Genomic DNA, 229052 nt, shown 5'->3' with positions numbered 1-229052 from the left:
GAGATGCCGTCGAAGTTGAGGAGGGCGGAGGCGGTGTCCTCGACGTTCTCGGGGGCGACGGGGTGGGTGGAGGGGCGTTGGTCGGCGTCGTAGCCCCAGGCTTTGCGGACGACGCCGAACTCGGTCCAGGTGGCGGTGAAGCGGGTTGCTTCGGCGGTGGTCTGGTAGCCCATGTATTCGGCGAAGGACTCGTTGAGCCAGATGTCGTCCCACCACTTGAGGGTGACGAGGTCGCCGAACCACATGTGGGCCATTTCGTGGGCGATGACCATGGCGCGGGTCTGGCGTTCGGTGTCGGTGACGGCGGAGCGGTAGACGAAGTCGTCGCGGAAGGTGACCAGTCCGGGGTTCTCCATGGCGCCGGCGTTGAACTCGGGGACGAAGGCCTGGTCGTAGGAGTCGAAGGGGTAGGGCTCTTCGAACTTCTCGTGGTAGCGGTCGAAGCACGCGCGTGTGACGTCGAGGATCTCGTCGGCGTCGGCGTCGAGGTAGGGGGCGAGGGAGCGGCGGCAGTGGATGCCGAAGGGGAGGGCGCGGTGTTCGGTGTGGACGGAGTGCCAGGGGCCGGCGGCGACGGCGACGAGGTAGGTGGAGATGGGTGGGGTGGGGGCGGCTTTCCAGGTGCCGTCGGTGTGTTCGGTGATGCCGTTGGCGAGGACGGTCCAGCCGTCGGGGGCTTTGACGGTGAGGGTGAAGACGGCTTTGAGGTCGGGCTGGTCGAAGGCGGCGAAGACGCGTTGGACGTCGTCCATGAACATCTGGGTGTAGACGTAGGTTTCGCCGTCGGCAGGATCGGTGAAGCGGTGCATGCCCTCGCCGGTGCGGGAGTAGCGCATGGTGGCCCGGACGGTGAGTTCGTGGTCGCCGGCGGTGAGGTTCTTCAGGGGCAGGCGGTTGTCGTCGAGGAGTTCCGTGTCGAGGGGTTTCCCGTCGAGGGTGGCGGTGTGCAGGGTGGCCGGCTTGAGCTCGACGAAGGTGTCCGCGCCCGTGCGCGCGGTGAACCGGATGACGGTCAGGGACTCGAAGGTCTCGTCGCCGGTGGTCAGGTCGAGTTCGACGGTGTAGTCGCGGACGTCGAGGAGCTGGGCACGGGTCTGCGCTTCGTCGCGCGTCAGTACGGACATGGGGGCCATGCTGCCTGATGGCGCGGCGGGGGCACAGGGGCGGATCGGTACGCGCCGTTTGTCGCTTCTCGCGCCGGAGCCGCCGTGCTAGGGGGCTGTGGGGAGCGGGGGGTGGGGGTCGTTTTCGCGTTGGAGGGGGACGCGGGTGTCGGGGACGGCGGCCGCGGGGTCTTTGACCAGTGCGCGCAGGGCGCGTACTTCGTGTTCGAGGGCGAGGTGGCGTCGGTGGGCGTCGTAGAGGTAGCGGACTTTGGTGCGCAGTGCCCAGGGGTCGACGGGTTTCATGACGAGGTCGGCGACGCGTAGTTCGAAGGCGGCGGAGGTCAGTTCGTGGTCGGGTCCGAAGCCGGTGAGCAGGATGACGGGGACGTGCTGGGTCTGTTCCAGCCGCCGCATGTAGCGCACGACGTCGAGTCCGCTGACGCCGGGCATGCGCACGTCGAGGAGAAGCAGGCCGACCTGTCCGCGCAGTACCTGCTTGAGTGCTTCGTCGCCGCTGGTGGCGCGGGCGAGGCGGTATCCCAGGGGGGCCAGTGCGCTTTCGAGCGCGTACAGCGTGTCCTGGTGGTCGTCGACGATGAGGATCTTGGCATCCGGCGGCATGACCCGACGTCCCTCCGCGATGGGACCACCAGCTTACGTCGGAACGCTGACGGGCAGTGCTCGTCGGCTGACACGGCGTACCGGCCGGTTCGTACGGGTGGGTGCGGCGCGGCGGGCGCCTGAGGGGGTGCGGGTTGTGCGGTGGGCCGGCGTGCGGGGGCCGTCCGTCGAGGTCAGCCGGTGGTGGGGGCCGCGCCGTTGACGGTGTCGTCGGCGATGCGCTCGTGGTGGCGGATGACCTCGGCGATGATGAAGTTGAGGAACTTCTCGGCGAAGGCCGGGTCGAGTTTGGCGCTCTCGGCGAGGGCGCGCAGCCGGGCGATCTGGCGTCCCTCTCGCGCGGGGTCGGCGGCGGGCAGCTGGTGGCGGGCCTTGAGGTGGCCGACCTGCTGGGTCGCCTTGAAGCGTTCGGCGAGCATGTGGATGACGGCGGCGTCGATGTTGTCGATGCTGGCCCGCAGCCGTTCGAGCTCTTCGCGGACGGCGGGGTCGACGTCGCCGGTTGCGGTGCCGCTGGTGTCGCTGGTGGTCATGGGCGTTCACCCTAGTCCGTCGTCCCTGGTGGCGGGGTGGGCGGGCGGTGGGATCGGCGGCGGTCGGGGGTTGCCGTGTCGTCGGATCCTCGTACGGTTCGGACCTTTGTGCGGTTCGGATCCTCGTGCGGTTCGGATCCTCGTACAGTGGAGACGGCTGCACTGCGTGCCGGGACGTCTTGGGGGTACGGACGTGGCGAACGGTGGTCCGGTCGAGCACGGCTTTCCGCATCTGGAGACGGTGCGGGCGGCCGTCACCGCGCTGTACAGGCGGTTGTCGTACGACACGGTGCACCGGTTCGCGGTCAGCGTGGCCCCGGCGGACGTGGCGTTCTGCGACTCCGACGACCTGTATCTGGGTGCGCAGCGGGTGGCGCGTGAGCTGGTGCGGCACTACCGGCTGCCGGACGCCCGGATGATCGTGGGGTTCCGTGAGATGCGGCATGCGGCGAACGTGGAGCTGGCGGCGGGCCCGGAGTACTTCGTCGAGCTCAACGAGCGGTTCCGGGCGCATCGGCGGGACATCGGCGCGGCGCTGGCCCACGAGATCATGCATGTCTTCCTGCACCGGCTGGGCCTGTCGTTCCCCGGGACCCGGGAGAACGAGATCCTCACCGACACGGCGACGACGTATCTGGGTGCGGGCTGGCTGCTGCTGGACGCCTACCGGGAGGACGCGGTCTCGTCGCAGAAGCTGGGGTATCTGACTCCGGAGGAGTTCGGGTACGTGCTGGCGAAGCGGGCGCTGGTCTTCGGGGAGGACCCGTCGACGTGGTTCACCAGTGCGCAGGCGTACACGGCGTATGTGCGGGGGCGGGAGCGGGCGCGGCTCGACGAGCGGCAGCCGCCGTTGTCGGCGGCGGGGTGGTCGGGGCGGCGGCGGTACGCGCGTGACCGGCGGCACGCGCAGGATCACCGGCCGCTCGCCGTCGTGGCGGACGCGCCGTACGACTTCGTCCCGGACGCGGGCGGTCCGCTGCGGGTGGCGTTCTCGTGTCCGACGTGTCTTCAGCGGATCCGGGTGCCGGTGCGCGGGCGGGTGCGGGCGCGGTGCGGGTTGTGCCGGACGGTGCTGGAGTGCGACACGTAGCCGACGGGCGGGGGTTTCCCAGGCCCTCGGTGGCATGTGGCCGGCGTCGGGGCAGGGCGGGCTGGTGTCGTGGCCGCGCCGGGGTCGGGCAGCTTCGGCGCGCGGGCCGGCCCGGCTGTCACGCCCCGTACACCCTCCCCGGCGGTTCCGCTCGTTCCAGCAGCATGCGTGCCGTCTCCCCCGCGTCCGCCGGGGTCCAGCGTGCGCCCTTGTCCATGGTCGGGCCGGCGCGCCAGCCCTCCATGACGGTGATGCGGCCGCCCTCCGCCTCGAACACGCGGCCGGTGACGCCCTCGCTGGCGGCGGAGCCGAGCCAGACGACCAGCGGGGAGACGTTCTCGGGGGCCATCGCGTCGAAGCCCGCGGCGGGCGCGGCCATGGTGTCGGCGAAGGTGCGTTCGGTCATACGGGTGCGGGCGGCGGGGGCGACGGCGTTGACCTGGACGCCGTAGCGGGCGAGTTCGGCGGCGGCGACCAGGGTCAGGGTGAGGATGCCGGCTTTGGCGGCGCTGTAGTTGCCCTGTCCGACCGAGCCGAGCAGTCCCGCGCCGCTGCTGGTGTTGATGATCCGGGCGTCGGGTGCGCGGCCGGCCTTGGCCTCGGCACGCCAGTGCGCGGCGGCGTGCTTGAGGGGCAGGAAGTGGCCCTTGAGGTGGACGCGTACGACGGCGTCCCAGTCGTCCTCGTCGAGGTTGACGAGCATCCGGTCGCGCAGGAAGCCGGCGTTGTTGACGAGAGTGTCGAGGCGGCCGTACGTGTCCAGCGCGGTGGTGACGAGGGAGGCGGCGCCCTCGGCGGTGGCGATGTCGCCGGTGTGGGCGACGGCCTCGCCGCCGGCCGCGCGGATCTCGGCTGCGACGCGGGCGGCGGGGCTGCCGAGGCCGGGAGCCCCGCCGGGGTGGGAGGCGTCGCCGGGGTGGGGGGTCTCGCCGGGGCCGGATGCGCCGTCGAGGCCGACGCCGAGGTCGTTGACGACGAGCCGGGCGCCCTCGGCGGCGAACGCGAGGGCGTGGGCGCGGCCCAGGCCCCGTCCGGCGCCGGTGACGACGACGACCCGCCCCGTGCACAGTCCTGTCATCTCACTTCTCCCTGTCTGGCGTCGTGGGCTCTGCCGCGCTTGCCGCGTCGAGGAACGCGGGCCGCTCGCCGCCGCCGTGGACGAGGAGGCCGGCGCCGCTGATGTAGGCGGCGGCGTCGGAGGCGAGGAAGACGGCCGCCGCGCCGATGTCGCTGGGCTCGGCGAGACGGCCGAGGGGGACGGTGCGGGCGACGGCGGCGACGCCGTCGTCGTCCCCGTAGTGGAGGTGGGACCGCTCGGTGCGGACCATGCCGGGGACGACGGTGTTGACGCGGACGTCCGGCGCCCATTCGACGGCCATCGAGCGGGCGAGGCTCTCCAGGCCGGCCTTGGCCGCGCCGTAGGCGGCGGTGCCGGGCGAGGGGCGTGAGCCGCTGACGCTGCCGATCATCACGATCGAGCCGCGGGTGCGCCGAAGGTGCTCGTAGGCGGCGAGGGACACGGTCAGCGGGGCGAGGAGGTTGAGTTCGAGGACGCGGACGTGGTGTCCGGCATCGGTGGGGGCGAGGGGGCGGTGGGGGGTGCCGCCCGCGTTGTTGACGAGTACGTCGAGGCGGGGCAGGCCGGTGAAGAAGCGCCGTACGGCTTCGGCGTCCCGGACGTCCAGTTCAGCGAACTCCGTTTTGGGCAGAGTGAGTTCGGGGGGTCGGCGGGCGCAGACGATGACGTGGGCGCCGGCTTCGGCGAAGGCCTGTGCGATGCCGGCGCCGACTCCGCGGGTGCCGCCGGTGATGACGGCCGTTCTGCCGTGCAGCGAGTTATCCACAGGCCCTCCCGCTCGTCCGTGGCGACTGCTAGCTTCGAAGCCTCACACCTAACAAATGTTTGGTGGAAAGGTAGCTGAGTGCGAAGGTAGCTGATGCGTCCATGGGTGTCTCCACCTCGTCCCCGGAAAAGGGGATTTCCGTCGTCACGGTCGACTTCCCGCCGGTGAACGCCGTGCCGGTGGCCGGCTGGTTCGCCCTGGCCGAGGCGGTGCGCATGGCAGGCCGCGATCCCGAGGTGCGGTGCGTGGTGCTGGCCGCCGAGGGGCGGGGCTTCAACGCGGGCGTGGACATCAAGGAGATACAGGCGCGGGGGGACGGTGCGCTGGTGGGGGCCAACCGCGGCTGCTTCGAGGCGTTCGCGGCGGTGTACGAGTGCGAGGTGCCGGTGGTGGCGGCGGTGCGGGGTTTCTGTCTGGGCGGCGGGGTGGGTCTGGTGGGGAACGCGGACGCGATCGTGGCGGGTGAGGACGCGGTGTTCGGGCTGCCGGAGCTGGACCGGGGAGCGCTCGGCGCGGCCACGCATCTGGCCCGGCTGGTCCCCCAGCATTTGATGCGCACGCTGTACTACACCTCGCGCACGGTCTCGGCGCGGGAGTTACGGGCGCACGGCGCGGTGTGGCGGGTGGTGCCGCCCGACGAGGTGGTCGCGGGCGCGCTGGAGCTGGCCCGGGAGATCGCCTCGAAGGACGGGGAGTTGCTGCGGCTGGCCAAGGCCGCTCTCAACGGGATCGATCCGGTGGACGTCCGCCGCAGCTACCGCTTCGAGCAGGGGTTCACCTACGAGGCGGGGGCGAGCGGGGTGGGCGAGCGGGTCCGGGCGCGCTTCGGAGGGGCCGAGGCGGCCGGGAAGGGGGAACGCGGGTGAGCGACAAGACGATGACCGCCGAGGAGGCGGTGTCCCGCCTGGAGAGCGGGATGACGCTGGGGATCGGCGGCTGGGGTTCACGGCGCAAGCCGATGGCGCTGGTCCGCGCGCTGCTCCGCTCCGATGTCGGAGACCTGACGGTGGTGTCGTACGGCGGTCCGGACGTGGGCATGCTCGCGGCGGCCGGCCGGATCAGGAGACTGGTGACCGCCTTCGTCACGCTGGACTCGATCCCGCTCGAACCGCACTACCGGGCGGCGCGGGAGCGGGGGGCCTTCGAGCTGACGGAGGTCGACGAGGCGATGTTCATGTGGGGGCTGCGGGCGGCCGCCCACCGGATGCCGTTCCTGCCGGTGCGGGCGGGGCTGGGTTCGGACGTGATGCGGGTCAACCCGGGTCTGCGGACGGTGACCTCGCCCTATGAGGACGGGGAGACGTTCGTGGCGATGCCCGCGTTGCGGCTGGACGCGGCGCTGGTGCACGTCAACCGGGCCGACCGGCTGGGCAACGGGCAGTATCTGGGGCCCGACCCCTACTTCGACGACCTGTTCTGCGAGGCGGCGGACGCGGCTTACGTGTCCTGCGAACGGGTCGTCGACACGGCGGAGTTGACTAAGGAGGCGGCGCCGCAGTCGCTGCTGCTCAAGCGGCACACGGTGACGGGTGTGGTCGAGGCCCCGAACGGGGCGCACTTCACGTCGTGCGCGCCCGACTACGGCCGGGACGAGGCGTTCCAGAAGCGGTACGCGACCACGGCGTGGCCGCAGTTCGCGGCGCGGTACCTCGCCGGGGACGAACGGGCGTACCGGTCGGCGGTCGGGGAGGAGACGTGAAGGAGCGGGAGCGGACCGGGCGCGGATCGGAGGAACGCGGGGGGCCGGCAGAGGCCTGGGCCGGTTCGGCGGAGGCGGGGGCCGGTTCGGCGGACGTGGGGGCCGGTTCAGCGGAGGTGGGGGCCGGTTCGCCGGCGGTCACCCGGGCCGAGTACTGCGTCGTCGCCTGCGCGGAGGTGTGGCGGGGGGCGGGTGAGGTCCTGGTGAGTCCCATGGGGCTGATCCCCTCGGTCGGCGCCCGGCTCGCCCGGCTCACCTTCGCTCCCCAGGTGCTGCTGACCGACGGCGAGGCGCTGCTCGTGGGCCCGGGCGGCGCAGTCGAGGGGTGGCTGCCCTACCGGCAGCATCTGGCGCTGGTGACGGGAGGGCGGCGGCACGTGATGATGGGGGCGAGCCAGATCGACCGGTTCGGCAACCAGAACATCTCGTGCATCGGCGACTGGGCGCGGCCGGCCCGGCAGTTGCTCGGGGTGCGGGGAGCACCCGTCAACACCCTGAACAATCCGACGAGTTACTGGGTGCCGAGGCACTCGCGGCGGGTCTTCGTGGAGAAGGTCGACATGGTGTGCGGGGTGGGGTACGACCGTGCCGGCGACGCGCCTCACCACCGTCTCGTGCGGGTGGTCACCGACCTGTGCGTCCTGGACTTCGGCGGCCCCGACCGTTCGATGCGGCTGGTCTCGCTGCATCCGGGGGTGAGCGTGGAGGAGGTGCGGGAGGCGACGGGGTTCGCGCTCTGCGTCCCGGACGAGGTGCCGTGCACGCGGGAGCCGACGGTGGAGGAGTTGCGGCTGATCCGTGAGGTGATCGATCCGGGGGGCGCCCGGGTGCGGGAGGTCGCGCACTGATGGAGACCGCGTTCACCCGGCTGGTCGGCGTCCGGTGTCCGATCGTGCAGACGGGGATGGGGTGGGTGGCCGGGCCGCGTCTGGTGTCGGCGGTGGCGAACGCCGGTGCGCTGGGCGTCCTCGCCTCGGCGACGATGACCGTCGACGGTCTGCGGGAAGCGATACGTGAGGTGAAGTCCCGTACGGACGCGCCGTTCGGGGTCAATCTGCGGGCGGACGCGCGGGACGCCGGGGACAGGGTGCGGGTGATGGTGGACGAGGGGGTGCGGGTGGCGTCGTTCGCGCTGGCCCCGTCCCGGGAGCTGATCGCCGAGCTGAAGGAGTCCGGTGTCGTCGTGATCCCGTCCGTGGGGGCGCGCCGGCACGCGGAGAAGGTCGTGGCGTGGGGTGCGGACGCGGTGCTGGTGCAGGGCGGTGAGGGCGGCGGGCACACCGGGGAGGTGGCGACGACGGTGCTGCTGCCGCAGGTCGTGGACGCCGTGGACGTGCCGGTGGTGGCGGCGGGCGGCTTCTTCGACGGGCGGGGCCTGGTCGCGGCGCTGGCGTACGGGGCGGCGGGGGTCGCGATGGGCACGCGGTTCCTGCTGACGTCGGACTCGACGGTGCCGGACGCGGTGAAGGCGCGGTATCTGGCGGCGACGGTCCGGGACGTGACGGTGACGCGGGCGGTGGACGGCCTGCCGCACCGCATGCTGCGTACGGAGCTGGTGGAGTCGCTGGAACGGTCGGGGCGGGTGCGGGCGCTGTCGCGGGCGGTGCGGCATGCGGCTCGGTTCCGGCGGCTGTCGGGGCTGGGGTGGGGGGAGATGGTGCGTGAGGGGTTGGCGTTGCGGCACGGCAAGGACCTGTCGTGGAGTCAGGTGCTGCTCGCCGCGAACACACCGATGCTGTTGCGGTCGGCGATGGTGGACGGGCGGACGGATCTGGGGGTGATGGCGGCGGGGCAGGTGGCGGGGGTGATCGAGGATCTGCCCTCGTGCGCGGAGCTGGTGGAGCGGCTGTTGGACGAAGCCCGGGCGGCCGTGGGCGCGTTGCCGGTGTCCGGTGGTTCGGGGGTGGCATGACGAGGACGGTCGTCGAGCGGTGGTCGGACGCCGGGGGGACGCCGTAGGTGAAGGCGCCGGCGAGGGTGCCGGCGCGGACGGCGTCCGCGCCCGTCCGAGTGCGCTGACGCTCGCTCAGACGCGTTCGATGATGGTGACGTTGGCCTGGCCTCCGCCCTCACACATGGTCTGGAGGCCGTAGCGGCCGCCGGTGCGTTCCAGTTCGTTCAGGAGGGTGGTCATGAGTTTGGCGCCCGTCGCGCCGAGGGGGTGGCCGAGGGCGATCGCGCCGCCGTTGACGTTGACCTTGGCGGGGTCCGCGCCGGTCTCCTTCAGCCAGGCCAGGACGACGGGTGCGAACGCCTCGTTGATCTCGACGAGGTCGATGTCGTCGAGGGACAGGCCCGTCTTCTTCAGCGCGTGGGCGGTGGCGGGGATGGGGGCGGTGAGCATGCGGACGGGGTCCTCGCCACGTACCGACAGGTGGTGGACGCGGGCGCGGGGGGTCAGACCGTGTTCGCGCACCGCGCGTTCGGAGGCGAGCAGCAGGGCGGCCGCTCCGTCGGACACCTGGGAGGAGCAGGCGGCGGTGACGGTTCCGCCGGGGATGACGGGCTTGAGTTGGGCCATCTTCTCCAGGGAGGTGTCGCGGCGGGGTCCTTCGTCGACGGTGACGTCGCCGTAGGGGACGGTCTCGCGTTCGAAGCGGCCCTCGTCGACGGCGCGCAGCGCCCGCCGGTGGGAGCGCAGCGCGAACTCCTCCTGGTCGGTGCGGCTGATGCCCCACTTGGCGGCGATCATCTCGGCGCCGGCGAACTGGTTGACGGGCCGGTCGCCGTAGCGGGCGCGCCAGCCCTCGCTGCCGGCGAAGGGGCCCTGGGTGAAGCCGAGCGGTTCGGCGGCCTGCCGGGTGGCGTAGGCGATGGGGATCTGCGACATGTTCTGCACGCCGCCGGCGACGACGAGGTCCTGGGTGCCGGAGAGCACGCCCTGCGCGGCGAAGTGCACGGCCTGCTGGGAGGATCCGCACTGCCGGTCGACGGTGACGCCGGGCACCTCCTCGGGCAGTCCGGCGGCGAGCCAGCAGGTGCGGGCGATGTCGCCGGCCTGCGGGCCGACGGCGTCCAGGCAGCCGAAGACGACGTCCTCGACGGCGGCCGGGTCGACGCCGGCCCGGGCGACGAGGGCTTTGAGGACGTGCGCGCCCAGGTCGGCGGGATGGACGCCGCTGAGTCCTCCCCCGCGTCGCCCGACGGGCGTGCGGACCGCTTCGACGATGTAGGCCTCGGCCATGTCATCCACTCCCTGGGGAATCTGCTTGCGCGGTCATTCGCGTACGGCGATCCCGTCCAGCACCATCGACAGGTACTGGCGGGCGATGTCCTCCGGGCTGTGCTGTCCGCCGGGCCGGTACCAGGAGGCGGCGACCCAGACGGTGTCGCGGACGAACCGGTAGGTGAGCCGGACGTCGAGGTCGGCGCGGAAGGCCCGGTCGGCGACCCCGCGTTCCAGTGTGGACAGCCACGTCTTCTCGAACCTGGCCTGTGACTCGGCGAGGAACGCGAACCGTTCCTGGGCGACGAGTTGCCGGCTCTCCTTCTGGTAGATGGCGACGGCGGCGCGGTGCCGGTCGATCTCCCGGAAGGATTCGGTGACGAGCGCTTCGAGTGTCTCGCGCGGGCCGAGCCGGGCGCCGAGGACGGTGTCGTAGCCGTCCCAGAGTTCGTCGAGGAAGGTGCGCAGGATCTCCTCCAGCATCGACTCCTTGGAGTCGAAGTGGTAGTAGAGGCTGCCCGCGAGCATGCCCGCGTGGTCCGCGATCTTGCGGACGGTGGTGGCGTTGTAGCCCTGTTCGGCGAAGACCTCGGCGGCGGTGTTGAGGAGTTCGCCGCGGCGGTCGCGGGCGCCGCCGGCCGCGGCCGGTTCCGGGGCGGTCACCTGGGGCTTCTTCTTGGTAGGCACGCGTTCATTGTCGCCTCCGCCTCAGGCGCGCTGGCTGCTGACCGACAGGACTTCGCCGGTCAGGTAGGAGGAGTAGTCGGAGGCGAGGAAGACGATCACGTTGGCGACCTCCCAGGGCTCGGCGTGGCGTCCGAAGGCCTCGCGCGCGGTGAGCTCCTGGAGCAGTTCGGGGGTGGTGACCTTGGCGAGGTGCGGGTGCATGGCGAGGCTGGGGGCCACCGCGTTGACCCGTACGCCGTAGTCGGCGGCTTCGACGGCGGCGCAGCGGGTCAGCGCCATGACGCCGGCCTTGGCGGCCGCGTAGTGGGCCTGTCCGGCCTGGGCGCGCCAGCCGGCGACGGAGGCGTTGTTGACGATGACTCCGCCGCCGGCGGGCCGCATGCGTCTGAGGGCGGCGCGGGTGCAGCGGAAGGTGCCGTTCAGTGTGACGTCCAGGACGCGGGTCCACTGCTCGTCGCTCATGTCGGTCAGGTGTGCGGTGCCGCCGAGGCCGGCGTTGTTGACGACGACGTCGAGCCGTCCGTGCGCGTCGACGGCGGCGTCGAACAGGGCGCGGACCTGGTCCTCGTCCGTCACGTCGCACGGCAGGGCGGTCACCGCGGCGTCGCCGAACTCGGCGGCGAGCGCGGCGTGGTGTTCCTTGAGGCGGCGCGTGTGGGCGTCGCTGATCAGTACGCGGGCGCCCTCCTGGAGGAAGCGGCGGGCGGTGGCGCCGCCGATGCCCGCGCCTGCGGCGGCGGTGACGACGGCGGTGCGGCCCGCCAGAAGTCCGTGTCCGGGGACGTAGGCCGGAGTCTCGACGCCTGTCATAGGGCCACGCTAACCTACCAAACACTTGTTAGGGAAGGACGTCGTCGATGGATCTCGCCTTCACGCCGGAAGAGGAAGCGCTTCGGGCCGGTGCCCGGGCCTGGCTGGCGGCGCATGTGCCGTCGTCGCCCCTGCCCTCGCTGGAGACCGAGGCCGGTTTCGCCGCGCACCGCGCCTGGGAGGCCGAGCTCGCCGCGGACCGCTGGTCGGTGGTGAACTGGCCGACGGCGTACGGGGGGAGGGACTGCGGGCTGATCGGCTGGCTGCTGTTCGAGGAGGAGTACTACGCGGCCGGCGCGCCCGGACGCGTCAACCAGAACGGCGTGAGCCTGCTGGCCCCCACCCTGTTCGAGCACGGCACCGAGGAGCAGCGCGACCGCGTCCTGCCGTCGATGGCGACCGGCAAGGTGGTGTGGGCGCAGGCCTGGTCGGAGCCAGAGGCCGGCTCGGACCTGGCGTCGCTCAGGGCCAGGGCGGTGCGCACGGCCGGCGGCTGGCTCCTGAGCGGACAGAAGACGTGGTCCTCCCGCGCCGCCTTCGCCGACCGGGCCTTCGGGCTGTTCCGCAGCGACCCGGACGCGCCGAAGCCCCACCAGGGCCTCACCTACGTCATGTTCGACCTGCGGGCGCCGGGCGTCACGGTCCGTCCGATCGGCCGGCTCGACGGGAAGCCGGCGTTCGCCGAGCTGTTCCTGGACGAGGTGTTCGTGCCGGACGAGGACGTCATCGGCGAGCCCGGGCAGGGCTGGCGGATCGCCATGGCGACGGCCGCCAACGAACGCGGCCTCACTCTGCGCTCCCCCGGCCGCTTCCTGGCGAGCGCGGACCGACTGCGGGACTTGTGGCGGGCGCGGGGCGCCCCCGAGTGGGCTCGGGAGCGGGTCGCCGACGCCGTGATCGGCGCCCGCGCCTACCGGTTGTTCACCTTCGCGGCCGCGTCCCGCTTCCTGGCGGGCGAGTCCCTGGGGCCCAAGTCCAGCCTGAACAAGGTGTTCTGGTCCGAGTACGACATCGCGCTGCACGAGACGGCCCTCGACCTGCTCGGCGGGGACGGCGAGCCGGCCGACGCCGACTGGGCCGAGCGGTACGTGTTCGCGCTCGCCGGCCCGATCTACGCCGGGGCCAACGAGATCCAGCGGGACATCATCGCCGAACGCCTGCTCGGCCTGCCGAAGGGGCGCCGCTGATGCGTTTTCGCCTCGACGACCAGCAGCGGGACTTCGCGGCCTCCCTGCACGCGATGCTCACCGCGGCGGGCACGCCCTCGGTGATACGGGACTGGAGTCGCGGCGACCCGGCGGGCGGCCGTGCGCTGTGGTCCCGTATCGCGCAGGCGGGCGTCTTCGCGCTGGCGGTTCCGGAGGAGTACGAGGGGCTGGGGCCACGTCCCGTCGAAGTCGCCGTCGCCTTCGTCGAGTTGGGGCGGCACGCGGTGCCGGGACCGCTCGTGGAGACGGTGACCGCCGCCGCGCTGCTCGCGCGGACCCCGCACGCGAAGCGCTTCCTGCCGGGGATCGCGGCCGGGGAGACGATGGCGACGCTGGCGTACGACGGTGTGCCCGCCCTGGACGGCGACGTGGCGACGCTGCACCTGTCCCTCTCCGCCGACGGGCTGCGGCTGGCCCCCGGCGCGGGCCCCGTCCGCACCGGCCTCGACCCCGCCCGCCGCCTCACCGCCCTCCTCCCGGGCGGCGAACTCCTCACCCCCGCGCCGGCGTCCCCCCTGCTGTGGGCGCGCCTCGCCACCGCCGCCCAGGCCCTGGGCGTCGGCCTGACGCTGCTCGAGCGCACCGTGGCCCACGTCGGGCGGCGCACCCAGTTCGGAGTGCCGATCGGCTCCTTCCAGGCGGTCAAGCACCGGCTGGCGGACGCGAAGATCGCCCTGGAGTTCGCCCGCCCTTTGGTCCTCGGAGCCGCCCTCACCATGACCGCGGCCGACGTGGCCGCCGCGAAGGTCAGCGCCTGCGAGGCGGCGTACACCACCGCCCGCGCCGCCCTGCACCTGCACGGCGCGCTCGGCTACACAGCCGAACACGACCTCTCTCTGTGGCTCACCAAGGCCCAGTCCCTCCGCCACTCCTGGGGCACCCCCCAAGCCTGCCGCACCACAGTCCTCGACACAGCCTGACTCAGCGGCCCCGCACGATGCCCTGGTGGCGCGCCGCCGCCAGCCACTGGGGGAACTCACCGAGGAGCCGGTCGTACAGCTCCGCGTCGGTCATTCGCCGCGGGTCGGAACCGGCGTGGAAGAAACCGGCGTTGTCGACGACCCGCTTGCCCGGCACGGCCAGTTCGTCGAGCCTGCGCAGGAAGTCGAACTGCCTGCTGCGAGGGTCCCCGAAACCGATGAACTGCCAGAACAGCGGCAGCTTGGCCGCCTTGCACAGATACCGCTCGGCAGCCGCCTTGCTGCTGGGGCCGCCGTCGGTCTGGAACACGACGAACGCCGGGTCCTGCGAGCCGCTGTCGAGGTAGTGGTCGATGACGGCGTCCATCGCGAGGTGGTAGTTCGTCCGGCCCATGTGCCCGAGACCGGCCACGCACCGCTCTATCCGCCCCGCGTGATCCGAGAGCGCGATCTCGGTGACGGCGTCCACTTCGGTGGAGAAGAACACGACGGGCACCCGGCCGTCGTCGTCGAGGTGGGCGGAGAGCCCCAGCACCCGGTCGGCGAGCGCCTGCACGCTGCCGTCGCCGTAGTAGGGCCGCATCGAGCCCGAGTGATCGACCACCAGATAGACAGCGGCTCGCTGCCCGTCGAGACCGTGCTCGACGAGGGACTCCCCGGCGCTCTTGTAGAGGCTGACCAGAGCGGGCGCGGTCTCCTCCACCTTGCTGAGACTGATCGCCACCATGGCCTCACTCTCCCACACCCGCACACAGTGCGACGGCGCCTGCCCGGGGTCCGGTCGGGGACTGGGCAGGCGCCGTCTGTGTTCCGCACGCCGTTGTACGGGACGTCTGTGAGGTGCCGTCAGACCGTCAGGGCGCGGTCCGTCGGGCGGATCGGGGCCGGCAGGTCGCTGGCTCCGCTCAGGTGGCGGTCGACGCCGCGGGCGGCCGAGCGGCCCTCCGCGATCGCCCACACGATGAGGGACTGGCCGCGGCCGGCGTCGCCGGCGACGTACACGCCCGGGACGTTGGTCTGGAAGTCGGCGTCGCGGGCGATGTTGCCGCGCTCGTCGAGCTCCAGGCCGAACTGCTCGACCAGGCCGTTCTCGCGGTCGGTGCCGGTGAAGCCCATGGCGAGGGTGACCAGCTGGGCGGGGATCTTGCGCTCGGTGCCCGGCTTCGGGGTCAGCTTGCCCTCGATGAACTCCACCTCGGTGAGGTGAAGCCACTGGACGTTGCCGTCCTCGTCGCCCTCGAAGTGGGTGGTGGAGACGGCGTAGACCCGCTCGCCGCCCTCCTCGTGCGCCGAGGTGACCTTGTAGAGCATCGGGAAGGTCGGCCACGGCTGGGCGACCGCGTTCCGCTCCTCGCCCGGGCGGGGCATGATCTCCAGCTGGGTGACGGAGGCCGCGCCCTGGCGGTGGGCGGTGCCCACGCAGTCCGCGCCGGTGTCGCCGCCGCCGATGACGACGACGTGCTTGCCCTCGGCGGAGATCGGGGGCGCCACGAAGTCGCCCTCCTGCACCTTGTTGGCCAGCGGCAGGTACTCCATGGCCTGGTAGACGCCCTTGAGCTCGCGTCCGGGGACCTGCAGGTCGCGGGCGGTGGTGGCGCCGGCGGCGATGACGACCGCGTCGTAGCGCTTCTTCAGGTCGGTCGCCTTGAGGTCGCGGCCGATCTCCACGCCGGTGCGGAAGCGGGTGCCCTCCGCGCGCATCTGCTCGATGCGGCGGTTGATGTGCCGCTTCTCCATCTTGAACTCGGGGATGCCGTAGCGCAGGAGGCCGCCGATACGGTCCGCGCGCTCGTAGACGGCGACGGTGTGGCCGGCCCGGGTCAGCTGCTGGGCGGCGGCCAGACCGGCCGGGCCCGAGCCGATCACGGCGACCGTCTTGCCGGACAGACGCTCGGGCGCCTGCGGGGCGACGTCACCGGTCTCCCACGCCTTGTCGATGATCGAGACCTCGACGTTCTTGATGGTCACCGGCGACTGGTTGATGCCGAGCACGCACGCCGACTCGCACGGGGCCGGGCACAGCCGCCCGGTGAACTCCGGGAAGTTGTTCGTCGCGTGGAGCCGCTCCGAGGCGGCCCCCCAGTCCTCGCGGTAGGCGTAGTCGTTCCACTCGGGGATCAGGTTCCCCAGCGGACAGCCGTTGTGGCAGAACGGGATGCCGCAGTCCATGCACCGGCTGGCCTGCTTGCTGATGATCGGCAGCAGCGAGCCGGGAACGTAGACCTCGTTCCAGTCCTTGATGCGGACGTCGACGGGGCGGGACTTGGCGACCTCACGCCCGTGGTTCAGGAAGCCCTTCGGGTCAGCCATTGATCGCCGCCTCCATCATCTTCTCGGTGATCTCGGTCTCGGAGAGACCGGCCTGCTCGGCGGCGACCTTGGCGGCGAGCACTGCCTTGTACGTGCTGGGGATGATCTTGCTGAAGCGCTCCACGGCGTCGTCCCACTCGGCGAGCAGCTTCTCGGCGACCGTCGATCCGGTCTCCTCGGCGTGGCGGCGCACCACGTCGTGCAGCCACTGCTTGTCGGTGTCGTCCAGGGCCTCGATCGCGTCGACGTTGCCCACGTTGACGTTGTCGCGGTCCAGGTCGATGACGTAGGCGATGCCGCCCGACATGCCGGCCGCGAAGTTGCGGCCCGTCTCGCCGAGGACGACCGCGTGACCGCCGGTCATGTACTCGCAGCCGTGGTCGCCCACGCCCTCGGAGACGACCGTCGCGCCGGAGTTGCGGACGCAGAACCGCTCACCGGTGCGGCCGCGCAGGAACAGTTCGCCGCCGGTCGCGCCGTAGGCGATCGTGTTGCCCGCGATCGTCGAGTACTCGGCGAGGTGGTCGGCGCCCCGGTCGGGACGGACGATCACACGGCCGCCGGACAGGCCCTTGCCGACGTAGTCGTTGGCGTCGCCCTCCAGGCGCAGCGTGACGCCGCGCGGCAGGAAGGCGCCGAAGGACTGGCCCGCGCTGCCGGTGAAGGTGATGTCGATGGTGTCCTCGGGCAGGCCCGCGCCGCCGAACTTCTTCGTCACCTCGTGGCCGAGCATGGTGCCGACCGTGCGGTTGATGTTGCGGATCTGGACCTGGGCGCGCACCGGCTGGGCGTCGGTCGCGGAGTCCGCGGCCAGGGCGTCGGCGGCGAGCTTGATCAGCTCGTTGTCGAGCGCCTTCGCCAGGCCGTGGTCCTGGGCGACGACCTGGTGCATCGCCGCGCCCTCGGGCAGTTCGGGCACGTGGAAGAGGGGCTCCAGGTTGAGGCCCTGCGCCTTCCAGTGGTCGACCGCCCGCGTCACGTCGAGGACCTCGGCGTGGCCGACGGCCTCCTCGATGGAGCGGAAGCCCAGCTCGGCCAGCAGCTCGCGGACCTCCTGCGCGATGAACTGGAAGAAGTTCACCACGTGCTCGGCCTTGCCGGTGTAGCGCTCGCGCAGCGTCGGGTTCTGGGTGGCGATGCCGACCGGGCAGGTGTCCAGGTGGCAGACGCGCATCATGACGCAGCCGGAGACGACGAGCGGCGCGGTCGCGAAACCGAACTCCTCGGCGCCGAGCAGCGCGGCGATGATCACGTCGCGGCCGGTCTTGAGCTGGCCGTCGGTCTGCACGACGATCCGGTCGCGCAGGCCGTTGAGCAGCAGGGTCTGCTGGGTCTCGGCGAGGCCGAGCTCCCAGGGGCCGCCCGCGTGCTTCAGCGAGGTCAGCGGGGAGGCGCCGGTGCCGCCGTCGTGGCCGGAGATGAGGACGACGTCCGCGTGCGCCTTGGACACGCCCGCCGCGACCGTGCCGACGCCGACCTCGGAGACCAGCTTCACGTGAATCCGCGCCTGCGGGTTCGCGTTCTTCAGGTCGTGGATCAGCTGGGCCAGGTCCTCGATGGAGTAGATGTCGTGGTGCGGCGGCGGGGAGATCAGGCCGACGCCGGGGGTGGAGTGCCGGGTCTTGGCCACCCACGGGTACACCTTGTGGCCGGGCAGCTGGCCGCCCTCGCCGGGCTTGGCGCCCTGGGCCATCTTGATCTGGATGTCGTCCGCGTTGACCAGGTACTCCGAGGTCACGCCGAAGCGGCCGGAGGCGACCTGCTTGATCGCGGAGCGGCGGGCCGGGTCGTACAGGCGCTCCGGGTCCTCGCCGCCCTCACCGGTGTTGGACTTGCCGCCCAGCTGGTTCATGGCGATGGCGAGGGTCTCGTGCGCCTCCTGGGAGATGGAGCCGTACGACATGGCGCCGGTGGAGAAGCGCTTGACGATCTCGGAGACGGGCTCGACCTCGTCGATGGAGATCGGCTGCCGGCCCTCGCTCTTGAAGCCGAACAGGCCGCGGAGCGTCATGAGCCGCTCGGACTGCTCGTTCACACGGTCCGTGTACTTCTTGAAGATGTCGTAGCGGCCGGTGCGCGTGGAGTGCTGGAGGCGGAAGACCGTGTCCGGGTCGAACAGGTGGGGCTCGCCCTCGCGGCGCCACTGGTACTCGCCGCCTATCTCCAGGGCCCGGTGGGCCGGCGCGATGCCGGACGCCGGGTAGGCCTTGGCGTGGCGGGCGGCGACCTCCTGGGCGACGACGTCGATGCCGACGCCGCCGATCTTGGTGGCGGTGCCGTTGAAGTACTTCTCCACGAAGGCCTCGTCGAGGCCGACGGCCTCGAACACCTGGGCGCCGCGGTAGGAGGCGACGGTGGAGATGCCCATCTTGGACATGACCTTCAGGACGCCCTTGCCGAGGGCGTAGATCAGGTTGCGGATGGCCTTCTCGGCCTCGATGTCCGACAGGAAGGTGCCCGCGCGGACCAGGTCCTCGACGGACTCCATGGCCAGGTAGGGGTTGACGGCGGCGGCGCCGAAGCCGATCAGCAGGGCCACGTGGTGGACCTCGCGGACGTCGCCGGCCTCGACCAGCAGGCCCACCTGGGTGCGCTGCTTGGTGCGGATGAGGTGGTGGTGGACGGCCGCGGTGAGCAGCAGCGACGGGATCGGCGCGTGCTCGGCGTCGGAGTGCCGGTCGGACAGGACGATCAGACGGGCGCCGTTGTCTATGGCGGCGTCGGCCTCGGCGCAGATCTCCTCGATGCGGGCTGCCAGCGCGTCGCCGCCGCCGTGCACCCGGTACAGGCCGGAGAGGGTCGCGGCCTTGAAGCCGGGCATGTCGCCGTCGGCGTTGATGTGGATGAGCTTGGCCAGCTCGTCGTTGTCGATGACCGGGAACGGCAGGGTGACGCTGCGACAGGAGGCCGCCGTCGGCTCCAGGAGGTTGCCCTCGGGGCCCAGCGAGGAACGCAGCGAGGTGACGAGCTCCTCGCGGATGGCGTCCAGCGGCGGGTTGGTGACCTGGGCGAACAGCTGGGTGAAGTAGTCGAAGAGCAGTCGCGGGCGCGAGGAAAGCGCGGCGATCGGCGAGTCGGTGCCCATCGAGCCGATCGGCTCGGCGCCGGCCTTGGCCATCGGCGCGAGGATGACGCGCAGCTCCTCCTCGGTGTAGCCGAAGGTCTGCTGGCGGCGGGTGACCGAGGCGTGGGTGTGCACGATGTGCTCGCGCTCGGGCAGGTCGACCAGCTCGATCTCGCCGGCCTCCAGCCATTCGGCGTAGGGGTGCTCGGCGGCGAGCTGCGCCTTGACCTCGTCGTCCTCGATGATGCGGTGCTCGGCGGTGTCGACGAGGAACATGCGGCCGGGCTGCAGCCGGCCCTTGCGGACGACCTTGGCGGGGTCGATGTCGAGGACGCCGACCTCGGAGCCGAGGACGACGAGACCGTCGTCGGTGACCCAGTAGCGGCCGGGGCGCAGGCCGTTGCGGTCGAGGACGGCGCCGACCTGGGTGCCGTCGGTGAAGGTGACGCAGGCGGGGCCGTCCCAGGGCTCCATCATCGTGGAGTGGAACTGGTAGAAGGCGCGCCGGGCCGGGTCCATGGAGTCGTGGTTCTCCCACGCCTCCGGGATCATCATCAGCACGGAGTGCGGCAGCGAGCGTCCGCCCAGGTGAAGGAGTTCGAGCACCTCGTCGAAGGACGCCGAGTCGGAGGCGTCCGGCGTGCAGACGGGGAAGATCCGCTCGAGGGCCTTGTCGTCCGTGCCGAACAGGTCCGAGACCAGCTGGGACTCGCGGGCGCGCATCCAGTTGCGGTTGCCCTTGACGGTGTTGATCTCACCGTTGTGCGCGACGAAGCGGTACGGGTGGGCGAGCGGCCAGCTCGGGAAGGTGTTCGTGGAGAAGCGGGAGTGGACCAGGGCGACGGCCGAGGCGAAGCGGCGGTCGGACAGGTCGGGGAAGAACGGCTCCAGCTGGCCGGTGGTGAGCATGCCCTTGTGGACGATGGTCCGCGCGGACAGCGAGGGGAAGTAGACGCCGGCCTCGCGCTCGGCGCGCTTGCGCAGCACGAAGGCCTTGCGGTCGAGGGCGATGCCCTCGCTGGCGCCGTCGGCGACGAAGATCTCCCGGAAGGCGGGCATCGTCGAACGCGCGGTGGCGCCGAGGAGCTCGGGGGCGACGGGGACCTCGCGCCAGCCGAGGACGGTGAGGCCCTCCTCGCCGGCGATCGTCTCGATGCGCGAGACGGCTTCCTGGGCGCCGTCCTCGGGGAGGAAGGCGATGCCGACGGCGTAGGAGCCGGCCTCGGGCAGGTCGAATCCGGCGACCTCGCGGAAGAAGGCGTCCGGGACCTGGGTGAGGATGCCCGCGCCGTCGCCGGAGTCCGGCTCGGAGCCGGTGGCGCCGCGGTGCTCGAGGTTGCGCAGGACGGTCAGCGCCTGCTCGACCAGCGTATGGCTCGCCTCGCCCGTCAGAGTGGCCACGAATCCGACGCCGCAGGCGTCGTGCTCGTTGCGGGGGTCGTACATACCCTGCGCAGCAGGGCGAGCATCCATGAAGGACCAGTTTCGGCCATTCATGGAGTGCTGGGACGGCTGGCGCGGCGTACGCATCGGCTCTCCCGTCGTCGTCAAGTGGCATATGCAGATTGCCGAGGGACGACGTTGGCCCTCTGCGTCGGTGCAAAATTTCGTGCAGGTTACATGATGGAGCGGTTCTCGGGAAGCGGATACTCCGTTCCAACATGCGGACACCGTGGGGGTGCGGAGGGGGTACCGCGGCACGGCTCGAAGTATGTGGGTGCCGGTGCGGACGGGGATCGATCGGATCGGTCCATCGGCGGTGGAGGCGGAGGGAGCGGCGTCGCTCATCCCGCGGGTGCACGGCAGGCGTCATTGCCCACAGCGCTTACGGCTCATGCCCGGTGGTCATGCGGTCGAAACCAGCGAGTAACGGCTACTTATGCGCCCTCTCGCATAAGTAGCATCCGCGTCATCCTACGGCGGTTCCGAACAGGCTGCCCAGGGCGTACGTCACACCGGCGGCCGCTCCTCCGAGGGCGAGCTGGCGCAGGCCGCTGTACCACCAGCTGCGCGCCGTCACCCTGGCCACGACCGCACCGCACAGGAAGAGCCCGAGCAGCGCGAGCAGCACGGCGGGCCACAGGGCGCTCGCACCCAGCAGATACGGCAGGACGGGCAGCAGCGCGCCGAGCGCGAAGGCGCCGAAGCTCGACACGGCGGCGACCGCCGGCGAGGGCAGGTCGCCGGGATCGATGCCCAGCTCCTCGCGGGCGTGTATCTCCAGGGCCTGCTCGGGATCGCGCGACAGCTGCCGTGCGACCTGCCGGGCGAGGGAGGCCTCGACGCCCCGCGCCTCGTACAGCGCGGCGAGCTCCGCCTCCTCGTCCTCGGGGTGCTTGCGCAGCTCCCGGCGTTCGACGTCGAGCTCGGCCTCGACGAGCTCGCGCTGCGAGGCGACGGAGGTGTACTCACCGGCGGCCATGGAGAACGCGCCGGCCGCGAGTCCGGCGAGCCCGGTGAGCACGATGCCCGCACGGCCGACCGACCCGCCGGCGACGCCGGTCATCAGGGCGAGATTGGAGACCAGACCGTCCATCGCACCGAAGACGGCGGGACGCAGCCAGCCTCCGTTCACGTCGCGGTGGGTGTGGTTGTCACGGTGCGCCTCGTGCAGCGCGGCTTCCGTCTCGATGATGGCCACGGGACTCCCCCATAACTGAGCCTAAGCTAACTTTGGACGTCTTCTACCCTTTGACAACGTCCACCCTACGGCCGGGATTCCCCGCCCGCCAGCAAGGAGAGGCTGCCTTAACCTGCGCTTTCTCTGGTTTCGCTCACCTGAACGACTCGCTGTCGACCGGGTGACATGGCGGCCGCGCAGGCTCAGGTCAACCGCCGACGGTGGGACACATCCGCAAAGGGCTCCGCGCCCGTGCGCAGCCCCCTCAGGAGAGGCCCCGTATGGCATCGACCGCCTGCATCACCTCGGTGACGGCGCCGGGGGACGCCGTCGGACTGCGCGAACGGGCCCGCGGCGCGTTGCTCGGCCTCGCCGTCGGAGACGCCCTCGGCGCACCGGCCGAGAACATGAGGCCCTCGCAGATCCGCGCCCGCTGGGGCCGCGTCACGGGGTACGTCGCCGAGAAGCCTGCCGGCACGGACGACACCGAGTACGCGATCTTCTCGGGGCTGCTGCTGGCCCGGCACGGCTCGGCGCTGACCCCGGCGCATGTGGAGGCGGCCTGGCACCAGTGGATCGCCGGCCGCGCCGAAGGGCCCTTCCGCGGGGCGGGCTTCAGCGAGCGCGGCACCCTGGAGAACCTGCGCCGGGGGCTGGCCGCGCCCGTCTCCGCCCAGCACCGGCACGCCTGGAGCGACGGCCTCGCCATGCGCGCGGCGCCTTTCGGCGTCTTCGCGGCCGGCCGGCCCGCCGAGGCGGCCCGGCTCGTCGCCGTCGACGGCTCGGTCAGCCATGACGGCGAGGGCATCCACGGCGGGCAGGCGGTCGCGGCGGGGGTCGCGGCGGCGATGGCGGGCGCCTCCCCGGTCGCCGTCGTCGCCGCCGCGCTGGCCGTCGTTCCCGAGGACTCCTGGACGGCCCGCTCCCTGCGCCGCGCGGTCACGGTCGCCCATCGCGGCGAACGGGCGGTCCGCTCGGCCGTCGTGATCGGCGGCTATCCGTGGACCGACCTGGCCCCCGAGGCCGTGGCGCTCGCCTTCGGCGCGTACGCGGCGGCGGACGGCGACTTCCGGGACGCCGTGCTGACGGCCGTGAACATGGGCCGTGACGCCGACACCACGGCCGCGGTGGCGGGCGCGCTGGCCGGGGCGACCCAGGGCGTCTCGGCGATCCCGCCCGAGTGGGCGGCCCCCATCGGCCCGGCGCGCGGCACGTGCCTGCCCTCCATGGCGGGCCACCACATCCTGGACGTGGCGGAACTGCTGATCCCCGACGAGGACCGCCGATGGGACACCACCGGCTCCACCCCCGCCCCCCACAAGGCGGAGGCCCTCTCATGACCCCACCGGCCCCCTGGACCGAAACCACCCCACCGGCCACGCACCCCACCGAACCCACAGCCGCACCCCCACCGGAGAGGACCACACCCGGGGCAACGCCGGACGACGCCACGCTCACTGCGCCACCGGACGACGCCGCACACACGGCACCTCCGGGCAAAGCCGCACCTGGGGCACCACCAAAAGACGCCACACACGCGGCGGTCGACGCCGCACTCACAGCACCGCCGGACAGCCCCCCGCCCCTCGCCCAGCCGGACGGGGCCGGACCACCCCCGGCAAAACCGAAAGAAGCCGCACCCCCCGCACCGCCGAAAGAAGCCGCACCCCCCGCACCCTCAGCGCAGCCCCACGGACTCGCGGTCGCCGACGGTGGGGGCGCTCCACAGGGGCCACCCGCACCCGGCGACGAGAGCCGCACGGGCGGTGCGGGTGGGAAACACCCCCCGGCCGAAGGCGAAGCCGAGGCCGTAAAGCCGCCCGCCCGCCGCCAGGCACCCCGCACCGAGGGCCTCCTCCTGGGCCTGGCCGCAGGCGACGCCGCCGGATGGCCCGCCGCCCGCCACCGAGCGGCCCGCATGCCGGAGTGGACCCGCCGCCTCACCCGCGAGCTCGACACCTTCGCCGAGCAGAACGCGACGACCACGCTCCCCGTCCCCATCGCCCTCAACCAGTCCCCCGAGCCCCTCCGCCTCGGCCCCTCCGACGACGCCGAATGGGCGGCCTTCGCCGCCGAGGCCGTCCTGCGCGCCGGCGACGACACCGCCCTGGGCGACCTCAGCCGGGACCGCCGGATGCGCGCCGCCATCGACCTCACCTGGAACGCCCTCGCCGCCGAGGTCGCCGCCGCGGCCGAGCGCGCCCCGGAGGCCGAGTCGGCCGTACTGCCCCTGCGCGCCCGCATCTCCGTACGGGCCGGGCTGGGCAACCTGGCCACCGGTCTGCGCCCGCCCGCGACCGGGCACGACAACCCGCACTACTTCGACGACGCCGCCTGCGTACGCGCGTGCGTGCTCGCCGTGGCCCACCCCGGCGACCCGCGACGGGCCGCCGACCTCGCCGAGTTCGACGCCCGCTACACCCAGGACGGCGACGGCGTGCACGGCGCCCGGGCGATGGCGGCGGCGCTCGCGCTCGCCCTGGCCGGCGCACGGACGCGGGAGTGCGTGACGGCCGCCCTCGCCGAACTGCCCGAGGAGACGGAGATCGGCCGCAACGCCCGCCACGCGCTGGAACTCGCGCACCGCGCGGAGAGCGCCTTCGCGCTGGTGCCGCTGCTGGAACACCAGATCGTCGACCACGTGTACAGCTACGGCGTCGCGGCCGCCGAGACCGTCCCGGTGGCCCTGGCTCTCACCCTCGCCGCCGACGGCCGGATCGCCGAGGCGGTGCCGGCGGCGGCCTGTCTGTCGCGGGTGGCGGACTCCGCCCCCGCCCTCGCGGGCGCGCTCACCGGCGCGCTGGGCGGCGCCGCCGCGATCCCCGACTCCTGGCGCGCGGCCTGCCGCACCCTCTCCGGCTGCGCTCTCCCCCGCCTCACCGACACCGACCTCGTGGAACTCGCCGGGCTCCTGGAAACCACGCGACCGGCCCCACCGGAGGGATGATTCGGGCCATGACCCCCGAAAACCGGAGAACACCCCGCACACCACCCGAAGCGCCACCCGAAGCACCCCCCGGCGGGCCCCGCGGTCCCGGCCCGGCGCTGGAGGAGCGCGTCGTCGGCGCCCTCGTCGGCGCGGCCGTCGGCGACGCCCTCGGCGGTCCCGTCGAGGGCTACTCCCCCGACCAGATCCTCCAGCGGCACGGCGGTCGCGTCCACGGCGTCGTCGGCCCGTGGCACGGCGACGACTGGCGCACGGCCCGCCCCGTCGCCCCGTACCACAAGGGCGACGGGCACGTCACCGACGACACGTTGATGACGCACGCGCTGGTCCGCGTCTACGCCATGGTCCGCGACCACCTCGACGCGTACGCGCTCGCCGACCACCTGGTCCCCGACCTGATGACGAACCCGCGCTGGATCCCGGAGCTGGAGGCGGAGACGCTCCCCCTGCACCGGATCTTCCTGGCGGAGAAGTGGCTGGTGGCACGGCTGCACTACGGCCACGTCGACCCCCGTGAGGCGGGCGTCGGCAACATCGTCAACTGCGGGGCGGCGATGTACACGGCCCCCGTCGGCCTGGTCAACGCCGCGAACCCGGCGGCCGCGTACGCCGAGGCGATCGATCTCGCGGGCGCCCACCAGTCGTCGTACGGCAGGGAGGCGGCCGGCGTCCTCGCGGCGGCGGTCGCGGCGGCCTCGGCTCCGGGGGCGACGCCGGACTCGGTGGTGACGGCGTGTCTGGCCCTGGCGAAGGACGGCACCCGGACGGCGATCGAGAAGGTGTGCGAGACGGCGGCCCGGTACACCGACTTCGAGTCCGCCCTGGCCCCGCTGCGCGCGGCCGTCGCCCCCTACGACACGGTGGGCCCCGACTACAGGTCCCCGGCTCCCGACGCCCGCCGTCCCTCACGTGTGCGCGCGATCGAGGAACTCCCCGTGGCGCTGGGCATGCTGGTGGTGGCCGGCGGCGACTACCGGCACGCCGTCCTGGGCGCGGTGAACTACGGCCGCGACTGCGACTCGATCGCGACCATGGCCGGCGCGATGGCCGGCGCGATGGGCTCCCCCGTCCCGGACGAGTGGTCCAAGCGGGTCGCGGAGGCGAGCCAGCTGGACCTGTGGGAGCCGGCCCGCACGCTCACGGAGGTCGCCCGGGAGGTCTTCGCCCGTGACGTCCGCGCCCGCCGGGCACACGAGAGCGCCTTCGCCGCCCTCGGAGGCACGCGATGCTCCGACTGACCTGGGCCCAGCCTGAGGACCTCCTCGGCCACGAGCTCCGGCAGGCCGCCCAGGACGGCCGCAACGCCTCGGCCGTCGCCGCCGTCGCGGCCCGCTGGAAGAGGGCCGGCGGCTGGGATCCCCCGGCCCGGGCCGGTGCCTCCCCCGAGCCCGCCTCCCCCTACCTCCGGCTGCTCGCGGAGGACCTCCTGGACGAACTGGCCGACCTGCCCGCCGCCACGTCGGAGGACGAGCCCACCGACCTGGACGGCGTCCGGCGCCTCTGCCCGCACTGGCCCCGCCCGGCCGCCGCGGCCCCGGCCCCGGCCGTCACGCCCGCCGCCCTGGAAGCCGCCTGGCTCGGCCGGGCCGTCGGCTGCCTCCTCGGCAAACCGGTGGAGAAGCTGCCCCTCGACGGCATCCGCGCCCTCGCGAGGTCCACCGGGAACTGGCCGCTGAACGGGTACTTCACCGCCCGGGGCGTCCCGGCCGACCTGCTCGCCGCGCACCCCTGGAACCGCCGCTCGGCCGCCACGTCCCTCGCCGAGAACATCGACGGCATGCCCGAGGACGACGACCTCGACTACCCCCTGCTCAACCTGCTCCTGCTGCAACGCCACGGCCACGCCTTCACCACCGCCGACGTCGCCCGGCTCTGGCTGGACGAACTCCCCGCCGGCCGCGCCTTCACCTCCGAACGCCTCGCCTACCGCAACCTGCTGTGCGGCCTCGAACCCCCGCGCACCGCCCGCCACCGCAACCCCTTCCGCGAGTGGATCGGCGCCCTCATCCGCGCCGACATGCACGGCTGGACCAACCCCGGCGACCCGGCCGCCGCGGCGGAACAGGCGCACCGCGACGCCACCCTCACCCACACCGCCAACGGCGTCTACGCGGCCATGTTCACGGCCGCCGCCATCGCCACCGCCGCGACCGGCACGCACGACGTCCACGCCTGCCTCGCCGCCGGCCTCACCGTCGTACCGCCCCGCTCCCGGCTGGCCCGCGCCGTCACCCACGCCGTCCGGCTCGCCCGGTCCCACGACGACTTCGACACCGTCGTGGACGAACTCCACACCGCGTACGGCGCGACCCACCACTGGGTCCACGCCGTCCCCAACACCGCCCTGCTCGCCGCCGCCCTCACCCACGCCGACGGGGACTTCACCGGCTCCATCACCCGTGCGGTCGCGGGCGGCTGGGACACCGACTCCAACGGGGCCACCGCCGGCTCGGTCGCCGCGCTCCTCGCCGGCGACCCCGCCGCCCTCCCCGACCGCTGGACGGCGCCCCTGAAGAACCGCCTCGCCACCTCGGTCGGCGGCTTCGACGGCGCCGGCTTCGACACCCTCGCCCACCTCACCCACCGGGAGGTCGCACGCCCATGACCGACATCGTCGTGCTCGGCAGCACCAACATGGACCTCGTCGCCTACGTCGCGAAGCCCCCACAGCGCGGGGAGACCGTCACCGGGCGGGAGTTCCGCACGGTCCCCGGCGGCAAGGGCGCCAACCAGGCGATCGCCGCAGCCCACGCGGGCGCCAACGTCTCGATGATCGGCGCCGTCGGCAACGACGCCTTCGGCTCCCGGCTGCGCTCCACCCTGGAGCACTCCGGCGTCGACACCGACCACCTGCGCACGGTGGAGGGCCCCTCCGGCACCGCGCACATCGTCGTCGACGACGAGGGCGGCAACGCGATCGTCGTCGTCCCCGGCGCGAACGGCACCGTCGACCACCTCGTGCCCGGCGACGAGGCCCTCATCGCCTCCGCCGACGCACTGCTGCTCCAGCTGGAGGTCCCCCTCGCGGCCGTCGTGGCCGGCGCGCAGGCGGCCCGCGCCCACGGCGTGCGGACCGTCCTCACGCCCGCCCCCGCCCAGCACCTGCCCCCCGAACTCCTCGACACCACGGACCTGTTGGTGCCCAACGAGCACGAGGCCACCATCCTCACCGGCCGTATCGACCCGCGTGAGGCCGCCCTCGCCCTCCTGGACAGCGTCCCGGAGGTCGTCGTCACCCTCGGCGCGTCCGGCTGCCTGTACGCGACCCGCGGCGCCGAACCGCTGACCGTCCCCGCGCCTCACGTCACCGCCGTGGACTCCACCGGCGCGGGCGACACCTTCGTCGGCGCCCTCGCCGTGGCCCTCGGCGAGGAGCGTCCCGTGCGGGAGGCGCTCACGTGGGCGGCGGCCGCGGCGGCGCTGTCGGTCCAGCGGTGGGGAGCGTCGGCGTCCATGCCGTACCGATCCGAGATCGACAAGCAGCACGCCTCATGACCGGGACCCGGACGGCCGCCGCGTCCCCGGCGCCGGCCCCGCTGCACGGTCTGCGCGTCCTGGACCTGGCCACCCTCTTCGCCGGCCCCCTCGCGGCCACCATGCTCGGCGACTTCGGCGCCGAGGTCGTCAAGGTCGAGCACCCGGACAGGCCCGACCCCTCCCGGGGGCACGGCCCCGCCAAGGACGGCGTCGGGCTGTGGTGGAAGCTCCTCGGCCGCAACAAACGCGCGATCACGCTGAACCTGTCCCGGCCGGGCGGCCGGGCCGCCCTGCTGCGCCTCGCCGCCACCGCGGACGTGATCATCGAGAACTTCCGTCCCGGGACCCTGGAGAAGTGGGACCTCGGCTGGGAGGAACTGTCGGCCGTCAACCCCCGGCTGATCCTCACCCGGGTCACCGCCTTCGGCCAGTTCGGGCCCTACGCCCACCGCCCCGGCTTCGGCACCCTCGCCGAGGCGATGAGCGGCTTCGCCGCGATCACCGGCGAACCGGACGCGCCGCCGACCCTGCCGCCGTTCGGCCTCGCCGACTCCATCGCGGCCCTGGCGACGGCGTACGCCGTGATGACGGCCCTCGCCGCCCGCGACCGCACCGGCGAGGGGCAGGTCGTCGACATGGCGATCATCGAGCCGATCCTGACCGTCCTCGGCCCCCAGCCCCTCTGGTACGACCAGCTGGGCTACGTCCAGGAGCGCACCGGCAACCGGTCCGCCAACAACGCCCCGCGCAACACCTACCGCACGGCGGACGGCGGCTGGGTCGCCGTGTCGACGTCGGCGCAGTCGGTCGCCGAGCGTGTCATGCGGCTGGTCGGCCGACCCGACCTGATCGACGAGCCGTGGTTCACCACGGGCGCCGGCCGGGCCGCCCACGCCGACGTCCTCGACGAGGCGGTCGGCCGCTGGATCGCCTCGAACACCGTCATCGACGTCCTGGCCGCGTTCGAGAAGGCGGAGGCGGCCGTCGCCCCGGTCCAGGACGTCCGGGACGTGATGACGGATCCGCAGTACCAGGCGCTGGACACGCTCACCACCGTCGACGATCCCGAACTGGGCCCGATCCGGATGCAGAACGTACTCTTCCGGCTCTCCTCGACGCCCGGATCGATCCGCTGGGCCGGCCGCCCGCACGGCGCGGACACCGAGACCGTCCTCGCCGAAGCCGGCCTCACCCCCGCCGACCTGGCCTCCCTGCGCGCGGAGGGCGCCCTGTGACCTTCCCGCTCACCTGGCTCTACGCCCCCGGCGACCGCCCGCACGTCGTCGCCAAGGCCCTCGGCTGCGGCGCGGACGTCGTCGTGATCGACCTGGAGGACGCGGTCGCCCCGGACCGCAAGGAGTACGCCCGCGCGGCGACCGCCGAACTCCTCGCGGACGCGCCGCCGGTCCCGGTCCACGTCCGGATCAACGCCCTGGACGGCCCGCTGGCCCCGGCCGACCTCGCGGCGGTGGCCGGACTGCCCGGAGTCTCGGGGCTGCGGCTGCCGAAGGTGACCTCGCCGGGGCAGATCACCCGGATCGCGGAGGCGACCGCCCACTCGGGCGGCGGCGCGCCCCCGCTGTTCGCCCTGGTGGAGACGGCCCTGGGCATCGAGCACGCCCACGCCGTGGCCTGCGCCCACCCCGCCCTGCGCGGCATCGCGCTGGGCGAGGCGGATCTACGGGCCGACCTGGGCGTACGGGAGGACGCGGGGCTCGACTGGTGCCGCTCCCGTGTGATCGTCGCCGCCCGGGCCGCCGGTCTGCCCCCGCCGCCGCAGTCCGTCCACCCCGACACCCGCGACCTGGAGGGCCTGGCGGCCTCCTGCGCCCGTGGCCGCACCCTCGGCTTCCTGGGCCGCGCCGCGATCCACCCCCGTCAGCTGCCGATCATCGAGCGGGCCTATCTGCCGACGCAGCGGGAGCTGGAGGAGGCGGAGACGATCGTGAAGGCGGCGGCGACCGAACAGGGAGCACAGGCCCTCCCGGACGGCCGCTTCATCGACGCGGCGGTGGTGGCCGCGGCCCGGCGGACGCTGTCCCTGGCCCGCAGCTGCTGAACCCCGGCCCCGACACGCGGTGAGGGCGCCCGGAGACCCCGGGCGCCCTCACCGTCGTACCGCCTCATCCGGCCCTGTACCTGTTCAGCGGGCCGAGCGGCTGTCAGCTCTTCTTGCCGGCGGACTCGGCCTCGGTCCCGGTCCCGGCCTTGTCCTTGTCCTTGGCCTCGGCTTCGGCTTCGGCTTCGGCCTCGGCTTCGGTCTCAGCCTTGGCGTCGGACCCGGTCTTCGTCTTGGCCCCGGTCCCGGACTTCAGCTCTTCCGCCTCGCCGGAAGAGTCGGAAGAAGCGACCTTGTCGGCCTTCTCGGCCTTGTCCGCCTTGCCGGTGTTGTCGGCCTTGTCGGCCTCGCCGTCCCCGGCCGCCTCGCCGTCGAAGGCGGCCTCGGGCTCCACGATCTCCTCGCGGCCCGGGCGCTTCTTCGCCGACACCACGAGGTAGACCACCGCGAGCAGGAACACGATCATCGCGGTCCAGTTGTTGAGCCGCAGACCGAGGATGTGGTGGGCGTCGTCGACGCGCATGTACTCGATCCAGAAGCGGCCTACGCAGTACGCGGCGACGTACAGCGCGAACGCCCGTCCGTGGCCGAGCTTGAAGCGGCGATCGGCCCAGATGACCAGGAGGGCGACGCCGACGCACCACAGCGACTCGTACAGGAACGTCGGGTGGTAGTAACCCGGCACCCGGCCGTCCGCGGCGGAGGTGATGTGCAGGGCCCACGGCAGGTCCGTCTCGCGCCCGTAGAGCTCCTGGTTGAACCAGTTGCCCCAGCGGCCGATGGCCTGGGCGAGGGCGATGCCGGGCGCGATGGCGTCGGCATAGGCGGGCAGCGGGATGCCCCGGCTGCGGCAGCCGATCCACGCGCCCACCGCGCCGAGCGCGATCGCGCCCCAGATGCCGAGGCCGCCCTCCCAGATCTTGAAGGCGTCCACCCAGTCGCGGCCCTCGCTGAAGTACAGCTCGTAGTCCGTGATCACGTGGTAGAGCCGGCCGCCGACCAGGCCGAAGGGCACGGCCCAGACCGCGATGTCGGCCACCGTGCCGGCCCGCCCGCCCCGGGCGATCCAGCGCCTGTTGCCGAGCCAGACCGCGACGAAGACGCCGATGATGATGCAGAACGCGTAGCCGCGCAGCGGGACGGGGCCGAGGTACAGCACTCCGCGCGACGGGCTGGGAATGTAGGCAAGTTCCATGGCAGGGTCGACGCTACCGTGCCGGGCCGGGCGCACGGCAGCCAGCCCGGCTACGGCTGCGTAACAGGCGGGCGGGAGGACCTCCCTCAGCCCTGGTCCGCCTCCTCCACCATCTTCTTGAGCTTCGCGGGCGTCATCGACTGGTCCGCGTAGATGTTCTTGCCGTTGAACAGCACGGTGGGGGTGCCGCCGAAGCCGCCCTTCTGGAAGGCCTCGTTGGACTTCACGACCCAGCTGTTGTGCTTGCCGTCCTCGACGCAGGTGCGGAACGCGGGCGTGTCGAGGCCGTCGACCTTGCCGGCCAGCTTGATCAGCGCGCTGTTGTCGGCGTAGGCGTCGTCGGTCTCGGGCGGCTGGTTGCGGAACAGCACGTCGTGGTAGGCGGGGAACTTCCCGGCGTCCTGGGCGCAGGCGGCGGCGTTGGCGGCGTTCCTGGAGCCGGTGCCGCCCATGTTGCCGTCGATGAGGGTGGCCAGGTGGTACTCCGCCTTGAGCTTGCCGGCCTCGGTCAGTTCGTGGACCGTCGAACGGTAGTTGTTCTCGAAGCCCTTGCAGGCAGGGCAGCGGAAGTCCTCCCACACGGTGAGCGTCGCCTTGGCGTCGTCCGGGCCGACCGGGATCGCCAGGGCGTCCTTGCCCTGGGCGCCCGAGGGCGCCACGACCGGGCCGGCGCTGTCCCGGCCGTCGTCCTTGCCGGCGTTCGCCGCGACCACGCCGATCACCGCCGCCAGGCCCAGCACGCACACCACGCTCGCGGTGACGATCAGCGTCCGGCGCCGGCGCTCCCCGGCCTTCTGCTTCTCGCGCTCGACCGCCAGCCGCTCCCTGGCGGTGCGCTTCCCTTCACGATTCTTCTCGCTCACACCCCGGAAACGAACCGGGGAGGCGCTGCGCGCCTCCCCGGCCCCATGTCCACCCGTTCGAGTGAGCGGACGAGGCGATCTCCGTTGCGGATGCCCCTACGTCACGCCTGGCCGCGCACGCCCTTGGCCAGGTCGCCGGCGAGCGCGCGCACGGCTTCGACGCCGGCCGCGTCGTCCGGGGCGTCCAGCATCCGCTTGACGAAGGCCGAGCCGACGATCACCCCGTCGGCGAAGCCGGCGACCTCGCGGGCCTGTGCCGCGTCGGAGACGCCGAGACCGACGCAGACGGGCAGGCCGCTGCCGGTGGCCCGGGTGCGTTCGACGAGGTCCTGGGCCTGCGCGCCCACCGACTCACGGGTGCCGGTGACGCCCATCAGCGAGGCCGCGTAGACGAAGCCGCTGCCCGCCGCGGTGATCTGCGCGAGCCGCTCGTCCTTGCTGCTGGGCGCCACGACGAAGACCGTCGCCAGGCCGTGCTTCGCGGCGTGCTCCCGCCACAGCGCCGCCTCCTGCACGGGCAGGTCGGGCAGGATCGCCCCGGCCCCGCCCGCCTCGGCGAGCTCCGCGGTGAACCGCTCGACGCCGTAGCGGTCGATGGGGTTCCAGTACGTCATGACGAGCACCGGCTTGCCGGTGGCCGCGTGGGCCTCGCGGACCGTGCGCATCACGTCGGCGATCCTTACGCCGCCGCGCAGGGCGATGTCGTCGGCGGTCTGGATGACCGGTCCGTCCAGGACGGGGTCGCTGTGCGGCAGACCGACCTCGACGACGTCGGCGCCGCCGTCGAAGACGGCCTTGATCGCCTCGATGCCGCCGTCCACGGTCGGGAACCCGGCCGGGAGGTAGGCGATGAGGGCGGCGCGGCCCTCGGCCTTGGCGGCGGCGAGGGTGTCCGTCAACAGCCGGCTGTTTCCGCCGATTGATGCAGCGCCGTTCACTTGGCGTCCCCCTCGATCTCGGCGGTGCCGGAGGCGTCGTCGGCGACCTCCGCGTCGGTGTCGTACAGGCCGAAGTAGCGTGCGGCGGTGTCCATGTCCTTGTCGCCGCGGCCGGAGAGGTTGACGACGATCAGCCCGTCCGGGCCCAGCTCCTTGCCGACCTCCAGGGCGCCGGCCAGCGCGTGGGCGCTCTCGATGGCCGGGATGATGCCCTCGGTGCGCGACAGCAGGCGCAGCGCCTGCATTGCGGCGTCGTCGGTGACCGCGCGGTACTCGCCGCGGCCGGAGTCCTTGAGGTAGGAGTGCTCGGGGCCGATGCCCGGGTAGTCCAGTCCCGCGGAGATGGAGTACGGCTCGGTGATCTGGCCCTCGTCGTCCTGAAGGACGTAGGAGCGGGAGCCGTGGAGGATGCCGGGCTCGCCGGCGGTGAGGGTGGCCGCGTGCTCGCCGGTCTCCACGCCGTGTCCGGCGGGCTCGCAGCCGATGAGGCGTACGCCGGTGTCGGGGATGAAGGCGTGGAAGAGGCCGATGGCGTTGGAGCCGCCGCCGACGCAGGCGACGGCCGCGTCGGGGAGGCGTCCGGCGCGTTCGAGGAGCTGGCGGCGGGCCTCGACGCCGATGACGCGGTGGAAGTCGCGGACCATGGCCGGGAAGGGGTGCGGGCCGGCGACGGTGCCGAACAGGTAGTGGGTGCGGTCGACGTTGGCGACCCAGTCGCGGAAGGCCTCGTTGATGGCGTCCTTGAGGGTGCGGCTGCCGGACTTCACCGCGACGACCTCGGCGCCCAGCATGCGCATCCGGGCCACGTTGAGGGCCTGGCGCCGGGTGTCGATCTCGCCCATGTAGATGGTGCAGTCCAGGCCGAACAGCGCGCAGGCGGTCGCCGTGGCGACGCCGTGCTGTCCCGCGCCGGTCTCGGCGATCACGCGGGTCTTGCCCATGCGCTTGGTGAGCAGGGCCTGGCCGAGCACGTTGTTGATCTTGTGCGAGCCGGTGTGGTTGAGGTCTTCCCGCTTCAGGAAGACCCGTGCGCCACCGGCGTGTTCGGCGAACCGGGGCACCTCGGTGAGGGCGCTGGGGCGGCCGGTGTAGTGGACGAGCAGGTCGTCGAGTTCGCGGGCGAACTCGGGGTCGGCCTTGGCCTTGTCGTACTCGACGGCGACCTCGTCCACGGCGGCGACGAGGGCCTCCGGGATGAACTTGCCGCCGAAGGCGCCGAAGTAGCCTTCGGCGGTGGGGACCCGACCCTCGGGGTCGGGAACGAAGAACTCGCTGGGCATGCGGATACCTCACGGTGAGTGCGTGGAAAGACACTGTTCGCCGTGGGGGCGGGGGTTGTCCGACGACGTCAGGCCGTCAGTGGCTGGTCGCGCCCGCGCGGCGGTAGCCGCACATCGGATGTCGCCCCGCGCCCCTGAAGGGGCGCTGCCATCGACGGCCGTTCACCTGTCCCGGTTCGTCTCCGATGACGTACCTGACCCTGCGGCCGTGCACCCGGCGGGCGGGCGCGCGGCAGCCTCGGGGACGGCAGCCGCGCGCGAGGCGGGCGTACCGGTCCACAGTGGTCATGGTGGGAGTCATCGCCGGCCAGCCTACCGAAAGTTCAGCCGCGGCCGTGCCGCAGTGCCGGGTGCTCGCCCGCGGCGACCAGGTCGGCGACCGCCGTCCTGGGGTCGCGGCCGGTGACGAGGGACTCGCCGACCAGGACCGCGTCGGCGCCGGCGTTGGCGTACGCGATGAGGTCGTGCGGGCCTCGGACGCCGGACTCGGCGATCTTGACGATGTGGTCGGGGATCTCGGGGGCGACCCGGTCGAAGGTGCCCCGGTCGACCTCCAGCGTCTTCAGGTTGCGCGCGTTGACGCCGATCACCTTGGCGCCCGCGTCCACCGCGCGCTCGACCTCGTCCTCGTCGTGGACCTCGACGAGCGGGGTGAGGCCGATGGAGACGGCGCGCTCGATCAGCGACTCCAGGGCCGGCTGGTCGAGGGCGGCGACGATCAGCAGCGCGAGGTCGGCGCCGTAGGCGCGGGCCTCCCAGAGCTGGTACGAGGTGACGATGAAGTCCTTGCGCAGCACGGGGATGTCCACGCGCGCGCGGACCGCCTCGAGGTCGGCCAGCGAGCCGCCGAAGCGGCGCTGTTCGGTGAGGACGGAGATGACGGCCGCGCCGCCCGCCTCGTAGTCGGCGGCCAGTGCGGCCGGGTCGGCGATCGCGGCCAGCGCGCCCTTGGACGGGCTGGAGCGCTTGACCTCGCAGATCACCTTGACGCCGTCGCCCCTGAGCGCGGCGACCCCGTCCTTGGCGGCGGGAGCCTTCGCCGCGCGCTCCTTGAGCTCGTCGAGGCTCACGCGCGCCTGCCGCTCCGCGAGGTCGGCACGGACTCCGTCGATGATCTCGTCGAGCACACTCACGCGAGCGGCCCCCTTCCAGACGGGTGACAGTTCGGGCGACCAGTGGAAGCCCCTTGGCCACTGCGATGGTATCCGGAGGAACCCGAAGGCCTCACATCCGCTTGACAGCGGTCCCACCACCTGGACGTTCGCCCGGCGATCACGGATGCAGCCAGCCGCCGAACGGCAGGTTCCGGACAATCGTGAAGACCACGAGCGCCGCGCCCAGCGCCCACTGGTGGGCCGGCCGGAGGTCGAGGCGGACGGGGCGTCCGCGGGCCGCGCGGACCACCCAGACGGTCCACAGCGCGGCGAGGAGCGGGTAGGCGGCCACGGCGAGCGCGTTGGCGTGCAGGGCGGTCACGAGGTCGCCGTGGACGAGGGCGTGCGCGCCGCGCAGGCCGCCGCAGCCGGGGCAGTACAGGCCGGTGAACCTCAGGAGCGGGCAGACCGGGTAGTGGCCGGGCTCGTTGGGGTCGACGGCCCCGACGTAGGCGAAGGCGGCGGCGACGGCCGCGAGGAGGGCGGCGGGCACGGCCAGCCGTCCGAGGACGGACCCCCGGGCCGGGGCCGTCGCGGGGAGCGGCGGGAGCGGCGGGGGCGGCGGTGTCACGCTGCGGCTGTCGGCGGTCACGCCTGGCATTGTGCCCCGGCCGGACGGCACACGCGCGTGAGGGACGGCCCGGCCGCCCGGGTCGCGCACACGCGTGAGGGGCGGCCGGTCGCTCACCGGCCGCCCCTCATCGCGGTTCACAGGTCCTGACGGCGGCCCGGATCAGCTCTCGGCGGTGGCCGGGGCGGGGCGGGCCGCGACCTTGTGCACCGGGTGGACCTCCTTGGGCTGGCCGAGGCCCATCGCGCGCATCACGGCGCCGACGACGCCGCCGAGGACGACGATCACCATGCCGGCCCAGAAGCCCAGCGGCTGGGCCATCACCATGAACGCGCCCGCGACGCAGAAACCGATGAAGGCGATGGTGACACCGGTCCAGGCGGCCGGGGTGTGTCCGTGGCTGCTGCCCGCCATGACTTTGCTCCTCGTTGCTGTCTGTGGTTCGCACGTGTGGCACGTGTCCGAGCCGGAGGCTCGCCGTCCATTGTCCCGTACGCGTGCGCGTGGCGGATGCGGGGGTCGGTTCCCGGGGCGTCTGATTCGCCACACCGGGGACCGCGGGGGCGGCCGGTCTCAGGCGGGGCCCGTGCCGGTGGGGTCCTCGCCGCGGTCCAGTGCCTTCCAGATCTCCTCGGGCCGGTCCGGGTCGCCGGCGGCCGGGGTCCTGCGGCGCGGGCGAGGGGCGTTGCCGCGCTCGTAGCGGCCGGACATGGCGGGCCACAGGCTGCCGTAGCGCAGGGCGAGCAGTCCGGCCAGGAGGATCAGGGCGCCGCCCACGGCGGCGGCGTAGGGCCAGCCGGTGTGGGTGAGGGAGGCGACGGTGGCGGAGGTGTCGCCGGAGGCCTGGGCGGCCTTCTCGTCGAGCGCGGAGCTGTCGGAGGCGCCGATCAGGGCGGCGGCGACGATCCCGGCGCCGGAGAGCGCGAGCAGGACGGCGACCGCGAAGCGGCCGGCCCTGCGGACGGCGAAGACGGCGACGAGCGCGGCGAGGCCCACTATCGCGAGCGCGGCGGGGACGCCGGTGACGTCGCTGCCCTGGGCGGTCAGGGAGAAGTCGCCGCCGGGCACCGTCACCGTGCCCTGCGACCAGCGCTGCCGGGTGGCGAGCAGGGTCACGGCCGCGCCCAGCGCACCGCACAGCAGGGCGAGGGCGAGACTCCGGCGGCCGGACCGGGCGGGGGCGGCGGCTTCGGATCGGGGGGGAGGAACAGCAGTCACGTACCCCACTATCGCCTGAACCCCGCCCGTTCCGTCACCCGGGGTTGCGTGAGAAGCACCCCACTCGTCGCGGAAAGCGCCTACTTCCGCGCCTGCCCCCAGGCCTGCCCCGCGCCTACCCCCGCGCGCCTACTTCCCCAGCCGGTTCGCGGTGTGCACCGCGCGCAGGACGGCGGCGGCCTTGTTGCGGCACTCCTGGTCCTCCGCTACCGGGTCGGAGTCGGCGACGATCCCGGCGCCGGCCTGGACGTAGGCGGTGCCGTCGCGCAGCAGGGCGGTGCGGATGGCGATGGCGGTGTCGGAGTCGCCGGCGAAGTCGAGGTAGCCGACGCAGCCGCCGTACAGGCCACGCCGGGAGGGCTCCAGTTCGTCGATGATCTGCATGGCGCGGGGCTTGGGCGCGCCGGAGAGGGTGCCGGCGGGGAAGCAGGCGGTGAGGACGTCGAAGGCGGTGCGGCCGGGCGCGACCTTGCCGGTGACGGTCGAGACGATGTGCATGACGTGGGAGTACCGCTCGACGGACATGAAGTCGACGACCTCCACCGAGCCGGGCTCGCAGACGCGCCCGAGGTCGTTGCGGCCGAGGTCGACGAGCATCAGGTGCTCGGCGCGCTCCTTGGGGTCGGCGAGGAGTTCGTCGGCGAGGGCCTGGTCCTCCTGCGGGGTGGCCCCGCGGTGCCGGGTGCCGGCGATGGGGTGGACCATGGCCCGCCCGTCCTCGACCTTGACCAGGGCTTCCGGGCTGGAGCCCACGATGTCGAAGCCGTCGAGGCGGATCAGGTACATGTACGGGGAGGGGTTGGTGGCCCGCAGCACCCGGTAGACGTCCAGGGCGCTCGCCGTGCACGGCGTCTCGAAGCGCTGGGAGGGGACGACCTGGAAGGCCTCGCCCGCGCGGATGCGCTCCTTGACGTCCTCGACGGCCGCCCGGAAGTCGGGGCCGCCCCACAGGGCGGTGAACTCGGGCAGTTCGGAGGGCGGCAGGACGGCGGGCGGCTGGGCGACCGGGCGGGAGAGGTCGGCCTCCATGGCGTCGAGGCGGGCGACCGCGTCGGCGTGGGCCTCGTCGACGCCGGTGTCGAGGTCGTTGTGGTTGATCGCGTTGGCGATCAGCAGGACCGAGCCCTCCCAGTGGTCCATGACGGCGAGGTCGCTGGTGAGGAGCATGGTCAGCTCGGGCAGCCGCAGGTCGTCGCGTTCGCCGGGGCCGATCTTCTCCAGGCGGCGGACGATGTCGTAGCCGAGGTAGCCGACCATGCCGCCGGTGAAGGGCGGCAGGCCCTCCTGGTGGGGGGTGTGCAGGGCCTCGATGGTGGCGCGCAGGGCGGCGAGGGGGTCGCCGTCGACGGGCACGCCGACGGGCGGCGCGCCGAGCCAGTGCGCCTGGCCGTCGCGGGCGGTGAGGGTCGCGGAGGACCGCACGCCGACGAAGGAGTACCGAGACCACTGAAACGCCGTGCGGCCGTTCTCCGCGGACTCCAGCAGGAAGGTGCCTGGGCGCTCGGCGGCGAGCTTGCGGTAGAGCGCGACGGGGGTGTCGCCGTCGGCGAGGAGCTTGCGGGTGACCGGGATGACCCGCCGGTCGGTGGCGAGCTTGCGGAACGTCTCGAGGTCCATGGCGGCTGACCTTACTGATCCTGGGCGGTGACGCCGGAATCGGCGGTCGTCAGGAGCACGTCGGCGTCGAAGCAGGTGCGGTCGCCGGTGTGGCAGGCGGCGCCGACCTGGTCGACCCGGACCAGCACGGTGTCGGCGTCGCAGTCGAGGGCGACGGACTTCACCCACTGGAAGTGGCCGGAGGTGTCGCCCTTGACCCAGTACTCCTGACGGCTGCGGGACCAGTAGGTGCAGCGGCCGGTGGTGAGGGTGCGGTGCAGCGCCTCGTCGTCCATCCAGCCGAGCATGAGCACCTCACCGGTGTCGTACTGCTGGGCGATGGCGGGGACGAGCCCGTCGGGGCTGCGCCTGAGGCGCGCGGCGATCTCCGGGTCGAGGCTGCTGCGGGAGGGCGTGCTGGTCATGCGGCCATTGTGCCGCGCGCCGGTGACAGTCCCCGGCCGGTGTCCACTGGATGGGCACGGCGGCGCCCGGACCGGGTCCCCGGCCGGAGTGACGGGTGGGCGGACCCGTCGCACGGTCGTAGGCTGACGGCATGTCGACTTTCGCCAAGCGTGAACGGCTCCTTCTCGCCGACCTCTTGGAAACCGCGGGCCCCACCGCGCCGACCCTGTGCGAGGGCTGGCAGACCCGTGACCTGGCCGCACACGTCGTGGTGCGCGAGCGGCGGCCGGACGCCGCCGGGGGTCTGCTCATCAAACAGCTGGCGTCCCGGCTGGACAGGACGATGGAGGAGTTCGCCGCCAAGCCGTACGCGGAGCTGATCCAGTTGATCCGTACCGGGCCGCCGCGGTTCTCGCCCTTCCAGCTGAAGCCGGTCGACGAGGCGGCCAACACGGTCGAGTTCTACGTCCACACCGAGGACGTGCGTCGTGCGCAGCCGGACTGGTCGGCACGCGAGCTCGACCCGGTGTTCCAGGACGCGCTGTGGTCGCGGCTGGAGCGCACGGCCCGGCTGACGGGCCGCTCGGCCCCGACCGGGCTGGTGCTGCGCCGCCCGGACGGCCGTACGGCGGTCGCCAACCGCGGCACGCCGGTGGTGACGGCGACCGGCGAGCCGTCGGAGCTGCTGCTGTTCCTGTACGGCCGGCAGGGCGCCGCCCAGGTGGACCTGGCCGGCGACCACGAGGCGATCACCAGGCTGCGGGGCGGCAAGCAGCTCGGTATCTGAGAGGACGAGCCGTGATCAAGGTCGCCATGACGAGCGTGTACGTCGACGACGTCGCCGAGGCCCACGCGTTCTACACGCGCGTGCTGGGGTTCGAGACCCGTATGCACATGGATCTCGGCGGCGGCGCCCTGTTCGTCACCGTGGGCGCGCCCGAGGGGGCCCAGCCGGATCTCCAGTTGCTGCTGGAGCCCGGCCAGGGGCCCATCGCGGAGCCGTACCGGGCGGCGCTGCGGGCGGCGGAGCTGCCCTGCATCGTCTTCTCGGTGGACGACATCCACGCGGAGTACGAGCGTCTGCGCGGCCTCGGCGTCCGGTTCGCGCAGACGCCGAGGGAGCAGGGGCCGGTGATCTCGGCCGTCCTGGACGACACGGTCGGCAACTTCGTGCAGCTGGCCCAGCCGAAGGAGTAGCTGTCCGGGTCAGCCGGGGAGTTCGGCGCGGCGCAGGGCGGGGACCGTTAGGGCCACGACGCCGCCGAGCGCGCAGACGGCCGCGCTGACGGCGAACACCGGTCCGGTGCCCCAGACCTGGACCGCGGCGGCGGACACCGGCATGCTCAGCGGGGCGAGGCCCAGGCTGACCAGCCCGGACAGGGCGGTGACGCGACCGAGGAAGGCGGGGTCGGACTGGGTCTGGAGCAGGGCCCCGCACAGGGCGCCGCTGAGCCCCGCCAGGAGTCCCACCGCCAGCGCGGCCCCGACGGCCCCGGCGACGGTCGGCACCCGGGCGAGGGCGGCGATGGCCACCGAGCCCGCGATGATGGCGGCGCCCGCGACCAGGCCGGCACGCGGCACACGTCCGCGCACGGTCAGAAGCAGCGAGACCCCGCCCGCGCCGGCGCCGAACGCGGCGAGGATCCAGCCCATGCCGGCGGCGCCCCAGCCGCGCTCGTCGGCGAGCAGGGTGAGACCCACGTTGAGGGGGCCGACGAACCCCAGGTCGCCGAGGGCGATGGCCAGCATCAGGGGCGCGAGGACGGGGTGCCGGCGGACGTGACCGAGGCCGCCCGCGAGGTCGCGCCAGGCGGTGGAGCGTCGCTCGCCGACGTCGGACGCTTCGTCCAGGGGAGGTTTCGCGACCCGGAGGGTCACCAGCAGCGGCAGGGACACGGCGATCAGCAGCCCCGCGACGGCGAAGGCGGCCGCCGCCCCGCCCATCGCGACGGCGAGGCCGCCGAGCGGGGCGCCGACGACGTTGGCGGCGCGGACCGCGAGCCCGCGCATGCCCTGTACCCGGGCGAGCTGCCCCTTGCCGGTGAGCCGCGCCGGCAGTGCGCCCACCGCGGGCAGGAACAACGCGTCGACGGCCCCGAACACCAGGGCGAGCAATGCGAGGAGCCACAGCCCGGGGCTGGCGAGGAACATCAGCGCGGCGACGGCGAGCGCGGCCGCGCACCGCAGGGCGTCGCTGCCGATGACGACCCTGCGCGGCCCCAGCCGGTCGACGATGACTCCCCCGCCCAGCAGGAGCAGCGCCCGGGGCACGGCACTGACCGTCATCACCACCCCGGCCTCGGCGGGCGTCCCCTGCTGCACCGCCGCCCAGGAAAGAGCGAGGTAGTACACCCCGTCCCCGACCATGGAGGCCGTGTAGGCGCCGACCCAGCGCAACACGTTGCCGTCCCGATGAGCGGGCCGTTCGTCGACCGGCTCGGCCGCAGCGGTGACCGTGGACGCCACGAGGGGACCTCTCTTCTCAGCCACGGAAGGGGAATCCGTACGCGTGCAGCGCCACGTTCTCGCGCCCCTCGACGTCACCGGCGGCTTCGGCCGCCCGGCCCTTCTCGTCGTACTTGCGGGCGAGAGCGAGCAGTTCCTCGCGCAGCTCGCCGAGTTCGGCGGCGGTCAGCCTCAGGAGGGACTCGCTGTCGAGAGCGGCGGAGTTCCACTCGGCGCTCCAGGCGGGCCGTTCGTCCAGGTAACGGCGGTAGAGGTCGACGCGCTGCTCGTGGAAGAGCCGGGTGGCCGCCAGATGCGCGGCCGTCCGCTCGGGGGCGTCGCGGAAGTCCTCGTCGCGAATGCTGACGCCTTGTGAGGCCGGCCGCCACCACCGCTCCCGTCCGTCCCCGCTCGCCGTCTCGGCCTCCTCGATCAGTCCGTGCTCGGCCAGCTTGCGCAGGTGATAGCTGACGAGGGAGACGGCTTCGTCGACCTGGTCGGCCAGCTGGGAGGCGGTCGCCGAGCGGGCCACGCACAGCCCGCGGTACAGCTGCATCCGCAGTGGATGGGCCAAGGCTTTGAGGGTGCCCAGATCGGTGATGGAGCGGTTCCCCTTGCTCGTCATACCGCGAGACTAGATGCGAAGGAAAAGTTGCGCAATGAATTTTGCGCAAATTATCTTTTGTAAAGGTCGTTGAGTAAGCCCCGGTCACCAGGTGGCCGGGGCTTGCTCATGGGTGTCAGCGGATCGGGTGGCCCGCCTCGCGGAGGGACTGCTTGACCTCGTTGATGCGGAGGTCGCCGAAGTGGAAGACCGAGGCCGCCAGGACCGCGTCCGCGCCCGCTTCGACGGCCGGGGGGAAGTCGGTGAGGCGGCCGGCGCCGCCGGAGGCGATCACCGGGAGGGTGACGTGCTTGCGGACGGCGGCGATCATCTCCAGGTCGTAGCCGTCCTTCGTGCCGTCGGCGTCCATCGAGTTCAGCAGGATCTCGCCCGCGCCCAGTTCGGCCGCCCGGTGCGCCCACTCGACGGCGTCGATGCCGGTGCCCTTGCGTCCGCCGTGGGTGGTCACCTCGAAGGAGCCGGAGGCGGTGCGGCGGGCGTCGACCGAGAGGACCAGCACCTGGCTGCCGAAGCGCTCGGCGATCTCGCGGATCAGGTCCGGGCGGGCGATCGCCGCGGTGTTGACGCCGACCTTGTCCGCGCCGGCCCGCAGCAGCTTGTCGACGTCCTCCGGGGTGCGCACCCCGCCGCCGACGGTGAGCGGGATGAACACCTGCTCGGCGGTGCGGCGCACCACGTCGTAGGTGGTCTCGCGGTTGCCCGACGAGGCGGTGATGTCCAGGAACGTCAGCTCGTCGGCGCCCTCGGCGTCGTACACCTTGGCCATCTCGACGGGGTCGCCCGCGTCGCGCAGGTTCTGGAAGTTGACGCCCTTGACGACCCGGCCGTCGTCGACGTCCAGGCAGGGAATGACGCGTACGGCCAGGGTCATGCCGGGGCTCCTCGGAATGCCTCCACCTCGACCTCGACGACCAGGCTCGGGTCCACGAAGCCGGAGACGATGATCATCGATGCGGCGGGGCGGACGGCGTCGAACAGCTCCTTGTGCGCGCGTCCGACCTCCTCCACGTCCCGCGCGTGGGTGAGGTACATGCGCGTGCGCACCACGTCGTCCCGCCCGAGGCCCAGCTCCGCCAGGGCCGAGAGGGCGACGTTGAAGGCGTTGACGGTCTGCTCGTAGGGACCGCCCCCGGCGATCTGGCCGTCCACTATCGAGGTGCATCCCGAGACGAGCACCAGGCCGCTCGGCAGTTCCACGGCTCGTGAGTACCCGAAGACGTCCTCCCAGGGCGCGCCGGTGGTGACGCGTCGCAGACCGCTCACCGGGCCACCGCCTCAAGGGCCTCTTCCAGGGTGAACGCCTTCGCGTAGAGCGCCTTGCCGACGATCGCCCCCTCGACACCGAGCGGCACGAGTTCGGCGATGGCGCGCAGGTCGTCGAGGGACGACACGCCGCCGGAGGCGACCACGGGGCGGTCGGTCGCGGCGCACACGTTCCTCAGCAGCTCCAGGTTCGGTCCCTGGAGGGTGCCGTCCTTGGCGATGTCGGTGACCACGTACCGCGCGCAGCCCTCCGCGTCGAGGCGCTCCAGCGTCTCGTAGAGGTCGCCGCCGTCGCGGGTCCAGCCCCGGCCGCGCAGGGTCGTGCCGCGTACGTCGAGACCGACGGCGATCTTGTCGCCGTGCTCGGCGATGACCTTGGCGACCCACTCGGGGGTCTCCAGGGCGGCCGTGCCCAGGTTGACCCGGGTGCAGCCGGTGGCGAGGGCGGCGGCGAGGGTGTCGTCGTCGCGGATGCCGCCGGACAGCTCCACCTTGATGTCCATCGCCTTGGCGACCTCCGCGATCAGCTCGCGGTTGTCCCCCGTGCCGAACGCGGCGTCGAGGTCGACCAGGTGCAGCCACTCGGCGCCGGACCGCTGCCAGGCGAGGGCGGCCTCCAGCGGGGAGCCGTAGGAGGTCTCGGTGCCGGACTCGCCGTGGACCAGGCGGACGGCCTGGCCGTCGCGGACGTCGACGGCGGGGAGGAGTTCGAGCTTGCTCACAGGGTTCCGATCCAGTTGGTGAGGAGCTGGGCTCCGGCGTCGCCGGACTTCTCGGGGTGGAACTGGGTGGCCCACAGGGCGCCGTTCTCCACGGCGGCCACGAACGGCTTGCCGTGCGTCGACCAGGTCACCTTGGGCGCCCGCATCGCCGGGTTGTGCGCCTCCAGGGACCAGTCGTGGACGGCGTAGGAGTGCACGAAGTAGAAGCGGGCGTCGGCGTCCAGGCCGGCGAAGAGCTCGGAATCGGCGGGCGCGTCGACGGTGTTCCAGCCCATGTGCGGGACGATCTCGGCCTGGAGCGGCTCGACCGCGCCGGGCCACTCGTCGAGGCCCTCGGTCTCCACGCCGTGCTCGATGCCGCGCGCGAACAGGATCTGCATGCCGACGCAGATGCCCATGACCGGGCGCCCGCCGGACAGCCGGCGGTCCACGATCCAGTCGCCGCGCGCCTCGCGCAGGCCCTTCATGCAGGCAGCGAAGGCGCCGACGCCCGGCACCAAGAGCCCGTCGGCGTTCATCGCGGTGTCGAAGTCACGGGTGATCTCGACGTCGGCCCCGGTGCGCGCGAGGGCGCGCTCGGCGGAACGGACGTTGCCGAAGCCGTAGTCGAAGACCACGACCTTTTTACTCGCGGTGCTCAACTCCAGACCTCCAGCCGCATGACGCCGGCGACGAGGCACATCGCGGCGCCGATGGAGAGCAGCACGATGAGGCTCTTGGGCATCTGCTGCTTGACGAAGGAATAGACGCCGCCGGCGAGGAAGAGGCCGACGACGATCAGCAGGGTGGACAGTCCGGTCATGCCTACAGCGCGCCCTTCGTGGACGGGAGGATGCCGGCCGCGCGCGGGTCCCGCTCGGACGCGTAGCGCAGGGCCCGGGCCAGTGCCTTGAACTGGCACTCCACGATGTGGTGCGCGTTGCGCCCGTAGGGCACGTGCACGTGCAGCGCGATCTGCGCCTGGGCGACGAAGGACTCCAGGATGTGCCGGGTCATGGTGGTGTCGTACTCGCCGATCATCGGCGCCATCTTCTCGGGCTCGGTGTGCACGAGGTAGGGGCGGCCGGAGAGGTCGACGGTGACCTGGGCGAGGGACTCGTCCAGCGGGACCGTGCAGTTGCCGAAGCGGTAGATGCCCACCTTGTCGCCGAGGGCCTGCCGGAAGGCGGCGCCGAGCGCGAGCGCGGTGTCCTCGATGGTGTGGTGGGAGTCGATGTGCAGGTCGCCGTCGGTCTTGACGGTGAGGTCGAACAGACCGTGCCGGCCGAGCTGGTCGAGCATGTGGTCGTAGAAGCCGACGCCGGTGGCGATGTCGGTCTTCCCGGTGCCGTCGAGGTCGATCTCGACCAGGACGGCCGTCTCCTTGGTCGTACGCTCCACGCGTCCAACGCGAGTCATGAACCCTGCTCCTTCTTGATCTCCCGGACCGCGTCGAGGAACGCGTCGTTCTCTTCGGGCGTGCCGGCGGTGACCCGCAGCCACCCGGGCACGCCGTTGTCCCGGACCAGGACGCCCCGGTCGAGGATCTTCCGCCAGACGTCGTGGGCGTCGTCGAACCGGCCGAACTGCACGAAGTTGGCGTCCGAGGCGGTCACCTCGTAGCCGAGGGCCAGCAGTTCGCCGACCAGGCGGTCCCGCTCCCCCTTCAGCTGCTCGACGTACTTCAGCAGTGTGCCGGTGTGCTCCAGCGCGGCCAGGGCGGTCGCCTGCGTGACGGCCGACAGGTGGTAGGGCAGCCGGACCAGCTGCACGGCGTCCACGACGGCCGGGTGCGCGGCGAGGTAGCCGAGGCGCAGTCCGGCCGCGCCGAAGGCCTTGGACATCGTGCGGGAGACGACGAGATTCGGCCGGTCTTCGAGCAGCGGCAGCAGCGAGTCGCCGTGGCTGAACTCGATGTACGCCTCGTCCACGATCACCATGGACGGCTTGGCGGCCTGCGCCGCCTCGTACAGGGCGAGGACGGTCTCGGCCGGGACGGCGGTGCCGGTGGGGTTGTTGGGGGTGGTGACGAAGACGACGTCGGGCCGGTGCTCCGCGATGGCCTTCCGCGCGGCGGCGACGTCGATGGTGAAGTCGTCGTGGCGCGGGCCGGAGATCCAGCCGGTGCCGGTGCCGCGCGCGATGAGGCCGTGCATCGAGTACGACGGCTCGAAGCCGATCGCGCTGCGGCCGGGCCCGCCGAAGGTCTGCAGCAGTTGCTGGATGACCTCGTTGGAGCCGTTGGCCGCCCAGACGTTGGCGAGCCCGACCTCGTACCCGGAGGTGTCGGTGAGGTATTCGGCGAGCCGGGTGCGCAGTTCGACGGCGTCGCGGTCCGGGTAGCGGTTGAGGTCCCGGGCGGCCTCGCGCACCCGCTCGGCGATCCGCTCGACCAGCGGCTCGGGCAGCGGGTAGGGGTTCTCGTTGGTGTTCAGCCGTACGGGGACGTCCAACTGGGGCGCGCCGTAGGGGGACTTGCCGCGCAGCTCGTCCCGTACGGGAAGATCGTCGATTCCGAGGTTCACTTGCTCGTCGGTACCTTCCAGCCGAACCTTGCCTTGATCGCCGCGCCGTGCGCCGGCAGGTCCTCCGCCTCCGCCAGCGTGACCACGTGGTGCGCGACGTCGGCCAGCGCCTCGCGCGTGTAGTCGACGATGTGGATGCCGCGCAGGAAGGACTGCACGGACAGGCCGGAGGAGTGGCAGGCGCAGCCGCCGGTGGGCAGGACGTGGTTGGAGCCGGCGGCGTAGTCGCCGAGGGAGACCGGGGCCCAGGGGCCGACGAAGACCGCGCCGGCGTTGCGCACCCGGGCGGCGACGGCGGCCGCGTCGGCGGTCTGGATCTCCAGGTGCTCCGCGCCGTAGGCGTCGACGACCCGCAGGCCCTCCTCGACGCCGTCGACGAGGACGATCGCGGACTGCCGGCCCTCGAGGGCGGGGACGATCCGGTCGTCGATGTGCCGGGTGGCCGCGACCTGCGGCTGCAGCTCCTTCTCGACCGCGTCCGCCAGCTCGACGGAGTCGGTGACCAGCACGGCGGCGGCCAGCGGGTCGTGCTCGGCCTGGCTGATGAGGTCGGCGGCGACGTGCACCGGGTCGGCCGTGGAGTCGGCGAGGACCGCGATCTCGGTCGGGCCGGCCTCGGCGTCGATGCCGATCTTGCCGGTGAAGTAGCGCTTGGCTGCGGCGACCCAGATGTTGCCGGGCCCGGTGACCATGTTGGCGGGCGGGCAGGACTCGGTGCCGTGCGCGAACATCGCGACGGCGGTCGCGCCGCCCGCGGCGTACACCTCGTCGACGCCGAGCAGGGCGCACGCGGCGAGGATCGTCGGGTGGGGCAGGCCGCCGAAGTCGGCCTGCGCCGGGGAGGCGAGCGCGATGGACCCGACGCCGGCCTCCTGGGCCGGGACGACGTTCATCACCACGGAGGACGGGTAGACCGACCGCCCGCCGGGCGCGTACAGCCCGACGCGGTCCACGGGGACCCACTTCTCGGTCACGGTGCCGCCCGGCACGACCTGGGTGGTGTGCGTCTCACGGCGCTGCGCGCGGTGGACGAGGCGGGCGCGGCGGACGGACTCCTCCAAGGCCGCGCGCACGGCCGGGTCGAGTTCCTCAAGCGCGCGCTTGAGGGCCTCGGCGGGCACTCGCACCTGGTCGAGGCGGACCCCGTCGAACTTCTCGGCGAAGTCGATCAGTGCCGCGTCGCCCCGATGATGCACGGCCTCGCAGATCGGGCGCACCTTCTCCAGGGCGGCCGAGACGTCGAAGTCGGCTCGGGGCAGCAGGTCGCGCAGGGCGGGGCCCTCGGGGAGGGCGTCGCCGCGCAGATCGATTCGGGAGAGCACGTCGTCAATTGTCTCAGACCGGAATCGGGGGGCGTCCGCGCGTATCAATGGCTGATACAGAACGTGGCCGGATCCGGAAGATCCCCCTCAGCCGTAGCGTCAGGCGGTGGCGGGGCGGGCATCAACGGGTTGCGCGGGGACCGTGAGCCGTGAGCAGCAGGAGGGACACGACAGCGTGACGGAGGGGGCCGGCGTCCACGCCGGGCAGGACGTGCCGGAGGATCTGACCGCCGCCGAGGCGGGCATGTGGGAGGCCTTCCGCAACGGCAGTGTGTACGACCTGAGCAGTGGCGAGGCGGTCGTCGACGATCCGCACGGGGGCCATCCGTGGGGCGAGGAGCGCACGGTGCGGGCGCGGATCGTGGCCTGGCTGCTGCTGGCGGGGCCGACCGCGCTCGCGGGCCGGGTGTCCTCGCTGAAGCTGACCGGCGTGCGGATCAGCGGCACGCTCGACCTGGCGGGCGGCACGGTGGAGCCGTACGTCGAGCTGGAACGCTGCCGGTTCGAGCGGGACGTCCTGCTCCCGGAGGCGCGGGTGACGACGCTGCGGATGGTCGACTGCTCGGTGCCCCGGCTGGAGGCGGCCAGGCTCCAGACGGAGGGCGACCTGCATCTGCCGCGCTGCCGCTTCCACAACGGGGTGCGGCTCACCGACGCGCACATAGGCACCGATCTGCTGCTCAACCAGGCGATCGTCTACCGCGACCGCACCGGGCGCTCGATCGCCGCCGACGGTCTGACCGTCGGCCAGGACCTCCAGGCCGAGCTGCTGGAGTCGCACGGTGAGCTGCGGCTGCGCAGCGCCAAGATCGGCGTGTCGCTGAGTCTGCGCGGGGCCCGGCTGACGAACCCGTACACCCGGTTCGCACTGAACGCGCCGCAGCTGACCGTGGAGCGCTCGGTCTATCTGACGCCAGCGGGCGTGGGCGGCACGGCGCTCAGCGGGACGACGCCCGCGCGCGGGACGCGCGTCCAGCGCTTCGAGTGCCGGGGCGGGGTGCGGCTGGACGACGGGCGCTTCGGGGACGCCGTCGACCTGGAGCGGGCCCGTTTCGACCTCACCGACGAGCAGGAGCTGTCGCTGCGCCGGGTGCAGACGCCCGAACTGCGTTTCTTGGGGGAGAAGCCGCAGCGGGGCAAGGTGGTGCTGTCGGGGGCGCGGGTGGTCAACCTGGTGGACCGCGCGGCCGCCTGGCCGGGCCCGGGGCGTCTGCACATGGGCGGCTTCGCTTACGAGAATCTGGTGCCGCAGGGCCCGTTCCCGCTGGCCGAGCGGCTGGAGTGGGTGGCGGCTGCGACCGCCGAGTACCAGCCGGAGCCGTACGAGCGGCTGGCGGCGGTGCTGCGGTCCGGCGGTGAGGACGAGGACGCGCGCGAGGTGCTGCTGGCCAAGCAGCGCAGGCGGCGCGAGACGCTTCCGCCGGCGGCGAAGCTGTGGGGGTACGTGCAGGACTGGGCCGTCGCCTACGGCTACCGGCCGGGCCGGGCCGCGGTGTGGATGGCGGTGCTGTGGGCGGCGGGTTCGCTCGCGTTCGCGCACGCCGACCATCCGCCGGTGAACCCGCAGGGGCACCCGCCGTACAACCCGGCGCTGTTCACCCTGGATCTGCTGCTGCCGGTGATAGACCTCGGCCAGACCGGCCAGTGGCGTCTGAACGGCGGCTGGCAGTGGCTCCAGGCCGCGATGATCCTGCTGGGCTGGATCCTGGCCACGACGGTGGCGGCGGGCGCGACACGGCTGCTCCGGCGCGGCTGACCCCGCCCTGGCCCGCTGCGTCACCACCGGGGCGCAGTTTTACCTTCCCTTGACCTACGGTCGTACAACTTTCTACAGGTTGCCGTCGCCCTCTGGCGCATCCGGGAGTCGCGGCTTTTCAATAGCGAAACCATGGCTCTGCTGCCCCCCTTCATCCGTGCCCCCCGGACGGTCGCGTCCCGACACGCGCGGACCCTCGCCCCCCACCTCCTCGCAGGGCTCCCCGCCGACGACGAGGTGCTCCTCGACGCGCCCGACGACCGTCTCGGACCCGCGCTGGTCGCGGCCGGGCTCGGCACGTACGAGGCCGCCGCCGCGCTCCTGGCCGACACCCGCGAGCGGGCCGACTGGGAGTACCGCGACCGCTACGCGACCCGCCTCGCGTCCTTCGCGTGTTCGCGCCCCGAGTGGTTCGAGGAGTGGCGTGCCGTCGCGCCGCGCGACCCCGACGTCCTGCTGGTGGCCGCCCAGCTCGCGGTGACCCGCGCCTGGCCCTCGCCGGCCCGCACCGAGCTGCTGCGCGAGGTGAGCCCGCTGATCACGGCGGCCGCGCAGGCCGACGTCCGCGACCCGGTGCCGTGGCGGATCGCGCTGGACCACGCGCGCGGCACCCGCGCCGGCCACAAGTACTTCGGCGAGCTGTGGGAGGCCGCCGTGCGGCGCGCCCCGCACCACTACGGCTGCCATGTGGCCGCCAAGCGCTATCTCGCCGAGTCCTGGCACGGCTCGCACCGCGAGTGCTTCGACTTCGCCGACCGGGCCGCGCAGGACGCCCCGGCGCACTCGCTCCTCCAGGCGATGCCGGTCCGCGCGGCCTTCGCGTACCTGACCGACGGCTGCGGTCCCGAGGTGCCGCGCGCCCGGCTCGACGACGCCGCGGACCGGGCCGCGGTCCTGTCGGCGCGCTTCCCCGCCGCCGACCCGTGGACGGCCGAGATCCGCAACCTCCTGACGTACGTCCTGGTCCGCCTCGGCCGACGCGACGACGCCCTCGCCCAGCTGCGCCTGATCGGCCCGTACGCCACGTCCTTCCCCTGGGGCCGGCTGTCGGACGACCCGCTGGGACACTTCCTCGCGGTGCGCGAGGGCGTGGTCGCGGGACCCTCCGGGCAGCCGTCGGGGCATCCACTCGGTGGGCACGGGGAGCACGCGCGCCCCCAAGGCCACTAGGCTTCTGCGCCGTGACCACCGTCCGGCTGCCGCTCTTCCCCCTGAACTCGGTGCTGTTCCCGGGGCTAGTCCTCCCGCTCAACGTCTTCGAGGAGCGCTATCGCGCCCTGATGCGCGACTTGTTGAAGACGCCCGAGGAGGAACCGCGCCGCTTCGCCGTCGTCGCCATCCGCGACGGCCACGAAGTGGCGCCCAGCTCCCCCGGCATGCCCGACCCGACGGCCACCCCCCAGCGGGGGCCCGCGGCCGGCTTCGGCGAGGACCCGGCGCGGGCGTTCCACGGCGTGGGCTGCGTGGCCGACGCGGCGACGATCCGGGAGCGGGCCGACGGCACCTTCGAGGTGCTGGCGACCGGCACGACCCGGGCGCGGCTCGTGTCGGTGGAGGCGTCGGGGGCGTTCCTGACGGCGGAGCTGGAGGAGCTGCCGGAGGAGCAGGGCGACGAGGCGGGCACGCTCGCTGAGGGCGTGCTGCGGGCCTTCCGCCAGTACCAGAAGCGGCTGGCGGGAGCACGTGAGCGCACGCTGGCCACCGGCACGGACCTGCCGGACGACCCGTCGGTGGTGTCGTACCTGGTGGCCGCCGCGATGATGCTGGACACCCCGGCCAAGCAGCGGCTGCTCCAGGCCCCGGACACCGCCTCCCGGCTGCGCGACGAGCTGGAGCTGCTGCGCGCGGAGACGGCGATCCTGCGCAGCCTGCCCTCGCTGCCCGCCGCCGATCTGACGCGCGCGCCGACGAGCCTGAACTGACGGACGGAAAGGCAGGCATGGCGAAGAAGGCCAGGAAGACCCAGCAGGCCGGCGGCACACCCGCCACGGTGGCCCTGACGGCCGCGGGCGTGGACTTCACCGTCCACTCCTACGACCACGACCCGGCCCACCCCTCCTACGGCGAGGAGGCGGCCGAGGCGATGGGCGTCTCCCCCGACCGGGTCTTCAAGACCCTCGTCGCGGACGTCGACGGCGCGCTGACCGTCGCGGTGGTCCCCGTAGCGGGCTCGCTGGACCTGAAGGCGCTCGCCTCCGCGGTCGGCGGCAAGCGCGCGGCCATGGCGGACCCGGCGCTCGCTGAGCGCACCACGGGCTATGTGCGCGGCGGCATCTCGCCCCTGGGCCAGCGCAAGCGGCTGCCCACGGTGCTCGACGACTCGGCGAAGGCCCACGCCACCGTGTGCGTCTCGGCGGGCCGGCGAGGCCTGGAGGTCGAGCTGTCCCCCACCGCACTCGCCGAACTCACCGGCGCGGTACTGGCCCCGATCGGCCGCGCGTAATCCGAGCGGGCCTTTGTGCCCGGGGCGGGCCTCCGTGCCCGGGGCGGGCCTCGGTGGGCGGACGGGCTTCCGTGCCCGAGCGGGCCTCCGTGGCCGGGGCGGGCCTCCGTGGCCGGGGCCGGCCGGCTCGGCTGTGGGGCTGAGTGTTACTCGGCCGGCTGGGCGGGGTCGCCGTCGGGGGTCTTCGGGGGCGGTGCCTGGGGGTACGGCTCGGGGTCGCGAGGGCCGAACAGGGCGGTGAGGGCGAGGTGGACCAGGAGTGCGGCCACCGGCCAGGCCAGCCAGGCGCCCTTCGCGGTGAGCTTCAGCGGGCCGGAGAACGTCTTCCCCTGCCCCGCCGCCTTCGCGGACGCGATGACGTCCTGGGCCGGGCCCAGCCATATCCCGAGCCGCCACGCCACGAGCGACGCGAGGAAGCCGCCGACGGCCAGCGCGACGATCAGGGGCACCCCGCCGCGCCGCCGCCACAGGAAGACCGCGAGCGCGCTCAACGCGCCGCAGGCCAGCGCCAGCAGCGTGAACGTCCCGTCCGCGCCCGCGGCCTGTTCGCCCTCGGCGTCGGCCGGGTAGACCACCCAGCGACCGTCCAGCACGCCGCCGACCAGCGGCAGCCGCGGCGCGAGCCACACCCACAGCAGTCCGAGGACCAGGCCGGCGACCGTGACCGCGACGGTGACCACGGCGGCTTCCCGCAGCTCGGTCTTCATGCCCGGGCCGTCCTGCCCGTACGAGGCGGGGGCCGCCGCGCCCGGATACCCCGGGTGTCCGCCCGGCGGGGGCCAGGCCTCGTGCGCGGACGGGTCGTGCGGGGGCGGAGGGGGAGTCAGCGGTGCGGTCACCCTGACATCGTGCCAGGCGACCCGGTGGGACGCGTCATCGGACGGCGGCCCGACGGTACGCCCAGGTCGCGACGCCAAGGGAGACGACGCCGACAGCGGCGCACACCGCGAGGTCGCCGAGGACGAAGGCCCAGTCGGGGCTCGTCCGGAAGGTCCGCGCGAAGGCCTCGACGCCGTAGGTGGAGGGCAGCAGGTCGCGGGCGAAACGGACCGCCTCCGGCATCCGGTCGGGCGGCAGCACGCCGAGCAACAGCGCCGCGGACATGCCGAGCTGGCCGAGCACGGTGGCCAGCTCGGGCCGGGGCGCGAGCAGCCCGAAGGCCGCGCCGAGCCCGGACAGCGCGGCGCCCGCGAGCGGGATCACCAGCGCCAGCACCCACAGGTGGGCCACCGGCAGCCCGAACAGCGCGCAGCCGAAGAGGGCCGTCACCAGCGTCCCCGGGACGGTGAAGGACGCGTACGCGCCCGCCGCGCCCAGCACGACCGCCGCGGGCGGCACCGGGAGCGTCGCGTAGTGGTCCAGGCCCCCGCTCGCCCGCAACTGGCCGAAGTACTGCGCGAGCAGGTTCAGCGCCACGAAGGCGACGACGAGGACCGCCGAGCCGGCGACCACGGCCTGCGCCTCGCGCCCGCCGTCGACGACCCCGCGCATCATGATCAGGATGCCGACGGACTGGAAGGTCGCCACGAACAGCAGCGGGATGCGCGCCACGCGCGCGCGGGACAGCTGCGCCCGGTAGACGGCCACGAGCGACGGCCACAGCCGGGCCCGCGGGCCGAGCTCGGCCGCCTCCCGGGCCGGCTGCCCGTCCACGGCGAGGACGCCGTTCGGCAGAACCTCTGCGGGTACGACACTCACGTCGCGCTGCTCTCCCTCTCGAAAGTCCACTCCGCCAGTCGTCCTGTTCGGTACGGATGCCGTGGCTGTCGTGCTCGACCCGGTCGCCGTGGCGCCGGTGCCGGCGGCCTGTGCGCTCACACCCTCACCAGCCCTTGGCGCGCGGCGCCGCCCAGCGCCAAATAGACGTCCTCCAGGCTTGGCGTGGCGAGGGTGAAGTCGTCCAGGGCGGCGAAGGCGGCCCCGCCGGTGACGGTGGCGACGATCGCGCGGGCCTCCTCGGGGGCCAGTCGCAGCGTCCAGCGGCGCCCGGCCTCCAGCGCCCGCTCGCGCAGCGCGGCGACCTCCGGCACGTCCAGCGGGGGCCGCTCCCGCCACACCAGCTCCACCCGCACCTCGCCGGCGACGCGTTCCTTCAGCCCGGACGGCGTGTCGCAGGCGATGACGCGGCCCCGGTCGAGGACGGCGACCCGGTCAAGGACGGTCTCGGCCTCGATGACGTTGTGGGTGACGAGCAGGACGGTGGTCCCGCGCTCGGCGCGCCGCCGGTCCACCGCGGACCACACGGCGCGCCGGGCGACGGGGTCCATGCCGGTGGTCGGCTCGTCCAGCACCAGCAGGGGCCGCTCCCCCACCAGGGCGGTCGCGAAGCAGGCCAGCCGGCGCTGTCCGCCGGAGAGCTTGCGCAGCGGCCGTCCGGCGATCGGGGTGAGCCCGAGTTCGTCGAGGACGTCGTCGCGCTCGCGGCGGGCCTGCCCCACGTCGAGGCCGCGCAGGCGTCCGGTGGTCTCGGCGGCGAGGGAGACGGTGAGGTCGTCGAGCGCGGTGGACTCCTGACCGAGGTAGGCGAGGAGGCGGGCGGCCCGCTCGGGGTGGCGCACGATGTCGTGGCCGAGGATCTCCACGCTGCCCGTGTCGGGGCGCATCAGCCCGGTGACCTGGCGGACGAGGGTGGACTTGCCGGCCCCGTTCGGCCCGAGCAGCCCGAAGATCTCGCCGCGCCGGACCTCCAGCCGTACGTCGTCGGTGGCGCGGACCTCCGGCGTGGCGGGTGATCCGCGCCGCCCGCGCACCGCCGGGTAGGTCTTGGTCAGGTCGCGCACGGCGCACACGACCTCATGCCGGTGCCGAGGTGCCGATGCCGCGCGCGTACTCACAAGGGACGAGACTACGGGGTCCACACCGCCCACTCCCCCTCGGGGGCATCCAGCCACCTTCTCCGAGGCATTCCCCATTCCCCCGCACGACTCCCGACGGTCGGGTCACCCCGTGCGCGGTGCGTCGTTCAGTCGGCGGCCGGGGTTCGTTCCGCTGCCGTGCGGATGTCGACCTCTCTCCAGAAGCCCGCACGGATGGCGTAGCGGTCGTGTTCGTCGATCTGGTCGTCCTTGTGGGCGAGCAGGCCGAAGCGGGCCGCGTAGCGCAGGAGTTCGCCGTCGACGCGGTGGGGGATGCGCGGGTACATGCCGGACAGCTTCTGCAGATGGCTCTGGTCGCCGAGGCGGTCCGTCCAGCGCCGGGCGAAGACCTGCCCGACCTCGAAGGGGTCGCCGCCGACGGTGGTGATGTCCTCCTCGCGGTCGGCCCACCGCTGCTCGGCCGTGGTGAGCTGGGCGAGCGTCGGCATGGAGGAGGCCTCGGCGGGCTCGGCGGCGACGCCGGGCCGGTCGACCCAGCCCTTGTCGGAGGACCAGCGCAGGGTCGCCGTCGGGGGGTGCTGGACGGTCTGGGCGCCGGGGGCGCGCAGTGCGGCGAGGTCCTTGGGGGTGGGGACGCCCTTCGGCGTGGGGAGGCGTTCCTGCGTGCCGTTGCCGGAGGCGGGGGGCGCGGGCGCGCGCTCGCCCTCCTCGGGGGGCCGCTCGCCGGCGGGGGCGAGGCCGGAGTCGGGCAACGGCGCGGAGAGGATCGCGGCGATCTCGGGCCGGGGCGCGGGCTGGGGCGCGCAGACGCCGCCGAGGTCCTTGGCGCGGACGGCCTTGGTGATCCACGTACGGTCCAGCACGCGCCGTTCGTCGGCCTCGGCGACCAGGTCCTCGGACTGGTTGTAGTCGCCGTCGGCGGCCTGGACGGCCCACAGGTGGACGGCGACTCCGTGCTCCTTGGCGGCCATCATGCCGGGCAGCAGATCGCCGTCGCCGGTGACCAGCACGACGTCGGAGCAGGCGCGGTTGCGGGCCAGTTCGGTCAGCTCGGCGTGCATGGCGGCGTCGACGCCCTTCTGCGCCCAGCGGCCGTCGCTGCGGGTCAGGGCACCCAGGCGGACGGTGACCCGGGGCATCACGCGCAGCCGGCGGTGCTCGGGCTGCGGGACGCGGTCGGGGGCGCCGTCGAACCAGTAGATGCGCAGCAGGGGGCGTTCCGTGTCGGACTCGGCCTGTTCGCGCAGTCCCTGGACGAGTGCGGAGTGGTCGACGGTGATGCGGGACCGTGAGGGCTCCCCGGCGAGGAGACTCGCGGCGGCCCCCAGCAGATACCCGGCGTCCACCAGGACGATGCAGCGGTCCACACGACTCACCCTCTTTCCGGGAGGTTTGCTTCGGGCTTGCTTCGAGTCTGCCCGACGGCGCGGGGGTTAACGGCCCGAACTCGATCTTCGGCGTGGCGTTTCGGGGCGGGACGCTCCGACCGAGCCTGTCACAGACGGTAATTATCCGACATGCGGTGTAAGTCGGGCTATGTGAATCTGGTCGCGGCCCTGGCCCCAACCCTCGAAGGAGGCAGATCCCCATGGCCAAGAACAAGAACCGTGAGCGTAAGCAGCCCCAGTCCCAGCGCGGTCGGCAGGAGGCCCAGCAGCCCTCCCTGGAGACGCAGAGCGAACCGCACCTCGCGCAGCCGACACCCGGCGACTCGGCGCACAAGGGCCGGCAGAAGCGTTTCGGCCACAACTGACGTCTTCACACACCGAGGCGCGCATCCGTTGCCGGATGCGCCCCTCGGTGTGTCAGCGCGACCGCGCCGCGGTCAGCCGGCGAGGCAGGACGGGCCGAGCAGCACCTTCAGGTCGCCGAAGAGCGCCGGGTCGGGCTTGACCCGGTGCCGGTCCAGGCGCAGCACCGTCGTCTTGGTGGGTCCCTGGAGCTTGATGCGGACCTCGCTGTCGCCCTTGTGGTGGCTGAGGATCTCGCCGAGGCGGCTGACCATCGGCGGGGTGACCTTCACCGCCGGGATGGTGAGGACCACGGGCGCGTTGGTGCCCGCGTTGGACAGGTCGGGGACCTGGAGCTCCATCGCGACCAGCCGCGGCACGTCCTCCCGCTTGTCGAGGCGTCCCTTGACGAAGACGACGGCGTCCTCGACGAGTTGGGTCGACACGAGCTGGTAGGTGGCGGGGAAGAACATGCACTCGATGGAGCCCGCGAGGTCCTCGACGGTGGCGATCGCCCAGGCGTTGCCCTGCTTGGTCATCTTGCGCTGGAGGCCGGAGATGATGCCGCCGATGGTGACGACCGCGCCGTCTCCGAAGTCACCGCCGGTGAGCTGGGAGATGCCCGCGTCGGCCTTGTCGGACAGCACGTGCTCCAGCCCGAACAGCGGGTGGTCGGAGACGTACAGGCCGAGCATCTCGCGCTCCTGCGCGAGCAGGTACGTCTTGTCCCACTCGTCGTCGGTGAACTGCACGTCGAGGCCGAAGCCGGGCTCGTCGCTCTGTTCCTCGCCCATGCCGCCGAAGAGGTCGAACTGCCCCTCGGCCTCCTTGCGCTTGACCGCGACCACGTTGTCGATCATCGGTTCGTACTGCGCGGTGAGGCCCTTGCGGGTGTGCCCCATCGTGTCGAAGGCCCCGGCCTTGATCAGCGACTCCGTGGTGCGCTTGTTGCACACGACCGCCTCGACCTTGTCGAGGTAGTCGGGGAAGGAGCTGTACTTCCCCTTCGCCTTGCGGCACTTGATGATCGACTCGACGACGTTGGTGCCGACGTTGCGGACGGCGGAGAGACCGAAGAGGATCACGTCGTCGCCCTGGGCGGCGAAGTTGGACATGGACTCGTTGACGTTCGGCGGGAGCACCTTGATGCGCATGCGGCGGCACTCGTTGAGGTAGATCGCGGACTTGTCCTTGTCGTCCTTGACCGAGGTGAGCAGCGCCGCCATGTACTCGGCGGGGTAGTTCGCCTTCAGGTAGGCGGTCCAGTACGAGACCAGGCCGTACGCGGCGGAGTGCGCCTTGTTGAACGCGTAGCCGGCGAACGGGACCAGCACGTCCCACAGCGCCTGGATGGCCTCGTCGCTGTAGCCCTTGTCGCGGGCGCCCTTCTGGAAGAGGACGAAGTTCTTCGCCAGTTCCTCGGGCTTCTTCTTGCCCATCACGCGGCGGAGGATGTCGGCCTCGCCGAGGGAGTACCCGGCGATGATCTGGGCGGCCTTCTGCACCTGCTCCTGGTAGACGATCAGGCCGTAGGTGACGTCCAGGACCTCCCGGAGGGGCTCCTCCAGCTCGGGGTGGATCGGGGTGATCTCCTGGAGCTTGTTCTTGCGCAGCGCGTAGTTGGTGTGCGAGTCCATGCCCATCGGGCCGGGACGGTAGAGCGCGGAGACGGCGGAGATGTCCTCGAAGTTGTCGGGCTTCATCAGCCGCAGCAGCGAACGCATGGGGCCGCCGTCGAACTGGAAGACGCCGAGGGTGTCGCCGCGCTGGAGCAGTTCGAAGGTCTTGGGGTCGTCCAGCGGGAGGCTCAGCAGCTCCAGGTCGACGCCCTTGTTGGACTTCACCATCTTGACGGCGTCGTCCATGATCGTGAGGTTGCGCAGGCCGAGGAAGTCCATCTTCAGCAGGCCGAGCGACTCACAGCTCGGGTAGTCCCACTGGGTGATGGTCACGCCGTCGGTGTGCCTCACCCACACGGGGACGTGCTCGGTGATGGTCTCGCTGGACATGATCACGCCGGCGGCGTGGACGCCCATCTGCCGGACCAGGCCCTCGACGCCCTTGGCGGTGTCGATGACCTTCTTCACGTCCGGCTCGTTCTCGTACATCGAGCGGATCTCGCCCGCCTCGCTGTAGCGGGGGTGCGAGGGGTCGGTGATGCCGTTGAGGTCGATGCCCTTGCCGAGGACGTCCGCGGGCATCGCCTTGGTGAGGCGGTCGCCCATCGCGTACGGGTAGCCCAGCACGCGCGCGGAGTCCTTGATGGCGTTCTTGGCCTTGATCTTGCCGTAGGTGCCGATCATGGCGACCTTGTCGGCGCCGTACTTCTCGGTCACGTACCGGATCACCTCGACGCGTCGGCGCTCGTCGAAGTCGATGTCGACGTCGGGCATGGAGACGCGCTCGGGGTTGAGGAACCGCTCAAAGATCAGGCCGTGCGGGATCGGGTCGAGGTCGGTGATGCCCATGGCGTAGGCGACGATCGAGCCGGCGGCGGAGCCTCGGCCGGGGCCGACCGCGATGCCGTTGTTCTTGGCCCACATGATGAAGTCGGCGACGACGAGGAAGTACCCCGGGAACCCCATCTGGATGATGACGTCCATCTCGTACTCGACCTGCTTCTGGCGGTCCTCGGGGATGCCGCCGGGGAAGCGGCGCTCCATGCCGCGGCGGACCTCCTCCTTGAACCAGGTGACCTCGGTGTAGCCCTCCGGGATGTCGAACTTGGGCATGAGGTTCTTGGCCTCGAACATCCCGGTGGTGTCGATCTGCTCGGCCACCAGGAGCGTGTTGCGGCAGCCCTCCTGCCACGCGTCCGAGGAGTCGATGGCGTACATCTCCTCCGTGGACTTCAGGTAGTAGCCGGTGCCGTCGAACCGGAAGCGGTCGGGGTCGGAGAGGTTCTTGCCGGTCTGGATGCACAGCAGCGCGTCGTGCGCCCCCGCCTCGTGCGCGTACGTGTAGTGCGAGTCGTTGGTCACCAGCGGCGGGATGCCGAGCTTCTTGCCGATCTCCAGCAGCCCGTCGCGGACCCGGTGCTCGATCTCGATGCCGTGGTCCATCAGCTCCAGGAAGTAGCGGTCCTTGCCGAAGATGTCCTGGTACTCGGCGGCCGACTTCAGCGCTTCGTCGAACTGGCCGAGGCGCAGCCGGGTCTGGAGCTCTCCGGAGGGGCAGCCGGTGGAGGCGATGAGGCCCTCCGACCACTGGGAGATGGTCTCCTTGTCCATGCGGGGCCACTTCTGCAGCCAGCCCTCGGCGTAGGCGTCGGAGGAGAGCCGGAAGAGGTTGTGCAGGCCCGTCGCGTCGGCCGCCCAGATCGTCTTGTGCGTGTAACCGCCCGAACCTGACACGTCGTCGCGCTTCTGGTGCGGCTGGCCCCACTGGATCTTGCGCTTGTTGCGGCGCGACTCGGGCGCGACATACGCCTCGATGCCGATGATCGGGGTGACCCCGGCCTTCTTCGCGGAGTGGAAGAAGTCGTACGCCCCGTGCAGGTTGCCGTGGTCGGACATCGCGATGTGGGTCATGCCCATCTCGTTGCACGCGCTGAACATGTCCTTGAGCCGCGCGGCACCGTCCAGCAGCGAGTACTGGGTGTGGACGTGCAGGTGCGTGAACGGCGGCTTTGACACGACTCGGCCTCCAGGCGGAAAACTCGGCAGGGGGGACAGCGTCGAAGTCTATGCCTCGGCGGTGACACTCCGGCGGCTCGCCCGCGTACCTTCTCAGCGGGTCGCGGGCACTTCCGCGCGCGGCCGCACGTTGCAGGACGACAGAGACGCTGTCGTCCATGTCATGCACCAGGAGGCACCCCGCGATGTCGGTTCCGCAGCTCAACGACGAGCCTCGCGGCGAGGAGATCCTCGCCGTCTTCGACACCGCCTTCGGCGCGCTCCTGGCCGCCGACCCGGCCGCGTTCCGCGTGAAGTTCCGGAAGATGGCCGCGTCGGCCTTCGCCTTCTACCGGGGCACGGCCTGCCTCTTCTACCACGACCTGGACCGGGAGAACCCCGGGCGTGGCGACGGCCGGGAGTTCAGCGGCCCGTACCTGGACGAGCGCACCTCGCGCGTGTGGATCCACGGCGATCTGCACGCCGAGAACTTCGGCACCTACATGGACTCCCAGGGCCGTCTGATCTTCAACGTCAACGACTTCGACGAGGCGTACGTCGGCCCGTTCACCTGGGACCTGAAGCGGTTCTCCGCCTCCATCGCGCTCATCGGGTACGCGAAGGCGCTGTCGGACGAGCAGATCACCGAGCTGGTGGAGGTGTACGCGGGCGCGTACCGCGAGCGGGTGCACGCGCTGGCCGGCGGCGCCAAGCGCGACGAGGTGCCCCCGTTCACGCTGGACACGGCCGACGGCCCGCTGCTCGGCGCGCTGCGGGTGGCGCGCTCCCTGACCCGCTTCGGGCTGCTGGACTCGATGACCGAGATCCGCGACTTCGAGCGCCGCTTCGCGCCCGGCGGCGGCGCCATCGAGCTGGACGCGGCCACGCGCTACAAGGTGCTGGCGGCCTTCGACGGCTATCTGGAGACGCTGCCGGAGACGTCCCTGGCCCGCCCGGACTCCTACCGGGTGAAGGACGTCGTGGGCCGCCGGGGCATCGGCATCGGTTCGGCGGGCCTGCCGTCGTACAACATCCTGCTGGAGGGGCACAGCGACGCCCTGGAGAACGACGTCGTGATCTACATCAAGCAGGCGCAGACCCCGGCGGTCTCCCGTCATGTCACCGATCCGGCGATCCGCGACTACTTCCAGCACGAGGGCCACCGCACGGTGATCTCCCAGCGTGCCCTGCAGGCGCACGCGGACCCGTGGCTGGGCTGGACCGAGCTGGACGGGGCGGGCCAGCTGGTCGCCGAGGTCTCGCCGTACGCGGTGGACCTCGACTGGGGCGACATCGACGACCCGGAGGAGATCGCGGCCGTCGTCGCCGACCTGGGCCGGGCCACGGCCACGATGCACGCGGCGGCGGACGACACCTCCGGCGAGTCGCTGGTGCCGTTCTCCACCGAGCGGGCGATCGACGCGGCCATCGCGGCCGACGAGGACGGCTTCGCGCCGCTCCTGGTCGACTTCGCGCACGCGTACGGCGCACGCGCGCGTGCGGACCACCAGATCTTCGTCGACCTGTTCCGCAACGGTCGGATCCCCGGGCTGTGACGGAAGTCCTGTCGCGTCCATAACGAATAGGGCTCCGACGGGGACCCTTTAGCGGTCCCTTACCGCACCGCGTGACACACTTTCCAGCGCCATGGACATATCCGGGACCCGACTCAGAGCCGTACGCGCGGCGCTGTTCACGGCCTTCGTCGTGACGCTCAGCACCGCGTCGCACGTCCTGCTGTCCCGGGCCCCGCTGCCGCTCAACACGGTGGCCGCCGTCGCGGCCGCCGTGTTCTGCCTGGCCTACGCCCTCGCCGGCCGCGAGCGCGGCTTCGGGCGGATCGCCGCACTGCTGATCCCGCTGGAGCTGGCGGCCGACACGGTGTTCACCACCGGCCAGCACGTCTGCTACGGCCGGGCGGGCGGCCCCGTCGCCGGCCCGCTGGCCTCGGTCGGCTGGGACGTGCTGTGCGGCGACGGCACCCGCGTCGGCGCACCGCTGGCCCAGGTCGCCGGCGCCGCCCCCGACAGGCTGGGCGGGGTGCTCGCGCACGCCGACCCGGCCACCGCATGGCTGCTCCTCGGCGCCCATGTCGTCGTCGGTTCCGTCGCCGCCGCGTATCTGCGCCGGGGCGAGCGGGCGCTGGCCCAGTTGCTGCGGGCGGCCGCCGTGACGACGTTCCGGCCGCTGCTGCTGGCCGTCTCCGCCGTGACCGTACGACGTGCCCCGGCGGCCCGCCGCCTGCCGCGGCCCGCGCACCGTGCGGCCACCGCCCGCGAGCGGATCCTCGTGCACTCCCTGGGACGCCGCGGCCCACCGCGCCGGGCCGCCCTCGTCTGAGCACGACCACGTCCCCCTACACGTATTCCGCGCACCCGTGTCGTGCGCGTCCCACAGGAGAACACCCACATGAGCAAGCGGAACACCCAGGCGGCGAAGACGGCGGCGCGGGAGCGGCTGCGCGTCGAACGCGAGCGCGAGGCCAAGCGGGCCAAGGTCAAGCGGCAGGTCATCGTGGCCCTCTCGGCCGTCGGCGTGCTGGCGCTGGCCGGCGGCATAGGTTACGCCGTCGTCCAGGCCAACAAGCCCAGCGGCTGGGACGCGGTGAAAAAGCAGAAGCTGGTCAAGCCGGCCAACAGCACGGGCACGGACGGTACGACCGTCGTCATCGGAAAGAGCACCGCGAAGAAGACCCTCGTGGTGTACGAGGACCCGCGCTGCCCGGTCTGCGCCCAGTTCGAGCAGACGGTCGGCCCGGCGGTCAAGAAGGATCTCGACGCCGGCAAGTTCAAAATTCAGTTCGTCGGCGCCACGTTCATCGACGACAACGTCCCGGGCGAGGGCTCAAAGAGCGCGCTGAGCGCACTGGGCGCGGCCCTGAACGTCAGCCCCGAGGCCTTCCTCGAGTACAAAACCGCTCTCTACTCGGCGAAGTACCACCCGGAAGAGCAGGACGACAAGTTCAAGAGCGACGACTACCTGATCGAGGTGGCGAACACGGTGAGCGCGCTCAAGAACAACACGGAATTCCAGAATGCCGTGAAGAAGGGGACCTACGACAAGTGGGCCCTCGTGATGGGCGGCAAGTTCGACACGGACAGGGAGAAGTACGGTTTCCGGGGGACTCCGACGCTCCTCATGGACGGCAAGATTCTCACCGGCAGCGACGGCAAGAGCGCCCCCATGTCGGTCACCGACTTCGATACCGCAATACAGAAGGCTCTCAACTCCTAGTTCCGCACTCCACGGAAATGGGAAGGGTCCCGGGCCGACTTCAGGCCCGGGACCCTTCCCATTCGACTTACGACTCGCCCGACTACAGACACACCCTCACCCGATGTGTCCGCTATTGGGGGTGCGAGCCGATTCGCACCACGGCATGCATTCCATCCGCGTTGTGATCACAGACGGCGAGCTTGTCACCGTTCGCGAAATCGCGTCGCGCCGGGGAACGTTTCGGCCAGATGTTTTCCGGAAACCATGTGGTGAGCACCCTGGGCTGCCGGTTGAATCAAGGTTCGCAAGATGACCTTGGTAAGAAAACGAGGGGTGCACATGAGATTCCACAAGAAGCTGGCGGCGACCCTGGGAGCGACCGCGCTGACCCTGAGCGGCATCGCGCTGAACGTGGCGACCGCGGGCCCGGCGGCTGCCGCAGCCTGCGACCACGTCTCGGCGACCAACAAGTCCAACGCGATTGTCGTGGTCGTGGGCGGGGCCAAGGCGTACAAGGAGCCCGCGGCGGAGTGCCAGGCGGTGGCCAGCATGGTTCCGGGCGTCGACCTGGACGCCTGGTGCTTCACCGTCAACCAGTACGGCAACCAGTGGATCCGCGTCGACCGGGGATGGATCTACAGCGGGCACATTGCCGTCAAGTCGGGCACCGTGAAGCACTGCTGACCGGCGTCGGAATCGGCTGACATCCCGCCGGTTCCGCTATCGATCGAATCGCCTCCTCGGAATTCCTTCAATGGGCCCGAGGGTCGCTCCGTTCGGGAAGTGTCCCGGGCCGATTCCAGGCCGGGACACTTCCCGTTCGGCTACGACTCAAAGGTCCGAAACACATCCCGCCGTGTCACCCGATGTGTCCGTTATCAGGGGTGCGAGCCGATTCACCCCGCTGTACGCCTTACATCCGCGTTGTGATCACAGACGGCGAGCTTGTCACCGTTCGCGAAATCGCGTCGCGCCGGGGAACATTTCGGCCAGATGTTTTCCGGAAACCATGTGGTGAGCACCCTGGGCTACCGGTTGAATCAAGGTTCGCAAGATGACCTTGGTAAGAAAACGAGGGGTGCACATGCGATTCCACAAGAAGCTGACGGCGGCACTGGGAGCGACCGCGCTGGCCATGAGCGGCATCGCGCTGAACGTGGCGACCGCGGGCCCGGCGGCTGCCGCCGCTTGCGATCACGTGTCGGCGAGCAATAAGTCCAATGGGATTGTTGTTGTCGTGGGCGGCGCGAAGGCCTACAAGGAGCCTGCGGCGGAGTGCCAGGCGGTGGCCAGCATGGCTCCGGGTCGCGACCTGAATGCCTGGTGTTACACCATCAACCAGTACGGCAACCAGTGGACTCGCGTCGACGAGGGATGGATCTACAACGGACACATCGCCCTCAAGTCGGGCACGGTGAAGCACTGCTGACCGGCGTCCGAATCGGCTGACATCCCGCCGGTTCCGCTATCGATCGAAACGCCCCCTCGGAATTCCTTCAACGGGCCCGAGGGGGCGCTCCGTCGCCATGGGGGGCCGAACGGCGAATGCGACCCGTGACGCAATTTCAGAAAGGCGGAAGCCGGCAGGGCCGGCCGCGCCGGCCCAGATCCCTGACCGTCGCCCCAGCACTCTCGGGAGCCCGAACCACACAAAGGGCACATTTGGAAGTTCACCCGCGCGCAGGACGTACCAATCAGTAACCTGATGCGCCGTGACCAGTCGATACAGAGCCTCCATATCGTCCGAGGGCGTCAGATCCCTCTCCCCGCGCCGCCGTACGGTCGTCAAGGCCGCGGCCGCCACCGCCGTGCTGGCCGGGCCCCTCGCCGCCGCGCTGCCCGCCCGGGCCGCCGCGCAGACCCCGGTCTTCCTGCACGGCGTCGCCTCCGGGGACCCGCTGCCCGACGGGATCCTGCTGTGGACGAGGGTGACGCCCACCGCCGAGGCGATACCCGGCTCCGGGCTCGGTCCGGACACCGAGGTGGAGTGGATCGTCGCCGAGGACAGGGCCCTCACGCGCATCGTGGCCAAGGGCACGGTGACCGCGACCGCCGCCTCCGACCACACCGTCAAGGCCGACGTGCGCGGCCTCGCCCCCGCCACCGACTACTGGTTCCGCTTCTCGGCCGGCGGGACCGACTCGCCGGCGGCGCGCACCCGCACCGCGCCGGCGGCCCAGGCCTCGGTGGCCAACCTGCGCTTCGGCGTGGTCTCCTGCGCCAACTGGGAGGCCGGCTACTTCTCCGCCTACCGCCACCTCGCCGCCCGCGGCGACCTCGACGCCTGGCTGCACCTCGGCGACTACATCTACGAGTACGGCACCGGCCAGTACTGCGCGCGCGGCACCGTCGTACGGCCCCACGCGCCCACGCACGAGATCCTCACCCTCGCCGACTACCGCATCCGGCACGCCCGGTACAAGACCGACCCCGACCTGCAGGCCCTGCACGCCAAGGCGCCGGTCATCGCCATCTGGGACGACCACGAGATCGCAAACGACACCTGGTCGGGCGGCGCGGAGAACCACACCGAGGGCGCGGAGGGCAGCTGGACGAGCCGTCAGGCGGCCGCCAAGCAGGCCTACTTCGAGTGGATGCCGGTCCGCCCCGCGCTCGCCGGCACCACCTACCGCCGGCTGCGCTTCGGCAAACTCGCCGACCTCTCCCTGCTGGACCTGCGCTCCTTCCGCTCCCAGCAGGTCAAGTTCGGTGACGGCGACGTCGACGACCCGGAGCGCACCCTCACCGGCCGGGCCCAGCTCGACTGGCTCAAGGCGGGGCTGACGGCGTCCGACACCACCTGGCGGCTCGTCGGCAACTCCGTGATGATCTCGCCGCTGGCCCTCGGCGCGCTCCCCGCGTCCCTGCTCAAGCCGCTCGCCAAGCTGCTCGGCCTGCCCCAGGAGGGCCTGGCTCTCAACACCGACCAGTGGGACGGCTACACCGACGACCGCCGCGAAGTCCTCGCCCATCTGCGGTCCAACGCCATCCGCAACACCGTCTTCCTCACCGGCGACATCCACATGGCCTGGGCCAACGACGTGCCGGTGAACGCCGGGACCTACCCGCTGTCCGCCTCGGCCGCCACCGAGTTCGTGGTCACGTCGGTGACCTCCGACAACCTCGACGACATCGCCAAGGTCCCCGAGGGCACCGTCGCCGCGGTCGCCGCGCCGCTGGTCCAGGCCACCAACCGCCACGTCCACTGGGTGGACACCGACCGGCACGGCTACGGCGTGCTGGACATCACCGCCGAGCGCGCGCAGATGGACTACTACGTTCTGTCCGACCGCACCCGGGCCGACGCGACCTCCGCGTGGTCCCGCTCGTACCGCACGCGCAGCGGCACGCAGAAGGTGGAGCGGACGTACGACCCCGTGTGACGGCCGGTCACGGCCGCTACAGCGTGTCGAGGAAGCCGAGCGCCACCCGCCAGGTGGCCTCGGCGGCCTCCGCGTCGTAGTCGGGGAGGTCGGGGTCGGTGTAGAGGTGGCCGGCCCCCGCGTACCGGTAGACCTCCACGTCGGCGCCCGCGCGGCCCATCTGCAGGTACCAGGCGCTCAGCCAGTCGTCCGGCTCGAACGGGTCCGGCTCCGCCACATGCAGCTGCACCGGCAGCTCGTCCACCGAGGCGTTCGGCGCGAGGTCGGAGGTGCCGTGCAGGAGCAGCAGGCCGCGCGCCTTGGCGTCACCGAGGGCGAGGGTCTGCGCGACGGACGCGCCGAGCGAGAACCCGGCGTAGACCAGGCCCCGGTCGGAGTAGGGCGCGGCGGCCAGGACCGCTCTCCTCAGCAGCTCGTCCTTGCCGATGCCCTCGTTGTGGGCCATGCCCTCCTCGACCGTGTCGAACGTCCGCCCGTCGAACAGGTCCGGGGTCCACACCTCGTGCCCGGCGGCACGCAGCCGGTCCGCCGCCGCACGCACCGCGGGGCGCAGTCCATAGGTCGAATGGAAGAGCATGATGTTCATGAGGCCATGGTGCCAGTCGCCGCTGACAACGCCTCCTGAGCCGTCCCTCGCAGCACGGCACGTGGGACTCTTCACAAAAGGCCCATGTTCAAGGTCCCTCCGAGCCGGTTACGCGCCAAGGCATGGAGAACCTGCTCCGCCCCGTGATCGTGGTCGGTGGTGCGGTCCTGCTGACGCTGTTCATCGGCTGGGCCACCGACCGACTGTTGTCCAAAGCCGACCACCGGCATCCGGAGACTCCCTTGTGGGGTCTGCTGCGCCGTGGCCGGATCCCGTACCAGCTCGTGCTGTGCGCGGCGTTGTTGAGAGGGTCGTACGACGAGGCACGTCTGCTCCAGGAGCACCAGGACGCGGTCGGCCGGACGCTGACGCTGACGCTGATCGGCGCGGCCGCCTGGCTGGTGATCCGGATCGCCGGCGCCGTCGTCGAGACCTCGTACAGCCGCTACGCGCGCATGCACCGCGACGCGGCCCGGGTGCGTCGGGTGCGCACCCAGGTGTCGCTGATCATGCGGGTGGTGTCCGCCGTCGTCGGCGTGGTGGCCGCGGCGGCGATGCTGCTGACGTTCCCGGCGTTCCGCGCCGCGGGCGCCTCGCTGCTGGCCTCGGCCGGAATCCTCGGCATCGTCGCCGGTGTCGCCGCGCAGTCCACGCTGAGCAACCTGTTCGCCGGGCTGCAGATCGCCTTCGGCGACATGGTGCGCATCGGCGACACGGTGGTCGTGGACGGCGAGTGGGGCACGGTCGAGGAGATCACCCTGACCTTCCTGACCGTGCGGACCTGGGACGAGCGCCGGATCACCATGCCGGTGTCGTACTTCACGTCCAATCCGTTCGAGAACTGGTCGCGCGGCACACCGCAGATGACGGGCATCGTCTACTGGCACGTCGACCACTCGGCCCCGCTCGACGCGATGCGCGAGAAGCTCCGAGACATCCTGCGGGAGTCGCCGGCCTGGGACGGCCGCGCCTACGGCCTGGACGTCACCGACACCACCCCGAACACCATGCAGGTCAGGGCTCTGGTGACGGCGAAGGACTCGGACGACATCTGGACGATCCGCGTCACCGTCCGCGAGCGGATGATCCGCTGGCTGACCGAGGAGCACCCCTACGCGCTGCCCCGTGTCAACACCGCGGACGCCCCGCTGCCGCCCGACGCCTCGCACGGCGAGGCGTCGCACGACGGTGCGCCGGGCCTCGACAAGACGCCCCCGCGTCAGCGGCGCGCCCACGAACCGTCGGGGGCGGACCGCTGAACCCGGGGAGTCCTCAGAGGCCTTGAAGGGCCCTCAGTGTCCGCGCTCTGCACCGCCGTTGACCTGCACGATCTGCGAAGTGACGTGTCCGGCGCCCGGGGAGGCCAGCCAGTGCAGTGTGGCGGCCACGTCCCCGGGCGTCGCGGCGCGTCCGTTCAGTGTCTGGGCGACGAGCCGCTCCCGCCGCTCTTCGTCCATGGACCCGCCGAAGAACTCGGTGTCCTCGACGTACCCGGGCGCGACGACGTTCACGGTGACGCCCTCCGGTCCGAGCCGGCGGGCGAGATCGTGCGCGTACGGATGCAGCGCGGCCTTGGCGCCGCCGTACGCTCCGCTGCCTGAGCCCCGGTAGGCGGCGATCGAGCCGACGAACAGCACCCGCCCGCCCGGCCGGGCCAGCCGGTCCGTCAGCGCCTCCGTGAGCAGGGCCGCGGTGAGGGTGTTGAGCCGGAAGTTGACGCTCCATTCGTACGCGACCCGGTCGAGGGGGTCGTCGCTGTCGGGCTGCGGTTCCAGTTGCCCGGTCCCGCCGGCCCCGTGGACGAGCACGTCCACCGTGCCGAGGGTCTCCTCGACGAACAGCGCCACCTGCCGCACCTCGTCGGGCTCGGCGAGGTCCGCGGCGTAGGTGAGCGCTCCGTCCACCCCGGCCTTCTCCAGCACCTCCCGGCGCCGCCCGAGCAGCAGCACCCGGTCCCCGTCGGCGGCGAACCTCCGCGCCGCCGCGAGCCCGATCCCCGTACCTCCACCACTGATCACAATGTTGCGTGCCATGTCCCCGACCATAAGGCCGCCCCCGGCCCCTTCCGGGCCGGTTCACAACCCCGCCACGAAGAACGAACCCGCCGGTCACTTCCCGCGGGACGGAGGTCACTTCAGACTGCGCACGTCGAGATGCCGGAGCACGCGGTCCACGATCTCGGGGTCCGCCCCCGGCTCACTGCGCGCGGCGACCACCTCGTGCCGGGCGGCGCTGAGCATCTCCCCCTGGATCCGGCGCACCCGCTTCAGCCGCCGCACCCGGTGCTCGTGCCCCTCGCGCCGCTCGTCCTCCCCCACGTCCGGACTGATCCGCAGTCCGATGTCGAAGGCCCGCCGGACCATCTGCTCCGACAGCTCCTCCGGCAGTTCCTCCTCCGCCTCGATCTCGCGCAGCCTGCGCTTCGCCGCCTTCGCCGCGCGCACCGCGAGCTGCTTCTCGAACTCCTTCTCCCGGCCCGTGTCGGCCTGCACCCCGAGCCGCCGCACCAGCCACGGCAGCGTCAGTCCCTGGAGCACCAGCGTCCCCATGATCACCCCGAACGCGATGAACACGATCTCGTCGCGTTTGGGGAAGCCCGCCCCCGCATCCGTCTCCAGGGGGATGGCGAGCGCCAGCGCCACCGAGGCCACCCCCCGCATCCCGGCCCACCACATGACGACGGTCTCCCGCCAGGTCATCGGGATGTCCTCGTCGTAGTCCCGCTTGGCGTGCATCCGCTGGGTGACCCAGGTGGCCGGCAGAAGCCACAGCAGCCGGACGAGCACGACGACGACCAGCACGGCCGCCGCCCACCCCAGCATCTCGCCCCACCGCCCGGACGCGGTGCGGATGGCGTTGTGCAGCTCCAGTCCGATCAGCCCGAAGGCGACACCGGTGACCAGGGTGTCGACGATGTCCCAGAAGGTGTGCCCGGCCAGCCGGGTCATCACGTCGTCGGGATCGGTGGCGTACTCGGCGAGGAACAGCGCGGTGGTGAGCACCGCGAGCACCCCGGAGCCGTGGAACTCCTCCGCCATCACGTAGGAGGCGTAGGGCACGAGGAGCGTCAGCCCGATCTGCAGGGTGGCGTCCCCGAGGAGGTCCATCAGCTTGTTCGCGCCCCACCCGAGTGCGACGCCCACGGCCACCGCCACCACGGCGGACAGCACCAGGTCCAGCCCCGCCTTCCACGGCGAGAAGGTCCCGCTGACGACGGCCGCGATCGCCACGTGGTACAGCACGATGGCCGTGACGTCGTTGAAGAGCCCCTCGCCCTCCAGGATGGACACCAGCCGGCGCGGCAGCCCGAGCTGTCCGGCCACGGCGGTGGCGGCGACCGGGTCGGGCGGCGCGACCAGCGCCCCGAGGGCGAAGGCGGCGGCGAGCGGCAGCCCCGGCACGACCGCGTGGGCCACGGTGGCGACACACGCCATCGTGACGAAGACCAGCGCGACGGCGAGCAGGAAGATCGGCCGTTTGTTCGCCGTGAACTGCCGCCAGGAGGTCCGCCGCACGGCCGCGTAGAGCAGGGGCGGCAGCAGCAGCGGCAGGATCAGACCGGGCGGGACGTTGACGTTGGGCACGAAGTCGAGCACCGCGAGGACGATCCCGAGCAACGTCATCAGGACCGGCGCGGGCAGCCCCCACCGGTCTCCGAGCGGGACGCTCACCACGGCCCCGAGCAGAAGGACGAACAGCAGGGCCAGCTGGTCCACGGTCAGGCTCCGGCGGTCTAGAAGATCACGAACAACCAGGGCTCCAGCCTGTCACGCTCGCCCCGCTTGTCACCGCCTTGCCCGTTTCCACGCCGCGACACCCGTGTCGGTGGTTACAACGCCCGTCGCATCGCCCGGTGCGGTATCCCCGCGTCCGGGAACTCCGGGCCGTACGCCCGGTAGCCCAGCCGCTCGTAGAACCCCAGCGCGTGCGTCTGCGCGTGCAGGTCCACCGCGGTCAGCCCGCGTGCGCGAGCCGCCTCCTCGATGCCCCGCACCAGCGCGGCGCCGACGCCGAGCCCGCGTGCCTCCCGGGAGACGGCGAGCCGCCCCAGCGAGCCCACCGAGGGGCCGCCGCCGGCGGTCTTCGCCGCGGCCGCCTCCCCGTGCAGCAGCCGCCCGGTCCCCAGCGGCACGCCGTCCTCGCGGACGGCCAGCACATGCACCGCGCCGGCGTCGTGGGCGTCGTACTCGATGTCCTCGGGGACGCCCTGCTCGCCGACGAAGACCTCCTTGCGCAGCGCGAAGCACGCCTGCCGGTCGGCGGGGTCCTCGGCGACGCGCACCGAGTACGCGGGCGGGCCGCTCATCCGTAGGTCTCCTCGCGGACCTGGTCGAGGGCCTGCTGAAGGTCGTCGGGGTAGCCGCAGGAGAACTCGGCCCACCGGCCGTCACCGGGGTGCTCGAACCCCAGCCGCACCGCGTGCAGCCACTGCCGGGTCAGCCGCAGCCGCTTGGCGAGCGTCGGGTCGGCGCCGTACGTCAGGTCGCCCACGCACGGGTGGCGGTGGGCGGACATGTGGACGCGGATCTGGTGCGTGCGGCCCGTCTCCAGCTTCACGTCCAGCAGGGAGGCCGCGCGGAAGGCCTCGATGAGGTCGTAGTGGGTGACGGACGGCTTGCCGTCGGCGGTGACCGCCCACTTGTAGTCGTGGTTGGGGTGCCGGCCGATGGGCGCGTCGATGGTGCCGCTGGTCGGGTCGGGGTGGCCCTGGACCAGCGTGTGGTACCGCTTGTCGACCGTGCGCTCCTTGAACTGGCGCTTCAGCGACGTGTACGCGTACTCCGACTTGGCGACCACCATCAGGCCGGACGTGCCCACGTCGAGGCGGTGCACGATGCCCTGGCGCTCGGCGGCGCCCGAGGTGGAGATGCGGTACCCGGCGGCGGCGAGCCCGCCGATGACGGTCGGCCCGGTCCAGCCCGGCGACGGGTGCGCGGCCACGCCCACCGGCTTGACGATCACGACCACGTCGTCGTCGTCATGGACGATCTCCATGCCCTCGACCGGCTCGGCGACGACCTGCACCGGCGCGGGCGCCTGGGGCATCTCGACCTCCAGCCAGGCGCCGCCGTGCACCCGCTCGGACTTCCCGACCACCGACCCGTCGACCGTGACCTTCCCCGCGGCGGCGAGCTCGGCCGCCTTGGTGCGGGAGAAGCCGAACATGCGGGAGATGGCGGCGTCGACGCGCTCGCCCTCCAGGCCGTCGGGCACGGGCAGGGTACGGATATCGGGAAGCGTGCTCACCCGTCGAGTATGCCGGACGGGCGCGACCGCCCCGCACGGGCCTGTGGACGACCCCGCGCCCGTGGACGACCCGATGGCCGGGACGGCTCACCACGCGCTCGTGTGCGAGGACCCCTCAGTCCTTGTGGACGGTGCCGTCCGGGTCGAGGCCCTTGAACGACAGCAGCACGATCAGGATGCCGCCGCACACGATCGCCGAGTCGGCGAGGTTGAAGACCGCGAAGTGCTTCGGGGCGATGAAGTCCACCACCGCGCCCTCGAAGACGCCCGGCGCGCGGAAGATCCGGTCGGTGAGGTTGCCGAGCGCGCCGCCGAGCAGCAGGCCGAGCGCGATCGCCCAGGGCAGGCTGTACAGCTTGCGGGCGAGCCGGGCGATCACCACGATGACCGCCGCCGCGATCACCGTGAAGATCACGGTGAAGGCCTCGCCGAAGCCGAAGGCGGCGCCCGCGTTGCGGATCGCCTCGAAGCGCAGCCAGTCCCCGATGATCTCGATCGGCTCGTGGTGCTCCAGCTTGGCGACGACGATCATCTTGCTGATCAGGTCGAGGGCGTACGCGAACGCGGCGACCCCGAACAGCACGGCGATCCGGCGCCTGCCGCGGGACCGCCCGGCGGAGTCCTCGCCCGCCCCCTCCGCGCCGGACGCCTCGCCCGGAACCGGCGTTCCGGCGCCCCCGACGCCCGCGTCGGGCCGCTCCGGCTCGCCCCCCGCCGCTTCCGGGGTGCCCGGCGTACCGATGATGCGCTCCGCCTCTGCCACGTGAGTCCCTCAACCTAGGTACCTGACTGAGGACGAGGGTACGGCACGCCCCCGGGCAGACAGGCGATCAGTATCGACGCTCCTGCTTCTGCTTGCACTCCACGCACAGCGTGGCCCGCGGGAAGGCCTGCATCCTGGCCTTGCCGATGGGCTTTCCGCAGTTCTCGCACAGGCCGTAGGTGCCGGCGTCCAGCCGCTCCAGGGCGTGCTCGGTCTGGATCATCATCTCGCGCGCGTTGGCGGCGAGCGCCAGTTCGTGCTCGCGCGTGATGTTCTTGGTGCCGGTGTCCGCCTGGTCGTCGCCGGCGCCGTCCCCGGAGTCCCGCATGAGACCCGCGAGGGCCGCCTCGGAGGAGACGAGTTCCGTGCGCAGCCGGTCGAACTCGGACTGCAGTTCGGCGCGGGCCTCCTCGACCTCTTCGGGGGTCCACGGCTCCTCACCGGGGCGTACCGCCAGGTCGCCGGCCTCGGCCGCGGCGGGCCGTGCCTTGGGGACGGCGTTCTTCGCCGCCGTGGCCGTGCCAGGAGTCTTCTTCGCAACCACTGTCGTGGCTCCCGTCTGCTCCGCGGCCGAGGCCGCGCCCGCCTTGTTGGCCCTGCTCTTCCTGACGGCGCCCTGCTTGCCGTCCCCCTCCGCGACGGCGCCGCCGTCACCACCGCGCCCCGGTCCCCCACGGCTCCCGGCACGACGGCCGGCGGCGGTGCGGGGCGCGCTCTCCGCGCGCGCGGCGTTCCCGGTCGCGGCCTCTGCCCCGGCGGGGGAGGCCTCCGCCCGCGTCGCCTTCTGCGCCTTCCGGGCACTCGCCTTCACAGCCGCTTTCCCGGCGACCGCCGTCTCCTCGGCGGCCACCGCCTTCTTCGCGGCCGCCGTCTTCCTCGCCACCGGCGTCCGCTTCGCGGCCGCCTTCTTCTGCGCGTCCGGCGTCGCCGTCACGGTCGTCTCCGCGGCCGTGTCCATGGCCGTCTCCACGCGGGCGGCCGGCCCCGCGCGCGTCTCTTTCTTCACCGCTGTCTTCCGCATCGCCCCCGAGGCCGTCGCCTTCTCGGCAGCCGCTCCACCGTCCGTCGCCCTGCCCTCCGCCGCTCCCCCGGCCGAGGTCCTGCCACCTGCCGTCGCCTTGCCCGGCCCCGCTGCCTTCTTCCCCCGAGCAGAGCCCGCTACCCCCGTCCCGCTCCTCCCCGCCCCCTCGGCCGCCTTGCCGCCCCCGGTCGCCTTCCTCGCCCCCTTGCCGGCGCGCGCGGCACCGCCACCTCGCGCGTCGTTTCCGGCCGCACCGCCAGAGGCGTCCCCGGACGCCGACTGCCGTACGGCGGTCTTCTTCGCCACCATGCCGCGGCCCCTTCACATATTGTGATCTTGCGCGCGAATCGTGCTGGGACGATAAATCGACTTGGGTCCCGCGGCAACGGGGCGCACCGCCCGATTCGCCCGCCTCGCGCACGCCGCGCGGCGAACCTGCATGCGTTGTGCCCAACTCCCCGCGAGGTAATCCGCCCAGTTCGCCGTCCCGGGACCCGAATCCGCACACCACCCCATTCGGGTCATACCGGACACGGTCCCGCGCCTCGTCCACAGTCCCGGAAAACCGGTCGGCCGCCGTCCGCGGCGCGCCGTACACTGGGCGGAGCGAAAAGCGTGGATGGGGACGAGTAGCGGCGTACGCAGCCCAGAGCGACCCGGGGACGGTGGAAGCCCGGGGGCGAGCGCGACGTGAACATCACCCCGGAGCCGCCGGAAGAAAGCCACGGGCGACAGCCGCAGGCGAGTAGAACCGGCATCGCGACCCCAATGAGGGGGCTCGTCGGCGTGCAGGACGCACCGGGGAGCCAAGGAGGGTGGTACCGCGGGAGCGCGCCGCACACGGCGTAGACAGGCAAGAAGGCTCTCGTCCCTCCGACGGAAGGCAGTACGTCCGCCGGAGGAAGCTCGCCGATGACAACGCCGCAGTACCGCCAGGTGCCCGCCCAGGTCGACCTGCCCGCCCTCGAGCACGCCGTGCTCGACTTCTGGCGCGAGCAGAAGATCTTCGCCAAGAGCCTGGAGCAGTCCGAGGGCCGCCCCGAGTGGGTGTTCTACGAGGGCCCGCCCACCGCCAACGGCATGCCGGGCGCCCACCACATCGAGGCCCGCGTCTTCAAGGACGTCTTCCCCCGCTTCCGCACCATGCGCGGCTACCACGTGGCCCGCAAGGCCGGCTGGGACTGCCACGGCCTCCCGGTGGAACTGGCGGTCGAGAAGGAACTCGGCTTCAGCGGCAAGAAGGACATCGAGGCGTACGGCATCGCCGACTTCAACGCGAAGTGCCGTGAGTCCGTGCTCCGCCACACCGACGCCTTCGCCGAGCTGACGACCCGCATGGGCTACTGGGTCGACCTCGACGACGCGTACGTCACGATGGACCCCGAGTACATCGAGTCGGTCTGGTGGTCGCTGAAGGAGATCTTCGGCAAGGGCCTGCTGGTCCAGGACCACCGCGTCGCCCCCTGGTGTCCGCGCTGCGGCACCGGCCTGTCCGACCACGAGCTGGCGCAGGGCTACGAGACGGTCGTCGACCCGTCCGTGTACGTCCGTTTCCCGCTCACCTCCGGTCCGCTCGCCGGCGAGGCCGCCCTCCTGGTGTGGACGACGACCCCCTGGACGCTGGTCTCCAACACGGCCGTGGCCGCGCACCCCGAGGTCACCTACGTCGTGGCGACCGACGGCGAGGAGAAGCTCGTCGTCGCCGAGCCGCTGCTCGCCAAGGCGCTCGGCGAGGGCTGGGAGACCACCGGGCAGACCTTCACCGGCGCCGAAATGGAGCGCTGGACCTATCAACGTCCCTTCGAGCTGGTGGAGTTCCCGGCCGAGGCGCATTTCGTCGTCAACGCCGAGTACGTGACCACCGAGGACGGCACCGGTCTGGTCCACCAGTCCCCCGCCTTCGGTGAGGACGACCTCAAGGTCTGCCGCTCCTACGGCCTGCCGGTGGTCAACCCGGTCCTCCCCGACGGCACCTTCGCGCCGGACGTCCCCATGGTCGGCGGCGTCTTCTTCAAGAAGGCCGACGAACGGCTCACCGAGGACCTCCAGCAGCGCGGCCTGCTGTTCAAGCACATCCCGTACGAGCACAGCTACCCGCACTGCTGGCGCTGCCACACCGCGCTGCTCTACTACGCGCAGCCGTCCTGGTACATCCGCACCACCGCCGTCAAGGACCGTCTCCTCCAGGAGAACGAGAAGACCAACTGGTTCCCCGAGTCGGTCAAGCACGGCCGCTTCGGCGACTGGCTGAACAACAACATCGACTGGGCGCTGTCCCGCAGCCGCTACTGGGGCACCCCGCTGCCGATCTGGCGCTGCGAGGACGACCACCTCACCTGCGTCGGCTCGCGCGCGGAGCTCAGCGAGCTCACCGGCGCCGACCAGTCCGAGCTGGACCCGCACCGCCCGTTCATCGACGCGGTCACCTTCGGCTGCCCGCAGGAGGGCTGCGGGAAGACCGCCACGCGTGTGCCGGAGGTCATCGACGCCTGGTACGACTCGGGGTCCATGCCGTTCGCGCAGTGGGGCTACCCGTACAAGAACAAGGAGCTGTTCGAGAGCCGGTACCCGGCGCAGTTCATCTCCGAGGCCATCGACCAGACCCGCGGCTGGTTCTACACGCTGATGGCGGTCGGCACGCTGGTCTTCGACAAGTCCAGCTACGAGAACGTCGTCTGCCTCGGCCACATCCTCGCCGAGGACGGCCGCAAGATGTCCAAGCACCTGGGCAACATCCTGCAGCCGATCCCGCTCATGGACCAGCACGGTGCGGACGCGGTGCGCTGGTTCATGGCGGCCGGCGGCTCGCCCTGGGCGGCCCGCCGCGTGGGCCACGGCACGATCCAGGAGGTCGTCCGCAAGACGCTCCTGACGTACTGGAACACGGTCGCCTTCCAGGCCCTGTACGCGCGCACGTCCGGCTGGTCCCCCTCCGAGGCCGACCCGGCGCCCGCCGAGCGGCCCGTCCTCGACCGCTGGCTGCTGTCCGAACTCCACGCGCTCACCGACCAGGTGACGCAGTCCCTGGAGGCCTACGACACCCAGCGCGCCGGCAAGCTGCTCTCCGCGTTCGTCGACGACCTGTCCAACTGGTACGTGCGCCGCTCGCGCCGCCGCTTCTGGCAGGGCGACAAGTCCGCGCTGCGCACGCTGCACGAGGTCGTGGAGACGGTCACCAGGCTGATGGCCCCGCTGACCCCGTTCATCACCGAGCGGGTCTGGCAGGACCTCGTCGCGCCCGTCACGCCCGGCGCCCCGGAGTCGGTTCACCTGTCCTCCTGGCCGGAGGCGGACCTGTCCGCGATCGACCCGGAGCTGTCCCGGCAGATGGCGCTCATCCGCCGCCTGGTGGAGCTGGGCCGCGCCACGCGCGCGGAGTCGGGCGTCAAGACCCGCCAGCCGCTGCGCCGCGCCCTGATCGCCGCGGCCGGCTTCGACGCCCTCTCGCCCGAGCTGCGCTCGCAGATCACGGAGGAGCTGAACGTCGAGTCGCTCGCGTCGCTGTCCGAGGTGGGCGGCAGCCTGGTCGACACGACCGCCAAGGCCAACTTCCGTGCGCTGGGCAAGCGGTTCGGCAAGCGCGTCCAGGACGTCGCCAAGGCCGTCGCCGGCGCCGACGCGGCCGCGCTCTCCCTGGCGTTGCGCGAGGGCACCGCGTCGGTGGAGGTCGACGGCGAGACGATCACGCTCGGCCCGGACGAGGTGATCATCACGGAGACGCCGCGCGAGGGCTGGTCGGTGGCGTCCGACTCCGGTGCGACGGTCGCCCTCGACCTGGAGATCACCGAGGAGCTGCGGCGTGCGGGTCTCGCCCGTGACGCGATCCGTCTGATCCAGGAGAGCCGCAAGAACAGCGGTCTCGACGTCGCCGACCGCATCGCGCTCCGCTGGACCGCCACGGACCCGGCGACCGTCGAGGCCCTGAACGACCACGCCGGTCTGATCGCCGACGAGGTCCTCGCGACTGACTTCGCCCAGGGTGACGCCGACGACAGCTACGGCGCCCCGTTCAGCGACGAGGCCCTGACGCTGACGTTCCGCCTCCGCAAGGTGTGACGCTCGCGCCGAGCGGGTCAACGGCGGCTGCCCGGTTCCGGGCAGCCGCCGTTGCGCGTCCCCCTGCCGGTACCGATCACGTCGGTTCCCGTGCGCAATGCGCGTAAAAGGGCGGGGCCCCGGATCGGAATCCGGGGCCCCGCCCTTTGAACGCTGCCGACGCCTAAGGCGTACTACTGGCCGTCAGTTGTCGTCCTCGTCGATGAGGAAGCCGCGCATCGGCGAGGGAGCCTGCCCCATCGGGGAGGGACCCTGCGGTCGTACCGGCGCCATCGGCTGGGTCATGGCGGGAGACATCTGCTGCTGGCCGCCGTAGGACGGACCAGCGGGGCTCGGGCCGCCCATGCCCTGGTTGCCGCCGTAGGACGGGGCGCTGGCGCCGGCCGGAGCCATGGAAGGCGCCGGGGACGGCGGCAGGGAGGCCGTGGCCGGGGTGCGCGGCGGGGCGAGGGAGTCGTCGGCCTGCGTCTCCAACTGGCGCAGCTGGGACTCCAGGTACGACTTCAGGCGCGTACGGTACTCGCGCTCGAAGCCGCGCAGGTCCTCGACCTTGCGCTCCAGCGTGGCGCGAGCGGACTCCAGGGAGCCCATCGCGACGCGGTGCTTCTCCTGCGCGTCCCGCTCCAGGGCGTCGGCCTTGGCCCGGGCGTCACGCTCAAGACCCTCGGCGCGCGAACGCGCCTCGCCGACGATCTTGTTGGCTTCGGAACGGGCCTCCGCGATCGCCTGGTCGGCGGTCTGCTGGGCCAGCGAGAGGACTCGGGCGGCGCTGTCGCCACCGGGGCCTCCCTGACCGGGGCCGCCCATCGGACCGCCCATGGGGCCGCCCATCGGACCACCCATCTGCTGCTGCATGGGGGGCTGACCGCCCATCGGGCCCTGGCCCATGGGGCCTTGACCCATCGGACCCTGACCCATCGGGCCCTGGCCCATCGGACCCTGACCCTGGGGACCACCCTGACCGCCGCCGGGGCCGGCGGGCAGCTGCGGGGCACCGCTCGGCAGCTGGGGCGGACCACCCATGGGGCCACCCATCTGCTGCTGCGGCGGGCCCGATATGCCGGCGGGCACCGGAGCGCCGGGACCTCGCATGCCCTGCTGGGGCATGCCCTGCTGCTGTTGCGGCGGCATGCCCTGCTGCTGGCCGTCCTGCGGCTCCGGGGGCTTGCGCATGTTCTGCTGGTTCTGGGCAGCAGCGCGCGTGGCCGCGGCCAGCTTGGCGCGCAGGTCCTCGTTCTCGCGGAGCAGACGGGTCAGTTCGGCTTCGACCTCGTCGAGGAAGGCATCGACCTCGTCCTCGTCATAGCCTTCTCGGAGGCGGACGGTCGTGAACTGCTTGTTCCGCACGTCCTCGGGGGTCAACGGCATCTCTTCACCTCAACGTAGTCGTCGGCATTCGGCAAGACGGTAGTTCACATCGACTCACAGCCCGCTCACGATCGAGATCAAGATGTAAACGATGATCATCAGTACGAAGAAGGACAGGTCGAGCGCCACGCCCCCGAGACGCAGCGGCGGGATGACCCGCCGCAGAAGCTTGAGCGGTGGATCGGTGACAGTGTAGGTGGCCTCCAGAACGACCACCATCGCCTTGCCGGGTTGCCATGAGCGGGCGAACTGGAAGACGTAGTCCATGACCAGTCGGAAGATGAGCACGATGAGGAAGACCATCAGCGCGATGTAGACGACATCCAGGACCACGCTCATGTTCGGTGCTTCCCTCTCCCCTGCTCACACGCTCACTCGTACTGCTGTTTCCGGCCGAGTCTCTCAGCTCTGGTTGAAGAACCCGCCCTCTGCGATGCGGGCCTTGTCCTCCGCCGTGACATCGACGTTAGCAGGCGACAACAGGAACACCTTCTGCGTCACCCGCTCGATGCTGCCGTGAAGACCAAACACCAAACCGGCCGCAAAGTCGACAAGTCGCTTCGCGTCCGTGTCATCCATCTCGGTCAGATTCATGATCACCGGAGTGCCCTCACGGAAGTGTTCCCCGATGGTACGGGCCTCGTTGTACGTCCGTGGGTGCAGCGTGGTGATCCGGTACGGCTCTCGTTCCGACACAACCTTGGGCATGATCACCGGTGCGTTCTTCTCCAGGGACTGGCGTTCTTGTGTGATGGATGCCACGGGCGCGATGCGCGCGGGGCGACCGGATTCCGCGGGGAGCGAAGCGGCCCGCGCCACCGGCTCGCGCGGCGCGGGCGGTTGGACGATACGCACCTCTTCGTCCCTTTGGGACTGATGTGCGACATGTGCCTGGTGCGGCGGCTCGTGCCGCCGGTGATCGCGCTCGGGCTCCGGGTCGAGCTCGGGTTCGAAGTCGTCGTCGGGGTCGAAGCCCCGGCCGTCGTACCCATCGTCCTCCACGAGGCCGAGGTAGACCGCCATCTTGCGCATCGCGCCGGCCATTCTCTGAGTCCTCCGCTCTGTGGTGGATCGGCTGACGACTGCCAAGTCCCGCGATCCACGTGGTCCTTACGCCCGCTGTCAAGCGGTAATGACCATATTTTCTGCTGTGGTCCGACTTTCTGGCGACGTTACCCGAGCCTCGCGCGTACTCCGAGTACCGCAGTGCCGACGCGTACATGTGTCGCCCCGGCCGCCACGGCTTCCTCCAGATCCGCACTCATCCCTGCGGAAACCATGTTCGCAGCCGGATGGGCCCGGCGCAGGTCGGTCGACAAATCCATCAACCGCTGGAACGCCGCCCTTTGACGACCGGCGTACTCGCCGGTCAGGGGTGCGACGGTCATCAGTCCGTCGAGCCGAAGCCCCTCCGCGGCCGCGACGGCGGCGGCCAACTCCTCCACCGAGCCGGGCGACACGCCGCCCCGCTCGCCGACACCGCCCGAACCGGCCGGACGCTCCGGCGCGTCGAGGGCGACCTGGATGAGGCAGCCCACCTCGCGCCCGGCCCGTACGGCTTCCTTCGACAGGGCCGTCACGAGCTTGACGCGGTCGACGGACTGCACGACATCGGCGTAACCGACCACCGAACGCACCTTGTTGGTCTGCAACTGACCCACGAAGTGCCAGGAAAGGGGCAGATCCGAGCAAGCCGCGGCCTTCGGCGCCGCGTCCTGGTCGCGGTTCTCGGCGACGTGGCGCACGCCGAGCTCCGACAGGATCCGTACGTCGTCGGCCGGGTAGGTCTTGGTGACCACGATCAGGGTCACCTCCTCCCGCCGGCGTCCGGCCGCCGCGCACGCGGCGGCGATGCGCTCCTCCACCTTCGCCAGATTCCCGGCGAGTTCGTCCCTACGCTCCGTCATGCCCTATCAGTCCAGCCAGACATATCCCGCGAGTCGCCCCGTGGTGCGGTCGCGGCGGTACGAGAAGTGATCCTGCGACTCGCGCGTGCACACCGGCGACTGCTCCCGGTCGCGCACTCCGAGGCGCGCGAGCTGCGCGTGCACCCCGGCGGTCACGTCGACCGCCGGCGTGCCCCAGCTCGTTTCGGCGTACGCCGCCGGCTCGACGGCGGCGACCTCGGCGCGCATCACCGCCGGCACCTCGTAGCACCGGCCGCACACGGCGGGTCCGGTGCGGGCGACGATCCGGGCGGGTTCGGCGCCGAGCTCCACCATCGCCCGCACAGTGGCCGGGACGATCCCGGCGACCATGCCGGGCCGGCCGGCGTGGGCCGCGGCGGCGATCCCCGCGACCGGGTCGGCGAGCAGGACGGGCGTGCAGTCGGCGGTGAGGACGGCGAGGGCGAGGCCGCGGCGGGCGGTGACGAGCGCGTCGACCTCGGGGAGGGGGCCGTCGCCCGCGGGTCCGTCGGCCTGGGCGACTCCGACGCCGTGCACCTGATTCATCCAGACGACGTACTCCGGGTCCAGCCCGAGCGACTTCGCGGCGAGTTCCCGGTTGGTGCGCACGGCGCCGGGGTCGTCGCCGACCCCGCCGCCGAGGTTGAGCTGCTCATAGGGAACGGCGCTCACCCCGCCCCACCGGTCGGTGAAGGCGAAGTGCGCGCCGCTCGCGCTCTCGCGCCGTCCTATCACTTCAGGAAGTCCGGTACGTCCAGCTCCTCGGCCGCGCTGTCGGTGTAGGTCCGCGAGGACGGGACCGGCGGGGCGACCGGGATCTCGGCCACCGGCTCGGGAGCCGGCTCCGGGTCCTCCTTGGGGGTGACGCTGCCGAGCGAGCCGAAGCTCGGACGGCTCTCCGGCTGCCGCGCCGGAGCCGGCTCCTCCCGGCGGCCGGGCGCGGCGGAGGCCGAGCCCGACGACGAGGTGGAGCCGATGACGTTGTCACGGCGGGCCGGGGGCTGCCCCCCGTCGAAGCCGGCCGCGATCACGGTGACCCGGACCTCGTCGCCGAGCGCGTCGTCGATGACCGCGCCGAAGATGATGTTGGCCTCGGGGTGCGCGGCCTCGCTGACCAGCTGGGCGGCCTCGTTGATCTCGAACAGGCCGAGGTCGGAGCCGCCGGAGATGGAGAGCAGCACGCCCCGGGCGCCGTCGATGGAGGCCTCCAGGAGCGGCGAGGAGATCGCCATCTCGGCGGCGGCCACCGCGCGGTCGTCGCCGCGGGCCGAGCCGATGCCCATGAGGGCCGATCCGGCCTCCGACATGACCGACTTGACGTCGGCGAAGTCGAGGTTGATCAGACCGGGCGTGGTGATGAGGTCGGTGATGCCCTGGACGCCGGAGAGCAGGACCTGGTCCGCCGACTTGAAGGCGTCGAGGACCGAGACCTGGCGGTCCGAGATGGACAGCAGCCGGTCGTTGGGGATGACGATGAGGGTGTCGACCTCTTCGCGGAGTTCGGCGATGCCGTCCTCGGCCTGGTTGGCGCGGCGCCGTCCCTCGAAGGTGAACGGGCGGGTGACCACGCCGATGGTGAGGGCGCCCAAGGAGCGCGCGATGTTGGCCACGACGGGCGCGCCGCCGGTGCCGGTGCCGCCGCCTTCACCGGCCGTCACGAAGACCATGTCGGCCCCCTTGAGGACCTCCTCGATCTCCTCGCGGTGGTCCTCGGCGGCCTTGCGGCCGACGGCCGGGTTGGCTCCGGCGCCGAGTCCGCGGGTGAGTTCGCGGCCGACGTCGAGCTTGACGTCGGCGTCGCTCATCAACAGCGCCTGCGCGTCGGTGTTGATGGCGATGAACTCGACGCCCTTGAGACCGACCTCGATCATCCGGTTGATGGCATTGACACCACCGCCGCCGACACCGATGACTTTGATGACTGCGAGGTAGTTCTGCGGTGCTGCCACGTCGAAGGCCTCTCGCCTCGAGTTACGTGTCGTCGGTCCGCGGGGGCGCTCAGCGCTCCGCGCTCCGGCGACTGATGCCGAATGGGACGGTCCGTTTCGCCGACCCGAACCCTAACCCTGAAGTTTAGGGTTACCAGTGTGTCTGTTCCTTGGAGTCTTCTGAACAGGACACTAAGTCGACAAGTGGCGCCCGTTCAACGAACACGCCGAACCTCCCGTTTTTCTTTTCACCCTATGTGATCAGCCATAGCGGTGCCCAACCAGGGTGCTGGCCTGCGCTGATGTGCGTCAACTCGCTGATGACGCCGGGGCCGTGGGGACGCTGACGTCGAAGTGCCGTGCGTCCGGGGAGGCTTTCATGAGCGCGGTGAGCGTACGGGCCTTCGCGGCGCCCTTCTCGGCGCTCCCCCAGGCGACCGTACGGCCACCGCTCAGCTCCAGCGAGATGTCGTCGTAGGAACGGACCTTGACCAGCCGGGCGTCCCGCGCGACGGCGGCCGGAAGCGCTCCCGCGGCCCGGACCGCCTCGCGGACCAGACGCGCCTCGCCGAAGCGGCGCAGGCTCGCGGCGGCCGAACCGGAGGAAAACGCTTCCAATTTCAGCAGCGGAACGCCTGCGGGCGCCTCGGAAACCGTGGCGAACCGGACGCCGTCATCGTCCACTTCCACGAAATTCCGCCCTTTTCGAACCAGCAGGACGGGCTTGCGTTCGGTCACTTTCAAGCCGATTTCATGCGGCCAGGAACGGACCACGTCCACCGAGTCGATCCGGGGCAACTCCGCGCGCAGGCGCGCCTCGATCGCGCCGGTGTCGACCGAGACCAGGGGCGAGCCGACCGGGACGGCGGCGGCCTCGCGCACCTGGTCCGGCGTCAGCACCTGTGTGCCCACGACCGAGACGCGCTCCACCCGCAGCCACCGCGAGCCGTACAACGCCCAGACCACGCCCGCCCCGAGGAGCACCGACACCACCGCGATGATGATGATCGTACGAAGCCGGCGTGGGCCCACCCTCCTGAGGAGGGGCGGGCCGGACGGCTCCTGCGGGCGTGCACCGCGTTCGGCGGTGGCGGCTCTGGCCACGCGCGCTCCTTTCCGTGGCCCGGTGCGCCGGCCGGGGCGCCCCGGCCGGCGCCCCTCGGCTCACCCGCCTGTCCGTTACGGGTCTCAGCGCGAGGCGATCGCCTCGTACACCATGCGGACGAGCAGCTCGTCCGCGTCCCGGCGGCCGAACTCGCCGGCGGCGCGGGACATCTCGTACAGCCGGTGCGGGTCGGCGAGCACGGGCAGGACCCTCTCCCGGACCCATTCCGGAGTGAGTTCCGCGTCGTCGACGAGCAGTCCGCCGCCCGCCTTGACCACCGGCTGGGCGTTCAGCCGCTGTTCGCCGTTGCCGATGGGCAGCGGGACGTAGGCGGCCGGGAGCCCGACGGCGGAGAGTTCGGCGACGGTCATCGCACCCGCGCGGCAGAGCATCATGTCGGCCGCGGCGTAGGCGAGATCCATCCGGTCCAGATACGGTACCGGGATGTAGGGGGGCATTCCCGGCATCTGCTGTACGTGGGGCAGTTCGTTCTTCGGGCCGACCGCGTGCAGGATCTGGATGCCGGCCTGCTGGAGCCACGGCGCGACCTGCTGGACCACCTCGTTGAGCCGGCGGGCGCCCTGCGAGCCGCCGGAGACGAGCAGCGTCGGCAGGTTGGGGTCGAGGCCGAACATGTGGCGGGCCTCCGGGCGCGCCGCGGCCCGGTCCAGGGTGGCGATGGAGCGCCGGAGCGGGATGCCGATGTAGCGGGCGTCGCGGAGCTTGCTGTCGGGCGTGGAGACGGCGACGCGGGCGGCGTACCGGGAGCCGATCTTGTTGGCCAGTCCGGGGCGGGCGTTGGCCTCGTGGATGACGATCGGCACGCCCAGACGCTTGGCGGCGAGATAGCCGGGCAGGGCGACGTAACCGCCGAAGCCGACGACGACGTCCGCCTTGGTTCGCTCCAGGATCTGCTCGGTCGCCTTGATCGTGCCGCGCAGTCGGCCCGGGACGGTGATCAGCTCGGGGGTGGGCTTGCGCGGCAGCGGGACGGCGGGGATCAGCGCCAGCTCGTAGCCCCGCTGGGGGACGAGCGTGGTCTCCAGGCCGCGCTCCGTGCCCAGGGCTGTGATCCCCACGGTCGGGTCCTGCCTGCGCAGGGCGTCCGCGAGGGCGAGCGCGGGCTCGATGTGGCCGGCGGTCCCCCCACCGGCGAGTACGACATGCACCGAAATTCACCGCTCTCCGGACGAACGCGCCGCCGAGGCACGCCGTCGCATCGTGTTCCATCTCCGGGGCCCCCTCAGGGAAGCGGGACCCCCGGCTCCCCGTTTTCTACCAAAGCGGGGAGGCCGCATCGCAAGCGCTGCCCGCGCAGCGGGCTCGTCGCGTGCGAAAGCGATCAGCAGCCCGATGGCGAACATGGTCGGCAGCAGGGCGGACCCTCCGTAGGAGAACAGCGGGAGGGGGACTCCGGCGATCGGCAGCAGACCGAGCACCGCACCGATGTTGACCACCGCCTGCGCGGTGATCCAGGTGGTCACACCTCCCGCGGCATACCTCACGAAGGGGTCCTCCGTGCGTCCGGCCACGCGGATACCCGCATAGCCTAGAGCCGCGAACAGGGCGAGCACCGACAGCGTCCCCGCCAGGCCCAATTCCTCACCGGTGACGGCGAAGATGAAGTCCGTGTGCGCTTCGGGGAGTTGCCCCCATTTCTCCACACTCGCCCCGAGGCCTGAGCCGAAGATCCCGCCGGAGGCGAGCGCGTAGATCCCGTGCACGGCCTGCCAGCAGTCGACCTTGCCCGCCTGCGGCTCGGTGGCGCCCAGGCACTGGAGGCGGGCCATGCGGTTGTCGCTGGTCCGGATCAGGATCACACCGATCACCGCCGCGACGGACAGCACCCCGACGAAGAGCCGGGTGGGCGCGCCCGCCAGCCACAGCAGGCCGAACAGGACCGCCGTCAGGATGATCGCCGTGCCCATGTCGCCGCCGAGCATGATCAGGCCGAGCAGCATGAACGCGACCGGCACCAGCGGCACCAGCATGTGCTTCCACTGGGTCAGCAGTTTCCGGTCGTGTTTGCGGGCGAGCAGGTCCGCGCCCCACAGCACCAGGGCGAGCTTGCCGAACTCGCTGGGCTGGATCTGGAAGGAGCCGCCGAGCGAGATCCAGTTCTGGTTGCCGTTGACCGCCATCCCTATGCCCGGGATCTGGACCAGGACCATCAGGAAAACGGCGCCGGCGAGGATCGGGTAGGCCAGCGCCCGGTGCAGCTTCACCGGCATCCGGGAGGCGATCAGCAGCAGCCCCCCGCCGATGGCGGCGGCGAGGAACTGCTTGCGGAAGAAGAACGAGCCCGGCAGCGACATCTGCAACGCCTTGATCTGCGAGGCCGAGTAGACCATCACCAGACCGAGCACGGTGATCAGCAGGCTGCCGCCGAGGATCAGGTAGTAGGCGGTCAGCGGCCGGTCCCAGGCCTTGCGCGCGCGGGTGTACAGCCGCAGCACGGGGTTCTCCGGTCGCGGCGGGGAGGCGGCGGGCCTGCGGACGGCGCGCTGGACGGGCGGACGCCCGGTACGGCTACCGGGCACCGCGGCCTCCGCTGAACGTGAACCTCGACGGTCCCACGCGTCCCTCCCAAGGTCCGCCCGGCGGCGGCCGGGTCACGCGCCGAGTTCGCGAACGGCCTCCGCGAACGCGTCACCGCGCTGGTTGTAGTTGGCGAACATGTCCATGGAGGCGCAGGCCGGGGCGAGCAGCACCGTGTCGCCGGGCCGCGCCAGCCGCTTCGCCTCCTGGACGGCCTGGAGCATCGCCCCAGTGTCGGTCCGGTCGAGGTCGACGACGGGTACTTCCGGGGCGTGTCGCGCGAGGGCGTCCCGGATCAGCTCCCGATCGGCGCCGATGAGGACGGCGCCGCGCAGCCGCTTCGCCGACTTGGCGACCAGCTCGTCGAAGGTGGCGCCCTTCGCCAGCCCTCCCGCGACCCAGACGATCGACTCGTAGGCCGCCAACGAGGCTTCCGTGGCGTGGGTGTTGGTGGCCTTGGAGTCGTCGACGTAGGAGACGCCGTCCACGTCGGCCACATGGGCCATGCGGTGGGCGTCCGGGACGAAGGCCCGCAGGCCGTCCCGGACGGCCTGTGGGGGCACCCCGAAGGCGCGTGCGAGGGCCGCCGCGGCGAGGGCGTTGGCGACGTTGTGCGGGACCGGCGGGTTGACGTCGGAGACCTCGGCGAGCTCCTGGGCGTTCTTCTGCCGGTTCTCGACGAAGGCGCGGTCGACCAGGATGCCGTCCACGACGCCGAGTTGGGAGGGGGCCGGTGTGCCGAGGGTGAAGCCGACGGCGCGGCAGCCCTCCTCGACGTCGGCCTCGCGCACCAGGTCCTCGGTGGCCTTGTCGGCGACGTTGTAGACGCAGGCGACCCGATTGCCCTCGTAGATGCGCCCCTTGTCCCTGGCGTACGCCTCCATGGAGCCGTGCCAGTCGAGATGGTCGGGGGCGAGGTTCAACACGGTGGCGGAGTGGGCCCGCAGGGACGGCGCCCAGTGCAACTGGTAGCTGGAGAGCTCCACGGCGAGGACGTCGTACGGCTCCTCGCCGAGGACCGCGTCCAGCAGGGAGACGCCGATGTTGCCGACGGCCGCCGCGCGCAGACCCGCCGCCTTGAGGATGGAGGCGAGCATCTGCGTGGTGGTGGTCTTGCCGTTGGTGCCGGTGACGCAGAGCCAGGGGGCGGGCTTGCGGCCGTCCAGCTCCCGCAGCCGCCAGGCGAGTTCGACGTCGCCCCACACCGGTACCCCGGCCTCGCGGGCCGCGGTGAACAGCGGCTTGTCGGGCTGCCAGCCGGGCGCGGTGACGATCAGTTCGGTGCCCTCGGGCAGGGTCGTCCCGTCACCGAGGCGCACGGTGACGCCGAGTGCCTGGAGTTCGGCGGCCTGGGCCCGCGCGCGCGGGTCGTCGCCGTCGTTGACGACGGTGACCCTCGCGCCGAGCCCGTGCAGCACCTTGGCCGCCGGGACGCCGGACACGCCGAGCCCGGCCACGGTGACGTTCTTGCCCTGCCAGTCGGTCACTTGTCCGCTGCCCATCCCGCGTAGAAGAGGCCCAGTCCGACGATGACGCAGATGCCCTGGATGATCCAGAAGCGGACCACGACAAGGACTTCGGACCAGCCCTTGAGTTCGAAGTGGTGCTGGAGCGGCGCCATCCGGAAGACGCGCTTGCCGGTGAGGCGGAACGAGCCGACCTGGATGACCACCGACATGGTGATGAGGACGAACAGGCCGCCCATGATGGCCACCAGCAGCTCGGTGCGGGAGCAGATGGCGAGGCCGGTGAGGACGCCGCCGAGCGCGAGCGAACCGGTGTCGCCCATGAAGATCTTGGCAGGCGAGGTGTTCCACCACAGGAAGCCGAGGCAGGCGCCCATCAGCGCGGCGGAGATGACCGCGAGGTCCAGCGGGTCGCGCACCTCGTAACAGGCGTTGGGGTTGGTCAGGGTCTCGCCGTTGGCGCAGGACTCCTGGTACTGCCAGACGCCGATGAAGGTGTAGGCGCCGAAGACGAGGACCGACGCGCCGGTGGCGAGGCCGTCCAGACCGTCCGTCAGGTTCACGCCGTTGGACATCGCGAGGATCATGAACAGCGCCCAGACGACGAACAGCACCGGGCCGATCGACCAGCCGAAGTCCGTGATGAACGACAGCTTGGTGGAGGCCGGGGTGTTGCCGCGGGAGTCGGCGAACTGCAGCGAGAGCACCGCGAAGCCGATGCCGACGATCAGCTGGCCGGCCATCTTCGCCTTGGCCCGCAGACCGAGCGAGCGCCTCTTGACGATCTTGATGTAGTCGTCGAGGAAGCCGACCAGGCCCATGCCGCACATCAGGCCCAGCACCAGCAGACCGGTGTAGGTCGGCGGCTTGCCCGTGATCAGCTTGGACAGGAAGTACGCGGCGACCGTCGCCAGGATGAAGGCGATGCCGCCCATGGTCGGCGTACCGCGCTTGCTGGCGTGCTCACGCGGGCCGTCGTCGCGGATGTACTGGCCGTAACCCTTGCGCGCGAGCAGCTTGATCAGCAGCGGTGTGCCGACCAGGGTCAGGAAGAGGCCGATGACTCCCGCGAACAGGATCTGCTTCATCATCGGGCCGCGACCTCACCCTCGGCACCGGTGTCGAGCAGCGCCTGCGCGACGCTCTCCAGACCGACTGAACGGGACGCCTTCACGAGTACGACGTCTCCCGGGCGCAACTCGCTGCGCAACAGGTCGACCGCCGCCTGTGCGTCGGACACGTGCACCGACTCCTCACCCCACGAACCCTCGTTATATGCGCCCAGTTGCAGCCAGGCGGCTTCCCTGCCCCCGACCGCGACGAGCTTGCTGACGTTGAGCCGGACGGCGAGCCGTCCGACCGCGTCGTGCTCGGCGAGCGCCTCGTCCCCGAGCTCGGCCATCTTGCCGAGCACCGCCCAGGTCCGCCGCCCCCTGCCGATGGCGGCCAGCGCGCGCAGTGCGGCACGCATGGACTCGGGGTTCGCGTTGTAGGCGTCGTTGACGATCGTCACGCCGTCCGGGCGCTCGGTGACCTCCATCCGCCAGCGGGAGAGGGAGCCCGCCTCGGAGAGCGCGGTGGCGATCTCTTCCGCGGACATGCCCAGCTCATGGGCGACGGCGGCCGCGGCGAGCGCGTTCGACACGTGGTGCTCACCGTACAGGCGCATGGTCACATCGCTGCACCCGGAGGGTGTGTGAAGGCTGAAGGCGGGCTGTCCGCTGTCCGTGAGTCGCACGTTCTCGGCGCGTACGTCCGCTTCGCCGGACTCTCCGAAAAGGATCACCTTCGCCTTCGTTCGGGAGGCCATGGCCCGGACCAAGGGGTCGTCCGCGTTGAGGACGGCGGTGCCGCCCTCGTCGGCCGGCGGGAGGCTCTCGACGAGTTCGCCCTTCGCCTGCGCGATCTGCTCGCGGCCGCCGAACTCGCCGATGTGGGCGGAGCCGACGTTCAGGACGAGTCCGATCCTCGGCGGCGTCAGACCGGTGAGGTAGCGGATGTGGCCGATGCCGCGGGCGCCCATCTCCAGCACCAGGAAACGGGTCTCCTCGGTGGCGCTGAGCGCGGTGAGCGGCAGCCCGATCTCGTTGTTGAGCGAACCGGGCGTCCACACGGTGGGCGCCTTGCGCTGGAGCACCTGGGCGATCAGGTCCTTGGTGCTGGTCTTGCCCGCCGAGCCGGTGAGGGCGACGAGGGTCGTGCCGAGCTCGCGCACGACGTGCCGGGCGAGGGCGCCGAGCGCCGCCTGGACGTCGTCCACGACGATCGCGGGCACGCCGACGGGACGCGACGCCAGGACGGCCGCCGCGCCCGCCTCGACGACCGCGCGCGCGTAGTCGTGGCCGTCGGCGCGTTCGCCGACGAAGGCGACGAAGAGGCTGCCGGGGCCGGCCTCACGGGAGTCCCGGACGACGGGTCCGGTGACCCGGACGGACGGATCCGGTATGTCGTGCGTCTGCCCGCCGACGACTTCGGCGATCTCGGCGAGGGAGAGGGCGATCACAAGTTCATCCCTGGGTCTTCTGGATAGCTTCGCGAAGCACCTGGCGGTCGTCGAAGGGACGGATCACGCCGGCGATGTCCTGGCCCTGCTCGTGGCCCTTGCCCGCGATTAGCACGGTGTCCCCGGCCTGGGCGCGGCCGACGGCCGCGGCGATCGCGGCGGCCCGGTCCTCGAAGAGCTGCACCTCGCCACGCTCGTGGGAGGGCACGGACGCCGCGCCCTGGAGCATGGTCGCCAGGATCGCGAGGGGGTCCTCGGAGCGGGGGTTGTCGGAGGTCAGCAGGGCGGTGTCGGCGAGCCGGGCGACGGCGGCGCCCATCGGTCCGCGCTTGGTGACGTCGCGGTCGCCGCCGCAGCCGAGCACGACGTGCAGCCGGCCCTTGGTGACCTTGCGCAGCGCCCTGAGGACCGACTCGACGGCGTCCGTCTTGTGCGCGTAGTCGACGACCGCGAGGTAGGGCTGGCCGGCGTCCACGCGCTCCAGCCGGCCCGGCACGCCCGGTACGGCGGCGACGCCGTCGGCGGCGGTCTGCGGGTCGAATCCGGCGGCGGCGAGGGCGACGATCGCGGCGAGGGCGTTGGCCACGTTGAACGGGCCGGCGAGCGGCGACCTGGCGGCGACGCGGCGCCCGTCGGGGTCGATGACGGTGAACGTCGAGTCCATCGGGCCGACCTGGACGTCCACGGCGCGCCAGTCGGCGTCGGGGTGGCCCTCGGCGGAGAAGGTGACGACCGGGACGGTGGCCTCACGGATCAGGCGGCGGCCGTACTCGTCGTCGAAGTTGACCACGCCGAGCTTGCTGCGCTCGGGGGTGAAGAGGCTCGCCTTGGCCTGGAAGTAGTCCTCCATGCCGGAGTGGAACTCCATGTGCTCCGGGCTGAGGTTGTTGAAGACGGCGATGTCGAAGACGCAGCCGTCGACCCGGCCGAGGACCAGCGCGTGGCTGGAGACCTCCATGGCGACCGCCTCGACGCCGCGCTCGCGCATGACGGCGAACAGGGCCTGCAGGTCGGTGGCCTCGGGGGTGGTGCGCTCGGACTTGATGCGCTCGTCGCCGATGCGCATCTCGACGGTGCCGATCAGCCCGGTGGCGCGGGCGGTCCGCAGACCGCCCTCCACGAGGTAGGCGGTGGTGGTCTTGCCGGAGGTGCCGGTGATGCCGATCTGGAGCAGGTCGCGGCCCGGGTGGCCGTAGATGGTGGCCGCCAGCTCGCCCATCGCCCCGCGCGGGTCGTCGACGACCAGGACCGGCAGGCCGGTCGCGGCGGAGCGCTCGGCTCCGGTGGGGTCGGTCAGCACGGCGACGGCGCCGAGGCCGGCGGCCTGGGTGACGAAGTCGGCGCCGTGCAGGCGGGCCCCCGGGAGGGCGGCGTACAGGTCGCCGGGGCGGACGGCGCGCGAGTCGTGGGTGATGCCCGTGACCTCGGCGGGGTCGCCCGGCTGTTCGGCGCCCAGCTGATCGGCGAGCCGCGCGAGGGGTGTCGCGGAGCTGTGAACCGGTCGCGGCGGTCCCGGATAGGTCACGGAAGCGCCTTTCTGGGCGGTTTGGGACTGATCAGCGTGTGGCACGGCGGTGAGCGTACCGGGCGCACCCGCCCGGGAGCGAAGTGAGGGCTCGGACGGGGGCCGGCGCGAGGCGCTGTTCCCGGGGTCGGGAGTGATCATGGTCACGGGCGGTTCCTGGCTGTGGTGTTCACGGGGAGAAGGAGACGGGCAGCTTCGCGGGCTTCGCCCCGGTGGGCGGGATCTGGAGGGATTTCAGGGAGAACTCCATGACCTGCTTGAAGACGGGGCCGCAGATCTGACCGCCGAAGTAGCTTCCTTGGGTGGCGTTCTGGATGGCGCAGTACACGGTGACGCGGGGGGCGTCGGCGGGGGCGAATCCGGCGAACGACGAGGTGTAGCCGCGGTACTTGCCGGTGGCCGGATCCACGCGGTTGGCTGTGCCGGTCTTGCCCGCCACGCGGTAGCCGGGGATGCGCGCCTTGGCGCCGGTGCCCTCCTCGTCGTCCACGACCGACTCCAGCATCTGAGCGAGGGTCCTGGCCGTCTTCTGGCTCACCACGCGCTTCTTCTGCGGGGCGTCGGCCGGGGTGAAGCGCCCGTCGGGCCCCTTGGTGCCGCGTACGAGGCTCGGCTGGACGCGGACGCCGCCGTTGGCGATGGTCGAGTAGACGGAGGCCGCCTGGAGCGCGTTGACGGACATGCCCTGGCCGAAGGGGATCGTGTACTGCTGCGAGGTGGACCAGGCGCCGGGCGCCGCGAGGATGCCCCGCGTCTCGCCGGGGAAGCCGAGCCCGGTGGCACGGCCGATGCCGAACTCGCGCAGGTAGGAGTGGAGGACCTTGTTGGCCTCGGCCTGCGTCCTGCCGAGCTGGCCGGTGGCCAGGATGGTGCCGATGTTGCTGGACTTGGCGAGCACGCCGTTGAGCGTGAGGTACCAGGTGGGGTGGTCGATGTCGTCCTGGAAGAGCCGGTCGCCGCGGTGCAGCCGGTTGGGCACGGTGACGTGGGTGAGCGGGGTGGCCGCGTTCTCCTCCAGGACGGCCGCCATCGACATCACCTTGGCGGTCGACCCGGGCTCGAAGGCGTCCTGGACGGCCGCGTTGCCGAGGGCCTCGGGCCGGGCGTCGGACAGGTCGTTGGGGTCGAAGCCGGGCGAGTTGGCCATGGCGAGGATCTCGCCGGTGCGAGTGTCCTGGACGATGACGTAGCCACGGTCCGCCCGGGACTTCTCCACCTGCTCGGTGATGGCGTTCTGCGCGGCCCACTGGATGTCGCGGTCGATCGTCAGCTCGACGTCGGAGCCGGGCACGGCGGGCGTCTCGGTGGAGCCCGCGGTGGGCACCTGGCGGCCGCCGGACTGGGCGTAGCGGATCTTGCCGTCCTTGCCGGAGAGCAGGGCGTTCAGCTGCTGTTCGACGCCTCCGCCGCCCTTGCCCTCGGCGTTGACCCAGCCCAGTATCCCCGCGGCGAGGCCGCCGTTGGGGTACACGCGCTTGCTGCTGGGCACGGAGAAGACGCCGGCGAGGACGTTGACGGTGGAGCGGTCGGTGTCCGACTTCGTGGCGAGCGCGGACTTCAGGTCCTTGATCTGCTTCCACACCTGCGGGGTCTGGCGCCCGGCCAGCTTGGTGTAGCGCACGTCGGGGTCCTCGGGCCGCAGCTTCTTCACCAGGTCCGACTGCTCCTGGCCGAGGATCGGCGCGAGGAGGGCGGCCGCCCGCTCGGGACCGTCGTCGATCTTCAGCTGGTCGCGGGCGAACATCGTCGGGTCGGCGGTGATGTCGTAGGCGTCCTCGCTGGTGGCGAGGGCGACGCCGGAGCGGTCGGTGATCTCGCCGCGCTCGGCGGTCAGCACCTGGCCGACGTACCGGTTGCGCTCGGCCTTGGCGGCGTAGGTGCTCGCGTCGACGGCCTGCACCTGGAGCAGCCGGACGACGAAGGCGGCCATCACGAGGGTGAGGGCGAGGCCGACCAGGCGCAGACGGGGGCGGGGGCTGCCGAGCCGGATGACGCGCGGGGCCGCCGGACGGGACGCCGCCGGACGGCGGGCGGGGCGGGCGCCGGGGCCGGGGCGCCGTGTCCCGGCCGCGGGACGGGCGGGCCGGGAGGGGCCGGGCACGCGCCGGCGCGGCGGTTCCCTGTCGGACACTTCCGTCACCTGCCGTCGGTGGTGGGGGTGGCTGCGGTCGGAGTGTCGCCCGGCGCGGGCGCCGCCGGGGCGCCGGCCCCGATGACCTCGGGCGGGCGGACGGCCGCGGGGGCGTCCCGCGCGGCGGGCATGCCGGCGGGTGACGGGACGCCCTTCACGGTGCCGTCGGGGGCGAGGAAGGCGGGGTCCCCGCCGGGCACCATGCCGAGTTCGCGGGCGCGGCGCTGGAGGGCGTCCGGGGCGGAATAGGAGTCGATGTCCCGCTGGAGCGCCTGTTCCTCGTCGGTGAGGCTCTTGGTGTCCTTCTGCAGGTCGTCCATCTTGAACGACCCTTCGCTGAGGGCGGAGTTCAGCACGAGCAGGCCGATGAGTCCGCCGCCGAGGAGCAGGACGACCAGGAGGACGAACGGGGTGCGGGCCGCCCGGCGCGGGCCGGCCGGGAAGAGGCGCGCGAGCCGGGCGGCCCTCCCCCTCAGTTCGGGTTCGCCGCTCACTCGCCCTCCCCCGGGCAGGTCGCGCCCCTCATTCGACGTCCTCCCTGATGCGCTCGGCTCCACGCAGCCGCGCGGGCGCCGCCCGACGGTTCTCTGCGATCTCTTCTTCGGTGGGAAGTTCGGCACCGCGCGTGAGCAGCTTGAGCCGGGGCTGGTAGCGCTCGGGGACCACCGGCAGTCCGGGCGGCGCGGTGGTGGCGGCTCCGGCCGCGAGCACCTGCTTGACGAGCCGGTCCTCGAGGGAGTGGTACGACAGCACGGCGATCCGGCCGCCCACGTCGAGGGCCTTCACGGCGGCCGGCACGGCCCTTTCCAGTACGGCGAGTTCGCCGTTGACCTCGATGCGCAGGGCCTGGAAGGTGCGCTTGGCGGGGTTGCCGCCGGTCCGCTTGGCGGCCTGCGGGAGCGCGGAGCGGATCAGGTCGACCAGGCGCGCGCTGTTGGTGAACGGTTCCTCGTCCCGTTCGCGGACGATCGCCGAGACGATCCGCTTGGCCTGCTTCTCCTCGCCGTACGCCCGCAGGATGCGCACGAGTTCGCCCGCCGGGTAGGTGTTGAGGACCTCGGCGGCGCTGACGCCGGCCGACTGGTCCATGCGCATGTCGAGCGGGGCGTCCTGGGCGTAGGCGAAACCCCGGTCGGCCTCGTCGAGTTGCATGGAGGACACGCCGAGGTCGAACAGGACGCCCTGCACGCGCGCGATGCCGAGCCGGGCGAGGACGGCGGGGAGTTCGTCGTAGACGGCGTGCACGAGCTCGGCGCGATCGCCGAAGGGGGCGAGGCGCTCGCCGGACAGGCGCAGGGCCTCCTTGTCCCGGTCGAGGGCGACGAGCCGCGCCTCGGGGAAGCGCGTCAGCAGGGCCTCGCTGTGGCCCCCGAGGCCGAGGGTGCAGTCGACGACGACGGCTCCGGGCTGCTCCAGGGCGGGGGCCAGCAGGTCCAGGCAGCGCTGGAGCATCACCGGGACGTGTCGGGCCTCGCCCTCCCGTCGCTCGGCACCGCCCTTGTTCGAATGCGCTTCGCGCCCCTGCACTGTGGGCCCTCTCAGATCCGGCGGGCCCGTACGCACCGCCGGGTCCCCGCCCGCTCGAAGAAGGGGGGCCCGCCGGCGCCGGAAGCGTCAGCCGACCGGGAGCGGGAGGAGGCCGAGCCGTACGTACGCGCCGCGCACGCGGGGAGATCTCCGGCGGCCGCGCCGGGGTCTCTCGGGGAATTCAGTCCAGCGGGGAGATCGCAGCCTCCCGCTTCGCGTCACTTTAGTCCACCCTGTGTCGCGGTCAATCAACCGGCCTGCGCGTCGCGGCTCCACGCGCGTGTGAAGCGGCGCACCGCTCGAAACCACCCGTTCGGGTACCCGCCTCTCACTCTTGTGGCTTACCTCACAAGTGCGGCGTGATGACGCTCTTTTTCCCTCACCACCTCAGGACCGCAACGGCGGTGACCAGTAACGTCACACTCATGACGACTTCCGCATCCGTACCCGTCGAGTCCGCCGGCACCGTGGGCGGCGGCTCCGTGACCGACCGCCTCGTCGCGGCGAACGAGCGGTACGCCGCGGCGTTCGCCGACCCCGGCATGGACGCCCGGCCCGTGCTGCACGTCGCCGTGGTGGCCTGCATGGACGCCCGTATCGACCTGCACGCCGCGCTCGGCCTGGAACTCGGCGACTGCCACACGATCCGCAACGCGGGCGGCGTGGTGACCGACGACGTGATCCGCTCGCTCACGATCAGCCAGCACAAGCTGGGCACGCGCAGCGTGGTCCTCATCCACCACACCGGCTGCGGTCTGGAGGCGATCACCGAGGACTTCCGCTCCGAGCTGGAGATGGAGGTCGGCCAGCGTCCGTCCTGGGCCGTCGAGGCCTTCAAGGACGTCGACCAGGACGTACGGCAGTCGATGCAGCGGGTGCGGACCTCGCCGTTCCTCCTGCACACCGACGACGTCCGCGGGTTCGTGTTCGACGTCAAGACCGGTCTGCTGCGGGAGGTCGACCCCGGGCGGGAGGCCGGCCCGGAGTCGGCACAAGAGGCCTGAGAGCTGACATACCGCTGTCAGTTGTCCACAGGCGAGTGACACGAAACGGTAACGGCGGCAAGAATGCGGTTGTGGCATCACGCGAACGTTTTCCGCGTGGTGTCCGTATTCGGGGTGGGCCGTTGCGCGGGCAGAAGCGTCGGCCTGGAAAGAACGGGCCGAGGAGGGCCGGGTGACGACCTATGACGATCGAGCGAGCCTCACTGATCTGACCGCCACTGTGGAGCGTGTCCGCAGTTCGGTGGAGGGAGTGATCGAGGGCAAGCCCGAGGTCGTACGGCTTTCGCTGACCGTGCTGCTCGCCGAGGGACATCTTCTGATCGAGGATGTCCCCGGCGTGGGCAAGACGATGCTCGCCAAGGCGCTGGCGCGGTCGATCGACTGCTCGGTGCGGCGTATCCAGTTCACGCCCGACCTGTTGCCGTCGGACATCACGGGCGTGTCCATCTGGGACCAGCAGCACCACGTCTTCGAGTTCAAGCCGGGGGCGATCTTCGCGCAGATCGTGATCGGCGACGAGATCAACCGCGCCTCGCCGAAGACGCAGTCGGCGCTGCTGGAGTCGATGGAGGAGCGCCAGGTCACCAGCGACGGGCAGTCCTACGAGCTGCCCAGCCCGTTCATGGTGGTGGCCACGCAGAACCCGGTCGAGATGGAGGGCACCTACCCGCTGCCCGAGGCCCAGCGCGACCGCTTCATGGCCCGGGTCTCCATCGGCTACCCGAGCCCGGAGGCCGAGCTCCAGATGCTCGACATCCACGGCGGGGTGAACCCCCTGGACGACCTCCAGCCGGTGGCGCACGCGCACGAGATAGTGAAGCTGATCGAGGCGGTCCGCGCGGTGCACGTCGCGGAGGCGGTCCGGCGGTACGCGGTCGACCTCGTCGCCGCCACCCGCACGCACCCCGACCTCAGACTCGGGGCCTCGCCGCGCGCGACGCTCCATCTGCTGCGCGCGGCGAAGGCCTCCGCCGCTCTGAGCGGGCGCGACTACGCGCTGCCGGACGACGTGCAGAACCTCGCCGTGCCCGTTCTCGCCCACCGTCTGCTGCCCACCGCGCAGGCGCAGCTCAACCGGCGCACCTCGGAGCAGGTCGTCGAGGAGATCCTCCAGCGCACTCCCGTCCCGGCGGCCCCGCAGCAGCGCGGCTACGGCCTGGGCGCGGACGCGCAGTCGTACGGCCGGCCGCCGCGGGGGCTGTGATGGCCCAAGGCGGGACGGGGCAGGCTGACACCGGCCGGGGGGAGAGGGGCGGCGGCGTCCGCACCGCCCTGTCCGGTCTGACCACCCGTGGCCGCTCCTTCCTCGCCGCCGGCGTCGCCGCCGCGATCTGCGCCTACGTCCTGGGGCAGCCCGACCTGCTGCGGGTGGGGCTGCTGCTGGCCGCGCTGCCGCTGGTGTGCGCCGCCGTCGTCTACCGCACCCGCTACCGGGTCGCCGGCAGCCGCCGGCTCTCCCCCGGCCGGGTGCCCGCCGGCAGCGAGGCCCGCGTCCATCTGCGGATGGACAACGTCTCCCGGCTGCCCACGGGCCTGCTGATGCTCCAGGACCGGGTGCCCTACGTGCTCGGTCCGCGCCCCCGGTTCGTGCTGGACCGGGTCGAGCCGGGCGGCCGCCGCGAGGTGTCCTACCGGGTCCGTTCCGATCTGCGCGGCCGCTATCCGCTGGGCCCGCTCCAGCTGCGGCTCAACGACCCGTTCGGGATGTGCGAGCTGACCCGCTCCTTCTCGACGTTCGACACGCTGACGGTCGTTCCCCGTGTGGAGGCGTTGCCCGCGGTCCGGCTGAGCGGCGAGGCCAAGGGGTACGGCGACGGCCGGCAGCGTTCGCTGGCGCTGGCCGGCGAGGACGACGTGATCCCGCGCGAGTACCGCTACGGCGACGATCTGCGCCGCGTGCACTGGCGCTCCACGGCCCGCTACGGCGAGCTGATGGTGCGCCGCGAGGAGCAGCCCCAGCGCTCCCGATGCACGGTGCTGCTCGACACCCGGGGGGCGGCCTTCCGGGGCGCCGGCCCCGACTCGGCGTTCGAGTGGGCGGTCTCGGGCTGCGCGTCGGTGCTGGTGCACATGCTGGAGCGGGGTTTCTCGGTGCGGTTGCTGACGGACACGGGCGCCTCGGTGCCCGGCGAGGGCGCCGACGGGTTCGCCGGGGCCAGCCAGGAGTCGGCGGACGCGGCCGGGCTGATGATGGACACCCTCGCGGTGGTCGACCACTCCGACGGCACGGGCCTGTCCCGGGCGTACGACGTGCTGCGCGGCGGCAAGGAGGGGCTGCTGGTGGCCTTCTTCGGCGAACTCGACGAGGAGCAGGCCGCGGTGGCCGGGAGGATGCGCCAGCGCAGTGGGGGCGCGGTCGCGTTCCTGCTGGACGGCGACACGTGGGGGCGTGAACCGAACGAGGCCCCCGAAACGATGAACAGGACGAAGGAGCGGCTGCGGATGCTGCGCGAGGCGGGCTGGACGGCCGTGAGCGTGCCGCGGGGCGCTTCGCTGACCGAGTTGTGGCAGCGGGCGGACCAGGAGCGTTCCGGTGTCGTGACCGCGGGCCGGGCGAGCGGAGGGGAGGCGTGATGTTGAGCGGGCGGGCGCGACTGACGCTGTGCTCTGCGGCGGCCACACTGATGGCCTCCCTCGCGATGATGCCCCTGGTCGAGCAGGCCTCGTGGGTCCTTCAGGCGGCGTTCCTGCTGGCGGTCCAGTCCGGGGTGGGCGCGGCGACGCGGCGGGTGCCGCTGGCCCGGCCGCTGACGGTGCTGGCGCAGGCGGTGGTGTCGCTGGTGCTGCTGACCCTGGTCTTCGCCCGGGAGCAGGCCGTCGCCGGGCTGATCCCCGGCCCGCGGGCCGTCCAGCACTTCGCCGACCTTTTGCAGGCCGGCGCGGACGACGTGGGTCGGTTCGCGATACCGGCGCCGCTGTCCGAGGGCATCCGGCTGATGATGGTCGCCGGTGTGCTGGTGATCGGCCTGGCGGTGGACACCCTCGCGGTGACCTTCCGCAACGCCGCCCCGGCGGGTCTGCCGCTGCTGGCGCTGTACTCGGTCGCCGCGGGCCTGTCGGACGGGGGCGCGGACTGGCTGTGGTTCCTGGCGGCCGCCGCGGGCTATCTGATGCTGCTCCTGGCGGAGAGCCGGGAGCGGCTCTCGCAGTGGGGCCGGGTCTTCGGCGGCGCTCCGCGCACGCCCGGCGGGCCGTCCGGCCCGGTGGCGCCGCTGCGCACCGGGCGGCGTATCGGCGCGGTCGCCCTGGGCGTGGCGCTGGCGGTGCCGCTGCTGCCGCTGCCGGCGATCGGCGGCGGTCTGCTGGACGGCGCGGGCAACGGGGTGGGCGCGGGCAGCGGCGGCGGGGGCACGATCTCCGCGGTCAACCCGCTGGTGTCGCTGCGCGACAGCCTGAACCAGGACGAGGACCGCACGGTCCTGACCCTGCGCACCGACTCCGGCGACATCTCGGACCTGTATCTGCGGATCGTCTCCCTGGACGACTTCGACGGCACCACGTGGAAGCCGTCGAAGCGCCAGATCGTCGCCGTGCCGGACGACTTCCCGACGCCGGCCGGGCTGAGCCCGGACGTCAGGCGCTCCCAGGTGACGACCCGGATCAGGGCCGCCGACTGGTACGCCCAGGACTGGCTGCCGATGCCGTACCCGCCGAGCGCCGTGAAGATCAGCGGGAACTGGCGGTACGAACCGGTCGGCATGACCCTGGTGGGCGACCACGGCCAGAACACGCGCGGCAAGACGTACGAGGTGACCAGTCTGGCGGTGCGGCCGACGGCGAAGCAGCTGGCCTCGGCCCCGGAGGCGGCCGGCTCGGTCAGGAGCGACTACACCGAGGTGCCGTCGTCGCTGCCGGCGTCGGTGGCGAAGACGGCGCTCCAGGTCACCCGGGGTGCACGCAACGACTACGAGCGGGCGGTGGAGCTCCAGGACTGGTTCGCGGTCACGGGCGGCTTCGAGTACGACACCGAGGTGCAGGTCGGCAGCGGCAAGGACGCGATCTCCCGCTTCCTGCGGGACAAGCGGGGCTTCTGCGTGCACTACTCGTTCGCTATGGCGGCGATGGCCCGCACGCTGGGCATTCCGGCCCGGGTGGCGGTGGGCTTCGCGCCGGGCTCCCCGCAGGCGGACGGTTCGGTGGCGGTGAGCCTGAAGGACGCGCACGCGTGGCCGGAGCTGTACTTCGAGGGCGTGGGCTGGACCCGTTTCGAGCCGACCCCGACGCGGGGGACGACGCCTCCGTACACGCTGCCGGAGAACTCCGGTGACGCGATCGCGGAGCTGCCGCAGGCCTCTCGGTCGGCGAGCGCGGCGCCCTCGGCGCAGCCCTCGGCGAGCAGCAGCTGCTCGGCGGCGGACAAGAAGGCCGAGGCCTGCCTGGGCGCGCTGCCGCTGGACGAGGCCGAGCAGGGCGGCGGCGGGCTGCCGTGGTACGAGATCGGGGGCTGGACCCTGCTGGGGGCCGCGGTGCTGTTGCTGACGCTGCTGCCGATGCTGTGGCGGATGAGACGGCGGTCGGTGCGGCTGGCGTCGGCCCAGCACACCGGTGCCGCGGGTGCCGCCGCGGGCGGGGTCGACGGCGGTGCCGGGCGGGCCGGCGCCGACGGCCGGGAGGCGGCCGTTCCCGGTCCGGGGGTGGTGGTGGACGTGCCGGCACGGGAGAGCGCGGAGGCGGCCGTCGCCCATGTCCTGGCGGTGTGGCGGGAGCTGACCGACACGGCCTGGGACTACGGCATCACGCCGGACGACGCGCTGACGCCCCGGCGGGCGGCCGCGCGGATCGTCCGCCTGGGCGAGCTCGACGACACGGTGGCCGCGTCGGTGCACCGGGTGGCGGGCGCGGTGGAGCAGGTGCTGTACGCGCCGCGGCCGCGGGCGGAGGCCGGGCTGGCCGACGAGGTGCGCGGGGTGCGGGCGGCCTTGCGGTCGCGGGTCGGAAGGCGCACCCGGGTGCGCGCGGTCCTCGCGCCGCGCTCGGCCGTCCGGGCCGTCTGGGATCTCGCCGACCGCTGGACGGCTCTGAGGACGGCCTGGGCGGCCCGCCTGACGGCGCTGCTGCGCCGGCCGCCGGGAGAGCAGGGCCAGAGCGTCTGATCCGGGCACGAGTGAGGGGGCGACCACCTTGTCGGGTGGTCGCCCCCTCGTCGATGTCCCTTGTCGATGTCCGGTGTCCCTGTGTCGGCCAGGCGCTGCGGGGCCGGCTGTCAGGAGCGTGGGGCCGGTATCAGTGGCCGTGTCCGCCTTGCTCGTCGCGGCGGCGCTGCCAGCGCTGTTCGATCCGGTCCATCATGGAGCGCTTGGGCCGTCCCTGACCGCGTGGGTGGGCGGCGGCGCCGGCGGGCTGTTCGCCCGGCTTGGGGGCCTTGCGCCAGCCGGTCACGGCGAGCACCGCACACCCGAGCATGACAAGGAAGCCCACCACGCTGAGCCAGACCTGCTTGGCGACCATACCGGCCATGAGGAGCGCGATTCCCACGAGGAAGCCGGCGACTGCCTGGTAGACCCGCCGCCGGGTGTACGTACGCAGCCCGCTTCCCTCGAGCGCCGACGCGAACTTGGGATCTTCGGCGTACAGCGCTCGCTCCATCTGCTCGAGCATGCGCTGCTCGTGCTCCGAGAGCGGCACGGAGTCCTCCTCATCGTGCAGTCGCCGGGGCGACCCGGGGGGTCCCTTCAGGATAGGCAGGGAATCGCCCCCGTGAAACCCGCCCCTCTGCGCCAATTGGCCAACCGGAGCCCGCCATGGGCGTCCCGGACTCGCTGGGGGTTCCATTCCCCGGCGGCCGACCCGTCATGCCGGGCGGTCTCCCTCGATCATACGGCGCACAGCGCCCGAACGGGGGGCCTGTGGCGTACTCCATGTGCGGCCAAGTCGCTGATCAGCGTGTGCCTGTCGGGTCACCCCACCGGTCACTCAGGCCTCCTCGGCCCCTCGGGTCTCGCCGAGGACGTGGAGCTGGGTCGCCACGGAGTGGAAGGCGGGTAGTTCGGCCGCCGCCTCCTCCAGCTTCAGCAGCGCTTCCAGGGCGCCGGGCTCGGTGTCCACGAGGACGCCGGGCACGAGGTCGGCGAAGACCCGGACGCCGTGCACCGCGCCGACGGCGAGGCCGGCGCCCTCGACCAGGCCGGTGAGCTGTTCGGCGGTGAAGCGGTGCGGCACGGGGTCGCTCTCGCCCCAGCGGCCGGCCGGGTCGGTGAGCGCCTGCCGGGCCTCCGTGAAGTGACCGGCGAGGGCGCGCGCGAGCACGGCTCCGCCGAGGCCGGCGGCGAGCAGGCTGAGCACGCCCTCGGAGCGCAGCGCGGCCACCGCGTTGCGGACGCCCTCGGCCGGGTCGTCGACGTACTCCAGGACGCCGTGGCACAGGACGGCGTCGTAGGCGCCGCGTTCGACGACGTCGAAGAGGCCGTGCGCGTCGCCCTGGACGCCGCGGACGCGGTCGGCGACGCCTGCCTCGGCGGCGCGGCGCTCCAGCGCGAACAGCGCGTTGGGGCTGGGGTCGACGACGGTGACCCGGTGCCCGAGCCGGGCCACGAGCACGGCGAACTGGCCGCTGCCGCCCCCGGTGTCCAGGACGTCCAGCGACTCCCGCCCGGTGGCCTTGACCCGGCGGTCCAGGGCGTCCTGGAGGACGTCCCGGACGACGGCGGTGCGGAGAGCGGCGCGGGGGCGGGAGTCGGAGCGCGGCGACGTCGTCTCGGGGCGGTGGGGGGCGGGAGGGCGCATCGGGTCCGACACGGCAGTTGACTCCTCGGCGCGGCACCGCCTCTTGCGCGGCGGAGCGAACGGGGCGCCTTCCCGGCCCTGGTCGAGGGGGAAGGCTTCAGGCGCCTTCCACCCTATTGCCTCGCGGCGCTCGCCTCAGCGCCGCACCTGGTCAGCACGGCGCCAGGGGGCACCGAGGTGACCATGCGTCGCCGGGGTGCCGGGTGTCGCCGGGGTGCCGGGTGTCGCCACGGTGCCAGAGGTCGCCGTCTCATCCCGCGTCCGGCATGCCCCGGCCCTCCCCCGGGGCGTCGTGCGTCTGCGCGCCGGGGCGGGGCGGCGGGCCTTCACGGTGCTGCGGTCCGTCCTGGCGGGGCTGGGGCAGGGCCGGCTGAAGGACCAGCATGCGTTCGACGATGCGGAGGAACATCGCCACGTCCCTGATGAGGTCGTCGGCGTCCCTGTGGCCGGCCGCGCCCTGGATGCCGGCCTCGGCCCGGGCGCGGCGGCGGGCCCCGGAGGCGAAGAGCGCGCTCCACTCGGTGAGTTCGGGCGCTATCTCGGGGAGCACTTCCCATGCGCTCCGGATGCGGGCCCGGCGCTTGGGCGAGGTCTCGGGCCGGCCGCGCGCGGCGAGCACGGCGGCGGCGGTGCGCAGGGCGGCGAGGTGGGCCGTGGCGTAGCGCTCGTTGGGGGTTTCGAGGACGGCGGCCTCGTCCAGTCCGGCGCGGGCCTGGGCGAGCAGGTCGAGGGCGGCGGGCGGGGCGGTGGTCCGGCGCAGCACGGGGTGCACGTCGCTCGCCGGTCCGGTCAGTGAGGGGGCAGGGCCGAAGGCGCGGCGCCGGTGGGCGGCTGCGGGGTGGCTGGCCATGACGAACCTCCTGTCGTCTGTGTGACGGCACGGCCCGATACGGGGTGCCGTATGGGCCCATCGTGGGGTATGGCACTGACAATCCGTTCTGACCTGGGCTTTTGCTTCGAGCGAAGGTTCGCGTTAGTTTTTGCACTGACCAGTCAGTTCAAATTGGTGGGACACAGGGGGAACTGTGGACGGAGTCGGTGTCACGGCCGACGGCCTCGGGCTCCGCGGGCCTCGCGGGTGGGCATTCCGCGGCGTCGGCTTCCGGGCGGAGCCGGGCTCGCTGATCGTGATCGAGGGGCCGTCGGGGTCCGGCCGGACGAGCCTGCTGCTCGCACTCACCGGCCGGATGAAGGCCACGGAGGGCACGGCGACGGTGGGCACGGCACGGCTGCCCAAGCAGGCGGCCGCGGCCCGCAAGGTCAGCGCCCTGGCCCATGTCGCCGGGGTCACCGACCTGGAGCCGGCCCTCACCGTCGGCGAGCACCTGCGCGAACGGGCGCTGCTGGAGCGGCGGTTCTCCGGTTCCGTGCGGCAACTGCTGCGCCCGCGCGCGGAGAAGGCCGCCGAGCTGGACGCACGCGTGGACGACGCGCTCGCCGCCGCCGGGCTCGACCTGGAGTCGCTGCCCAAGGGCGCGCGGACGGCCGTTCGCGATCTGGAACGGCTGGAAGCGCTGCGGCTGTCGGTGGCGCTGGCCCTCGTCGGCCGGCCGGGGCTGCTCGGCGTGGACGACGCCGACCTGAAGCTGTCCGAGGGTGAACGCGCCGACGTGCGCGCACTGTTCGCGTCCCTCACCGCGGCCGGGACGACGGTCGTGGCGGTGTGCGGCGAGGCACCCGAGGACGCGGTCCGGGTGACCACGTCCGGCCAGGACGGCGAGGCCGGCGCGACCGGGGCGACCGGAGCGACCGGAGCGACCGGGGCGGGGAACCCGGGACCGGCCGCGGCTCCCGAGGCGGACGGCGACACGGACGCCGCCGAGGACGGACCTGGGGAAGACGGGAAGGCCGGGGAAGACGGGGAAGCCCCCGAGAACGCGGCGGACACGGCGGACACGGACACCGGTACGACCGAGGCGACAGCCGGAGACACCCCCGCCTGCGGCGACGACGACCCGAAGACCGAAGACCCGAAAACCGAAGACCCGAAGACCGACGACCGGAACACCGGCGACAAGGAGGACCCGGCGGATGCGCTCCCCGAAACTGGCCGCGCTTGAGCTGCGCCGCTTCGGCCGGGGGCGCCTCCCCCGCGCCGCCCTGGTCGCCCTCCTGCTGCTGCCCCTGCTCTACGGCGCGCTGTACCTGTGGTCCTTCTGGGACCCCTACGGACGCCTCGACCGCATCCCCGTCGCGTTGGTCAACGACGACCGGGGGGCGAACGTCGGCGGCACAAGGCTCACCGCCGGCGACGACATCACCGAGAGGCTGCGGGACAGCGCGACCTTCGAGTGGCACGAGGTGAGCGCCGCGCAGGCACGCGCGGGCGTGGAGGACGGGACCTACTACCTGTCGCTGACCATGCCGGCCGACTTCAGCCGGCGGATCGCCTCCAGCTCCGGCGAGACCCCCGAGACGAGCGCCCTCCAGGTCCGCACGAACGACGCGAACAACTACATCGTCGGGCAGATCTCGCGGACGGTCTTCAGCGAGGTGCGCACGGCCGCCTCGACGAAGGCCTCGCGCTCGTTCCTCGACAAGATCTTCATCTCGTTCTCCGACATCCACGGCAAGACCGAGGAGGCCGCCGACGGGGCCGACAAGCTGACCGGCGGCATCGACAAGGCCGAGAAGGGCTCCAAGGACCTCGCCGACGGGCTGAAGAAAGCCAAGACGGGCAGCGACAAGCTGGCCAAGGCGCTGACGAAGCTCGACAAGGGGGCCGGTGACCTGGCGGACGGGTCGCGCAAGGTCGCGGACGGCACGCAGACGCTGGCCGACAAGGTCAACGGCATCGATGCCGAGGTGGGGCCGTACGTCGCGAAGAACGAGAAGACCATCGGGGACACCGCGCAACTCGTCGCGGACTCCGCCCAGGTGGTCGGCGGCCACCTCGCCACGCTGGTGAAGTCCGCCCCGATCGCCGCCAAGGGCGCGCACACGGCCGCCGACACGCTGGCCGGCGTCTACACGGCACGCTGCGAGACCCCGGTGCTGCCCGACCCGGCCTGCGCCGACCTGAAGAAGGCGAGGGACGCGGCCGCGGACGTCGTGCTGATAGCCGACGACGTCAACACGCTCATCGCCGACCAGAACGGCGACCTCAAGACGCTCCGCGCGAACCTCGCCATCCTCCAGAAGCAGTCGCAGGCCCTCGCCGACCGCGCCCCGAACCTGTCCGAGGACCTCACCGACGCCGTGGCCAGGATCAACGAGCTGAACGAGGGGGCCGGGAAGGTCGCCGCCGGCGCGAAGAAGCTGCACACCGGGCTCGGCGCCGCCGACACCGGCGCGGGGAACCTCGACAAGGGCGTCGGCAAGCTGAAGACCGGCGCGGACGACCTCAACGGCGGCATCTTCAAGCTGGTCGACGGCTCGGGGAAGCTCGCGGGCGGACTGCACGACGGCGCCGAGCGGATCCCCGACTACGACGAACCGGCCCGCGACGCGCGCACCGCCGTCATGGCGGACCCGGTGCGGCTCGCCAACCAGGACCTGCACAAGGCGCCCAACTACGGCACCGGGTTCGCCCCGTACTTCATCCCGCTGTCCCTGTGGGTGGGCGCGATGGTGGCGTACATGCTGATCGCGCCGATGAACCGGCGGGCGCTCGCCGCCGGCGCCTCGGCGTGGCGGATCGCGCTGGCGGGCTGGCTGCCGGTGGTGGCGATCGGCGTGCTGCAGACGACCGCGCTGATGGCGGTGCTGCACTGGGCGGTCGGCCTGCGGATGGAGCGGGCCGCCGGGACGGTGGGCTTCCTCTTCCTGGTGACGGCCTGCTTCGCGGCGCTGATCCAGTGGCTCAACGCCCGCTTCGGCGCGGCCGGCCGCATCCTCGTGCTCGCGCTGCTGATGCTCCAGCTGACGTCGGCGGGCGGCACGTACCCGGTGCAGACCAGTCCAGGCTTCTTCAACGCGATCCACCCCTACCTGCCGATGAGCCACGTCGTGGACGCGCTGCGTCGGCTCATCACGGGCGGCGGCCTGGAGCCGGTGTGGCACGCGTGCGTGGTGCTCGTCGTGTTCACCGCGGGCGCCCTCGCGCTGACCGCGCTGTCCGCGAGGCGGCGCCAGGTGTGGACGCTGGACCGGCTGCACCCGGAGCTGAGCCTGTGAGCACGCGATCCCGCCCTCCGGCGAGCCGGGCACCTGTGACAATCAGGGGCATGGAAAGCACCACCACGCCGGGCGGCCGCACCCGCCGCGAGGCCACCCGGCAGAAGCTCTACGAGGCGGCCGTCACCCTCATCGCCGAGCAGGGCTTCTCCGCCACCACGGTGGACGAGATCGCCGAGCGGGCCGGGGTCGCCAAGGGCACGGTCTACTACAACTTCGCGAGCAAGTCGGTCCTCTTCGAGGAGCTGCTGCGGCACGGGGTGGGCCTGCTCACCGCCTCGCTGCGGGAGGCCGCCGAGCGCACCGCGCGGGAGGGCGGCAGCCGGGTCGACGCGCTGGACGCGATGGTCCGCGCGGGCCTCGTCTTCATCGACCGCTATCCGGCGTTCACGCAGCTCTACGTGGCCGAGCTGTGGCGCACCAACCGGGCGTGGCAGTCCACGCTGATGGTGGTGCGGCAGGAGGCGGTGGCCGTCGTCGAGGGCGTGCTGCGGGAGGGCATCGAGGGCGGGGAGTTCAGCGAGGAGATCGATGTGCAGCTGACCGCGGCAGCGCTGGTGGGCATGGTCCTGGTGGCCGCGCTGGACTGGCAGTCCTTCCAGCCGGAACGCTCGCTGGACGACGTCCACGCGGCGCTGTCCCGGCTGCTCCAGGGGCGGGTCAGCGGGCGCCCGTAGGGCGGCCGGTTCCCGGGGCGCCTTCCCGTGCGCCCTGGGGATGAGCGCTCACGGCTGAGTACGCGTACCTAGTGGGGGAGATGAGTACGCGCGCGGATGGGTGCGGGTCCACGGGGACGGGAGAGTAAAGGCACGGGAAGGGGCACGGCACCGGCACCGCCGACACGGGGCGGCGGAACGGCGCCGGTCCTGGACCGCTCCTTCCGCCGGCCGGGTCGGCGGGAGCGAGGCACGGGGGGACCCGGGGGAACGACCGAACGGGGGAACGGGGGAAACGGGGGAAGCACGAGGAAGCGCCGGTGCGCGGTGGCCCACGGGGGACGTGGCCACCACGCACCGGCGCTTCCGTGCGATGCCCGGCGACCCGCCGACAGCGCTCGCGTCCCGTTCCGGCCCGATGGAACGGGCCGGGGCCGTCACTGTCAGTCGCGGCCGATAAAGTCGCGGGCATGGCACGGATTGCGGTGATCGGCGCTGGGATGGGCGCGCTCGCGGCCGCCGCCCGGCTGGCCGTGGCAGGTCACCGGGTGGTGGTGTACGAGCGTACGGAGACGTACGGCGGTGCGGTGCGCCGCTTCGAGCGGGACGGGTTCGCCTTCGACACCGGGCCCGGTCTGCTGCCGCTGCCCGCGGTCTGGCGCGACCTGTTCCTCAAGACGGGCAAGGAGCCGCTGGAGGACCGCGTCGAGCTCGTGCAGGTCGACCCGTCCGCACGCCATGTGTTCGCGGACGGTGTCGAGGTCGCCCTGCCGAACGCCTCACGCGCGGGAGTCGTCGCCGCCCTGGAGGAGTCGCTCGGGGCGGGCGCCGGGAAGCGCTGGGGCGACTTCCTCGTCCGGGCCCGGGAGGCATGGGACCGCACCCGCCGGCCGCTCCTGGAGGAGCCGCTGTGGGCGGACTGGTCGGTGCTGGGCGAGCGCGAGCCCTACCCCTCGGTCCCGCACAAGCGACTGCTGCGCACCCGGCGGGCCGGCACCCTGGCCGAGGTCGGCGCCTGGGAGCTGCGCGACGCCCGGCTCGCCGCGCTGCTGGAGAGCCACGCGCTCGCGTACGGCCTGGATCCGCGCGTCACCCCGGCGAGCGCGGCCGTGCTGCCGTACATGGAGCACGCGTTCGGGATGTGGTACGTGCGCGGCGGGATGCGGGAGCTGGCCCGCGCGGTGTACGAGCGGTGCGTGGCCCGCCGGGTCGAGTTCGTCTTCGGCGCCGAGGTGACACGGGTGCTGGAGAAGGACGGCCGGGCGGCGGGCGTGGAGTTGAAGGGCGGCGCCGGTTCCGGTGCGTCCGGCCCGGGGGAAGGCACGGTCGCGGAGGCCGACTTCGTCCTCGCTCCGGGAGGGTTCCCGGGGCTCGCGCCGCGCGCCCACGGCGAGGTGGTGCCGCAGGCGGGCCTGCCGAGTCGTCTGACCGTGCTGCTGGCCCTGCGGGGCGGCCGTCCGGAGGGCGCCGCCCATCGGACGGTGGTGCACACCGACGACCGCGAGGGCGAGTTGGAGAGCCTCTTCGGCACGGCGGCGGGGAAGCCGGCGCGCCCGACGGTCACGGTGCTGCGGCCCGGCGACCCGGCTCTGGTGCCGGACTCCGGCCATGAGGCGGTCGTCGTCAGCTGTGTGGTGCCCGTGGGGGCGGATGTGCCGGCCGACGCCGTCGAGCGGTTGATCGACGCCGCCGGGCGGGCCGTCCCCGGGCTGCGGGACCGCCTGCTGTGGAGCGAGGTGCGCACGCCCGCCGACATCGCGGACGAGACCGGCGCCGCGGGCGGCGCCGTCCCGGCGCCGGCGCTGGCCGCGGCCGGGGGGCGGCTGCTGCACCCGTCCAACTCCACCGGTGTGGAGGGCCTGTTCACCGTGGGCGGCTGGTCGCACCCGGGCGGTGGGCTGCCGCACGCCGGCATGTCGGGTGCGCTGGTGTCCGGACTGATCGTGGAGGGGCCCGAGTTCCGCGGCTCGCAGTGAGCGGGACGCGCGGGCGTCAGTACCGGTACTGCTGCTCGTCGTAGCCGTTCCCCTGCTGCCGGCCGTCGCCCTGGTAGGGGTAGTGCTGGTCGGACGGCAGGTCGCCGCCCGGGGAGTCGTCGCTGCGCTGCTGCGGGACCCACACCCCGCCGGAGGGGGTCTCCCCGTAGCCGCCGGAGCCGTACTGGTCCTGGCCGTACCCCTGCTGACCGTACTGCTGCTGGCCGTACCCGGTGTCGTACGAGCCCGAGCCGTAGGTCTGGGTGCCGATGTAGGGGTCGGAGTAGGCGGCGTACTGCTGTTCGCCGGCGGAGTCGTAGCCGTACTGCTGCTGCCCGTACCCGGAGTAGCCGTCGTGGCCGTAGCCCTGGTCGGCGGTCTGGGCGGCCGTCGCGTACTGGTCCTGGGGCTGGGTGGCGGCCGCGTAGGCGGAGTCGCTGTAGACGCCGTAGGAGCCGGTGTCGTCGGGCAGGGGCTGCGGCTCGTAGACGGCGGCGCCGCGGGCGGCCGGGGTGAAGACGTCGTCGTGGTCGTCGTCGTAGGAGTCCGTGTCGCGGCCGTAGGACATGCGGTCCCCGCTGAACGGGGCGTCGGCCTCGCGGCCGTGGGAGTCGGCGTCCTCCTCGGCCGTCTCCAGGCCGGAGACCTGAAGGACGGGGTCCTTGCGCTCGGCCCGGCCCCGGCGGCCCTTGACGGCCTCCGCGCCGGGGCGGCTGACGGCCCAGCCGGCGGAGAAGCCGCGGCGGAACGACAGCGTCACATAGGTCTGGCCGACCGCGAACGCGGCGGCGCCCAGACCGATGACGATGACGTTGGGCATCAGCACGCCCAGCACCACGCCGAGGAAGCCGGCGAACGCCAGCAGCCGGTAGCGCAGGCGTGCCTTGTACTGAAGCAGCACCTCGCCGAGCAGCCACAGCGCGACGACGCCGAACGCGATGTAGAGGACCGTCCAGCCCATGTACGCCCCTCTCCCAGTGGCCGCACGCAGTGTGACGTATCACGGTGCGGCAGGTCTAGGCCTGCGGCGGGTGGTGCAGACCCAGGTTCTCGTAGATTTCCAGCGTCGCCGTGGAGTTGTTGAGCGTGATGAAGTGCAGTCCGGGCACTCCCTCGGCGAGAAGCCGAGCGCAGAACTCCGTGGCGAAGTCGATGCCAATGGAGCGTACAGCGGCCGGATCGTCTTTGGCTGTGAGGATGCGCTCTTTCAGCTCGGCCGGGAAGTGGGCGTTGCTGAGCTGGGGCAGCCTCTCCAGCATTTTCACGCTCGTCACCGGGAGGACCTCGGGGATCACCGGGGTCGGGCAGCCGGCCGCCGCCACCCGGTCGCGCAGCCGCAGGTAGGACTCGGGCTGGAAGAACATCTGGGTGATGGCGTAGTCGGCGCCGGCGCGGCACTTGTCGACGAAGTGCGCGACGTCCTTGTCCCAGTCGGTCGAGCGCGGGTGCATCTCGGGGAACGCGGCGACGCCGACGCAGAAGTCGCCCGACTCCTTGATGAGCCGGACGAGTTCGGCGGCGTAGGCCAGGCCGCTCGGGTGCGGCACCCACTCCCCCATGGGGTCGCCGGGCGGGTCGCCGCGCACGGCGAGCATGTTGCGGATCCCGGCGTCGGCGTACTGGCCGATGATGTTGCGCAGTTCGGCGACGGAGTGGTCCACGGCCGTGAGGTGCGCGACCGGGGTGAGGGTGGTGTCGACGACGATCTGTTGCGTCTCCTTGACCGTGGTCGCCCGGGTGGAACCGCCGGCGCCGTACGTCACCGACACGAAGTCCGGGGCGACCGCCTCGACCCTGCGGAGGGCGTTCCACAGACTGCGCTCGCCCTTGGGCGTCTTCGGCGCGTAGAACTCGAACGAGTAGGTCGTCTTGCCGGTGGCCAGGATGTCGCGCACGGTACGGGCGCGGTCGGTCCTGGTGGATGCGGTTCCGAGGGCCATACCCGCAGGTTAGTCAGGGCACGGCGGTGTCCCAACCAGATCCCGCAAATTTGCCCGATTTGCCGGACTGCTGTCCGCCCTTTGGACAATCGGCCGGACATTGCCGGACAGCGACCGGCCGGAAATCACACCTTCCGCAGCCGCTCGGCGAACTCCGCCGCCGCGGCCCCGGGGTCGTCCGCCTCGGTGATCGCGCGCACGACGACGACCCGGCTGGCGCCGGCGTCCAGCACCTCGTCGAGGCGGGTGAGATCGATGCCGCCGATGGCGAACCAGGGGCGGTCCGTGCCGAGGGCGGCGGTGCGGCGGACCAGGTCGAGGCCGGGGGCATGGCGGCCGGGCTTGGTGGGGGTGGGCCAGCACGGGCCGGTGCAGAAGTAGTCCACGCCGTCCTGGACGGCGGCGGCCCGGGCCTCCGCCTCGGAGTGCGTGGAGCGGCCGACGAGGACGTCGTCGCCGAGGATCGCCCTGGCCGCGGGGACCGGCAGGTCGCCCTGGCCGAGGTGGAGGACGTCGGCGCCGGCGGCGTGGGCGACGTCCGCGCGGTCGTTGACCGCGAGCAGCCTGCCGTGCCGGGCACAGGCGTCGGCGAACACCTTCAGGTGCTCCAGCTCCTCGGCCGCCTCCATCCCCTTGTCCCGCAGCTGGACGATGTCGACGCCGGCGGCGAGGACCGCGTCCAGGAACTCAGGGAGGTCGCCCTGGCGCTTGCGGGCGTCCGTGCACAGGTACAGACGGGCGTCGGCGAGGCGGGCGCGGGCGGTGTCGGGCATGCGTGGGTCCCCCCGTGGGCGGCGGCCTGCGGGGGCCCGAAAGCCCCCGCGGGCCGGTCGGTCGTCCGGAACGTGCTGGTCAGACGGCGAGCGCCTGGGCGCGGCGCTTCACCTCCGTGCCGCGATTCTCGCTCAGGGCCTGGGCCGGTGTGCCGGGCAGGCTCTCGTCGGGGGTGAAGAGCCACTCCAGCATCTCTTCGTCCGTGAAGCCGTCGTCCCGCAGCAGCGTCAGGGTGCCCACGAGGCCCTTGACGACCTTGTCCCCGTCGATGAAGGCGGCGGGGACGTGCAGCGCGCGGTTCTCGCCGCGGCGCACGGCGATGAGCTGGCCCTCCTTGACCAGCTGCCGCACACGTGTCACCTCGACGTCGAGCATCTCTGCGATGTCGGGCAGGGTGAGCCAGGCGGGGACGAGAGCATCGATCTTTGCGTCAATCTCGGTCACGGGGTCAAGGGTAGGCGCTCGGGCCGGGTGGCCGCGATCGCTCCGCCGCCCGAACGCCGCACTCCCGGGCAGATCAGGCGGTCGCGTTCTTCAGCGGACGCGACGGGTCGGCCAGCGCGTCGGCGTCCATACGGCTGCCCGCCTCGATCAGCCGTCTGCCCTGCGCCAGGTCGCGCGGGCGGCCCACGGCCAGCAGGGCGACCAGGCGCCCGTCGCGCAGCCAGCACACGCTCCAGGCCGGTCCTGCCGGGTCGCCACGCCACACCATGCGGTCGGCGGCGCCGTGGTGGCCGGCGTACTGAACGAAGCGGCCGAACTGCTCCGACCAGAAGTACGGCACCGGGTCGTAGGTCTCCAGGGGCTCCCCGGTGGGCTCGCCGAGGATGTTGGCGGCGACCGTACGCGGGCCCTGGAGGGCGTTGTCCCAGTGGTGGACGAGGAGCCGCTCGCCGTAGCGCGCCGACGGGAAGGAGGCGCAGTCGCCCACCGCGTACACGTCCGGCACGCTGGTGCGCAGATGGGAGTCGGCGAGGATCTCGCCGTGCGCGCCGAGCTCGATGCCCGAACCGGCCAGCCAGGCGGTCGCGGGGCGGGCCCCGATGCCGACCACGACGGCGCCGGCGGGCAGCCGCGAGCCGTCGCCGAGGACGACCTCGCCGGGTTCGACGCGCTCCACGCGCGCGCGGGTGCGCAGTTCGGCGCCGCTGTCGGCGTACCAGCCGGCCATCGGGGCGGCGACCTCGGCGGGCAGGGCGCCCGCGAGCGGCCGGTCGGCGGCCTCGACGACGGTGACGGCGCAGCCGGCGTCGCGGGCGGCGGTGGCGAACTCCGCGCCGATCCAGCCGGCGCCGACGACCACGACGTCGTGCTGCCGGGCGAGGACGGGCCGCAGCCGTTCGGCGTCGTCCAGGGTGCGCAGCAGATGGACGCCGGGCACACCCTCGGCGCCGGGCAGCCGGATCGGTTCGGCGCCGGTGGCGAGGACCAGGACGTCGTAGGGCACCGGGCCGGCCTCGGTGTCCAGGACGTGTTCGGCGGGGCGCACGCCGAGCGCCTCGCTGCCGAGCCGCAGGCCGATGCCGAGGCCGTCGAAGTCGACGTCGAAGGCGGAGCCCTCGGCCTTGCCGAGCAGGACCGCCTTGGACAGCGGCGGCCGGTCGTAGGGCTGGTGGGGTTCGGCGCCGATCAGCGTCACCGTCCCGTCGAAACCCTGCTCGCGCAGGGCGACCGCGGTCTGCACCCCGGCCATGCCCGCGCCGACGACGACCACGCGCCGTCCGGCCGTACCGACTTCGTCCCGTCTCTGCTCGCTCACCTGATCACCTTAGACAACTGACGGATTGTCAGTCAGCCGTCGTGCTCCGTGACCTGCTCCACAACGCTCGTCCCGCTGCCGGGCTGCGACTCCCACTCCCATGTCTCGTCGAGGCGGACCCGGCCGTCGGCCAGCTCCACCACCGTCGACACGCAGTGCCCCGAGGACGTCGTCCCGTCCTGCTTGAGCTGTACGTACCGGAAGTCGAGCCGGTCCCCGGCACGGGTACCCACCAGATGCCCTCTCACGACGTCGCCGCCCGCGTAGTCGGCCCAGATCACACCGTCGCGCTCGTGGTACGCGAAGCGGGTGCGGGTGCCGACCTGGCCGGGGGCCTGGTCGGCGACGGGGGCGAGGACGAGACCGTCGAGCGAGGGCGGCACGGGGTGGGACTCCCTTACTGAGACATGCGAGGCCGGGCTAGGGTGGCCAACCTAGAGCACTCGCGGGAGCCCGGACGCACCGGGCTGAGAGGGAGGCTGGCGGCCTCCGACCGTACGAACCTGATCCGGGTCATGCCGGCGAAGGGAGGGGCTGGACGCCCATGTCCGCACGTACGTCAGACGTCCTCGTCGTCGGGGGCGGAATCATCGGTCTGGTCACGGCGTGGCGGGCCGCACAGCGCGGTCTGGTCACGGCGGTGGTGGATCCCGAGCCGGGCGGCGGGGCCGCGCGGGTGGCGGCCGGGATGCTGGCCGCCGTCACCGAACTGCACCACGGCGAGCAGACGCTGCTCGGCCTGAACGTGGAATCGGCGCGCCGCTACCCGGAGTTCGCGGCCGAGCTGAGCGACCTCACCGGGCAGGACCTCGGCTACCGGCGCTCGGGCACCCTCGCGGTGGCGCTGGACGCCGACGACCGGGCCCATCTGCGGGAACTGCACGCCCTGCAACAGCAGTCGGGGCTCACGTCACAGTGGCTGTCGGGGCGCGAGTGCCGGCGCCTGGAGCCGATGCTCGCGCCGGGCGTGCGCGGCGGGCTGCGCGTGGACGGCGACCACCAGATCGACCCGCGGCGGCTCGCGGGGGCGCTGGTGGCCGCGTGCGAACGGGCGGGCGTGGTCTTCCACCGCCGTTGGGCCGAGCGGCTGTCCGTGAGGGGCGGCCGGGCCGACGGGGTCGTCACGGACGACGGGACGGCGCTGGAGGCCGGGCAGGTGGTGCTCGCGGGCGGAAGTCTGAGCGGGCGGCTCGCGGGCGTGCCGCGGGAGCTGCTGCCGCCGGTGCGGCCGGTGAAGGGGCAGGTGCTGCGGCTGACCGTGCCGCCCCGGTACGCGCCGTTCCTGAGCCGCACGGTACGGGCCGTGGTGCGCGGCAGCGACGTCTACCTGGTGCCGCGGGAGAACGGCGAGCTGGTCGTCGGCGCGACGAGCGAGGAGCTGGGCTGGGACACGACGGTGACGGCAGGCGGCGTCTACGAGCTGCTGCGCGACGCCCATGAGCTGATCCCCGGGATCAGTGAACTGCCCCTGACGGAGACGCGCGCGGGGCTGCGTCCCGCGTCGCCGGACAACGCGCCCCTGCTCGGGCCGAGCGGCCTGGACGGGCTGCTGCTGGCCACCGGTCACCACCGCAACGGCGTGCTGCTCACGCCGGTGACCGGGGACGTGCTGGCGCATGTCCTGACCACGGGTGAACTGCCCGACCTGGCCCGCCCGTTCACACCCCGGCGCTTCGGCGCCGCCGCACTCTCGGAGCAGCCCGCATGAACATCCACGTCAACGGCGAGCGGCGGGAGGTCGCCGCCGGCACCGCGCTCGACACCGTCGTACGGTCCCTCACGGCGGCGCCCTCCGGGGTGGCGGCCGCGCTGAACGAGACCGTCGTCCCGCGCGCGCGGTGGTCCGCCACGACCCTCGCCGAGGGGGACCGGGTGGAAGTCCTCACGGCCGTCCAGGGAGGCTGAGCCATGGCTGACGATCCCCTCGTCCTCGGCGGTACGACGCTGTCGTCCCGGCTGATCATGGGCACGGGCGGCGCGCCCAGCCTGGAGGTGCTGGAGCGGGCGCTGGTCGCGTCCGGGACCGAGCTGACGACGGTCGCGATGCGCCGGGTGGACCCCTCGGTGCACGGGTCGGTGCTGTCGGTGCTCGACCGGCTCGGGATACGGGTGCTGCCGAACACGGCGGGGTGCTACACGGCCGGGGAGGCGGTGCTGACGGCGCGGCTGGCGCGGGAGGCGCTGGGGACGGACCTCGTGAAGCTGGAGGTCATCGCGGACGAGCGGACGCTGCTGCCGGATCCGGTGGAGCTGCTCGACGCGGCCGAGACGCTGGTCGACGACGGGTTCACGGTGCTGCCTTACACGAACGACGATCCGGTGCTGGCGCGGAAGCTGGAGGACGTGGGGTGCGCGGCGGTGATGCCGCTGGGGTCGCCGATCGGGTCCGGGCTCGGGATCCGCAACCCGCACAACTTCCAGCTGATCGTGGAGCACGCGGGGGTGCCGGTGATTCTGGACGCGGGGGCGGGTACGGCGTCGGATGTGGCGCTGGCGATGGAGCTGGGGTGTGCGGGGGTGATGCTGGCGTCGGCGGTGACGCGGGCGGCGGATCCCGAGCGGATGGCTCGCGCGATGCGGGCGGGGGTGGAGGCGGGGCGGCTCGCGCGGCTGGCGGGGCGGATTCCCCGGCGGTACTTCGCTGCGGCGTCTTCTCCTGCGGAGGGGTTGGCCGTGCTGGATCCTGAGCGTCCTGCGTTCTGACCGTGGGGACGGTCCCGTTTCCTTCTCTCCCACCCGCGCACCGCCCGTTCACCGTCAGGAGAAAGGTGAACGTCGCCCGTGGGGGCTGAGCGCCGTCGGCGGCTTTCCGTCTCGGGGTGGGGGCAGAGAGCGCCCGGGGGCTGGGCGCCGTCGGCGGGAGGCGGAGGCTGTCCGGGGGGCTGGGGGCTGTCGGCGGCTTTCCGTCTCGGGGTGGGAGGCGGGGGGCGTCCGGGGGGCTGGGGGCCGTCGGGGGTCTTGCCGGTGTCTCTCGGTCATGGGGTGCGTCACAGGTCCGCTGCAGTGCGGTGGTGGGTGGGGTGGGGGTGTCGGTGGGGGCTCGTAGACTCGCTGCGTGGACACGACCCTTCAGGACCCTCTCGTCGGGCAGGTGCTCGACGGGCGCTATCGCGTCGAGGCGCGGATCGCGGTCGGCGGGATGGCCACGGTCTACCGGGCCGTGGACACCCGCCTCGACCGCGTGCTCGCACTCAAGGTGATGCATCCGGCACTCGCGAGCGACGCCTCCTTCGTCGAGCGCTTCATCCGGGAGGCCAAGTCCGTCGCCCGGCTCGCCCACCCCAACGTCGTCCAGGTGTTCGACCAGGGGACGGACGGGGCGTATGTGTACCTCGCCATGGAGTACATCGCCGGCTGCACGCTGCGCGATGTGCTGCGCGACCGGGGTGCGCTCCAGCCGAGGGCCGCGCTGGACATCCTGGAGCCGGTGCTCGCCGCGCTCGGCGCCGCGCACCGGGCCGGGTTCGTGCACCGGGACATGAAGCCCGAGAACGTGCTCATAGGGGACGACGGGCGGGTCAAGGTCGCCGACTTCGGTCTCGTGCGCTCCGTGGACACCGTCACCAGCACCACCGGCGCCGTCCTCGGCACCGTGTCCTACCTGGCGCCCGAGCAGATAGAGCACGGCACGGCCGACGCGCGCGTGGACGTGTACGCGTGCGGCATCGTGCTGTACGAGATGCTCACCGGTGACAAGCCGCACGAGGGCGGCACCCCCGCCGTCGTGCTGTACAAGCACCTCCACGACGACGTGCCCCCGCCCTCGGCCGTCGTGCCGGGTCTGCCCTACGAGCTGGACGAGCTGGTCGCCTCGGCGACCGCCCGCAACGCGGACGTGCGCCCGTACGACGCCGTGGCGCTGCTCTCCCAGACCCGTGAGGCGCGCGCCGCGCTCACCGAGGAGCAGCTGGACGCCTCGCCCCCGCAGGCCCTGTCCGCGGAGCACGACAACGCCGAGGACCGCACGAGCGTGATCCCGCGCTCCCTCACGGTCCCCAGGCCCCTGCCCGTCGGCGAGAACGACCCGGCCGCCCATGCCGGCGGAGGCGGCGACGGGCTCGACCGGACGTCCCGGTTCCGCAGCCCTCCCCCGCTGCCGCCGCAGCGCCGGTCGCTGCCGGCCCGGGGCCGGACGGTGGCGATCGTCACCCTGGTCCTGCTGGTCCTCGGCGTCGGCGCGGGCGTCTGGTACATCAACTCCGGGCAGTTCACCAAGGTCCCGGCGGTGCTGACCCAGACCGAGGAGCGAGCCAGGCAGCGGCTGGAGGCGGCCGGGCTGGAGGCCGGCACCACGAAGCACGAGTTCAGCGACACGGTCGCCCGTGGCACGGTCATCTCCACCGACCCTGGGCCGGGGGCCCGCATCCGCAAGAACGACACGGTGACGCTCGTCGTGTCCGACGGGCCCGAGACCGTGAAGGTGCCGTACCTGAAGGGCTTCCGGCTGGCCAGGGCCAAGGCCCAGCTGAAGGACGACAGCCTGGAACCGGGCATGGTCACCCAGGAGTTCAGCGAGGACGTCCCCAAGGGCGCCGTCATCCGCAGCGACCCCGAGGCGGGCACCGAGCGCCGCGCCGGCACCGCGGTCGCCCTGGTCGTCAGCAAGGGCAGCCCGGTCGACGTCCCGGAGGTCATCGGCGACAGCCTCGCCGACGCGCGGGCCGCGCTGACGGAGGCCGGCCTGAAGGTGACGGTCGCCGCCGGGCAGGTCAACTCCGAGTACGACAAGGGTCAGGTCGCCGCCCAGTCGCCGGCGCCGGAGAAGCAGGTCGCCGAGGGCGACACCGTGACGCTGACGCTGTCCAAGGGGCCGGAGATGGTCGAGGTCCCGGACGTGGTCGGCTCCAGCGTCGACGACGCCAAGCGGGAGCTGGAGCAGGCCGGCTTCGGGGTCAAGGAGGACAGGGGTCTGCTGGGGCTGTTCGGGGACACCGTGAAGGAGCAGTCGGTGGAGGCCGGGGAGTCGGCGCCCAAGGGGTCGACCATCACGATCACCATCCGGTGACCTGGCGGTCCCGGGGGCGTGACACCCTGGGCGGGTGAGTCCTCAAGCGTCACCGTTCCCCTCCCGCAACCCCGTCGGCGGCCATGTCCCCGTGGCCGGCGGTCTGCACTCGGTCGGGGTGGCCTACGCCCGCGAGCTGCAGGCCGAGGCGGTCCAGGTCTTCGTCGCCAACCCGCGCGGCTGGGCGACCCCCGCCGGGAACCCGCGGCAGGACGAGGCGTTCCGGGAGGCCTGCGCGACCACGTCGACGCCGGCGTACGTGCACGCGCCGTACCTGATCAACTTCGGCTCGCACACCGAGGCGACGGTCGAGAGGTCGGTGGAGTCGCTGCGGCACTCGCTGCGCCGGGGGCGGGAGATCGGCGCGCTGGGCGTGGTCGTGCACACGGGCAGCGCGACGGGCGGACGGGACCGGTCGGTGGCGCTGAAGCAGGTGCGTGAGCACATGCTCCCGCTGCTGGAGGAGCTGACGCACGACGACGACCCGTGGCTGCTGCTGGAGGGCACGGCCGGCCAGGGATCCTCGCTGTGCTCGCGGACCTGGGACTTCGGCCCGTACTTCGAGGCGCTGGACGCCCATCCCAAGCTCGGCGTCTGCCTGGACACCTGTCATGTCTTCGCCGCCGGGCACGATCTGACCGGCCCGTCCGGCATGCACCAGACCCTCGACCTGCTGGTGGACACCGTCGGCGAGGGACGGCTGAAGCTGATCCACGCCAACGACTCCAAGGATGTGGTCGGCGCACACAAGGACCGGCACGAGAACATCGGGTCCGGCCACATAGGCGAGGATCCGTTCCGCGCCCTGATGACCCACCCGGCCACCGTCGGCGTGCCGCTCGTCATCGAGACGCCCGGCGGCAAGGAAGGCCACGCGGCGGACGTGGAGCGGCTGAAGAAGCTCCGGGACGGCTGAGGAGCCGGCCACGACTCCGGGACGGCCGAGGGCCGGCTACAGCTCCGGCCCCTCCCCCGGTTCCTCCTGGTAGGAGTACCGCTGCTCCCGCCACGGGTCGCCGATGTTGTGGTAGCCGCGCTCCTCCCAGAAGCCGCGGCGGTCGGCGGTCATGTACTCCACGCCGCGGACCCACTTCGGGCCCTTCCAGGCGTACAGGTGGGGGACGACCAGGCGGAGCGGGAAGCCGTGTTCGGCGGTGAGGAGTTCGCCGTCCTTGTGGGTGGCGAAGATCGTGCGGTCGGAGGCGAAGTCCGACAGGCGCAGGTTGGAGCTGAAGCCGTACTCCGCCCACACCATCACATGGGTGACGTCGGGGGCGGGCGGCGCGATGTCCAGGATGGTGCGGGCCGGGATCCCGCCCCATTCGGCGCCGAGCATGCTGAACTTCGTCACGCAGTGCAGGTCGGCGACGACGGTGGTGTGCGGGAGGGCCGTGAACTCCTCGTGGTTCCAGCTCCGCTTGCCGCCGTCGGCGGTGGCGCCGAAGACGCTGAACTCCCAGCGCTCCGGACGGAACTTGGGTACCGGCCCGTAGTGGGTGACCGGCCAGCCCCGCTGCAGTCGCTGCCCCGGCGGAAGCTCGGACACTGCTGCTTCTCCCGTTTCCCGCTCCACCGGCTGACCCATGACTCCATCCTGACAGACCCCGGACACCGCCCCTCACCCGCCATGGGCGGAAACGGGCACATGGCACTAAGCCTGGACTAACTTACTAAGTACGCACTTACTGGACGATCTTCGATCGACGGTGAAATCATGCGGCGGCAACCTCCTGATTCCCCACGTGGAAGGAGCCCCGCGATGCAGGGCGACCCCGAGGTCATCGAGTTCCTGAACGAACAGCTCACCGCCGAGCTCACCGCGATCAACCAGTACTTCCTGCACGCGAAGATGCAGGAGAACTTCGGCTGGACGCGGCTCGCGAAGTACACCCGGCACGAGTCGTTCGACGAGATGAAGCACGCGGAGGTGCTCACCGACCGCATCCTCTTCCTGGACGGCCTGCCGAACTACCAGCGGCTGTTCCATGTGCGCGTGGGCCAGACGGTGAAGGAGATGTTCGAGGCCGACCGGCAGATCGAGGTGGAGGCCATCGACCGCCTCCGGCGCGGGATCCACGTGATGCGCGAGAAGGGCGACATCACGTCCGCCAACATCTTCGAGTCGATCCTCGCGGACGAGGAGCACCACATCGACTACCTCGACACCCAGCTGGAGTTGGTGGAGAAGCTCGGCGAGGCGCTCTACATCGCGCAACTCATCGAGCAGCCGGAGAGCTGAACCGGCGCCGCACGGCCGACGCGCTAGGCCGCTTCGTCGAGGCGGGCGGTGAGCACCTGCTCACCCTGGTCCGCCTGCTCCCGGCGCGGGCAGGCGCCGCGGCCGAGGATCGCCTGGATACGGCGTACGCAGGACCCGCAGTCCGTGCCGGCCTTGCAGGCGGAGGCGATCTGGCGCGGGGTGCAGGCGCCGTTCTCCGCGTGCTGCTGGACCTGTGCTTCCGTCACCTGGAAGCAGCTGCAGACGAACACGCGGATCCACCTCCCGCCGGGATTGATTGCTGTCGCCGCCCCGTTGATCGGTGAGGCTAACCTAACCTTACCCGGGGCTCAGGAGGCGCAAAAGTGGAGGGGGCGCGGATCGTATGTGATCCGCGCCCCACCCCCTCCGCCCGTCACGGGCGGATCACTACTGGTCCCGGTACATCTCCGCGACGAGGAAGGCCAGGTCGAGCGACTGGCTGCGGTTGAGCCGCGGGTCGCAGGCCGTCTCGTAACGCTGGTGCAGGTCGTCGACGAAGATCTCGTCGCCGCCGCCCACGCACTCGGTGACGTCGTCGCCGGTCAGCTCCACATGGATGCCGCCCGGGTGGGTGCCGAGCGCCTTGTGGACCTCGAAGAAGCCCTTGACCTCGTCGAGCACGTCGTCGAAGCGGCGCGTCTTGTGCCCGGAGGCCGCCTCGAAGGTGTTGCCGTGCATCGGGTCGGTCACCCAGGCGACGGTCGCGCCCGAGGCGGTGACCTTCTCGACCAGCTCGGGCAGCTTGTCGCGGACCTTGTCGGCGCCCATGCGGACGATGAAGGTCAGCCGGCCCGGCTCCCGGTCCGGGTCGAGACGCTCGATGTACTGCAACGCGTCCTCGGCCGTCGTCGTCGGGCCGAGCTTGATGCCGATCGGGTTGCGGATCCGGGAGGCGAACTCGATGTGCGCGTGGTCCAGCTGCCGGGTGCGCTCACCGATCCACACCATGTGCCCGGAGACGTCGTAGAGCAGGCCGGTGCGGGAGTCGACGCGGGTGAGCGCGGACTCGTAGTCGAGCAGCAGCGCCTCGTGCGAGGAGTAGAACTCGACGGTCTTGAACTCCTCCGGGTCGGTCCCGCAGGCGTGCATGAAGTTCAGCGCGCTGTCGATCTCGCGCGCGAGCTGCTCGTAGCGCTGGCCGGACGGGGAGGAGCGCACGAAGTCCTGGTTCCAGGCGTGCACCTGGCGCAGGTCGGCGTAGCCGCCGGTGGTGAAGGCGCGCACCAGGTTCAGGGTGGAGGCGGAGGCGTGGTACATCCGCTTCAGCCGCTCCGGGTCGGGGACGCGGGCGGCCTCGGTGAAGTCGAAGCCGTTGACGGAGTCGCCCCGGTAGGTGGGCAGGGTCACCCCGTCGCGGGTCTCGGTGGGCTTGGAGCGCGGCTTGGAGTACTGGCCGGCGATCCGCCCGACCTTCACCACGGGCACGGACGCGGCGTACGTCAGCACGGCGCCCATCTGCAGGAGCGTCTTCAGCTTGTTGCGGATGTGGTCGGCGGACACCGCGTCGAAGGCCTCGGCGCAGTCGCCGCCCTGGAGAAGGAACGCCTCTCCCTTGGCGACGGCCGCCATCCGGGCGCGCAGCTGGTCGCACTCGCCCGCGAAGACGAGCGGCGGATACGACTCGAGGTCCGCGATCACTGCGCGCAGAGCCTCGGTGTCGGGGTACTCGGGCTGCTGCGCCGCGGGCAGGTCTCGCCAGGTGTTGCCAGCGCTCGCGCTGGACTTAGCGTTCACGGTCACGCACTCAACCCTACGGGGTCACCCAGGGCGTCCATCCCCGTGCCCAGAAAATGAGACGAATAGCGCTGAGACACGGCCGGATCGGGCCGGTCCCCGCCACGGGGGCCCGGCCCGGTCCGGCAGGGGCGTCAGTGCAGGTTCTGCACCGTGGGGTCGGTGAAGCCGACGGCGAAGACGGTGCGCAGCGACATCGATTCGGCGCCGTTGTAGTTCAGACAGGCGTCGCCGGCGCCCGTGGCCGGCTTGAAGTCCTCCGGGTACGTCGCCTTGAGCGACGCGCTCGGGCAGATGTGCTCGGTCAGGCCCCACAGCTCGTCCACCGGGTCCGCGCCGAGCCTGGGCCAGTGACTGAGGGCTTGGGGGGTGCCCACCGCCCAGTTCCCGGTGGCGAGGTCGCCGCTGGTGCAGGCCGTCGGGGCGCGGGTGTCGCCGGCCCAGGTGTGCGAGAAGACGGCGGGCTTGGTGCCGCAGCCCTTGTGGAAGTCGAAGTGCAGCAGACCCTGGGCGTCCGTCCAGGTCATGCCGCCCTGGAGGCCCCGGTACCGGGAGGCGGCGTAGGCGTCCTGGATCACCGTCTTGCCGCCGGAGAGGTTGAGCAGCCCCGGATAGGTCGCGGAGTCGGCCGGGTTCAGCTGATAGCGCACCACGCGTCCGCCGTCGGCCTTGCCGAACCACTCGCCGGTGACCAGCTTGAAGGGGCCGCCGCCGGTCTTGTCGAGCGAGAGCCACGAGTAGCACAGCGAGTTCGCGTCGGGCACCCCGTTCACGGCGTCCTCGCTGCACGCGCCGGAGGGCGGGGCCGAGGCCTGCTTGTAGTAGTGCACCTGCGGCATCACGTACGGGTAGCCGCAGGCGCTGGACCTGCCGCCGTTGATGCCGGACGTGCTGACGCCGGAGCCGTAGACGTCGACCTTGGCGAGCTTCTCCATGTCGAAGACGCGGATGCCGCCGGTGGTGTCGGTGACGTAGATGTAGTTGGAGTACCAGACGATCCCGCCGGCGTGGCCAGTGACGAACGTGAAGTTCGAGGCGGCGGACGAGGTGCTGGTGGGCTGGGCGAGCAGCACGTGCCGGTACTTGCCGGTGTCCCGGTCGATGAGGCTCAGCTTGAGCAGGTTGTTGGTGCGGCAGCCGGTCGTGTCGGCGGCGGCGTCGCGTTCGTACGTGTTGTAGTGCCAGGCGACCGCCAGGGCGCGCTTGCCGTCGATGGCGCCGTCGCCCCCGTCGGCGGTGCCCGTGCTGCTCATGCCCTGCGGCCACCAGCGGCCCGTGTCGTCGTCGCCGTGGGCAGACGACCAGCACCAGGAGACCTTGCGGGTGACCGGCGGCAGCGCCTTGGTCTCGTTACCCGCGCAGGCCCGCATCGAGCGCAGGTTCATCCAGGGGTCGGCCACGCCGGAGGAGTTGGTCGTGTAGTCGGTGGTGAGCACCTGCTCCAGGCTGGCGTGCTCCGTGAGGTGGTTGGCGTAGAGGTTGTTCGTCGCGGCGACGTAGCTCGTGTCGGTCATCTTGAACCGGTCGCCGCTGAGCGCCAGTTTCGTCATCGTCGGCTGGTCCACGGCTGTCGCGGCCGGCCCGGTGAGGCCGGAGAACAGCGCGGCCGCCGCGGCGACGAAGGCCAACGGCCTCAGTCTGCTCGTTAAAGACACACCCACCCCTTTTGGTTCTGGTCTGGAACACGTCAAGCAGACGTGATCATAGGCCGGATCCGAAGCAGTGAAGCGCGTGCCGCGACGGGCACCGTGGGGTAGGGTGCGGCGCATGTTCGCGCACTCGACCCACACCCGGAACTGGTGGTGGACCGCTCATCCGGCGGCCCACTGACTGCGCGTACGCACGACTTCGCGAAGGCCGCCCGAGGGCGGCCTTCGGCGTTTTCCCCGCCGGTCGTCCTCCCGGCCCCGCACCTTCCCGCCTCCCCTCCCCCGCTTCACCCGGTGCACCTGAGAGGACCCACGGACCATGAACCTGCTGGACCTGACGCACGACACCCGCCCCTTCGCGCTGCTGCGCCGGCGCGCCCCGGGCCACGACGAGCAGACCGTGGAACTGCTCGTCGGCCCGGTCACCACCCACGAACGTCTCGCCGACCTGCCCGACGAGGGCCTCGCGCTCGTGCCGTTCCGCCAGATCCGCGAGCGGGGCTTCGACGTCCGCGACGACGGCACCCCGCTGGCCTTCCTGACCCCCGAGGAGCGCCACGAGATCCCGCTCGCCGTCGCCCTGGAGCAGCTGCCCGCGCACGGGGTGCGCGTCGAGGGCGGCGCCTTCGACGTCGGCGACGAGGAGTACGCACGGATCGTCGAGCGGGTGCTGCGGGACGAGATCGGCCGCGGCGAGGGCGCGAACTTCGTCATCCGGCGGACCTTCGAGGGGCGGATCGCCGGCTTCTCCAGGGCCGACGCGCTCGCTCTGTTCCGGCGGCTGCTGGAGGGCGAGCGGGGCGCGTACTGGACGTTCGTCGTGCACACCGGGGAGCGGGTGCTGGTGGGCGCGAGTCCCGAGGTGCACGTGCGGATGTCCGGCGGCACGGTCGTGATGAACCCGATCAGCGGGACGTACCGATATCCGGCCGAGGGGCCGAGCCCCGAGCGTCTGCTGGACTTCCTCGGCGACGGCAAGGAGATCGAGGAGCTGTCGATGGTCGTCGACGAGGAGCTGAAGATGATGTGCACCGTCGGCGACATGGGCGGGGTGGTGGTCGGGCCCCGGCTGAAGGAGATGGCGCACCTCGCGCACACCGAGTACGAGCTGCGCGGCCGGTCCTCCCTGGACGTGCGGGAGGTGCTGCGGGAGACGATGTTCGCCGCGACGGTGACCGGGTCGCCGGTGCAGAACGCCTGCCGGGTCATCGAGCGCCACGAGCCCCTCGGGCGTGACGGGACCGCGCGCGGCTACTACGCGGGCGCGCTGGCGCTGCTCGGGCGGGACTCGGGCGGGGCGCAGACCCTCGACTCCCCCATCCTCATCCGCACCGCCGACATCGACGCGTCCGGGCGGCTGCGGGTGCCGGTGGGGGCCACGCTGGTGCGCAGCTCGGACCCGGCGGGCGAGGTGGCGGAGACGCACGCCAAGGCGGCGGGCGTGCTCGCGGCCCTCGGCGTACGGCCGGGCAGGCCGCGGGAGGAGGGCGCACGGGCCGGGCTGGCCGACGACCCCCGGGTGCGGGCGGCGCTGGACGGCCGGCGGGCCTCGCTGGCGCCGTTCTGGCTGCGGATGCAGGAGCGGGCGCGGGACCTCGGCTCCCACGCGCTCGTCGTCGACGGCGAGGACACCTTCACGGCGATGCTCGCGCACGTGCTGCGCTCGGCCGGGTTCACGGTGTCGGTCCGGCGCTACGACGAGCCGGGGCTGCGGGAGGCGGTCCTCGCGCACGAGGGCCCGGTGGTGCTGGGTCCCGGCCCGGGCGACCCGTCCGACCTGGCTGACCCGAAGATGCGGTTCCTGCGGGAGCTGACCGCGCGGGTGATCCGGGAGCACCGGCACGGGGTCCTCGGCGTCTGCCTGGGGCACGAGCTGATCGCGGCGGAGCTGGGGCTGGACATCGTACGCAAGGAGGTCCCGTACCAGGGGGCTCAGACGACGGTGGACTTCTTCGGGCGTGAGGAGACCGTCGGCTTCTACAACAGCTTCGTGGCACGGTGCGACGACGACGCCCGGCAGGAGCTGACCGCGCACGGCGTCGAGGTGAGCCGGGCGGACAACGGCGAGGTGCACGCGCTGCGCGGCGCGGGCTTCGCGGGCGTGCAGTTCCACCCGGAGTCGGTGCTGACCCTCGACGGGGCGGCGATCGTAGGGGAGTTGATGAAGGCGCTGCGGCCGGCCGGTCAGGCGGTGGGCGAGAACGGCTAGCCGAAGAACACACCGGCCTCGGCGTACAGTGCGGGATCCACCGTCTTGAGCCGGGCCGTCGCCTCCGCGAGCAGGACGCGGACGATGTCCGTGCCCCGCAGGGCGACCATCGTGCCGAAGTCCCGCTCGTGGACGGCGTCAACGGCGTGCAGGCCGAACCGGGTGGCGAGCCAGCGGTCGTAGGCGCTGGGGGTGCCCCCGCGCTGCACGTGCCCGAGGACCGTGGTGCGGGCCTCCTTGCCGGTGCGCTCCTCGATCCGGCGGGCCAGCCACTCGCCGACGCCGGAGAGCCGCACATGCCCGAAGGGGTCCAGCGAGCGGTCCTTGAGGACCATGCCGCCGTCCCTGGGCACCGCGCCCTCGGCGACGACCACGATCGGCGCGTAGGAGGACCGGAAGCGGGAGGTCACCCAGGCGCACACCTGGTCGACGTCGAAGGGCTGCTCGGGGATCAGGATGACGTTGGCGCCGCCGGCCAGGCCCGAGTGCAGGGCGATCCATCCTGCGTGGCGGCCCATCACCTCCACGACGAGGACGCGCATGTGCGACTCGGCGGTGGTGTGCAGGCGGTCGATGGCCTCGGTGGCGATGCCGACCGCGGTGTGGAAGCCGAAGGTGTAGTCGGTGGCCGACAGGTCGTTGTCGATGGTCTTCGGCACGCCGACGCAGGACACGCCGTGCTCCTCGCCCAGCCGCGCGGCGACGCCGAGCGTGTCCTCGCCGCCGATGGCGACGAGGGCGTCGACCCCGTCGCGGGCGAGGGTGTCGCGGATACGGCGGACGCCGTCCTGCTCGTGCAGGGGGTTGGTCCGCGAGGAGCCGAGGACGGTGCCGCCCCGGGGCAGGATGCCGCGCACCGCCGGGATGCCGAGGGGGACCGACACCCCTTCGAGCGGCCCCCGCCAGCCGTCCCGGTAGCCGACGAACTCATGGCCGTGTTCCTGGACGCCCTTGCGGACGACGGCGCGGATGACGGCGTTGAGGCCGGGGCAGTCGCCGCCCCCGGTCAGTACTCCGACGCGCATGACGGGTCCCCTCGCCGTGGGCCGAGACTGCCTGACGAAGGGTCAGTGTCGCGCGCGACTCACTCGTCGTCGAGGCCGCGCTCTATGGCGTACCGGACGAGTTCGACGCGGTTGTGCAGCTGGAGCTTGCCGAGGGTGTTCTGCACGTGGTTCTGGACCGTGCGGTGGGAGATGACGAGGCGTTCGGCGATCTGCTTGTAGCTCAGGCCCTTGGCGACGAGGCGCAGCACCTCGGTCTCCCGGTCGGTGAGCCGGGGTGCGTCCGGTTCGTCGGCGCCGGCGGCGGGTGCGGGCTCGGAGGCGAGGCGGCGGTACTCGCCGAGCACGAGACCGGCGAGACCCGGGGTGAACACCGGGTCGCCGACGACGGTGCGCTGCACCGCGTCCACCAGTTCCTCCGTGGACGCCGACTTCAGCAGGTAGCCGGTCGCGCCGGACTTCACCGCCTCCAGCACGTCGGCGTGCTCGCCGCTCGCGGACAGCACCAGGACGCGCAGCGCCGGGTTGGCGGCGACGACCTCCTTGCAGACCTGCACGCCCGGCTTGGCGGGCAGGTTCAGGTCCAGGACGAGCACGTCCGGTGTGGTGGCCCGGGCGCGGCGCACGGCCTGCTCGCCGTCGCCGGCGGTGGCGACCACGTCGAAGCCGGCCTCCGTGAGGTCCCGGGCGACGGCGTCCCGCCACATCGGGTGGTCGTCGACCACCATCACCCTGATCGGGCCCTGTACGTCGCTCATCGCCGTCCTGCCTTCCCCCGCTCGATGTTCCCCTGCGGCGCCTTCGGCACCGCCAGTTCGACCTCCGTGCCCTGGCCGGGCGTCGAGATCAGTTCGGCGCTGCCGCCGAGGTCGCGCAGCCGGCCCCGGATCGACTGGGCCACGCCGAGCCGTCCCTCGCCCTCGGCCTGCGCGAGCCGTCCTTCCGGGATGCCGGGGCCGTCGTCCCGCACGGTGACGATCACCTGGTCGGGCTCGTCCTCGACCAGGATCCACGCGCGCGCGTCCGGCCCGGCGTGCCGTCGGACGTTGTCCAGCGCGGCCCCGACGGCCGCCGCCACCTCCCGCGCGGCGGGCGGCGCGAGGAGCACCGGGGCGCCGGGCTCGGCGAGGGCGACCCGGGCGGCGGCGAAGGGGGCGAGCAGGGTGCGCAGGTCGGCAGGCCCGGTGTCCTCGTCGCCGGCGGGTTCGTCCACGATCCGTACGACGGCGCCCTCGGCCTCGTCCTCCGAGACCCGGGAGACCGGCACCAGCCCGCCGGAGACCAGCGTGCGCAGCGCCACCTCCTGCTCGCCGGCCATCCGGCCCAGCTCGGCCGCCTCGCCGCCGATGACCGCGCCGCGCCGCTGCACCATGGCCAGCACCTGGAGCACGCTGTCGTGGATGTCCCTGGCGAGCCGCTCCCGTTCCCGGGTCGCGGCCTCGATCTCCAGGGCACGGGCGAGGGTGCGCTCGGAGGCGCGGGCGACCTCGACGACGTAGCCGATGGCGATGGCGGCTACCCAGACCAGGATCACGTTGTGCACGGTGTCGTGGGCCGGGGCGCCGCGTTCGACGAGGTTGGCGACGGCGACGGGGGTGGAGGCGAACACCGCCCAGCGCCAGCCGCCCTTGACGGCGAACGCGAGGACCGAGCCTGCGGTCCATATCGACGGCAGGGTGGGGCCGCCCTCGACGATCCGCTGGTGGGTGTCGGCGAGCGGGGTGAGCAAAATGCCGGTGAGGGCGATGGCGAGGTCGACGCCGAGGAACGGCTTGGTGCAGGCGGCGGCGTTCTGGACGCGGGGCAGGGTGGCGAGCGTCCAGACGCTCAGCACGGCGTAGTAGCCGACGGCGATGCCGGGGCGGACGAACTCGTCGTAGGCGGTGGCGAACAGGCCCAGCGCGTACAGCATCGTCAGCACCCGGTAGGCGGTGAGCGCGCGCCACAACGGCAGCTCGACCGACATCCGCATGACTGCCTCGCGTCTGGCCATGTCCCCCACCCCCCGGCCCGGCCCCCTCTAGGGCCCGGACCGCTCCGCCTTTTCCTTCTCCGCCTGTTCCTTCTCCGCGCGGGCCAGGGCCGCCTTCGCGGCCTTGCCCGCCTCCTTCTCGGCCTTCGCCGCCTCCGCGATCTGCCGCTTGGCGGCCGTCGCGTAGATGTCGACGTACTCCTGTCCGGAGAGCTTCATGATCTCGTACATGACCTCGTCCGTCACCGCGCGCAGCACGAAGCGGTCGTGGTCCATGCCGTGGTAACGGCTGAAGTCCAGCGGTTCGCCGATGCGGATGCCGGGCCGCATCACCTTCGGCATCACCTTGCCGGGCGGCTGGATCTTCTCCGTGTCGATCATGGCCACCGGGATGACGGGCGCGCCGGTGGCGAGCGCCACGCGCGCGAGGCCGCCGGGCTTGCCCCGGTAGAGGCGGCCGTCGGGCGACCGGGTGCCCTCCGGGTAGATCCCGAACAGCTCACCGCGCTCCAGGACCTCTATCCCGCTCTTGATCGCCGCCTCGCCCGCGCCCCTCGCGCCGGAGCGGTCCACGGGGAGCTGGCCCACGCCCTTGAAGAAGGCCGCCGTCAGCCGGCCCTTCAGCCCGGGCGTCGTGAAGTACTCGGCCTTGGCGATGAAGGTGACCTTGCGGTCCAGGACGGCGGGCAGGAAGAACGAGTCCGAGAAGGAGAGGTGGTTGCTCGCCAGGATCGCGGGGCCCTCGGCGGGAACGTTCTCCAGGCCCTCCACCCAGGGCCTGAAGACCACCTTCAGCGGCCCCCCGACGGAAACCTTCATCGCGCCGTACAACAACCGAGTGCCTCCTGTGTGTGTAGATCAGACCTTAACCCGGAGCGGCCGAGAAGGGTCCGACGGCCCTGGTCGGTGTCAGTGCGGTCGCGTACGGTGAACCTCACACGAAGACAGAAGACAGGAGACCGAAGGTGCCGGTCCTTCCTGGAGCCGAGCCGTACCGCCATGCCGGCGGGGAGGTCGGGGTCCTCCTCTGCCACGGCTTCACCGGTTCCCCGCAGTCGCTGCGCCCCTGGGCGCGGCAGCTCGCCGGGCACGGTCTGACCGTCTCGCTGCCGCTGCTGCCGGGACACGGGACACGCTGGGAGGACATGGTCCTCACCGGCTGGCCCGACTGGTACGCGGCGGTGGACCGCGAGCTGCGCATCCTGCGCGAGAGCTGCACGCGCGTGTTCGTGGCCGGACTGTCCATGGGCGGCGCGCTGGCGCTGCGCCTCGCGGCCAAGCACGGCGAGGGCGTGGAGGGCGTGATCGTCGTCAACCCGGCGAACCGGGTGCACGGTCTGTCCGCGTACGCCCTGCCGGTGGCCCGGCACCTGGTGCGGACGACGAAGGGGATCGTGAGCGACATCGCGAAAGAGGGCGTCGAGGAGACCGGTTACCACCGGGTGCCGCTGCGCGCCGCGCACTCCCTGCGGACCTTCCTGCGGCGGCTCGACGGCGAACTGCCGCAGGTCACACAGCCGCTGCTGCTCCTGCGCAGCGCGCGCGACCACGTGGTGCCGGCCGTCGACGCGCTCCGGATCCTGGGCCGGGTGTCGTCGAGGGACGTGACGGAGGTCCTGTTGGAACAGAGTTGTCACGTGGCGACGTTGGACCACGACGCGGACCGGATCCTCGACGAGAGTCTCGCGTTCATCGGCCGGCTCGCACCCAGTGTCGGCAAGGAAGGGACGACGGCAGGTGGCTGAGCACGACTCCGACCGCGGGGAGCAGGACGTGCCCTTCGACGAGGAGGCCGCGTGGGCGGCGATCGTCGCGGGCTACGGCGAGGAGCCGGCGGACCCGCCGGGCGCGAAGCCGTTCAAGCCGATCGAGGATCTGGCGCTGCTGGAGGCGGAGCCCAACGACGACGGGTCGGGTGCGGGGGCCGGTGCGGGCCCCAAGGCGGGGCCGGTCTCCGTCGCCGACCCCGGCGCGCCCGTCACCGACCCCGGCGCGCCCCCGGAGGCGGGCGCGGGCCCGCACAAGGGCGCGGACCCCGGTCCTCCCGCCGCCGGCTCCGGTGAGGGCGCCGGGGACGGGCCGGCCAAGCCGCTGGGCAGCTCCATCTCCTTCGCGCCCGGCGTCGGCCCGCGCGACTACTCGCTGTCCGAGCCCTCCGACGCGGACTTCGACGAGGGCGACGAGGGCCACTTCGTGCCGCCCGAGCCGCCGCCCCTGCCGACCGCGGACACCACGGCCAGGTTCGCCTGGCTCGGCGTGCTCGGCGGCCCGGTGCTGCTCCTGCTGGCGGTGCTGCTGGGCTGGGAGATGACGTGGTGGCTGACGACGGTCTGCGTCGGCGGCTTCCTGGGCGGCTTCGCGACGCTGGTCATGCGGATGAACCCGGGCGACGACGAGGACGACGGCGACCCCGGGCGGGGCGCGGTCGTCTGACCGGGCGGCCGCAGAACGGGGCGGCCGTCAAGCCCTGAGAGGTTCTGGCGTCATGCGGCGGGCACGCGGAGCGCCGCCAGGACCGGGAGGTGGTCCGTGGCGGCCCGCAGGTCGGCCTCGCTGATCCCGGGCAGTCCGAGGGGCACCCCGCAGCCGAGCACCTCGATCCCCTTCGTCGCGAAGACGGCGTCGATACGGCGGTCGGGGGCGGCCGCGGGGAAGGTGAGCTCGGCGCCCCAGGGGGCGGTGGCCCGGCAGTCGAGCAGGGCGCCGGCCAGACGCCGGAACGTGGGGCCGCCGGGCCGCTCGTTGAGGTCGCCGCCCGCGACGGCGTGCTCCACGCCCATTCCGGCGAGCCGGTCGAGGAGCATCCCGCCCTGCTCGTACCGCTCGCCGGCGTGCAGGCTCAGGTGGCAGCCGAGGACGCCGAGCCGGGCGCCCGCGAAGCGGACCACGGCGGTGGCGAAGCCCCGGCGGTGACGGCCGGGGGTGCGGGGCAGCAGCACGTCCTCGGTGTGCTCGACGGTGGCCCGCAGCGAGCAGAGCACGGCGGGGCCCGCGGCCGTGCCGCCGCCGGTGAGGATCACCAGATCGGTGGCCGAGGCCAGGCGGGCCAGCTGCTTGCGCCAGCGGAAGAAGATCGGGCTTTCCTGGACGAGGACCAGGTCGGGGGCGCAGGCGGTGATGACGCGGGCGAGGGCGTCGGTGTCGTCCCTCATCGAGCGGATGTTGTAGGAGAGGACGCGGATGATGGGCGAACCGTCGGGCTCCGTGCGCGAGTTGGGGAGCTGCGTCATACAGGACAATCTACGCCCGATGAGCGAGGGCGCGAGGCGTGCGCGTCCGCACGCCCCGCGCCCCTTCCCGCGGCGGGGTTCGCTACATGACCGGGTCGGGTTCGCGGGCCAGGTCCGCGGCGCCGACCAGGCCCGCCTCGTTGCCGAGCCGGGCCGCGATCACGTCGGCGACCGGACGCCAGTTGCCGCCGACCAGCCAGCGCCGGTACGACTTGCGGATCGGGTCCAGGACCAGGTCGCCCTCGTCGGAGAGGCCGCCGCCGACGATGAACGCGGACGGGTCGAAGAGGGAGGCGAGGTCGGCGAGACCGGCGCCGGCCCAGCGGGCCAGCTCGCGGTAGGAGTCGACGGCGACCGGGTCGCCCTGGCGGGCGGCCATGGAGATGTGCTTGCCCTCGATGCCGTCGGGCGTTCCGTCGCCGAGGCCGAGCAGGACATCGGCGCGCTCGGGGGTGGCGTTGGCGCGCTGCTTGGCGTACCGCACGAGGGCGCGGCCGGAGGCGTACTGCTCCCAGCAGCCCTGTGAGCCGCAGCCGCACAGCAGGCCGTCGGGCACCATGCGGATGTGACCGAACTCGGCGGCCACGCCGAAGTGGCCGCGGCGCAGCTTGTTGCCGATGATGATGCCGCCGCCGAGGCCGGTGCCGAGCGTGATGCAGATGACGTTGCGGTGGCCCTTGCCCGCGCCGAACTTGTACTCGCCCCAGGCGGCCGCGTTGGCGTCGTTCTCGACGACGACCGGGAGGCCGACGCGTGCTTCGACCTTGTCCTTCAGCGGTTCGTTGCGCCAGTCGATGTTGGGGGCGAAGTAGACGGTGGAGCGCTGCCGGTTGACGTAGCCGGCCGCTCCGATGCCCACGCCGACGATCTCGTGGCCGGCGCGCGCGCCCTCCACCGCCGAGGCGATGGCGTCCACGATGGCCTCCGGCGTGGAGGGGGTCGGCACCTTGAAGGTCGAGAGGATGTTGCCTTCCTCGTCGACCACGCCGGCCGCGATCTTCGTGCCGCCGATGTCGACGCCGATGGTGAGTCCCATGAATCCCTCAGTTTCGGTCGAGCCCCGCTACGGCCAACCGTACCCGAGTGGGGTCAGTCCAGGTCGATGCGCTGGGTCGGGCCGGGGTCGTCGCCGCCGTCGCCGCGGGGGCCGTCGGGGCCGTCGAAGGGGCGGCTCGGGTCGCTCGTCCGGGCCGTCCAGCGCTGCTCCTGGTGCTGGACGGCGGAGCGGTAGGCGGCGAGCAGTTCGCCGCCGGCCGCGGCGAGGTGGTCGAAGACGTCCGGGTTGCGCTCGATGACGGGTTCGACCGCGGCCTTGGCCTGCTGGACGACCTGGCGCACGACCTGCTGGGCGGCGGGTCCGGCGACCGCGCCGAGCAGCGGGGACTGGAGCCCGGAGAGCCGGTCGGCGACCGATTCGACGAGCTTGCGCAGCTCCTCGGCGGCCGAGCCGGGCGGCGGGCCGTGCTGGGCCCTGCGGCGGGCCCGTTCCTCGGCGAGGTCCTCGGCGCAGGCGGTGGCCCAGGCGTCGGCGTCGGTGGCGCGCGTCCGTCCCGAGCCCTCGTCGCCGGCGTCGCCTGTGGGGCGCTCTTCGCTCATGACGGCTCCTGACTACGGTTCGTCCCTACGACGTTACCCGAACGGCGGTATGCCGTTCACCGTGCCGGCGGCCACAGCCCTGGATCCGGCGCGAACCGGACGCGCAGTTCGCCGTCGCGCAGGGCGGCCCCGTCGACGGTGCAGCGGCGCAGCGCGGACGGCAGCGGCACGATCCGGCGGAACGGGCCGACGGTGACGACGAGTTCGTCGCCGCGCCGGACGAGGTCGAGATCGTCGCGTATGGCGCCGGGCAGGGGGATGTGCCAGACGAGCACGCCGTCCTGTGCGACCCGGTCGGCGACGGGCCACTCGACCGGGGGGACGCCCGCGTTGACGTCGGGGACGGCGAGCGCGGTGAGGTCGTCCTCGCCGCGAGGGTCGTGGCCGAGGTGGGCGACGGGGCGGGCCTCGCCCCAGTCCACGAGGGTCTTGCGCTGCTGGGAGACGAGCCGGGCGAGGGGGCCGCCGCCGTCGGCCGCCTCCTCGGGCAGGACGCGGTTGGCGACGAGGGACTCGACGGGCAGTGCGCGCAGGGCGAGCCCGATGCGGGCGTCGCGCACAGCGTCCTCGCCGGCCGGTCCGGGCTCGGCGACCAGGCGTACGGCGGTGGCGCGGTCGGCGAGGACGGCCTGGACGGCGGCCAGTTCCAGGTCCCAGCCGGCGGTCGTCTCGTACAGCCACTCGGCGGGCATGGGGACACCGGCGAGGCGGCCGAGGACGGGGCGCAGGGCGCGGGCCGCCTGGCGTTCCGGGGGGAGCAGGCGGCGGAGGTAGCGGCGCAGTTCCTCCGGGAGGGCGAGGAGCGCGAGGGCCTCCGGGGTGGGCGGGAGGTCGACGACGAGAAGGTCGTGGGTCTCGGCGAGGGCGGCGTCGCGCAGGGCGCGCAGGAGGGTGAGCTCCTCGGCGCCGGGGAGGGGGGTGACCTCCTCCGGGTCGAGGCGGGAGGCGCCGAGCAGGTCGAGGACGGTGGAGGCGCGGTCCTGGAAGGCGGCGAGGTCGTCACGGAAGCCGGCGGCCGCGTCGGGGCGCCAGGCGGTGAGGTGGGGCGTGATCCGGGTCGGCGCGGCTCCTGTCGGCACGCCGAGGGCGGCGCCCAGGGTGTCGGCGCGGTCGGCGCTCAGGACGAGAACCCTGGCGCCGCGGCCGGCCGCCTTCAGCGCGGTGGCGGCGGCGACGGTGGTGCGTCCGCTGCCGCCCGGGCCGGTGATCAGGAGGGTGCGCATGAGGCTGAACGGTAACGGACGATCAGCTTCCTCCCAGGCGCCCGGCGAACCGGGCGGGGTCGGCCGGATCGGCCCGGTGGGCCGAAGCGGCCGGGGAGGCCCGCTACTTGCCGGACTCGACCCGCTTCTTCAGGCCGGCCAGGGCCCGGTCGATGATGACCTTCTCGGCCTTGCGCTTGATCATCCCGAGCATGGGGATCTTGACGTCCACGGTGAGGACGTACGTCACCTCGGTCGCCCCCGCGCCGGCCGGCTTGAGCAGGTACGAGCCGTCGAGGGAGCGCAGCATCTGGGACTTCACCAGCGTCCACGACACCTCGTGCTCGCCGGTCCAGGTGTACGCGAGGACCTGGTCGTCCTTGATCGCGCCCGCGTCCATGACGAGACGGACCTGCTCTGCGCGCCCCTGCGCGTCGGAGGCGAGGACCTCGGCCTCCTTCACCTCGCCGGTCCACTCGGGGTAGCGGGCGAAGTCGGCGATCACTCCCATGACCTCGGCCGGCGCCGCCTCGATCGTGATGCTCGAACTGGTGTGCTCCGCCATCGCCCCGGCTCCTCCAGACGCGGTCCGTGTGTGCAGCGTGAAGGCTACCGCGCGTGCGCCGCGCCGTTGTCACCCCACCCTCGTACCGCCCCGTCAGAACTCCAGCGCCCACGGCTTTCCGGCGCCGGCGAAGTGCCCCACGTTGACGCACTCGGTGGGCCCGATCCGCATCCGGCGCGCCAGCGGCTGGTGGACGTGGCCGAAGAGGGAGTACCGGGGGCGGGTTCTGCGGATCGCGTCCAGCAGCGCCCGGCTGCCCCGCTCGAAGCGGCGCGCGACGGTGTCGTAGACGAGGTCGGGCACCTCCGGCGGGATGTGCGTGCACAGCACGTCGACCTCGCCGACGGCCTCGATCTTCGCCGCGTACTCCTCGTCGCCGATCTCGTACGGCGTGCGCATGGGCGTCCTCAGGCCTCCGCCCACGAAGCCGAAGACCCAGCCGCCGATCTCCACCCGCTGCCCGTCCAGCACCGTCGTCCCCTCACCGGCGAACTCGGGCCACAGCCGCGGGATGTCGACGTTGCCGTAGGTCGCGTACGTCGGGGTGGGGAACGCCGCGAACATCTCGGCGTACTGCTTGCGCACCCCTCGTTCGATCACCGCGGCCCGGTCCTCGCCGACGCCCGCCCACAGCCGCGCCCCGAGCTCCCGCGCCTCCTCGAAGCGGCGGGCGGTGCGCAGTTCGACGAGCCGGTCGGCGTTCTCGACGCCGAAGAGGTCGGGGAAGATCCCGCGGGAGTGGTCGGCGTAGTCCAGGAAGAGCACCAGGTCGCCGAGGCAGATCAGGGCGTCCGCGCCCTCCCCCGCGCGGGCCAGGTCGCGCGCGTTGCCGTGCACGTCGCTGACCACGTGGATGCGTGTCCTGCCGCTGCCGGACGGTGTGGGTGCCATGGCGATCAAGGGTAGAAGGCGCGGCACACCTGTGAACAGTGGCGACCGAAATACCGGTTACTGGCCAGTTAGTAAAGCGGTGGACTACTGTGCGCGAGGAAACACCAATCTGTGTGACGCAGCGAACATCTCGCCGGGCCCCCCTGTCAAAGAAGCCATACCGGCGGGTAACGTCCGGGCAGTCCAGTCGTGCTCAGGTTTCGGCCAACGGGTCCCGGCCCGTCGGCGGACCTGTGCACCGCCCGAGCCTTGGACCGCACCGTCGCATCGCACAACGTCGTGGCGCCGGCGCCCTATGAGGAGCAGCAGTCTTGCGCGAGTTCAGCCTTCCGGCTTTGTACGAGGTCCCCGCGGACGGCAATCTGACCGACATCGTCCGCAGAAACGCCGCGCAGCACCCTGACGTCGCCGTCATCGCCCGCAAGGCGGGCGGCGTCTGGCAGGACGTGTCGGCCACGGCGTTCCTGGCCGAGGTGCACGCCGCGGCGAAGGGCCTCATCGCCGCCGGCGTCCAGCCGGGCGACCGGGTCGGCCTGATGTCGCGCACCCGCTACGAGTGGACGCTGCTCGACTTCGCCATCTGGTGCGCGGGCGCGGTCACCGTGCCGGTGTACGAGACCAGCTCGCCGGAGCAGGTGGGCTGGATCCTCTCCGACTCGGGCGCCACCGCGGTCGTGGTGGAGCTGGACGCGCACGCCGCCGCCGTGGAGTCGGTGCGGGACACGCTGCCCGCCCTCAAGCACGTGTGGCAGATCGAGAAGGGGGGCGTGGAGGAGCTCGGGCAGCTCGGCAGGGACGTCTCCGACGCGGCGGTCGAGGAGCGCAGCTCGCTCGCCAAGGCCGACGATCCGGCCACCATCGTCTACACCTCGGGCACGACCGGGCGCCCCAAGGGCTGTGTCCTGAGCCACCGCAGCTTCTTCGCCGAGTGCGGCAACATCGTGGAGCGGCTGCGGCCGCTGTTCCGCACCGGCGAGTGCAGCGTGCTGCTCTTCCTCCCCCTCGCGCACGTCTTCGGCCGACTGGTGCAGATCGCCCCGATGATGGCGCCGATCAAGCTGGGCACCGTCCCGGACATCAAGAACCTCACCGACGAACTGGCCTCCTTCCGGCCGACGTTGATCCTGGGCGTGCCGCGCGTCTTCGAGAAGGTCTACAACTCGGCCCGGGCGAAGGCGCAGGCGGACGGCAAGGGCGCGATCTTCGACAAGGCGGCGGACACCGCGATCGCGTACAGCCGGGCGCTGGACCTGCCCTCGGGTCCGTCGATCGGCCTGCGGATCAAGCACAAGGTCTTCGACCGGCTGGTCTACGGCAAGTTGCGCGCGGTGCTGGGCGGCCGGGGCGAGTACGCGATCTCCGGGGGCGCGCCGCTGGGCGAGCGTCTCGGCCACTTCTTCCGCGGCATCGGCTTCACCGTCCTGGAGGGCTACGGCCTGACGGAGTCGTGTGCGGCGACCGCGTTCAACCCCTGGGACCGGCAGAAGATCGGCACGGTCGGGCAGCCGCTGCCGGGCTCGGTGGTGCGCATCGCGGACGACGGCGAGGTGCTGCTGCACGGCGAGCACCTGTTCAAGGAGTACTGGAACAACCCCGGGGCGACGGCGGAGGCGCTGGCCGACGGCTGGTTCCACACCGGTGACATCGGCACCCTGGACGAGGACGGCTACCTCAGCATCACGGGCCGCAAGAAGGAGATCATCGTCACCGCGGGCGGCAAGAACGTCGCCCCGGCCGTGATCGAGGACCGCATCCGGGCGCACGCGCTGATCGCGGAGTGCATGGTGGTGGGCGACGGGCGGCCGTTCGTGGGCGCGCTGGTCACCCTCGACGAGGAGTTCCTGGACCGCTGGGCCGCCGACCACGGCAAGCCGGCCGGGTCCACCGCGGCGTCGCTGTGCGAGGACGCGGACCTGCTGGCCGCGGTCCAGACGGCGATCGACGACGGCAACGCCGCGGTGTCGAAGGCGGAATCGGTGCGGAAGTTCCGCATTCTCTCCTCCCAGTTCACGGAGGACTCGGGCCACCTCACGCCGTCGCTGAAGCTCAAGCGCAACGTCGTGGCGAAGGACTACGCGGCGGAGATCGAGGCGATCTACGGCAAGTAGAGCCCCTCTCAGCCCTCCTGACGGAGTGTCATCGGGCGCTCGGTGTGCGGGTCATGGCGCGGTGTCCTCAGCGAGGACCCGCGCCATCGTGCGTTCGGCGAGCGCGGTGATGGTGACGAACGGGTTCACCCCGATCGACCCGGGCACGAGCGAGCCGTCGGTGACGTAGAGCTTCGAATACCCCTTCACCCGGCCGTAGTCGTCGGTCGCCTTCCCCAGCACGCAGCCGCCCAGGGGGTGGTAGGTGAAGTCGTCGGCGAAGACCTTGCTCGGTGAGCCGAACAGGTCGTAGCGGTAGATGGTGGAGTTCGCCGAGTTGATCCGGTCGAACAGCTTCTTCGCCATGCCGACCGAGACGGCGCTCTGCGCCGCCGACCAGCCCAGTTTCACACCGCCCGAGGTGCTGTCGTACATGAACGCGGCGCGCTCGGGGTTCTTGGTGATCGCCAGGTAGAGGCTGACCCAGTGCTCCAGGCCCGTGGGCAGCGGGGCGATCTCCGCGAAGACGGGGTTGGCGGTGTTGGCCCAGTCGTCGATGCCCATGACCGGCATGGTCGACTGGTTGGCGCCGACGGTGTCCCACAGGTGGTTGGCCCGCCCCAGCATCACGTTGCCGTTGGTTCCCCAGCCGGCCCCGACGCTCGCGTCGAGCGCGGGCAGCGTGCCCGTCTCCCGTGCGCGCACGAGGAGTTCGCTGGTGCCGACGCTGCCGCCGCCGAGGAAGAGGTAGGTGCAGCCGTACTGCTTGGTCTCCACGACCTTCCCGGTCACGTCGATGCGGTCGGCGGTGAGGACGTACGTCCCGTCGGCGGCGCGGCTGACCGCGCGGACCTTCTCCAGGGTGTGCACGGTGACGTTGCCGGTGCCGAGCGCGGCGGCGATGTACGTCTTGTCGAGGCTGCGCTTGCCCTGGTTGTTGCCGTAGATGACCTCGCCGCCGAGCGCCGACTTCGTGGCCGTGCCGTCCGCCTCGCGCCGCATGTAGCCGAAGTCGTAGACGTTGGGCACGAAGGCGGTCTTCAGGCCGGCGTTCTGGGCGTGCTTGCGGGAGACCCGGGTGAACCGGTACCAGTCGGTGGACTCGAACCAGGCGGGGTCGACCGAGTTGACGCCGAGCATCGAACGGGCGCGCGGGAAGTAGGTGCTGTACATCTCGTTGACGTCGACCGTCGGGAACTGCTCGGCGAAGTAGGACCGTAGCGGGGTGACCGCCATCCCGCCGTTGACGAGCGAGCCCCCGCCGACGCCGCGGCCGACATACACCGACATGTTCGCGAAGTGCACGCGGTCCAGGACGCCGGGGTAGGAGCTGATGTCCTTGTTGACGACGTCCAGCCAGAGGAAGCTGGCGAGCGGGGCCTCGGTGCGGGTGCGGAACCACATGGAGCGCTGGTCGGGGGCGGTGGTGGAGCAGAAGACCTTGCCGTCGGGGCCGGCGGTGTTCCACAGGCGGCCCATCTCCAGGACGAGGGTGCGGATGCCGGCCTGGCCGAGACGGAGCGCGGCCACGGCGGCGCCGTAGCCGGAGCCGACCACGATGGCTGGCGCGGAGTCGACCGCGTCGGGCTCGGCGGAGTGGGCGGAGGCGAGGCCTATGCGGGTGAATCCGAGGGTGGCCGCCGTCTGAAGGGCGGCCATTCCAAGGATTTGACGTCTCGTCAGCTGACGTTGGATCAGTTTTGGTGTCATGTGCGCAGCATGGGCGGTTTCTTCGCATACCGCCAGAGGTCGCGCCGGTTCTACAACAGGTCTTTCAGCCGATCCGCCAGCAGGTCCCAGCGCCACTTCTCCTCCACCCACCGCCGGCCGCGCTCGCCCATGCTGCGGCGCAGCTCCTCGTCGGCGAGGAGAGGGACGATCCGGTCGGCGGTGTCCTCGGGGGAGTCGCCGCGGACGACCCAGCCGGTCTCCCCGTCGAGGACGGCGTCGGGCGCGCCGCCGGAGTCGCCGGCGACCACGGGCAGCCCGGTCGCGGACGCCTCCAGGTAGACGATGCCGAGGCCCTCCACGTCGAGTCCGCCGCGGCGGGTGCGGCACGGCATGGCGAAGACGTCGCCGGCGCCGTAGTGCGCGGGCAGCTCCGACCAGGGCACCGAACCGGTGAAGCGCACCGAGCCGGCGACGCCCCGCTCGTGCGCCAGCCGGCGCAGGTCCTTCTCGTACGGCCCGCCGCCGACGATCAGCAGCACCGTCTCGGGCTCGGCGGCCAGGATCCGGGGCAGCGCCCGGATCAGCGTGTCCTGTCCCTTGCGCGGGACGAGACGGGAGACGCAGACGACGACCGGCCGGTCGGTGAGGCCGAGGCGCGCCCGCACCTCGTCGCCGCCGGAGCCCGGGTGGAAGGTCTTCTCGTCGACGCCCGGCGGCAGCTGCACCATGCGTGCGGCGGCGCCGGCGCTCAGCGCGGTCGCGATCCGCGAGCGCGTGTACTCCCCCAGGTAGGTGATCGTGTCGGTGGTGTCCCCGATCCGCCCGAGCAGCTGTCGCGCGGCCGGCAGCTGGGCCCAGCCGGCCTCGTGGCCGTGCGTGGTGGCGACCAGCCGGCGCGCCCCGGCCCGACGCAGCGCGGGAGCCATCAGCCCGAGCGGCGCGGCCGCCCCGAACCACACCGAGGTGCACCCGTGCTCCCGCAGCAGCCCGACGGCCCTCCGGGTCGCGGCGGGCGTGGGCAGGAGCATCGTCGTCGCGTCGCGGACGACGGTGAAGGGCTGCTCGGCGTCGAAGGCGGCCGTCGCCTCGACGCCCTCCCGGCCCCGCTTCCAGGTGGACGCGTAGACGACGATCCGCTCGGGGTCGAGACGGAGCGCCATGTTGTGCAGGAACGCCTGGATCCCCCCCGGCCGGGGCGGAAAGTCGTTCGTCACGATCAGGGTCTTGTCCATCGCCGCCGACCCTATCCAACCGCCGGCCGGTTCAGCCGAGCTGCTCCTCCGCGTAGGTTCGCCAGGTCGTGGTGAAGGCCTCGGGGGTGGTGCTCAGGGTGGACTTCATCGCGTGTTCCAGTGCGTCCGTGCGCCGGGGGTGGGCTCCGACGGCGCGGTAGAAGGCGTCGAGGCGGGCCTCGCCCCAGTGGGCGGCGATCAGGCGGCAGGCCAGCCAGCCGGACTCGTAGGCACGGGCCAGCCGGGTCGCGTCGCCGGTGAAGGCGAAGTCCTCGTCGGCGGGCAGGGCCGTCGGGGTGCGGCCCTCGGTGACCGCCTTCTGCAGTTCGGGGGCCACCTGGGACGGGGTGCGGCCGGTGCCGCGGTAGCCGACCCAGTCCGCGTACCCCTCGGACAACCACAGCGGGGTCGACGGGCCGGTGTGGGCCCGGGTGGCGACGTGCGCGGTCTCGTGGGTGAGCACGACCTGCCGGCCCACGGGGCCGAGGACGCCGTAGGCGTCGGGGTTGACGATGATCCGGTCCGCGGGGGCCCGGGACGCGCCACCGGTCTCGCCCGTGGTGACGGCGGCGATCCCCCGGTAGGAGGCGGCCGGCGAGCCGAGCAGCGCCGCCATGCCGTTCAGCGAACCCGGCACGAGGACGACGACGTGCCGCGCCCAGTCCTCGCCCCAGGCCGCCGAGACCGCCGGGACCGCGCGGTCGGCCAGGTCGGCGAAGGCCCGCAGCTGCCCGCCGGTGCGGCCGACTCCGAGGACCAGGCTGTGCGCGCCCCGGGCGACGGTCACGGCGCCCTGGTCCCACAGCTGTGCGCCGGCCTTCGGCGCGGGCCGCTCCGAGGCCACCGCCCAGGTCCCGGCGGCGGTGCGGGCCAGGCGCAGGGTGCGGGCGGCGGTCACCGGGGCCCGGTCGTAGCCGTCGACGCGGTAGCTGAGCTCGGCCTCGGCGGTGAGGGAGTCGCCGTCACGGCGGGCCGAGGTGACCCGGTAGGACCAGGCGGCCAGCGGCAGGGACCGCAGGCGGGCGTACCCGGCGCGCTCGCCGGTGGCCGCGTAGGCGTCGGCGTCGTGGGCCAGGACGGCCGCCGCGCGGCGGTCGAGCAGGCGCTGCGCGGCGTCCTGCGCGGTGTCCGCCGGCGGGTGCGCCCCGCCGCAGCCCACGAGGAGGGCGAGCAGCAGGGCGGTGACGGTTCGCACCCCGCGGATTCGCCTCTGCCCGGCCATCCCCCGATCGTACGGGGGCCCGACAGGGCCCCCGGCCGCACGGAGCTTCAGGGTCGCGTGACCGAGGACACCGGCATCATCCCGACCGGGTCGTAGCGGACCGGGGCGCCCGGGTACGGGGCGTGGATGACCTGGCCGTCGCCGACGTACATGCCGACGTGGCTGGCGTCGGAGCGGTAGGTGACGATGTCGCCGGGGCGGGCCTGGGAGAGGGGGACGCGGTGGCCGGCGTGCGCCTGGGCCTGCGAGGTGCGCGGGAGGGAGAGGCCGGCCTGCGCGTAGGACCACTGCACGAGGCCCGAACAGTCGAATCCGGTGGGGCCGTTGGCGCCCCACACGTACGGTTTGCCGAGCGCGGAGCGGGCGGCGGCCAGGGCGGCGGCCGCGCGGCCCGAGGCCGCCGCGCCGCCGGGGCCGGACAGGTGGCCGCGGCCGGACCGGGAGGCCCTGTCGTACGCGGCGCGCTCCGCGGACGGCAGGGAGTTCAGCAACTGCCGTGCCCTGGCGAGCTTCTGCTCGACGCTCCGCTTGTGCGCGGCGACCGCCCTGCGGCTCTCGTCCAGTTCACCGAGCCTGCGCACGGCCTCGGCGCGTTCCTGGGCGAGTTCACGCAACGCGCCCTGGAGGTCCTTGAGTTGGCTCGCCTGGTGGAGGGTGATCCGGTCGAGGGCCAGGGCCCGGTCGAGGTAGTCGGCCGGATCGTCGGAGAACAGCAGCGCCAGGGCCGGGTCGAGGCCCCCGGAGCGGTACTGGGCGCCCGCGAACGCGCCGAGCCGCTCACGCAGGTCGTTGACGCGCGCCTGCTGACGGGCGACCCGGTCCTGCGACTCGCCGACCTGGCGGCGCAGCGTCCCGGTGCGCTCCGCCGCCTCGTTGAAGGCCTCGGTGGCCTTCTCCGCCTGCGTGTAGAGGCGGTCGACCTCGGCGCGGGTGTCGTCGAGCGGTGCGGCGGGGGCCGGTACGGCGGCGAGGGCGCCGAAGGCTGCGGTCGCGACGGACAGGACGCCGAGGGCGCCCCGGTCGAACCCGGACGGTGCAAGGCGGCGATGGGACCCCACGGGAAGCCGCGCTCCTTCCACTGGCGGACGAGGAACGGGCCAGACAGTAGCCCCGCCACCGGGGGCCCACCAAAGACCTCCGCGGGCACACAACGTGACACCCCGCCTATGACGCAGGTCATGGGCGGGGTGCGGGGTCAGTTCACGTCGTGGCGATTCGCCCGTTCGGGCGGCATGGTGTCGTGATCTTGATGGCGGCGGCCGACCGGTCGGCTGGTCCGCTCAGATCCGGACGCCGAACTGGAACGGCATGTTGCCGATCGACTCGTAGCGCACGACGGTGCCGGTGCGCGGGGCGTGCAGCACCTGGCCGTTGCCCGCGTAGAAGCCGACGTGGTGCTGGTCGCCGTAGAAGATGACCAGGTCGCCGACCTTGAGGTCGGACTGGGAGTAGATCCGGGTGCCCGCGTTGGCCTGGTCCTGCGAGATGCGCGGGATCTTGACGCCGGCCTGGGCGAAGGCCCAGGAGGTCAGGCCCGAGCAGTCGAAGGAGGACGGGCCGGTGGCGCCGTAGACGTAAGGCGAGCCGATCTTGCTCTGCGCGGCCTGGAAGGCGGCCATGGCGCGGCCCGAGGCGGGGGCGGTGTTGCCGAGGTCGACGCGGTCGCCGGCGTCACGGCTGGCGCGGGCGTCGGCGGCGGCGAGCGCGGCCTTCTCCTTGGCGGAGAGCGTGTTGAGCAGCTTCTGCGCCTCGGCCAGCTTGGACTGGACTTCCTTCTTCTTCTTGCCCAGTTCGGTCCGCGTGGTGGCGAGGTCCTTGAGCTTCTCGGACGCCTCGGCGCGGTCCTGGGCGAGTTCGCGCTGCTTGTCCTGGATCTTCTTCAGCGCCTCGACCTGCTGGGCGCTGAGCTGGTCGGCCGCGGAGGCCTTGTCCAGGTAGTCGTCCGGGTCGGACGACAGGAAGAGCTGGAGGGAGGAGTCGATGGAGCCGGTGCGGTACTGGGCCGCCGCGGCGAGACCTATGCTGTCGCGGAGCCCGTTGAGCTCGTCCTGGCCGCGGGCCACGTTGTCCTGGATGGTGGAGATCTCCTTCTGGAGCTTCTCCTGCTTCTCCTTGGCCCCGTTGAACTTCTCCGTGGCCTGTTCGGCCTGCTCGTAGAGCGCGTCGACCTTGGCCTTGACCTCGTCCTTGGTCGGCTTCTCGCTGGGCGCGGCGTTGGCCGCCTGCGAGCTCAGGGCCACAGCGGCAGCGGCGGCGGTGGTCAGCACGGTGACGCGTGCGCGGCTCGGCTGCTTGGGTCGACGGTGGGACGCCACGGAGGACGACTCCTTCTTGTGAGTGATCACTCGTGTGGAGGTTCGAAGGCAGACCCTAGTGACCTCCCCGTGATCACTTCAAATCCTGGGCCAAAAAATCTCGGTTACACACCGCATTTTTTGACCTCAATCCACATGCGGTGATGCCCGGTTGACGCTACGTTGCGTGACGATTGCGCCAATTCGGGCATTAAACCTTTACGTTGACCTTCAGGTCAGTCGCTTCAGGAGTACCGCAGAAGCGACAGGCCGCGCCCCCGCCTTGGCGACCCCGTCGGCCACCTCGCGGTCGGTCGAGGCGACGATGACCGGCCGGCCCGGCGGCTCGGCGCGCACCAGCTGGCGGATGAGCTCGTCGGCGGTGACGCCCGGCTTGGAGAACAGCACCCGCACCCCCCGCGGCGGCGCCAGCAGCACCGGCGCGGCCAGTTCGGCCCCGTCGAAGACACAGGTGACCTCGGCGCCGGTCTGCGCGGCGAGTTGCGAGAGCTGGCCGAGCAGGCGCAGCCGCTGCTTCTCCAACGGCATCTGCGGATAACCGGTCTTGGTGACGTTGTAGCCGTCGACCACGAGATGGGCCTGCGGCAGAGCGAGCAACTGGTCGAGGATCGCCGGGTCGTTCTCCGACAGGGCGCGAGCGGCGATGTCCTTCGGGGTCATCCGCCCCGGTTCGACCGCGTCCACGGTCTGCGCCGGACGGACCGACACCGGCGGCAACGCCAATTCCCTGCGCAGCCCTTGGGCCGCGTCCAGCACGGTGTCCAGCAGCAGCCGCACCCGCATGTCCTCGACGCTGCGGCCCTCGCGCGCCGCCCGCCGCGCGGCCTCCAGGGCGGCCTCCGCCTCCCCGAGCCGGGCCTTCAGCCGCCGTGACTCGCTCTCCGCGGCGGACACCTGCGCCTGCCCCTCGGCCCGCTGGGCCTCGGCCTGTTCCTGCGCCTTGCGCAGCGCCGCCTCACCCCGCTTGACGTCGCTGAGGGCCGAACGCAGCTTGCGCTGAAGCGATTCCGCTTCCTTCTTCACCACGTCCAGCTCTACGCGCAGCCGCTCGGTCTCGGCCCGGGTGTGCTCACGGGCCTGCGCGAGTTCCTCCCGCAGCCGCTCCAGCTCCGCCCGGCTCTCCTCGTCGGCCCGCTCGGCGTCCGCGCGCTGCGCCTCCTCGCCGGCCGCCGTGACCAGCTTCACCCAGTCGACGGGCCGCAGTACGTAGGCCGCGGCCGCCACATCGAGCGGATCCGCGGCCGGGGGCGGCGAGCCGGAGTCGAGGGCGCCGGCGAGTTCCGGCTGCGCCTCTCTGAACTTCTCGGCGATGCGCTGCCGGAACAGCGTGTCCGTCTCCAGCGCGGCCGCCATGGCGTTGCCCGCGAACTTGGCCCGGCGGTTCGGGGCGAACCGGGCGTACTGCCGCAACTGGGCGGGCAGTTCACCGACGGTCAGCCCGCCGAAGCCGTCCGAGACGATCTGCACGACCCGGCGGCGCACACCGTCGGGCAGCGGACGGTCGAGCACCTCAGCGGCGCCGTCGCCCGGCCCCCCGCCTGCGCTCTCCACCATCCGTCACACCCCACTAGCTGTGCGGGCCCTGCTCCCTCAGGAGCCGGCGCCCGGCCTGTCGACGAGTTCCACCTGGTCCACGGCGTTGCACCAACGGCACCGCACCGACTCGATGGTCTCACTGACCACCTCGCGCTCCTCGACGTTCGACTCACCCGCCAGATCGAGGTGCACGTACTCGACGACCTTCGACGAGCGCGTCACGTCGAACCGGGTGAGATTGCCGCACAGCGTGCAGCGCCACCGCGTCGTGGCGGTCGGCAGGGGAACCGTCATCGTGGCTGTCCGCTTCCTTCTAGTGTCGGTCTTCCGCTGGTCGGGCACCCACCGGACGCCCGGCGGGCACCCTGTGCGTGTGGCTCGTAACCCTACGGCCTGGCGGGTACTCGCCGCCCATCCGTCCACGGCGGCGAGGCGGTACGGGGGTGTGCGTCCCGTTACGTCATGCTCTGTGTCCATGATCAGCGACTGGAACGGGGCTCTGGACCGGGCGATCCGGCACCCCGCCGCACCGGTGACGTACACAACGATCGCGCTGTGCTGTGTGCTCTTCGCGATCAGCCCCGCCTCCGGCCTCAGTCCCGGGTACGGCTCCGGCGAGGAGCTCGCGGCCGCGCAGCGGGCCTACTTCCGCCGCTGGGGCGTGATCCCGGCCGACCTGTTCGACGGCTCCCCGCGCGCCCTCCTCACCCCGGCCACCGCCCTGTTCGTCCACGGGACCTGGGTGCACCTGCTGGGCAACATGCTCTTCCTCTACGTCTTCGGGGCGATGACCGAGCACCGGATGGGCCGCGTGCAGTTCTCGCTCTTCTTCCTCGGCTGCGGCTACCTGGCCCTGTCGGGCTACGCCGCCGCCAACGCCGGCTCCGGACAGCCCCTGGTGGGGGCGTCCGGGGCGATCTCGGCGATCCTCGGCGGGTTCCTGTACCTGTTCCCCCGGGCGCGGGTGACCAGTCTCCTGCCGTTCCTGTTCTTCCTGCCGCTGCGGTTCCCCGCGTGGGTGGTGCTGCCCTTCTGGGCGGCGCTGCAGTGGCTGGCGGCGGGCCGGGCCGGGCCGGGGCCCGGGGTGGCGTACCTGGCGCACCTGATGGGGTTCGGCCTGGGCTTCGGCTACGCGTGGGCCCGGTTCAACGTGCCCACTAGAGTGAAACCCGCCCCCACTCCGTCCCCCGAGGGAGAGAACCAGCCGTGATCACCGCGATCGTCCTCATCAAGACCAGCGTGGACCGGATTCCCGAGATCGCGGAGTCGATCGCCTCGCTGGAGTCCGTGAGCGAGGTGTTCTCCGTGACCGGGACGTACGACCTGATCGCCATGGTGCGGGTGCGCCGGCACGACGACCTCGCCGAGGTGATCCCGGGGCGGATCAGCAAGATCCCCGGCGTTCTCGGGACGGATACGCATGTAGCTTTCCGCACGTATTCCCAGCACGACCTCGAGGCGGCTTTCGCCATCGGGCTGGACTCCTAGGGCGTTCGCCCGGGCGTCTGCGGGGCGTGGATCGTGCGCGGTCGGCGGCGGCCGGCCGCGCAGTTCCCCGCGCCCCAGGGCGTGTCGCCCCTGACGTGGGCTGCGTCATACCGCCGGTACGCAGCGGCCGTCTTCCGTCCTGTACCGCCACTTCGCGCCCTGCGTCACCAGTTCCCGCACCGCGTGGACGAAGCGGTCCACGTGCTCGTCCGGGGTGCCCGCGCCGAAGCTCACCCTGATGGCGTTGAGGGACTTCTCGCCCGGCGCCGCCTCGGGGGCCCCGCACTCGCCCTGGGTCTCGGGGGCCGTGCCCAGCAGGGTGCGGACCAGGGGGTGGGCGCAGAAGAGGCCGTCGCGGACGCCGATGCCGTACTCGGCGGAGAGGGCGGCGGCGAAGTGGGAGCTGTTCCAGCCCTCGACGACGAAGGAGATCACGCCGACCCGCGGGGCGTCGTCGCCGAAGAGGGAGAGGATCCGGACTTCGGGGACGTCCGCGAGGCCCTCGCGGACCTTGGCGATCAGGTGCCGCTCGCGGGCGACCAGCGTGTCGAAGCCGGCCTCGGTGAGGGCCTTGCAGGCCGACGCGATGGAGTAGGCGCCGATGACGTTCGGGGAGCCGGCCTCGTGGCGGGCGGCGCTGTCGTGCCACTCCACGTCCACTCCCCCGTCCTCACGCCGGGTGACCTTGCGGCTCGCTCCGCCGCCGGCGAGGTAGGGGTCGGCGGCCCGGAGCCAGTCGGCGCGGCCGGCCAGGACGCCGGAGCCGAACGGGGCGTACAGCTTGTGGCCGGAGAAGGCGACCCAGTCGACGTCCAGGTCCCGGACGGACACCGGGTGGTGCGGAGCAAGCTGGGCGGCGTCCAGGACGATCCGGGCTCCGTGCGCGTGGGCGGCGGCGGCCAGCTCCCGTACGGGCCACAGCTCACCGGTGACGTTGGAGGCGCCGGTGACGCAGACCAGGGCCGGGCCGTGGCCCCCCTCGATCGACACAGCACGGGCGGCGAGGGCGCGCTCCAGGGTCTCGACGGCCTGGCCCGGGGTGCGCGGGGCGTCGAGGTAGGTGACGCGGGCGTCCCGCCAGGGCAGCAGCGAGGCGTGGTGCTCGGTCTCGAAGACGAAGACCTGGCAGCCGGCGGGCAGGGCCGCGGCGAGCAGGTTCAGGGAGTCGGTGGTGGAGCGGGTGAAGACCAGCTGGTCGTCGGCGCGGCAGTCGAGAAACTCGGCGACCGTCCGGCGGGCGTTCTCGAACAGGTCGGTGGAGAGCTGGGAGAGGTAGCCGGCGCCGCGGTGGACGCTGCCGTAGTACGGCGCGTAGGCCGCCACGTCGTCCCAGACGCGCTGGAGGGCGGGGGCGCTGGCCGCGTAGTCGAGCGCCGCGTAGGCGACTTCGCCGCCCGTGACGAGCGGGACGGTGACGTCCCCGCCCAGAACGGGCAGCGGGGCACAAAGCGACGGGGCGACGGCAGCGGTGGAGACGGACATGGCGGAACTCCCGTGAGAGACAGGCGGATTCACCACGCGAGCGGATACGGCTCGAGCGCGGGAAAGGGTGAAAGGGGTGTGCGGAGGCGGGGCTCTGCGGCCCTATCGCATTCGCTTGCTCACAGAAGGCTCCCTCGATGACCAGGATCCCTGGGCTGTGCTCATCTCAAGAGCGTGAGGGATCCGCGCTTGCCGCGGACCTCGCTGCCCACGGCCTGGTCTTCACCCGGGGCACCCCGCCACGGACGGAGGGTTGCCGGACAGTCGGCCGGGGCCTCATGACTGTCACTCATGACCTGCGAAGGAACGTACGCGATGGGTTCGCGGTCCCGCAACCCGTGTCCGGATCGCGGGACCGCGTCACGTCCGGCCGGTGCCGGGGCGCTACGCGTTGCTGGCGGCCACCCAGCGCTCCAGCGCACGCTTGGCCGCACCGGAGTCGACGGACTGCGCCGCCTTGTCCATGCCGGCGCGGAGCTGCTCGGTGAGCGGCGCGTCCGAGGGGTCCAGCGCCACCAAGGCCGCCGCGGAGTTCAGCAGGACGGCGTCGCGGACCGGGCCCCTCTCGCCGTCCAGCAGCCGGCGCGCGACCTCCGCGTTGTACGAGGGGTCGGCGCCGCGCAGCGCCTCCACCCCGACCAGTTCGATGCCGACGTCCCGCGGGTCGAAGGTCTCCTCGGTGACCTTGCCGTCGCGGACGACCCAGACGCGGGAGGTGGACGTCGTGGTCAGCTCGTCGAAGCCGTCGTCGCCGCGGAACACCAGGGAGGAGTTGCCGCGTTCGGCGAAGACGCCCGCGATGAGCGGGGCCATCCGCGGGTCGGCGACGCCCACCGCCTGCGCCTTCACCCTGGCCGGGTTGGTCAGCGGGCCGAGGGCGTTGAACGTGGTGCGGATGCCCAACTGGCCGCGCGCGGCGGCCACATGACGCAGCGCCGGGTGGAACTTGATCGCGAAGCAGAAGGTGATCCCGGCCTCCTCGGCGACCTCGGCCACCCGCCGCGGGGTCAGTTCGAGGTTGACGCCGAGCTTCTCCAGGACGTCGGAGGCGCCGGACGCGGAGGACGCGGCCCGGTTGCCGTGCTTGACGACCTTCGCCCCGGTGCCGGCGACGACGATCGAGGACATCGTGGAGATGTTCACGGTCTTCGCGCCGTCGCCTCCGGTGCCGACGATGTCGACGGTCCGCCCGGGCACGTCGATGACGTTGGCGTGCGCGTACATCGTCCGGACCAGGCCGGTGATCTCCTGGACGGTCTCGCCCTTGGCGCGCAGCGCCACCGCGAACCCGGCGATCTGCGCGTCGGTGGCCTCGCCTCGCATGATCAGGTCCATCGCCCAGGCCGTGTCGTCCGCGGAGAGGTCGCGGCCCTCCAGCAGGCCGTTCAGCAGAGCGGGCCAGGAGCGGCCCGCCGCGGTGTCGCCTCCAGCGGGGGTCACAGCGCTCATAGGGCCGCTCCTGGGTGTCGTAGAAGAGTGCGGTCCCACCCTATCCAGCCGCGGGGAACCGAAGGGCCCCGTCCGAACACCGGACGGGGCCTTTCAGTGTGGTGTGGCGACGCAGTGATCAGTGGTGGCCGTGGCCGCTCGTGATCTCCCGGTACTCCTCGACGGTCGGCTTGGCGATCTGGTTCTCCTCGCCGTAGTACGCCTTGCTCAGCTTGGCGCGGACCTTCTCGGAACGCTTCACCTTGCGCTCGACGCCGTTCTCGTCGACCGTGGGGCCGATCTCGGCGGGCTGGTACTGCTCGTGCGCGGTGAGCGTGTACAGGGCTTCCTGGCTGAGCGGCTCGTGCACCTCGATGAACTCACCGTGCGGCAGGCGCTTGATGGTGCCGGTCTCGCGGCCGTGCAGCACCTTGTCCTTGTCGCGGCGCTGGAGGCCGAGGCAGATCCGCTTGGTGACCACGAAGGCCAGCACCGGTCCGGCGAAGAAGCCGATCCGGACGAACCAGGTGACCGCGTTGATCGACAGGTGGAAGTGGGTGGCGACGATGTCGTTGCCACCGCCGATCAGCATGATCATGTAGCCGGTGACCCAGGCGACGCCGAAGGCCGTGCGGGTCGGGGCGTTGCGCGGACGGTCCAGGATGTGGTGCTCGCGCTTGTCGCCGGTGACCCAGGACTCGATGAACGGATACAGGGCGATCACACCGAGGAATAGACCGAAGAGCACCAGCGGGATGAACACGCCCAGGACCAGCGTGTGACCCCAGAAGTTGATCTCCCAGCCCGGCATGGCGCGGATCAGGCCCTCGGCGAAGCCCATGTACCAGTCGGGCTGGGCGCCGGTGGACACCTGGTCCGGACGGTAGGGGCCGAGCACCCAGATCGGGTTGATGGACGCGATGCCGGCGATGGCCGCGATGGCGCCGAAGACCAGGAAGAAGAAGCCTCCGGCCTTGGCCATGTAGACCGGCAGCAGCGGCATGCCGACGACGTTCTTGTTGGTGCGGCCGGGACCCGCGAACTGCGTGTGCTTGTGGTAGAAGACCAGGATCAGGTGGCCGACCACGAGCCCGAGCATGATGCCCGGCAGCAGCAGGATGTGGATCGAGTAGAACCGCGCGACGAAGTCGCCGCCCGGGAACTCCCCGCCGAACAGGAACATCGAGATGTACGTGCCGACGATCGGCATGGACAGGATCGCGCCCTGCGTGAAGCGGACACCGGTGCCGGAGAGCAGGTCGTCCGGGAGCGAGTAGCCGGTGAAACCGGTGAACATGCCCAGGACGAACAGCAGGAAGCCGAACAGCCAGTTGATCTCACGCGGCTTGCGGAACGCGCCGGTGAAGAAGACGCGCATCATGTGCACGAACATGCCGGCGAGGAAGATCACCGCGGCCCAGTGGTGGATCTGCCGGATCAGCAGACCACCGCGCACATCGAAGGAGATGTGCATGGTCGAGTTGAACGCCTCGGACATCAGCTGTCCCTGGAGGGGGACATAGGAGCCGTGGTACTCCACCTCGTTCATCGACGGGTGGAAGAACAGCGTCAGATACACACCCGTGAGGATGATGATGATGAAGCTGTAGAGGCAGATCTCGCCCAGCATGAAGGACCAGTGGTCCGGGAAGATCTTGCGCATGTTGGCCTTGGCCAGGGAGTAGATCCCCAGCCGACCGTCGGCCCAGTCGGCGACCCGCTCACCTGCGGGCGCCTTGCGGCGGTCGTCCTTGTTGCTCATCCGCGCTCCCAGAATGCAGGACCGACGGGCTCTTCGAAGTCGCCGAGCGCCTCGAGGTAGCCCTCGTCGTTCACACCGATACGCAGCTGCGGCAGGGCGTGACCGGCCGGGCCGAAGATCACTCGGGCACCGTCGGACAGGTCGAAGGTGGACTGGTGGCAGGGGCACAGCACGTGGTGCGTCTGCTGCTCGTACAGGGAGATCGGGCAGCCCACGTGGGTGCAGATCTTCGAGTACGCCACGATGCCGTCGTGCGACCACTCGAGCTCGCGCTTGTCCTTGATGTTCTCCGGCTGGATGCGGACGATCATCAGGGCGGCCTTGGCGATCTCGTTCTGGAAGTCGTGGTCGGTCTCCTCGAGACCCTCCGGCTTGGCGAAGGTGAGGGAGCCGACCGCGACGTCCGAGGGACGCAGCGGCTCGTTGGTGTTCATGTTGACGAGCAGCTTGCCCTTGCCCCACAGCGTGTGGCGCAGCTTGTCCCCGGGCAGCGGGCCGAGGTCGCGCAGCAGCACGACGCCGGAGAGCGGGAACAGGGCCAGCGCGCCGAACATCGTGTTGCGGATCAGCTTGCGCCGGCCGAGCGCGGACTCCTTGGCGCCCTGCTTGAAGTCGGCCATGACCTTGGCCTTGACCTCGGGGCTCGCCTCGATCGCGTGACGCTCGTCGGCGACCTCCTCGTCCGACATCAGCGTGCGGGCCCAGTGGACCGCGCCGGCGCCGATGCTGAACAGGGCCGTGCCGAGGGTCAGGCCCAGCGCGAAGTTCATCGCGCTGATGTGACCGATCGGGAACACGAAGATCGACTTGTCGTGCGGGATCGTCACGTACGAGGCGATGAAGCCGACGGTGGCCAGCATCGACAGCGTGAACAGGAGGGCGACCGTACGCTCGGACCGCTTGGCGGCCCGCTCGTCGATGTCCTGGACACGGTGCTCGTGGGGCGGCAGCCCCGGGTCCGCGAACGGGTGCTGCTCGTCCGCGACGCTCACCGCGCCGTGCGCGCCGTGGCGGGCGTCCTGCTCAGCGGGCAGGTTCTCTTCTGGAATGTCTTGGCTACTCATGACTTCTTGGCCTTTGCGGTCCGGGCGGCGACCCACACGGCGACGGCGATCAGTCCGCCGAGACCGAAGATCCAGCCGAACAGACCCTCGCTGACCGGCCCGAGGCCGCCCAGTTCGAGACCGCCGGGGCTCTCCGTCTCATCTCCGTTGACCGCGTTCAGGTACGCGATGATGTCCTTCTTGTTCTGCTCCGACATGGTGGTGTCGGGGAAGGAGGGCATGTTCTGCGGGCCGGTCTGCATGGCCTCGTAGATGTGCTTCGGGTCCACGCCCTCGAGCGAGGGGGCGTACTTGCCCCGGGTCAGGGCGCCGCCCTTGCCGGTGAAGTTGTGGCACTGCGCGCAGTTGGTGCGGAACAGTTCACCGCCCTTGGCGATGTCCGCGCCCTCCGGACCGTACTCGGCCTCGGTCGGGACGGACGGGCCGGCACCGAGCGAGGCGATGTAAGCGGCCAGCTGGTCGATCTGGGCCTGCGTGTAGACGACCTTCTTCTTCGGCACCTGGGCGCCCTGGGAGGTCGCCGCGGGCATACGGCCGGTGCCGACCTGGAAGTCGACGGCGGCGGCGCCCACGCCCACGAGGCTCGGACCGTCGGAGGTGCCCTGACCGCCGGTGCCGTGGCAGCTGGCGCAGCCTACGGCGTAGAGCTTCTTGCCCTCGTCGATGGCGAGGGACTGGGCGGTTTCATCTGCCTGCGCCTTGCTCGCGGGTGCGAACGCGGCGTACAGCCCCCCGGTGCATGCCAGCGCGAGGAGTAGGACGACGAGCGCCGCCAGCGGATGGCGTCGTCGTGCGGAGAGCTTTTTCACGGATTACCCCGGTGTCAGGATCTTCTGCGTCGATGCTTCTGGAATGTGCGGGTGCGGGCCCCGGCTACTTGATCATGTAGATCGTGGCGAAGAGGCCGATCCAGACGACGTCGACGAAGTGCCAGTAGTAGGACACGACGATCGCGGCGGTCGCCTGCTCGTGGGTGAACCTCCTGGCCGCATAGGTGCGTCCGAGGACCAGCAGGAAGGCGATGAGACCGCCCGTCACGTGCAGGCCGTGGAAGCCGGTGGTCAGGTAGAAGACCGAGCCGTAGGGGTCGGACGAGAGCGAGAGGCCCTCGTGCTTGACCAGCTCGGTGTACTCGTACACCTGACCGCCGATGAAGATCGCACCCATGATGAAGGTGACGATGAACCAGCCCCGGAGCTTCTTCACGTCACCGCGCTCGGCGGCGAACACGCCGAGCTGGCAGGTGAGCGAGGAGAGCACCAGGATCGTGGTGTTCGTCGCCGAGAACGGGAAGTTCAGGGCTGCGGCCTGTTCCTTCCAGAACTCTGGACCCGTCACCGATCGCAGGGTGAAGTACATCGCGAAGAGGGCCGCGAAGAACATCAGCTCGGAGCTCAGCCAGATGATGGTTCCGACGCTGGTGAGGTTCGGCCGGTTGACCGACGGGTGCGCGTGCCCGGTATCTACTGTCGTTGCTGTCGCCACGACCGACATTATGTCGGTCGCTTATCTCGCCCTCACTCCCGGGGGTGCCGTTCGGAGTGTCCGTACCGTGTGGAGTGCCCGGATGGCCCACCACGGGGGTGTTCCGACAGGTGTTGACGTGGTCTTCAGGGGAGTAGCATCCGCCCCATCGGTACCCGGAAGTTCCACTCCAATGACGCGGAGGAACCATGCAGGCGACCGCCACGGTGCTGGTCTACAGCGACGACGCCCGGACCAGGGAGCAGGTGCGGCTGGCGACCGGACGGCGGCCCGCGCCGGACTCCCCCGTCGTGGAGTTCATCGAGTGCGCGACGCACGCGGCGGTGCTGAAGGAGCTGGACGCGGGCGGGGTCGACGTCGTGGTCCTGGACGGGGAGGCCGTGCCCATGGGGGGCATGGGGCTGTGCCGGCAGATCAAGGACGAGGTGTTCCGGTGCCCGCCGGTGCTGCTGCTCATCGGGCGGCCGCAGGACGCCTGGCTGGCCACCTGGAGCCGGGCGGAGGCGGCGGTGACGCTGCCGGTGGACCCGGTGGAGTTCGCGGCGGCGCTGGCCGCCCTGCTGCGCGAGAAGCGGCTGCAGAGCGCCTGAGGGGGCTCTGAGCGGCCCTGCGCCCTTTGGGAGCTATCGGCCGCTTCTTGACGGCTCCGGAGCCCTGAGCTGCTCCGGGCGCCTTCTGGGCGGCCCTGGGCGGCTTCGAGGCCGTCTAGACGGCCGTCGGGCGCAGGCGGGTGGTGTCGGGCTGCGTCTTGTGCGCGTCGGCCGTCAACGCGCTGCCCTCGGTCCACTTCTTCCAGTCGACGTTCCAGTCCCCGAAGCCGTTGCCGAAGGTCTCCATCGTGCGGCCGTTGCTGTTGACGACCTGCACGACGTCGCCCTGGCGGACGTGGTCGAAGAACCAGGCGGCGTTGGCGGTGCTCATGCCGGTGCAGCCGTGGCTGACGTTGGCGTACCCCTGGGAGCCCACCGACCACGGGGCGGCGTGCACGTACTCGCCGCTCCAGGTGACGCGGGTGGCGTAGTAGACGGGCAGGTCGTACGAGTCCGAGGATCCCTCGGGGATGCCGATGCTGGTGCCGCGCATCCGGACGAAGTACTCCTTGCCCAGGACGACCTTGACGCCGTTGCGGGTCTCGAAGCCGGGCTTGCCGGTGGTGACCGGGAGCCGCTTGACCTCCTCGCCGTTCTTGGTGAGCGTCAGCGTGTGCGACGCGGCGTCGGTGAGGGCGATGACGCGGTCGCCGATGGTGAGCGAGAGGTCCTTGCCGGCTCCGCCCCAGAGGCGGTCGCCGATCTTGATGCCGTCCAGGTTGCTGTGCACCCGGATCGTGGCGTGGGCGGGCCAGTACTCCTGCGGGCGGTAGTGGAGCTGCTTGTCGTCGACCCAGTGCCAGCCGCCCTGGACGGCGGGCTGCGACTCGACCTTGAGGGCCCGTTCCACGAGGGCGCGCTGCGCGGGGTCCTTGACGGGCTGGCTCAGTTCCGCGGTGAGGGGCTGGCCGACGCCGTAGGTGCCGGCCTGCGGGCCGAAGGCCACCGTCAGGCGCTTCTTGTCGGCGGGCTTGCCGGTCACGAAGGACAGGACGCGGCGGCCGGGGGCGCCGTCCTCGTCCTCCGTGCTGACGCGGACCGTGTAGCGGGCGTCGGCGGCGAGCGGCTCGGTGCTGCGCCAGCGGGCGCCGTCGGCGGACAGCTCGCCGGCTATGTAGCGGCCGGTCGCGTCGAGGGCGGTGACGTCCGTTATACGGCCGTCCGCGGCCCGCGCGGTGATCTCCAGGGGCTTGTCCGGGTCGGCCTTCTCGGCCTCGCCGGTGGGCCCGTTGAAGGCGATCTGGTCCGTGGCGTCGTAGGGGCGCGCGGCGAGGGGGTTGTCGTCCTGGCCGCAGGCGACGGCGCCCTCGGCCAGGGCGATCACCAGCAGGGTGCAGCCGACGACGGTACGGGGGTGGGGGCGGGGGCGGGGTGCGTGGCTCATGTGGATCACGCTAGGAAGCCGTGTCAACGGCGGCGCGCTGGGAGACACGCACGGGTGACACTCGTTGCGGCGAACGCAGGAGCCCGGACGCTCCTTGCGGAGTGTCCGGGCTCTGCCGCGTTCAGCGGCCGGTGCGGCGCCTCATGCCGGGCGCCGCCGGGTGTCACTGCGTGCGGTTCTCACCGCGGTAGTACTCGAACACCCAGCCGAACAGGCCGACGAGGATCACGGGTGCCGCGAAGTACAGCAGCCACCAGCCGACCGCGACCCCCAGGAAGGCGAGGGCGCCGCCGATGGCCAGGGACAGCGGCTGCCAGCTGTGCGGGCTGAAGAAGCCCAGCTCGCCGGCGTCGTCCGCGACGTCCGCCTCCTTGTTGTCCTGGGCGCCGGTGTCGACCCGCCGGGCGGTGAAGCCCAGGTAGAAGCCGACCATGATGCACAGGCCGAAGGCCAGGAAGAGGGCCGTGGTGCCGGCCGGCTCCTTCGACCACACGCCATAGACGACCGCCATGGCGAGGACGAAGACGCTCAGCCAGATGAACATCTTGCCCTGGATCTTCACTTGCCGGCCTCCTTGCTGCCCGCGATGGCGCCGGTGCCGTGGTCGGCGTGCTCCAGCTGCTCGAGCGCGGCGATCTCCGGGTGGTGCAGGTCGAACGCCGGGGATTCACTGCGGATCCGCGGCAGGGTGAGGAAGTTGTGCCGCGGCGGCGGGCAGGAGGTCGCCCACTCGAGGGAGCGGCCGTAGCCCCACGGGTCGTCCACGCCGACCGGCTTGCCGTACTTGGCCGTCTTCCACACGTTGTAGAGGAACGGCAGGATCGACAGGCCGAGCACGAACGAGGCGATCGTCGAGATCGTGTTCAGGGCGGTGAAGCCGTCGGCCGCCAGGTAGTCGGCGTACCGGCGGGGCATGCCCTCGGCGCCCAGCCAGTGCTGGACCAGGAAGGTGCCGTGGAAGCCGACGAACAGCGTCCAGAACGTGATCTTGCCGAGGCGCTCGTCGAGCATCTTGCCGGTCCACTTCGGCCACCAGAAGTGGAAGCCGGAGAACATCGCGAAGACGACGGTGCCGAAGACGACGTAGTGGAAGTGCGCCACCACGAAGTACGAGTCGGAGACGTGGAAGTCCATCGGCGGCGAGGCCAGGATGACACCGGTCAGACCACCGAAGGTGAAGGTGATCAGGAAGCCGGTGGCCCAGAGCATCGGCGTCTCGAAGGACAGGCTGCCCTTCCACATCGTGCCGATCCAGTTGAAGAACTTCACGCCGGTCGGGACGGCGATGAGGAACGTCATGAAGGAGAAGAACGGCAGCAGCACACCGCCGGTGACGTACATGTGGTGCGCCCACACGGTCACGGACAGGCCGGCGATGGAGATCGTCGCGGCGATCAGGCCCATGTAGCCGAACATCGGCTTACGGGAGAAGACCGGGATGACCTCGGAGATGATGCCGAAGAACGGCAGGGCGATGATGTACACCTCTGGGTGTCCGAAGAACCAGAAGAGGTGTTGCCACAACAGGGCGCCGCCGTTGGCCGCGTCGAAGACGTGGGCGCCGAACTTGCGGTCCGCCTCCAGGGCGAACAGCGCGGCCGCCAGCACCGGGAAGGCCAGCAGGACCAGGACACCGGTCAGCAGGACGTTCCAGGTGAAGATCGGCATACGGAACATCGTCATGCCGGGGGCGCGCATGCAGATGATCGTGGTGATGAAGTTGACCGAGCCGAGGATCGTGCCGAAGCCGGAGAAGGCCAGACCCATGATCCACATGTCGGCGCCGATGCCGGGGCTGCGGATCGCGTCCGACAGCGGGGCGTAGGCGAACCAGCCGAAGTCGGCGGCGCCGTTCGGCGTGAGGAAGCCGGCGACGGCGATCAGCGAGCCGAACAGGTACAGCCAGTAGGCGAACATGTTCAGCCGCGGGAACGCCACGTCGGGCGCGCCGATCTGCAGCGGCATGATCCAGTTCGCGAAACCGGCGAACAGCGGCGTCGCGAACATCAGCAGCATGATCGTGCCGTGCATCGTGAACGCCTGGTTGAACTGCTCGTTCGACATGATCTGCAGGCCCGGACGGGCCAGCTCGGCGCGCATGAGGAGAGCCATCGCGCCGCCGATGATGAAGAACGCGAACGACGTGGCCAGGTACAGCGTGCCGATCGTCTTGTGGTCGGTCGTCGTCAGCCACTTGACGACCACTTCACCGCGACGCTGGCGCCGGACCGGCAGCTCGTCCTGGTAGTGGGACCCTGCTGCCGCGGCACCCTGGGGTTCGTTGAGGATGCTCACAGGTTGTTCGTCTCCCGGTTCTTCTCGTGGCTCGTCTGCTCGATGCCCGCGGGAACGTAACCGGTCTGCCCCTTCTTGGCGAGGTCCTTGAGATGCTGCTCGTACCGCTCGGGGGAGACGACCTTCACGTTGAACAGCATGCGGGAGTGGTCGACGCCGCAGAGCTCGGCGCACTTGCCCAGGAAGGTGCCCTCCCGGTTGGGGGTCACCTGGAAGGCGTTGGTGTGGCCCGGGATGACGTCCTGCTTCATCAGGAACGGCACCACCCAGAAGGAGTGGATGACGTCCCGCGAGGTGAGGACGAAGCGGACCGTCTTGCCCTCGGGGAGCCAGAGGGTCGGCCCGGGGTTGTTGGTCTGCGGGTTCCGCTCACCGGGGGTGCCGCAGGTGTAGACGCCGCCCGCGTCGGCCGGGAAGTCCTTCTTGTACCTGTCCGGGATGGCGGCCAGGTTCTCGTCGGTCTTCGCGTCACCGGTGGAACCGTCGACGTTCTGGATGTAGTTGAAGCACCAGCTCCACTGGAAGCCGACCACGTTGACCGTGATGTCGGGCTTCTTCTCCAGGCTGAGGAGCTTGGACTCGTCACGGGCCGTGAAGTAGAACAGCACCGAGACGATGATGATCGGGACCACCGTGTACAAGGCCTCGATGGGCATGTTGTAACGGGTCTGCGGAGGTACCTCGACCTTCGTGCGGCTGCGCCGGTGGAAGATCGCACTCCACAGGATCAGGCCCCACACCAGCACGCCGACGGCGAGCGCGGCAGCCCACGATCCCTGCCACAGGGAGAGGATCCGCGGAGCCTCTTCCGTGGTCGGGGTGGGCATGCCAAGGCGGGGGAAGTCCTTCCATGTGCAACCGGTTGCGGTCGCAAGGACCAGGCCCGCGGTCAGTGCCTGCAGCAGCTTCCGCCGCATCGGGCGCCGCGGCGAGCGGTCGGAGCCGTTGGGACTCACGTAGCGCCTTCCCGAGAGTCTCGCCCGCGCGGTTGGCTGCGGCCTTCTCGCTGGTCGGTCGCCGCCCTGCGTCGGGCAGGGGTTTGGATGTTTATGCGGACCAAACCCTAGCCGACGCCCTCCGAGGGTTCGCGGGGAGGGTGGCATACGCGCCGGGGGCGACCCCGAAGGGGTGGGGGCAGGCGCCTGACAGCCCGGGAATCGCGGCTTGTTCGGCGTGTGCGGGCCGGTGGTGGTTGATCGCGCGGTTCCCCGCGCCCCTTTGGGGCGCTTAGCGTTGACGTGTGGCCTACTTCGACGCTGGTTCCGCTGTTCCCCTCCATCCCGTTGCCCGGCAGGGGCTGTTGGCTGCTTTGGATGAAGGGTGGGCTGATCCTTCGCGGTTGTATCGGGAGGGGCGGCGGGCTCGGTTGCTGCTCGACGCCGCTCGGGAGGCGGCGGCCGAGGCGGTGGGCTGCCGGGCGGACGAGCTGGTGTTCACGTCGTCCGGGACGCAGGCCGTGCACAACGGTGTCGCGGGGGCGTTGACGGGGCGGCGGCGGGTCGGACGCCACCTGATCGTGTCAGCCGTCGAACACTCCTCGGTACTTCATTCGGCGGAGGCGTTCGAGGCGGACGGCGGTTCGGTGACCCGGGTTCCGGTGGAGCGGTCGGGGGCGGTGACCGTGGGGTCGTACGAGGAGGCGCTGCGTTCCGACACGGCGCTGGCCTGCCTCCAGTCGGCCAACCACGAGGTGGGGACCGAGCAGCCGGTGGCCGAGGTGGCCGAGGTGTGCCGGGCGGCGGGGGTGCCGTTGCTGGTGGACGCGGCGCAGTCGCTCGGGTGGGGGCCGGTGCCGGGCCCCTGGTCGCTGCTGACGGCGAGCGCGCACAAGTGGGGCGGGCCGCCCGGGGTGGGGCTGCTGGCGGTGCGCAAGGGGGTGCGGTTCGTGGCCCGGGGGCCGGTGGACGAGCGGGAGTCGGGGCGGGCGGCCGGGTTCGGGAACCTTCCGGCGATCGTCGCCGCGGCGGCCTCGCTGCGGGCGGTGCGGACGGAGGCGGCGGCCGAGGCGGCCCGGCTGCGGGAGTTGACGGAGCGGATCCGGGCCCGGGTGCCGCGGCTGGTGCCCGATGTGGAGGTGGTCGGGGATCCGGAGCGCCGGCTGCCCGGGACCGTCACGTTCTCGTGCCTCTACGTCGACGGGGAGGCGCTGCTGCACGGGCTGGACCGGGAGGGGTTCTCGGTGTCGTCCGGGTCGTCGTGCACCAGCAGCACGCTGACGCCCAGCCATGTGCTGAGGGCGATGGGGGTGCTGAGCGAGGGGAACGTGCGGGTGTCGCTGCCCGCGGGGGCCGCGGAGGAGGACGTGGAGCGGTTCCTCGCCGTGCTGCCGGAGGTGGTGGCGGAGGTGCGGGAGAAGCTGGGGGCGCCGTCGGCGCCCGCCGCCGTCGGCGTCGGGCGGGAGGAACTGGTCGTGGACGCGCTCGGGAAGCGCTGCCCGGTCCCCGTCATCGAACTGGCGAAGGCCTTCGGGGGCGTGCCGGTCGGCGGGACGGTGCGCGTCCTGTCCGACGACGAGGCGGCCCGGCTGGACATCCCGGCCTGGTGCGAGATGCGGGGTCAGGAGTACGCGGGCGAGGAGCCGGCGGACCGGGGTACGGCATACCTGGTCCGCCGGGTCTCCTGAAGTGTCCTAGCCGAGGTGCTTGCGGACCTCTGCCGCCGCCTCGTCGCCGTAGGCCGTGGCGAAGCGGTCCATGAAGTGGCCGCGGCGCAGCTGGTACTCCTGGGTGCCGACGGTCTCGATGACGAGGGTGGCGAGCATGCAGCCGATCTGGGCGGCGCGCTCCAGGGAGACGTTCCAGGCCAGACCGGAGAGGAAGCCGGCGCGGAAGGCGTCGCCGACGCCGGTCGGGTCGGCCTTGCGGTCCTCGGCGGGGCAGCCGACCTCGATCGGCGTCTCGCCGGCCCGCTCGACGCGGACGCCGCGCGAGCCGAGGGTGGTGACGCGGTGGCCGACCTTGGCGAGGATCTCCTCGTCGCTCCAGCCGGTCTTGGACTCGATGAGGCCCTTCTCGTACTCGTTGGAGAACAGGTACGTCGCGCCGTCCAGCAGTATCCGGATCTCTTCGCCGTTCATACGGGCGATCTGCTGGGAGAAGTCGGCCGCGAACGGGATCGAGCGGGCGCGGCACTCCTCGGTGTGGCGGAGCATCGCCTCCGGGTCGTCGGCGCCGATCAGCACCAGGTCCAGACCGCCCACGCGGTCGGCGACCGTCTTGAGCTCGATGAGGCGGGCCTCGCTCATCGCGCCGGTGTAGAACGAGCCGATCTGGTTGTGGTCGGCGTCGGTGGTGCACACGAAGCGGGCGGTGTGCAGGGTCTCGGAGATGCGGACCGACTCGGTGTCGACGCCGTGCCGGTCGAGCCAGGCCCGGTAGTCGTCGAAGTCGGAGCCGGCGGCGCCGACCAGGACCGGCTCGGTGCCGAGCTGGCCCATGCCGAAGGCGATGTTCGCGCCGACCCCGCCGCGCCGGACGTCCAGCTGGTCGACCAGGAAGGAGAGCGAGACCGTGTGGAGCTGGTCCGCGACGAGCTGGTCGGCGAAGCGGCCGGGGAACGTCATGAGATGGTCGGTTGCGATGGAGCCGGTGACTGCGATGCGCACGGCGTGGACTCTCCTGTGTGGGGAGCGGGATTGACAGTTCACGCTACCCGGTCGGCCGCCGTCGTCGAAGCCTCAGAAACTACCCGATAGTAGATCTTTCTTCGCTCGCGCCCCCGTGCGTACGGTGCCGCTATGACGAACCTCAAGGCGTACGCGCCCGCTCCGGCCCCCTCCTCCACCGCCGGTCTCGCCGGTGACCTGGACGGCGGCCTGGCCTCGCTGCGGGGCGACTGCGCGCGGATGACGCCGCACTGGGCGGCCCCGGAGCGGAGCGTCTCCCGGCCGGTTCCGCTCTCCCTGCTGCACGGGGTGACGGTACCGGCCACGTCGGCCCGGCTGCTCGAGGCCATGCCCGAGTACGGGAACTGAGATCGCCCCCGGCCTTCTGGGCCGTTCGGGTGGCTGATCCTTCGGTCGGAGCGCGTGGGGGAACCGTGCGCTCCCCCGCTGCGTCCCATCGCTGTCCCCCGTAAAGGGGATGTGAGGTACGACAGCGCAGCCGAAGGAGCGATGCGGTGAACACCGAGCGACCCGACAACGACGACGCCGCACGCGGACCGGAGGACGGGGCCACACCGGAGACGACGGAGCCCGTCGACGGGACCGGTCCCGTGACGGCCGACGCGACGGAAACCGGCACGGCGGAAGAGAACACGGCAGAGGCCGAGACCGAGGCGGAAGCGGAGCCGAGGGCCGACGCCGGGCTGAAGCCGAAGGCCGACGCGGAACCAAAGGCCCAGGCTGAGCCGGAGACCGACGCCGAGCCGAACACCGACGCCGAACCGAAGGCCCAGGCTGAGCCGAAGGCGGAAGGCGGGCCAAAGGCCGACGCGGAACCGAAAGCCCACGCCGAGCCGAAGGCCGACGCGGAACCAAAGGCCCAGGCTGAGCCGAGGGCGGAAACCGAGCCGAAGGCCGCCGCCGAACCGAAGGCCGACGCGGGTGCTGTCACGGAGGCTGGCGCGGCGGCCGGGTCCGCGGCCGCGGCGACCGCCGCCGCGGGCTCGCCCGAGGCGAAGCCCGCCCCGGCCTCCGGACCCGGTGGCGGCGCCGCAGTCGCCGGGGGCGAGCTCGGGGATGTGGGGCCCGTGGCGGGCGGGGCGCGAAGCGGGCGGCGGCGGTCGCCCGCCGTCGTGGCCGCGGTCGCCGCGGCCGTGCTGCTGGTGTGCGGCGGCGGTGCCTATCTCGCCGCCAGCGCGGCCGGCGGGAGCGGCGGGGGCGGCGGCGAGTCGACGGCCGGGTCCTCCGCCAAGGACGGCGCGCCGCCGGCGCTCGTGCTGGACGACTACAACGCGGCCACCGCTCCCTCGGGCGACGCCAGTGACAGCGGCGGCGGTAACGGCATCGCGCCCGGTGAGCCCAACCCCTACGGGGTGGTCTACCGCGCCGAGGGCACCCTCCCGGACGGCCCCGACTCCGCGCCCGTGTACTGGGCGAAGGGCGCGGTCAGCGAGGCCGAGGTGGCCCGGCTGGCGGCCGCGCTCGGCGTGAAGGGGACGCCGGTCACCGAGGGGCAGAGCTGGAAGGTCGGCGCCGGGACGGACGGTTCGGGTCCGGTGCTGCGGGTGGAGAAGCAGGCGCCCGGCCTGTGGACGTTCAGCCGGTACGCCCCAGGCACCGACTCCTGCAAGAGCGGCGCCGCCGTCTGCGCGCAGGGCTCCGCGACCGGCGATCCGGTGAGCGAGGAGACGGCGAAGAAGGCGGCCGAGCCGGTCCTCGAGGCCGTCGGCCAGAGCGACGCCGAGATCGACGCGAGCCAGGTCGCGGGCGCCCAGCGGATGGTGAACGCCGACGCCGAGTTCGGCGGTCTGCCCACCTACGGCTGGACGACCGGCGTCACCGTCAACGGGCAGGGCGAGGTCGTCTCCGGGAACGGGCAGCTGAAGACGCCGGCCGAGGGAGACTCGTACCCCGTGCTGAGCGCGCGGGAGACGCTGGACCGGATGAACGCCGCGCCCGGCACCGACCACCGGATGGGCATCGGCGGCTGCGCCACCTCGGCCCCGCTGGACGGCCGTCCGCAGGGCAGGGAGGACCGGCTGGCGAGCCCGTGCGCCCCGTCGGCCGACATGCCGGGGAAGCAGACGCGCAAGCAGACGGTGACGGTCGAGGAGGCGGTGTTCGGGCTGGCCCCGCACTCCTCCGGTGGGCGGCAGGTCCTGGTGCCGTCGTGGCTGTTCGAGGTGCGGGGCGCCGGGGACGGCACGTACACGGTGACGCATCCGGCCGTCGAGCCGGAGTACCTGGGCGGGCCGGGGACGGCGAGCCCGTCCGGCGGGGCCACCTCGGGCGCGACGACGCAGGACGTGAAGGTCGACGGCTACACCGCCGAGGGGCGGGAGCTGACGGTCGCCTTCACCGGCGGGGTGTGCGCCGACTACACGGCGGCGGCGACCGAGCGCGGCGACCGGGTCGAGGTCACCGTGACCGCGACGCCGTGGCCGGACAAGGTCTGCATCAAGATCGCCAAGCTGTTCCACAAGACGGTGACGCTGGACGAGCCGCTCGGCAGCCGGACCGTGGTCGGCTCGGACGGCAAGTCGGTCCCGCTGGAGAAGCCGGGCGCGCGGCTGCCGTGACGGGCGGCAGGCGGACGGAACGCGGAAGGCGGCGACCCCCGCAAGAGGGGCCGCCGCCTTCCCGTCGTTCCGGTACGGCTCAGCTGAAGGAGTCGCCGCAGGCGCAGGAACCGGTCGCGTTCGGGTTGTCGATCGTGAAGCCCTGCTTCTCGATCGTGTCCACGAAGTCGATCGTCGCGCCGCCCAGGTAGGGAGCGCTCATGCGGTCGGTGACGACCTTGACGCCGTCGAAGTCCTTCTCGACGTCGCCGTCGAGGGACCGCTCGTCGAAGAAGAGCTGGTAGCGCAGGCCGGAGCAGCCGCCGGGCTGGACGGCCACGCGCAGGGCGAGGTCGTCACGGCCTTCCTGGTCGAGCAGGGCCTTGACCTTCGACGCGGCGGCGTCGGTCAGGATGATGCCGTCGGTGACGGTGCTGGTCTCGTCCGATACGGACATCTACATCTCTCCCGGGTTGTACGGAGACTGCTTGCCGACGGTTGCAACCGACGGGGCCGCGGATTCATTCCGGGCCGAGGGGCCCGGACGAGTCGTGTTCCGCTCTTCACCGCGCCCCTCTGCCCTTCATGCTCGCACACACGCGTGGGAGCGCACAGTGTCCGCCCGGGTGGGCCAGGGATTCACGTCACATCGACGCAATGACGATCGTCAAAGTGACGTGAAGCGGGTTATGATAGATAACGTCAGTTCGACGAAAAGTAGAAAGGGTGCGTGCCGTGACCACCGCCCCAACCCCGGAGCTCGACGTACAGCCGACTCCCCTCGCCCTGTTGCTGCTCGGCCGGGAGGCCGACCCGAAGAGCGAGCGGGGCGTCGATTGCCCCGGCGACCTGCCCTCCCCGTCCGACCCGGACCTGGTGGAGCGGGCCCGCGCCGCCAAGGAGAAGCTCGGGGACAAGGTCTTCGTCCTGGGGCACCACTACCAGCGCGACGAGGTCATCCAGTTCGCCGACGTCACGGGAGACTCCTTCAAGCTGGCCCGGGACGCGGCCGCACGCCCCGACGCCGAGTACATCGTGTTCTGCGGTGTGCACTTCATGGCGGAGTCCGCGGACATCCTCACCTCCGACGACCAGAAGGTCGTGCTGCCCGACCTCGCCGCCGGCTGCTCCATGGCCGACATGGCCACGGCCGAGCAGGTCGCCGAGTGCTGGGACGTGCTGACCGAGGCGGGCGTCGCCGAGCAGGTCGTCCCGGTGTCGTACATGAACTCCTCCGCGGACATCAAGGCGTTCACCGGCAAGCACGGCGGCACGATCTGCACGTCGTCGAACGCGAAGCGGGCCCTCGACTGGGCCTTCGAGCAGGGCGACAAGGTCCTCTTCCTGCCGGACCAGCACCTGGGCCGCAACACCGCCGTCCGCGACATGGGCATGTCCCTGGACGACTGCGTGCTCTACAACCCGCACAAGCCGAACGGCGGGCTCACCGCCGAGCAGCTGCGGAACGCCAAGATGATCCTGTGGCGGGGCCACTGCTCGGTGCACGGCCGCTTCAGCCTGGAGTCGGTGGAGGACGTCCGCGCCCGCATACCCGGCGTGAACGTGCTGGTCCACCCCGAGTGCCGGCACGAGGTCGTGGCCGCGGCGGACTACGTCGGTTCGACCGAGTACATCATCAAGGCGCTGGAGGCCGCCCCGGCCGGCTCGAAGTGGGCGATCGGCACCGAGCTGAACCTCGTGCGGCGGCTGGCGAACCGTTTCGCTCCCGAGGGCAAGGAGATCGTCTTCCTCGACCGCACGGTGTGCTTCTGCTCGACCATGAACCGCATCGACCTGCCCCACCTGGTGTGGACCCTGGAGTCCCTGGCCGAGGGCAAGCTGGTCAACCGCATCGAGGTCGACAAGGAGACCGAGGCGTTCGCGAAGCTGGCCCTGGAGCGGATGCTGGCGCTGCCGTAGTCCTCACCGGTCCCCGGCTCCGGCGTGCACGCTCACGCCGGTGCCGGGGTGCTGTCGGGGTGCGCGGGGTCCACGGAGAACACCGTCCCGTCGGAGGTGACCACCACCAGCGCGCCCGCCAGGGGAAGCATCTCCGGGAGCCAGCCCGACGCCCCGATCCGGGCCGCGTGCGGGAGCGTCTCCCACAGCACGCGCCCCGTTCGGGCGTCCAGCGCGGCCACCCGCCCGCTCGCGCTGGCGAGGAACACCGTCGCCCCTCGCGGTCCCGCCATCGCCCGACCGGGCTGTTCCAGGCTCGTACGGGTCTGCCACAGTCGTGCGCCCGTCTCCGGGGAGACGGCGGTGACCAGTCCGTTGGACGCCGCGAAGCAGACCACCCCGCCGACCAGCGCCGGCTGTCCGACGGGCTCCCCCGCCGCCGCCACCGCCCGCCGTTCACCGCTCACCGGATCGACCGACACCACGCGCGCGTACGCCAGGTCGTCGCCGGACTCCTGCCTGCTCCCCTCGGTCGGCTCCAGGAGCACCGGCCGGCCGTCCCGCGCGCCCAGGAGCACACTGTCCGGCGCGACGACCGCGAGTTCACGGGTCTTGCCGTCCGCCGGGTCGATGGAGAGCAGCTTGGCCTTCGGCTCGTCGACGTCGTACCGGCCGCACAGGGTGTACAGGGCGTCGCCGAAGCCGTGAAAGGTGCAGGCGTGGTCGGCGGGCAGGGGGGCGGACCAGCGGCGGGCGCCGTCGCGCGGGGAACGGGCGGTCATCGTCCGGAGGTCGGCCTCGGGGACGATGACCAGCCCGCCGGCGAGGCCCGGGGCGCCGTTCCCGGAGGACACCGGACGCGACCAGAGCCTCTTGCCGGTGTCGGCGTCGAGAGCCGTCAGGACCGGGGGCCGCGGGCTGCTGTCCGGCGTCAGGGGCTCCGACTCCCTGACGAGCACCACGCCGTCCTCGACGCCGAGCATGTGCCCTTCGTACCCGGCGGGCGCCTCCTCGGAGCCGGCGGCACCGGCCCGCCACGCAGTTCGGCCGCTCAGCGCGTCGAGCCGGACCGGCAGGACCCCGCCGCCGACGCAGTAGACGGCGTTCGAGGCCGGCGCGCAGGACGGGGTGCCCTGTTTGCCGGTGCGTTCCGGCGCGCGGGTGACGCCGTGCTCGGCGGGCTCGCGCACAGTCGTGGTCCAGGGCTTCCAGCCGGCCGGGACGGCCGCCCAGCGGGAGTCCGTCGAGCTCGGGGAGCCGCCCGGGCGGCCGCCGCCGCGGTCGTTCAGCGGACCGAGGACGAGGTAGACGGCCAGGGCCACGGCGAGCACCCCGGCCGCGCCGGCCAGAGCGAACAGGCGGACACGGCCGCGACGGTCGCCGGCCGGCTCGGCGACGGGTGCCGCGAGCGGCTCGGCGACCTGTTCGAGGGGCGGCCCGACCGCGGGCTCGGGGCTCGTGCCGGGGCCGGGCCGCCGTGGCGCCCCGGCGTCCCGGTCCTCCTGCGCCCCGTGGTTCTCCTCGCTCTCCAGCGCCTCTTGCGCGCCCTCCGGCAGCGCGGCCGCGAACTGCTTCAGCAGATCGTCCAGTTCGGGGCGCTCGTCCGGGGTTTTGGCAAGGCAGTGGGCCACGACCGCTCGCAGGGACGGGGGCAGACGGGTCAGGTCCGGCTGCTCGTTCATCACCCGGTACGCCGTCAGGTACGGGCTGTACGCGTCGAAGGGACCGCGGCCCGTCGCCGCGAACGTCAGGAGCGCGCCCAGGGAGAAGACGTCCGACGGCGGCCCGACCGTGCGGGCGTCGGTGAGCTGCTCCGGGGACATGAACGGCGGGGTGCCCATCAGGTGGCCGGTCTCGGTCAGCGTCTGGTTCTCCGTCGCCCGGGAGATGCCGAAGTCGATGACGCGGGGCCCGTCCTCGGCCATCAGGACGTTCCCCGGCTTGAGGTCGCGGTGGACGACCCCGGCCCGGTGGATCTCCCGCAGCGCCTCCACCAGCCCCAGGGCGAGCCGGCGCAACTCCGGTTGTCTGAGCGGGCCTTCGTCCCGGATCCGGGCGGCGAGCGAGGGCGCGGGCACGTACTGGGTGGCCATCCACGGCCGTACGGCCTCCGGGTCCGCGTCCACGACGGGCGCGGTGAAGGCGCCGCTCACCTTGCGGACGGCATCGATCTCCTGCCGGAAACGGGTGCGGAAGACGGCGTCCTCGGCGTACTGGGCGTGCACCACCTTGACGGCGAGCTCGCGGCCCGACCCGGACACGGCCCGGTAGACGACGCCCATGCCGCCGGCGCCGAGCCGGTCGACGATCCGGTACCCGCCGAGCGACTTCGGGTCGTCCCTGTGCAACGCCACCGCCCCGGTCCCCTTCCCCGCAGAGCAGTTCGAGTTCACAGGATAGGAAACCCGCGCCCTGGAAAGGGAATCGGCGCCACCGGAATCGGCATCCGGGCTCAGTCCGCTCTCGGGCGGACCAGCCCGGACTCGTAGGCGATCACCACGAGTTGGGCGCGGTCGCGGGCGCCCAGTTTGGCCATGGACCGGTTGACGTGCGTCTTCACGGTCAGCGGGCTGACCTCCAGGCGTTCGGCGATCTCGTCGTTGGAGTGGCCGCCGGCGACCTGAACGAGGACCTCGCGCTCGCGGACGGTCAGGGCGTCCAGCGCCCGCGCGCGGGCGGGGTCACGGACGTCGTCGGGGTCGCGTTGGGCGAGGAAGCGGGCGATCAGGCCCTTGGTGGCGGCCGGCGACAGCAGCGCGTCGCCGCCCGCGGCGACCCGGATGGCGCTCAGCAGTTCGTCGGGCTCGCTGCCCTTGCCGAGGAAGCCGGAGGCGCCCGCGCGCAGCGACTGCACCACGTAGTCGTCGACCTCGAACGTCGTCAGGATCACCACGCGTACGTCGGTGAGCGTCGGGTCGGCGCTGATCAGACGGGTCGCGGCGAGGCCGTCGGTGCCGGGCATACGGATGTCCATCAGGACGACGTCGGCCTCGCGTTCCTTGGCCAGCCGCACCGCCTCGGCGCCGTCGGACGCCTCGCCGACCACCTCCATGTCGGGCTCGGAGTCGACGAGCACGCGGAAGGCGCTGCGCAGCAGTGCCTGGTCGTCGGCGAGCAGGACACGAATGCTCATGCGGGGTCCTCCGGTGCTGCGGCGGCGCTGGGTGTCTTGAGCGGCAGGACGGCATGGACGCGGAAGCCGCCGCCGTAGCGCGGACCGGCGGTGAGGGTCCCCCGCAGGGCGGAGACGCGTTCGCGCATGCCGAGCAGGCCGTGGCCGCCGCCGGCCTGCTGCGCCGGGGCGTCGCCGGAGCCGTCGTCGAGGACGGTGACCTCGATGTGCGGTCCGACGCGGACGACGCTGACCTCGGCCTTGGCCTCGGCCCCGGCGTGCTTGCGCACATTGGTCAGCGCCTCCTGGATGATCCGGTAGGCGGCCAGGTCGACGGCGGCGGGGAGCGCGGTGTCCTGGTCGTCGCGGGCGACCTCCACCTGGAGGCCGGCGCTGCGGAAGGTGCCGGCGAGCTCGTCGAGGCGGTCCAGGCCCGGGGCGGGTTCGGTGGGCGCCTCGGGGTCGCCGGACTGGCGCAGCAGGCCGACGGTGGCGCGCAGTTCGTTCAGCGCGGAGCGGCTGGCGTCGCGGACGTGCGCGAGGGCTTCCTTGGCCTGGTCGGGCCGCTTGTCCATGACGTGGGCGGCGACCCCGGCCTGGACGTTGACCAGGGCGATGTGGTGGGCGACGACGTCGTGCAGGTCGCGGGCGATGCGCAGGCGCTCCTCGGCGACCCGGCGGCGGGCCTCCTCCTCGCGGGTGCGTTCGGCGCGTTCGGCCCGTTCCCGGATGGCCTGGAGTGCGGCCCGGCGGCTGCGGACGGCGTCGCCGGCGGTGGCGCCGATGCCGGTCCAGGCGAGCAGGCCCAGGTTCTCCTGGGCGTACCAGGGCAGCGGGCCGGCGAGCATGGCCGCGCCGGTGAGGACCGTCATGGTGAGCAGCCCGGCCCGCCAGGTGGTGGCGCGGTCGGTGGCGGCGGCGACGGTGAACAGGGCGACGACGGCGGACATCGCGACCGGGGCGCGGGGGTCGCCGGTGACGGACTCGACGAGGGAGAGGCTGCCGGTGACGGCGAGGACCGTCATGGGGGCGCTGCGCCGGAAGACGAGGGCGGCGGCGCTGAGGGTCATGAGCAGCAGGCTCAGCGGGTCGGGGGTGCGCAGGCTCCAGCTGACGCCGCGCTCGCCGTGCGGGTCGACGAAGGAGCCGGCCAGCATGCAGACCAGGACGCCCGCGGCGAGGGTGGCGTCGGCGGCCAGGGGGTGGGCTCTCAACTGGCGCTGGGCTCGGGCGAGGGGTGTCAAGGTGCCGTGCCTTTACAGTGGGCGCCGCTTCGAGTGGACGTCGCGGTGGTGAGTGAGCGTCGCTCCGGTGGACGTTGCCGGGGGCTGCCGCCCCCCAGGCCCCCGCTTCGGCCCTGAAGACCCGATCTCCCGCGGAGGGGGTCCCGGACGGGCCGGAAGTCCCCGGCGCCGAAAGCTTCAGCCCGGGATCAGCCCGCCGTCGCTCAGCATCTCGCGGACCTCCTCCAGGCTGGCGTCCGGGGCCGGGAGGATGAGTTCCGAGGGTTCCAGGGTCTCGTCCGGGAGGGGCTCGCCGAGGCGGCGGACGGCGTGCAGGAGGGCGCCGAGGGTGCGGCGGAAGCCGTCGGCGTCGCCGCCCTCCATCTCCTTCAGCAGCTCGTCGTCCAGCATGTCCAGCTCGCTCAGATGGGAGTCGGCCAGCGTCCACTGGCCCTCCCCCATGATCCGTACGATCATGCGCCCTCCTCGGAGTGCGGTCCCGGCGCCGGGCTACTGCTTGTCGAAGCGCGGGGTGTCCTGCGGCTGCTGCTGGGGCTGCGCCTGCTGGCTCGTGCCACCTTCGATGGCCTGCTGCCCGGCGGAGGGGCCGCCGGCGAGCTCGGCCTTCATGCGCTGGAGCTCCAGCTCTACATCCGTACCACCGGAGAGGCGGTCCAGCTCGGCCTGGAGGTCGTCCTTGGCGATGCCGGTGGGGTCGTCGAGGGCGCCGGAGGCGAGGAGCTCGTCGAGGGCGCCCGCGCGGGCCTGGAGCTGGGCGGTCTTGTCCTCGGCGCGCTGGATGGCGAGGCCGACGTCGCCCATCTCCTCGGAGATGCCGGAGAACGCCTCGCCGATGCGGGTCTGCGCCTGGGCCGCGGTGTAGGTGGCCTTGATGGTCTCCTTCTTGGTGCGGAAGGCGTCGACCTTGGCCTGGAGCCGCTGGGCCGCGAGGGTGAGTTTCTCCTCCTCGCCCTGGAGTGTGGCGTGCTGGGTCTCCAGGTCGGTGACCTGCTGCTGGAGGGCGGCGCGGCGGGAGAGGGCCTCGCGGGCGAGGTCCTCCCGGCCGAGCGCGAGCGCCTTGCGGCCCTGGTCCTCCAGCTTGGAGGACTGCGACTGGAGCTGGGTGAGCTGGAGTTCCAGCCGCTTGCGGGAGGTGGCCACGTCGGCGACGCCGCGGCGGACCTTCTGCAGGAGCTCCAGCTGCTTCTGGTACGAGTAGTCGAGGGTCTCGCGCGGGTCCTCGGCCCGGTCAAGGGCCTTGTTCGCCTTCGCGCGGAAGATCATCCCCATACGCTTCATGACACCGCTCATGGGCTTCGCGCGCCCCCTTCTGACGGACTCCAGCTCACAGGTCTGCGACAGGACCCACAGTACGGGCCCTGCATCCATTGACGCACTGTTCGGAGACGGATGCGCTCATCCCCAAGGACGACTGGTGAAGCCTTGGCTCCCGCCTGGGGAGTAGGCGCTCCTCAGGGTGAGCGGGGGCCATCGGGCGTCCCCTCTCACCCCGTCTCCGCCCGGTCTGTCCCCACTTCAGACGACTGGTGTTGCCGGATCGTTCCCCGCCGGGCTGGGGTCCATGCCCGAGAAGCGCTTACCCTTGGGTTTTGTGTTCCGTAGCCGTGCCAAGGAAGAGAAGGCCGCGGTCGCCGACAAGGCGCCGCTGACCGACTCCAAGCAGCCCCGCGACCCGCAGGCCCCGAAGGGCCGGCCCACGCCCAAGCGCAGCGTGGCCCAGTCCCAGCGCCGCAGCGTCGCCAACACCTCGATGACGCGCAAGGAGGCCGCCAAGCGTCAGCGTGACGAGCGTCGCGCCCAGATGGAGCGGCAGCGTCAGGCGCTGGCGGGGGGCGACGAGCGGTATCTGCCGGCCCGGGACAAGGGTCCGGTGCGCCGGTTCGCGCGCGACTTCGTCGACTCGCGGTTCAACGTGGCGGAGTGGTTCCTGCCCATGGCCGTGGTCATCCTCGTGCTGAGCATGGTCCGGGTGGCCTCCCTGCAGAGCATGGCGCTGCTGCTGTGGCTGGTGGTGATCGTGCTCATCGTGCTGGACTCGATCGTCACCGGCTTCCGTCTGAAGAAGCGGCTCGCCGAGCGCTTCCCCGACGAGAACCGGCGCGGCGCGGTGGCGTACGCGCTGATGCGGTCCCTCCAGATGCGTCGGCTGCGGCTGCCCAAGCCGCAGGTCAAGCGTGGAGCGCGGCCCTGAGCGCTGCTTCTTTCTCCGGGGGTGCGGCGCAGGCCTGGCTGAACACGCTGGGCGGCTTGCGTGACGTGGTGCGGCAGGAGCTGGTGGCCCGGCAGCTCGACGAGCAGATAGCCGGGCGCTATCCGGTCGGGCAGCGGCTGCGGGTGCTCGACGTCGGGATGGGCCAGGGCACGCAGGCGCTGCGGCTGGCCCGGCTCGGTCACCGGGTGACGGGCCTGGAGCAGGACGCGACGATGATCGCCGCGGCCCGCGCGGCCCTGTCCGGGGAGCCGGAGGGCATCCGGGAGCGGATGCGGATCATCGAGGGGGACGGCCGGGACACCGGCGTGCACTTCCTGCCGGGCAGTTTCGACATCGTGCTGTGCCACGGCGTGCTGATGTACGTCGAGGAGCCGGATCCGCTGCTGGCGGGGCTGGCGCGGGTGCTGGCCCCGGGCGGGCTGCTGTCGCTGCTCGTCCGCAACGGCGACGCGCTCGCCCTGCGGCCCGGCCTGTCCGGCGACTGGGCGGGCGCCCAGGCCGCCTTCGACACCGTCTCCTATCGCAACCGGCTCGGCCTGGAGGTGCGGGCGGACCGCCTGGACGCGCTGACGGCGACCCTCGCCGGCATCGGCGCGCCGCTCCAGTCCTGGTACGGCGTCCGGGTGTTCACGGACCTGGCGGTGGACGGGGCGGAGATCCCGGCCGACGTGGAAACCCTGCTGGCAGCCGAAGAACGAGCGGGCCGCACGGACCCGTACCGCCGGATAGCGGCACTGCTGCACCTGTGCGGCGTCAGGGGCTGAGAGGCGCCGGCCTGAGCGGGCCGCAGCCGGGGCGGCCGGGGTGGGCGGCCGCCCCAGCTCGTGGGGGTTACGACTCGTCGGCGTGCAGGTTCATCGGGCCGTAGATCTCGGTGGTGTCCTCGAACAGCCGCACCTGGTCGGCGCCGCCTTCGAGCAGGGCCTTCCAGTGCTCCCCGATCCAGGACTCGGCGTCCCCCTGAGTGGTGAACTCCTCGGGCTCCACCGCGGGCTGGACCTCCGTGCCGTCGGCCTTCTCGAACCGCCACGTCCATGCCGCCATGTACACCTCCAACGTATCGAGCGCGAACAACGCAGAAGCCGGATCTTGGTCCGGCTCCTGCTCGCAGCCTAGTCGGATGCGCAAGACCGGCGGCGACAAGCGAAAATCGGTTCGTGGAAGTCACTCTGCTCGGTACCGGCGCCCCCGCGGGACTCCCCCGCCCCGACTGTCCGTGCGCGGTCTGCGCGACCTCGCTCGGGGCGGACGCGCGGGCGGCGACCGCCGTTCTCGTGGACGGCGCGCTGCTGTTGGACCTGACGCCGGGCGCGGCGTTCGCGGCGGCGCGGGCGGGGCGTTCGCTGAGCGGGGTACGGCAGGTGCTGCTGTCGCACCCGCACGACGGGCCGCCGGTGGAGGTGCCGGCCGGCCTGCCGCAGCCCGGACGGGTGCCGGACGGACGGGAGTTGACGCAGCTGACGGGGCATCGGGTGCGGGCGGTCGCGCTGGACGCGCCCGGCACCGGGTACGCGGTGACCGGGCCGGACGGGCAGCGGCTGCTGTATCTGCCGCCGGGCGGCGCGCCGGCCGGACTCCATGAGCCGGTGGACGCCGACGGGCGCTACGACATCGTCCTCGCGGACGTGGTGGGGCGGCCGGACGCGCTGGCGAAGCTGCGGGCGGTGGGCGCGGTGGGGCCGACGACGGACGTCGTGGCGGTCCACCTCGACCACGACGTGCCGCCGGGCGCGGAGACGCGGCGGCGGCTGGCGGCGGCGGGCGCGCGGGCGGTGCCGGACGGGTCGACGCTGAGGGCGGGGTCGTACGAGAACGTGTCGGCCGTGCCGGACGTGCCGCGCAGGACGTTGGTGCTGGGCGGGGCGCGGTCGGGGAAGTCGGTGGAGGCGGAGCGGCGGCTGGAGTCCTTCCCCGACGTCCTGTACGTGGCGACCGGGGGGACGCGGGGCGGGGACGGGGAGTGGGCGGCCCGGGTGGCCCTGCACCGGGAGCGACGGCCGGGGTCGTGGCGGACGGCGGAGACGTGCGACCTGGTGCCGCTGCTGGGCGAGGACGGGCCCGCCCTGCTGATCGACTGCCTCTCGCTGTGGCTGACGGACGCGATGGACTCCGTCGGGGCGTGGGACGACGCGGAGTGGGCGGGCGGCGGTGAGCGGGAGCTGCGCAAGCGCGTCGCGGAGCTGGCGGGGGCCTTGCGGGCGACCCGGCGGACGGTGGTGCTGGTCTCCAACGAGGTGGGGTCGGGGATCGTGCCGGCCACGGCCTCCGGGCGGCGCTACCGGGACGAGCTGGGGCGGCTGAACGCGGCGGTGGCCGGCGAGTGCGAGCAGGTGGTGCTGGTGGTGGCGGGGCAGGGGGTCGTTCTGCGGGGATGAGGGGCGCGGGCACCGGGCATGGCGCCCGCCGCCGGTTCAGGGGAGCCGGGCGATCAGGCGGTAGGTGTTGCTGAAGCGGGTGTGGCGCAGCACCGGGGAGAGGCTGTGGTCGAGGGCTGCGGCGGCCGCCAGGAGGGGGGTCACCTGGCGGGCGCGCGGGAGGGAGAGCACGAGGGCGGCGGTGAGGTCGTGGGGGACGTGGGCGGCGCTGCGGTCGGCCGCGACGATCGTGCAGCCCCGCGACTCCAGTTCGGCGCGGACGTTGGCGAGCGGGAGGAGGTGGAGGTGGCGCGGCTGGCCGTGCGGCGCCCACCACTTGCCGAGGAGCGGGGCGAACGCGCTGAGCGGGTCCGGGAGTTCGATCAGGAGACGCCCGCCGGGCCGCAACACGGCGAGAGCGGCGGCGAGTTCCTCCCGGGGGTCCGGGGTGTGCTCCAGGTGGTGCAGCATGCTGACGACGTCGTAGCGGCCCCGCAGGCGGGCGGTGATCCCGGGGGTCGTCAGTCGGCCGACGTGGGCCTCCTCGACCCGGCCGGCCCATCTCGCCCGCTCCACCCGGGGCGTGGGGTCCAGACCGTCGAACGCCGTGTAGGGGAACACCTCTTTGGCCGCCTGCGGGAACAGCGCGTGTCCCGTGCCGACGTCCAGCCAGCTCTCCGGCTCGGGGAAGCGCAGCATCGTCCGGGCGACGGCTCTCAGGCGCCGCCGGCTCGTGCGGGCGGCGAGGACGCGTTCCGTGAGGCCGCGGCCGCTGCCCGCCTCCGGTTCGCGCAGGTAGAGGGCGAGCCCCTCGGCGGTCAGGCGCGGGTTCTGGAAGGCGTGCGCGCAGTCCAGGCACTCGTCGACCACGAAGGTCCCGGGCCGGTGGTGCAGCAGGTCTGGGGCGCGCAGCCGGGTGCGCAGCCGTTTCGAGCCGCACCAGGGGCAGTCGTCGCGGCGCGGCTCGTGGATGGGCCTGGGGGGCATGAGCGGCTCCGGGGAGGGGGAAGCACTGGGACATCGGGAGGACAGAGGGGGGAAGGCGGTCAAATACGCAGATTCCTGGCAAACCGGAACGTATGGGATCGCGATCGGGGGTGCAACGACGTCGTGGGGGTGTGGTGGTCGAGTGGCGCTGAAGCGTTCGATCAGTGCCGGTACTGTTCGGCGAATGAGCTCGCTGAATCTCGACGACTTCACCGACCTGATCGAGCGCCCCGACGGCGGGGTGCGACGCGACGCGGAGGCGCGCCGGGAGCGGCGGAGCGTGCCGCCCGGATCGCTGGGGCGCCTGGACGACCTGGGCGAGTGGCTGGCGGCGGCTCAGGGTTCGGTGCCCGTACGGCCCGTCGAGCGGCCCCGGGTCGTGTTGTTCGCCGGTGATCACGGGGTCGCCGGGCTGGGCGTCTCGGCGCGGCCCGCGGGGAGCGCGGCGGAGCTGGTGCGGGAGGTGCTGGAGGGCGGCCGTCCGGTGTCGGTGCTGGCGCGCCGGCTGGGGGTGCCGGTGCGGGTCGTGGACATGTCGCTGGACTGCGACCCGGGCGCGTTCCCCGAGGACGTCGTACGGCACCGGGTGCGGCGCGGCAGCGGCCGTATCGACGTCGAGGACGCGCTGACGCTCGAGGAGGCGGAGGCCGCGTTCCTGGCCGGGGTGGCCGTCGCCGACGAGGAGGCGGACTCCGGGACGGACCTGGTGGTGCTGGGCGACGTCAGCGTGGGCGGCACGACGGCAGCGGGCGTGCTGGTCGCCGCGTTGTGCGGGACGGACGCGTCGGTGGTGACCGGGCGTGGCGGCGAGGCGATCGACGACCTCGCCTGGATGCGCAAGTGCGCGGCGATCCGGGACGCGTTGCGGCGGGCGCGGCCGGTGCTCGGGGAGCAGTTGCGGCTGCTGGCGACGGTCGGCGGGGCCGACCTGGCGGCCATGACGGGCTTTCTGCTGCAGTGCGCCGTACGGAAGTTGCCCGTGGTGCTGGACGGGGTGGTGGCGGCGGCCTGTGCGCTCGTCGGACAGCGGATCGCGTTCCGGGCGCCGGACTGGTGGCTGGCCGGGCAGCGCAGCGGGGAGCCCGGGCAGGCGAAGGCGCTGGACCGGATGGCGCTGGAGCCGCTGCTGGACCAGGGCGTGACGGTGGGCGAGGGCGCGGGCGCGCTGCTGGCCCTCCCCCTGGTACAGGCGGCGTCGGCCCTGGCAGCCGAACTCCCGGAGAAGCCGGAGAAGCCGGCCTCGGCCGGCGAGAGCCCGGACCTGGAGAAAACGGCCACGACCGGCGATGAGGCCGAGCCGGGGAAGGCCGCCCGGGCCGAGGGCTGAGACCCCGTCGAGCGGACAGGAACCTTGCGGCCCCGGGCCCGGCCGGGCAGGCCTACTCGTGGCTCGCCGACTCCAGTTCCGGCGTCGGTTTGCCGCCGAGCCAGTTGGCCATGGCGCGGGTGGGGCCGCTCCAGCGGCGGTCGTGGTGATAGGCGCGGAGTGCGGCCTTCGCCCGGGCCCGGGGGCGGTGGTGGTAGAAGCGGCGGGCCCAGGGCGAGCCGGGGCGAGCGAGGCGGACGAAGCCGATCAGGGCGACGAACGGGACGATCACCCCGAAGATCGCCATCTTCAGCTTGCCCTTGGTGAGCGCGGCGAGGGCGACGAGGAAGTTGCCGCCGACGGTCGCGATAACGGTGCCGCGGTCCTGGAGTTCGTCCGCGGTCAGGTCGTTGACGCCGAACGGCGAGAAGCCCACGAGCATCAGGCCCACGAGGGCCGCCGTCAGCGCGACGGCCTCCACGCTCTGCCGGCCCGCCTCCGTCCAGTACACGTCGGCCAGATGCAGGATCAGCGCGAACTCGTCGAGGACGAGGCCCGCGCCGACGCCGAACACGACCGCGAAGGCGGCCGAGCCGAAGCCGTGCTGACCGCCGGCCACCGCGCCGAAACCACCGAGGACGGTCAGGATCACGCCGGGCACGACGTGGTGGATGTGCAGCCCGCCCGCGCTGACGTTGCCGAACGGCCCCTTCCCGGCGCGGATCAGACGGGTGACCGTCCGGGTGACGACGAAGGTCAGGACGAAGGCGGTGAGGGCGAGGAGCAGCGGGAGCTTGCCCGGCTCGACGATGTTGCGCTGCAACCAATCTCCCATATGCGCATTTTGGTCCCGGCGCTCCTCGGCCGCCCGTCCGACCGCCGGGTAACCTGCGCCGGTGTCCACACCCCCGCCGCCCGCCTCGCCGCCCGTCCCGCCGTCCGCAGCCTCCGCCCCGGAGGGCCTGCGGTTCGCCTTCGGCACGCTGACCGTGCTGCCGGTCCGGGTGACCCGCTGGGACCGTTCGGCCGCGCGCGGGGGCATGACCGCGGCCCCCGCAGTCGGGCTGGTCGTCGGCGGCTGCGCGGCCTGGCTGGGGCTGTCGGCACTGCTCGCGGGCGCGGGCCCGCTGCTCGCCGCGGTCGCCTCCGCCGCCGTGCCCGCCGTCCTGACGCGCGGCCTGCACCTGGACGGGCTCGCCGACACCGCGGACGGCCTGGGCAGCGGCCGTCCCGCCGAGGACGCGCTGCGGATCATGAAGCAGTCGGACATCGGGCCGTTCGGCGTGCTCACCCTGCTGTTCACGCTGCTCGCCCAGGTCGCCGCGCTGGCGCAGCTCTACGACGCCTCCTGGACGCGCGGCGCGACCGCCGCCGTCGTCTCGGCGGTCGCGGCCCGGCTGGCGCTCACCCTGGCCGCCCGCACCGGCGTGCCGGCCGCCCGGCCGGAGGGGCTGGGCGCGGCGGTCGCCGGTGCGGTCCCCACCCGGTGGGCGGCGGCCGTGGCGGCCGTCTGCGTCGCCGCCGCGGCCGCCGGGGGCGCGCTCACGGGCCCGTACGACGCCGTCCGCGCGGCCCTCGCGGTCGTCCTCGCCGTCGCCGCCGCCGAACTCCTGCTGCGCCACGCGGTCCGCCGCTTCGGCGGCGTCACCGGGGACGTCTTCGGCGCCGTCGCGGAGACCGCGGCGACCACGTCCCTGATCGCCCTCTGCCTGGGCGGCTAGGGCAACTCCACGGGCCTTCACGACTGTCCTGTTTGTCATGCGTGGCGGGGCTCACGGGGTGCGAGGATCGGCTCAGGGCCGTGACGCCGCCGCCTGGTTGAACACCCGCGTGCGTGAGCGACCGCACGCGCACGCGTAGGCTCATTGCGGGGTCCGCCCCATCGGTTCGCCGCGCCGGTGGGACACACCCCCGGTGACGACCGCTCCCCCGGCCCGGATCTAGGGTCGGCTGTCGGGTCCGGTCGGCCCACCACTTTCGGCCACCGCAACTTCACATCGGAAGCGAGATTTCACCACCGTGACTGCTCTCACTCTCAGCACCGCCGCGGCGCCCGGCCTGCGGGCCGACGCGATCGTGATCGGTGTCGCCAAGGGCCCTGCCTCCAGGTCGTCGAACCTGGTCGTCGCCCCGGGCGCCGAGGCCGTGGACAAGGCCTACGACGGCCGGCTCGCCGCCGTCCTGGAGACCCTCGGGGCCACCGGCGCCGAGGGAGAGGTGACGAAGCTGCCCGCCCCGGCCGGCTTCAAGGCGCCGCTCGTGCTGGCGGTGGGTCTGGGCGGGGAGCCCGAGAAGGACGCCTCTTACGACGCCGAAGCCCTGCGCAAGGCGGCCGGTGTGGCCGCCCGCACCCTCGCCGGCGCCAAGAAGGCCGCCTTCGCCCTGCCCGTGACGGACGCCGCCGACCTCGGCGCCGTCGCCGAGGGCGTCGGACTGGGCGCCTACTCCTTCGACGCCTACAAGCAGCAGGCCGAGGACCCCAAGGCCAAGAACGGCAAGGCCCCGCTCGCCGAGGCCGTCCTGCTCGGCGGCAAGCCGCGCGACGCCGCCCACAAGGCCGCGCTCGCCCGCGCCGGCGCCGTCACCGAGGAGCTCAACCGCGCCCGCGACCTGATCAACATGCCGCCGAACGACCTCAACCCCGAGGCGTTCGCCGCGATCGCGCAGGACGCGGCCAAGGCGCACGGCGTGAAGATCCAGATCCTCGACGAGAAGGCGCTCACCAAGGGCGGCTACGGCGGCATCCTCGGCGTCGGCGCCGGTTCCGCGTCGCCCCCGCGCCTGGTGAAGCTGTCCTACACCTCGTCCAAGGCGAAGAAGCACCTCGCCTTCGTCGGCAAGGGCATCACCTACGACTCGGGCGGCATCTCGCTGAAGCCGGCCGGCCACAACGAGACGATGAAGTGCGACATGAGCGGCGCCGCGGCGGTCTTCGCGGCCGTCGTCGCCGTCGCGCGGCTCGGTCTCGACGTCAACGTCACCGCGTGGCTGGCGCTGGCCGAGAACATGCCCTCCGGCTCCGCCACCCGCCCCGGCGACGTCCTGCGGATGTTCAGCGGCAAGACGGTGGAGGTGCTCAACACCGACGCCGAGGGACGCCTCGTCCTCGCCGACGCGCTGTGGGCGGCCTCGCAGGAGAAGCCCGACGCGATCGTGGACGTCGCGACCCTCACCGGCGCGATGATGCTGGCGCTGGGCAACCGGACGTTCGGCGTCATGGCCAACGACGACGCGTTCCGCTCCGCGGTGTACGAGGCGGCGGAGGAGGTCGGCGAGCCGGCGTGGCCGATGCCGCTGCCCGAGCACCTGCGCAAGGGGATGGACTCCGCCACCGCCGACATCGCGAACATGGGCGAGCGGATGGGCGGCGGTCTCGTCGCGGGGCTGTTCCTGCGGGAGTTCGTGGGCGAGGGGATCGCCTGGGCGCACCTGGACATCGCCGGGCCCGCGTACAACGAGGGCGGGCCTTTCGGGTACACGCCCAAGGGCGGGACGGGTACGGCCGTGCGGACGCTGGTGCGGCTTGCGGAGCTGACCGCCGCCGGTGACCTGGGCTGACGCCCGCTTACGGGACGCGGGGGACTGTGCGCCTGATCACTCGGTTCCGTCCGCCGTACGGCGGGCGCGGGCCGGGTGGGGCTGGTCGCGCAGTCCCCCGCGCCCCTTTGGCCCGGACAGTGGGGCGTCTCACATAGGTGCCCTGTGTCTCGTCGGCCTCCGACAAGTGCGAGGATGGGCGTCGGCAGGACAGGGCCCCCACCACAGGGCCGGAGAAAGAGCGGCCGGACACCAGCCGCCGGCGGTCAGCGACGACCGGCGCACGGCGCACATGCATGGAGGACGTGACGTGGCGAACGACGCCAGCACCGTTTTCGACCTAGTGATCCTCGGCGGCGGCAGCGGCGGTTACGCCGCGGCACTGCGCGGGGCGCAGCTGGGCCTGGACGTCGCCCTGATCGAGAAGGACAAGGTCGGCGGGACCTGCCTGCACCGGGGTTGCATCCCCACGAAGGCGCTGCTGCACGCGGGCGAGATCGCCGACCAGGCCCGTGAGAGCGAGCAGTTCGGCGTCAAGGCGACCTTCGAGGGCATCGACATCGCCGGGGTCCACAAGTACAAGGACGGCGTCGTCTCCGGCCTGTACAAGGGCCTCCAGGGACTCGTCGCCTCCCGCAAGGTGACGTACATCGAGGGCGAGGGACGGCTGTCGTCCCCGACCTCCGTCGACGTGGACGGCAAGCGCATCCAGGGCCGTCACATCCTGCTGGCGACCGGCTCCGTGCCCAAGTCGCTGCCGGGCCTGGAGATCGACGGCGACCGGATCATCTCCTCCGACCACGCCCTCGTCCTGGACCGCGTGCCGAAGTCCGCGATCATCCTCGGCGGCGGTGTCATCGGCGTCGAGTTCGCCTCGGCGTGGAAGTCCTTCGGCGCGGACGTGACCGTCATCGAGGGTCTGAAGCACCTCGTCCCGGTCGAGGACGAGAACTCCTCCAAGCTCCTCGAGCGCGCCTTCCGCAAGCGCGGCATCAAGTTCAACCTGGGCACCTTCTTCGAGAAGGCCGAGTACACCCAGGACGGCGTCAAGGTCACCCTCGCCGACGGCAAGGAGTTCGAGGCCGAGGTGCTGCTGGTCGCCGTCGGCCGCGGCCCGGTCTCGCAGGGCCTCGGCTACGAGGAGCAGGGCGTCGCGATGGACCGCGGCTACGTCCTCGTCGACGAGTACATGCGCACCAACGTCCCGACCATCTCCGCCGTCGGCGACCTGGTGCCCACGCTCCAGCTCGCGCACGTCGGCTTCGCCGAGGGCATCCTGGTGGCGGAGCGCCTGGCCGGCCTGAAGACCGTACCGATCGACTACGACGGTGTGCCGCGGGTGACGTACTGCCACCCCGAGGTCGCCTCCGTCGGCATCACCGAGGCCAAGGCCAAGGAGATCTACGGCGCGGACAAGGTCGTCGCTCTGAAGTACAACCTGGCGGGCAACGGCAAGAGCAAGATCCTCCAGACCGCGGGCGAGATCAAGCTCGTCCAGGTCAAGGACGGCGCCGTGGTCGGCGTCCACATGGTCGGCGACCGCATGGGCGAGCAGGTCGGCGAAGCCCAGCTGATCTACAACTGGGAGGCGCTGCCTGCCGAGGTCGCCCAGCTCGTCCACGCCCACCCGACGCAGAACGAGGCGCTCGGCGAGGCCCACCTGGCCCTCGCGGGCAAGCCGCTGCACGCGCACGACTGACCCCTCGGTCGACGAAGCGACGATCCAGACTTCCGCAATTCGTAAGGAGCAACAGAAACCATGGCGGTTTCCGTAACCCTTCCGGCGCTCGGCGAGAGCGTCACCGAGGGCACTGTCACCCGCTGGCTGAAGGCCGAGGGCGAGCGCGTCGAGGCCGACGAGCCGCTGCTGGAGGTGTCGACCGACAAGGTCGACACCGAGATCCCCTCGCCCGCCGCCGGCATCCTGGCCTCCATCAAGGTCGCCGAGGACGAGACCGTGGAGGTCGGCGCCGAGCTGGCCCTCATCGACGACGGCACCGGCGCGCCGGCCGCCGCCCCGGCCCCGGCCGCCGAGCCGGTCGCCGAGCCCGCTCCCGAGCCGGCCGCGGCCGCCCCCTCCACCGAGCAGGAGGCCCCGGCCCCCGCTCCCACCGCCGAGGCCGCTGCCGGCGGCGGTTCCGCCGAGGGCACCGACGTGGTCCTGCCCGCGCTGGGCGAGTCCGTCACCGAGGGCACCGTCACCCGCTGGCTGAAGTCGGTCGGCGACTCCGTCGAGGCCGACGAGCCGCTGCTGGAGGTGTCGACGGACAAGGTCGACACCGAGATCCCGGCGCCCACCGCCGGTGTGCTGCTCGAGATCGTCGTCGGCGAGGACGAGACCGCCGAGGTCGGCGCCAAGCTGGCCGTCATCGGCGCCCCGGGCGCGGCTCCGGCCGCCGCTCCGGCCCCCGCCGCCCCGGCCCCGGCCGCCGAGGCCCCCGCCCCGGCCGCGCCCGCTCCGGCCCCGGCGGCGCCCGCCGCTGCGGCCCCGGCTCCGCAGGCGCCCACGGCTCCGGCCCCGCAGCAGCAGACCACCCCGGCTCCCGAGCCGGTCCCGTCCGCTCCGGCTCCCGCGCCCGCACCGGCTCCCGCCCCGGCGGCCCCGGCCGCGCCCGCCCCCGCCGCCTCGGGCGCCGGTGACGACGGCGCGTACGTGACCCCGCTGGTGCGCAAGCTCGCCGCCGAGAACGGCGTCGACCTGGGCTCCGTCAAGGGCACCGGTGTCGGCGGCCGGATCCGCAAGCAGGACGTGCTCTCCGCCGCCGAGGCCGCGAAGGCCGCCGCCGCCGCTCCGGCCCCGGCCGCCGCCGCTGCCCCGGCCGCCAAGAAGGCGCCCACCCTGGAGGCCTCCCCCCTCCGTGGCCAGACCGTCAAGATGCCGCGCATCCGCAAGGTCATCGGCGACAACATGGTCAAGGCCCTGCACGAGCAGGCGCAGCTGTCCTCGGTCGTCGAGGTCGACGTCACCCGCCTGATGAAGCTCCGCGCCAAGGCCAAGGACTCCTTCGCCGCGCGCGAGGGCGTCAAGCTCTCGCCGATGCCGTTCTTCGTGAAGGCGGCGGCCCAGGCGCTGAAGGCCCACCCGGTCATCAACGCCAAGATCAACGAGGCCGAGGGCACGATCACCTACTTCGACTCCGAGAACGTCGGGATCGCGGTGGACTCCGAGAAGGGCCTGATGACCCCGGTCATCAAGCACGCGGGCGACCTCAACATCGCCGGCATCGCCAAGGCCACGGCGGAGCTCGCGGGCAAGGTCCGCGCCAACAAGATCACCCCGGACGAGCTGTCCGGCGCGACCTTCACCGTCTCCAACACCGGTTCGCGCGGTGCGCTCTTCGACACGATCATCGTGCCGCCGGGCCAGGTCGCGATCCTCGGCATCGGTGCCACGGTGAAGCGTCCGGCCGTCATCGAGACGGAGGAGGGCACGGTCATCGGCGTCCGCGACATGACGTACCTGACCCTGTCCTACGACCACCGTCTGGTGGACGGCGCCGACGCCGCGCGTTACCTGACCGCGGTGAAGGCGATCCTGGAGGCCGGCGAGTTCGAGGTCGAGCTCGGCCTCTGAGCCCTTCCGCCGACCCGCGCACGGTCGTACGGCGCCCCCTCCGGAGCCCTCGGGCTTCCGGTGGGGGCGCCGTCGTGTTACCCAGGCGTGTAAGTCTCGTCTCACCTGCGGGAAAGCGCCCCCGCGCACCTTCCGGCGCGGGCTGACGGCCGTATTGTTTCTCCACGTCACCGCCGCCCCAGGGGCCGATGCGCGGCCCCTCCCTAAGGAGCACTCATGACCGCGCCCGTCGTCCACTCGCTGCGCGAACAGATCCGCGAGCACATCGTGGAGGGGATCGTCAGCGGTCGCTGGAAGCCGGGCGAGCGGATCGTGGAGCGGCGGATCGCCACCGAGCTGGAGGTCAGCCAGACGCCGGTGCGGGAGGCGCTGCGCGAGCTGGAGTCGCTGCGGCTGATCGAGTCCGCGCCGAACAAGGGCGTCCGGGTGCGGAACCTGACGGCGGCCGACCTGGAGGAGAGCTACCCGGTCCGGGCCGGTCTGGAGGCGATCGCGGCGGAACTGGCGGCCGCGCGGCTGGCGGAGGACTGCTCGGCCCTGGAGACGCACGTGGCGGCGCTCTACGAGGCCGACCGCGCCGCCGACGGCACCGGGCAGGTGCGGCACACGGTGGGCTTCCACCGCGAACTGGTGCGCGCGGCGGGCAACTCGGTGCTGCTGCACACCTGGGAGGGCCTGGGCATCGAGGTCTTCACGGCCCTGTCGATCCGCTGGCTGGGCACGGTCCAGCAGTCGTACGCGGAGGAGCACCAGGCCCTGGTGGAGGCCTTCCAGAACCGCGACCCCGACATAGGCCGCCTGGTGAAGAACCACGTCCTCGGCTGCGCCCCCCGAGCAGCAGACCCAACCCCCTGACCCCGCCCCCAAGGGGCGCGGGGAACGGCGCGCCAAGCCCCCACAACCCGCACCCACACCCCCCAGCCGACGGCACCACTCCCCCACCCCAGCGACGACCCCCTAGGGGCGGGGAACTGCGCGCCCAGCCCCCACCAACCCGCAGCCGCACCGGCACCCACACCCCCCATCTCACCTCACCTGCAAAAACTCCGCCCACAAAGACACCCCGTGCCCCCGTCGGAGACACCCCGTGCCGACTTTCTCGTGATCAAGAGGTTTTGCCCCGCAACCCTTTGATCGATCATCGATCACCGGGTTATTGTCGCCGACGGGCTCTCACCCGAGCCCCACCGCCCTGTCCTGCCAAGAACAAGGGCACCCCGATCCCCCGACCGATGAGGGAACCCCCTTCGACTGAGGAAGGCGGCGACATGACCGACCCCCACGCCAACCAGCCGAGCGCGCTCGACCAGCTCCCCGACCGGGACCCGGAGGAGACCGCCGAATGGCAGGCCTCGCTGGACGCGGTCGCCCAGGCGGCCGGGCCGCACCGTGCCGCGTACCTGATGCGGCGCACGCTGGAGCGTGCCGAGGGCAACGGCATCGCGCTGCCCAAGCTGCTCGAGACGGACTACGTCAACACCATCCCCACCTCCGCCGAGCCCGCCGCCCCCGGCGACGAGGCGCTGGAGGCCCGGATCACCGCCTGGAACCGCTGGAACGCGGCCGCGATGGTGACCAGGGGCAGCAAGCACGGCGTCGGCGGCCACATCGCCACATTCGCCTCCGCGGCCTGGCTCTACGAGACCGGCTTCAACCACTTCTTCAAGGGCAAGGAATCGCAGGATTCCCCCGGCTCGGGCGACCAGCTCTACATCCAGGGCCACGCCTCCCCCGGCATCTACGCCCGCGCCTTCCTCGACGGCCGGCTCAACGAGCACCACCTCGACAACTTCCGCCAGGAGGCGGCGGGCAACGGCCTCCCGTCCTACCCGCACCCGCGCCGGCTGCCCTGGCTGTGGGAGTTCCCGACGGTGTCGATGGGCCTCGGCCCGCTCTCCGCGATCTACCAGGCGCGCTTCAACCGCTATCTGACCAACCGCGGCATCAAGGACGTCTCCGCCTCCCACGTCTGGGCCTTCCTCGGCGACGGCGAGATGGACGAGCCCGAGTCGACGGCCGCGCTCGCGCTGGCGAGCCGCGAGGGCCTGGACAACCTGACCTTCGTCATCAACTGCAACCTGCAGCGCCTCGACGGTCCCGTCCGCGCCAACTTCAAGATCGTGCAGGAGCTGGAGGCCCAGTTCCGCGGCGCCGGCTGGAACGTCGTCAAGACGCTGTGGGGCACCGCCTGGGACGAGCTGCTCCAGCTCGACACCACCGGCGCGCTCGTCCGCCGCCTGCGCGAGGTGCCGGACGCCCAGGTGCAGACGTACCAGACCCGCGACGCCGCCTACATCCGCGAGGACTTCTTCGGCAAGGACCCGGCGCTCGCCGAGATGGCGAAGCTGCTGAGCGACGACAAGATCCTCGAGTGTTTCCACCTCTCCCGAGGCGGCCACGAGGCGCGCAAGGTGTACGCCGCCTACAAGGCCGCGGTCGAGTTCAAGGGCGCGCCGACGGTCATCCTGGCGCAGACGGTCAAGGGCCACACCCTCGGCCCGGGCTTCGCGTCGAAGAACGCCAACCACCAGATGAAGAAGCTGACGGTGGACGAGTTCAAGGCCATGCGCGACCTGCTCGAACTGCCGATCCCGGACGCGCGGTTCGAGGACGGGGTCGTCCCCTACAGCCACCCCGGCGCCGACTCGCCCGAGGTCCGCTACCTCCAGGAGCGCCGGGCCGCCCTCGGCGGCCCCGCCCCGGCCCGCCGCGTGCACCCGGTCGCGCCGCTGCCCGCGCCCGCGGAGAAGACGTTCGCCTCCTTCGACAAGGGCTCCGGCTCGCAGAACGTCGCCACCACGATGGCCTTCGTCCGCCTGGTCAAGGACCTGGTCCGCGACAAGGAGACCGGGAAGCGCTGGGTGCCGATCGTCCCCGACGAGGCGCGCACCTTCGGCATGGAGTCGCTCTTCCCATCGCTCGGGATCTACTCCCCCAAGGGCCAGACGTACGAGCCGGTCGACCGCGACCAGCTGATGTACTACAAGGAGGCCCAGAACGGGCAGATCCTCAACGAGGGGATCACCGAGGCCGGTTCGATGGCCGACTTCATCGCCGCGTCCACGTCGTACGCGACGCACGGCGAGGCCATGATCCCGTTCTACATCTTCTACTCGATGTTCGGCTGGCAGCGCACGGCCGACCAGATGTGGCAGCTGGGCGACCAGCTCGGCCGCGGCTTCCTCGTCGGCGCCACGGCGGGCCGTACGACGCTGACGGGCGAGGGCCTGCAGCACGCCGACGGCCACTCCCCGGTCATCGCCGCGACCAACCCGGCGGCGCTGACGTACGACCCGGCGTTCGCGTACGAGGTCGCCACGATCGTCAAGGACGGTCTGCGCCGGATGTACGGCGAGGCGGCCGACGGTGAGGACCAGGACGTCTTCTACTACCTCACCGTCTACAACGAGCCGATGCCGCAGCCGGCCAAGCCGTCGGGCCTCGGCATCGACGAGGGCATCGTCAAGGGCCTGTACCGCTTCAACACCGCGGAGTCGGCGGGGCTCGCCCCGGCCGCCAACGCGCCGCGCGTCCAGCTGCTCGGCTCCGGCACGGCGATCCACTGGGCGCTCGCGGCGCAGAAGCTGCTCGCCGAGGACTGGGGCGTGGCCGCCGACGTGTGGTCGGCGACCTCGTGGACGGAGCTGCGCCGGGACGCGCTGGAGGCCGACGCGGCCCTGCTGCGCGGCGAGGAGCGCATCCCGTACGTCCGGCAGGCGCTGAACGGCGCGGAGGGCCCGGTGCTCGCGGTCTCCGACTACATGCGCCAGGTCCCCGACCAGATCGCCCAGTGGGTCGAGCAGGACTACTCCTCCCTCGGCGCGGACGGCTTCGGTCTCTCCGACACCCGTGAGGCGGCCCGCCGTCACTTCGGCGTCGACGCGCCGTCGATCGTCGTCGCGGCCCTGGCCCAGCTGGCGAAGCGGGGCGAGGTGCAGGCGACGGCCGTGAAGGAGGCCCGGGCCCGGTACGGGCTGTAGTAGTTCCGTCGGACCGGCCCAGGGGGTCGAGGAGGCTCGCCTTCTCGACCCCCTGGGCCGGTCCTGTCCCGGCGGCGTTCGTGGAGCCGTACCGGGGCGGTGAATGCGCCGCACTCCGGGTGCGTCCCGCCCCTCCAGGCACGATGCTGGGACCCGTGATGGACGAGACGGAGTTCTGGGAGCTGGTCGACGCCGCCCGTGAGGCCGCCGAGGGGGACCCCGAGGAACAGGCCGACGTGCTCGTGGACCGGCTGCTGCGGCTGGACCCGGATCTGGTGCTGGACTTCGCCCGTCACTTCGAAGCCCGCTACAACCGGGCGTACACCTGGGATCTGTGGGGCGCGGCCTGGGTGCTGTTGGACGGGGCGAGCGACGACGCCTTCGACTTCTTCCGCTGCTGGCTGATCGGCCAGGGCCGGGAGGTCTACGAGGGGGCGGTGCACGATCCGGACTCGCTCGCCGACCTGCTGGGCGACTTCGACGAGGAGATCGACGGCGACGGCGAGGAACTCGGCTACGCGGCCGACGAGGCCTACGAACAGCTCACCGGGACCGTCGCCCCGGACCTGGGCATCCCGCCCGCGCGGGCGGAACCCGAGGGCACGCCACTGGACTTCGAGAACGCCCGCGTCCTCGCCGAGCGCTATCCCCGGCTGTGGGAGCGGTTCAAGGAGTGAGCGTTCCTGTGGACGCGGGGACCGAGGTGGCGTCGGTGCGGCCCTGGAGCCGGGCCGCCGTCCGCCGGATCTGAGGCAGGCGCGCGGTGAGGGCGGCGCCGGGGCAGGTCGTCTCGAAGCCGTCGTCGTGGCCGGCGAGCGCGGGCAGGGAGACGGTGACGCCGGCGTCGTAGCGGCTGCGGCTGCTGCTGGAGGTCAGCCGGACCGTCGCCCTGGGGTCGATTCCGGCGGGGCCGAGTTTCCAGGCGGCGAGGGCCGCGATCGCGTCGAGCATCGGCTGCGGCACGTGCGTCCCGGCGGTGAAGGTGCCCAGCGCGGCGACGCCCGCCGTGCGGTGGTTGAAGCCCTGGGTGTGCGCGCCGGTGACGGCGCGGTCGATCCCGCCGGCGCGGCCCTCGTAGATGGTTCCGCAGCGGTCGACGAGGAAGTTGTAGCCGATGTCGTCCCAGCCCCGGGCGCCGGTCTGGCCGGCGTAGAGATGGCGGATGACGCGGGGCGCGTCGGCGCAGTCGTAGGCGTTGGGCGAGTCGGTGTGGTGGACGAAGACGGCGACGACCCGGTCGTCGAGGCGGGGCGGCGGCTGGGTGCGGCCGGCGAGGTCCGCGAGCCAGACGGAGCGCGGTACGACGGGCGGCCGGGGGGCGAGGTGCGCCACGGTGTGACGGGGGCCGGCGGAGGGCAGGGCGCGGGCGGTGGCGGCGCGCTCGGCGCGGTCCGCGCACAGCACCAGGGCGAGGACGGCGAGCCCGGGCAGGCAGGCGAGGATCATGAGGAGCGGCCTGGGCGGGCGCGCCGGGGGCCGTCCTCGCGCCCTGAGGTGGGCGGCCTGTCGGATGGCACGCATGGTCCCACTGTCGGTGGGTTCGTACCGGTCCGCGATGTGTGGTGTGCCACGTGGTGGAACCATCGTCCCTGTCCGCACCGTTTTCCGGGTAGACGCACGCGTGACCGGTTAGGTCCTCCCCCGCGCGTGTGGCCGAATCACGGCTGATCACCGGGCCGGTCCCGCACGTACTAGAGGATCCCTGAGAAAGGCGGCCGCGTGGACCTGCTCGACATCCTGCTGGTGCTGGTGATGCTGGCGTACGCGGCCTCGGGGTACCGGCGCGGCCTGGTGGCCGGCTGTGTGTCGCTCGCCGGTTTCGTGGGTGGCGCGGCGGTGGGCGTCTGGGCGTTGCCGTGGGTGATGGGCCTGGTGACGACGGGTACGACGGCGGCGACGGTGACGGCGGTGCTCACGGTGCTGGTGCCGGCGGCGGTCGGGCACGAGCTGGCGAGTCGGCTGGCGTTGCGGCTGCGCAGGGAGCTGGACCGGGGACCGTTGCGGGTGGCCGACGGGGTCGGCGGGGCCGCGGCGAACGCGGCGGCGGTGCTGATCGTGTCGTGGGTGGCGGCGAGCGTGCTGGGCGCGTCGGCGTCGCCGATGGTGACGTCGGCGATCCGGGAGTCCCGGCTGCTGGGCACGGTGCAGCACTCGATGCCGGACACCACCCCGGCGTGGTTCGCGCGGGCGACGTCCGCGCTCACCCAGGCGGGCTTCCCGCAGGTGTTCAACCCGTTCGAGACGGAGTCGACGGCCGAGGTCGCCAGGCCCTCCGGTGACAACGTGACGCCGGCCGCGACCAGCGCGGCCAAGCTGAGCACGGTGAAGGTCGAGGGCGCCGCCGGCAGCCAGGGCCGCGAGGGCAGTGGGTTCGTGTACGCGGCCGAGCATGTGATGACCAACGCGCACGTGGTGGCGGGCATCGACTACCCGACCGTGCGGATCGGGGGCGTGGGACCCTCGTACGACGCGAAGGTGGTGCTGTTCGATCCGGCCAAGGACGTGGCCGTGCTGTACGTCCCGAACCTGCGCGCGCCGCTGCTGCGCTTCGACGAGGCGGCCTCCCGCGGGGACGCGGCGGTGGTCGCGGGCTATCCGCAGGACGGCGGCCTCGACCTCCAGGCGGCGACGGTCGCGGGCCGGGTGGACGCGATCGGCCGGAACATCTACAACGACGCGACGGTCACCCGCGAGATCTACTCGATCCGCTCGACCGTCCGGCCGGGCAACTCCGGGGGGCCGCTGCTGACCACCGACGGCATGGTCTTCGGCGTGGTCTTCGCCCGCTCCACCTCGGACGCCGAGACGGGCTACGTCCTGACGGCGGCGGAGGTCGCCGACGACGCCGAACGCGCGGCGACGGCGACGCAGGCGGTGGACACGGGCGGCCTGATCGAGTCGTGAGCGGGCGCACCACCGTCGCCGAGCGCGGCTACAGGGGGCGCCCCATGAAGACGTCGTCGACGTACTCCCCGCGCAGCAGGAACTCCTGCGGCAGGACGCCCTCCACCACGAAGCCCTCGGACGCGTAGAGCGCCCGGGCGGGGGCGTTGTGGCCGAGGACGCGCAGGGTGAGCCGGCGTGCGCCGCGCCGGCGGGCCTCCTCGACGGCCGCGCGGAGCAGAGCCCGCCCCACTCCGCGGCCGCGCGCCTCGTCGGCGACGGCGAGGCCCTGGATCTGCCGGACATGGGCGTTGCAGGCGAGGCCGGTGGGGAAGCCGAGGCGGATGTAGCCGACGAGGCGGGGGCCGAGTTCGGCGACCAAGTGGTCCCCGGGGAGGTGGCGTTCGTCGAAGAAGGGCCCGTACGGCGGCTGCGGCTCCGGCGTGACGGCGTGCAGCGGGGACCAGGTCAGCCGGTCGAGGAGGGCGAGGGCGTCGTCGTCTGCGGGCCTGGCCGGGCGTATGCGCGGGGCGTCGGGGTGCGGGCACGGGGGTGTGCGCGGGGCGTCGGGGGCGGTGGGCATGCGGGTCACCCTATGGTCCGTCCGCCGGGTTCGGGGCGGGGTTTTCCGCGGGTTCCGGGCAGGATGGCGGCATGGTAGCTACGCGAATCGTGGTGGCCGGCGCGTCCGGTCTCATCGGCGGCGCCCTGGTGCGGTCCCTGGCCGCGGACGGGCACGAGGTGGTGCGCCTGGTGCGCCGTGCGCCCCGGGGCGACGGCGAGGTGCGCTGGGATCCGGAGCGGGGGCGGGTGGACGAGGCCGGGCTCGCCGGGTGCGACGCGGTGGTCAACGTGGCGGGCGCGGGCGTGGGGGACCACCGCTGGACGGACGCCTACAAGAAGCGGATCCACGACAGCCGGGTGCACGGCACGGCGGCGCTGGCCCGCGCGGTGGCCTCGCTGCCCGAGCGGGACCGGCCGCGGGTCCTCGTCAACGGCAGTGCCATCGGTTTCTACGGCGAGACGGGCGAGCGGGTCGTCGACGAGGACGCGCCCGCCGGGCGGGGTTTCCTGCCGGAGCTGTGCGTGGAGTGGGAGGCGGCCGCGGCCCCCGCCGCGGAGGCGGGCGTGCGGACGGTGTTCGCGCGCACCGGGCTGGTCGTCGCCCGGGGCGGCGGCGCCTGGGGGCGGCTGTTCCCGCTCTTCCAGGCCGGGTTGGGCGGACGGATGGGCGACGGACGGCAGTACTGGTCGTTCGTGTCGCTGCACGACGAGGTCGCGGCGCTGCGGCATCTGCTGGACCGGGACGACCTGTCGGGGCCGTTCAACCTGACCGCGCCGGAGCCCCTGACGAACCGTGAGATCACGGCGGCGATGGGGCGGGTGCTGCGCCGGCCGACGCTGTTCCCGGTGCCGGCGCCGGTGCTGCGGGCGGCGCTGGGCGAGATGGCCGGGGACGTGCTGGGCAGCGCGCGGGTGGTGCCGAAGCGGCTGCTGGAGTCGGGGTTCACCTTCGCGTTCCCCGGGATCGAGGACGCCCTGCGCGCCGCCTGAGACACCGTCAGTTCACTGTCGGGTCAGGTGGTTTCGACCGAGGGTCGTATGCGACCGCCGTGCGACCGTGCCCCGTCCATGTGCGACTGTTCCCGACCGTTCGCGGCCCTACCCTCGATCCGAACTCGGGTATCCCGGAAGCCTGTTGGGGGCATCACGTCTCCACCGGCCGCGCAACCTCGAGGCGAGGAGGGGCACGTGCTTGAGCCCGCTTACCAGGCAGACGTCGTCATCGTGGGGGCCGGGGTCGCCGGTCTCTCCGCGGCGCATCGGCTGACCGGCGCAGGACTGACGACGACGGTCCTGGAGGCCGCCCCTTGTGTGGGCGGCCGCATGGCGACCGAGAAGGTCGACGGTTTCCGGCTCGACCGCATCGGACAGCTGTTGTCCACGGCGTATCCCGAACTGACGCTCTCCCCGGGGCTGGACGCTCTGGTGCTGCGTCCGTTCGCCCCGGGAGTGCTGCTGCACAGCGACGGAAGCCGCCACCGTGCGGGCGCACAGCCGGGCGCGGGAGGTGCACGGAGCGCGAGGGGCGCACTTCACGCCGTGCGCGCCCTGGCGAGCGCCCCTCGGCCGGGGGCGCTGCCTCGCCCCGGAGGGCTGTCCAAGCCGCGCGCCGCCGCGCCCGGGGCTGTGGCGGTCCCGCCGCGGGTGCGTGCGGGGGCGCCGCTGGGCACCGCCGTGGACCAGGCGCGGCTCGGCGCCGCGCTGACCCGGCTCGCGGCCACGCCCGTGGAGCACCTGCTGCGCCGCCCCGAGGCGCCGGCCGCGCAGGCCCTGGCGGCCCGCGGGCTACCCGCCCGTACCATCGACGGCTTCCTGCGTCCGCTGCTCGCCGCGCTGCTGTGCGACCCGGCGCTCACCACCTCCAGCCGGTGCGCCGACCTCGCGCTGCACGCGTTCGCCGCCGGGCGGCTGTGCCTGCCGGAGGGCGGCGCGGACGTGCTGCCGGAGCTGCTCGCGCGGACGCTGCCGGCGGGGACCGTGCACACGGGGGTGCGGGTCACCTCGGTGTCGACGACCGAGGTGGCGACCGCCGAGCACGGGGTGTTCCGGTGCCGGGCGGTGCTGGTGGCGACCGACGCCCGTACGGCGGCGGAGCTGCTGCCCGGGCTGCGGGTGCCCGGCTTCCACCCCGTGACGGTCCTGCACCACACGACCGACGAGCCGCCGGCGACCGGGGCCTCGCTGGTCCTGGACGCCGACCGGGGCGGTCCGGTCGCCCACACGGCGGTGGTCAGCGAGGTCGACCCGAGCCGGGCGCCGGCCGGGCGGACGCTGATCTCCTCCACAGTCCTCGGCCCGCCGCCGGCCGGCGTCGACACTGCGGTCCGTATCCATCTCGCCCGGCTGTACGGCGTCCCGACCGCACGCTGGGAGACGCTCGCCGTGCACCACACCCCGGAGGCGGTCCCCGCGATGCCGGCTCCGCACGATCTGCGGCGGCCGGTGCGGCTGCTGGCGGGGCTGTACGTGTGCGGCGACCACCGGGACAGCAGCACCGTGCAGGGGGCGTTGCACTCGGCTCATCGGGCGGCGGCGGCGATCCTCACCGACCTCGGGGCCGCCGGGTCCCTCCACTCGGCCGACCCCGCACCGACGGCGCCCCGGCAGGCAGCGGCCTGAACGCACTGGAGGGGCTCCGGGGGCTCCGCCCCGGAGCCCCCGGCCCGTGCGGGGCCCTTCGGCCGCCCCCGCCGCCGTCCGTCAGCCCAGCGCCGCCACCCTCTCGCGGTACACCCTGGCCGGGCCCGCGTCCCGGTAGGGCTCCAGGCGCCGCTCGAAGTCCCGTACGTACTCCACCGCCCGCACGGAGCGCATCTCGGCGGCCTGGCCGGCGGCCTCGGCCGCCAGCAGGCACGCCTGTTCCAGCTCCCCCAGGCCCAGTCGCGCCGACGCCAGCACCACCCGGCACAGGAGCCGGCTGCGCGCGTACCCCGCGGGGCGCAGCCGCAAGGAGCGTTCGGCGTGCTGCGCCGCCGCCCGGAACTGCTGGAGATCCCGGTGGCAGTGCCCGAACTCGTCGGCGAGCTGCCCCTCGTCGAAGAACCGGGCCCAGAACGGCACCTCGTCCCCCGGCTTGGCCGTCTCCAGCGCCCGCTCCGCCCGCACCAGGGAGGCGGTGCACGCCCGCACCTCCCCCAGCGTCCCGTGCCCCCGCGCCTCCGCCGCGTGCAGCAGCGCCTGGACGACGGGCGGCGCGCCGCCGCCGACGCCCTGCTGGGCGACGCGCGCGAGCTGCACCGCCTCCCGCCCGTGGCCGAGGTAGACGGCCTGGCGGCTCATGGTGACCAGCACGTACGCCCCGTACGCCCGGTCCCCGGCGGCCTGCGACAGCCGCAGCGCCTGTACGAAGTACCGCTGGGCGAGCCCGTGCGCGGCGATGTCGAAGGAGGTCCAGCCGGCGAGGCGGGTGAGGTCGGCGGCGGCGGCGAAAAGCCGGCGTCCGGTCTGCTCGCCGTAGGCGCCGCGCAGCATCGGCTCGCACTCGTGCTCCAGGTAGCGCACGAGGGCCTGGCGGGCGTGGCCGCCGCCGTACATGTCGTCGAGGGTGCGGAAGAGTTCGCCGACGGAGCGGAGCGCCGCGATGTCGCCGCCGGTGACCCGCTGGCCGGGGCCGCGCTCGACGGGGCCCCGCTGCCGGGGCACCCCGGACCCGCCGGGCCCGGCCCTGCCGACGCCGCCCGGCGGGGCGGCGGGCCTGCCCCCGGGACGCGCCTGGGACGGCACCCGGGCCACCACCGCCGCTCCGCCCGGCGCGGGGAGCGCCCCTGCTCCCGCGGCGGCGGGGGCCGGCGCCGGGGCCACGGCCCCCGCCGACGGCTGCTCGCGCGCGACCCTGTCGTCCGCGCGCCCGATCAGCCAGTCCCGGCTGGGCACCACGAGACCTGCCGGGGTGAAGGCGATCTTGCGGAGTTCGGCATGGCTGCCGGAGTCCTTGCGCCAGAGCCCGCCGACGATGTCGACGGCCTCCTCGGGCGTGCCGGCGAACTCCAGTCCCGCGTACACGGGCGCGCAGGCGTCCAGGCCGAGGTCCTGGGCGGTCAGCCGGCGGCCCAGACGCCGGGTGAAGACCTCGGCGATGAGGGCGGGAGTGGTGCCCCGGGGCTGCTGACCGCGCAGCCACCGGGTGACGGAGGTCTTGTCGTATCTGAGGTCCAGGCCGTGTTCGAGACCGAGCTGGTCGACGCGCCGGGCCAGACCCGCGTTGGAGAAGCCCGCTTCTGCGATGAGCGCGGCGAGTTGGCGGTTGGGAGTGCGCTGCGCGGGTCGTTCCGTCATCTGCGGTGCGGTCTCCTGCCTTCCGGGCTGCTGAAGTGCCCGGATTGCCCTGTGAGCAGCCCTAATGGCCTCGTGAACGGCGCGAATGTAGCTGAGCGTGAGCATGCGGTCGCACATCTCGACGTTCATTCATCCGATCGTGTGAGGATTGGCCGCACGGCTGACGTGCCGGGGGCGGACGTACAGTGGCGTGGGCGCGATTCGCGCCAGTCACGTCTAGGGAGGCGCTTTACCGTGAGCGAGCTGCGGTTCGTCCGTATGGGGTTCGGCGCGGACGCCGTCGAGTACCAGGAGGCCTGGGACGAGCAGCGCCGGGTGCACGCGGCCCGGTTCGCCGACGAGGTCCCCGACACCGTCCTGCTGCTGGAGCACCCCCCGGTGTACACGGCGGGCCGGCGCACGGCGGACGACGAGCGGCCGCTGGACGGAACGCCGGTCGTCGACGTGGACCGCGGCGGGAAGATCACCTGGCACGGCCCGGGCCAGCTGGTCGGCTACCCCATCCAGAAGCTCCCGCGCCCGGTGGACGTCGTGGCCCACCTGCGCCGCCTGGAGGACGCGATGATCCGGGTCTGCGCGGAGTTCGGCGTGGAGACCAGCCGGGTGGAGGGCCGGGCCGGGGTCTGGGTCCTCGGCGACCCGGTGGAGCAGCGCCCCGCACTGGGCGGGCTCTCCCTCGACTTCGACCCCCGGCTGACCGACGACGAGTTCGACCCCCGCCTCAACGGCCCCGAGTACGCCCCCTCCAACGCCGGCCAGCGGCGCGAGGACCGCAAGATCTGCGCCATGGGCATCCGGGTCGCCAAGGGCGTCACCATGCACGGCTTCGCCCTGAACGTGAACCCGGACACATCCAACTTCGACAAGATCATCCCCTGCGGCATCCGCGACGCGGGCGTCACCTCCCTCTCCCACGAGCTGGGCCGCGAGGTGACCATCGAGGAGGTCCTGCCCGTCGTGGAGCGCCATCTGACGGACGTACTGGGGAACGCCGACCTGAAGCCGCGGGTCATCGAGGAGACGCCAGCACCCCTGAGCCCGTCCGGCGTCTGAGGACGAGGCCGTCCCGGCCGGAGCGGGGTCCTGGGGGCGGCAGCCCCCAGCGGGGCCGACACCCGCACCGGGTTTCGAATCAACGGGCGTACGCTTAAAGCCGCCGAAGAATCAATCGCTAGGGAGCCGGTCGTGTCCGCAGTCGCACCCGACGGACGCAAGATGCTGCGCCTGGAGGTCCGCAACAGCCAGACCCCCATCGAGCGCAAGCCCGAGTGGATCAAGACCCGGGCGAAAATGGGCCCCGAGTACACGCAGATGCAGAAGCTCGTGAAGAGCGAGGGGCTGCACACCGTCTGCCAGGAAGCCGGCTGTCCCAACATCTACGAGTGCTGGGAGGACCGCGAGGCGACGTTCCTCATCGGCGGCGACCAGTGCACCCGGCGTTGCGACTTCTGCCAGATCGACACCGGCAAGCCCGAGGCCCTCGACCGGGACGAGCCGCGCCGCGTGGGCGAGTCCGTGGTCACCATGGACCTGAACTACGCCACCATCACCGGCGTCGCCCGCGACGACCTGGAGGACGGCGGGGCCTGGCTGTACGCGGAGACCGTGCGCCAGATCCACCAGCAGACCTCGGGGCGCGAGGGCGGCCACACCAAGGTCGAGCTGCTCGCCCCCGACTTCAACGCCGTCCCGGAGCTGCTGCGCGAGGTCTTCGACTCCCGGCCCGAGGTCTTCGCGCACAACGTCGAGACCGTGCCCCGCATCTTCAAGCGGATCCGCCCCGGCTTCCGCTACGAGCGCTCCCTCGGCGTGCTGACCGCCGCCCGCGACCACGGGCTCGTCACCAAGTCGAACCTGATCCTCGGGATGGGCGAGACCCGCGAGGAGGTCAGCGAGGCGCTGCGCCAGCTGCACGAGGCGGGCTGCGAGCTCATCACCATCACCCAGTACCTGCGGCCTTCGGTGCGCCACCACCCGGTGGAGCGCTGGGTGAAGCCGCAGGAGTTCGTCGAGCTGAAGGAGGAGGCCGAGGAGATCGGCTTCTCCGGTGTGATGTCGGGTCCGCTGGTGCGTTCGTCGTACCGCGCCGGCCGGCTCTACGGGATGGCGATGGAGTCGCGCGAGTCCTCCGCTTCGCGGCGCGGCGACGAGGTCGCAGCAGCCCAGGCCGTCTGACACCGGGTCAATCGCCGTTCCCCGGATGGCCGCCGGGCAAGCGTGTGAATTCGGGCACAAGCGGCTACTGGCCGGTAGCGGCCGAAACGACGCGGTCCTGACCGTCCTCGCAGATGAGGGCATACGTCAGGGCCGCGTCGACGTTTATGCCCAGCGCACCGGGGCTTCATGGACGTTTGACCGGTCGGTCACGCCCTGGTAACACCAAACAGTGACGCTGGTATCACTTCACGTCGACCACGTCGTTTCGTGCCCAAGCCGCACTGAGGGGGACCTCCACATGCAGGCCGCGCCCGTCCGCGCCACCGCGATCCCTTCCTTCACCGACGCCCTGCGCGCCGTCGAGTCCCTGCTCATGAGCGGCGGCCAGCGCACCGCCCGGCGCAACGCCTGGACCTCCGTGCTGGAGGACCGCCGCCGCGCCAAGGACCGTTTCGAGGCGCAGCGCGTCCTCGAGGAGTTCACCTCCGTCACCTCCTGACCGCCCCGGCCTTCCAGCAGCCGGACACTGCCGTCGTCGGCGCCGCCGGGGCCACGTAGACTGCGTGGCATGGCGAGGAAGGACACGGCGGCGGACGCCGCTAACCCCGGGCGACTGAAGCAGATCGCCCTGACCTACAAGATGACTCGCAAGGCCGACAAGAAGATCGGTCTTGTTCTCGCGGCTGTCGGAATCGTCACCTTCGGTGTCTTCCTCGCGATCGGCTTCTTGATCGGCCACCCCATCTATCTCGGCATCCTGGGCCTCCTGCTCGCCTTCCTCGCGACGGCGATCGTGTTCGGCCGCAGGGCCGAGCGGGCCGCCTTCGGCCAGATGGAAGGCCAGCCGGGCGCTGCGGCGGCCGTACTGGACAACGTCGGCCGAGGATGGACCACCACGCCGGCGGTGGCCATGAACCGCAGCCAGGACGTGGTGCACCGGGCCGTCGGCAAGGCCGGCATCGTCCTGGTCGCCGAGGGCAACCCGAACCGGGTGAAGGGCCTGCTGGCCGCCGAGAAGAAGAAGATGAACCGCGTGGTCGCGGACGTCCCGGTGCACGACCTGATCGTGGGCACGGGCGAGGGACAGGTCGAGCTGAAGAAGCTGCGGACCACCATGCTGAAGCTGCCGCGGGTGCTGACCGGCCCCCAGGTGACGTCCACCAACGACCGGCTGCGCGCCATGGGCGACCTGATGAGCAACATGCCGCTGCCCAAGGGCCCGATGCCCAAGGGCATGCGCATGCCGAGGGGCGGCCCGAAGGCCCGCTGACCCCTGTCCGACCCCGTCGACGACGAAGGAGGGGCGCCCGGTCGACCGGGCGCCCCTCCTTCGTCTCTTCTCCCTGAAATCCTAGATCCGTACTTCGACGGTCCTGGCCAGCCGGTCGTGGAGGCCACGGCCGTCGCGGTCCCAGATCAGGGGCGGAAGGGCGAGGCAGAGCAGGGCGGTGCGCAGCAGAGCGCGCAGCGGGTTGACCGTGCCGGTGTCCAGGGCGACCACCCGCAGGCCGAAGAGCCGCTTGCCGGGGGTGAAGCCGAGGGTGCCGACGGTCAGCACGCCGGTCACGAAGAAGATGAGCAACGCCCAGTTGCTCGTCGCCTGCCCGTAGCCGTCGGTGATCAGGCCGTATGCGATCAGGAGGCACAGCCCCCAGTCGACGGCCAGCGCGCCGAGCCGGCGGCCGGGGCGGGCGATCGAGCCGGGTCCCGACTCGGGCAGGCCGAGCTGCTCGCCCCGGTACCCGAAGTCGGCGCCGGCGTCCTCCATGGCCGCGCGGGGGCCGGACAGCCACGATCCGAGTGCTTGCCTGTTGTCCACCCGACCACGGTACTGCGCCCGCGTACGACCCGGGCACGGCGGGGGTGGCGGCGCCCGCCGACGGGGCTACGGTGGAACCGAGGGCGGTTAACTTCTGCGAAACAAATGGGTCACGCCCGAGAAATCACCCGTCCCTAGGGTCGGGGTCAGCGTGTGCCACCGCACTGGCCGCACGAACGAACTACCACCCCGGCGCGACGGTCGGGAGTAGGAGGAGCTGGATGTTCCAGAACGCCGACGAGGCCAAGAAGTTCATCGCGGACGAGGACGTCAAGTTCGTCGACGTCCGCTTCTGCGACCTGCCGGGCGTCATGCAGCACTTCACGGTGCCCGTCGAGGCGTTCGACCCGGACGAGGAGCTCGCGTTCGACGGCTCGTCGATCCGCGGTTTCCAGGCGATCCACGAGTCCGACATGGCGCTGCGCGCCGACCTGTCGACGGCGCGCGTGGACCCGTTCCGCCGTGACAAGACGCTGAACATCAACTTCTTCATCCACGACCCGATCACGGGCGAGCAGTACTCCCGTGACCCGCGCAACGTGGCGAAGAAGGCCGAGGCCTACCTCGCGTCGACCGGTATCGCGGACACCGCGTACTTCGGCCCCGAGGCCGAGTTCTACGTTTTCGACAGCGTGCGCTTCCAGACCTCCGCGAACGAGTCCTTCTACCACATCGACTCCGAGGCCGGCGCCTGGAACACCGGTGCGCTGGAGGACAACCGCGGTTACAAGGTCCGCTACAAGGGCGGCTACTTCCCGGTCCCGCCGGTCGACCACTTCGCCGACCTGCGTGCCGAGATCTCCCTGGAGCTGGAGAAGAACGGCCTGAAGGTCGAGCGCCAGCACCACGAGGTGGGCACCGCCGGCCAGGCCGAGATCAACTACAAGTTCAACACGCTGCTCGCCGCGGCCGACGACCTCCAGCTCTTCAAGTACATCGTGAAGAACGTCGCCTGGCGCAACGGCAAGACCGCGACCTTCATGCCGAAGCCGATCTTCGGCGACAACGGCTCGGGCATGCACGTGCACCAGTCGCTGTGGGCCGGCGGCTCCCCCCTGTTCTACGACGAGGCCGGCTACGCGGGCCTGTCGGACATGGCCCGCTACTACATCGGCGGCATCCTCAAGCACGCCCCGTCGCTGCTGGCCTTCACCAACCCGACGGTGAACTCCTACCACCGTCTGGTCCCGGGCTTCGAGGCGCCGGTCAACCTGGTGTACTCGCAGCGCAACCGGTCCGCGGCCATGCGTATCCCGATCACGGGCTCCAACCCGAAGGCCAAGCGCGTCGAGTTCCGCGCGCCCGACTCCTCCGGCAACCCGTACCTGGCGTTCTCCGCGCTGCTGCTCGCGGGCCTGGACGGCATCAAGAACAAGATCGAGCCGGCCGAGCCGATCGACAAGGACCTCTACGAGCTGGCCCCCGAGGAGCACGCGGGCGTCGCGCAGGTCCCGACCTCGCTGCCGGCCGTCCTGGACCGCCTCGAGGCGGACCACGAGTTCCTGCTCGCCGGTGACGTCTTCACGTCCGACCTGATCGAGACGTGGATCGACTACAAGCGCACCAACGAGATCGCGCCGCTCCAGCTGCGTCCGCACCCGCACGAGTTCGAGCTGTACTTCGACGTGTGACCGGACCGCGCGTGCGTGACGCGTGAGGCTCCCGGCGCCCCCGCTCCTGTTCCTCAGGGCGGGGGCGCCGTCGTTTCGTTGGCAGGGGCCCGGCGGGTCGTCGTATGGTTCGTGCACAGCTGTTCGACAGAGGCGACGGGGAGACGGGGATGTCCGAACAGGACGACGTGGAGCGGGAGTTCGACATCAGATGGGCGGACGCGGCGGAGCACAAGGAGCCTTCCGCGCGGGCCCGGATGCTGGCCGCCCGCTGGAAGGAGAACCCGCCCGAGCCGCAGCCGTTCCGCGCCGACCCGACCCCGGCCGCACCGCGCAGATCGTCCTGGGTGTCGACGACGATCGTGCTGGGCTGTGTGGCCGCGGTGATCTTCCTGCTGGGGTACGCGCAGTACCGGTCGCCGTACTAGAGAAGCCCTCGCGGGCCTTTCGCCCGTGAACCTTTGCGTCACCTGGGTGCGGGCGCGACCGGTTCATGGGGTGGGTGGGGGCACACTGGGGCTTGGGACGAGTGCCTGAGCGCGGGTGGTGATGCAGATGCGGAGCCGTTTCCAGGGCGACCGGGGCCTGACCGTGCGGATGACGGTCACGATGTTCCTGCTCGGCCTGCTGTACGTGGCCTTCGTCGCCGCGTTGATCGTCCTGCTGAAGTCCTGGCTGCTGGTCGTCGTGCTGATCGCGGCGATGTTCGTCGCGCAGTTCTGGTTCTCCGACCGGATCGCGATGTTCGCCATGCGCGGGCGGGTCGTGGAGCGCGAGGAGCATCCCGAGCTGCACGCGGTCGTCGACCGGCTGTGCGCGATGGCCGACATGCCGAAGCCGGTCGTCGCCGTGTCCGAGATGGACATGCCGAACGCGTTCGCGACCGGGCGCGACCCCGACCACGCCGTGGTCTGCGTGACCACGGGACTGCTGCGCAGACTGGAGCCCGCGGAGCTGGAGGGCGTGCTCGCGCACGAGCTGTCGCACGTGGCGCACAAGGACGTCGCCGTGATCACCGTCGCGTCCTTCCTCGGTGTGATCGCGGGCCTGATCGTGCGGTTCGCCTTCTACTCGCAGGTCTTCGGCCAAGGACGCAGGGACCAGAACACCGCGATGGTCTTCGCCGCGGTGATGGGCGTCTCGGCGGCCGTGTACGCGGTCAGCTTCCTGCTGATCAGGGCGCTGTCGCGGTACCGGGAGCTGGCCGCGGACCGGGCGGCGGCGCTGCTCACCGGCCGGCCGTCGGCGCTGGCGTCCGCGCTCACCAAGGTCTCGGGCGACATCGCCCGGATCCCCACGAAGGACCTGCGCACGGCCCAGGCCTTCAACGCCTTCTACTTCACCCCGGCGTCCGGCCGGGAGCCCGGCCTCGAGCGGTACTTCTCCACCCACCCGAGCCTTGAGCAGCGGCTCGACCAGCTGGGCCGGATCTCGGCCGAGCTGGGCGGGGCGGCGGCTCCCGGGAAGGCGGGCTGAGCATGGGGCTGCTCGACATCCTTCTCGGCCGTACGAAGCCGGTCGCGCCCGATCTCGACCAGCTGTTCGCGCTGCCGTCGGCGGCGGTGACGCTGGAGGCGGCGACCGGGTTCACCCCGACCGGGCAGGGCGCGGTGTGCTTCGCGACGGTCGAGGGCGCCGCGTTCGAGCAGACGCACCGCGAGGTGCAGGCCCTCCTCGACGCGGACGCCGACCGCACGGGCCCGCCGGTGGAACTCACCCGGGACGACTACGGCTACTCCTGGCTGGTCTCACGCCGGGCGCCCGACGAGCTGTCGCTGCTCGTCAACGACCTGCACGCGGTGAACAGCTCGATGGAGGTCAACGGCTTCGGCCCTCAACTGCTGTGCTCCCTGGCCGGCTTCCGCGACGGGACGGGGCGGACGCTGGGGCTGGTGTACCTCTACAAGAGGGGTACGTTCTATCCGCTGTGCATCCGCTCCGACCCCGGGAAACGCGACAACGCGCTGGAGATCCAGGTAGCCGCCCTGCTCGGGACCGATCTGCGGATCGAGCCTGACAAGTCGCGCTGGTTCCCCATCTGGGGCGCACCCGGACTGGCCGACTGAGCAGTGACCCGAGGAATGAAACCGATGCCATACCCGCGACCGCTCACCCCCGAGGAGTCACTCGCCGACGCGAAGAAGCGGCTGAGCCTCCCGCGTATCGTCGCGATCTGCGGATCCACCCGTTTCATGGCCGAGATGGCCGAGGCCGATCTGCGGGAGACCGAAGCCGGGAAGATCGTCGTCAAGCCGGGGTGCGACATGAAGTCACCGCACGAACTGTGGTCCGATCCCGTCGAGGCCGAGGCGCTGAAGGTTCGACTCGACGATCTGCACCGGGCGAAGATCCGGCTCGCTGACGATGTGCTCGTGGTCGGCGACTACATCGGGGACAGCACCCGAGCCGAGATCGCCTACGCCCGGTCACTGGGCAAGCCCGTGCGGTTCACGCACCCCGAGGTCGACCCCGGCGCCTGACCGCCTCACGGTCCCCGGGCGCCCCCTTGCGGGGCGCCCCCGGCCTGTGACGGCCGGGGGCGCCTCACTCGGGTGGTGCGCCTCAGTCGGCGCGCTCGCGGTCCTGCCGGCGGGACTCGACGGGGCGCTCCCTGCGGTAGCGCCGCTCCCACTTGGCCTGCTGGTCACGGCGATCGCGGTAGGCCTTGTAGGAGGTCGGCCCGGCACTCGGGGTGGGGCCGGGAGCGGCCTGTGAGGTCGCGTCGCGTCCGTGACGCACGTACAGGAACAGGACGGCGACGGCGGCGAGCCAGTACAGGTGGTTGCCGAATCCCAGGACCACCAGGACGACGGTGCCGGAGAGGACGACGGTACCCATGGTGTGCCTCCTTCCTGGTCGGGGATCGGGTGGCTGTGCGTGGTCGTAGGGCGTGAGGGATGGGGTGTGGGTGGTGCGATGCGGTGGGGGATGCTCTCAGCGTAGGGAGGCCGTCACTCGCCGTGCATCTCCTTTTCGGCGCGGAACGGCGCTCCGAGGGGCTGGGCGGCGTGAGTGAATGGGCGGATGAGTGAGCAGCCCCTCTCCCTGACGGCCTTTCTGCACGAGCACGGCGGTGAACGTCTCAGCGGCGTCCAGGCCGGCGGCGGGCCGGGCGCCGCTGCCACCGTCGTCCTTCTGCACGGCGCCGGCGACAGCAGCGCGGCCCGACTCCTGCCACTGGTGGGCGAGTTCGCGGCGCACGGCTGCCGCTCGCTCGCCTTCGACTTCTCCGGGCACGGTGAAAGCAGCGGTGAGCTGCGGGAGTCGAGCCTGCGGCGGCGGTTCGAGCAGGCCGTGTCGGTGATCGACGCGTTCGTCCCGGCGGACGGGGCGCTGGTGCTGGTGGGGTTCAGCATGAGCGGGCACACGGTAGCCGATCTGGTCGCGCACTACGGCGGTCGGGTGACCGCGGTCGGGCTGTGCGCGCCGGCGGTGTACGCGGGCGAGGCGTGGGAGGAGCCGTTCGGTGAGGGGGACGGGCGGTTCAGCGCGGTCATCCGCGCGGCGGACAGCTGGCGGGAGTCACCCGCGCTCTCGGCGCTGCGTGACTTCGAGGGCCGTGCGGTGCTCGCCGTGCCCGGCACGGACGCGGTGATCCCGGCGGCGGTGACGGAGGCCGTGCAGGACGCCCTGGCGACGCGCGCGCAGTACACCCGCTTCGAACTCCCCGAAGCGGAGCACCGTTTGGGCTTGTGGTTCCGGGATCACCCGGCCGACGCGAAGGAGTTCGCGGCGGCGCTGCTGACCCGTCCGGGAGAGCACGGCTGGACCGCGACCCGCTCCTGGCTGGCGGACGGCACCACCGTCACGCCGGAGGTTCCGGCGGCGCGGTAGGTCGGGTGGGCCGGGCGCGGGCCGTCGGGGCGGGCGCCCGGCCGGGGGTCAGCGGGAGTAACGCATCAGGGCTCGCACCATGTGGCACGTCGTGTCCGACGGCGGGTGGATGCCGAGGAGCTGGGCCGTGCTGCGGATCTTCTCGTTGCGGGCCTGGCCCGGAAGGTAGACGCCGGAGTCGAGGAGGGCGATGGCGAGGCGCATCGCCTTCAGGCGGCGGTTGTGGGTGATGTACCAGTCGCGCGGCCGGCCGGGCGGCAGCGCCCTCTTCTGGACGGGGACGTGGGGCAGGTCGAGTGCGGCAGCGGGCACGGGCATCCTCCTGTCGCGGTCAGGGCTCCTGCCGGCGACTCCGGCGGGACCCTCGAACACTGCTTCTATTCTACTGCCCACCACTGACAAAGCCCCTGGCCACAGGGGCTTTCGGGGCCTCCCCGAGCGTTCCGGCCACACCTCCTGCGGATACCGTGAACCCATGGAGATCTGGATCAACCCCGCCTGTTCCAAGTGCCGCAGCGCGCTGAGCCTGCTCGACGCCGAGGGAGCCGAGTACACCGTCCGCCGCTACCTGGAGGACGTGCCGAGCGAGGACGAGATCAGGGGCGTGCTCGACCGGCTGAACCTGGAGCCGTGGGACATCACCCGCACCGGGGAGGCCGAAGCCGAGGAGCTCGGGCTCAAGGGGTGGGCCCGGGACGCCGGTTCGCGCGAGCGGTGGATCAGTGCGCTCGCCCGGCACCCCAAGCTCATCCAGCGCCCCATCATCACGGCGGACGACGGCACGGCGGTCGTGGCCCGCACGGACGAGGCCGTTCGTGACGCTCTGTCCCGGTAACAGCCGTTCCGCAGGGCGCACTTGTGACGCGCGCCACTCGACCGACTTCCGTGACCGCTGAGTAACCTCGTTCGGGATCTCGTACATAGCGGCGTACGCTCCCCTACCTCTCAGGAGGCGCGCATGTCGCGCAGGAGAACTCTCAGTACGAAGAAGAAGCTCGCTCTGTTCGTGAGCGCCGCGAGCGTGGCGGGAGGCGGGGCCTTCGTCATGGCGACCACGTCGAACGCCGCGCAGAGCCCGCAGACGGCCGCCGAGTCGACCGTCTGTCAGGGTCTCGCCACCGCTCTCGGCAACAACCAGCGGTTCATCGCGGACCAGCAGGCGAAGCCCGACGCGCAGTCGGCGGCCAGGATCGCCAACCGTGAGGCGGTCATCGCTCAGATCAAGGTGCAGCAGGAGGCGTCCGGTTGCGTCGTCGGGGAGTCGGCTCAGGGCTCCCAGACGACGCAGCCGGCGCAGTCGGCCCAGCCCGCGCAACCCGGGCAGCCCGCCCAGTCCGCGACACCCCCCGCGCAGAGCGCCCCCGCCGGGAACGGCGGCGGTGCCGGTGGCGCCGCCTCCGGTCAGCAGGTCTGCAACGGCTCGACGGTCACCCTCTCCGGCGAGGGGGGCGCCCCGGCCGCGTCCAGCAACCAGTTCCCGGCGGGGACGAAGCTGAAGGTCACCAACCTCGACAACAACAAGTCCACGACCGTCGAGGTGACGTCGGTGTCCGGCAGCTGTGTGCTGCTGAACAACGCGGCCTTCGAACAGGTCCGTGAGCCCGGCAAGTTCCTGATCCGCCGGGCCGTGATCGAGAAGGTGGGGTGAGGGGGCGACGAGAGGTGACTCGCTGAGGCGCCGGCCCCTACCGGAGGGCGCGGCGAGCGGGGGCACGTGAGGGGACGCGTCCGACCGGACGTCCGTCTCCCCGCGAGCAAGCTCGGCCGCCCGGGTTGTCGCCTCGTATGTGTCGCAGTGGGTCCCGCTCTGTTCGCGGCCACGAACAAGCGGGACCCGCTCGCACACGAGCCGCCGCACGCGTGTGTGCGGTCTCACGCCCCGGGGCGGGTCACGGCACCACCAGGTAACACGGGGTTCACACTCGGGCAACGGCCGGGAAATCGCCTGTTGACAGGCTCGCGCACATCGAACCGCGGCGCCCCGGTGCCGCAGCGCCCGCATCGCGCCCTGACACACCCCGAAGGATGTGGCCCGTGAGCTTCAAGGCTGAGTACATCTGGATCGACGGCACCGAGCCGACCGCCAAGCTTCGCTCGAAGACGAAGATCCTCGCTGACGACGCCAAGGGTGCCGAGCTGCCGATCTGGGGCTTCGACGGGTCCTCCACCAACCAGGCCGAGGGCCACGCCTCGGACTGTGTGCTCAAGCCGGTCTTCGTCTGTCCGGACCCGATCCGCGGCGGCGACGACGTCCTGGTGCTGTGCGAGGTCCTCGACATCGATCTCGCCCCGCACGCCACCAACACCCGCGCCGCGCTGGCCGAGGTCGCCGAGCGGTTCGCCGACCAGGAGCCCATCTTCGGCATCGAGCAGGAGTACACCTTCTTCAAGGACGGCTACCCGCTCGGCTTCCCCAAGGGCGGCTTCCCGGCCCCCCAGGGCGGCTACTACTGCGGTGTCGGCGCGGACGAGATCTTCGGCCGTGACGTCGTCGAGGCGCACCTGGAGAACTGCCTGAAGGCGGGCCTGGGCATCTCCGGCATCAACGCCGAGGTCATGCCCGGCCAGTGGGAGTTCCAGGTCGGCCCGCTGTCCCCGCTGGTGGTCTCCGACCAGCTGTGGGTGGCCCGCTGGCTGCTCTACCGCACCGCCGAGGACTTCGGCGTCTCGGCGACCCTCGACCCCAAGCCGGTCAAGGGCGACTGGAACGGCGCCGGCGCGCACACCAACTTCTCGACCAAGGCGATGCGCGAGGGCTACGAGGCGATCATCACCGCGTGCGAGTCGCTCGGCGAGGGTTCCAAGCCGCTCGACCACGTCAAGAACTACGGCGCCGGCATCGACGACCGCCTGACCGGCCTGCACGAGACCGCCCCGTGGAACGAGTACTCCTACGGCGTCTCCAACCGCGGTGCATCGGTGCGCATCCCGTGGCAGGTGGAGAAGGACGGCAAGGGTTACATCGAGGACCGCCGCCCCAATGCCAACGTCGACCCGTACACGGTGACCCGTCTGCTGGTGGACACCTGCTGCTCCGCCCTGGAGAAGGCCGGCCAGGTCTGAGCCCGCTCCCGCTCCCGGAAGGGGCGTCCACCGTCGTCGGCGGTGGGCGCCCCTTCCGCGTCCCCGCCGACGGCGACTTCACGCCACGGGGACGCGGGCGAGGCGTCCAAGCTGTGAGAGGAGTCTGCTGTGACGGGCGTGTGTCTGCTTCAATGGGCTCATGACCGGCTTCCAGAAGTTCTGCGCCTCGGGTCGCTACGACCTCGAGCCCTTCTGGCCTTCCCGTCAGCACCATGACTTCGACCGGGTGTGTTGCCGCGTGAGGAACGCGCAGGCCCTCTAAAGCCGTACACCCCGGCCTTCGGCCAGCGCGCACGACGTACGTCCCTCGACGGGCCCGACCACGAATCGCGGCCGTCGTCCTCCAGACGAACTCCTCGCGCGAAAGAGCTGACCTCTCATGGCGACCACTCGTTCTCTCTCCGCCGCTCCCCTCTCCGCCCCGGCCGTCTCCGGCGCCGCGACCGCCCCCGTGCCCGCCCGTCACCGGCTACGGGCCGTGGACCGGGACGAGGTGGTGCACGTCGCGGACTTCCTCCCGCCGGGCGCCACCTGGCTGCCTGCCCCGCAGCACACCCTGCCCGCCCTGCCCGGACGGCCCGAGATGGTCGGCTACCTGGTGCTCGTCCCGGCCGACCAGCAGCCGCCGTTCCTGCCGGTGGCGGTGCCCGACCGGCCGGAGGACACCGTCGCCCCGGTGACCGCCGTCGTGGACGCGGACACGGACGACCGGCCTGTGCGGGTCGACCCCGTGCAGCGCACCGCCTTCGTCGACGGGCGGGAACTCGACCTGACATACCTGGAGTTCGAGCTGCTCGCCCACCTCGTGGCGCACCCGAACCGGGTGCACACCCGCGACCAGCTCGTCACCACGGTGTGGGGCTACGGCCACGTGGGCGACGGCCGCACGGTCGACGTCCACGTCGCCCGGCTGCGCCGCAAGCTGGGCGCGGACCACCGCCACTCGATCCAGACGGTGCGCCGGGTCGGCTACAAGTACACGCCCCCGACCGGGCGCTGACCGGCCGCCGGCCCCCGGGCGCCCCTCGGCGTCGACCTGTTCTGCCGTCGGCAGACCGGGGTTCCCTCCCGTGCCCGGGCGGGGCACAGTCACCGGCATGAAACTACTGGTGCTGGGTGGTACGGAGTTCGTGGGACGGGCCGTCGTGGAGGCGGCCCTCGGGCGCGGCTGGGACGTGACGGTCTTCAACCGGGGGCTTCACACGCCCGTCCCCGGGACACGGTCGCTGGTCGGCGACCGCACCGCGTCCGGGGGCCTCGCCGCCCTCGCGGAGGGCGAGTGGGACGCCGTCGTCGACACCTGGTCGGGGGCGCCCCGCGCGGTGCACGAGGCGGCGCGGCTGCTGCGGGGCCGCGCCCGCCGGTTCGTGTATGTGTCGAGCTGCTCGGTGTACGCGTACGCCCCGCCCGCCGGGTACGCCGAGGACGCGGCCGTGGTCGAGGGCGCCGAGCCCGACGCCGAGAAGACCGACTACGCCCGGGACAAGCGGGGCGGCGAGCTGGCGGCGATCGGCGCGTTCGGGGCCGAGGCCTCGGTGCTGGTCCGGGCAGGCCTGATCATCGGCCCGTACGAGAACGTCGGCCGGCTGCCCTGGTGGCTGACTCGGATCGCCCGCGGCGGCCCGGTCCTGGCGCCGGGGCCGCACGAGCTGCCCCTGCAGTACATCGACGTCCGCGACCTCGCCGAGTGGACCGTCGGGGCGGTGGAGCGGGAACTGAGCGGCCCCTACAACCTGATGAGTCCTCAGAACCACGCGAGCATGGGCGAGTTGCTCGAATCCTGCGTGCGGGCCACCGGTGGGTCCGCCGAACTGCGGTGGGTCGAACCGCAGGTGATCCTGGACGCGGGCATCGAACCGTGGACGCAGCTGCCGATGTGGGTGCCGCCGGACAGCGAGATGCACGACAGCGTGTACGCCGCGGACGTCTCACGGGCGGTGGCGACGGGGCTGGACTGCCGGCCCGTCGGGGAGACGGTGGCCGACACCTGGCGATGGCTGGGCGCGATCGGCGGCACCGCTCCCCAGCGCCCCGACCGGACGAGCAAGGGCCTGGACCCGGAGGTGGAGGCGAAGGTGCTCGCCCGCCTGGACCAGGACGCGTGATCCACACAACTCCCTTGGCAATCAGGCGTGTTGGCTATGTCGCCTGTGGGGGCGTTGGGGTCGAATTGTTCCACGGACCTCTCATGAATTTCTGAGACCGCTGAACACCTGCGGGGCGGCATGCGTATGGATGGACGCCGCTTCACTCCTGTCGGGCGCCTCAATGCTGCCCCGCAAGGAAGTCAGAGGAGTTCCATGGGACGCAACACACGTAAACGCCGTTCATCGATGGCCGGCAAGGCCATAGCAGCATCGGCGGCCCTAGCGCTCGGTGGGGGCGGGCTTGTCTGGGCGAATTTCTACGCTTCCGCGCACGAGAAGAACTCGTCGCAGAACAACCAGGTCAAGGCCGCGGCCGGGCAGGTGGCGACCATCTCCTGCCCCGACGTGGGGCAGAAGCTGACCAACGTGCCCAAGGGCGCACGCTCGGGTGTCGACCAGGAGTTGGCGCTGCTGGACAAGCAGATCACCGAGGCCTACGCCCGGCTCGCCTCCACCCGTCAGGCCCAGGCGGGCGACCCCGGATTCGTGAACAACGCGATCCTCGGCCCCTTGAAGGAAAAGCGGGCCGCCACGATCGACCGCATCCGGATCAACATCCAGCGGGCCGGTGGGCAGGCCGCGAACCTGAACCAGCTCTCCGCCTGTACGCCGCAGGTCGTCCAGACCAACGCCGGCGGCCAGCAGAACGGTGGTCAGCAGAACAACAACGGCGGCCAGCAGCAGAACGGCGGCCAGCAGCAGAACGGCGGCCAGAACAACAACGGCGGCCAGCAGCAGAACGGCGGCCAGAACAACAACGGCGGTCAGCAGCAGAACGGCGGCCAGCAGGGCAACAACGGCGGCCAGAACAACGGCGGCCAGCAGGGCAACGGCGGTCAGGGCGGCAACGGCCCGGTCGCGGCGGACTTCGTGGACATCACCAAGGCCGGCAACAACGCCCAGCTCGGTGTCGGTCAGAACGGTCTCGCCGCCAACGGCAACGGCGGTTCGCGGGGCACCTTCACCACCAAGTGCGGCACCAACGGCAACGACAACCACAACACGGACAACGTGATCGTGGCCCCCGGTGTCACCAACGGCGCGCACCACCTGCACGACTACGTCGGCAACCAGAACAACGACGCCTTCGCGAGCGACCAGGAGCTGGCGGGCGCCGGCACCAGCTGCCAGAACCAGGGCGACAAGTCCTCGTACTTCTGGCCGGTGCTCCGCGTCCAGGACGGTTCGCAGGACTTCGACCAGAACAAGGACGGCGGCGGCAAGGAAGGCAACGTCGGCAAGATCCTTCAGCCCGCCCAGGCGCAGCTGAAGTTCGTCGGCAACAAGAAGGGCAACGTCGTCGCGATGCCGACGGCCCTGCGCATCATCACCGGTGACGCGAAGGCCTTCGTCAACGGCAACGCCAACGCCAACGTGAACTGGAGCTGCACCGGCTTCGAGAACAAGGTGCAGCTGAAGGACAAGTACCCGATCTGCCCGCAGGGCAGCCAGGTCGTGCGCACGTCCAACTTCCAGAGCTGCTGGGACGGCAAGAACATCGACAGCGCCAACCACCGTACGCACGTGGCCTTCGTGCAGGGTGACGGCAGCTGCGCGAACGGCTTCAAGGCGATCCCCCAGCTGCAGGTCCGCCTGGTCTACAACGTTCCGGCTCCCAAGATCCAGAACGGCCAGGTCGTGAACGCGTACGCGGTGGACTCTTTCCCGGAGAACCTGCACAAGCCGATCACCGACCACAACGACTTCATCAACTTCTTCTCGAAGAACCTGATGAACAAGATGGTCAACTGCATCAACACCGGCAAGAAGTGCCAGTGACGGCCTAGGACCGCGCCCCCGGCGGTCCGGTCGTGAAACGCCGAAGGCCGGCGGTGAGATTCCCTCACCGCCGGCCTTCGAGCTGTGTCCGTCTTCCGTGCGCTCCGTGCGCTTCTTGAGCGGGGGCTTCGGCAGCCGGTTCAGTGACCGGGGTGCGTCGCCCCGGCGGAGGGTTCGGCCGAGCCCTCGTGGTCTTCGTGCGACCCGGTGTGCGCCGAGTGGTCCGTGCCCTCCTCGATGTCACCCCCGAGCTTCTTGCGCAGCACCGTCACGGTGTTGGTCTCGCCCACGGCGACCCACTTGCGGCCGACCAGGTAGTGACCGCCGTAGTCCTTCGCCCCGTTGATCCACTCGCGCTGTCCGCGGTCGGTGGCGAAGGTGACGAGGATGAACTTGCCCTCGGGGTTCTTGCAGATGGCCTGGCGCAGTTCGTCCGCGTCGGTCTGCATGTTCGGCTTGCACTTCACCTGGGCGGCCAGTTGCTCCAGGCTGCCCGTGGCGGCCTCGGGGACGGCCTGAGCGTCACCGCCGGAACCGCCGGAGCCGCCGCAGCCGGTCAGCACGAGCGCCGCCGCGGCGGCGGCCGCCGCGAGCATCGGTCGGGTCATCTTCATCTGTCCGTCCTCCCTGGAAGAGCCTCGTCCTGGATACGGCTCCCGCGCACGGTCCGCTCAAAATACCGGTGTCCCGGCGGCCCCACCTGTGCCAAGGTGGGCCGGTGAACCACGACGACCGAGCATGGGACGACCGGGTGGCCGCCGCCTGGGCCTCCTTCGACAGCTACGGCGAGCAGGGCGCGGCCGACTTCCGGGCCGTGATCGACGCGCTGGCCGCGGAGCTGCCGGCGGACAGTCCGCCGGGTCTGTTCGAGCGGGCCTGCGCCTGGGACTCGACCGGGCACTCCGACCGCGCGGTCCCGCTGTACCGGGAGGCGCTCGCGGGCGGTCTCGACGGGTACCGGGGGCGGCGCGCGAAGATCCAGCTGTCCAGCTCCCTGCGGAACGTGGGTCGACCGGAGGAAGGCGTCAAGCTCCTCACCCCCGAACTGGACGGCCCGTCCGACGAGTTGGACGACGCCGTCCGCGCGACGCTCGCGCTGTGCCTGTCGAGCCTCGGCCGCGACCGCGAGGGCCTCGCCCTGGTCCTGGAGGCCCTGGCCGCCCATCTCCCCCGCTACCAGCGGTCGATGGCGAACTACGCCCGAGCCCTGACCGATCCGGAGAACTGACCCTGCGGGGCCGTCCACCCGAACGCGCAGTCCACCCGACCGCGCAGTCCACCCGGCGGAACGGGCCGCCCGGGGCGGGACGACACGGACACCCGCGCCCAGCCCCACCCGCACCCGCGTCCGCCCAGCGCAGCGAAGCCGCTCGCCCCCTGTGACCATCCGTCGGCTCGCTCGTTGCCCTGGGCGTGCAGCCACAGGATGTCGTCCCACGCCCCGTGTCCGGATCCGTCGCCGATCGGGTCGTCGACGTCGAGCAGGCCGAGGCCGCGCTCGTCGAGCACTATCCGCGTCTCGTCCGGATCGCCTACCTGGTGCTCTCCCCGGATCTCGGCCGCGGCCGGCGCGTCCTGACCGCGCACGCCCTCGCCCAGCGCGCCCTGCCCCGCCCCGGCGCCCCGGCCCCCGTCATCCCCGCCCAGTCCACCGCCCGCGACGGCGACGCCGGCTACGGCTACGTACGGCTGCGCGTGCTGCGCTCGGCGCTGGAGGCCACTCTGCCGCTGAAGCAGCGGGCCCGCAGGTCCCGGCACGCGCTGGTGCCGCCGGTGCTGCCGATGGTGTGGGGGCTGCGTCTCTTCCCCCGTTCCGGCGGCGCCGAGGAACTCGCCCTGGACCAGTCGCTGGCCTCGCTGTCGGCCCCGGCCCGGGCCGCCTACGTGCTGCGGGGCCTTGAGCGACTCGACGACGCGGAGGTGCGCAGGGCGCTGACCGAGGCCGGGGTGGACGACGTGGACTCCGCGCTGGAAGCGGCCGGCGCCGTCCCCGCCCGGTACTCCCTGCTGGAGTCCCCCGAGTTCGACCCCTGCTCGCTCCAGGCCCGCCCCACCGACCTGATGCGCCGCCGCCGGCACACCCGGGCCGCGCTCGCCGCCGCGGCCGCGCTGGCCGTGTGCGGCGCGCTGTTCGCGCTGCCCGACCGCGACTGGGGCCCCGACGGCGCCGCCGCCCCGCCGTACGCGCGCAACCCCGCGGCGGAGGCCGCCCTCGACCCGGGCCGGCTGGTCCGGGTCTCCCCCGTCGCCTGGAAGACCGCCACCCGCGCCGACTTCTCCGTGTGGCCCGCGCGCGGCGAGCTCACCGGGGACGACGCGTTGCTGCGCCGGGCGCTCGCCGTGTGGGCGCGCCCCGGTGACGCGGTCCGGGTGTCGGCGACGCCCGGCACCCCGGCCGGCGGCCCCTCCGGACCGCCCCAGCTGCTCTACGCGGGTGACGTCGGCGTCGCGCGCGTGGTGATCCTCTACGACGGTCTGCGCATCGCCCGCTACGCCGAGCCGGAGGACGGCACGGCCGGCGCCGCCCTCGACCTCGCGCGGGCGAACGGCGCGCTCGGCCCGGAGGCCGGGGCGGTGGTGCTGGACCGGGCCGACGGCAACGTCCGCTATCTGACGGCCCCCTGGGTGCGCGAGGCGGCCGAGCGGGACCTGTCGAAGCCGGGCGCGGGGCTGATGAACCTGACGCTGACCCGCGGTGTCACCTCGCCGCTGGCGAGCCCCGCGACCCGCGCCGGGGCCTGCACCACCTGGAACGTGCTGCAACTGTCGGACGCGTCCGGCTCGTACCTGCTGAGCGACCTCGGCGAGATCCTGCCCGCCCGGATCACCGCCGGCCGGCCGGCCGCGCCGAAGGACGCGACGGGCGCGGAGGCGCTGCGCGCCTGGGCACCGTTCGCCTGCTCGCTGGGCGAGGTGCGCGCGCAGGGTGTGCGGTCGGTCAACGCCTGGGCGTACGCGCGGCAGCCGCTGCCCGACGGGAGCGGCTCCGGCGGGTGGGTGTGCACGCGTGCGGAGACCTGGCGGGGCGACGGGACGCGGGCGCTGGCCCAGTTCCGCACGCCGGGCGGTCTGTTCGGGGCGGTCGTGGCGGCGGCCGGGGACGTGCCGGCGTGCGGTCCGCGCGACCCGCACGTCCTGGCGGGTGTGCTGTGGAAGTCCGAGGCCGGTTCCTGGTACCTCCTCGCGGCCGGTGACCGCGCGGCGGAGTCGGTGCGGGCGACCGGCGGGGTGCGCGGGGAGTCCGCCGGCAACCTGCTGGCCGTGCGGACGAAGCGGGGTGCGCGGGCGGATCTGGAGGGGACGTTGAGGGGCGGGCGGGCGGTCAGCGGACTGCGGTGACGAACGCCGTGAACGGTCCGCTCCGTTCGCGTCCGGATTCGATCGGTAAGGTGGTCTTATGACTACCGGGGTCCGCCGCAGGATGGGTGTGGAGGAGCGTCGGCAGCAGTTGATCGGCGTCGCCCTCGAACTGTTCGCCCGTCGTTCGCCCGACGAGGTCTCCATCGACGAGATAGCCGCGGCCGCCGGTATCTCCCGCCCTCTCGTCTACCACTACTTCCCCGGCAAACTCAGCCTCTACGAGGCCGCGTTGCAGCGGGCCGCGCAGGATCTGAGGAGCCGGTTCGCCGAGCCGCACGAAGGGCCGCTGGGGGCGCGGCTGCTGCGGGTGATGGGCCGGTTCTTCGACTTCGTCGACGCGCACGGTCCCGGTTTCTCCGCGCTGATGCGCGGCGGCCCGGCGGTCTCCGCCGGAGCGGCGGACACGATCAGTCATGTCTCGACCACGAACGCGCTCATCGACTCCGTGCGTCAGGCCGCCTACGAGCAGATCCTGTCGCATCTGGGCGTCTGTGATCCGCCCGCGCGTCTGGAGCTGGTCGTCCGCTCCTGGATCTCCCTGGCCGAGTCGACCGCGCTGCTGTGGCTGGACGGGCGGCGCATCCCGCGCGAGGAGCTGGAGGTGCAGCTCGTGCAGGACTTCGCCGCCCTCGCCGCGGTGAGCGCCGCCCACGACCCGCGGCTGCGTGAGCTGCTGCGGCCCGTCCTGGGCGACGAGCCGGCCGACGGCCCCTTCGGCACGCTGGCGGCCGGGCTCATCGCTCTGGCGTCCTGAGCTCTGGCGGCCTGACCGGTCAGGCGTCGTACTTGCGGTAGGAGGGGTCGAGGTCGCGGACCTCGGCGGAGGCGTGCACGGCCAGTGACCCGGCGGGCTTGACGTACTGGCGCAGCAGGTCCAGCACGGCGTCGGTCAGCCGGGACCTGGTCTCCTCGCTGCGGCCCGCGAGCAGCCCGATGTGGACGTGGACGACGGCGTGCCCCTCGGTGTCGGGGCCGACGACGGCGTCCTCGGTGCGGCGGAACTGCGTCTTGCAGGCGGGCGGCTTGGCGGCCGCGATGTCGACGACGGCGGCGTGCAGCGCCCGGGCGAATCCGGGCCGGTCGAAGTCGTCGGCGAGCCGGTCGGAGTAGTCGACGGTGATCTGCGGCATGGGCACTCCTGTTCTGGGGTCTCGATCACCCTAGTGGGCCCCGCTCAGCCGGTGCGGCTCAGCGCCAGCATCGCGATGTCGTCGTCCCGGTCGTGGCCGAAGCAGCCGAGCAGGGTGTCGCACAGGGCGTCCAGGCCGGGCAGCGCGCCGGCCGCCGCGGCCCGCAGGTGCTCCATGGAGACGGCGAGGTCGATGCCCCGGGTCTCGATCAGACCGTCGGTGACCATGAGGAGCCGGTCGCCGGGCGCCAGGCGCAGTTCGGTGGGCGGCGGGTGGGGCACGCCGAGGCCCAGCAGGGGGCCGGCGGCCTTGACGTAGTCGGCGCCGCGGTCGTCGCGGACGACGAGCGGCGGGATGTGACCGGCGTTGGCGACGCGGGTCTCTCCGGTGCCGGGGTCGATCAGCGCCAGGCACACCGTCGCGGTGACCTCGGGGTGGTGGTGCTGGAGCATCCGGTCCAGGCGCTCGGCGAGCACGGCCGGGTCGCTCTCGTCGACGCAGTAGGCGCGCAGCGCGTGCCGGATCTCGACCATGACGGTGGCCGCCTCCAGCGAGTGCCCGACGACGTCGCCGACGGCGGTGAGCACGCCGTCGGCGGTGCGCTGGGCGGCGTAGAAGTCGCCGCCGATCTCGGTGTCCCGGGAGGCGGGCACGTAGCGGACGGCGATGTCGACGCCGGGCAGTTCGGGCAGCCGGTGCGGCTGGGGCAGGAAGCTGTGCTGGAGGGTGAGGGCGACGTGCCGCTCGACCTGGTACATGAGCAGCGGCTGGGCGGCGAGCGCGGCGGCCTGCGCGAGCCGGGCGGCCACCGCCTCCCGTTCGGGGTCGACCCTGCGCACCTCACGGGTGGGGGTGGCGAGGCACACCGACGCCCTGCCGTCCTGGGTGGGCACCAGCACCAGGCGGGCGTCGTGCTGGAGGCCGGGCCGGAAGAAGCCGGCCGGCCACAGCGGGGCGGGCACGGTGGTGATCTGCACCCCGGCCTGTCCGCGGGTGAGCCGGCGCAGCAGCGCGGCCACGGTGCGGTGGGCGTCCGCGTCGGGCAGTGCGAGGCAGGTGCGGTCGCGGGAGGCGCCGCGGTAGAGCTCGTCGTCCGGGGCGAGGACGAAGACGGCGGCGGGTCCGCCGGTGAGCCGCCCGGCGCCCTCGGCGGCGGCGTCGGCGAGTTCCTGGAGGGAGCGCGCCGACTGCACGGTGACGATGGTCTCCGACAGCAGGGACAGTCTGCGGGCCAGCGCCTGGTCGCCGGCCCGCAGCCGGGCGGCGCGCACGGCGGCCCGGACGACGGCGGCGATCTCCTCGGGTTCGGCGGGCATCGTCAGATAGGCCTCGCCGCCCGCGTCCAGTCCCTGGCAGCGGTCGCCGGAGGCGAGGGCGGCGGCCGAGAAGTGCACGACGGGTAATCCGGCCATGTGCGGGCGGGCCTTGAGCCGGCGGCACAGGTCGAAGCCGCTCATGTCGGGCAGGCCCACGTCGACCAGCGCCACGTCGGGCAGGGCGCCCCGGCGCAGCCGCACGTCGAGTTCGACGAGCGCCTCCCGGCCGCTGGCCACGGGGACGACCTGGTGGCCGGCGCGGCGCAGCAGCGCGCCCATGGCGAACCGGCTGGCCGGCACATCGTCCACGACCAGGACGGTCGCGTCGGTCCGCTTGCCGTCGACGTCCAAATGTCAGCCCTCGGGCACCCCTTGGTGGAGCGGACCGCGTCCGTGGCCCGCTCCACCAAGGTAAGCCCTTGTTCAGCGTGTGCGGGAGAAGACCGCGACGGTCCTGCCCGGAACGGCGAACGTGCCCGATTCCGCATCGTATGTCGAGGACTTGACTGTAGGGTCCGCGCCCGCCGCCTGCACCGGGTGCAGGCGGTAGCCGGTCCCGGCGAGCGAGGTGATCCGCTGCCGCTGCTCCGTGGGCGTCGAGTTGAAGACGACGACGAGGTCGTCCAGCGCCATGGTGATCACGCCGGGGGTCTCCTCCCGGCCGGACAGCGGGAAGGACAGCGTCGACTGCACCCGGGCGGCCGTGCCGAGGGAGAACGCCTTCTCCGTCGTACGGATGCGCAGCAGGTCGCGGTAGGCGGCGGAGGCGGCCTCGATCTGCGGGCAGCCGACCCGGACGGTGGTCAACAGGGGTTTGGCGTAGGGCCACTTGGACCGGTTGTCGGCGGCGGGCGGCAGTCCGCGGCCGAAGCCGTTGCCGTCGGCGCAGTTCCAGTGGATGGCGTTGAACCAGTCGCCGCTGTCATAGGAGTTGCGGTCCAGGGACTTGGAGCGCAGCAGGTCGGCGCCGGCCTGGGAGAGGGCGGGTCCCTGGGAGAGGGTGGCCGTGGCGAGGGCGAGGACCTGCATCCTGGCCCGGTCGTCGGCGCTCGTCGTCGCGGGCAGTTTGAAGGCGAGGGCGTCGAAGAGGGACTCGTTGTCGTGGGCGTCGGCGTAGGCGAGGGCGTCGCCGGGGGCGTGCGCGTAGCCGGCGGGGCCGCCGTTGTAGTCGACCTCTGCGCCGGTGACCTCGCGGCCGGCGCTGTCGGTGAAGCGGTATGCGGCGAGGTTGCCGCTGAGGCCGACCTTGATCAGATCCTGGTAGTGCAGCAGCCGGGCCTTCTGCTCGGCCGGAGTGCCGTTCGAGTCCGAGGAGTTGGGGTCGGTCCAGAGCCCGGAGGCGAAGCCCTGGACGCCGGGGTTTTCGTCGAAGGGACCGCCGCCGCGGACGGCGTCGCGGGCGCGGTCGGAGAAGGTGGCGACGCCGGTGCCCGCCATGTTCTTCTGCGTGGCCTGGACGAAGCGGGCGTCGTCGGCGACCTCGCCGAAGTTCCAGCCCTCGCCGTAGAGGATGATCTTCTTGCCGTCGACGCCGTCCCTGTCGACGGTCAGCGCGTCGAGGGCCTTGCGGACCGCGAGGATGTTGGCCTTCGGGTGGTGGCCCATGAGGTCGAAGCGGAAGCCGTCGACCTTGTACTGCCTGGCCCAGGTGACGACCGAGTCGACGACCAGCTTGCCCATCATGGCGTTCTCTGTGGCGGTGTTGGCGCAGCAGGTGCTGTTCGCCACCGAGCCGTCGGCGAGGAGCCGCTGGTAGTAGCCGGGGACGACCTTGTCGAGGACGCTGGTGGCGGCCTGTCCGGAGGCGGCGGTGTGGTTGTAGACGACGTCCATGACGACCCGCAGGCCGTCCTCGTTGAGCGCCTTGACCATCCGGCGGAACTCCACCGTGCGGGCGGTGCCGTCGGGGTCGGTGGCGTAGGAGCCCTCGGGGACGGTGTAGTGGTACGGGTCGTAGCCCCAGTTGTAGGCGTCCTTCGCGGCGGTCTTCCCGACGCACTCCTGCTGCCGGTCGGAGTCGGCCGGGTAGGAGCCGAGGTCGCAGTCCGGGGTCGCCTGGTCGGCCTTCCGCTCGGGGATGGTGGCGATGTCGAACGCGGGCAGCAGGTGGACGTGGGAGGTGCCCGCCTTCGCCAGCTCCCGCAGGCGCCTGGTGCCGTCGGTGTCCCGGTCGGTGAAGGCGAGGTAGCCGCCGGGGTGCCGCGCCGTGCGGTCCTCGACGGAGAAGTCCCGGATGTGCAGCTCCTGGATCTGGGCGTCCCTGAGCGGTACGGCTCTGGGTTTGGCGTACGTCGACCAGCCTTCGGGGGCGAGTGACCTGTCGGCGAGGTCGACGACGAGGCTGCGCTCGGAGTTCGCCGTGAGGGCGAGCGAGTAGGGGTCGGTGACCTTGTTGGTGACGACCTCGCGGACGCTGGGCGCCCAGACCCGGACGGCGTAGCGGTAGGGCTTGTTCCTCCAGGACGCGGGGCCGGTGACGGACCAGACGCCGGTGGTGTCGTCGCGCTTCATCGGCACCGTGGAACCGTCGATCTCCAGCTTCACCGACTGCGCCGTCGGCGCCCAGACGGCCAGGGTCGGACGGCCGTGGCGGAACGTCGGCCCGAGCGCCGCCTTCGTCGCCCCGGGGTACAGGTCGTCGAGTGCGCCGGCGATCTGCACACCGGTCGCCGCGAGCACCGCCCCTCCCCCAGAGCCGAAAGCCTGGGAGGTGCCCCCAACGGCCCGCTGCGAGGCGACGACCTGACCACGCAGTGCCTCGCGCACCCGGTCGCGGTCGCGCGGGTCGACGGACCAGGCGGTGTAGTCCTTCAGGTGCGGGAACTTCGCCCTCTGGGCGTCGGTGAGGGTGGTCCTGGACAGTCGCAGCCAGCGCTCGTCGTCGCTGGTCAGCGCCCCGTTCCTCACCTCGATCGAACCGTCGTGGGAGTACAGGAGCTGGGTGGAGGCGGCCGCGTCGGAGCCGTTCCAGGCGAGGGTGTGCCGGTCGATCCAGACCGCCTTGGAGGTGGTCAGGTCGAGGGTGGCCGCGCTGCCCGCGGGCTGCGGCAGCAGGTACTTCTCCTGGCCGTTCAACAGCCACACCTCGTGGCCGTTCGCCGTGAGGTCCAGCGACTGGTCGGTGGGCAGGTCCTTCTCGTCGCCCTTGTGGATGATGTAGCTGAGACTGGTGGCACCCTCGGTGAGCGGCACCTCGAAGACAGCGCCATAGGCGTCAGTCTTCACCGGTTTCAGGGGGTTCGACCAGTCGGTGGGGCTGGCGGCACCCGTCCAGACGTGCAGTCCCCAGCCGTCGTAGTCGCCGTCGGCGCGGTGGTAGTGCAGGACGGCCTTCGTCCTGTCCTGCGCGGGGTACTCGGGCCGCTCGGTCCGTACGGTCTCCTCGCCCTGCTCGATCCACACCTCACCCGTCTTGGTGACGTCGATCGTGCGGTCGGCGGAGACGTCCTTGTTCCCCTGCTTGTCGATGACGAGGAAGCCGACGTTCGACGCGCCCGGCTTCAGCCTGACGTAGGCGAAGGCGCCGTAGGCGTCCCGGCCGGTGAACGGGTGGCTGTCGGGCCAGTTCGTGGACTCGCCGTCGGCGAGGTCGCCCCAGGCGTACAGGCCCCAGTCGGCGTAGTCGCCGTCGGTGCGCTTGTAGTGGACGATCGCGTGGTCGCGGGAGGACGCGGTGGGGGTCTCGGGGGCGGGCGGGGTGCCGGTGGTGCTGCCGGCGGTCGCGCTCGACGTCCGCCCGGCCGAGTCGACCACGACCGCCTTGTAGCGCAGGGCGGTCCCCGGCGGTACGTCCTTGCCGATGACCTGCCTGACCTTGTACGGGGCGTGGTCGGCGGAGCCCAGGATGCGCCACGGGCCGCTGCCGACCTGGGCCGCGAAGACGACCCGGTTGAGCTGCCCGCCCCCGACGTCGGCGCTCAGCTCGACGGTGCCGGTGGCGCCGGTGGCAGGCGCGTCGAGGGTGATGACCGGCTTGGTCGCGGGCCTGGCGAGCCTGCCCGCCGCCTTGAGGACGATCGCCGAGCCGGCCGGGACGCGGACGGTGAGCTTCTTGTCGGCGCCGGACGTCAGCGTGTCCTTGCTGCCGTAGACGCCTCGGAACGCCATGTCCGCCGAACCGGTCGCGAAGGTCGCCGTCTTCGCGTCGTCGGCGTTGTTGAAGGCGACGACGTACTCGGTGCCGGTCTTCGCGTCGGTGCGGGAGAAGGCGTAGACGCCCGGGCCGTCCGCCGCGTGGCGCTCGGTCTGGACGCCGTCCGTGAGGGCCGGGTTGGCCTTGCGCAGCTCGGCCAGGGCCGCGATCCGCCGGTACAGCGGCGCCCGGGTGTCGTAGGCGGCGCTCGCGTGGGTGCGGTCGGTGCCGAGCTGGTCGTCGTCGAGGTAGTCGGCGGTACGCGAGGCGAACATCGTCTGGCGGGCGTCCTTGTCGCCGCCGGCGCCGGTGAAGCCCTGCTCGTCGCCGTAGTAGACGACCGGGTTGCCGCGGCTGAGGAACATCAGCTCGTTGGCGAGCCGGTCCTTCTCGAGCAGTTCGGCGTCGGTGGCCTTCGGGTTGTCCTGCTTCAGGAAGTGGCCGATGCGGCCCATGTCGTGGTTGCCGAGGAAGGTGACCTGCTCGTAGGCGTTGGCCTTGTCGGTCGTGTACTTGTAGTCGTCGCCGAAGACGGAGGCGAGCCCTCGCGCGCTGCCGCCCTGGGAGGCGTACTGCCGTGCCGCCTCCTGGAAGGGGAAGTCGAGCGTGGCGTCGAGGCGGCCCTGGGTGACGTACGGGGACGTGATGTCCGTGTCGGCGGAGTAGACCTCGCCGAACATGAAGAAGTCGTCGCGTCCGTGCCGGGCCGCGTAGGCGTCCAGAGCGGTCGCCCACTGGGTCCAGAACTCCATGTTCACGTGCTTCACGGTGTCGATCCGGAAGCCGTCGATGTCGAAGTCCTCGACCCATCGCCGGTAGATCTTCTCCATGCCGCTGACGACCTCGGGGCGTTCGGTCCACAGGTCGTCGAGGCCGGAGAAGTCGCCGTACGTGGTCGACTCGCCGGCGTAGGTGGAGTCGCCCCGGTTGTGGTACATCGTCGGGTCGTTGAGCCAGGAGGGGACCTTCCCGGCGGAGGGCGTGACGGGTGTGCGGGGGAAGGAGCCGGCGTCGACGGTGGGGAACCTCCTTGCGCCGTCCGCGTAGTCGGCGTCGTCGAAGGGCCTTCCGTCCTTCGTCAGGTAGGGGAAGGCGCCCTTGGAGAGGTAGTCGTAGGACTTCTCCTCGTAGTCGACGACGTCCGCCGTGTGGTTGGTGATGACGTCGAAGAAGACCTTCATGCCTTTGGCGTGCGCCTTGGAGATGAGGGTCTGAAGGTCCTTGTTGGTGCCGAAGTGCGGGTCGACCTGGGTGAAGTCCGTAATCCAGTACCCGTGGTAGCCGGCCGAGGCGTTGGCTCCGGTGCCCTGCACCGGACGGTTCTTGAAGATCGGGGCCATCCAGATGGCGGTGGTGCCGAGGCCCTTGATGTAGTCGAGCTTCCCGGTCAGGCCCTTGAGGTCGCCGCCCTGGTAGAAGCCCTTGTCGGTGGGGTCGTAGCCGGTGGCGAGGCGCGAACCCGTCAGCCCGCCCTTGTCGTTGGCGGTGTCACCGTTGGCGAACCGGTCCGGCAGGACGAAGTAGAACTGCTCGCGCGTGTCGTCGTGCCGGGCGGGCTGGGCGGCGAGCCGTGCGTCGGACGGCGGGGCGGGCGGGGTCTCGGCCCGGGCTGCGAGGGGCTGGACGAGCGCTGCGGCCAGCGCGGTCGCGGTGACCGCAGCGACCCGTCCGGCACGGGCGGTTGGGCGCCTGGACGGCACCGGCCATCTCGGTATCACTGACGTGGACTCCTTGCATGACGGCTCTTGTGGGTCCGACCCCGCGCGACCGTATCGCCGCCGAAACACTTACAGCAAGAGTCCTGAAACAATGGGAAAGAACTTTCAGATGTCGCTCAACAGCTGTCCCTGCCCGCGTAGATGGCCAGGGCGGTGTCGGGGCCCAGGGTCGCCGTGAACCGGCCGCCGGAGTTCACGCTCACCGTGGTGTCGTTCTGGACGTTGCAGTACGTCCCCTCAGGCAGCGACGTCCGGTAGGTGCGGGTCAGTGAGCCCGACTCGTGGTTGATTGCCACGAAGCCCTTGGCGCCCCGCCCGAAGGCGATCGCGTCGCCGCCGTTGTCCCACCAGTCGGTGACCGGCTCACCGCGGGTGGCGTTGCGGAAGGCGACCATGCGCAGGATCTCCGGCCAGGCGTGCTGGCACTTCCAGCCGTCCTGCCAGCAGGCGTTGACCATGCCGCCGTTGGGCGGCCCGGCGTCCGCGTCCGACCACTCGTAGCCTGAGTTGACGTCGGGCGCGCCGTAGGGCCAGGCGAGCATGAAGACGTTGGCCAGGGTGTAGTCGGCGTCGTCCTTGTAGCTGAGCGTGGAGCCGTTGCGCTCGGTGTCGTGGTTGTCGACGAAGACGCCGGCCACCGAGCTGTTCATGTAGCCCCAGCCCTCGCCGTAGTTCTTCAG

General features: G+C 72.2%; 209 protein-coding genes, 1 pseudogene and 2 riboswitches (2 of these 212 running past the window's edge). Of the genes and pseudogenes, 88 read left to right on the top strand and 122 right to left on the bottom strand.

What is annotated here, in order from left to right; all coding sequences use genetic code 11:
• The 3 genes from pepN to EV567_RS04695 form a co-directional block, all read right to left on the bottom strand.
• Nucleotides 1–1124, bottom strand: partial view of an aminopeptidase N gene (gene pepN / locus EV567_RS04705; protein ID WP_130437288.1) — the 5' end (the start) only. 1357 nt of this gene lie to the left of the window's left edge; 1124 of the gene's 2481 nt are visible here — the first part of the coding sequence; the start codon lies at nucleotides 1122–1124; its stop codon lies off the left edge, out of view.
• An 87-nt stretch (nucleotides 1125–1211) separates the two neighbouring features.
• On the bottom strand, nucleotides 1212–1727 hold the full coding sequence (locus tag EV567_RS04700; protein ID WP_130437287.1) for a two-component system response regulator: 516 nt from the start codon (nucleotides 1725–1727) through the stop codon (nucleotides 1212–1214).
• Between the two features lie 173 nt (nucleotides 1728–1900).
• A complete protein-coding gene (locus EV567_RS04695) occupies nucleotides 1901–2260 on the bottom strand; it encodes a chorismate mutase (protein WP_130437286.1) in 360 nt (119 codons plus the stop codon).
• A gap of 193 nt (nucleotides 2261–2453) precedes the next feature.
• Here EV567_RS04695 and EV567_RS04690 point away from each other — a divergent pair, with 193 nt between their 5' ends.
• Entirely contained in the window at nucleotides 2454–3350 is an 897-nt protein-coding gene (locus EV567_RS04690; RefSeq protein ID WP_130437285.1) for a hypothetical protein, read from the top strand.
• A 118-nt stretch (nucleotides 3351–3468) separates the two neighbouring features.
• Here the strand turns inward: EV567_RS04690 and EV567_RS04685 are convergent, their stop codons facing one another.
• Together EV567_RS04685 and EV567_RS04680 are read right to left on the bottom strand one after the other, a co-directional pair.
• A complete protein-coding gene (locus EV567_RS04685; RefSeq protein ID WP_130437284.1) occupies nucleotides 3469–4428 on the bottom strand; it encodes an SDR family oxidoreductase in 960 nt (319 codons plus the stop codon).
• Between the two features lies 1 nt (nucleotide 4429).
• Nucleotides 4430–5194: an SDR family oxidoreductase gene (locus tag EV567_RS04680; protein ID WP_242620667.1), complete on the bottom strand. Its 765-nt coding sequence runs from the start codon at nucleotides 5192–5194 to the stop codon at nucleotides 4430–4432.
• Between the two features lie 101 nt (nucleotides 5195–5295).
• Here EV567_RS04680 and EV567_RS04675 point away from each other — a divergent pair, with 101 nt between their 5' ends.
• The 4 genes from EV567_RS04675 (at nucleotide 5296) to EV567_RS04660 (ending at nucleotide 8805) form a co-directional block, all read left to right on the top strand.
• Nucleotides 5296–6060, top strand: coding sequence for an enoyl-CoA hydratase family protein (locus EV567_RS04675; protein ID WP_130437283.1), 765 nt, complete (start codon nucleotides 5296–5298; stop codon nucleotides 6058–6060).
• Nucleotides 6057–6893 (top strand): CoA transferase subunit A, encoded by an 837-nt coding sequence (locus EV567_RS04670; protein WP_130437282.1) that lies wholly within the window; start codon nucleotides 6057–6059, stop codon nucleotides 6891–6893. The genes EV567_RS04675 and EV567_RS04670 overlap by 4 nt, the downstream gene beginning before the upstream one ends.
• A 116-nt stretch (nucleotides 6894–7009) precedes the next feature.
• Nucleotides 7010–7741, top strand: coding sequence for a CoA-transferase subunit beta (locus tag EV567_RS04665; RefSeq protein WP_130437281.1), 732 nt, complete (start codon nucleotides 7010–7012; stop codon nucleotides 7739–7741).
• The gene (locus EV567_RS04660) at nucleotides 7741–8805 is read left to right on the top strand and encodes a nitronate monooxygenase family protein (RefSeq protein ID WP_130437280.1); all 1065 of its coding nucleotides are present in this window, start codon (nucleotides 7741–7743) and stop codon (nucleotides 8803–8805) included. The genes EV567_RS04665 and EV567_RS04660 overlap by 1 nt, the downstream gene beginning before the upstream one ends.
• Nucleotides 8806–8919: 114 nt before the next feature.
• Here EV567_RS04660 and EV567_RS04655 read toward each other — a convergent pair whose 3' ends face one another.
• From EV567_RS04655 to EV567_RS04645, 3 genes are read right to left on the bottom strand one after another with little or no spacing between them, the layout of a single operon-like run.
• Entirely contained in the window at nucleotides 8920–10077 is a 1158-nt protein-coding gene (locus tag EV567_RS04655; RefSeq protein WP_130437279.1) for an acetyl-CoA C-acetyltransferase, read from the bottom strand.
• Nucleotides 10078–10110: 33 nt separating this feature from the next.
• Entirely contained in the window at nucleotides 10111–10746 is a 636-nt protein-coding gene (locus EV567_RS04650) for a TetR/AcrR family transcriptional regulator (protein ID WP_130437278.1), read from the bottom strand.
• Between the two features lie 21 nt (nucleotides 10747–10767).
• Nucleotides 10768–11556, bottom strand: a complete 789-nt coding sequence (locus EV567_RS04645; RefSeq protein WP_130437277.1) for an SDR family oxidoreductase — start codon at nucleotides 11554–11556, stop codon at nucleotides 10768–10770.
• A 47-nt stretch (nucleotides 11557–11603) separates the two neighbouring features.
• On the opposite strand from EV567_RS04645, the gene EV567_RS04640 reads away from it, so the two are divergent.
• Both EV567_RS04640 and EV567_RS04635 read left to right on the top strand, forming a co-directional pair.
• A complete protein-coding gene (locus EV567_RS04640) occupies nucleotides 11604–12743 on the top strand; it encodes an acyl-CoA dehydrogenase family protein (RefSeq protein ID WP_130437276.1) in 1140 nt (379 codons plus the stop codon).
• On the top strand, nucleotides 12743–13684 hold the full coding sequence (locus EV567_RS04635) for an acyl-CoA dehydrogenase family protein (protein ID WP_130437275.1): 942 nt from the start codon (nucleotides 12743–12745) through the stop codon (nucleotides 13682–13684). The genes EV567_RS04640 and EV567_RS04635 overlap by 1 nt, the downstream gene beginning before the upstream one ends.
• Before the next feature lies 1 nt (nucleotide 13685).
• On the opposite strand, the gene EV567_RS04630 is transcribed toward EV567_RS04635, so the two are convergent.
• The 4 genes from EV567_RS04630 to EV567_RS04615 form a co-directional block, all read right to left on the bottom strand.
• The gene (locus EV567_RS04630; RefSeq protein WP_130437274.1) at nucleotides 13686–14411 is read right to left on the bottom strand and encodes a VWA domain-containing protein; all 726 of its coding nucleotides are present in this window, start codon (nucleotides 14409–14411) and stop codon (nucleotides 13686–13688) included.
• Between the two features lie 119 nt (nucleotides 14412–14530).
• The gene (locus EV567_RS04625; RefSeq protein ID WP_130437273.1) at nucleotides 14531–15994 is read right to left on the bottom strand and encodes a glutamate synthase subunit beta; all 1464 of its coding nucleotides are present in this window, start codon (nucleotides 15992–15994) and stop codon (nucleotides 14531–14533) included.
• Nucleotides 15987–20588 (bottom strand): glutamate synthase large subunit, encoded by a 4602-nt coding sequence (gltB, locus tag EV567_RS04620; protein ID WP_130437272.1) that lies wholly within the window; start codon nucleotides 20586–20588, stop codon nucleotides 15987–15989. The genes EV567_RS04625 and gltB overlap by 8 nt, the downstream gene beginning before the upstream one ends.
• Nucleotides 20589–20967: 379 nt before the next feature.
• Nucleotides 20968–21699 (bottom strand): VIT1/CCC1 transporter family protein, encoded by a 732-nt coding sequence (locus EV567_RS04615; RefSeq protein ID WP_130437271.1) that lies wholly within the window; start codon nucleotides 21697–21699, stop codon nucleotides 20968–20970.
• Between the two features lie 260 nt (nucleotides 21700–21959).
• Between EV567_RS04615 and EV567_RS04610 the strand changes: the two genes are divergently transcribed.
• From EV567_RS04610 to EV567_RS04580, 7 genes are read left to right on the top strand one after another with little or no spacing between them, the layout of a single operon-like run.
• The gene (locus EV567_RS04610) at nucleotides 21960–23018 is read left to right on the top strand and encodes an ADP-ribosylglycohydrolase family protein (protein ID WP_130437270.1); all 1059 of its coding nucleotides are present in this window, start codon (nucleotides 21960–21962) and stop codon (nucleotides 23016–23018) included.
• A complete protein-coding gene (locus tag EV567_RS04605) occupies nucleotides 23015–24625 on the top strand; it encodes an ADP-ribosylglycohydrolase family protein (protein ID WP_165430300.1) in 1611 nt (536 codons plus the stop codon). Before EV567_RS04610 ends, EV567_RS04605 begins: the two co-directional genes overlap by 4 nt.
• An 8-nt stretch (nucleotides 24626–24633) precedes the next feature.
• Entirely contained in the window at nucleotides 24634–25863 is a 1230-nt protein-coding gene (locus EV567_RS04600; RefSeq protein WP_130437269.1) for an ADP-ribosylglycohydrolase family protein, read from the top strand.
• Nucleotides 25851–27230 carry an ADP-ribosylglycohydrolase family protein gene (locus tag EV567_RS04595; RefSeq protein ID WP_130437268.1) on the top strand — a complete coding sequence of 460 codons (1380 nt, stop codon included), beginning with the start codon at nucleotides 25851–25853 and terminating at the stop codon, nucleotides 27228–27230. Before EV567_RS04600 ends, EV567_RS04595 begins: the two co-directional genes overlap by 13 nt.
• Nucleotides 27227–28120, top strand: a complete 894-nt coding sequence (gene rbsK, locus EV567_RS04590) for a ribokinase (protein WP_130437267.1) — start codon at nucleotides 27227–27229, stop codon at nucleotides 28118–28120. The genes EV567_RS04595 and rbsK overlap by 4 nt, the downstream gene beginning before the upstream one ends.
• Nucleotides 28117–29337 carry a CaiB/BaiF CoA-transferase family protein gene (locus tag EV567_RS04585; RefSeq protein WP_130437266.1) on the top strand — a complete coding sequence of 407 codons (1221 nt, stop codon included), beginning with the start codon at nucleotides 28117–28119 and terminating at the stop codon, nucleotides 29335–29337. Before rbsK ends, EV567_RS04585 begins: the two co-directional genes overlap by 4 nt.
• Complete coding sequence (locus tag EV567_RS04580; RefSeq protein WP_130437265.1) at nucleotides 29334–30161, top strand: CoA ester lyase; 828 nt, start codon at nucleotides 29334–29336, stop codon at nucleotides 30159–30161. The genes EV567_RS04585 and EV567_RS04580 overlap by 4 nt, the downstream gene beginning before the upstream one ends.
• Before the next feature lie 103 nt (nucleotides 30162–30264).
• On the opposite strand, the gene lgt is transcribed toward EV567_RS04580, so the two are convergent.
• From lgt to hisI, 11 genes are all read right to left on the bottom strand, one after another.
• Complete coding sequence (lgt, locus tag EV567_RS04575; RefSeq protein ID WP_130437264.1) at nucleotides 30265–31356, bottom strand: prolipoprotein diacylglyceryl transferase; 1092 nt, start codon at nucleotides 31354–31356, stop codon at nucleotides 30265–30267.
• An 86-nt stretch (nucleotides 31357–31442) separates the two neighbouring features.
• On the bottom strand, nucleotides 31443–32219 hold the full coding sequence (locus EV567_RS04570; RefSeq protein ID WP_130437263.1) for a thioredoxin domain-containing protein: 777 nt from the start codon (nucleotides 32217–32219) through the stop codon (nucleotides 31443–31445).
• A gap of 101 nt (nucleotides 32220–32320) precedes the next feature.
• Nucleotides 32321–33139, bottom strand: a complete 819-nt coding sequence (gene trpA, locus EV567_RS04565) for a tryptophan synthase subunit alpha (RefSeq protein WP_130437574.1) — start codon at nucleotides 33137–33139, stop codon at nucleotides 32321–32323.
• Between the two features lie 14 nt (nucleotides 33140–33153).
• Nucleotides 33154–34437 (bottom strand): tryptophan synthase subunit beta, encoded by a 1284-nt coding sequence (gene trpB / locus EV567_RS04560; RefSeq protein ID WP_130437262.1) that lies wholly within the window; start codon nucleotides 34435–34437, stop codon nucleotides 33154–33156.
• Between the two features lie 76 nt (nucleotides 34438–34513).
• A complete protein-coding gene (gene trpM, locus EV567_RS28560) occupies nucleotides 34514–34726 on the bottom strand; it encodes a tryptophan biosynthesis modulator TrpM (RefSeq protein WP_407071566.1) in 213 nt (70 codons plus the stop codon).
• A 34-nt stretch (nucleotides 34727–34760) separates the two neighbouring features.
• Nucleotides 34761–35570, bottom strand: coding sequence for an indole-3-glycerol phosphate synthase TrpC (trpC, locus tag EV567_RS04550; RefSeq protein WP_130437260.1), 810 nt, complete (start codon nucleotides 35568–35570; stop codon nucleotides 34761–34763).
• A gap of 139 nt (nucleotides 35571–35709) precedes the next feature.
• Nucleotides 35710–36192 (bottom strand): DUF2752 domain-containing protein, encoded by a 483-nt coding sequence (locus EV567_RS04545; RefSeq protein ID WP_130437259.1) that lies wholly within the window; start codon nucleotides 36190–36192, stop codon nucleotides 35710–35712.
• Between the two features lie 132 nt (nucleotides 36193–36324).
• Nucleotides 36325–36576: an HGxxPAAW family protein gene (locus tag EV567_RS04540; protein WP_130437258.1), complete on the bottom strand. Its 252-nt coding sequence runs from the start codon at nucleotides 36574–36576 to the stop codon at nucleotides 36325–36327.
• 159 nt (nucleotides 36577–36735) lie between these two features.
• Complete coding sequence (locus EV567_RS04535; protein WP_130437257.1) at nucleotides 36736–37389, bottom strand: TIGR02234 family membrane protein; 654 nt, start codon at nucleotides 37387–37389, stop codon at nucleotides 36736–36738.
• Between the two features lie 120 nt (nucleotides 37390–37509).
• Nucleotides 37510–38997 (bottom strand): anthranilate synthase component I, encoded by a 1488-nt coding sequence (locus tag EV567_RS04530; RefSeq protein ID WP_130437256.1) that lies wholly within the window; start codon nucleotides 38995–38997, stop codon nucleotides 37510–37512.
• An 11-nt stretch (nucleotides 38998–39008) separates the two neighbouring features.
• Complete coding sequence (hisI, locus tag EV567_RS04525) at nucleotides 39009–39401, bottom strand: phosphoribosyl-AMP cyclohydrolase (protein ID WP_130437255.1); 393 nt, start codon at nucleotides 39399–39401, stop codon at nucleotides 39009–39011.
• A gap of 131 nt (nucleotides 39402–39532) precedes the next feature.
• On the opposite strand from hisI, the gene EV567_RS04520 reads away from it, so the two are divergent.
• Together EV567_RS04520 and EV567_RS04515 are read left to right on the top strand one after the other, a co-directional pair.
• Complete coding sequence (locus EV567_RS04520; protein ID WP_130437254.1) at nucleotides 39533–40168, top strand: TIGR03085 family metal-binding protein; 636 nt, start codon at nucleotides 39533–39535, stop codon at nucleotides 40166–40168.
• An 11-nt stretch (nucleotides 40169–40179) separates the two neighbouring features.
• On the top strand, nucleotides 40180–40578 hold the full coding sequence (locus EV567_RS04515; RefSeq protein WP_130437253.1) for a VOC family protein: 399 nt from the start codon (nucleotides 40180–40182) through the stop codon (nucleotides 40576–40578).
• A 9-nt stretch (nucleotides 40579–40587) separates the two neighbouring features.
• Here EV567_RS04515 and EV567_RS04510 read toward each other — a convergent pair whose 3' ends face one another.
• The 10 genes from EV567_RS04510 to hisD form a co-directional block, all read right to left on the bottom strand.
• The gene (locus EV567_RS04510) at nucleotides 40588–41847 is read right to left on the bottom strand and encodes an MFS transporter (RefSeq protein WP_242620689.1); all 1260 of its coding nucleotides are present in this window, start codon (nucleotides 41845–41847) and stop codon (nucleotides 40588–40590) included.
• A gap of 16 nt (nucleotides 41848–41863) precedes the next feature.
• Nucleotides 41864–42451: a transcriptional regulator gene (locus tag EV567_RS04505; RefSeq protein WP_130437252.1), complete on the bottom strand. Its 588-nt coding sequence runs from the start codon at nucleotides 42449–42451 to the stop codon at nucleotides 41864–41866.
• A gap of 115 nt (nucleotides 42452–42566) precedes the next feature.
• Nucleotides 42567–43322, bottom strand: coding sequence for an imidazole glycerol phosphate synthase subunit HisF (gene hisF, locus EV567_RS04500; protein WP_130437251.1), 756 nt, complete (start codon nucleotides 43320–43322; stop codon nucleotides 42567–42569).
• Nucleotides 43319–43714: a RidA family protein gene (locus EV567_RS04495; protein WP_130437250.1), complete on the bottom strand. Its 396-nt coding sequence runs from the start codon at nucleotides 43712–43714 to the stop codon at nucleotides 43319–43321. The genes hisF and EV567_RS04495 overlap by 4 nt, the downstream gene beginning before the upstream one ends.
• Nucleotides 43711–44436 (bottom strand): bifunctional 1-(5-phosphoribosyl)-5-((5-phosphoribosylamino)methylideneamino)imidazole-4-carboxamide isomerase/phosphoribosylanthranilate isomerase PriA, encoded by a 726-nt coding sequence (priA, locus tag EV567_RS04490; RefSeq protein WP_130437249.1) that lies wholly within the window; start codon nucleotides 44434–44436, stop codon nucleotides 43711–43713. Before priA ends, EV567_RS04495 begins: the two co-directional genes overlap by 4 nt.
• Nucleotides 44433–45083 (bottom strand): imidazole glycerol phosphate synthase subunit HisH, encoded by a 651-nt coding sequence (gene hisH / locus EV567_RS04485; RefSeq protein WP_130437572.1) that lies wholly within the window; start codon nucleotides 45081–45083, stop codon nucleotides 44433–44435. The genes priA and hisH overlap by 4 nt, the downstream gene beginning before the upstream one ends.
• A complete protein-coding gene (locus EV567_RS27765) occupies nucleotides 45074–45238 on the bottom strand; it encodes a hypothetical protein (protein ID WP_165430299.1) in 165 nt (54 codons plus the stop codon). The genes hisH and EV567_RS27765 overlap by 10 nt, the downstream gene beginning before the upstream one ends.
• Before the next feature lie 2 nt (nucleotides 45239–45240).
• Nucleotides 45241–45834 (bottom strand): imidazoleglycerol-phosphate dehydratase HisB, encoded by a 594-nt coding sequence (gene hisB, locus EV567_RS04480; protein ID WP_130437248.1) that lies wholly within the window; start codon nucleotides 45832–45834, stop codon nucleotides 45241–45243.
• On the bottom strand, nucleotides 45831–46940 hold the full coding sequence (locus EV567_RS04475) for a histidinol-phosphate transaminase (RefSeq protein ID WP_130437247.1): 1110 nt from the start codon (nucleotides 46938–46940) through the stop codon (nucleotides 45831–45833). The genes hisB and EV567_RS04475 overlap by 4 nt, the downstream gene beginning before the upstream one ends.
• Nucleotides 46937–48262 carry a histidinol dehydrogenase gene (gene hisD / locus EV567_RS04470; protein ID WP_130437246.1) on the bottom strand — a complete coding sequence of 442 codons (1326 nt, stop codon included), beginning with the start codon at nucleotides 48260–48262 and terminating at the stop codon, nucleotides 46937–46939. The genes EV567_RS04475 and hisD overlap by 4 nt, the downstream gene beginning before the upstream one ends.
• Nucleotides 48263–48437: 175 nt before the next feature.
• On the opposite strand from hisD, the gene EV567_RS04465 reads away from it, so the two are divergent.
• From EV567_RS04465 to ybaK, 4 genes are all read left to right on the top strand, one after another.
• A complete protein-coding gene (locus EV567_RS04465) occupies nucleotides 48438–50018 on the top strand; it encodes an oxidoreductase (RefSeq protein ID WP_130437571.1) in 1581 nt (526 codons plus the stop codon).
• Between the two features lie 132 nt (nucleotides 50019–50150).
• Nucleotides 50151–51188 (top strand): hypothetical protein, encoded by a 1038-nt coding sequence (locus EV567_RS04460; protein ID WP_130437245.1) that lies wholly within the window; start codon nucleotides 50151–50153, stop codon nucleotides 51186–51188.
• Between the two features lie 11 nt (nucleotides 51189–51199).
• Nucleotides 51200–51940, top strand: coding sequence for an LON peptidase substrate-binding domain-containing protein (locus EV567_RS04455; RefSeq protein WP_130437244.1), 741 nt, complete (start codon nucleotides 51200–51202; stop codon nucleotides 51938–51940).
• Nucleotides 51941–51957: 17 nt separating this feature from the next.
• A complete protein-coding gene (gene ybaK / locus EV567_RS04450) occupies nucleotides 51958–52461 on the top strand; it encodes a Cys-tRNA(Pro) deacylase (protein WP_130437243.1) in 504 nt (167 codons plus the stop codon).
• 146 nt (nucleotides 52462–52607) lie between these two features.
• Here the strand turns inward: ybaK and EV567_RS04445 are convergent, their stop codons facing one another.
• The 4 genes from EV567_RS04445 to EV567_RS04430 all read right to left on the bottom strand — a co-directional run bounded on the left by EV567_RS04445 (nucleotide 52608) and on the right by EV567_RS04430 (nucleotide 56644).
• Nucleotides 52608–53300 (bottom strand): AAA family ATPase, encoded by a 693-nt coding sequence (locus EV567_RS04445; RefSeq protein ID WP_130437242.1) that lies wholly within the window; start codon nucleotides 53298–53300, stop codon nucleotides 52608–52610.
• Between the two features lie 34 nt (nucleotides 53301–53334).
• A complete protein-coding gene (locus EV567_RS04440) occupies nucleotides 53335–54159 on the bottom strand; it encodes an ABC transporter permease (protein ID WP_130437241.1) in 825 nt (274 codons plus the stop codon).
• Between the two features lie 116 nt (nucleotides 54160–54275).
• The gene (locus EV567_RS04435) at nucleotides 54276–55250 is read right to left on the bottom strand and encodes an ABC transporter ATP-binding protein (RefSeq protein WP_130437240.1); all 975 of its coding nucleotides are present in this window, start codon (nucleotides 55248–55250) and stop codon (nucleotides 54276–54278) included.
• A 173-nt stretch (nucleotides 55251–55423) separates the two neighbouring features.
• Complete coding sequence (locus EV567_RS04430; protein WP_130437239.1) at nucleotides 55424–56644, bottom strand: NYN domain-containing protein; 1221 nt, start codon at nucleotides 56642–56644, stop codon at nucleotides 55424–55426.
• Between the two features lie 221 nt (nucleotides 56645–56865).
• On the opposite strand from EV567_RS04430, the gene EV567_RS27760 reads away from it, so the two are divergent.
• Nucleotides 56866–57030: a hypothetical protein gene (locus EV567_RS27760; protein WP_165430298.1), complete on the top strand. Its 165-nt coding sequence runs from the start codon at nucleotides 56866–56868 to the stop codon at nucleotides 57028–57030.
• A gap of 72 nt (nucleotides 57031–57102) precedes the next feature.
• On the opposite strand, the gene dnaE is transcribed toward EV567_RS27760, so the two are convergent.
• On the bottom strand, nucleotides 57103–60642 hold the full coding sequence (gene dnaE, locus EV567_RS04425; RefSeq protein ID WP_130437238.1) for a DNA polymerase III subunit alpha: 3540 nt from the start codon (nucleotides 60640–60642) through the stop codon (nucleotides 57103–57105).
• A 185-nt stretch (nucleotides 60643–60827) separates the two neighbouring features.
• On the opposite strand from dnaE, the gene EV567_RS04420 reads away from it, so the two are divergent.
• The 6 genes from EV567_RS04420 (at nucleotide 60828) to EV567_RS04395 (ending at nucleotide 67220) form a co-directional block, all read left to right on the top strand.
• Entirely contained in the window at nucleotides 60828–62177 is a 1350-nt protein-coding gene (locus EV567_RS04420; RefSeq protein WP_130437237.1) for a DUF2252 domain-containing protein, read from the top strand.
• Nucleotides 62178–62268: 91 nt separating this feature from the next.
• Nucleotides 62269–62961, top strand: a complete 693-nt coding sequence (locus EV567_RS04415) for a hypothetical protein (protein WP_130437236.1) — start codon at nucleotides 62269–62271, stop codon at nucleotides 62959–62961.
• Nucleotides 62962–63030: 69 nt separating this feature from the next.
• Nucleotides 63031–63855, top strand: a complete 825-nt coding sequence (locus EV567_RS04410; protein WP_130437235.1) for a thioredoxin domain-containing protein — start codon at nucleotides 63031–63033, stop codon at nucleotides 63853–63855.
• A gap of 321 nt (nucleotides 63856–64176) precedes the next feature.
• Complete coding sequence (locus EV567_RS04405) at nucleotides 64177–64521, top strand: hypothetical protein (RefSeq protein ID WP_130437234.1); 345 nt, start codon at nucleotides 64177–64179, stop codon at nucleotides 64519–64521.
• A gap of 400 nt (nucleotides 64522–64921) precedes the next feature.
• On the top strand, nucleotides 64922–65266 hold the full coding sequence (locus tag EV567_RS04400) for a hypothetical protein (protein WP_130437233.1): 345 nt from the start codon (nucleotides 64922–64924) through the stop codon (nucleotides 65264–65266).
• A 283-nt stretch (nucleotides 65267–65549) separates the two neighbouring features.
• On the top strand, nucleotides 65550–67220 hold the full coding sequence (locus EV567_RS04395; protein ID WP_130437232.1) for an alkaline phosphatase: 1671 nt from the start codon (nucleotides 65550–65552) through the stop codon (nucleotides 67218–67220).
• A gap of 16 nt (nucleotides 67221–67236) precedes the next feature.
• Here EV567_RS04395 and EV567_RS04390 read toward each other — a convergent pair whose 3' ends face one another.
• Nucleotides 67237–67806 (bottom strand): dienelactone hydrolase family protein, encoded by a 570-nt coding sequence (locus tag EV567_RS04390; RefSeq protein ID WP_130437231.1) that lies wholly within the window; start codon nucleotides 67804–67806, stop codon nucleotides 67237–67239.
• A gap of 122 nt (nucleotides 67807–67928) precedes the next feature.
• Here EV567_RS04390 and EV567_RS04385 point away from each other — a divergent pair, with 122 nt between their 5' ends.
• Entirely contained in the window at nucleotides 67929–69065 is a 1137-nt protein-coding gene (locus EV567_RS04385; protein ID WP_130437230.1) for a mechanosensitive ion channel family protein, read from the top strand.
• A gap of 33 nt (nucleotides 69066–69098) precedes the next feature.
• Here EV567_RS04385 and EV567_RS04380 read toward each other — a convergent pair whose 3' ends face one another.
• The 6 genes from EV567_RS04380 to EV567_RS04355 form a co-directional block, all read right to left on the bottom strand.
• Complete coding sequence (locus EV567_RS04380) at nucleotides 69099–69839, bottom strand: SDR family NAD(P)-dependent oxidoreductase (RefSeq protein WP_130437229.1); 741 nt, start codon at nucleotides 69837–69839, stop codon at nucleotides 69099–69101.
• Between the two features lie 96 nt (nucleotides 69840–69935).
• Nucleotides 69936–71522, bottom strand: coding sequence for a Na+/H+ antiporter (locus tag EV567_RS04375; RefSeq protein ID WP_130437228.1), 1587 nt, complete (start codon nucleotides 71520–71522; stop codon nucleotides 69936–69938).
• A gap of 113 nt (nucleotides 71523–71635) precedes the next feature.
• Nucleotides 71636–72112, bottom strand: coding sequence for a GNAT family N-acetyltransferase (locus EV567_RS04370; protein WP_130437227.1), 477 nt, complete (start codon nucleotides 72110–72112; stop codon nucleotides 71636–71638).
• Complete coding sequence (locus tag EV567_RS04365; protein ID WP_130437226.1) at nucleotides 72109–73053, bottom strand: RluA family pseudouridine synthase; 945 nt, start codon at nucleotides 73051–73053, stop codon at nucleotides 72109–72111. The genes EV567_RS04370 and EV567_RS04365 overlap by 4 nt, the downstream gene beginning before the upstream one ends.
• A 115-nt stretch (nucleotides 73054–73168) precedes the next feature.
• Nucleotides 73169–73816 (bottom strand): signal peptidase II, encoded by a 648-nt coding sequence (gene lspA / locus EV567_RS04360; protein WP_130437225.1) that lies wholly within the window; start codon nucleotides 73814–73816, stop codon nucleotides 73169–73171.
• Between the two features lie 67 nt (nucleotides 73817–73883).
• The gene (locus tag EV567_RS04355; RefSeq protein WP_407071561.1) at nucleotides 73884–74822 is read right to left on the bottom strand and encodes a TraR/DksA family transcriptional regulator; all 939 of its coding nucleotides are present in this window, start codon (nucleotides 74820–74822) and stop codon (nucleotides 73884–73886) included.
• A gap of 927 nt (nucleotides 74823–75749) precedes the next feature.
• On the opposite strand from EV567_RS04355, the gene ileS reads away from it, so the two are divergent.
• Complete coding sequence (gene ileS / locus EV567_RS04345; protein WP_130437223.1) at nucleotides 75750–78893, top strand: isoleucine--tRNA ligase; 3144 nt, start codon at nucleotides 75750–75752, stop codon at nucleotides 78891–78893.
• 183 nt (nucleotides 78894–79076) lie between these two features.
• Here the strand turns inward: ileS and EV567_RS04340 are convergent, their stop codons facing one another.
• The 16 genes from EV567_RS04340 to rsmH form a co-directional block, all read right to left on the bottom strand.
• Nucleotides 79077–80261, bottom strand: a complete 1185-nt coding sequence (locus EV567_RS04340) for a DivIVA domain-containing protein (protein WP_130437222.1) — start codon at nucleotides 80259–80261, stop codon at nucleotides 79077–79079.
• Nucleotides 80262–80315: 54 nt separating this feature from the next.
• Nucleotides 80316–80600 carry a YggT family protein gene (locus EV567_RS04335; protein WP_130437221.1) on the bottom strand — a complete coding sequence of 95 codons (285 nt, stop codon included), beginning with the start codon at nucleotides 80598–80600 and terminating at the stop codon, nucleotides 80316–80318.
• A gap of 63 nt (nucleotides 80601–80663) precedes the next feature.
• Nucleotides 80664–81305 carry a cell division protein SepF gene (locus EV567_RS04330; protein WP_130437220.1) on the bottom strand — a complete coding sequence of 214 codons (642 nt, stop codon included), beginning with the start codon at nucleotides 81303–81305 and terminating at the stop codon, nucleotides 80664–80666.
• A 128-nt stretch (nucleotides 81306–81433) separates the two neighbouring features.
• Nucleotides 81434–82168: a YggS family pyridoxal phosphate-dependent enzyme gene (locus tag EV567_RS04325; protein ID WP_130437219.1), complete on the bottom strand. Its 735-nt coding sequence runs from the start codon at nucleotides 82166–82168 to the stop codon at nucleotides 81434–81436.
• Nucleotides 82169–82174: 6 nt separating this feature from the next.
• Complete coding sequence (gene pgeF / locus EV567_RS04320) at nucleotides 82175–82903, bottom strand: peptidoglycan editing factor PgeF (RefSeq protein WP_130437218.1); 729 nt, start codon at nucleotides 82901–82903, stop codon at nucleotides 82175–82177.
• Nucleotides 82900–84117, bottom strand: coding sequence for a cell division protein FtsZ (gene ftsZ, locus EV567_RS04315; protein ID WP_130437217.1), 1218 nt, complete (start codon nucleotides 84115–84117; stop codon nucleotides 82900–82902). Before ftsZ ends, pgeF begins: the two co-directional genes overlap by 4 nt.
• A 288-nt stretch (nucleotides 84118–84405) precedes the next feature.
• Nucleotides 84406–85200: a cell division protein FtsQ/DivIB gene (locus EV567_RS04310; protein WP_130437216.1), complete on the bottom strand. Its 795-nt coding sequence runs from the start codon at nucleotides 85198–85200 to the stop codon at nucleotides 84406–84408.
• Between the two features lie 84 nt (nucleotides 85201–85284).
• Nucleotides 85285–86370, bottom strand: a complete 1086-nt coding sequence (murG, locus tag EV567_RS04305; protein WP_130437215.1) for an undecaprenyldiphospho-muramoylpentapeptide beta-N-acetylglucosaminyltransferase — start codon at nucleotides 86368–86370, stop codon at nucleotides 85285–85287.
• 6 nt (nucleotides 86371–86376) lie between these two features.
• On the bottom strand, nucleotides 86377–87741 hold the full coding sequence (ftsW, locus tag EV567_RS04300) for a putative lipid II flippase FtsW (RefSeq protein WP_130437214.1): 1365 nt from the start codon (nucleotides 87739–87741) through the stop codon (nucleotides 86377–86379).
• 72 nt (nucleotides 87742–87813) lie between these two features.
• A complete protein-coding gene (murD, locus tag EV567_RS04295) occupies nucleotides 87814–89241 on the bottom strand; it encodes a UDP-N-acetylmuramoyl-L-alanine--D-glutamate ligase (protein ID WP_130437213.1) in 1428 nt (475 codons plus the stop codon).
• Nucleotides 89223–90296 (bottom strand): phospho-N-acetylmuramoyl-pentapeptide-transferase, encoded by a 1074-nt coding sequence (gene mraY, locus EV567_RS04290; protein ID WP_130437212.1) that lies wholly within the window; start codon nucleotides 90294–90296, stop codon nucleotides 89223–89225. Before mraY ends, murD begins: the two co-directional genes overlap by 19 nt.
• Nucleotides 90293–91708, bottom strand: coding sequence for a UDP-N-acetylmuramoyl-tripeptide--D-alanyl-D-alanine ligase (murF, locus tag EV567_RS04285; protein WP_130437211.1), 1416 nt, complete (start codon nucleotides 91706–91708; stop codon nucleotides 90293–90295). The genes mraY and murF overlap by 4 nt, the downstream gene beginning before the upstream one ends.
• A gap of 4 nt (nucleotides 91709–91712) precedes the next feature.
• A complete protein-coding gene (locus EV567_RS04280) occupies nucleotides 91713–93380 on the bottom strand; it encodes a UDP-N-acetylmuramoyl-L-alanyl-D-glutamate--2,6-diaminopimelate ligase (protein ID WP_130437210.1) in 1668 nt (555 codons plus the stop codon).
• 22 nt (nucleotides 93381–93402) lie between these two features.
• Nucleotides 93403–95364, bottom strand: a complete 1962-nt coding sequence (locus EV567_RS04275; protein WP_278044733.1) for a penicillin-binding protein 2 — start codon at nucleotides 95362–95364, stop codon at nucleotides 93403–93405.
• Nucleotides 95365–95369: 5 nt separating this feature from the next.
• Nucleotides 95370–95858 (bottom strand): septum formation initiator family protein, encoded by a 489-nt coding sequence (locus EV567_RS04270; RefSeq protein WP_130437208.1) that lies wholly within the window; start codon nucleotides 95856–95858, stop codon nucleotides 95370–95372.
• Nucleotides 95859–95886: 28 nt separating this feature from the next.
• A complete protein-coding gene (rsmH, locus tag EV567_RS04265) occupies nucleotides 95887–96891 on the bottom strand; it encodes a 16S rRNA (cytosine(1402)-N(4))-methyltransferase RsmH (RefSeq protein ID WP_130437207.1) in 1005 nt (334 codons plus the stop codon).
• 425 nt (nucleotides 96892–97316) lie between these two features.
• Between rsmH and EV567_RS04260 the strand changes: the two genes are divergently transcribed.
• The 4 genes from EV567_RS04260 (at nucleotide 97317) to EV567_RS04245 (ending at nucleotide 102988) form a co-directional block, all read left to right on the top strand.
• The gene (locus tag EV567_RS04260) at nucleotides 97317–97895 is read left to right on the top strand and encodes a carbonic anhydrase (protein WP_165430297.1); all 579 of its coding nucleotides are present in this window, start codon (nucleotides 97317–97319) and stop codon (nucleotides 97893–97895) included.
• Nucleotides 97896–98067: 172 nt separating this feature from the next.
• Entirely contained in the window at nucleotides 98068–99099 is a 1032-nt protein-coding gene (locus tag EV567_RS04255; RefSeq protein ID WP_130437206.1) for a MoxR family ATPase, read from the top strand.
• Nucleotides 99099–100469 (top strand): DUF58 domain-containing protein, encoded by a 1371-nt coding sequence (locus EV567_RS04250; RefSeq protein WP_130437205.1) that lies wholly within the window; start codon nucleotides 99099–99101, stop codon nucleotides 100467–100469. The genes EV567_RS04255 and EV567_RS04250 overlap by 1 nt, the downstream gene beginning before the upstream one ends.
• A 2-nt stretch (nucleotides 100470–100471) precedes the next feature.
• On the top strand, nucleotides 100472–102988 hold the full coding sequence (locus tag EV567_RS04245) for a DUF3488 and transglutaminase-like domain-containing protein (RefSeq protein WP_130437569.1): 2517 nt from the start codon (nucleotides 100472–100474) through the stop codon (nucleotides 102986–102988).
• Nucleotides 102989–103118: 130 nt separating this feature from the next.
• Here EV567_RS04245 and EV567_RS04240 read toward each other — a convergent pair whose 3' ends face one another.
• The 3 genes from EV567_RS04240 to EV567_RS04230 all read right to left on the bottom strand — a co-directional run bounded on the left by EV567_RS04240 (nucleotide 103119) and on the right by EV567_RS04230 (nucleotide 105468).
• The gene (locus tag EV567_RS04240) at nucleotides 103119–103520 is read right to left on the bottom strand and encodes a DUF3040 domain-containing protein (RefSeq protein ID WP_130437204.1); all 402 of its coding nucleotides are present in this window, start codon (nucleotides 103518–103520) and stop codon (nucleotides 103119–103121) included.
• A 288-nt stretch (nucleotides 103521–103808) separates the two neighbouring features.
• A complete protein-coding gene (locus EV567_RS04235; protein WP_242620665.1) occupies nucleotides 103809–104630 on the bottom strand; it encodes a bifunctional 2-polyprenyl-6-hydroxyphenol methylase/3-demethylubiquinol 3-O-methyltransferase UbiG in 822 nt (273 codons plus the stop codon).
• A 238-nt stretch (nucleotides 104631–104868) separates the two neighbouring features.
• Nucleotides 104869–105468 (bottom strand): SAV_6107 family HEPN domain-containing protein, encoded by a 600-nt coding sequence (locus EV567_RS04230; RefSeq protein ID WP_242620664.1) that lies wholly within the window; start codon nucleotides 105466–105468, stop codon nucleotides 104869–104871.
• A 175-nt stretch (nucleotides 105469–105643) separates the two neighbouring features.
• On the opposite strand from EV567_RS04230, the gene EV567_RS04225 reads away from it, so the two are divergent.
• The 4 genes from EV567_RS04225 (at nucleotide 105644) to EV567_RS04210 (ending at nucleotide 111366) form a co-directional block, all read left to right on the top strand.
• Complete coding sequence (locus EV567_RS04225) at nucleotides 105644–106678, top strand: ATP-binding cassette domain-containing protein (RefSeq protein WP_130437203.1); 1035 nt, start codon at nucleotides 105644–105646, stop codon at nucleotides 106676–106678.
• The gene (locus EV567_RS04220) at nucleotides 106650–108734 is read left to right on the top strand and encodes a YhgE/Pip family protein (protein ID WP_130437202.1); all 2085 of its coding nucleotides are present in this window, start codon (nucleotides 106650–106652) and stop codon (nucleotides 108732–108734) included. Before EV567_RS04225 ends, EV567_RS04220 begins: the two co-directional genes overlap by 29 nt.
• A gap of 50 nt (nucleotides 108735–108784) precedes the next feature.
• On the top strand, nucleotides 108785–109411 hold the full coding sequence (locus EV567_RS04215; RefSeq protein WP_130437201.1) for a TetR/AcrR family transcriptional regulator: 627 nt from the start codon (nucleotides 108785–108787) through the stop codon (nucleotides 109409–109411).
• Between the two features lie 449 nt (nucleotides 109412–109860).
• Complete coding sequence (locus tag EV567_RS04210) at nucleotides 109861–111366, top strand: NAD(P)/FAD-dependent oxidoreductase (protein WP_130437200.1); 1506 nt, start codon at nucleotides 109861–109863, stop codon at nucleotides 111364–111366.
• A gap of 16 nt (nucleotides 111367–111382) precedes the next feature.
• Here EV567_RS04210 and EV567_RS04205 read toward each other — a convergent pair whose 3' ends face one another.
• The 6 genes from EV567_RS04205 to EV567_RS04180 form a co-directional block, all read right to left on the bottom strand.
• On the bottom strand, nucleotides 111383–112327 hold the full coding sequence (locus tag EV567_RS04205) for a hypothetical protein (protein ID WP_130437199.1): 945 nt from the start codon (nucleotides 112325–112327) through the stop codon (nucleotides 111383–111385).
• A 55-nt stretch (nucleotides 112328–112382) separates the two neighbouring features.
• Complete coding sequence (gene metF, locus EV567_RS04200) at nucleotides 112383–113306, bottom strand: methylenetetrahydrofolate reductase [NAD(P)H] (RefSeq protein WP_130437198.1); 924 nt, start codon at nucleotides 113304–113306, stop codon at nucleotides 112383–112385.
• A 125-nt stretch (nucleotides 113307–113431) separates the two neighbouring features.
• On the bottom strand, nucleotides 113432–114079 hold the full coding sequence (gene thiE, locus EV567_RS04195; RefSeq protein WP_130437197.1) for a thiamine phosphate synthase: 648 nt from the start codon (nucleotides 114077–114079) through the stop codon (nucleotides 113432–113434).
• Between the two features lie 79 nt (nucleotides 114080–114158).
• Entirely contained in the window at nucleotides 114159–114524 is a 366-nt protein-coding gene (locus tag EV567_RS04190) for an Rv2175c family DNA-binding protein (RefSeq protein ID WP_130437196.1), read from the bottom strand.
• A gap of 73 nt (nucleotides 114525–114597) precedes the next feature.
• Entirely contained in the window at nucleotides 114598–115794 is a 1197-nt protein-coding gene (locus tag EV567_RS04185) for an NAD(P)/FAD-dependent oxidoreductase (protein ID WP_130437567.1), read from the bottom strand.
• A gap of 77 nt (nucleotides 115795–115871) precedes the next feature.
• Nucleotides 115872–116222 (bottom strand): hypothetical protein, encoded by a 351-nt coding sequence (locus EV567_RS04180; RefSeq protein WP_130437195.1) that lies wholly within the window; start codon nucleotides 116220–116222, stop codon nucleotides 115872–115874.
• A 52-nt stretch (nucleotides 116223–116274) separates the two neighbouring features.
• Nucleotides 116275–116386, top strand: a riboswitch (TPP riboswitch).
• On the opposite strand from EV567_RS04180, the gene thiO reads away from it, so the two are divergent.
• The 5 genes from thiO (at nucleotide 116384) to EV567_RS04155 (ending at nucleotide 121760) form a co-directional block, all read left to right on the top strand.
• A complete protein-coding gene (gene thiO, locus EV567_RS04175; RefSeq protein WP_130437194.1) occupies nucleotides 116384–117547 on the top strand; it encodes a glycine oxidase ThiO in 1164 nt (387 codons plus the stop codon). Its footprint overlaps the riboswitch before it by 3 nt.
• Nucleotides 117544–117744 (top strand): sulfur carrier protein ThiS, encoded by a 201-nt coding sequence (gene thiS / locus EV567_RS04170; RefSeq protein ID WP_130437193.1) that lies wholly within the window; start codon nucleotides 117544–117546, stop codon nucleotides 117742–117744. Before thiO ends, thiS begins: the two co-directional genes overlap by 4 nt.
• A gap of 3 nt (nucleotides 117745–117747) precedes the next feature.
• Nucleotides 117748–118542, top strand: a complete 795-nt coding sequence (locus EV567_RS04165) for a thiazole synthase (RefSeq protein WP_130437192.1) — start codon at nucleotides 117748–117750, stop codon at nucleotides 118540–118542.
• A gap of 352 nt (nucleotides 118543–118894) precedes the next feature.
• Nucleotides 118895–120844, top strand: a complete 1950-nt coding sequence (gene pknB, locus EV567_RS04160) for a Stk1 family PASTA domain-containing Ser/Thr kinase (protein ID WP_130437191.1) — start codon at nucleotides 118895–118897, stop codon at nucleotides 120842–120844.
• Between the two features lie 34 nt (nucleotides 120845–120878).
• Complete coding sequence (locus EV567_RS04155) at nucleotides 120879–121760, top strand: deoxyribonuclease IV (RefSeq protein ID WP_130437190.1); 882 nt, start codon at nucleotides 120879–120881, stop codon at nucleotides 121758–121760.
• 36 nt (nucleotides 121761–121796) lie between these two features.
• Here EV567_RS04155 and EV567_RS04150 read toward each other — a convergent pair whose 3' ends face one another.
• Nucleotides 121797–122429, bottom strand: coding sequence for a sulfite oxidase-like oxidoreductase (locus EV567_RS04150; RefSeq protein ID WP_130437189.1), 633 nt, complete (start codon nucleotides 122427–122429; stop codon nucleotides 121797–121799).
• A 174-nt stretch (nucleotides 122430–122603) separates the two neighbouring features.
• On the opposite strand from EV567_RS04150, the gene bfr reads away from it, so the two are divergent.
• Nucleotides 122604–123083: a bacterioferritin gene (gene bfr / locus EV567_RS04145; protein ID WP_130437188.1), complete on the top strand. Its 480-nt coding sequence runs from the start codon at nucleotides 122604–122606 to the stop codon at nucleotides 123081–123083.
• A 23-nt stretch (nucleotides 123084–123106) separates the two neighbouring features.
• Here the strand turns inward: bfr and EV567_RS04140 are convergent, their stop codons facing one another.
• The 3 genes from EV567_RS04140 to EV567_RS27920 form a co-directional block, all read right to left on the bottom strand.
• Entirely contained in the window at nucleotides 123107–123334 is a 228-nt protein-coding gene (locus EV567_RS04140) for a bacterioferritin-associated ferredoxin (protein WP_207228670.1), read from the bottom strand.
• A 157-nt stretch (nucleotides 123335–123491) separates the two neighbouring features.
• Complete coding sequence (locus tag EV567_RS04135) at nucleotides 123492–124844, bottom strand: class II 3-deoxy-7-phosphoheptulonate synthase (protein WP_130437186.1); 1353 nt, start codon at nucleotides 124842–124844, stop codon at nucleotides 123492–123494.
• Nucleotides 124845–124972: 128 nt separating this feature from the next.
• Nucleotides 124973–126466, bottom strand: coding sequence for a hypothetical protein (locus EV567_RS27920; RefSeq protein WP_242620663.1), 1494 nt, complete (start codon nucleotides 126464–126466; stop codon nucleotides 124973–124975).
• 139 nt (nucleotides 126467–126605) lie between these two features.
• On the opposite strand from EV567_RS27920, the gene EV567_RS28555 reads away from it, so the two are divergent.
• Nucleotides 126606–126668 (top strand): trp operon leader peptide, encoded by a 63-nt coding sequence (locus tag EV567_RS28555; protein WP_351093427.1) that lies wholly within the window; start codon nucleotides 126606–126608, stop codon nucleotides 126666–126668.
• A 138-nt stretch (nucleotides 126669–126806) separates the two neighbouring features.
• The gene (locus tag EV567_RS04120; protein WP_130437184.1) at nucleotides 126807–128696 is read left to right on the top strand and encodes an anthranilate synthase family protein; all 1890 of its coding nucleotides are present in this window, start codon (nucleotides 126807–126809) and stop codon (nucleotides 128694–128696) included.
• On the opposite strand, the gene EV567_RS04115 is transcribed toward EV567_RS04120, so the two are convergent.
• Genes EV567_RS04115 through EV567_RS04100 form a run of 4 tightly spaced genes read right to left on the bottom strand, consistent with a single transcriptional unit; the run spans nucleotide 128693 to nucleotide 132491 of the window.
• On the bottom strand, nucleotides 128693–129721 hold the full coding sequence (locus EV567_RS04115; protein ID WP_130437183.1) for a 6-phosphofructokinase: 1029 nt from the start codon (nucleotides 129719–129721) through the stop codon (nucleotides 128693–128695). The genes EV567_RS04120 and EV567_RS04115 overlap by 4 nt on opposite strands.
• Before the next feature lie 59 nt (nucleotides 129722–129780).
• Nucleotides 129781–130458: a response regulator transcription factor gene (locus EV567_RS04110; RefSeq protein WP_130437182.1), complete on the bottom strand. Its 678-nt coding sequence runs from the start codon at nucleotides 130456–130458 to the stop codon at nucleotides 129781–129783.
• Complete coding sequence (macS, locus tag EV567_RS04105) at nucleotides 130455–131693, bottom strand: MacS family sensor histidine kinase (protein WP_130437181.1); 1239 nt, start codon at nucleotides 131691–131693, stop codon at nucleotides 130455–130457. The genes EV567_RS04110 and macS overlap by 4 nt, the downstream gene beginning before the upstream one ends.
• Before the next feature lie 27 nt (nucleotides 131694–131720).
• Nucleotides 131721–132491 (bottom strand): 1-acyl-sn-glycerol-3-phosphate acyltransferase, encoded by a 771-nt coding sequence (locus tag EV567_RS04100; RefSeq protein ID WP_130437180.1) that lies wholly within the window; start codon nucleotides 132489–132491, stop codon nucleotides 131721–131723.
• A 146-nt stretch (nucleotides 132492–132637) separates the two neighbouring features.
• Between EV567_RS04100 and EV567_RS04095 the strand changes: the two genes are divergently transcribed.
• Together EV567_RS04095 and EV567_RS04090 are read left to right on the top strand one after the other, a co-directional pair.
• On the top strand, nucleotides 132638–133417 hold the full coding sequence (locus EV567_RS04095; RefSeq protein ID WP_130437179.1) for a carboxylesterase: 780 nt from the start codon (nucleotides 132638–132640) through the stop codon (nucleotides 133415–133417).
• Nucleotides 133410–134105, top strand: a complete 696-nt coding sequence (locus EV567_RS04090) for a hypothetical protein (RefSeq protein ID WP_130437178.1) — start codon at nucleotides 133410–133412, stop codon at nucleotides 134103–134105. Before EV567_RS04095 ends, EV567_RS04090 begins: the two co-directional genes overlap by 8 nt.
• Before the next feature lie 50 nt (nucleotides 134106–134155).
• On the opposite strand, the gene EV567_RS04085 is transcribed toward EV567_RS04090, so the two are convergent.
• The 6 genes from EV567_RS04085 to EV567_RS04060 form a co-directional block, all read right to left on the bottom strand.
• Entirely contained in the window at nucleotides 134156–134902 is a 747-nt protein-coding gene (locus tag EV567_RS04085) for an endonuclease/exonuclease/phosphatase family protein (protein ID WP_130437177.1), read from the bottom strand.
• Nucleotides 134903–134984: 82 nt separating this feature from the next.
• Entirely contained in the window at nucleotides 134985–135938 is a 954-nt protein-coding gene (locus EV567_RS04080) for an ROK family glucokinase (protein ID WP_130437176.1), read from the bottom strand.
• Nucleotides 135939–135991: 53 nt separating this feature from the next.
• Nucleotides 135992–136498: a DUF5304 domain-containing protein gene (locus tag EV567_RS04075; RefSeq protein ID WP_130437175.1), complete on the bottom strand. Its 507-nt coding sequence runs from the start codon at nucleotides 136496–136498 to the stop codon at nucleotides 135992–135994.
• Between the two features lie 56 nt (nucleotides 136499–136554).
• Nucleotides 136555–137721 (bottom strand): ArsA family ATPase, encoded by a 1167-nt coding sequence (locus EV567_RS04070; RefSeq protein ID WP_130437174.1) that lies wholly within the window; start codon nucleotides 137719–137721, stop codon nucleotides 136555–136557.
• Between the two features lie 103 nt (nucleotides 137722–137824).
• Nucleotides 137825–138265 carry an SRPBCC family protein gene (locus tag EV567_RS04065; RefSeq protein ID WP_130437173.1) on the bottom strand — a complete coding sequence of 147 codons (441 nt, stop codon included), beginning with the start codon at nucleotides 138263–138265 and terminating at the stop codon, nucleotides 137825–137827.
• A 93-nt stretch (nucleotides 138266–138358) separates the two neighbouring features.
• Nucleotides 138359–139156, bottom strand: coding sequence for a metallophosphoesterase (locus tag EV567_RS04060; RefSeq protein WP_130437172.1), 798 nt, complete (start codon nucleotides 139154–139156; stop codon nucleotides 138359–138361).
• A 311-nt stretch (nucleotides 139157–139467) separates the two neighbouring features.
• Between EV567_RS04060 and EV567_RS04055 the strand changes: the two genes are divergently transcribed.
• On the top strand, nucleotides 139468–141264 hold the full coding sequence (locus tag EV567_RS04055) for a long-chain fatty acid--CoA ligase (RefSeq protein ID WP_130437171.1): 1797 nt from the start codon (nucleotides 139468–139470) through the stop codon (nucleotides 141262–141264).
• Between the two features lie 51 nt (nucleotides 141265–141315).
• Here EV567_RS04055 and EV567_RS04050 read toward each other — a convergent pair whose 3' ends face one another.
• The 7 genes from EV567_RS04050 to EV567_RS04020 all read right to left on the bottom strand — a co-directional run bounded on the left by EV567_RS04050 (nucleotide 141316) and on the right by EV567_RS04020 (nucleotide 149513).
• A complete protein-coding gene (locus EV567_RS04050) occupies nucleotides 141316–142902 on the bottom strand; it encodes a GMC oxidoreductase (protein WP_130437170.1) in 1587 nt (528 codons plus the stop codon).
• A gap of 101 nt (nucleotides 142903–143003) precedes the next feature.
• Nucleotides 143004–144146 (bottom strand): glycosyltransferase family 4 protein, encoded by a 1143-nt coding sequence (locus EV567_RS04045; RefSeq protein ID WP_130437169.1) that lies wholly within the window; start codon nucleotides 144144–144146, stop codon nucleotides 143004–143006.
• Between the two features lie 31 nt (nucleotides 144147–144177).
• On the bottom strand, nucleotides 144178–145368 hold the full coding sequence (locus EV567_RS04040) for a hypothetical protein (RefSeq protein ID WP_130437168.1): 1191 nt from the start codon (nucleotides 145366–145368) through the stop codon (nucleotides 144178–144180).
• A gap of 47 nt (nucleotides 145369–145415) precedes the next feature.
• Complete coding sequence (locus EV567_RS04035; protein ID WP_130437167.1) at nucleotides 145416–146426, bottom strand: NlpC/P60 family protein; 1011 nt, start codon at nucleotides 146424–146426, stop codon at nucleotides 145416–145418.
• Nucleotides 146427–146648: 222 nt separating this feature from the next.
• Nucleotides 146649–147683 (bottom strand): NlpC/P60 family protein, encoded by a 1035-nt coding sequence (locus EV567_RS04030; protein ID WP_130437166.1) that lies wholly within the window; start codon nucleotides 147681–147683, stop codon nucleotides 146649–146651.
• Between the two features lie 210 nt (nucleotides 147684–147893).
• Entirely contained in the window at nucleotides 147894–149237 is a 1344-nt protein-coding gene (locus EV567_RS04025) for an NYN domain-containing protein (RefSeq protein WP_130437165.1), read from the bottom strand.
• Between the two features lie 36 nt (nucleotides 149238–149273).
• Nucleotides 149274–149513 carry a hypothetical protein gene (locus EV567_RS04020; RefSeq protein ID WP_130437164.1) on the bottom strand — a complete coding sequence of 80 codons (240 nt, stop codon included), beginning with the start codon at nucleotides 149511–149513 and terminating at the stop codon, nucleotides 149274–149276.
• 181 nt (nucleotides 149514–149694) lie between these two features.
• Here EV567_RS04020 and EV567_RS04015 point away from each other — a divergent pair, with 181 nt between their 5' ends.
• Both EV567_RS04015 and EV567_RS04010 read left to right on the top strand, forming a co-directional pair.
• A complete protein-coding gene (locus EV567_RS04015; protein ID WP_130437163.1) occupies nucleotides 149695–150429 on the top strand; it encodes a rhomboid family intramembrane serine protease in 735 nt (244 codons plus the stop codon).
• Nucleotides 150426–150707 carry an Lrp/AsnC family transcriptional regulator gene (locus tag EV567_RS04010; RefSeq protein ID WP_130437162.1) on the top strand — a complete coding sequence of 94 codons (282 nt, stop codon included), beginning with the start codon at nucleotides 150426–150428 and terminating at the stop codon, nucleotides 150705–150707. Before EV567_RS04015 ends, EV567_RS04010 begins: the two co-directional genes overlap by 4 nt.
• Nucleotides 150708–150812: 105 nt before the next feature.
• Here EV567_RS04010 and EV567_RS04005 read toward each other — a convergent pair whose 3' ends face one another.
• The 6 genes from EV567_RS04005 to EV567_RS03980 all read right to left on the bottom strand — a co-directional run bounded on the left by EV567_RS04005 (nucleotide 150813) and on the right by EV567_RS03980 (nucleotide 157937).
• Complete coding sequence (locus tag EV567_RS04005; protein WP_130437161.1) at nucleotides 150813–152189, bottom strand: aminotransferase class V-fold PLP-dependent enzyme; 1377 nt, start codon at nucleotides 152187–152189, stop codon at nucleotides 150813–150815.
• Between the two features lie 180 nt (nucleotides 152190–152369).
• Nucleotides 152370–152486, bottom strand: a riboswitch (SAM riboswitch).
• Nucleotides 152487–152573: 87 nt separating this feature from the next.
• Nucleotides 152574–153638, bottom strand: a complete 1065-nt coding sequence (gene trpD / locus EV567_RS04000; RefSeq protein ID WP_130437160.1) for an anthranilate phosphoribosyltransferase — start codon at nucleotides 153636–153638, stop codon at nucleotides 152574–152576.
• A 118-nt stretch (nucleotides 153639–153756) separates the two neighbouring features.
• Nucleotides 153757–155379 (bottom strand): cytochrome bc complex cytochrome b subunit, encoded by a 1623-nt coding sequence (locus EV567_RS03995; protein WP_130437159.1) that lies wholly within the window; start codon nucleotides 155377–155379, stop codon nucleotides 153757–153759.
• Entirely contained in the window at nucleotides 155376–156443 is a 1068-nt protein-coding gene (locus tag EV567_RS03990; protein WP_130437158.1) for a ubiquinol-cytochrome c reductase iron-sulfur subunit, read from the bottom strand. The genes EV567_RS03995 and EV567_RS03990 overlap by 4 nt, the downstream gene beginning before the upstream one ends.
• Entirely contained in the window at nucleotides 156440–157252 is an 813-nt protein-coding gene (locus tag EV567_RS03985; protein ID WP_130437157.1) for a c-type cytochrome, read from the bottom strand. Before EV567_RS03985 ends, EV567_RS03990 begins: the two co-directional genes overlap by 4 nt.
• Nucleotides 157253–157316: 64 nt before the next feature.
• A complete protein-coding gene (locus EV567_RS03980) occupies nucleotides 157317–157937 on the bottom strand; it encodes a heme-copper oxidase subunit III (RefSeq protein WP_130437156.1) in 621 nt (206 codons plus the stop codon).
• A 179-nt stretch (nucleotides 157938–158116) separates the two neighbouring features.
• Between EV567_RS03980 and EV567_RS03975 the strand changes: the two genes are divergently transcribed.
• Nucleotides 158117–158518: a hypothetical protein gene (locus EV567_RS03975; RefSeq protein ID WP_130437155.1), complete on the top strand. Its 402-nt coding sequence runs from the start codon at nucleotides 158117–158119 to the stop codon at nucleotides 158516–158518.
• A 115-nt stretch (nucleotides 158519–158633) separates the two neighbouring features.
• Here the strand turns inward: EV567_RS03975 and EV567_RS03970 are convergent, their stop codons facing one another.
• From EV567_RS03970 to coxB, 4 genes are all read right to left on the bottom strand, one after another.
• Complete coding sequence (locus EV567_RS03970) at nucleotides 158634–159902, bottom strand: Ig-like domain-containing protein (protein WP_130437154.1); 1269 nt, start codon at nucleotides 159900–159902, stop codon at nucleotides 158634–158636.
• A gap of 163 nt (nucleotides 159903–160065) precedes the next feature.
• Nucleotides 160066–160464: a cytochrome c oxidase subunit 4 gene (locus EV567_RS03965; RefSeq protein ID WP_130437153.1), complete on the bottom strand. Its 399-nt coding sequence runs from the start codon at nucleotides 160462–160464 to the stop codon at nucleotides 160066–160068.
• The gene (gene ctaD / locus EV567_RS03960; protein ID WP_130437152.1) at nucleotides 160461–162197 is read right to left on the bottom strand and encodes a cytochrome c oxidase subunit I; all 1737 of its coding nucleotides are present in this window, start codon (nucleotides 162195–162197) and stop codon (nucleotides 160461–160463) included. Before ctaD ends, EV567_RS03965 begins: the two co-directional genes overlap by 4 nt.
• On the bottom strand, nucleotides 162194–163153 hold the full coding sequence (gene coxB / locus EV567_RS03955; RefSeq protein ID WP_130437151.1) for a cytochrome c oxidase subunit II: 960 nt from the start codon (nucleotides 163151–163153) through the stop codon (nucleotides 162194–162196). The genes ctaD and coxB overlap by 4 nt, the downstream gene beginning before the upstream one ends.
• Nucleotides 163154–163437: 284 nt before the next feature.
• On the opposite strand from coxB, the gene EV567_RS03950 reads away from it, so the two are divergent.
• Nucleotides 163438–164820 (top strand): cysteine desulfurase/sulfurtransferase TusA family protein, encoded by a 1383-nt coding sequence (locus tag EV567_RS03950; protein WP_130437150.1) that lies wholly within the window; start codon nucleotides 163438–163440, stop codon nucleotides 164818–164820.
• A gap of 6 nt (nucleotides 164821–164826) precedes the next feature.
• Here the strand turns inward: EV567_RS03950 and EV567_RS03945 are convergent, their stop codons facing one another.
• Nucleotides 164827–165801, bottom strand: coding sequence for a carbohydrate kinase family protein (locus EV567_RS03945; RefSeq protein ID WP_165430296.1), 975 nt, complete (start codon nucleotides 165799–165801; stop codon nucleotides 164827–164829).
• Between the two features lie 132 nt (nucleotides 165802–165933).
• On the opposite strand from EV567_RS03945, the gene EV567_RS03940 reads away from it, so the two are divergent.
• Both EV567_RS03940 and EV567_RS03935 read left to right on the top strand, forming a co-directional pair.
• Nucleotides 165934–166170 (top strand): hypothetical protein, encoded by a 237-nt coding sequence (locus tag EV567_RS03940; protein WP_130437148.1) that lies wholly within the window; start codon nucleotides 165934–165936, stop codon nucleotides 166168–166170.
• 146 nt (nucleotides 166171–166316) lie between these two features.
• The gene (locus tag EV567_RS03935; RefSeq protein WP_242620662.1) at nucleotides 166317–168380 is read left to right on the top strand and encodes a hypothetical protein; all 2064 of its coding nucleotides are present in this window, start codon (nucleotides 166317–166319) and stop codon (nucleotides 168378–168380) included.
• Nucleotides 168381–168459: 79 nt separating this feature from the next.
• Here EV567_RS03935 and erpA read toward each other — a convergent pair whose 3' ends face one another.
• A complete protein-coding gene (erpA, locus tag EV567_RS03930) occupies nucleotides 168460–168816 on the bottom strand; it encodes an iron-sulfur cluster insertion protein ErpA (protein WP_130437147.1) in 357 nt (118 codons plus the stop codon).
• 278 nt (nucleotides 168817–169094) lie between these two features.
• On the opposite strand from erpA, the gene nadA reads away from it, so the two are divergent.
• Nucleotides 169095–170279: a quinolinate synthase NadA gene (gene nadA / locus EV567_RS03925; protein WP_130437146.1), complete on the top strand. Its 1185-nt coding sequence runs from the start codon at nucleotides 169095–169097 to the stop codon at nucleotides 170277–170279.
• Between the two features lie 32 nt (nucleotides 170280–170311).
• Here the strand turns inward: nadA and EV567_RS03920 are convergent, their stop codons facing one another.
• From EV567_RS03920 to EV567_RS03900, 5 genes are all read right to left on the bottom strand, one after another.
• Nucleotides 170312–172612, bottom strand: coding sequence for a serine/threonine-protein kinase (locus EV567_RS03920; protein WP_130437145.1), 2301 nt, complete (start codon nucleotides 172610–172612; stop codon nucleotides 170312–170314).
• Nucleotides 172613–172710: 98 nt separating this feature from the next.
• Nucleotides 172711–173391, bottom strand: a complete 681-nt coding sequence (locus tag EV567_RS03915; protein ID WP_130437144.1) for a response regulator transcription factor — start codon at nucleotides 173389–173391, stop codon at nucleotides 172711–172713.
• Entirely contained in the window at nucleotides 173388–174614 is a 1227-nt protein-coding gene (locus EV567_RS03910) for a sensor histidine kinase (RefSeq protein ID WP_130437143.1), read from the bottom strand. The genes EV567_RS03915 and EV567_RS03910 overlap by 4 nt, the downstream gene beginning before the upstream one ends.
• A 177-nt stretch (nucleotides 174615–174791) precedes the next feature.
• On the bottom strand, nucleotides 174792–175070 hold the full coding sequence (gene pspAA, locus EV567_RS03905) for a PspA-associated protein PspAA (protein WP_130437142.1): 279 nt from the start codon (nucleotides 175068–175070) through the stop codon (nucleotides 174792–174794).
• A gap of 33 nt (nucleotides 175071–175103) precedes the next feature.
• A complete protein-coding gene (locus tag EV567_RS03900) occupies nucleotides 175104–175904 on the bottom strand; it encodes a PspA/IM30 family protein (RefSeq protein WP_130437141.1) in 801 nt (266 codons plus the stop codon).
• A 271-nt stretch (nucleotides 175905–176175) separates the two neighbouring features.
• Between EV567_RS03900 and EV567_RS03895 the strand changes: the two genes are divergently transcribed.
• Entirely contained in the window at nucleotides 176176–176805 is a 630-nt protein-coding gene (locus tag EV567_RS03895; RefSeq protein WP_130437140.1) for a DUF3043 domain-containing protein, read from the top strand.
• Nucleotides 176806–176888: 83 nt separating this feature from the next.
• Nucleotides 176889–177590 carry a bifunctional 2-polyprenyl-6-hydroxyphenol methylase/3-demethylubiquinol 3-O-methyltransferase UbiG gene (locus tag EV567_RS03890; protein ID WP_130437564.1) on the top strand — a complete coding sequence of 234 codons (702 nt, stop codon included), beginning with the start codon at nucleotides 176889–176891 and terminating at the stop codon, nucleotides 177588–177590.
• A gap of 67 nt (nucleotides 177591–177657) precedes the next feature.
• On the opposite strand, the gene EV567_RS03885 is transcribed toward EV567_RS03890, so the two are convergent.
• Nucleotides 177658–177870, bottom strand: a complete 213-nt coding sequence (locus EV567_RS03885; RefSeq protein ID WP_130437139.1) for a hypothetical protein — start codon at nucleotides 177868–177870, stop codon at nucleotides 177658–177660.
• Between the two features lie 113 nt (nucleotides 177871–177983).
• On the opposite strand from EV567_RS03885, the gene EV567_RS03880 reads away from it, so the two are divergent.
• On the top strand, nucleotides 177984–179201 hold the full coding sequence (locus tag EV567_RS03880) for a bifunctional adenosylcobinamide kinase/adenosylcobinamide-phosphate guanylyltransferase (protein WP_130437138.1): 1218 nt from the start codon (nucleotides 177984–177986) through the stop codon (nucleotides 179199–179201).
• A gap of 36 nt (nucleotides 179202–179237) precedes the next feature.
• On the opposite strand, the gene EV567_RS03875 is transcribed toward EV567_RS03880, so the two are convergent.
• The gene (locus EV567_RS03875; protein ID WP_130437137.1) at nucleotides 179238–180167 is read right to left on the bottom strand and encodes a class I SAM-dependent methyltransferase; all 930 of its coding nucleotides are present in this window, start codon (nucleotides 180165–180167) and stop codon (nucleotides 179238–179240) included.
• A 184-nt stretch (nucleotides 180168–180351) separates the two neighbouring features.
• On the opposite strand from EV567_RS03875, the gene cobT reads away from it, so the two are divergent.
• Nucleotides 180352–181494, top strand: coding sequence for a nicotinate-nucleotide--dimethylbenzimidazole phosphoribosyltransferase (gene cobT, locus EV567_RS03870; RefSeq protein ID WP_130437136.1), 1143 nt, complete (start codon nucleotides 180352–180354; stop codon nucleotides 181492–181494).
• Nucleotides 181495–181546: 52 nt separating this feature from the next.
• On the opposite strand, the gene EV567_RS03865 is transcribed toward cobT, so the two are convergent.
• Complete coding sequence (locus EV567_RS03865; RefSeq protein ID WP_130437135.1) at nucleotides 181547–182308, bottom strand: hypothetical protein; 762 nt, start codon at nucleotides 182306–182308, stop codon at nucleotides 181547–181549.
• A gap of 61 nt (nucleotides 182309–182369) precedes the next feature.
• Here EV567_RS03865 and EV567_RS03860 point away from each other — a divergent pair, with 61 nt between their 5' ends.
• The 7 genes from EV567_RS03860 (at nucleotide 182370) to EV567_RS03830 (ending at nucleotide 193241) form a co-directional block, all read left to right on the top strand.
• On the top strand, nucleotides 182370–183194 hold the full coding sequence (locus tag EV567_RS03860; protein WP_130437134.1) for an adenosylcobinamide-GDP ribazoletransferase: 825 nt from the start codon (nucleotides 182370–182372) through the stop codon (nucleotides 183192–183194).
• A 298-nt stretch (nucleotides 183195–183492) separates the two neighbouring features.
• Nucleotides 183493–185031, top strand: coding sequence for a leucyl aminopeptidase (locus EV567_RS03855; protein WP_130437133.1), 1539 nt, complete (start codon nucleotides 183493–183495; stop codon nucleotides 185029–185031).
• 289 nt (nucleotides 185032–185320) lie between these two features.
• Entirely contained in the window at nucleotides 185321–186709 is a 1389-nt protein-coding gene (gene lpdA / locus EV567_RS03850; RefSeq protein WP_130437132.1) for a dihydrolipoyl dehydrogenase, read from the top strand.
• 60 nt (nucleotides 186710–186769) lie between these two features.
• Nucleotides 186770–188584, top strand: a complete 1815-nt coding sequence (sucB, locus tag EV567_RS03845; protein ID WP_130437131.1) for a 2-oxoglutarate dehydrogenase, E2 component, dihydrolipoamide succinyltransferase — start codon at nucleotides 186770–186772, stop codon at nucleotides 188582–188584.
• Between the two features lie 216 nt (nucleotides 188585–188800).
• On the top strand, nucleotides 188801–189439 hold the full coding sequence (locus EV567_RS03840) for a GntR family transcriptional regulator (protein WP_130437130.1): 639 nt from the start codon (nucleotides 188801–188803) through the stop codon (nucleotides 189437–189439).
• 413 nt (nucleotides 189440–189852) lie between these two features.
• Nucleotides 189853–192564: a pyruvate dehydrogenase (acetyl-transferring), homodimeric type gene (aceE, locus tag EV567_RS03835; protein WP_130437129.1), complete on the top strand. Its 2712-nt coding sequence runs from the start codon at nucleotides 189853–189855 to the stop codon at nucleotides 192562–192564.
• A gap of 158 nt (nucleotides 192565–192722) precedes the next feature.
• Nucleotides 192723–193241: a DUF4240 domain-containing protein gene (locus tag EV567_RS03830; protein ID WP_130437563.1), complete on the top strand. Its 519-nt coding sequence runs from the start codon at nucleotides 192723–192725 to the stop codon at nucleotides 193239–193241.
• Here EV567_RS03830 and EV567_RS03825 read toward each other — a convergent pair.
• Nucleotides 193231–194085: a peptidoglycan recognition protein gene (locus EV567_RS03825; protein WP_130437128.1), complete on the bottom strand. Its 855-nt coding sequence runs from the start codon at nucleotides 194083–194085 to the stop codon at nucleotides 193231–193233. The two genes, EV567_RS03830 and EV567_RS03825, sit on opposite strands and share 11 nt — an antisense overlap.
• Nucleotides 194086–194283: 198 nt before the next feature.
• Between EV567_RS03825 and EV567_RS03820 the strand changes: the two genes are divergently transcribed.
• A complete protein-coding gene (locus EV567_RS03820; protein WP_130437127.1) occupies nucleotides 194284–195468 on the top strand; it encodes a MarP family serine protease in 1185 nt (394 codons plus the stop codon).
• A 28-nt stretch (nucleotides 195469–195496) separates the two neighbouring features.
• On the opposite strand, the gene EV567_RS03815 is transcribed toward EV567_RS03820, so the two are convergent.
• Entirely contained in the window at nucleotides 195497–196030 is a 534-nt protein-coding gene (locus EV567_RS03815; protein ID WP_130437126.1) for a GNAT family N-acetyltransferase, read from the bottom strand.
• 71 nt (nucleotides 196031–196101) lie between these two features.
• On the opposite strand from EV567_RS03815, the gene EV567_RS03810 reads away from it, so the two are divergent.
• Nucleotides 196102–197001: a TIGR01777 family oxidoreductase gene (locus EV567_RS03810; RefSeq protein ID WP_207228668.1), complete on the top strand. Its 900-nt coding sequence runs from the start codon at nucleotides 196102–196104 to the stop codon at nucleotides 196999–197001.
• Between the two features lie 198 nt (nucleotides 197002–197199).
• On the top strand, nucleotides 197200–198630 hold the full coding sequence (locus EV567_RS03805) for an NAD(P)/FAD-dependent oxidoreductase (protein ID WP_130437125.1): 1431 nt from the start codon (nucleotides 197200–197202) through the stop codon (nucleotides 198628–198630).
• Between the two features lie 81 nt (nucleotides 198631–198711).
• Here the strand turns inward: EV567_RS03805 and EV567_RS03800 are convergent, their stop codons facing one another.
• Nucleotides 198712–200286 carry a regulator gene (locus EV567_RS03800; RefSeq protein ID WP_130437124.1) on the bottom strand — a complete coding sequence of 525 codons (1575 nt, stop codon included), beginning with the start codon at nucleotides 200284–200286 and terminating at the stop codon, nucleotides 198712–198714.
• 234 nt (nucleotides 200287–200520) lie between these two features.
• Between EV567_RS03800 and lipB the strand changes: the two genes are divergently transcribed.
• The 4 genes from lipB (at nucleotide 200521) to EV567_RS03780 (ending at nucleotide 203713) form a co-directional block, all read left to right on the top strand.
• Nucleotides 200521–201339 carry a lipoyl(octanoyl) transferase LipB gene (gene lipB, locus EV567_RS03795; protein ID WP_130437123.1) on the top strand — a complete coding sequence of 273 codons (819 nt, stop codon included), beginning with the start codon at nucleotides 200521–200523 and terminating at the stop codon, nucleotides 201337–201339.
• 132 nt (nucleotides 201340–201471) lie between these two features.
• The gene (lipA, locus tag EV567_RS03790) at nucleotides 201472–202461 is read left to right on the top strand and encodes a lipoyl synthase (RefSeq protein WP_130437122.1); all 990 of its coding nucleotides are present in this window, start codon (nucleotides 201472–201474) and stop codon (nucleotides 202459–202461) included.
• A 280-nt stretch (nucleotides 202462–202741) separates the two neighbouring features.
• Nucleotides 202742–202942: a hypothetical protein gene (locus tag EV567_RS03785; protein ID WP_130437121.1), complete on the top strand. Its 201-nt coding sequence runs from the start codon at nucleotides 202742–202744 to the stop codon at nucleotides 202940–202942.
• Between the two features lie 69 nt (nucleotides 202943–203011).
• Nucleotides 203012–203713, top strand: a complete 702-nt coding sequence (locus tag EV567_RS03780) for a DUF4191 domain-containing protein (RefSeq protein WP_130437120.1) — start codon at nucleotides 203012–203014, stop codon at nucleotides 203711–203713.
• An 81-nt stretch (nucleotides 203714–203794) separates the two neighbouring features.
• On the opposite strand, the gene EV567_RS03775 is transcribed toward EV567_RS03780, so the two are convergent.
• Complete coding sequence (locus EV567_RS03775; protein WP_130437119.1) at nucleotides 203795–204262, bottom strand: RDD family protein; 468 nt, start codon at nucleotides 204260–204262, stop codon at nucleotides 203795–203797.
• Nucleotides 204263–204483: 221 nt separating this feature from the next.
• Here EV567_RS03775 and glnA point away from each other — a divergent pair, with 221 nt between their 5' ends.
• The 5 genes from glnA to EV567_RS03750 all read left to right on the top strand — a co-directional run bounded on the left by glnA (nucleotide 204484) and on the right by EV567_RS03750 (nucleotide 208352).
• Nucleotides 204484–205893, top strand: a complete 1410-nt coding sequence (gene glnA, locus EV567_RS03770) for a type I glutamate--ammonia ligase (protein ID WP_130437118.1) — start codon at nucleotides 204484–204486, stop codon at nucleotides 205891–205893.
• Between the two features lie 149 nt (nucleotides 205894–206042).
• Nucleotides 206043–206300, top strand: a complete 258-nt coding sequence (locus tag EV567_RS03765; protein ID WP_130437117.1) for a hypothetical protein — start codon at nucleotides 206043–206045, stop codon at nucleotides 206298–206300.
• A 121-nt stretch (nucleotides 206301–206421) separates the two neighbouring features.
• Nucleotides 206422–207348 carry a zinc metalloprotease HtpX gene (gene htpX, locus EV567_RS03760; RefSeq protein WP_207228667.1) on the top strand — a complete coding sequence of 309 codons (927 nt, stop codon included), beginning with the start codon at nucleotides 206422–206424 and terminating at the stop codon, nucleotides 207346–207348.
• Between the two features lie 2 nt (nucleotides 207349–207350).
• Entirely contained in the window at nucleotides 207351–207938 is a 588-nt protein-coding gene (pspAB, locus tag EV567_RS03755; protein WP_130437115.1) for a PspA-associated protein PspAB, read from the top strand.
• A gap of 24 nt (nucleotides 207939–207962) precedes the next feature.
• Nucleotides 207963–208352: a hypothetical protein gene (locus EV567_RS03750; protein ID WP_130437114.1), complete on the top strand. Its 390-nt coding sequence runs from the start codon at nucleotides 207963–207965 to the stop codon at nucleotides 208350–208352.
• An 82-nt stretch (nucleotides 208353–208434) separates the two neighbouring features.
• Here EV567_RS03750 and EV567_RS03745 read toward each other — a convergent pair whose 3' ends face one another.
• Nucleotides 208435–208710: a hypothetical protein gene (locus EV567_RS03745; protein WP_130437113.1), complete on the bottom strand. Its 276-nt coding sequence runs from the start codon at nucleotides 208708–208710 to the stop codon at nucleotides 208435–208437.
• A gap of 186 nt (nucleotides 208711–208896) precedes the next feature.
• Between EV567_RS03745 and EV567_RS03740 the strand changes: the two are divergent.
• A pseudogene (locus EV567_RS03740) lies at nucleotides 208897–209682 on the top strand (alpha/beta hydrolase); the annotation flags it as partial.
• 72 nt (nucleotides 209683–209754) lie between these two features.
• Here the strand turns inward: EV567_RS03740 and EV567_RS03735 are convergent.
• On the bottom strand, nucleotides 209755–210024 hold the full coding sequence (locus tag EV567_RS03735) for a hypothetical protein (RefSeq protein WP_130437111.1): 270 nt from the start codon (nucleotides 210022–210024) through the stop codon (nucleotides 209755–209757).
• A 157-nt stretch (nucleotides 210025–210181) separates the two neighbouring features.
• On the opposite strand from EV567_RS03735, the gene EV567_RS03730 reads away from it, so the two are divergent.
• From EV567_RS03730 to EV567_RS03705, 6 genes are all read left to right on the top strand, one after another.
• The gene (locus EV567_RS03730) at nucleotides 210182–210541 is read left to right on the top strand and encodes an arsenate reductase family protein (protein ID WP_130437110.1); all 360 of its coding nucleotides are present in this window, start codon (nucleotides 210182–210184) and stop codon (nucleotides 210539–210541) included.
• Nucleotides 210542–210664: 123 nt separating this feature from the next.
• Complete coding sequence (locus EV567_RS03725) at nucleotides 210665–211354, top strand: hypothetical protein (protein ID WP_130437109.1); 690 nt, start codon at nucleotides 210665–210667, stop codon at nucleotides 211352–211354.
• A gap of 386 nt (nucleotides 211355–211740) precedes the next feature.
• On the top strand, nucleotides 211741–212769 hold the full coding sequence (glnII, locus tag EV567_RS03720; RefSeq protein WP_130437108.1) for a glutamine synthetase: 1029 nt from the start codon (nucleotides 211741–211743) through the stop codon (nucleotides 212767–212769).
• A 400-nt stretch (nucleotides 212770–213169) separates the two neighbouring features.
• Entirely contained in the window at nucleotides 213170–213790 is a 621-nt protein-coding gene (locus EV567_RS03715) for a winged helix-turn-helix domain-containing protein (protein WP_130437107.1), read from the top strand.
• A gap of 97 nt (nucleotides 213791–213887) precedes the next feature.
• A complete protein-coding gene (locus EV567_RS03710; RefSeq protein WP_207228666.1) occupies nucleotides 213888–214895 on the top strand; it encodes an NAD-dependent epimerase/dehydratase family protein in 1008 nt (335 codons plus the stop codon).
• A gap of 195 nt (nucleotides 214896–215090) precedes the next feature.
• Nucleotides 215091–216716, top strand: coding sequence for a DUF1996 domain-containing protein (locus EV567_RS03705; RefSeq protein WP_130437106.1), 1626 nt, complete (start codon nucleotides 215091–215093; stop codon nucleotides 216714–216716).
• A gap of 140 nt (nucleotides 216717–216856) precedes the next feature.
• Here EV567_RS03705 and EV567_RS03700 read toward each other — a convergent pair whose 3' ends face one another.
• Complete coding sequence (locus EV567_RS03700; protein WP_130437105.1) at nucleotides 216857–217330, bottom strand: hypothetical protein; 474 nt, start codon at nucleotides 217328–217330, stop codon at nucleotides 216857–216859.
• Nucleotides 217331–217416: 86 nt separating this feature from the next.
• On the opposite strand from EV567_RS03700, the gene EV567_RS03695 reads away from it, so the two are divergent.
• The 3 genes from EV567_RS03695 (at nucleotide 217417) to EV567_RS03685 (ending at nucleotide 220830) form a co-directional block, all read left to right on the top strand.
• A complete protein-coding gene (locus tag EV567_RS03695; RefSeq protein ID WP_130437560.1) occupies nucleotides 217417–217944 on the top strand; it encodes a tetratricopeptide repeat protein in 528 nt (175 codons plus the stop codon).
• 185 nt (nucleotides 217945–218129) lie between these two features.
• Entirely contained in the window at nucleotides 218130–220055 is a 1926-nt protein-coding gene (locus EV567_RS03690; RefSeq protein ID WP_130437104.1) for a hypothetical protein, read from the top strand.
• Nucleotides 220056–220113: 58 nt separating this feature from the next.
• On the top strand, nucleotides 220114–220830 hold the full coding sequence (locus EV567_RS03685) for a TetR/AcrR family transcriptional regulator (RefSeq protein WP_130437103.1): 717 nt from the start codon (nucleotides 220114–220116) through the stop codon (nucleotides 220828–220830).
• Between the two features lie 19 nt (nucleotides 220831–220849).
• Here EV567_RS03685 and EV567_RS03680 read toward each other — a convergent pair whose 3' ends face one another.
• From EV567_RS03680 to EV567_RS03665, 4 genes are all read right to left on the bottom strand, one after another.
• Nucleotides 220850–221206 carry a 5-carboxymethyl-2-hydroxymuconate Delta-isomerase gene (locus tag EV567_RS03680; protein ID WP_130437102.1) on the bottom strand — a complete coding sequence of 119 codons (357 nt, stop codon included), beginning with the start codon at nucleotides 221204–221206 and terminating at the stop codon, nucleotides 220850–220852.
• A gap of 44 nt (nucleotides 221207–221250) precedes the next feature.
• Nucleotides 221251–222873 carry a fused response regulator/phosphatase gene (locus EV567_RS03675; protein WP_130437101.1) on the bottom strand — a complete coding sequence of 541 codons (1623 nt, stop codon included), beginning with the start codon at nucleotides 222871–222873 and terminating at the stop codon, nucleotides 221251–221253.
• A gap of 72 nt (nucleotides 222874–222945) precedes the next feature.
• The gene (gene pulA / locus EV567_RS03670; protein ID WP_130437100.1) at nucleotides 222946–228372 is read right to left on the bottom strand and encodes a pullulanase-type alpha-1,6-glucosidase; all 5427 of its coding nucleotides are present in this window, start codon (nucleotides 228370–228372) and stop codon (nucleotides 222946–222948) included.
• Nucleotides 228373–228488: 116 nt separating this feature from the next.
• On the bottom strand, nucleotides 228489–229052 hold the 3' portion of the coding sequence (locus tag EV567_RS03665) for an alpha-amylase family protein (RefSeq protein WP_207228665.1). 816 nt of this gene lie beyond the right edge of the window; the window shows 564 of its 1380 coding nt (coding positions 817–1380); the start codon falls outside the window, past its right edge — the gene reads right to left on this strand; the stop codon is at nucleotides 228489–228491.

This window comes from Streptomyces sp. BK239, assembly GCF_004217285.1.
Taxonomy (GTDB): Bacteria; Actinomycetota; Actinomycetes; order Streptomycetales; family Streptomycetaceae; genus Streptomyces.
The sequence above is the reverse complement of the archived record's forward strand: the minus strand, read 5'-3'. Positions and strand labels throughout refer to the sequence as shown.

Bases quoted from the DNA above. Each gene is read 5' to 3' on its own strand.
- EV567_RS04700 (WP_130437287.1), bottom strand. From the start codon at position 1,727: ATGCCGCCGGATGCCAAGATCCTCATCGTCGACGACCACCAGGACACG.
- EV567_RS04695 (WP_130437286.1), bottom strand. From the start codon at position 2,260: ATGACCACCAGCGACACCAGCGGCACCGCAACCGGCGACGTCGACCCC.
- EV567_RS04685 (WP_130437284.1), bottom strand. From the start codon at position 4,428: ATGACAGGACTGTGCACGGGGCGGGTCGTCGTCGTCACCGGCGCCGGA.
- EV567_RS04675 (WP_130437283.1), top strand. From the start codon at position 5,296: ATGGGTGTCTCCACCTCGTCCCCGGAAAAGGGGATTTCCGTCGTCACG.
- EV567_RS04660 (WP_130437280.1), top strand. From the start codon at position 7,741: ATGGAGACCGCGTTCACCCGGCTGGTCGGCGTCCGGTGTCCGATCGTG.
- EV567_RS04655 (WP_130437279.1), bottom strand. From the start codon at position 10,077: ATGGCCGAGGCCTACATCGTCGAAGCGGTCCGCACGCCCGTCGGGCGA.
- EV567_RS04645 (WP_130437277.1), bottom strand. From the start codon at position 11,556: ATGACAGGCGTCGAGACTCCGGCCTACGTCCCCGGACACGGACTTCTG.
- EV567_RS04640 (WP_130437276.1), top strand. From the start codon at position 11,604: ATGGATCTCGCCTTCACGCCGGAAGAGGAAGCGCTTCGGGCCGGTGCC.
- EV567_RS04635 (WP_130437275.1), top strand. From the start codon at position 12,743: ATGCGTTTTCGCCTCGACGACCAGCAGCGGGACTTCGCGGCCTCCCTG.
- EV567_RS04630 (WP_130437274.1), bottom strand. From the start codon at position 14,411: ATGGTGGCGATCAGTCTCAGCAAGGTGGAGGAGACCGCGCCCGCTCTG.
- EV567_RS04625 (WP_130437273.1), bottom strand. From the start codon at position 15,994: ATGGCTGACCCGAAGGGCTTCCTGAACCACGGGCGTGAGGTCGCCAAG.
- gltB (WP_130437272.1), bottom strand. From the start codon at position 20,588: ATGCGTACGCCGCGCCAGCCGTCCCAGCACTCCATGAATGGCCGAAAC.
- EV567_RS04610 (WP_130437270.1), top strand. From the start codon at position 21,960: ATGGCATCGACCGCCTGCATCACCTCGGTGACGGCGCCGGGGGACGCC.
- EV567_RS04605 (WP_165430300.1), top strand. From the start codon at position 23,015: ATGACCCCACCGGCCCCCTGGACCGAAACCACCCCACCGGCCACGCAC.
- EV567_RS04600 (WP_130437269.1), top strand. From the start codon at position 24,634: ATGACCCCCGAAAACCGGAGAACACCCCGCACACCACCCGAAGCGCCA.
- EV567_RS04595 (WP_130437268.1), top strand. From the start codon at position 25,851: ATGCTCCGACTGACCTGGGCCCAGCCTGAGGACCTCCTCGGCCACGAG.
- rbsK (WP_130437267.1), top strand. From the start codon at position 27,227: ATGACCGACATCGTCGTGCTCGGCAGCACCAACATGGACCTCGTCGCC.
- EV567_RS04585 (WP_130437266.1), top strand. From the start codon at position 28,117: ATGACCGGGACCCGGACGGCCGCCGCGTCCCCGGCGCCGGCCCCGCTG.
- lgt (WP_130437264.1), bottom strand. From the start codon at position 31,356: ATGGAACTTGCCTACATTCCCAGCCCGTCGCGCGGAGTGCTGTACCTC.
- trpB (WP_130437262.1), bottom strand. From the start codon at position 34,437: ATGCCCAGCGAGTTCTTCGTTCCCGACCCCGAGGGTCGGGTCCCCACC.
- trpM (WP_407071566.1), bottom strand. From the start codon at position 34,726: ATGACCACTGTGGACCGGTACGCCCGCCTCGCGCGCGGCTGCCGTCCC.
- EV567_RS04545 (WP_130437259.1), bottom strand. From the start codon at position 36,192: ATGCCAGGCGTGACCGCCGACAGCCGCAGCGTGACACCGCCGCCCCCG.
- EV567_RS04540 (WP_130437258.1), bottom strand. From the start codon at position 36,576: ATGGCGGGCAGCAGCCACGGACACACCCCGGCCGCCTGGACCGGTGTC.
- EV567_RS04530 (WP_130437256.1), bottom strand. From the start codon at position 38,997: ATGGACCTCGAGACGTTCCGCAAGCTCGCCACCGACCGGCGGGTCATC.
- hisI (WP_130437255.1), bottom strand. From the start codon at position 39,401: ATGACCAGCACGCCCTCCCGCAGCAGCCTCGACCCGGAGATCGCCGCG.
- EV567_RS04520 (WP_130437254.1), top strand. From the start codon at position 39,533: ATGTCGACTTTCGCCAAGCGTGAACGGCTCCTTCTCGCCGACCTCTTG.
- EV567_RS04505 (WP_130437252.1), bottom strand. From the start codon at position 42,451: ATGACGAGCAAGGGGAACCGCTCCATCACCGATCTGGGCACCCTCAAA.
- hisF (WP_130437251.1), bottom strand. From the start codon at position 43,322: ATGACCCTGGCCGTACGCGTCATTCCCTGCCTGGACGTCGACGACGGC.
- EV567_RS27765 (WP_165430299.1), bottom strand. From the start codon at position 45,238: ATGACCGGACTGTCCACCCTGCTGATCGTCGTCGGCCTCTTCCTCGCC.
- hisB (WP_130437248.1), bottom strand. From the start codon at position 45,834: ATGACTCGCGTTGGACGCGTGGAGCGTACGACCAAGGAGACGGCCGTC.
- EV567_RS04460 (WP_130437245.1), top strand. From the start codon at position 50,151: ATGGCTCTGCTGCCCCCCTTCATCCGTGCCCCCCGGACGGTCGCGTCC.
- ybaK (WP_130437243.1), top strand. From the start codon at position 51,958: ATGGCGAAGAAGGCCAGGAAGACCCAGCAGGCCGGCGGCACACCCGCC.
- EV567_RS27760 (WP_165430298.1), top strand. From the start codon at position 56,866: ATGGCCAAGAACAAGAACCGTGAGCGTAAGCAGCCCCAGTCCCAGCGC.
- EV567_RS04420 (WP_130437237.1), top strand. From the start codon at position 60,828: ATGTCGGTTCCGCAGCTCAACGACGAGCCTCGCGGCGAGGAGATCCTC.
- EV567_RS04415 (WP_130437236.1), top strand. From the start codon at position 62,269: ATGGACATATCCGGGACCCGACTCAGAGCCGTACGCGCGGCGCTGTTC.
- EV567_RS04410 (WP_130437235.1), top strand. From the start codon at position 63,031: ATGAGCAAGCGGAACACCCAGGCGGCGAAGACGGCGGCGCGGGAGCGG.
- EV567_RS04405 (WP_130437234.1), top strand. From the start codon at position 64,177: ATGAGATTCCACAAGAAGCTGGCGGCGACCCTGGGAGCGACCGCGCTG.
- EV567_RS04400 (WP_130437233.1), top strand. From the start codon at position 64,922: ATGCGATTCCACAAGAAGCTGACGGCGGCACTGGGAGCGACCGCGCTG.
- EV567_RS04390 (WP_130437231.1), bottom strand. From the start codon at position 67,806: ATGAACATCATGCTCTTCCATTCGACCTATGGACTGCGCCCCGCGGTG.
- EV567_RS04385 (WP_130437230.1), top strand. From the start codon at position 67,929: ATGGAGAACCTGCTCCGCCCCGTGATCGTGGTCGGTGGTGCGGTCCTG.
- EV567_RS04380 (WP_130437229.1), bottom strand. From the start codon at position 69,839: ATGGCACGCAACATTGTGATCAGTGGTGGAGGTACGGGGATCGGGCTC.
- EV567_RS04370 (WP_130437227.1), bottom strand. From the start codon at position 72,112: ATGAGCGGCCCGCCCGCGTACTCGGTGCGCGTCGCCGAGGACCCCGCC.
- ileS (WP_130437223.1), top strand. From the start codon at position 75,750: ATGACAACGCCGCAGTACCGCCAGGTGCCCGCCCAGGTCGACCTGCCC.
- EV567_RS04340 (WP_130437222.1), bottom strand. From the start codon at position 80,261: ATGCCGTTGACCCCCGAGGACGTGCGGAACAAGCAGTTCACGACCGTC.
- EV567_RS04335 (WP_130437221.1), bottom strand. From the start codon at position 80,600: ATGAGCGTGGTCCTGGATGTCGTCTACATCGCGCTGATGGTCTTCCTC.
- EV567_RS04330 (WP_130437220.1), bottom strand. From the start codon at position 81,305: ATGGCCGGCGCGATGCGCAAGATGGCGGTCTACCTCGGCCTCGTGGAG.
- EV567_RS04325 (WP_130437219.1), bottom strand. From the start codon at position 82,168: ATGACGGAGCGTAGGGACGAACTCGCCGGGAATCTGGCGAAGGTGGAG.
- murD (WP_130437213.1), bottom strand. From the start codon at position 89,241: ATGGGCAGCGGACAAGTGACCGACTGGCAGGGCAAGAACGTCACCGTG.
- mraY (WP_130437212.1), bottom strand. From the start codon at position 90,296: ATGATGAAGCAGATCCTGTTCGCGGGAGTCATCGGCCTCTTCCTGACC.
- EV567_RS04260 (WP_165430297.1), top strand. From the start codon at position 97,317: ATGACGACTTCCGCATCCGTACCCGTCGAGTCCGCCGGCACCGTGGGC.
- EV567_RS04250 (WP_130437205.1), top strand. From the start codon at position 99,099: ATGGCCCAAGGCGGGACGGGGCAGGCTGACACCGGCCGGGGGGAGAGG.
- EV567_RS04230 (WP_242620664.1), bottom strand. From the start codon at position 105,468: ATGGCCAGCCACCCCGCAGCCGCCCACCGGCGCCGCGCCTTCGGCCCT.
- EV567_RS04220 (WP_130437202.1), top strand. From the start codon at position 106,650: ATGCGCTCCCCGAAACTGGCCGCGCTTGAGCTGCGCCGCTTCGGCCGG.
- EV567_RS04215 (WP_130437201.1), top strand. From the start codon at position 108,785: ATGGAAAGCACCACCACGCCGGGCGGCCGCACCCGCCGCGAGGCCACC.
- EV567_RS04210 (WP_130437200.1), top strand. From the start codon at position 109,861: ATGGCACGGATTGCGGTGATCGGCGCTGGGATGGGCGCGCTCGCGGCC.
- EV567_RS04205 (WP_130437199.1), bottom strand. From the start codon at position 112,327: ATGGGCTGGACGGTCCTCTACATCGCGTTCGGCGTCGTCGCGCTGTGG.
- metF (WP_130437198.1), bottom strand. From the start codon at position 113,306: ATGGCCCTCGGAACCGCATCCACCAGGACCGACCGCGCCCGTACCGTG.
- thiE (WP_130437197.1), bottom strand. From the start codon at position 114,079: ATGCCCGACACCGCCCGCGCCCGCCTCGCCGACGCCCGTCTGTACCTG.
- thiO (WP_130437194.1), top strand. From the start codon at position 116,384: ATGTCCGCACGTACGTCAGACGTCCTCGTCGTCGGGGGCGGAATCATC.
- thiS (WP_130437193.1), top strand. From the start codon at position 117,544: ATGAACATCCACGTCAACGGCGAGCGGCGGGAGGTCGCCGCCGGCACC.
- EV567_RS04165 (WP_130437192.1), top strand. From the start codon at position 117,748: ATGGCTGACGATCCCCTCGTCCTCGGCGGTACGACGCTGTCGTCCCGG.
- EV567_RS04150 (WP_130437189.1), bottom strand. From the start codon at position 122,429: ATGGGTCAGCCGGTGGAGCGGGAAACGGGAGAAGCAGCAGTGTCCGAG.
- bfr (WP_130437188.1), top strand. From the start codon at position 122,604: ATGCAGGGCGACCCCGAGGTCATCGAGTTCCTGAACGAACAGCTCACC.
- EV567_RS04120 (WP_130437184.1), top strand. From the start codon at position 126,807: ATGAACCTGCTGGACCTGACGCACGACACCCGCCCCTTCGCGCTGCTG.
- EV567_RS04115 (WP_130437183.1), bottom strand. From the start codon at position 129,721: ATGCGCGTCGGAGTACTGACCGGGGGCGGCGACTGCCCCGGCCTCAAC.
- EV567_RS04110 (WP_130437182.1), bottom strand. From the start codon at position 130,458: ATGAGCGACGTACAGGGCCCGATCAGGGTGATGGTGGTCGACGACCAC.
- macS (WP_130437181.1), bottom strand. From the start codon at position 131,693: ATGGCCAGACGCGAGGCAGTCATGCGGATGTCGGTCGAGCTGCCGTTG.
- EV567_RS04100 (WP_130437180.1), bottom strand. From the start codon at position 132,491: ATGAAGGTTTCCGTCGGGGGGCCGCTGAAGGTGGTCTTCAGGCCCTGG.
- EV567_RS04085 (WP_130437177.1), bottom strand. From the start codon at position 134,902: ATGACGCAGCTCCCCAACTCGCGCACGGAGCCCGACGGTTCGCCCATC.
- EV567_RS04080 (WP_130437176.1), bottom strand. From the start codon at position 135,938: ATGGGACTCACCATCGGCGTCGACATCGGCGGCACGAAGATCGCGGCC.
- EV567_RS04075 (WP_130437175.1), bottom strand. From the start codon at position 136,498: ATGAGCGAAGAGCGCCCCACAGGCGACGCCGGCGACGAGGGCTCGGGA.
- EV567_RS04070 (WP_130437174.1), bottom strand. From the start codon at position 137,721: ATGCGCACCCTCCTGATCACCGGCCCGGGCGGCAGCGGACGCACCACC.
- EV567_RS04065 (WP_130437173.1), bottom strand. From the start codon at position 138,265: ATGGCGGAGCACACCAGTTCGAGCATCACGATCGAGGCGGCGCCGGCC.
- EV567_RS04060 (WP_130437172.1), bottom strand. From the start codon at position 139,156: ATGGCACCCACACCGTCCGGCAGCGGCAGGACACGCATCCACGTGGTC.
- EV567_RS04050 (WP_130437170.1), bottom strand. From the start codon at position 142,902: ATGGCCGCCCTTCAGACGGCGGCCACCCTCGGATTCACCCGCATAGGC.
- EV567_RS04045 (WP_130437169.1), bottom strand. From the start codon at position 144,146: ATGGACAAGACCCTGATCGTGACGAACGACTTTCCGCCCCGGCCGGGG.
- EV567_RS04040 (WP_130437168.1), bottom strand. From the start codon at position 145,368: ATGGCCGGGCAGAGGCGAATCCGCGGGGTGCGAACCGTCACCGCCCTG.
- EV567_RS04025 (WP_130437165.1), bottom strand. From the start codon at position 149,237: ATGGTGGAGAGCGCAGGCGGGGGGCCGGGCGACGGCGCCGCTGAGGTG.
- EV567_RS04020 (WP_130437164.1), bottom strand. From the start codon at position 149,513: ATGACGGTTCCCCTGCCGACCGCCACGACGCGGTGGCGCTGCACGCTG.
- EV567_RS04015 (WP_130437163.1), top strand. From the start codon at position 149,695: ATGATCAGCGACTGGAACGGGGCTCTGGACCGGGCGATCCGGCACCCC.
- EV567_RS04005 (WP_130437161.1), bottom strand. From the start codon at position 152,189: ATGTCCGTCTCCACCGCTGCCGTCGCCCCGTCGCTTTGTGCCCCGCTG.
- trpD (WP_130437160.1), bottom strand. From the start codon at position 153,638: ATGAGCGCTGTGACCCCCGCTGGAGGCGACACCGCGGCGGGCCGCTCC.
- EV567_RS03995 (WP_130437159.1), bottom strand. From the start codon at position 155,379: ATGAGCAACAAGGACGACCGCCGCAAGGCGCCCGCAGGTGAGCGGGTC.
- EV567_RS03990 (WP_130437158.1), bottom strand. From the start codon at position 156,443: ATGAGTAGCCAAGACATTCCAGAAGAGAACCTGCCCGCTGAGCAGGAC.
- EV567_RS03980 (WP_130437156.1), bottom strand. From the start codon at position 157,937: ATGTCGGTCGTGGCGACAGCAACGACAGTAGATACCGGGCACGCGCAC.
- EV567_RS03975 (WP_130437155.1), top strand. From the start codon at position 158,117: ATGCAGGCGACCGCCACGGTGCTGGTCTACAGCGACGACGCCCGGACC.
- EV567_RS03970 (WP_130437154.1), bottom strand. From the start codon at position 159,902: ATGAGCCACGCACCCCGCCCCCGCCCCCACCCCCGTACCGTCGTCGGC.
- EV567_RS03940 (WP_130437148.1), top strand. From the start codon at position 165,934: ATGACGAACCTCAAGGCGTACGCGCCCGCTCCGGCCCCCTCCTCCACC.
- erpA (WP_130437147.1), bottom strand. From the start codon at position 168,816: ATGTCCGTATCGGACGAGACCAGCACCGTCACCGACGGCATCATCCTG.
- EV567_RS03915 (WP_130437144.1), bottom strand. From the start codon at position 173,391: ATGAGCATTCGTGTCCTGCTCGCCGACGACCAGGCACTGCTGCGCAGC.
- pspAA (WP_130437142.1), bottom strand. From the start codon at position 175,070: ATGATCGTACGGATCATGGGGGAGGGCCAGTGGACGCTGGCCGACTCC.
- EV567_RS03900 (WP_130437141.1), bottom strand. From the start codon at position 175,904: ATGAGCGGTGTCATGAAGCGTATGGGGATGATCTTCCGCGCGAAGGCG.
- EV567_RS03895 (WP_130437140.1), top strand. From the start codon at position 176,176: ATGCCCGAGAAGCGCTTACCCTTGGGTTTTGTGTTCCGTAGCCGTGCC.
- EV567_RS03885 (WP_130437139.1), bottom strand. From the start codon at position 177,870: ATGGCGGCATGGACGTGGCGGTTCGAGAAGGCCGACGGCACGGAGGTC.
- EV567_RS03875 (WP_130437137.1), bottom strand. From the start codon at position 180,167: ATGCCCCCCAGGCCCATCCACGAGCCGCGCCGCGACGACTGCCCCTGG.
- cobT (WP_130437136.1), top strand. From the start codon at position 180,352: ATGAGCTCGCTGAATCTCGACGACTTCACCGACCTGATCGAGCGCCCC.
- EV567_RS03865 (WP_130437135.1), bottom strand. From the start codon at position 182,308: ATGGGAGATTGGTTGCAGCGCAACATCGTCGAGCCGGGCAAGCTCCCG.
- sucB (WP_130437131.1), top strand. From the start codon at position 186,770: ATGGCGGTTTCCGTAACCCTTCCGGCGCTCGGCGAGAGCGTCACCGAG.
- EV567_RS03840 (WP_130437130.1), top strand. From the start codon at position 188,801: ATGACCGCGCCCGTCGTCCACTCGCTGCGCGAACAGATCCGCGAGCAC.
- aceE (WP_130437129.1), top strand. From the start codon at position 189,853: ATGACCGACCCCCACGCCAACCAGCCGAGCGCGCTCGACCAGCTCCCC.
- EV567_RS03830 (WP_130437563.1), top strand. From the start codon at position 192,723: ATGGACGAGACGGAGTTCTGGGAGCTGGTCGACGCCGCCCGTGAGGCC.
- EV567_RS03825 (WP_130437128.1), bottom strand. From the start codon at position 194,085: ATGCGTGCCATCCGACAGGCCGCCCACCTCAGGGCGCGAGGACGGCCC.
- EV567_RS03815 (WP_130437126.1), bottom strand. From the start codon at position 196,030: ATGCCCACCGCCCCCGACGCCCCGCGCACACCCCCGTGCCCGCACCCC.
- EV567_RS03810 (WP_207228668.1), top strand. From the start codon at position 196,102: ATGGTAGCTACGCGAATCGTGGTGGCCGGCGCGTCCGGTCTCATCGGC.
- EV567_RS03800 (WP_130437124.1), bottom strand. From the start codon at position 200,286: ATGACGGAACGACCCGCGCAGCGCACTCCCAACCGCCAACTCGCCGCG.
- EV567_RS03785 (WP_130437121.1), top strand. From the start codon at position 202,742: ATGCAGGCCGCGCCCGTCCGCGCCACCGCGATCCCTTCCTTCACCGAC.
- EV567_RS03780 (WP_130437120.1), top strand. From the start codon at position 203,012: ATGGCGAGGAAGGACACGGCGGCGGACGCCGCTAACCCCGGGCGACTG.
- glnA (WP_130437118.1), top strand. From the start codon at position 204,484: ATGTTCCAGAACGCCGACGAGGCCAAGAAGTTCATCGCGGACGAGGAC.
- EV567_RS03765 (WP_130437117.1), top strand. From the start codon at position 206,043: ATGTCCGAACAGGACGACGTGGAGCGGGAGTTCGACATCAGATGGGCG.
- htpX (WP_207228667.1), top strand. From the start codon at position 206,422: ATGCAGATGCGGAGCCGTTTCCAGGGCGACCGGGGCCTGACCGTGCGG.
- pspAB (WP_130437115.1), top strand. From the start codon at position 207,351: ATGGGGCTGCTCGACATCCTTCTCGGCCGTACGAAGCCGGTCGCGCCC.
- EV567_RS03750 (WP_130437114.1), top strand. From the start codon at position 207,963: ATGCCATACCCGCGACCGCTCACCCCCGAGGAGTCACTCGCCGACGCG.
- EV567_RS03745 (WP_130437113.1), bottom strand. From the start codon at position 208,710: ATGGGTACCGTCGTCCTCTCCGGCACCGTCGTCCTGGTGGTCCTGGGA.
- EV567_RS03735 (WP_130437111.1), bottom strand. From the start codon at position 210,024: ATGCCCGTGCCCGCTGCCGCACTCGACCTGCCCCACGTCCCCGTCCAG.
- EV567_RS03730 (WP_130437110.1), top strand. From the start codon at position 210,182: ATGGAGATCTGGATCAACCCCGCCTGTTCCAAGTGCCGCAGCGCGCTG.
- EV567_RS03725 (WP_130437109.1), top strand. From the start codon at position 210,665: ATGTCGCGCAGGAGAACTCTCAGTACGAAGAAGAAGCTCGCTCTGTTC.
- EV567_RS03715 (WP_130437107.1), top strand. From the start codon at position 213,170: ATGGCGACCACTCGTTCTCTCTCCGCCGCTCCCCTCTCCGCCCCGGCC.
- EV567_RS03710 (WP_207228666.1), top strand. From the start codon at position 213,888: ATGAAACTACTGGTGCTGGGTGGTACGGAGTTCGTGGGACGGGCCGTC.
- EV567_RS03705 (WP_130437106.1), top strand. From the start codon at position 215,091: ATGGGACGCAACACACGTAAACGCCGTTCATCGATGGCCGGCAAGGCC.
- EV567_RS03700 (WP_130437105.1), bottom strand. From the start codon at position 217,330: ATGAAGATGACCCGACCGATGCTCGCGGCGGCCGCCGCCGCGGCGGCG.
- EV567_RS03685 (WP_130437103.1), top strand. From the start codon at position 220,114: ATGACTACCGGGGTCCGCCGCAGGATGGGTGTGGAGGAGCGTCGGCAG.
- EV567_RS03680 (WP_130437102.1), bottom strand. From the start codon at position 221,206: ATGCCGCAGATCACCGTCGACTACTCCGACCGGCTCGCCGACGACTTC.